Below are 214,011 nucleotides of genomic sequence, written 5' to 3'. Positions count from 1 at the left end.
ATGTTTCCAACTCTACCAGTCTTTTTCCGACCCTCTGACCACCATCCTGCGGACATGCAGAAGGTGACCCCGAGATAGGATCTGACGAGTTGGGTGCTGCCGGGCAAGGACGCTTGGTCGCGTTGCTCAACCTCAAGCAGGAGTACGACTGTACACGGGCCCGCAGAGCGGGAGCAAATCGATTCGAGGTATGGTCTAGACCTCTAATCGAGCCTCGCGCCCGGAACGGGCACTTCGTGTGACATACCCTGCTGAACAGTGCGCCGTCCGATACAGGCAGTGACGGCCCATATGAATCTCCACCCCTGGGAGGCTTCCCATGACCACCGTGACGTCCCCGCTTGCCGGACGCGCCATCGGACTGGCAGCCGTGCCGGATCCGGTCTTCTCCGGGGCCATGGTCGGCCCGGGCACGGCGATCGACCCCGTGCGCGAACCTTCCGAGGCTGTCGCGCCTGTGGACGGAGTCATCGTTTCGCTCCACCCGCACGCCTTCGTCGTCGTCGACGAACAGGGACACGGAATCCTCACCCACCTCGGCATCGACACCGTGCAGCTCAATGGCGAGGGCTTCGAGCTGCTCGTGAACAAGGGCGACACCGTGACGCGCGGTCAGAGCGTGGTGCGCTGGAACCCGGCAGCGGTCGAGGCCTCCGGGAAGTCCCCGGTGTGCCCGGTCGTGGCACTCGAGGCGACGGCCGAGGCCCTTTCCGATCTCCGTGACGACGGCGATGTGAAGGCCGGCGACAGTCTCTTCGCCTGGAAGTGACGTCAGCGCCGTCGTACGACGGCTACTAGGGACGACAACCACAGCGGCGGCGGGACCCGCCGCACTATCGGAGACGGGTGAGATGGAGACAACGCTGCGAGGCGTCGGCGTCAGCCACGGTGTGGCGATCGGCGAGGTTCGGCACATGGGGACGGCGGTTCTGGAACCGCCCGCCAAGCAGATTCCGGCGGAGGAAGCGGAGCGTGAACAGGGGCGCGCCCGCAAGGCCGTGGAAGCTGTGGCGGCCGACCTGATTGCGCGCGGCAATCTGGCGGGGGGCGAAGCCCAGGCGGTGCTCGAGGCGCAGGCCATGATGGCCCAGGACCCCGAGCTGATGGCTGACGTGGACCGGCGTATCGCCGTCGGTAGCACGGCCGAGCGTGCCGTGTACGACGCGTTCGCCGCCTACCGGGAGCTGCTGGCGGGAGCCGGTGAGTATCTCGCCGGTCGTGTGGCTGACCTCGATGACGTGCGGAATCGTATCGTCGCTCGTTTGCTCGGGGTCCCTATGCCGGGTGTCCCGGACAGCGACGAGCCGTACGTTCTCGTCGCTCGTGACCTTGCGCCCGCCGACACAGCTCTGTTGGACCCTGCGCTGGTGCTCGGCTTCGTGACCGAGGAGGGCGGGCCGACCAGCCACAGCGCGATTCTGGCTCGGGCGCTCGGAGTACCGGCAGTCGTCGCCCTGCCGGGTGCCGGTGAGCTGGCCGAGGGCACGGTCATCGCCGTCGACGGCAGCACTGGCGACATCTTCGTGAATCCGAGCGCCGAGAAGAAGGCCCAGCTGACGGCCGCTGCCGCCGAGCGCAAGGCCGCGCTTGCGGCGTCGTCCGGGCCGGGCGCCACCGCAGACGGTCACAAGGTGCCGTTGCTGGCCAACGTCGGCGGGCCGTCCGATGTGCCGGCCGCAGTCGATGCCGGTGCCGAGGGCGTCGGTCTCTTCCGTACCGAGTTCCTCTTCCTGGACGACAGTAAGAAGGCGCCGTCGGAGGAGAAGCAGGTCGAGGCCTACCGACAGGTTCTCGAGGCGTTCCCCGAGGGCCGTGTCGTCGTACGTGTGCTGGACGCGGGCGCGGACAAGCCGCTGGACTTCCTGACGCCGGGCGACGAGCCCAACCCGGCTCTGGGTGTGCGCGGTCTGCGGACGCTGCTGGACCACCCAGAGGTGCTGCGCACCCAGTTGACGGCGCTGGCGAAGGCGGCGGAGGGGCTGCCGGTCTACCTCGAGGTCATGGCCCCGATGGTGGCGGATCGTGCCGATGCCAAGGCGTTCGCGGACGCGTGCCGTGCGGCCGGGCTGCAGGCGAAGTTCGGTGCGATGGTGGAGATTCCGTCGGCCGCGCTGCGGGCGCGCTCGATTCTGCAGGAGGTCGAGTTCCTGTCCCTGGGGACCAACGACCTCGCGCAGTACACGTTTGCCGCCGACCGTCAGGTGGGTGCGGTGTCACGTCTGCAGGATCCGTGGCAGCCCGCGCTGCTCGACCTGGTCGCGCTGTCCGCCGAGGCTGCCAGGGCCGAGGGCAAGAGCTGTGGTGTCTGTGGTGAGGCAGCGTCCGACCCGCTGCTCGCATGTGTGCTGACCGGTCTCGGTGTCACGTCCCTTTCCATGGGTGCGGCGTCGATTCCTTATGTCCGGGCGACGCTGGCGAAGTACACGCTGGCGCAGTGTGAGCGTGCCGCGGCGGCCGCCCGGGCCGCGGACAGCGCCGAGGAGGCACGCGGCGCGGCCCAGGCGGTGCTGTCCGGCGAGTAGTCGGAGGATTACCCGCGCCTGTTCTTGAGGGGTGCCCCATCCGCGGATGGGGCACCCCTCCCCTTTTCAGTGCCTGTGCCCCGGTGTCTCTCCCTCCTCACCCAGATCGGGCGGCGTGCAGTAGTCGACGTCGGATTCCGGGGAGATGAGGTCTCCGGATTCGATGTCGGTGCAGTAGGCGTCGAAGACCTCGCCCGCGGTGAGGGGTTCGAGGCCGTCGCCGCGCATGCGCCAGCCGTAGATGCGGTCCGGGGTGCCGGGAGCGCTGGTGCGCATCACCAGCCCGCCGGGGCTGTGCGTCGCGAGGCCGAGGGCCAGGACCGTGGTGAATTCGAGGGCCTCGGCCTCGTCGAGTTGGATGGCGCCGGGGGCCTCTTCGTCGGCGTGCAGGACGGCGGCGAGGGGCTCCGGCGTTCCGGAGATGCTGCATACGAGGTGTCGGCTGCCCGGGTGGGCCGTGTCGAGGATGCGGACGAGCAGGGCCGACGCACGGGTGAAGGCGGCGCGGCCGATGTCCTCGCCGCAGGATCCGCAGACACCGAGCCGGGCGAGGAGTGTGGAGGCGTACTCCCAGGTGGCCTGTCGGACGGCTTCGTCGACGAGGACCGGGACGAGGTCGGCCAGGGGCCGGCCGTCGTAGGGGACGCTGGGGCCGGTGGCCGCGAGTTCGGCGGTGAAGCGGGTGCGGCTCGACGGGACGTCCGGGTCGAGGCCGGTGAGCATGCAGAACTCGGCGTACTCCTGTGGGTCGAACAGCGCCACCGTCGTGTGGCTGCCCTGGGAGGCGCGTGTCCTGAGGAGAGCCTCCACCTGTTGCAGGTAGATCTTGTGGTCGTCGAAGGTGAAGCTGCGGTAGCGCCGCATGGCACGGAAGTCGTGCTCGTCGGTCAGCAGGCCGATCGTGCCGGCAATTTCGCGGCGCAGAACGCGTCGCATGGTCGGGTGGTCGGTGTGCGCCATGTTTCCCCCTGTGCGCTGTCGATCAATGCTCACTCACAGTAACCGGGGGCACTGACATTGATAGTGGTACGCAGGTTCCGGTGGTCGTGACTCGGGCACTGACTGACGCCCTGCCGGGTTGTCTTCCCGTTGTTCTGTCCGGCCGCCGGGGCTTGTTCTCATGGCTTCGGCCGGGCGGAACATGACCTGATAGGAGTCAGCCGTTCACCTGCGGATGACGCCTCGCGCGCGGGCGTGAAAATCGGTACATGGGCTGTCCGCCGACGCCGCTGGATGTTTGGGCTGTGAGCCCGCATAGGAATCTGGTGAGGGAGCCGTCCGAGGGGCCGCACACTGTCGCCTTGAGCACGCCGATCAGCTTCTCCGTTCCCCTCAGGCTCCCCGGACAGCCCCGCCCACACCAGCACAACAGGGGGCGCCTCATGAAGGAGGTGAGAGAAGACCACGACGACGGAACGGTCGCCAGGGTCGCGGCGATCGACATTGCCAAGGCATCCGGGATGGTCTGCCTGCGCATCCGCACGACACCATCGAGGGCCGGCGGATCCAGCAGGTCTGGACGGTCGCCTCAACGACCAACGCGATCTTGGAACTCGGCGACAAGCTGGTCTGCCAGGGTGTCGAGCGGGTCGTGATGGAAGCCACGGGCTCGTACTGGCGCCCGTTCTTCTATCTGCTGGAAGCCCGCGGCCTGGACTGCTGGCTCGTGAACGCGCGGGATGTGAAGAACGTCCCCGGGCGTCCGAAGACCGACAAGCTGGATGCGGTCTGGCTGGCCGAGCTTGCCGAACGCGGCATGGTCCGGACCTCGTTCGTCCCGCCGAAGGCCGTCCGGCAGTTGCGGGACTTCACCCGGACTCGCACCGTGTTCGTCCAGGAGCGCACCCGCCACAAGCACCGGGTGGACAAGGCATTGCAGGACGCCCAGATCAAACTGTCTGACGTCGTCTCGGACCTGTTCGGCAGGTCGGGCCGGGCCATGCTCGATGCCCTGGTCACCGGCGAACGCAACCCACGTGCCCTCGCCGAGCTGGCCCAGGGCAGTCTCGTCAAGAAGAAGACGGCCCTGGCCGAGGCCCTGACGGGACAGTTCGAGGATCACCACGCACGGCTGCTCGGGGTACTGCTGTCCACCGTCGACCATCTGACCGGCCAGATCCATGAACTCGACCGGCTCATCGCCCAGACCCTCGAAGAGATCTCCACCTCGGATGACGGCCCGGGAACGGAACCGTCCTCCGGCGTGAGCGGGCGGGTCCTGGCCGAGAAGCTGGACGCAGTCCCCGGGATCGGGTCGGCCACAGCGCAGATCATCCTCGCCGAGATCGGTGCGGACATGAGCCGCTTCCCCACCCCCGAACATCTCGTCTCCTGGGCGAAGTTATGTCCGCGCACGATCCAGTCCGGGGCGAAGAACACCGCCGGCCCGGCCGGGCAGGGCAACCCCTGGCTCAAGGGCGCCCTCGGCGAGGCCGCCAACGCCGCCGCCCGGGCCAACACCTTCCTCGGGGCCGGCTACCGGCGCATCGTCAAACGTCGCGGCCACGCCAAAGCCTCGTCGCCGTCGCCCGCTCGATCCTCGTCATCACCTGGCACCTGATCAACGACCCGGATGCCTCCTACCAGGAACTCGGCGACGACTGGCACCAGCGCCACCTCAACCCCGCCCGCAGGACCCGCGATCTCGTCCGCCGGCTCCAGGCCCTCGGCCACCAGGTCGCCCTCACACCGACATCAGCCTGACCGCCCGTCCCAACGACATCCGGTCCGCAAGCGGCCCGGATGCTGCCGCCTGCCCTTCCGGAGATCGATTTTCCGATCAGCATCAACGGCGTCGCTGTGCAGCGGAGGAGGCCGACCACCTCCCCCGCCGTGGTCGGTCAGGCGCGTTTGCGGGCGAGGTTCTCGTAGAAGTGCAGGAGGTCGAGGTTGTCGATGGAGCCGGGGTTGACCGCCTTTTCCAGGGGTGTGCCCTGGAGGAGGCGCTTGACCGGGACTTCGATGCGCTTGCCGGTGAGGGTGTGCGGGATGCCGGGTACCTCGATGATCTCGTCGGGGACATGGCGTGGGGAGAGCTGTTCGCGGATGGTCTGCTTGATCCGGTTCAGGAGGGCGTCGTCGAGGGCTGCTCCGGAGGCCAGGTACACGAACAGGGGCATCCAGTAACCGCCGTCGGGCTGCTCGATGCCAACGACGAGGGATTCCTCGATCTCTGGGAGGCGTTCGACGGCTTCGTAGATGTCGGCCGACCCCATGCGGACGCCCTGGCGGTTGAGTGTGGAGTCGGAGCGGCCGTGGATGACGACGGAGCCGCGGGTGGTGACGGTGGTCCAGTCGCCGTGGCGCCAGACGCCGGGATAGGTGTCGAAGTAGCTGTCGTGGTAGCGGCTGCCGTCGGGGTCGTTCCAGAAGTGGATGGGCATCGACGGCATGGGGTTGGTGACCACGAGCTCGCCGACCTCGTCGATCAGGGGTTTGCCACTCGGGTCCCAGGACTGCAGGTCGGTGCCCAGGCTGGGCGCCTGGAGCTCACCGATGTACACGGGGAGCGTCGGTACGGCGCCCGCGAAGCAGGAGCACACGTCCGTGCCGCCGCTGACGGAGGCGATCCAGAGGTCGTCGCGGACCTCGTCGTGCAGCCAGCGGAAGCCGTCGGGGGGCAGGGGTGACCCGGTGGTGGCGACGCACTGCACCTTGGTGAGGTCGAAGTCGCGTGCGGGATGCACGTCGGCCTTGCGGCAGGCCATGACGTACGCGGCCGAGGTGCCGTAGAGCGTGGCTCCCGTGCGTTCGGCGATCCGCCACTGGGCGCCCGTGTCCGGATAGCCGGGGCTGCCGTCGTAGAGGACGATCGTGGTGCCGGTGAGGAGGCCGGAGACGAGGAAGTTCCACATCATCCAGCCGGTCGACGTGTACCAGAAGAAGCGGTCCTCGGGGCCGAGGTCGCAGTGCAGGCCGAGCTGTTTGAGGTGCTCGACGAGGATGCCGCCCTGGGACTGGACGATGGCCTTGGGGAGGCCGGTCGTGCCGGAGGAGTAGAGCACCCACAGCGGGTGGTCGAAGGGGACCTGTTCGAAGACTGGTTCCGCGTCTGCCGTGGTGAGGGCCGACCAGTCCAGGGCGCCTTCGGGGGCCTCGGTGCCCAGGAGCGGGATGTGGACGACGGCGCGCAGGGTGGGCAGTTCGTGGCGGAGTTCGGCGACGATGTCGCGGCGGTCGTGTTTCTTGCCGCCGTAGTGGTAGCCGTCGACGGTGAACAGGACGACTGGTTCGACCTGCTGGAAGCGGTCGAGGACGCTGCGGGCGCCGAAGTCGGGGGCGCAGGAGGTCCAGACGCCGCCGACGGCGGCCGTGGCGAGGAGGGCGACGACGGCCTGGGGGATGTTCGGGAGGTAGCCGCTGACGCGGTCTCCTGGGTGTACGCCGAGGGCGCGCAGTTCGGCGGCCAGGGAGCCGACCTGGCGGCGCAGCTCGGACCAGGTGACCGATTGCAGGTCGTGGGTCTCGTCGACGTACAGGAGGGCGGGTTCGTCCGCTCGGGTCGCGGCCGCGCGCAGGGCGTGCTCGGCGTAGTTCAGTGTCGCGCCGGGGAACCACTGGGCTCCGGGCATCGAGCGGTCGGCCAGCACGCGCGCGTACGGCGTGGAGAAGCGGACGTCGAACCAGTCCGTGAGGGCTTTCCAGAACGTGTCGAGTTCGGCGACGGACCAGCGGTGCAGGGCCGCGTAGCCGCCCTCGGCCGGGGCGCCGTGGTTTTCGGCGGCCCAGGCCTGGAACTTGGTGATCTGTGCGTGGGCGATGCGTTCCGGATCCGGCTGCCAGAGTGGCTGGGGATTCACGGTCGTCATGGGGCGGCTCCCGGACTGTGCGCGTCGTGTGCGTCTTCCGCGCACGGGCTGGGTTGTGCGCGTGACGCGGCTGACACGGACGATGCCATGTGATCGACTTGTATACCAGGGTGAGCCCCACATAGTCCGTGTCGTGAAGATGTGGTCCCAGCACGGGTGAACGGAAGTTGAACGAGACGCGCGCGTAGGGCGGTCAATGGCAGGCTGGGCAGCATGATGGACGGTCGTGACCTGGTGCGTTCGATGAAGGCGGTCGGTTCCGTGGGGGCGGCCCAGGGGTTGCGTACCGTGCGAGCGGCGTGGCGCAGGCGGCGTGCGGACGCCGCGGGGCTGCCGCCTCGGGGTGCCGAACGCGCGCGCGTGCCCGGCCCCGTGCAGGACGTGGAGCCGGGGCCCGGGGGCGGTGTCGTCCGGTTCAGCCGGTCCGAACTGCGGATCATGGTCGCGGTGAACGGGGCCGTCTTCTGGGGCTGGGACGGTGCCGGTCCCGAGCCGTCGTACGCGCTCGCGGGCCGCTGTCCTGAGCCGGATCCTCGGGCGGTGCTGGAGCCGGACAAGGACGGCGGCTGGCGGGTTGTCTCCGAGCGGATGACGGTCGTCGTCTCGCGGCACGGCGCCGTCGAGGTGCGCACGCCCGGTGGGGTGACCCTGCGCAGTGATCTGCCGCCCCGGTGGTGGGAGCCGGCCGGCGGTGGCCGGGCTCGCTGGATGCAGCGGTCGGAAGTCGCCGCGGACGCGCGGTTCTTCGGGCTCGGGGGGCGGGCTTCGGGCCCCCGGCTGCGGGGCGGAACGTACCGCCTGTGGAACACCGACCCGGGCCGTGTCTTCGGGCCGGGCGACGATCCGCTGTACATCACGATGCCGGTGCAGCTGGTGGTGGCCGACGCCGCCACGCATCTGGTGTTCCACGACACCTCGTGGGACGGCACGGTGACGTTGCGGGAGGGCGAGGAAGGCGCCGGTTCCGGGCACGACCGGGCGGGGACGTCGGAGCTGCGGATGGACGGGGGTCCGCTGCGCTGCTGGGTGATGGTGGGCACTCCTGCGCGCGTGCTGCTCGCCTGGGCCTCGCTCACCGGGGCGCCCGCGCTGCCGCCCGCGTGGGCGCTGGGCCACCATCACGCGCGGTGGGGCTTCGGCAGCGAGCAGGAGGTGCGGCGGATCGTTTCGGGTTACCAGGAGCGCGATCTGCCGCTCGATGCGGTCCACCTGGACATCGATCACTACGACGCGCATCAGGTGTTCACGGTCGATCAGGACCGCTTTCCCAAACTGTCTCAACTCGCCGAGGAGCTGCGGCGGGCCGGGATCCGTCTGGTGTCGATCGTGGATCCGGCGGTCAAGGCGGCGCCGGGCAATGCCGTGTACGACAGCGGGGCAGCCGAGGACGCGTTCGTGCGGGACGGCTCAGGGCGGGTCGTACGTGGAGTGGTGTGGCCGGGAGAGGCGGTCTTCCCGGACTTCACGCACGCGCGTGTGCGGCAGTGGTGGGCCGGTCTGTACGAGGAGCGGCTCGCGCAGGGGTTCTCGGGTTTCTGGCACGACATGAACGAGCCGACCTCGTTCAGCGCTTTCGGGGAGTCGACGTTGCCGCGCTCGGCCCGGCATTCCCTGGAGGGCCGCGGCGGGGACCATCGCGAGGCGCACAACGTCTATGCGCTGTGCATGGCCAGGGCGGGCTACGAAGGGCTCCGTGAACTGGCGCCCGAGGAGCGGCCTTTCGTCTTCTCGCGCTCCGGTTGGGCGGGCATGCAGCGTTACGGGGGGACGTGGTCCGGTGACGTGGCCACGGGCTGGCCCGGGCTGCGTGCGTCGCTGTCGCTGGTCATGGGGCTCGGGCTGTGCGGGGTGCCGTATTCGGGGCCGGACGTGGGCGGGTTCGACGGGAGTCCGTCGCCCGAGCTGTATCTGCGGTGGTTCCAGTTGGGCGCCTATTTGCCGCTGTTCCGCACGCACGCGAGTCTGCGGGCGGGGCGCCGGGAGCCGTGGGGGTTCGGTGCCGAGGTGCTGGAGCACGCGCGCGTGGCGCTCGTCGAGCGCAGGCGGCTGCTGCCGTACTTCGTGACGCTGGCGCATCTGGCCCGGCGCATGGGAGCGCCCTATGTGCGGCCGTTGTGGTGGTCGACTCCCGAGGACCGTGCGCTGCGTGACTGCGAGGACGCCTTCCTGCTGGGCGACTGTCTGCTGGTGGCGCCGGTGCTCGACCCGGGTGCGGACCGGCGTGCGGTGCAGTTGCCGCGGGGGCGCTGGTACGACACGGTGACGGAGCAGGTCTATGAGGGGCCGGGGCAGATTCTCGTGGACGCCCCTTTGTCGCGGATTCCGGTGCTCGCGCGCGCGGGTGCGGTCGTTCCTGTGCGTGGGGAGGACGGCGGGCTGGAGCTCGAGGTGTGGGCGCCCGCCCGGGGACGGACCGGGGGCGGGCTGGTGGTACCGGATGCGGGTGACGGGTGGGACGAGCCGGAGATCGAGCGTTATGTCACGCGTTGGCAGGGCCGGCGGGTGGTCGTGGAGCGGGAGGGTGAGGACGGCGTGAGCACGCCGTCCCATCCGGTGCGTGTGCGAGGGCTCGCGGAGGGCTGGGCTCAGACGTAGCGGCCCTCGAAGAACGCCCGTACGGCGAGCGTGTGCAGGGGGAAGGCGAGTTCCTCGGGCCGGTGCAGGAGGTGCCAGCCCTCTGTCTCGTCGGTGGCGGCGGAGGTCGGTAGACGGTCCGCCGGGCGCTCCGGAAGGAGCCCGAACAGCAGCAGGTGGCCGTCGGGAGAGCTCATCGCGTCGGCGAGCCGTATGTCACGGCTGGCGGCGTCGATGCCGGTCTCTTCCTTGAGCTCGCGGATGACGGCCTGGCGCCAGTCCTCACGGTCGTCTATGTAGCCGCCGGGGAGTGCGATGCCCCCGCGCGCGGGGGCGATGGTTCGGGTGATGACGACCAGGGCGGTGCCCTTCGTGTCGTACACGGGCTGGAGTGCGATCGCGACCGGCAGCGGGTTGCGGTAGGCCACTGTGGCGCAGGTCCGGCAGGTGCGAGGCCAGCCGGAGACGCCCTCTCCGTAGGGCGCGCCGCAGCTCGAACAGTGGGAGTCGGGCGCGTAGTTGGGGTTGGAGTGTTGAGTTTCGGACACGCGGCGGACTGTATCCGATCACCGGAAGGACGTCTTCCGGGGGCGGCCCGGTACTGCCCGCCGCCGGACGCCCTGCCCATTTCCGGATGCCCGTGGCAGACTTCTGACGTTCCGTCAGATTCCGTGCCGGGGAGGGGTTTTGTCGCGTACACACACACCTGTGGTCGCCGGGTGGTTCGCCGGCGAAGGGGACGACTTCCGGCTTCTGGGCACGCGCTGTTCGGTCTGCGCTTCGGTGTTCTTCCCGCGCGAGGACGCCCACTGCCGCAACCCGGCCTGCCCAGGCGGTGACCTGGAGGAGGTGCCCCTCTCGCAACGGGGGCGTGTCTGGTCCTACACGGACAGCCGGTACCGTCCTCCGTCACCGTATGTGACCGATCCGGAACTTCCGTGGGAGCCGTACGCGTTGATCGCTGTGGAGCTGGAGTCCGAGCGCCTCGTGGTGCTGGGACAGGCGGTTCCCGGGGTCACCGTCGCGGATCTGGCGGTGGGCATGGAGGTGGAGGTCGTGGCCGGCGTGCTCCATGAGGACGCGGAGACGATCTGGACGACCTGGCAGTGGCGGCCGACGGGGGTGACGGCATGACGGGTGAGGTGGCGGTCCTCGGTGCGGGCATGCACCCCTGGGGCAAGTGGGGGCGCACCTTCGTCGAGTACGGGGCTGCCGCGGCCCGTGCGGCGCTCTCCGACGCCGGGTTGGAGTGGCGGGAGGTCGGCTCGATCGTGGGTGCCGACACCGTGCGGGGCGGCTATCCGGGGTATGTGGCCGGGGCGACGTTCGCGAAGGCGCTGGGCTGGCAGGGGGCCCGGGTGGCGAGCGTGTACGCGGCGTGCGCGTCCGGGGCGCAGGCCGTCAACACCGCGCGGGCGCAGATCCTCTCGGGGCTCGCGGAGGTGGTCCTCGTGGTCGGTGCCGACGCGGCGCCCAAGGGGTTCTTCCGACCCGCGGGCGGGGACCGGCCCGACGATCCGGACTGGCTGCGGTTCCGGGTGCTCGGGGCGACCAATCCGGCGTACTTCGGGCTGTACGCGCGCCGGCGGATGGCCGTGCACGGCGACACGCCGGAGGACTTCGCCCAGGTCAAGGTGAAGAACGCCGCCATGGGCGCGCTGAATCCGTACGCGCGCTACCGCAAGCGGGTCACCGCCGAGGAGGTCGCTGCCTCCGCCGTGGTCGCCGATCCGCTGCGGCTGCTCGACATCTGTGCGACCTCGGACGGAGGGGCGGCACTGGTGCTGTCCAGCATGGAGTTCGCACACCGGCATGATGTGGCGGAGCCGGTGCGGATCCGGGCGGTGTCCACGGTGACGCCGCGTTACCCGAACACCGTGCTGGACCTGCCGGACATCGCGACGGACTCCGCGGTGGCGGTGGAGCCACCGCCCGGGACGTTCCGGGCGTCCATCGCGTCGGCGGTCTACGAGGAGGCGGGGGTCGGGCCTGAGGATCTCTCACTCGCTGAGGTCTACGACCTGTCCACCGCGCTGGAGTTGCAGTGGTACGAGGATCTGGGGCTGTGCGGCCAGGGTGAGGGCGCGAAGTTGCTGCGGGAGGGCGCGACGGCCCCGGGCGGGCGCATACCCGTGAACACCAGTGGCGGGCTGGCCTCCTTCGGGGAGGCGGTTCCGGCGCAGGCGATCGCCCAGATCTGCGAGTTGACCTGGCAGTTGAGGGGTGAGGCGGGTGACCGGCAGATCGCCGAGGCGCGCGTGGGGATCGCGGCGAACCAGGGGCTGTTCGGGCATGGTTCGGCGGTGATCGCGGTGCGGTGAGGAGGTCTTTCCACACTGTGTGACCGACCCGGAATCCTGCGTGAACGTCTCATGAACTGCGCTCGGGCGTGCCCCGACGGCGCCATCATGCTGCCGTGCACTCCTGGACGGACACTCTCCGCTTCGCCTTCCAGCCGGTGGTCAATCTGACGACGGGCGCGGTCGCTGGGCTGGAGATACTCGCCCGCCCGGAGGCCGGCGACATCCTGGCCGAGGCTCGACGCGACCCCGAACTCGACGGCCGACTGGCGGTGTTGGCGGTCCGGGCTGCAGCGCGAAAGGAGACGTTGCTGCCGCTGCACGTCAACGTGTTCGCCGGCACCCTCGCCGACCTCGGCGGGCTCACCCCGCTGCACACGGCCGTGCGCGACTCGGGGCGCCTGCCCTGGGAAGTGACGGTCGATGTCGGGCCCCCGTACACGCACGTGCCGCAGCAAGCGCTGCTGGAGGCCTTGAGTTCACTGCGGGAGCAGGGATTCCGGATCAGTGCGGACGGCGTCGGGGACGGGGACGTACCGCTGCGGCTGCTCACCGATATGGCGCCGGACCTGGTGAAGCTCGACGCGTCGCTGCTGGCGCGGCCAGCAGCGGTGCGGGCCATGCGGACGCTGTGCGACCAGCTGGGCGCACTCCTGTCCGTGGAGGGTGTGGAGACCGAACTGCAGTGCGCGGCCGCGCGGTCGGCCGGTGCGCAGCTGGCGCAGGGCGAGTTGTTCGCTCCGCCCGCGCGGTTGCCCGCCGTGGACGTATACGTTCCGCCCCGCTCCTCCGGCCCCATGGCCGTGCCTCGGTCGGGGCCGTCGGTGCGGGAGTTCGTACGGCCGGCCGCGTTGCTGCCCGCCACCGCGTCCGCCGGCCAGGTGCGGGCGCTGCTGACCGGGTCGCCGGACGTTTCCGGGGTGCTGCTCGTCGACGCCGACGGGGTCCCGGTCCGGTCGGTGCACCGGTCCCGCTTCCTGCTGTCGATGTCGGGGCGCTACGGCCATGCCCTGTACGCCGACCGGCCCGCGTTCAAGCTCGGCGATCCGCCGCGCACGGTCGGTGCCGCCGCCACGGCGTGGGAGGTCCTGGACGTGGTCGCGGTCGGCGGTCACAACCGCACCTCGGACGATGTCGCCGTGGTCGACCGATACGGGCGGTGCGTGGGCGTCGTGCGCCTTGCCGACCTGGTACGGGCACTGGCCGAGACCCGGGTAGAGGAGGCGGCCGGGCTCAATCCGCTGACGCGGCTGCCCGGTTCGGACGCGATCACCGGGGAGGTGGACCGGCGGATCTCGGAGGGGCGGACATTCGCGCTGAGCTGGCTCGACGTGGACCACTTCAAGCAGGTCAACGACGGCGCCGGGTTCGCCGCGGGCGACGAGCTGATCCGGTCGGTAGGGCGGGCGCTGCAGCACGCGGAGACCGGGAGTACGCGGGTGGGGCACATCGGCGGGGACGACTTCCTCGTACTCACTGATCCGGAAGGGTTGGATCCGCTGGCCGCCTCGGTGCTGAACGTGCCCTGGTCGGCGGGCGGGCATCCGGTCACGCTGTCGCTGGCGACGGTCCTGTGTGCACCGGGGAGCGTTGCGGATCACCGGCAGGCGGCCGCCTGTCTGGCGCCGCTGAAGAAGGCCGCGAAGTCGCTGCACGGGGCGAGTTGGGTACTGGGGCACGCGGGGCTACCCGGTCATGAGGTCCTTCGGGGAGCGCAGGTGGCGACCGCTTAGGCGAAGAGCCGGGCCGAGGCATCCGGAGGCGTCAGCCGCGGGCCCACTCACGGAGCCGCCGACGCCGACGGCAGGCGTGCCCTCAACCGTTCCCGTCCGCGACCTTGACGCCCCCTGAGCGCCGGTGAACACTTCCGGTGTCAGTCGACATCGCCGTACATTCTCGGCGTATCCATGCACTGCGCCGCGCGGGTTCCGCCTGGATCAAGGCCCCTTCCCCCACGGGCGATACGGCTCGACGGCACGCTCGTCACGGACGCCGGGCGGGGCGCGGGACCCTCCCTGCCTTCGGCTGAAGTCGCCATGGGAAACGCACCCTGCACGGAGGACCGGGGCCGATCGTCCCGGGCCAGGGCCTAGGAGCCGCCATGAGCAATGGAGACATCTTCGTCGGTGAGGTCATCGGCACCGCGATTCTGATCCTCTTCGGCGCGGGGGTGGTCGCCGCCGTCGTACTGAACTACTCGAAGGCGAAGGACGCCGGCTGGGTCGTCATCGCGTTCGGCTGGGGATTCGGAGTGATGGCCGGCGCGTACACCGCCGCGCCGCTGTCCGGTGGGCATCTGAATCCCGCGGTGACCGTCGGGATCGCCATCGACACCGGGGACTGGGACAAGGTCCACATCTACGTCGCCGGACAGATGGTCGGCGCGTTCCTCGGCGCGATCCTGTGCTGGCTGGTCTACTTCGCGCAGTTCCAGGCCAACTCCGAGGAGGACAAGGCGCAGCCGACGCTCGGGATCTTCTCCACGGCCCCCGCGATCCGCCATCCCGTGGCGAACCTCATCACCGAGATCATCGCGACCATCGGCCTGGTGCTGCCGATCCTCGCCTTCGGCCTGACCAAGGGGCTCGGCGAGTCCGGCACCGCGATTCTGATCGTCGCGTTCCTGGTGGTGGGCATCGGTCTGTCGCTCGGCGGTCCCACGGGATACGCCATCAATCCGGCCCGTGACCTGGGCCCGCGCATCGCGCACGCCCTGCTCCCGATCCCCAACAAGGGCACCTCGGACTGGGGTTACGCATGGATCCCGGTGGTCGGACCGCTGATCGGCGGGGTGCTGTCCGGGCTCATCTTCAACGCAGCCTTCTGAAGGAACCGACGAAGGGGACGTCATGACGGACAAGTTCGTCGCCGCTATCGACCAGGGCACCACCTCCAGCCGCTGCATCATCTTCAACCAGGACGGCGCGATCGTCGCCGTCGACCAGCGTGAGCACCGCCAGATCTTCCCCAAGCCCGGCTGGGTGGAGCACGACGCCACCGAGATCTGGTCCAAGGTGCAGGCAGTGGTCGCCGGGGCGATCGCCAAGGCCGGGCTGCGCGCCGACCAGCTCAGCGCGCTCGGCATCACCAACCAGCGTGAGACTACGGTCCTTTGGGACCGAGCGACCGGCAAACCGGTGCACAACGCGATCGTGTGGCAGGACACCCGTACCTCGGCGCTGTGCAACCAACTCGGCGGCTCGGACGGGCAGGACCGTTTCCGCGAGCAGACCGGACTGCCGCTGGCCAGCTACTTCTCCGGGCCCAAGGCGGCCTGGCTGCTCGACAACGTGCCCGGGCTCAGGGCCCGCGCCGAGCGCGGTGAGATCGCCTTCGGCACCATCGACTCCTGGCTGATCTGGAACCTCACCGGCGGCACGGACGGCGGACACCACGTCACCGACGTGACGAACGCCGGACGCACCATGCTGATGAACCTGGAGACCCTTCAGTGGGACTCCTCGATCCTCTCCGCGATGAACGTGCCCGAGGTCGTACTCCCCGAGATCAGGTCCTCGGCCGAGGTGTACGGCACCGCGGTGGGCCAGCTCGCCGGCGTGCCCGTGGCGTCCGCACTGGGCGACCAGCAGGCGGCCGTGTTCGGGCAGGCCTGCTATGACGTGGGCACGGCGAAGAACACGTACGGCACGGGCAGCTTCCTGCTGCTCAACACCGGCAACCGGCCGGTGCCGTCGAAGAACGGGCTGCTGACGACGATGGGCTACAAGATCGGCAGTGAGGCACCCGTCTACTGCCTGGAAGGGTCAATAGCCATAACGGGCGCGCTGGTCCAGTGGTTCCGCGACCAGCTCGGCATCATCCGCACCGCCGACGAGATCGAGTCCCTGGCTGCGAGTGCCGAGGACAACGGTGGCGCGTACATCGTGCCCGCGTTCTCCGGTCTGTTCGCCCCGTACTGGCGCTCGGACGCGCGCGGTGTCGTCACCGGTCTGACGCGGTACGTCACCAAGGCGCACTTGGCGCGCGCGGTGCTGGAGGCGACGAGCTGGCAGACGCGCGAGGTCGTGGACGCCATGTACCAGGACTCCGGGGTGCACATCACGACCCTGAAGGTCGACGGCGGCATGACGAAGAACAACCTGCTGATGCAGCACCAGGCGGACGTGCTGGATGTGCCGGTGATCCGGCCGAAGGTCTCGGAGACGACCTGTCTGGGCGCCGCATACGCGGCCGGGCTCGCCACCGGCGTGTGGAACGACCTGGACCAGCTCAAGGCGCACTGGCAGAAGGACGTCGAGTGGACTCCGACCATGGCGGCGTCGGTACGTGACCGCGAGTACCACAACTGGCGCAAGGCGGTGGAGAAGAGCTTCGGCTGGCACGAGGACGGCGCGGACTGAGCACCGTGCACGCGTGCGTGCGACTGCGGTGAGCCACGCGCGCGTGCCCCTCTGCCGCGGCCCGTACCCCGGTCGGCGGGGGTACGGGCCGTGCTCGTGCTGTGAGCTTCAGGTGGCGACGGTCTGGCGGCGCTCCGCCGCGTATGCCATGGCGTGCTGGACCACGCCGATGAGGACCTCCTTGACCGACTCCCGGTCGCGGGCGTCGGTCAGCAGCAGCGGCACGCCCTCGTCGAGGTCGAGGGCCTGACGGATGTCTTCTACGGGGTAACGGGCCGCGCCCTCGAAGCAGTTGACGCCGATGACGAAGGGTATGGAGCGCCGCTCGAAGTAGTCGACGGCGGCGAAGCAGTCCTCCAGGCGGCGCGTGTCGGCGAGGACGACCGCGCCGAGCGCGCCCTCGGACAGCTCGTCCCACATGAACCAGAACCGCTCCTGGCCCGGCGTGCCGAAGAGGTACAGCACCAGGTCCTCGCGCAGGGTGATGCGCCCGAAGTCCATGGCCACCGTGGTGGTGTGCTTGCCCTCGACGCCGCTCGTGTCGTCGACCGGGCGCCCGGCCTCGGTGAGCAGTTCCTCGGTGCGCAGCGGCCTGATCTCGCTGACCGCGCCGACGAGGGTGGTCTTGCCCACGCCGAAGCCGCCGGCCACCAGGATCTTGAGCGTGACGGGCTCGACCGGAGGCTTCCCGCGCTCAGAACGCCCGAAGATCATCGTTCTCTTCTCCTGCTTGATGGGGGTCGCGCGACGGTGGGCCGTAGCCTCCGCCGCCGGGGGTTTCGATGACGAGGACGTCGCCGGGGCCGACGTCCGCCGAGTCGCTGCCGCCGAGCGCGGTGACCGTGCCGTCCGCGTGCTCCACACGGTTGGCGCCCAGCGCCCCGGGTTCGCCGCCCGCCATGCCGTACGGCTGGACTCTGCGGTGCTGGGAGAGGGTGGAGACGGTCATGGGCTCGTGGAAGCGGATGCGGCGCACGGCGCCGTCCCCGCCGCGCCACTGTCCCGCGCCGCCGCTGCCGCGCCGCACGGCGAACTCGTCGAGCTGTACGGGCAGCCGCCACTCCAGGACCTCGGGGTCGGTGAGCCGCGAGTTGGTCATGTGGGTCTGGACGACGGGTGCGCCGGGGAAGCCGTCGCCCGCGCCGGATCCGGAGGCGACGGTCTCGTAGTACTGGTGACGGTCGTTGCCGAACGTGACGTTGTTCATGGTGCCGGAGCCCTCGGCCTGGACGCCGAGCGCGGCGTAGAGGGCGCCGGTGATGGCCTGGGAGGTCTCCACGTTGCCCGCGACGACGGCGGCCGGCGGCTCGGGGGCGAGCATGGAACCGGGCGGCACGACGATCTTCAGGGGGCGCAGGCAGCCGTCGTTGAGCGGGATGTCGTCGTCGACGAGGGTGCGGAAGACGTACAGGACGGCCGCGTTGACCACCGAGAAGGGGGCGTTGAAGTTGGTGGTGAGCTGCGGTGACGTACCGGTGAAGTCGACGGTCGCGGAACGGTTTTCGCGGTCCACGCGCACGCGTACCCGGATGACGGCGCCGGAGTCGGTCTCGTAGGCGTACTCGCCGTCGTCCAGGGCGTCGACGACCCGGCGGACCGCTTCCTCGGCATTGTCCTGGACGTGCTTCATGTATGCCTGCACGACGTCGAGGCCGAAGTTCTCGATCATGCGGGCGACTTCGTCGACGCCCTTCCGGTTGGCGGCGATCTGGGCGCGCAGATCGGCGAGGTTGGTCTTGGGGTTGCGGGAGGGATAGGGCGCCTCGGTGAGCAGGCGGAGGGTCTCCGCTTCGCGGAAGCGGCCGTTCTCGGCGAGCAGCCAGTTGTCGAAGAGGATGCCCTCCTCCTCGATGCTGCGGCTGTTGGCGGGCATGGAGCCGGGGGCGATGCCGCCGATCTCGGCGTGGTGGCCACGTGAGGCGACGTAGAACAGGATCCGGTCACCCTCCGTGTCCGTGGAGTCGAACACGGGAGTGATGACGGTGACGTCGGGCAGGTGGGTGCCGCCGTGGTACGGGTCGTTGACGGCGTACGTGTCCCCGGGCCGCATGCCGGATCCGCGGCGCCGGATGACCTCCTTGACGCTCGTGCCCATCGAGCCCAGGTGGACGGGGATGTGCGGGGCGTTGGCCACCAGGTTTCCGTCCGGGTCGAAGAGGGCGCAGGAAAAGTCCAGGCGTTCCTTGATGTTGACGGACTGGGCCGTGGACTCCAGGCGGGCGCCCATCTGTTCAGCGATGGACATGAAGAGGTTGTTGAAGACCTCAAGGAGAACCGGGTCTGCTTCTGTGCCGAAATCGGAACTCTGTGTAACCGTCGCGCGTTCCATGACCAGATGCCCGTCGTGGGTCGTCGCGGCCTGCCAGCCGTCGTCGACGACGGTCGTCGCGCTGGCCTCGGTGATGATCGCGGGGCCGGTGACGGTTTCGCCGGGGGGCAGGTCCTCGCGGCGGTGGAGAGGTACGTCGCGCCAGGTGCCGCCCGTGTGGAGGCGGACGGTTTCGGGGGCGTCGGCACGGCCCTGGTAGGTGGCCAGGGCGGAGAGATCGGGGGGTTGGGTGATGCCGGTGGCTTCTACGGAGAGGGCCTCGACGACGATCGGGCGGTCGAGGGTGAAGGAGTACGTGGCGCGATGACGCTCTTCGAAGGCGTGCCTCATCGGGTCGGGCTCGGTCAGCTCGACGGTGAGGGGGGTGTCGGTGCCGTCGTAGCGGAGCTGGGCGCGGCGGGTGATCTTGATGCGGTCCTCGGGGACGTCCTCGTCGAGGAGTTCCGTGCGGGCGGCTGTCTCGAGGCTGTCTGCCGTCTTGCGGACGCCGGGCATCGAGGCGGCCTCCAGTGGGGCCTCCACGGACTGTTCGCGCATGGCGGTGGTGTCGGCGAGGCCGATGCCGAGCGCGGAAAGGACACCGGCCATGGGCGGGACGAGGACGGTACGGATGCCGAGCGAGTCGGCGACCATGCACGCGTGCTGGCCGCCCGCACCACCGAAGGTGGTGAGGGCGTAGCGGGTGACGTCGTGGCCCTTCTGGACGGAGATCCGCTTGACGGCGTTGGCGATGTTGGCGACGGCGATCTGCAGGTAGCCCTCGGCGACCTGCTCGGAGGTCCGCTCGTCGCCGGTCTGCTCGCGGATCTCGCGCGCGAGGGCGGCGAAGCGGTCGCGGACGAGGGCGTCGTCGAGGGGCTGGTCGCCGTCGGGGCCGAACACCTTGGGGAAGTGGGCGGGCTGGATACGGCCGAGCATCACGTTGGCGTCGGTGACGGCGAGCGGGCCGCCGCCGCGGTAGCAGGCCGGTCCCGGGTCCGCGCCCGCCGAGTCCGGTCCCACCCGGTAGCGGGAGCCGTCGAAGTGGAGGACCGAGCCGCCGCCGGCCGCGACGGTGTGGATGTCCAGCATGGGCGCGCGCAGCCGGACGCCGGCGATCTGCGTGGTGAAGACGCGTTCGTACTCGCCCGCGAAGTGGGAGACGTCGGTGGAGGTGCCGCCCATGTCGAAGCCGATGACGCGGTGGAAGCCGGCGAGCTGCGACATGCGGGCCATGCCGACGATGCCGCCGGCGGGGCCGGACAGGATGGCGTCCTTGCCGCGGAACTGACCGGCCTCGGCGAGGCCGCCGTTGGACTGCATGAACATCAGCCGTACGCCTTCGAGTTCGTCGGCGACGTGCTGGACGTAGCGGCGCAGCACGGGCGAGAGGTAGGCGTCGACGACGGCGGTGTCCCCGCGCGGGACGAGCTTCATCAGTGGGCTGACCTCGCTGGACAGCGAGATCTGCGGGAAACCGACGCGGGCGGCCAGGTTCCCGACGGCCTGCTCGTGGGCGGGGTGGAGGTGGCTGTGCAGGCAGACCACGGCGACGGCGCGGATCCCGGCGTCGTACGCCTCCTGGAGGGGGCCGGCGAGCGCGTCCAGGTCCGGGGCGTGCAGGACGGTGCCGTCGGCGGCGATGCGCTCGTCGACCTCGACGACCCGCTCGTACAGCAGCTCGGGGAGCTGGATGCGGCGGGCGAAGATGCGGGGGCGGTTCTGGTAGGCGATGCGCAGGGCGTCGCGGAAGCCGCGGGTGATGACGAGCAGAGTGCGCTCGCCCTTGCGTTCCAGGAGGGCGTTGGTGGCGACCGTCGTGCCCATGCGGACAGCCTCGATCGGGTCCTGGGAACCGTCGAGGAGCTGGCGCACGCCCGCGACGGCCGCGTCGGAGTATCGCGCAGGATTCTCCGACAGCAGCTTGTGCGTCAGCAGACGGCCGTCGGGGCGTCGCGCGACGATATCGGTGAAGGTGCCACCTCGGTCGACCCAGAACTGCCAGCCTGTCACGTCGCTACCCCGCTTCCGCGCTGCTCACAGCGCCCGGAGGCCGTTGATCACGTCGCGCAGAATACTCTCGTCCGGCAGTTCTGCAGGCGGTACGGGCCGGTTCACATGGACGAAATCACGGTCCACGAGATCTCCGACGAGGACGCGTACGACTCCGATGGGCAGGTCGATTTCGGCGGCGAGTTCGGCGACCGACTGCGGGGTGTCACGGCACAGCTCGACGATGTCCACGTGTTCCGGGGACAGCGTCGAGTCCGCTTCCGGGTCGTCCGCGTGGGGCTCCGTGACGACCACCGCGATCAGGTCGAGGCGGTGCTGGCCCGGACTGGAGGTGCGGCCGCGCGTCATGGCGTACGGACGGACGACCGGGCCGGCCTCGTCGTCGAACCAGTGGCTTCTTACCTGACCGTCAGCGCTCATGCCATCCCACTACCCGCCCGAGGACAGATCGGTGCGCGGGGCGGTGCCCAGATGCACGCCGACCCGCTTGACGAGGAGCGTCATCTCGTAGGCGACCTGGCCGACGTCGGAGTCGGCGTCCGAGAGCACGGCGAGGCAGCTGCCGTCACCGGCGGACGTGACGAACAGGAAGGCCTCGTCGAGTTCGACGACGGTCTGTCGGACGTTGCCCGCCTCGAAGTGGCGGCCCACGCCCTTGGCCAGGCTGTGGAAGCCGGACGCCACGGCGGCCAGATGCTCGCTGTCCTCCCGGGTGAGTTCCTTGGACACCCCCGTCGGCAGGCCGTCACCGGAGAGTACAAGGGCCTTGCGAATGCTCGCGACGCGATCCACCAGGTCGTCCAGGAGCCAGTTGAGCTCGCTGAACTTGGTCGTGGTGTGGCCGGTCGCCTTCGGTGCGGTCATCGACCGTCCCCCTTTGTCGTTCGTTGTGGTGCTGAGCCGCTGTGGGCGTCGTCGCCCGCGGCGTTCTCCTCGCGGCCGCGCCTCCAGCCGCTCTGGAGCGAGGCCATCCGGCTGCGTACCTCGTCGGCGTCCCGCTCTGCTGGCTCCGCCGTGGTCTTGCGCGGTGCGGGTCCCTGTCTGAGCTGCGGAGCCAGGTTGGCCTGGCGGACGCGCCGGGGCAGCGCTCCCAGGCCGGAGCCGGTGTCCCGCGGCGCGGGGGCCGGGCTCCTGGCCGGGTCGTCGGTGCTGCTCGACGCGATCGCGGCCTGCCGGGTGCGCCTCGGGAGAGCGGGGGTCTCCGGGATCTCGCCGCGGTCGTGCCACGGGGCCGGCGGGGTTCCGGCGGGGTCGGCCCCGCCGGTCTCCTGGCGCGGGGGCACCGCACGACGACGGCTCGGCAGGGGCGCCGGAGCGTCCGGCTCCGGGCGGTTGTGGCCCATCGACGGCTCCTCGTCCGGCTCTGCGCGCCGGGACCGCTGTTCGGTGACCGGGCGGCCGTGCGAACTGACCAGCTTGGGGGTCCGGCGGCCGGGCAGTGGGACCGGTCCGCTCAGGGACTCGTCCGTGTCGGCCTGCTCCGGAACACCGTGCGGAACACCGTGGAGGTCGGAGAGCTGGTGGTGCGGCTCGCCCAGGTGCCTCGACGGCTCGTCCTCGGCACGGGCGAGAGTGTGGCGCGGGCGGAACAGTCCACCCCGTTCGCCGTCCTCGCCGTCGAGCGCGTCCGGGAAGTCGCCGAGGGCGTCAAGGTCGACGGGGGCCTCCAGTTCGACCGGGCCGTCCAGCAGCGAGGCCGGCAGGCCCGGCAGGCGTACCGGCGCCTGGTTGAGCGCGGCGCGGCGGGACTCCTCGAGCTCGCCCTCCTTCGAGGGCCTGGGCCGGTCGAGACGGAAGCCGATGCCGTTGGTATCCGGCACATCGTCCGTGAGCAGTGCGTCGGGGATGAAGACGACGGCCGTGGTGCCGCCGTAGGGCGAGGGCTGCAGCGAGACCCGGACGTTCTGCCGCTGCGCGAGCCGGCTGACCACGAACAGGCCGAGCCGGTCGGTGTCGGACAGTTCGAACTCGGGAGTCTCGGCGAGCCGGAGGTTGGCGTCCAGCAGGGCATCGGCCGCCATGCCGAGGCCGCGGTCGTGGATCTCCAGGGTGAAGCCGTTGGCAACGCGTTCGCCGAGGACCTGGACGGCGGTGTGCGGCGGGGAGAACACCGTGGCGTTCTCCAGGAGTTCGGCGACCAGGTGGGTGAGGTCCGCGACGGCCGGGCCGGTGACGGCGACGCGGGGCAGCCGGCGGACCTCGATGCGCTCGTAGTCCTCGACCTCGGCGACAGCGGCACGTACGACGTCCATGAGCTGGACGGGCTTGCGCCACTGCCGGGAGGGGGCGGCGCCGGAGAGGATCACCAGACCCTCGGCATGCCGGCGCATACGGGTGGTCAGGTGGTCGAGCCGGAACAGGTCGGCGAGTTCGTCGGTGTCCTCGGTCCGGCGTTCCATGGTGTCGAGGAGGGTGAGCTGCTTGTGGAGGAGGACCTGGCTGCGGCGGGCGAGGTTGACGAAGACCTCGGAGACGCCGGAGCGGAGCTCGGCCTGCTTCACGGCGGCCTCGACGGCCGCCCGCTGCAGGGTGTTGAGGGCCTGGCCGACCTCGCCCATCTCGTTCTTGTCGTACTCCAGGCGCGGGACCTCGGTCTCCACGTCGACCTGTTCGCCCGCGGAGAGACGGCGCATCACGCTGGGCAGGCGGACGCCGGACGCCTCGTGGGCGTCCAGGCGCAGCTGCCGCAGGTCGCGAATGAGACTGCGGCCGATCCGCACGGACAGGAAGAGCGAGAGCAGCAGAGCGAGCAGTCCGAGAACGCCCGCGATCGCCGCCTTGACGATGACACCCATCGCGACCGGGCTGACCCGCTCCTGATAGCGCACGCCCGCCTCGTCGTTCAGTTTGCTGAGCTCGTTGAGGACGTTCCCGACGGAGGTGTCCCAGCTCTTGGCGGTGACCGAGCGGGGCGTGCCGGGACCGGAGGAGACGACAGACTGTTCGGCCGCCCGCAGCGGAGCGGTCGTGGCGCTCTTCCAGAAGCGGTCGTAGCGTTCGCGTTCCGACGCCGGCAGGTCCGCCAGGCTGATGTCGTACATCAGGGAGCGCTGGGCGACGAGGTCGGCAGCCTTCCGGATCTCCTCCCGGGAGAGCTTCCCGACCACGAGGGCGGAACCGAGCAACGCGTCCTCGCGGGAGAGCAGTTCGCGGGCGCGGGTGACGTTGAGGAGGGCGCGGGCCTGCTTGTCCATCGCCACACTGTCGAGTCCGTCGATGGATGCCAGCAGGGTGTAGCAGGGGTCGACGAGCCGGTTGTACTGGTCGAGGGCCTCGGCACGGGTCGCCGTGCCGTCCTCGACGCTGCGGCGCAGGGAGTTGATGCCGTCGAAGGCGTCCAGGACGGCGGTGAGGTGCTCGTCGTCCGCCGCGTCCATGCCGTCGCGGACATCGGGGTTCTTGGCGTTCTTGCGGATCTCGGCGACGGCGGCGTCGGTGGCGGTCCTGGTGGCGCGCAGCGCCGACTGTGCGTCAGACGCCCGTGGGTCGGCGAGGTAGACCAGGGCCTGGCGGCGTTCCTGTTGCAGGACGCGCACGGCGTCCTCGGTGGTGTAGCCGATCTTCTCCACGAGGGACGACACCGTGAACAGCTGGGCCACACCTCGCCCCGTGAGTACCGTGGCAAAGCCCCAGATGGCGGTCAGGGACACCAGCGGCACGAGAAGCAGCGCCACCATCTTCCGGCGGATCGACTTCCCGCGAAAGCGCATGGCCTCCCCCAGTTTGGACCCCCACCGACCGGGGGGGCACACATGTACGTCAACAATCGGCGCGAGCCTACTACCGACCCAGTGGTAACTCGAAGAGCTATCCGGAACCTGAACTTCCGTACCCACGAAGAGACATGGGGAGTTGTCAGGTCATTGGGGGAGATTGCCTACCGGAATGTCGCGACGGCCTGCCGAAGCGATCCGGTCGGCCCACTCGGTCAGTTGGCCGGATTTTTCTCTTCCTTGGGAATCTTCGTGACGCGTCGTTCGTCTTTGTCTACGGGAAATGGAGGCGGAATCGGCCACAGGAGCCGCATCCCGTCCCCGGGCGGCGTAAAACAGCGCAAGCCGGGCAACCACTGGGGAGCCGGGTCTTCGGACACGGGAGCGAGCGGTCTGCTGGCGGTGGGGAGTGACACGGTGATGGGCACGGCGGAGCGACGGCGCGAGGCGCCCGGGGACGGTGTGGTGGCGCACGTGCCGGAACGGCGGAGCTCTGAGGCATCGGATCGCGACAATCCGACGGACGGGCGCGAGGCGACGGACCGACGCGAGATTCCGGCGGGCGCGGATGACGGAACAGCGGAGTTCGAGAGCAGAGCCCGGCGTGGCGGGCACGATGCGGCCCAAAAACGGTCGCCCTACCGGCCGTTGTGGGTGGAGGAGCCCGCGCAGCGGCGCCGGATGCCGGACCCCGTGCGTACGGCGGCGGTCCGGGCGGTGCTGATCATCGCCTTCACGCTGGTCCAGGCGATGGTGGCGTTCCTGTGCACCCTGGCCGGGTCGTGGCTGGCGTTCCCGATGGTGATCAGCAGCGTGGCCAGCACCGTGGTGGCCACCTGGGGCGCACTCGACGTGTGGGTGACCCGCCAGGTGTGGAACCAGCGCCATGGCGTGGTCTCGATTCCGAGCAGCACCGCGCGTGCCCTGCGGCGCGAACGGCGCAGGGCACGACGACAGGCACGGGAGGCCGAGCGGGCGCAGGACCGGATACGGCGACGGGGCGGGGCCGGGCGGTTGTCACACCCCTGAGGACGCGTGGAGGCGCCTCCAGGCCGCAGTGTTCGGCGAGAAGTGCGCGGACCTCTTGAAGGCGGACACCTGATCAGCCGGCCGTCGGTGCCGGTCTCTTGAACATCCGGGTCGCCGTGATCTCGCTGTGCACCGCTTCACCTTCTCCGGCCGGGGCCTGCTGCGGCAATCCGGGCCGGAGGTGTTCCTCCACGCTGATGTACTTCAGGCCCGCCCTGAGGTCGGCGTCGTTACGCAGCCGGATGACCAGGGGGAACTCCGCCAGCGCGGTCGTGTCGAACAGGCCGGTGGTGTACAGGAGCTGGACGCCCAGCGCGTCCGACACGGCACGCTGGAGCTCCAGCAGGTACGTGGCGTTGGCACGCCCGATCGGGTTGTCGAGGAACAGCGTGCCGGCGTGCCGGTGCTTGTCCCGGCCCCGGTCGTTGGAGCGCAGCGCGGCCATCGTGCAGTACAGGGCGATGGCGGCCGTGAGCAGCTGGCCACCCGAGAAGACGTCGCCCATCTGCCCGACGGGCACGCGCTCGGCGCGCAGTACGGCGTCCGGTTTGAGGATCTCGACGGCGACACCCTTGGGCTGGAGCGCGGCGGCGACGCCCCGCAGCAGCAGGGACATGCCGTCGCGCCGCAGGTCGGAGTTCTTCTTGACGGCTGCCCGGGTCGCCTCGTCGATGACCTCGCCCAGCCGCTCGGTGAGCGTGGCCTGGTCGGGCTCCTCGAAGCGGATCCGCAGGAACTCCTGCCCGGACCACTCGCCCAGGCCTTCCGGCAGCCGGGAGAGCCGCTGGGCGGACCTGAGGGTGGCGAGCGCCGACTCGACGAGCCCCCGCAGCCGGTCCACGATCGAGTCCCGGTTCCGCTCCAGCTGCTCCAACTCGTCGGTGAGGACCCGGAGTCGGGGCGCGAACGCGTCCGCCCACTTCTGGGCGTGCTCGGGCAGCGCGGAGGCGGGCAGCTCACGGATCTGCTGCCGGGCCGGGGTGCGGACCTGCTCGTAGCGCGTGGAGTTGGCGTGCCGTACGAGGATGTCGCTCGCCTCGCGTACGGCGCCCTCGGCGGCGGACAGGTCGGCGGCGCAGCCGCGCAGCGACCGGCGGGCCTCGGCGGCGGACTGGCGGGCCTCGTCCAGGCTGCCGGGGTACGGCTCCGGCTCCTCGTGCTCGTCCTCGGAGGCGTGCTCGCGCAGCAGGTCCCGCAGCATCGCGGCGATCTCGTCGAAGCCGCCGGCCGCGTCCTCGGCGGCCCGGTGCGCGTCGAGTAGCTCGGCGTGCGCCTCCCGGGCCTGGGCCAGCGCCTCGGTGCGGGAGGCGAGTTCGGTGGTCGCCGTGCGCAGAAGTGCCTGCGCGTGCTCGGCGTCGCGCGGCTGCAGCTCCTCCGACAGCTCGGTGTGCGTCTCGCCGTCCTCGGGCGCGTGCCGCTCGGCCTCGCCGCGCAGTCGGCCGAGCTGCTCGCTCGCGGTCGACATCCGTGTCTCCAGGAGCTGCACCAGCTCCTCGGCACGGGCGGCGGCGGACTGCCGGGACGGCCCGTCGGAGCCATCGGGGGACTCCAGCAGCCCCGCCGCACGCGTGCGGACCTTGTTGCTCAGCCGGTCCAGCTCCGCGCGCGCGGCGCTCTCGTCGCTCTCCGCGCGGGCTTGCTCGGCACGCAGGTCGGCGCCGACGCCGACCTTCTCGTACACCTGGGAGGCGGCCCTGTATGCCTCGCGGAGGGCGGGCAGGGACGACTTCGGGCCATCCGCGTCGGCCTCTGGTACGTCGTCGGGGGCGCCCGCGATCTCGGAGCGCTCGGCACGCAGCGCGCGGGCCGTTCGGCGGGCGTCGTCGGCGGCGCGCTGGGCGGCGCGCCGGTCCTCGTCGGCGGCACGGGCGCGCTCCAGGCAGGTCTGGGCGCGGGCCTCGGACTCGGTGGCCTCGTCGGCGAGTTCGCGCAGCTTGGCCTGCCAGCCGGCCCGCTCGCGCAGCCGGAAGGCGAGCCCGGCGAGGGCGTCGGCGGCACGCCGGGCCTTCTGCGCGGCCTCCTGCCGCTCGTCGCGCACCTGGGACGCCTCGGCGGCGACCTCGTCGGCCTCGGCCCGCACGGTCCGCGCCTCCGCCAGCTCGGCCTCGGACTCCTCGGCGAACGCGCGTGCCTCCCGGGCGGCCTCGGCGAGCTCGACCATCCGCCCCGCCGGGCAGCCGGTCCGCCACGAGGCGAGCCGTGCCGCCAGCTCACGGTCCTTGCCGAGCCGCGCCGCCAGCGTGCGGATCTCGTCGTCCCGCTCGGTCGCCCGCGCGCGCAGCGCCTGCCGCTCCTCGTCGGCGGCGTGCTCGTCGTGCATGGCCGGGTTCGGCGGTACGAGGAACACGTCGCCGTCACCCGCGTCGGGCGCCGGCGTCGGGGCGAGCAGAGCGGCGGCCGTACCGACGGCGACCGCCGAGCGGGGCAGCAGCGCCGCGTCGCTCAGCGCCTCGCGGGCACGCACGTGCGTGCCCGGGTCGGTGATGATCACGCCGTCGACCAGCTCGGGCCGGGCGGCCAGCACGCGAGCGTGGTCCGCGGGGTCGACGGCCTGTGCGAGATAGCGCCAGCCGGGCAGCGCGGGGATGCCCTGCTCACCGAGGAACTCGACGGTGGCCAGCACGTCCGGGCCGGGCGGCAGCAGTCCGCCGTCACCGAGCGCGCCCAGGATGCGGGAGTCGTCGGCGGCGGCCGTACGGAGCTCGAAGAGCTGCCGCTCGGCGGAGGAGACGGCGTCGTCGAGCAGCTCACGCAACTCGTCCGCGAACCGGTCCAGCTCTTCGGGGGTGAGGGGACCTTCGGTCACGGGGCGCACGGCACCGGAGCGCGTCCGGCCGTCTGCTCCGGCGTCCCGCGAGCTGCCCGATCCGGCCGCCGTGCCGTCGGCGGCGCGCACCCGACCTCCGCTGTCCGTCCGATCGGCCGGGGCAGCGCCGGCGGCCGAGCCGGTCCTGCCGTCCCGACGAGGTCCGGGCACGCCGGGGCGGCCGCCGCCGACGGCACCCGACAGGCCCAGCAGCTCTGCCAGCCGCTCCTCCGCCGCGAGGGCCTCGGCGAGGCGGCGCTCCGCCCCGTACGACCGCTCCGCCGCCGTGGCCGCGTCCGCCGCGCGGGCCGCCGTCAGCTCCGCGCGGGACTCGGCGGAGGCCGCCTCGCGCGCGTGCTCCGACGCCCGGCGCGATGCCTCCCGCGCGGTGTCCCAGGCGGCGACGGCCGTCTTCTCGGCGTCACTCGCCGCGAGGGCGGCTCGGGCCGGGTCGGCGTCGGGGGCGCTGTCGTCGAGCCAGCCCGCCCGCACGGCCTCGGCGGTCTCCTGCTCGACCTCGGTCAGGCGCTGCTTCAGATGCCCGATCTCGCTGCGGGCCCGCTGTGCCTCCGTGGCGGCGGAGGTGGAGTCCCGGTACGCGGAGTCGCTGACCTCCTGGAGGGCGGCGGACCGCTCCTCCTCCTCGTTCGCGAGGGTCTCCGCGCTCTCCGCGGCCGCGTGCAGGGCGCGTACGAGATCGACGGCGGCTTTGGCGCGGGCGGCCAGCGCGGGGGCCGCGTCCCGCTCGGCCTCCTGGATCGCGGCGGACACGCGCGCGACGCGGTCGGCGGCGGCGCGGTGCCGAAGGACCACCTCGGCGGCCTGCCAGGCGGCGTGCAGGGTGCGCGCGTCGGCGAGCTCGCGCTTCTGCGCGGCCGCCGACTTCTCGGCGGCGGCGAGTGCCAACGATGCGTGCCGGTAGGCGAGTTCGGCGGCGATCAGGGCGCTGCGCTCCCGGCCCGCCTCGGCGTGTGTGACGGCGTACGCGGCGGCGGTGACCCGCTGGGCGAGGTCGGCGGCCCGGACGCGCTCCCGCACCCCACGTGCGGAGAGCCGCCGCGCCAGGGTGCGGGTCCGCCGCTCGGCACCGGTGTGGATGTCACGCGCGCGTGAGCGGGCCTCGGCGGCCTCCACGATCCGCCCGAGCAGGTCGACCGACCCGGCGGTGAAGTCCCGTTCGGCGATCAGCTCGGCACGTCGGCCCAGCTTGTTGCCGAAGCCGCTGACCAGGTCGGCGAGCCCGTCCGTGTCGCGCGTGTCGGTGACGGCGCGCAGCAGCAGATCGGTGAAGTCGGAGTCCTTCTTGACCGCGAAGAGGCCGGCCGCCTCACCCTCGTCGGCGTTCATCTCCCGTTGGTAGCGGAAGAGTTCGGGGTCGAGGCCGAGGTCGCCGAGGTGCTCGATCCACCGGTCGTGGATCTCCTCCCAGTGCACCTCCAGGTGCGGATACGCCTTGCCCGCCTCGGTGATGGCGTCCCGGAAGCCCTTCATGGTGCGGCGCCGGCCCTGCGCGCCCGACTGGCCCTCGACGGACGGCCGGACGGCGGTGGACTCGGCGACGGGCAGGTTGTCCAGGCTGAGTCCGGGGCCGGGCCGGAAGGAGTACCAGGCCTCGGCGAACTTCCGCGGGTCGTTGGAGACCTGGCGCCCGCGCCACTCGCTCACCTTGCCGACGACGACGCACTCGCCGGTCAGCACGTGCTGCCACTCCAGCGCCACGTGCCCGCAGTCGTCCGCGAGCAGGAACTTGCGGAGCACACCGGAGCTGGCACCGCCGAGGGTGTTGCGGTGACCGGGCAGCATCACGGAGAAGATCAGCTTGAGCAGGACGGACTTGCCGCCGCCGTTCTCCAGGAAGAGCACACCGGCGGGCGCGGGCCGCCGCGGCGGGCCGACGGGCTCCTCCTCGAAGAACTCCGCCTGGGTGGGCGCGGGGTCGGGCACGACGTCGCCGACACCGCGCAGGTCAAGCACGGTGTCGGCGTAGCGCGCACCGGCGGGCCCGATGGAGTAGAGGCGGACCCGGGACAGCTCGTACATGGCGGACTCTCGTAAGTCTTCGTCAGGTCGGGGAAGTTCAGGACGGCCGGGAGGTCCGGCGGCTCAGGCGGAGTGGAACGGCAGCCCCGCGTCGGCCACCAGCTGCAGGTCGTCGGTGTCCTCGGCGGGCAGCAGCGTCGGCGTGCCGTCGGTGACCGGGACGACGCCCAGCTCCAGCAGCTCGGCCATCGCGGCGCTGCCCGCCATGTCCCGGACCTGGAGCTGATAGCGGGCCGTCGTGCGGTACGTACCGCCGTGGTCGTCCCCCGTCCGCTGCAGGAACCCGGAGTCGGTGAGGAACGCGACGGCCTTGCCGACGATGCCCGTCGTCGAACCGGCGAGTCTGCGGGCGTCCTTGGTGGCGCCGGTCGCGGTGCGTCTCGCCCAGATCCGCCAGGCGGCCTCCAGACCGGGCGCGTCGCTGGCCGGGTCGGTGTTCTCGCCCTGCTCCTCGGCACGCTCCTCCAGGCGTCGGCATGCCTGCCGGACGAAGGCGTCGACGCCGTTGACCGTGACCCGCCCGATATAGCCGTCGTCGGCGAGGTCCTCGGGGCGCGGGAACGCCATGGCGGCGACGGCGAGATGCGCCAGCCCGTGCAGGAACCGGTCCCCGCCGTCGGCCGACGTCCGGCGCGCGTAGTCGCCCATCCGCACGGCGAACACCGAGTCCTCGGCGGCGGTCACCGCCATCCCCGCGCGGGGGGACACCTCCAGGACGACGAGCCCGAGCCCGGCGGCCACGGCGTCCGCGAGCCGCGCGAAGGGCGGGTCCTCGCGGTAGCGGCGCAGCAGCTCCGTGTACTCCTGGTCGCGCGCGGGCTGCAGCTTGGGCTGCAGCCCGAAGGCGACGAGCCGCGCCGCGTCGGCGGCGTCGGCGGGAGTGACGGCGGCGGTCACCGGTACGGCGGCAGCCTCCGGCTCACTCCGATCGACGTGCTCGGTCACGGTTTCGGCTCCTTGCTGCGCAGTTGCTCGTACGTACGGTTCTCGGCCCGGGTCATGCCGCTTCCGTCCTGTCCGCCGCCATTCCCGCCGCATCCAGCAGGGCCGTACCGACGATGAGGTCGGCCCCGCCGAACTCGGGATCGTCCAGCTCGGTCCCGTCGTCCACGGCGAACAGCAGCTTCTCCTCGCCCTGCCGATAGGCCGTACCGACCGGCGGACTGGCCGCGTGCACCGCCAACAGCGCCACCAGATACGGCAGATCGGGATCCCGCCGCCGCGCCTCCGCCAGCAGCCCGGACAGCCGCCGCGGCGCGTCCGCCGGCAGGTCGAGCAGTTCCATGGCCGAGGCCAGCTGTTCCTCGCTGAACCGGCTGTCGTCCGGCGTCGCGATGAGATCCGGCTCGGGCATTTCCGCGCCCAGGTGCTCCCGCTCGACCGGCGGCGTCAGCAGTATGTCGACGAGGTCGCCCACACGCACCGACACCGGCGTACGCAACCCGGTCCCGCGCGCGAAGAACGCGTCGGTGACCCGGACCGCCTGCTCCAGGGGCAGCGGCAGAAGAGGCGCCACCAGATGCCCGTACAGATCAATCCCCGACGTCGTCATGGGCGTCGCGAAGGCCTGCCGGTCCTGCTCGGCGCGGAAGAGCGGGCCGGCCTCCAGCAGGCGCGACTGCAGCTGTGTGTGCCGTCGGATGCAGTCCTTGACGATGTCGACGAGCTCGGCCCCGCGGCGCTTGTGCTCCGGGTCCTCGGACTCGTCGCGCGCCTTGCGGATGTTGGTGAGGATCGCGTTCTCGTGGCGGTACCGGTCCGCCACGTGGTCGAGCGCTTCCGCGATCATGTCCGGAACGGCGCTCAGCCAGTCCACGGCGCGGACATTGCGCCGCGTCGCGTCCAGCGCCCTGCGGAGCGTCTCCGAGTACTGCACGGTTCGGTACCGGGCCTGCTCGGCCGCAAGCTGGGCGTCGGCGAGGCGGCCGCGGCTGATCAGCACCTCCAGCTTGACCTCGGCGGCGATCTGCGCGCTGGTGACGTCGGTGTCGAGGGCGCCGACGAGGACGTTGACCGCCTCGTCCGTCGTACGGAGGTAGACCGTGCCGCCGGGGCCCGGTACCTCCTCGATCAGCTTGAAGTCGTAGTCGCGCCGGACGTAGCTGCCGTCCGTCGCGAACGTGCCGTACACCGCCCGGAAGCCGCGGTCCACGCTGCCGACGTTGATCAGGTTCTCCAGGACCCAGCGGGCCACGCGCTCGTGCTCGGCGACGGGCCGCCGCGGGGCCTGGGCGGCGATGCGCGGGATGAGCCGGGCGACGATCTGGTCGTGGTCGGCGCCGGTGTCGAAGTCCATGTTCAGGGTGACCAGGTCAATGGCGGCGAGGGCCACCTCCGCCATGCCGTAGACCGAGTACTCGCCCGCGAGGTTGGCCTTGCGCGCGTCGAGGTCGTGCAGCGGGGCGGTGCAGGCGAGCGCGCGCAGCCGCCGCGCCAGTCCCTCGTCGGCGGCCGGGCCCGGTGCGGGGCGCGGCCCCGCGCTGAGCTGGGGCGGAACACTGTCCGTCGGTGCAGGCGAAGTCACGGTGCACAGACTAGGTCCTCGGTCTGACAACGACCCAAACGACGCAGAAGCGACTGCCGTCACAGCAGCGCGACAGGACCCGGGGCGGCTCGCTAGTGCCCCAACAGGCAACATTCGCCCCGTCGCGACGCCCGGCACGCTCCTCCACTGCCTTAAGGGCGTGGGAGGTGCCCCCACTCGCCGCATCGGGCACAAACCCAGGTACGTCCAGTACGAGGGCTTGTACCCGGCACGCCGAGAGCACGCACCGGACGCCGCTCCTTAACGGGCGAACGTTGCCTGCCGGGGCACTAGCCGTCCTCGCCCACGCGCCGCCGGTAGACCTCCACGACCCGCGTGAGCGAGTCGTCGAGATAGACGGCGAGCAGGTTCTCGGCCTCGCGTCGGTCCCCGGCCCGCAGGGCGTCGAGGATCTGCAGGTTGCGCGCGAGGTAGGGCTCGTGCAGCCGCCGCGGGTCGTCCACGACGTGGAAGGCGAGGCGCAGTTCGGCGAAGACGCTGCGCATCAGCTCGTCGGTGCGTTCGCTGCGGGCGAGCGCGACCAGTTCCCGGTGGAAGTGGATGTTGGCCGTGCCCACGCTTTTCCAGTCACTTTCCTGGGCCGCCCGCTGTCCCTCCTCGACGGCTTCGCCGAGCCCGTCGAGGCCGTACGGCGGCTCGCCCAGCCCCCGGACGACGGCGCACTCGACGAGGCCGCGGGTGCGGTAGATGTCCTCGACGTCCTCGACGGTCAGGACCCGGACGAACACGCCCCGGTTCAACTCGTGCACGAGCAGGCGCTCATGGGTGAGCAGCCGGAACGCCTCGCGCAGTGTGTTGCGGGAGACGCCGAGCGCGCCGCCGATGCTGTCCTCCGACAGCCGTGTGCCGGGTGGGAAGAACCCCTCGGCGATGCGGCTCCTGAGGATGTCCGAGACCCGCTCCGCGGTGCTGGTGCGGCCCAGGAGTGCACGGTCCTCGGCGAGTGAGGTCAGCTGCTCTGCCATGCCGGAATTCAATCGCAGATTACAAGAACGAAACAACATGGGTATTGAGGGATCGTTGAACGATCCTCTACGGTGCTACGAACCCGCACGGCTCAGTCCTCAAGCACCCTCCGTCCTCCCACTGCGAGGTGCACATGAGCACGCCCCCTCCGCCACAGGCACTGACCGACCCCCACCCCGCTCCCACCGGACACCCCGACGACGACGGCCCGTTGGGCTGGCTGCGCGCTCTCGGTCCGCGCGGCCGCCGCGCCTTCGCCGGCGCGTTCGGCGGCTATGCCCTGGACTCCTACGACTACTTCACGCTGCCGCTGAGCATGGTCGCGCTGGCCGCCTACTTCAGCCTGGACAGCGGTCAGACCGGCCTCTTCACGACCGTCACCCTGGTGGTCTCCGCGGTCGGCGGCGCCCTCGCGGGGGTGGTGGCCGACCGGATCGGCCGGGTGAAGGCGCTGATGATCACGGTGATCACCTACGCGGTCTTCACCGTCGCCTGCGGCTTCGCGCCCAACTACGAGACCCTGCTGGTCTTCCGAGCCCTCCAGGGCCTCGGTTTCGGCGGCGAGTGGGCGGTCGGCGCGATCCTGGTCGCCGAGTACGCCAGCGCCAAGCACCGGGGCCGCACCCTCGGCGCGATCCAGAGCTCCTGGGCCGTGGGCTGGGCGCTCGCCGCGATCACGTACACGCTGGTCTTCTCGTTCGCCGACGAGGACCTGGCCTGGCGCATCATGTTCTGGACCGGCGCGCTGCCCGCGCTGCTCGTCGTGTGGATGCGGCGCCGGGTGCACGACGCCCCCCAGGCGGTCGCGGTACGCGAGCAGAGCTCCGAGCGGGGCTCGTTCACGGCGATCTTCAAGCCCGGCATGCTGCGCACCACGGTCTTCGCGGTGTTGCTCTCCACCGGCGTCCAGGGCGGCTACTACACCCTCGCCACCTGGGTGCCGACCTATCTGAAGACCGAGCGCGGACTGTCGGTCGTCGGCACCGGCGGCTATCTGACCTTCCTGATCTCCGGCGCCTTCCTCGGCTATCTGACCGGCGGCTACCTCACCGACCTACTGGGCCGGCGCCGCAACATCTGGCTGTTCGCGCTGCTCTCGGCGGTCTGCATCCTGGCGTACGCGAACATCCCGAGCGGTGCCAACACCCTGCTCCTGGTGCTCGGTTTCCCGCTCGGGTTCTGCATGTCGGCGATCTTCAGCGGCTTCGGGTCGTTCCTGAGCGAGCTGTACCCGACGGCGGTGCGCGGCACCGGTCAGGGCTTCACGTACAACACCGGCCGCGCGGTGGGTGCCGTCTTCCCGACGACGGTCGGCTTCCTCGCCGACAGCTGGGGTGTGGGCGGCGCGCTGGTCTTCGGGGCGATCGGTTACGCGCTCGCGGCGCTGGCGCTGCTGGGGCTGCCGGAGACGCGCGGGAAGGAGCTCGTGTGAACCGCACGGAGGACAGCCCGCTGGCCCTCGTCGACGAGCACGCGCACGCGTGGAGCCCGAAAGACGCCCGGCTCCGCTTCCGCGCGGGCCTGACCGGCCCCACCGCCGGGGTCGCGGCGGGCCACACCCAGGTCAACCTGATCTCGGTGCCCGCCGACTGGGCGTACGACATGCTGCTGTTCTGCACCCGTAACCCCAAGCCCTGCCCGGTCCTCGACGTCACGGACGCCGGCGCCTGGACGACGGCCCTCGCGGACGACGCCGACCTGCGGACCGATCTGCCGCGCTACCGGCTGTGGCAGGACGGCGAGCTGGTGGACGAGCCGACCGACGTGCGCGCGTACTGGCGGGACGACCTGGTGTCGTTCCTGATCGGCTGCAGCTTCACTTTCGAATGGGCGCTGGCCGGGGCGGGCGTCCCGATCCGCCATGTCGAACAGGGCCGCAACGTCCCGATGTACGTCACCGACCGCCAGTGCCGTCCGGCAGGCCGGCTGCACGGCCCCATGGTCGTGTCCATGCGCCCGGTGCCGCCGGAGCACCTGGCGGCGGCGCTACGGGAGAGCAGCCTGCTCCCGGCGGTGCACGGCAGCCCCGTGCACTGCGGCGACCCCTCGGGGCTGGGCATCGCCGACCTGGGCCGCCCCGACTTCGGCGACCCGGTGGCCGCCGAACCGGACGACATCCCGGTGTTCTGGGCCTGCGGAGTGACCCCACAGGCCGCGGTGATGGCCTCGCGCCCGCCGTTCGCCCTCACCCACGCACCGGGCCAGATGTTCCTCGCCGACGCCCGTGACGAGCAGTACCGCGTGGCCTGAGAGCCACCGGAAAGTCGCCTGAAAGGAGACACGAGACATCCATGACCTCGATCGATCTGAACGCCGACCTCGGCGAGGGCTTCGGCCGCTGGCAGCTCACCGACGACGAACAGCTGCTGTCCGTCGTCAGCAGCGCCAACGTGGCCTGCGGCTTCCACGCCGGGGACGCGGCCACCATGCGGCGGGTGTGCGAGCTGGCGGCCGAGCGCGGCGTACGGATCGGCGCCCAGGTCTCCTACCGGGACCTGGCGGGATTCGGGCGGCGCGCGATGGACGTGCCGCCCGCCGAGCTGGCGGCCGAAGTGGCGTACCAGATCGGCGCCCTGGAGGTCTTCGCGCGTGCGGCGGGCACGCGCGTGTCGTACGTCAAGCCGCACGGCGCGCTCTACAACCGCGTCGTGCACGACGAGGAGCAGGCCGGCGCCGTCGTGGACGGTGTGCTCCTCGCGGACGCCACGCTGCCGGTGCTCGGCCTGCCCGGCTCGCGCCTGCTGGAGCTGGCCGGAAAGGCGGGGCTTCCGGCCGTCACGGAGGCGTTCGCGGACCGCGCGTACACCGATGAGGGCACGCTCGTGCCGCGCGGCCAGGACGGTGCCGTGGTCACCGACGCGCAGGCCGTCGTGGCGCGCTCGGTGGGCCTGGCCCGCGACGGCGTGGTCACCTCCCGCTCCGGGACGCCCGTGGAGGTACGCGCGCGTTCCCTGTGCCTGCACGGCGACACCCCCGGCGCGGTCGACCTGGCCCGCCGGGTGCGGGCGCACCTGGAGCGGTCGGGCGTCCGGGTGAAGGCCTTCGGATGAGGGCGCTGCCCGTCGGGGACGACGCCCTGCTCGTCGAGGTGGCCTCCGGCGAGGAGGCCCAGGCGTTGCACGCCGAGCTGCTGCGGCGCCGCACCGAGGGCTCGCTGTCGGTCGGCGAGATCGTCCCCGCGGCCCGCACGGTCCTCCTCGACGGCCTCGCCGACCCGGCCCGGCTGGCCGCCGAGCTGACCGCCGCCGAGGTGCCGTCCGTTCCCGCACGCGCGCGTGCGGTCGTCGAGCTTCCGGTGCGCTACGACGGCCCGGACCTGGCCGACGTCGCCGCGCACTGGGGCGTCCCGGCGCACGAGGTGGCCCATATCCACACGAACAGCGAGTTCACCGTCGCCTTCTGCGGGTTCGCCCCCGGCTTCGGCTACCTCACCGGCCTGCCGGAGCGCTACGACGTCCCGCGCCGGGCCACCCCGCGCACCGCCGTGCCGGCCGGTGCCGTGGCGCTGGCGGGCCCGTACACGGGCGTGTACCCGCGATCGTCGCCGGGCGGCTGGCAGTTGATCGGTACGACGGACACCGTGCTGTGGGACCACGCGCGCGTGCCGGCCGCGCTGCTGGCGCCGGGCACGCGCGTGCGCTTCGTTCCCCTGGGGCGCTCATGACGGACCGCGCGCTCTCCGTCGTACGAGCCGGGGCGCTCACCACCGTGCAGGACCGCGGCCGCCCCGGCCACGCCCACCTCGGCGTGCCCCGCTCCGGCGCGCTGGACGGGCCCGCGGCGGCGCTGGTCAACCGGCTGGTCGGCAATCCGCCCGAGGCCGCCGTCCTGGAGACCACGCTCACGGGATGTGCCGTACGGCCGCGTTCGACGGTCACGGTGGCGGTCGGGGGCGCCCCCTGCCGTGTCACCGTGGACGGACGTCCGGTCGCGTGGGGCGCGCCGGTGCGGGTGCCCGCCGGGTCGCTCCTGGACGTCGGTGCGGCCATGTCCGGCGTACGCAGCTATGTTGCCGTCTCCGGAGGCATCATCGTCGAGCCGGTCCTCGGCAGCCGTTCCACCGACCTCCTGTCCGGACTCGGCCCGCCACCGCTCACGGACGACGCGGTGCTGCCCCTGGGACGTCCGACGGAGCTCCACGCACGCGTGGACGTCGCCCCGCAGCCGGCGCCCCCGGCCGAGCTCGTCCTGCGCGTGACGCTCGGCCCGCGCGACGGCTGGTTCACGCCGGACGCCGTAACGGCGTTCACCTCACGCGCGTACCGCGTGTCCGCCGCGAGCAACCGCATCGGGCTGCGCACGGAGGGGCCCGCCCTGGAGCGGGCCCGTACCGGCGAGCTGGCCAGCGAGGGCATGGTGCTGGGCGCGGTGCAGGTGCCGCCCGACGGCAGGCCGGTGGTCTTCCTGGCCGACCACCCGACCACCGGGGGCTACCCGGTGATCGCGGTAGTCCGTGGGGCCGATCTCCCTGCAGCGGCCCAGGCGGTACCGGGCACGCCGGTCCGCTTCGTGAAGGTGCGAAGACGACAACCGACCTAAGGGGCGCGGGGAACTGCGCGACCAGCCCCCACCGGCCCGCAGTGCCCCACTGGCCCCAGTGGGGCACTCACGCCGCTTCCGGCCTTCGCTCTGGCACGGACACCGTGGCCAGCGCCGCCGAAACCGCAGCCGACGCCCGCGCATCAAGCCGCGCGCTGGTCCCCCGCGCCTGATGCCTCACCTCATCGGCGGCAAGCCTCAGCAACTGAGGCAACAGATCGGTGCACCGCCGGGTCACCCAGCCGGTGCCCGCGGTCGCCAGCCACCACAGGCTCGCCGACTTGGTGGGGGCGGGGAACTCGGGCTCGGCCGTGGGCGCCACGCCCGTCGGGATGCCCGCCTGGGCCAGCAGGGCGTGGAAGCGCACCGCCAGCTGCCGGTGCCCGCGCTCCCCGGGGTGCAGCCGGTCCGCGCTCCACATCGCGCGGTCGGTGAGCCACGCGCCCTCGGACGCGTGCAGGTGCACGGCACCGTACCGGTCGGAGAGGGCGTGGACCACGGCGTTGACCGCCCGCTGCCGACGCGCCAGCGGTCGCGCCAGCGCCCCCGGCAGGCCGAGCATCGCGCCGGGATCGGGCAGGCATGCCGTGAGCAGGACCGCGCCCTGCTCGGTGAAGGCCGCGTACACCTTGTCGAGCCGGGCGGCCACGGCGTGGATGTCGAAGGTGCAGCGCAGGGTGTCGTTGACGCCGATGACGACCGACACGACGTCCGGCCGCAGGGCGAGCCCGGCGGGCAGTTGCCGTTCCAGCACGTCCCGCGTCTGCGACCCGCTCACCGCGAGGTTCGTGAACTCCACGGACTCCGCGGGCCCCTCGCCGAGCCCGCCGGCGAGCAGCGCGGCCCAGCCGCGCCACCCGTCGCCGACGGGGTCACCCACGCCCTCGGTCAGCGAGTCGCCGAGGGCGACGAACCGCAGGGGTCTCATGCCGCGCCCCCACGGACGAAGCGCCGTACGGGAACCTCCGCGTCGTGCGCCGTGAGGAACGCCTCCACGGCCGTACCCCACCCGAAGCACTCCGCACGCGCGCGTGCGGCCTCACGCCGCTCCACCTCGGGGCGTTGGAGCAGCATGTCCACGGCGTCCGCGAAGGCCTCGCCATGATCCGCCGCGACGGCCCCGGCGGACCCGATCACCTCGGGCAGCGCGGACGACGTGCTCACCGCCACCGGCGTCCCGCACGCCATCGCCTCCAGCGCGGCCAGCCCGAACGTCTCCGCGGGCCCCGGTGCCAGGCACACGTCGGCGGAGGCCTGGAGCGCGCCGAGCAGCCCCCGGTCGGCGACGTGCCCGAGGAAGGTCACCGGCAACCCGCGCTCCCGCGCCCGCTGTTCGAGCCGCGGCCGCAGCGGGCCGTCCCCGGCGACCACCAGCACCGCCCGCCGCCCGCGCCGCAGCAGCGCCTCCAGGGCGTCGAGGCCGGTGCCGGGCCGTTTCTCGACGGACAGCCGGGTGCACATCACCAGCAGCGTCTCGGCCACGCGCGCGTGGCCGGCGCGCAGACCGGGGTCACGCAGCGAGGGGTGCCGCTCGACCAGGTCGACACCGAGGGGCGCCCGTACGACATTGCGCGCCCCGATCCGCACGAACTCCCGCTCGGCGAACTCGGTGGTGCACACCACGCGCGCGTACGTGTGTGCCGTACGGACGTTGAGGGCGTCCGCGGCGCGCCGGGCCGCCCCCTCCGGCAGTCCCCAGGTGCGCAGCACACCGTCGGCGGTCTCGTGGGAGACCATCACGGCGGGCACACGCGCGCGTCGCGCCCACTTGCCGGTCCACCTGAGCGTCGTACGGTCGGAGACCTCCAGCCGGTCGGGCGCCAGCTCCTCCAGAAGCCGGGCCACCCGCCACTTGTCGGCGAGGACGCGGTACCCGCCCGTGCCGGGCAGCAGCGGCCCGGGGAGCGTGATCACCCGCCCCTGCTCGGTCTCCCGGTCACTGCCCCGCTCGCCCGGCACGATGAGCACCGGCTCGTGCCCCGCCGCCTTGAATCCCTTGCCGAGCTCGCGCAGCGCGGTGCGCAGGCCGCCCGAGGCGGGCGCGACGAAGTTGGCGAGCCGTACGATCCGCAGCGCGCTCATGCCGCCACCGCCGTCTTCCGTGTGGCCAGCACCTCGGCGTAGTGCCCGATCAGCTGGTCGCCGACGGACGCCCAGGTGCGCCCCTCGACCATCGCGCGCCCGGCGGCGCCGAACGCCGCCCGCAGCGCGGGATCGGCGGCCAGGGACCGCACCGCGTCCCGTACGGAGGCCACGTCGCCCGGCGGGACCAGCAGGCCGGTGCGTCCGTGGGCGACCAGGTCGAGCGGGCCGCCCACGGCGGGCGCGACCACGGGGACGCCGCTGGCCATGGCCTCCTGCACGGTCTGGCAGAAGGTCTCGAAGGGGCCGGTGTGCGCGAAGACGTCCAGCGAGGCGAAGATCCGGGCGAGTTCGTCGCCGGTACGGCGGCCCAGGAAGACCGCGCCGGGCAGCGCCTCGGCCAGACCGGGCTGACTCGGCCCGTCGCCGACGACCACGACGCGCACGCCGGGCAGGGCGCAGACACCGGACAGCAGCTCCACCTGCTTCTCCGGGGCGAGCCGGCCGACGTAGCCGACGATCAGCTCGCCGTTCGGGGCGAGTTCGCGGCGCAACGCCTCGTCCCGGTGCTCGGGCCGGAACCGGGCGGTGTCCACGCCTCGTGCCCAGAGCCGTACCCGGGGCACACCGTGCGCCTCCAGGTCGTGCAGGGCGGCGCTGGACGGGGCGAGGGTGATGTCGGCGGCGGCGTGGACGGAGCGGATGCGCCGCCAGGCGGCGGCCTCACCCGCGTGCACATAGGTACGGGCGTATCCGGCGAGGTCGGTCTGGTATACGGCGACGGCGGGTTTGCCGAGCCGGGCGGCCGCGGCCATGCCACGGACGCCCAGGACGAAGGGGCTGGCCAGGTGGACGAGGTCGGCGCGGTGCTCGGTGATGGCCACGGCGACACGCCGGCTGGGGAGGGCGACCCGGACCTGGGGGTAGCCCGGGAGCGGTAGGGAGGGAACGCGGACGACGGGGCACGGCGCCAGGGCATCGGCCCCGGGCCCGGTACCGGCGGCGGTGGCCGGTGCGACGACGAGCGGAGAGTGACCGCGATCTACGAGGTGCCGGGCGGTCTGGAGCGCGCAGTGGGCCACGCCGTTCACATCGGGGGGAAAGGATTCGGTCACGATGACGACACGCATACCGGTGTTCTCGCCGCACTGGACGTGGCCGCGTCAACGTGGATCTTTCCGAACGTGGAACGTCCCATGAGCGTTCCGCTGCGCACCCGAGCAGGTCAGGCCACGTCCATGCGTGCCTGACCCGCGGGTCATCCCGTGTTCACCCTGCGGGCGTGTCAGGGCCGAATCGGCTCCGTACGGCTGTCTGGACTTCAGCCTCTTCCGCGGGGTCGGCGGCGAGGCGGCGCAGTCGCTCGACGACACGGTTGTCACCGGTCTCGGCGTGCCGGGCGGCGATCTCCCGGGTGGTCTCCTCGCAGTCCCAGAGGCACTCGACGGCGAAGCCGGACGGGAAGGAGGGGTCGGTGGCGGCGAGGGCGCGGGCGGTGCGGCCGCGCAGATGGGACGAGGCCGTCTCGCGGTAGATATGGCGGAGCACGGGGGCGGCGCAGGCGATGCCGAGCCGTCCGGTGCCGTCGACGAGCGTCCACAGGGTCGGCGCGTCGGGGCCTTCGCCCCGTACGGCCTCCCGCAGCGCCGTCAGGACGAGGTCGCTGTCCTGGGCTCCGCCGCGGCAGGCGAGCATGCGTCCGGCGGCGGCGCCGAGCGGATCGGGCCGGTGGGCCCAGCCGCGCGCGCGGTCGACGGCGGCGATACTGCGCATGCGTTCGAAGGCGTCGACGGCGGCTTCCACGACAGTCGGTGAGCCGGTGATCACGGCCGCCTCGATCAGGCCGAGAGCGTCGGGATCATTGCCGTCGGCGAGGTAGCGCAAGGCCGTACAGCGGGCGCCGTCGGTGCCGTCCTTGGCCGCCGCGACAATCTCGGGCCGGTCCTCGGGACCCGCCACGGCGGTGAGGCAGCGGGCGGCGGGCACATGGAGCGCGGCACCGCGGTCCATGCCCTGCTGGGCCCACTCGAAGACGGCCTGCACGCTCCACCCCGGACGGGGCCCGGTAGGTCGCATCTGCCGCTGCCAGCGGTCGAAACAGCCGGCCTCGTGAGCGGCACGCACGCGCGTGGCGATCGATTCGCGCGGATCGTCGGCCCACAGCCGCCACGGCCGGGGCTCGAAGGCGTCGCGCACGGCGGCGGCCAGCTCGGCCTCGCCCTCGGGATCGGTGGCGAAGCGCGCCAGCACGGGCGCCGCGAGGGCGCGCAGACCGGCGTCGTCGTCGCGCAGCGCCAGCTCGTCCAGGGCCCAGGCCCAGTTGGCGCCCGAGGCGGCGTACCTGCGCAGCAGTTCCAGGGCGTCCCGCCTGCCGTACGAGGCGAGGTGGCCGAGGACGGCCAGGGCGAGCCCGGTGCGCGACTCCTCGGTGTCGAACACGTCCTCGACGTCGAAGAGGTGCGCCTCGATCTCGTCCAGCTCGCCGTTCAGGTCGAGGTAGAGACGGGCGTAGTAAAGGGAGCGGTTCTCCACCTGCCAGTCGTGGCGGGGGTCCCGCAGCACACAGTGGTTCAGGGCCGCGAGCGCCTCGGCGCGCGGGGCGGTGAGCGCGTGCAGTGTGCCGTCGCCGCGGCCCCGCTGGAGCAGGCCGAGCAGCGTACCGCTGGGCGCTATGACCGGTTCGAACATGGGAAACAGCCTCACATCAAGCGTCGACGCAACCGGAGAACACGCACTACCTGGCCGCGTGACAACACGTCGGGGCGCCCGCCGTCTCTTGCTTGCTGTAGACCATCTTCCTCTGCCTCTCGTCGGTGGCCCATGCGGACCGCATCACGGCCCGCGCGGTGCGGCAACACCTGCCCAGCCATCGCGTCCGTGAATCACGTCGCCATGATGACCCGGCTCTTCCATCTGCCGCGACCGAAATTTCGGCGGCCCTGTACCGCCTCCCCCGTTTTCCGTGTTTTTCCTGGTCAGTGTGTCCGGGTCAGTGTGCGCCGAACAGTTCGAGCAGGTCTGCCTTGCCGAACATGCGCGCCGTGTCGACGGCCGACGGGGTGCCCGCGGCCGGGTCGGCTCCGGCCTCCAGAAGCACCTGGATCACTTCTGTCTCACCCTTGAACACGGCCCCGGCGAGCGGGGTCTGTCCTCGGTCGTTGACACGGTCGGCCTCGCCGCCCCGGGCCAGCAGCGCCCGTACGGCGTCGGCGTGGCCGTGATAGGCGGCGAGCATCACGAGCGAGTCGCCGCGGTCGTTGGTGAGGTCGGCCGGAACGCCCGCGTCGACGTACGCCACGAGTGCCTCGGTCTGCCCCGTCCGGGCCAGATCGAAGATCTTGGTCGCCAGCTCCACGACCTCGGGGTCGGGGGCTTCAGTCATCGGCCGGACCGCCTCTCATACAACCGTTCAGGTGAATCGCCAGAGTACTGGCTCGCGCGGCACATGACCCGATGTGCCCGAGGTAAAGATCACCACAGACCCGGTCGAGCGCAACAGCCCTGCTCTACCGGCCCAGGACAGCACCGCCACCTGGGGGAAATTCACTGAATTTCACCCAGTTGCACCTTTTATCGTATGGATACATGCTGTGAGCCTGGAAGTACTCATGGTGACTGTCCCCGCGAACCAGGAGCACTCGCATGATCCTCTCCATCTCAGGCGTCGTCCTGCTCGGCATCGTCGTCTTCATCTTCTTCCGCAAAGACGGGCTCAAGGCGTCCCACGCCCTGATCTCGGTCCTGTTCGGTTTCTATCTCGCGAGCACAGCCATCGCGCCAAGCATCAAGGCCGGCGGCGAGAGCCTCGCGAGCCTCCTTGGCGGCATCAAGTTCTGACGCCGCCCGTCCCACCCGTACGCACCTTCAGGAGACAGCAGTGGCCCGGCGCCCCCTCCCCCGCATCCTGAGCACAGGCAGCGCGCAGATCGCCCGGAGCCGGGAGCTGGCCCGGACGGCGGCCGTCAGCGCCACCGACGTCCTCCACCCACTGATCACGATCACCCGCGGTCTGCGCCGGCTGGCGGCGGCAGGGCGGCGCAGGTGGGCCGACACCCCCAAGGACAAGCGCGGGCCGCTGCTGTTCCTGGTGGCCTCGGTGATCCTGGTCGTGGCACTCGTTCCGTACGGCCCGCTGCTCGCCGTCATCACACTGATGGCGGCGGCAGCCTGGCAGGGCCGGGACCGCACCCCGTCGGCCTCCGAGGGACCGGACGAGTCCCAGGCGCAGCGCCTGCAGTCCCTGTACGAGGCCCTCGTGCCGTACTTCTCGGCCGCCGAGGACCCGGAGCCGCTGTACGCCCACGGCGGCGAGTGGGAGAAGACCTTCCCGGCGTACGACTTCGACGGCTCCGGGCGGATCACCAGCCTGGCGATCCGCTACCCCGCCTACTTCACCGACGGCGAGGCCGAGGCCCGCGCCCGTATCGAGCAGTTGCTCACCGCGAAGGCGGGCCGGGGCCGCGAGTACCACTTCGCGTGGGACGAGGAGGGCAACCACCTCACGGTCACCGTCCTCGCGCCGCTCCCCACCGACATCGCCGCCCAGCGTTTCGTCACGGCCCCCGGCGAGACGGTCCTCGGCTTCACCGACCCCACCCAGGTCCAGCGCACGCTCCCTCTCACCTACGGTGAGGAACAGCGCGACGTCCCGCCGGTGGTCTGGCGCACGGGCATCCGCTCGACCGAGCCCCACCTCCTCGCCATGGGCCAGCCGGGCAGCGGCACCTCGACGCTGCTGCGCTCCATCACCCTGCAGGCCCTGCAGTACGGCGACGTGGTGATCGTGGAGGGCGGCGGCACCGGCGAGTACGCCTGCCTCACCGGCCGGGACGGCGTCCTGGCGGTCGAGTGCGGGCTGGCCGGGGCGCTGGCAAGCCTGGAGTGGGCGGCCACCGAGACGGAACGGCGCCTGATCGCCGCCAACCAGGCCCGTCAGGCCGGCCACCCGCCGCCGGAGGACACCAAGCGTCCCCTGTGGATCCTCCTGGACCGCCCGAGCGCCTTCGTCCCCCTGGCCGCCGCGGACGGCCGCAAGGACCCGCAGGCCCTCCTCCAGGTCCCGCTCCGGCACGGCCGCGCCGCGAACGTCACCGTGGTCGTCGCCGACCAGTGGGACAGCGCGGACGCCCTGAGCGACGCCGTACGCCAGTACACACGCGCGCGTGTCGTCCTCGGCCCGGCCACGGCGGACCAGCTGGCGGCGATCCTGGGCGGACCCCCGCAGACGACCCCGGTCGCCGACGTACCGCCCGGCCGCGGCTACGCCCGCCTGGGCACGGGCCCGGTCCTCCGCCTTCAGGTCCCGGCGACCCCGGACCCGTACGACGAGGCGACGAGCGACGCACAGCGGCAGGCGGTGCTGGACCTGCTGCCGCGGCGGACGACACCGGCGGACGCGGAGCAGGAACCGGAGCCGGTGCCTGCCGAGGCTGTGGTGGCGGAGACGTCATAGTGAACCGGCGTGGGTGCCGGCGCGCGGGTGGGTTCGCTCGCCCGCGCCGGCGGGGTGCCGCCTCGCTCTGGGACGGGTGCCGCCCCAGCTGCACGACTGCCCGCAGGCTGGGCGGGTCTTACGCCACGAACGGCCTTGCCGCCTCACTACCCCCACTCACACCGCTCTCCACCAACCGCGCAGCCGCCGCCAACCTCACCGCGGCCTCCTCGGCCACCGCACCCCCCACGGTGAACGGCAACCGCACATATCCCTCGAACGCCCCGTCGACCCCGAACCGGGGCCCGGACGGCACCCGCACCCCGACCCGCTCCCCCGCCTCGGCGAGCCGCGACCCCGACAAGCCCCCGGTCCGAACCCACAACGTCAGCCCGCCGTTCGGTACTTCGAACTCCCACTCGGGCAGCTCCCGCCGCACCGCAGCGACCAGCGCGTCCCGGTTCTCCCGGGCCTGACCGCGCCGCACCTCCACGGCCTGCTCCCAACCCCCGGTGCTGAACAGCCAGTTCACGGCCAGCTGCTCCAGCACCGGCGTCCCCAGATCGGCGTAGGCACGCGCGGCGACCAGGCTGCGGATGACATCCGGCGCCGCCCGCACCCACCCGATCCGCATCCCCGCCCAGAAGGCCTTGCTGGCCGACCCGACCGTGATCACGGTGGACCCAGCCGCGTCGAAGGCGCACACCGGCCTCGGCATCTTGACGTCCGGATCCAGCCACAGCTCGCTCATCGTCTCGTCCGCGACCAGCACCGTCCCCGCCGAGCGCGCCGCGTCCACCAGCCGGCGCCGCTGGTCGTCGTCGGCCAGCGCACCGGTCGGGTTGTGGAAGTCGGCGACGACGTACGCGATGCGGGGCGCGGCGTCCCGCAGTACCTGCCGCCAACGGTCCATGTCCCAGCCGGCCAGCCCCTCGGCCATGGCCACGGGCACCAGCCGGGCGCCCGCCTCCCGCATCAGCTGAAGGATGTTGGCGTACGACGGCGACTCCACGGCGACGCGCTCTCCGCGGCCCGCGAAGAGATGGCAGATGGCGTCTATGGCACCCATGGCCCCCGTGGTCACCATGATCTGCTCGGGCATCGTCGGAATCCCGCGCGCGCTGTACCGCTCGGCGATCATCGCGCGCAGCGCGGGCAGCCCGGCCGGATAGTCGCCGTGGGTGTGGGCGTACGGCGGCAGTTCCTCCAGGGCGCCCTGCACGGCCCGCGTCAGCCACGGCTCGGGTGCGGGCAGTGCCGCACAGCCGAGGTCGATCACCGAGCCGAGCGCCTCGGGCGGCAGCGGTTCGAGGCCACGCGCCGGGAGCGGGTTCCCGGCGGGCACGGCCGTCCAGCTTCCGGCCCCGCGCCGGGACTCCAGGAACCCTTCGGTGCGCAGTGCCTCGTACGCCGCCGCCACCGTCGTACGGCTGACGGACAGGGCCAGGGCCAGTTCGCGTTCGGCGGGCAGCCGGGCGGCCACCGGCACCCGGCCCTCCAGCACCAGCAGCCGGATGCCGTCGGCCAGCGCGCGATAGGCGGGCGGGCGGCGCGTGCCGGGGCCGGCGGGGCGGTCCTGCTGGGAGTTGAGCAGCCGGGCGAGCTGCGCGGCTCCCATCGCGGAAGTCCACTGCGTCATGGAAATCAGTCCACCTTCCCCGAATTGGCCATGGATGATGTTTGTTCTCAAGCCACAGGGTGGCATGCGCCAGGCCACTACCACCACAGGGGGGCACGTCTTGCCCACGAAGAGCCGTCTCGGGCGACGGCTGATCCAGCTCTACATCGGTCTCGCCCTGTACGGAGCCAGCTCTGCCCTCCTCGTCGAGGCGGGCCTGGGCCTGGAACCCTGGAACGTGCTGCATCAGGGCCTCGCCGAACTCACCGGTCTGACAATCGGTGTCGTGTCCATCATCGTCGGCGCGGCGGTTCTGCTCCTGTGGATCCCGCTCCGTCAGCGCCCGGGCCTCGGCACGGTCTCCAACGTCTTCGTGGTCGGCATCGCCATGGACGGCACCCTCGCCCTGGTCCCCGAGGCGCAACCCCTGGCCGTGCGGATCCCGCTGCTACTGGCCGGCATCCTGCTCAACGGCGTGGCGACCGGCCTCTACATCGCCGCCCGCTTCGGCCCGGGCCCACGGGACGGCCTGATGACCGGTCTGCATCAGCGCACCGGCCGCTCGGTCCGCCTGATGCGGACCGCCGTCGAGATCGCGGTCGTCGTCACCGGCTTCGCCCTGGGCGGCACCATCGGCGTCGGCACCCTTCTCTACGCGGTGTCGATCGGCCCGCTCGCCCAGCTGTTCCTGCGGGTGTTCGCCGTCCCCTCTGCATCCGACGGCAGCACGGTCGTTGCCACCGGGCAACCCGGTGGGGCGATACTGCGACGGTGAGCACCCCGCGGATACGCCACCCCTATCTCGACCACCCCGGTCCGATCGCCTTCGCCCATCGGGGCGGGGCGGCGGAGGGCCTGGAGAACACCGTGCTGCAGTTCCGGCACGCGGTCGAACTCGGCTACCGGTACATCGAGACCGACGTCCACGCCACGCGGGACGGCAAGCCGGTCGCCTTCCACGACGCGACCCTGGACCGGGTGACCGACGGGGCGGGCCAGATCGCGGACCTGCCCTGGGCCGACGTACGGCACGCGCGCGTGGCGGGCAAGGAGCCGGTGCCGCTCTTCGAGGAGCTCCTGGAGACCTTCCCGGGCGTGCGCTGGAACGTCGACCTCAAGGCGGAACCGGCGCTCCACCCCTTCCTCGAACTGGTCGAGCGCACGAACACCTGGGACCGGATCTGCGTCGGCTCCTTCTCCGAGGCGCGCGTGGTGCGCGCCCAGCGGCTGGCCGGGCCACGCCTGGCGACCTCGTACGGCACCCGGGGCGTCCTCAATCTGCGGCTGCGCTCCTGGGGCGTGCCGGCCGCGCTGCGCCGGTCCGCGGTCGCCGCCCAGGTTCCCGAGGAGCAGTCCGGCATCCAGGTGGTGGACCACCGCTTCGTACGGACCGCCCACGCGCGCGGGCTGCAGGTGCATGTGTGGACCATCAACGATCCCGATCGCATGCACCGGCTCCTGGACCTGGGAGTCGATGGCATCATGACCGATCACATCGACACGTTGCGCAAGGTCATGGAGGACCGGGGCGTCTGGGTCTGACCCGTCCGCTCCCCGCCCTCGCGCGGCACTCTCACGGGGAAGCGAGGGCACGGGTGGGCACCGGAACCGTGCGGACGGAGGCGGCGGACGAGGCCGCCGGGCGGCGGCGCGAGCAGCGCGGCTGGTACTTCTACGACTGGGCGTGCTCCGTCTACTCGACGAGCGTGCTCACCGTGTTCCTCGGCCCCTATCTGACGTCGGTCGCCGAGAACGCGGCGAATGCGGACGGATACGTCCATCCCCTGGGGATCCCGGTCCGCGCCGGGTCGTTCTTCGCGTACTCGGTGTCCCTGTCGGTGATCGTGGCCGTGCTGGTGATGCCACTGGTGGGCGCCGCCGCCGACCGCAGCGGCCGCAAGAAGCCCCTGCTGGCGGCCGCCGCCTACACCGGTGCCGCGGCGACGACGGGCATGTTCTTCCTCGGCGGCGACCGCTATCTGCTCGGCGGCCTGCTGCTGATCGTCGCGAACGCGGCCCAGTCGGTCGCGATGATGCTCTACAACTCCTACCTGCCGCAGATCGCCCCGCCCGAGGAGCGCGACGCGGTCTCCTCCCGGGGCTGGGCCTTCGGCTACGCGGCAGGCTCGCTGATGCTGGTCGTGAACCTGGTGCTCTACCTGGCGCACGGCTCCTTCGGCCTCTCCGAGAGCATGGCCGTCCGTATCTGCCTGGCGTCGGCGGGCCTGTGGTGGGGCGCCTTCGCGCTCATTCCGCTACGGCGGCTGCGCGACCGTCGGCGGGCGATCTCCGCGGGCAAGGAGGCGACCGTCCCCGGGTTCCGGCAGCTCGCGGCGACCCTCCGCGACATGCGCCGCCACCCGCTGACGCTCGCCTTCCTGCTGGCGTACCTCGTCTACAACGACGGCATCCAGACGGTGATCTCCCAGGCCTCGATCTACGGCTCCGAGGAACTCGGCCTCGAGCAGTCGACGCTCATCGGGGCCGTCCTGCTGGTCCAGGTGCTGGCCGTGGCGGGGGCGCTGGGGATGGGGCGGCTGGCCCGGATCTACGGCGCGAAGCGCACGATCCTCGGTTCGCTGGTCGCCTGGACGGTGACGCTGGCGGCCGGGTACTTCCTGCCGGCGGGCGCGCCGGTCTGGTTCTTCGTCCTGGCGGCCGGCATCGGGCTGGTCCTCGGCGGCAGCCAGGCCCTGTCCCGCTCCCTGTTCTCCCATCTCGTCCCGCCCGGCATGGAGGCCGAGTACTTCTCGGCGTACGAGATGAGCGACCGCGGCATGAGCTGGCTCGGCCCACTGTTGTTCGGGATCACCTACCAGCTGACAGGAAGCTACCGGGACGCGATCATCTCCCTGGTGGCCTTCTTCGTCATCGGGTTCGTGCTGCTCGCACGGGTTCCGGTGCGGCGGGCGATCAGCGACGCGGGGAATCCCGTTCCCGAAAGGATTTAGCGTTCCGAGTGAAAGGGCGGTAGTGTACGCGTTTGGCCTGCCAGGCGTACCGTTACTGCGCGTCAAAGATGCCGAAACGCTGGGTCACATCTGCTAGCAGATGTGACAAACCGGGCGCCGGTGGGTACGAAATGGTCAGCAAGGCTGCGGCTACGACGGCGACGCACGACCCGGAACGGGAATCTTTACCGCCGACCGGACGTTGACCGGATGACGACGACAGCGACACCTGTCCTGTGGGCGACAAGCCCGGGAGGCACGATTCATGAGTGAGCGAGCTCTTCGCGGCACGCGCCTCGTGGTGACCAGCTACGAGACGGACCGCGGCATCGACCTGGCCCCGCGCCAGGCCGTGGAGTACGCATGCGAGAAGGGGCACCGCTTCGAGATGCCCTTCTCGGTCGAGGCGGAGATCCCGCCGGAGTGGGAGTGCAAGGTCTGCGGGGCCCAGGCACTCCTCGTTGATGGCGACGGCCCTGAGGAGAAGAAGGCCAAGCCCGCGCGTACGCATTGGGACATGCTGATGGAGCGGCGCACCCGCGAGGAGCTCGAAGAGGTCCTCGAGGAGCGTCTTGCCGTTCTGCGCTCCGGTGCGATGAACATCGCAGTTCATCCCCGGGACAGCCGTAAGTCGGCTTAGTCCCCCAAGGCTTGGGCGGAATCTACCGAGCAAGCGCATGACCGCGGGCGCCGTACGTGAGTTCCACGTACGGCGCCCGCGGTCTTCGTGCGTCCGGCGGAGCCCCGGCCGAAGCCGAGCCCCGGCCGGTGTTCAGCTCGTCAGCGGTGGGCGCGGGTCCTGCGGGGTGTCCCCCGGCGGCTGGTCCCTGATGACCTCGCCCTGGACGACCTTGCCGTCGGGGCGGTGCATCCGAGCCTGCTGGAAGGCGTCGCCCAGGGTGCCCGGGCCGGCGGTGCGGAGCTTGCGCTCCACCGTGCGTTCCGCGTACCCGCTCAGAGCCTTCTGGAGCGGCGGGACCAGCAGGAGCAGGCCCAGGGCGTCCGAGATCAGGCCCGGGAGCATCAGGAGCAGACCGCCGAGCATCATCAGGCCGTTGCCGCCGCCGCTCTGCGGGGTGCCACCGCGTTGCAGCGCCTCGTTGAGGTTCTGGAAGGCGCGCCGGCCCGCCCGCTTGATGACCACCGAACCGAGCAAAAAGCCGGCGAGCAGCAACAGGAACACCCTGAAGCCGCCGACCGCGCCCGCGACCACGGTCAGCAGCCAGATCTCCAGCACCAGCCAGGCGGCGATGCCCAGCGGCAGGAACGTCCGCAGCCGGGAGCGCCGCGGCCGGGCGGGATAAGTGGGAGTCTGTGCGCCAGTCGTCATGCATCCAGTGTGCCTGGGCCCGGCTCAGCGCGGGATAAGGGGACGATCAGCCGTGCCTGTGCGTCGGGGAGCTACGGCTGTGGCCGCTGCTGCGCCGGCTTCGCGCGGCTGACGAGCTTGCCGACTCGCTCCTGGGCGCCCCACGAGGTCACTCGCCACAGCGCCTCCACGAGGATGTCGCGGCTCATCTTGGAGTCGCCGAGTTCGCGCTCCACGAAGGTGATGGGCACCTCGACGACATGGAAGCCGGCCTTGACCGCCCGGCGGGCGAGGTCGACCTGGAAGCAGTAGCCCTGCGAGGCGACGTCGTCGAGGCCGAGGCCCTCGAGAGTCTCGCGGCGGAAGGCGCGGTAGCCGCCGGTGACGTCGCGCAGCGGCAGGTCGAGGGCGAGCCGGGAATAGAGGCTGCCGCCGCGGGAGATGACCTCGCGGGACCTGGGCCAGTTCACGACCCGGCCGCCGGGCACCCAGCGCGAGCCGAGGACCAGGTCGGCGCTCTTGAGGGCGGTCAGCAGGCGGGGCAGCTCCTCGGGCTGGTGGGAGCCGTCGGCGTCCATCTCGACGAGGACGCCGTAGCCGTGCTCCAGGCCCCAGCGGAAGCCCGCGAGGTAGGCGGCGCCGAGGCCCTCCTTGCCCTTGCGGTGCAGGACCTGGACATGGTCGTCCTCGACGGCCAGTTCGTCGGCGAGCTTGCCGGTGCCATCGGGGCTGTTGTCATCGGCCACGAGGACGTGCGCCTCGGGGACGGCCTTGCGCACCCGGCCGACGATCGCCTTGATGTTCTCCGCCTCGTTGTAGGTGGGGATGATCACCAAAGCGGTGCCGAGCGGGCCGAACTGCCTCCCTCTGTCCTGTGCCGCGAGGGTCCCGTCGCCGTCGTTCACTGCTGCCCCTTCATGTCCGTACGCAGGGGTCCACCATAGTGGCCGCGGCCTGCGATGACGTGACAGGACGTTCGTATCGTGGTGTCGAATCCACAAGAGCAGGGTAAGCGTCTGATTTTCGACGGCGGTGATTCGACGGCGGTGCGCGAGCGCGTCGTCCTGCGGATGGGGGCCCGGCGCCCTTCGGGCCGACCTGGGACCCGCTGGCTGCGGGTCGACCGAAAGCCGTTGTCTACTGAGCGCCCGGCCCCACCCGGGTCACACCTCCCCGACCGGCCGGAACGTTCCCTCGCCGCCGCGCGAGCGCTGAGCCTGGCTCCCAGTGGCGGTGCCCCAGTGCGGCACACCGTCCCTGACCCAGCGGCAGGGCGACGAGTTCACAGAAGTTCCGCGGTTGCCCGGTCGGGCGTCCGGTGGTGGACCCGGCCGAACCTACCGGCCCTCTGCTGTCGGCTGTCAACAGCCGTTCGACCTGCGGCTCTTCACTCAATGCACTGGTCAGCGCAGAGGACGCGCAGGTCGCGCGACAGGGCTGCGTGAGCCGATCGAGTTCAGGCCACGCCTGGAGATCACTCGCCCGGCCGTACGAACACGGTCCGTCCGCCCACGACCGTGCGCAGGCATACCGGGAGGTCACGGCCGGGGGTCAGGTCGGGCAGGCCGGGGGTGCCGGAGCGGGGGTCGGTGGACCAGCGGGCGACCCGGTCGTCGGGGGCCTGGACCACCAGCTCGTCGGTGCGCCACACCGCGTAGTCGGCGGGCGCGCCCGGGACCAGGACACCCGCGTCATCCCGTCCGACGGCCCGCCAGCCGCCCCGCGTATGCGCCGTGAACGCGGCGCGTACGGAGACGCGATGCTCGGGCGTGTGGTGGAAGGCGGCCGCGCGGACCGTGCCCCAGGGGTCGAGCGGGGTGACCGGGCTGTCGGAGCCGAAGGCGAGGGGCACGCCGGCGCGCAGCAGGGCCGCGAAGGGGTTCAGGGTGCGGGCCCGGTCGGCGCCCAGGCGCTGGGCGTACATGCCGTCCTCGCCGCCCCACAGCGCGTCGAAGGCGGGCTGCACGGACGCGGTCAGGCCCAGCTCGGCGAAGGCCGCGATGGTCTCGGGCGTGAGCATCTCGGCGTGCTCGACGCGGTGGCGGGCGGCGCGGATGCGAGCGAGGCCGAGCTTGTCGGCGGCGGCGCGGACGCCCTCGACGACGGTGGTGACGGCGGCGTCACCGATGGCGTGGAAGCCCGCCTGGAGGCCGGCCTCGGTGCAGGCGGTGACGTGGGTGGCGACGGCGGCCGCGTCGAGATAGGAGGTGCCGGTGTGGCCGGCGTCACTGTACGGCTGATGGAGACAGGCGGTGTGCGAGCCGAGGGCGCCGTCGACGAAGAGGTCCCCGGCGGCGCCGACCGCGCCGAGCACACGGGCCTTGACAATTCCCTTTTCGGCCGGCTCCGCCCAGTAGCCGACCACGCGCGGGCCGGCTTCCTCACCGGCGAGCCGGAGCAGGCCGGTGAAGTCGTCCTCGGAGGAGATGTCCGGCCCGCCACATTCGTGGACGGTGCCGATGCCGAGGGAGGCGGCGCGGGCGAGGGCGGCGCGCTGGGCATCGGTCCGCTGGGCCGGGGTGATGGCGGCGAGGGCGGTGGCGCGTACGGCGTGGTGGGCGTCGGCGGTGAGCGGGCCGTCGACCGTGCCGAGGCCGGGGGTCAGGTCCAGCAGGGCCGTGGTGACGACCGCCGAGTGGACGTCGATGCGGCTCAGGTAGAGCGGGCGGCCGCCCGTGGCCTCGTCGAGTTCGACACGGGTCGGGGGCCGGCCGCCGGGCCAGCGGGCGGCGTCCCAGCCGTGGCCGAGCAGGACGCGGTCACCCGGGCGGGCGGCGGCGAAGTCCCGTACCAGGGCGAGGGCGGCCTCCAGGGAGGGGGCGGCCGAGAGGTCGAGGCCGGTGAGGGCGAGGCCCGTGGCCGTGGTGTGCACATGGGCGTCGGTGAACGCCGGGGTGACCAGTGCTCCGTCCAGGTCGACGATCTCGTCCACGCCGTCCGCGAAGGCGTCCGCTGCGCCCTCGGAGCCGACCCAGGCGACCTGGCCGCGCTCCACGACCATCGCGGTGGCGAACGGGTCGGCGGGGCTGTGGACCTCTCCGCGGCGGAGCAGGACGGTCTTCGGCGGGGCGGTGGACTCACTCATGGGGAACAGTCTCGCGCCTCGCGCGCGCCGTCCCGCAGGCAGGTGGGTCAGATCCGGGGCGGCCGTGCCTCGTACGGCGTCGACAGGACCACCGTCGTCCGGGTCGAGACGCCTGCCAGCGTGCGCAGCCGGGCGAGCAGTTCCTCCAGCTCGTGCGGTGTGGACACGCGCACCTTGAGGATGTAGTTCTCGTCGCCCGCGACGCTGTGACAGGCCTCGATCTCGGGGACTCCGGAGAGGCGCTCCGCGATGTCGTCGGGGGCGCTGGGGTCGAACGGCTTCACCGAGATGAAGGCGGTCAGGGGCAGCCCCACGGCCTCGGGGTCGACGACCGCGGCATAGCCGCGGATGACGCCACGCTGTTCCAGCCGGCGCACCCGCTGGTGCACGGCCGACGTGGACAGGCCCGTGGCCTTGCCCAGGTCTGTGTAGCTCATCCGCCCGTCCTTGACGAGCAGCTGCACGATCTGTCGGTCCAGCTCCTCCATGGCGCAAGAACCTACAGTGCGGTTGATCTCTTCGGATACCTGAGGGCCGCCCCGGGCACCTGCGGGCGGCATGTGACGAACGCCACAGCCCCCGAACAGTCTCCGTGATGTTCTCGTGATTACCGCCGAGACGGGGCGGGAAGTGCTTGCTGTGGTCGAGGCCGCAGTGCCTTCACGGCCCAGCCCGAGGGGGAGAATCCCATGCAGAGTCTTAAGCGCCCTGGTCGTACCGCGCCCAAGCGCCTCCAGGCAGTCGTCGAGCCCGAGCCGGAGGGCGTCGAACCCGGCGCCTACGACGACGAACTCGACGCGTACGACACCTTCGAGATGTACCGGGTGGTCTGCCCGGACTGCGCGCAGCCCATCGCCCTGCTGGCGGACGAGGAGGTCCTGCCGGAGCACGCGCTGTGCGCCTCACCTTGGAACCCGTTCGGCCTCACGGTGTGTGCCGGTACGGGCCGCAGGGCCTCCGACGCCCGTTCCGCGGACGAGTCGGTGACGCCCCAGGAGCAGGACACGGCCCTCCTGTTGACGCTCCCTCAGGGGCTCGACTGGCGGACGCAGCCGTTCTCGCACGTCGGCGGCCCGGCCTCGCGCCCCATGCGGGTCCCCGTCATGCGGCGCCAGGCCGCCTGAGCGGCCTGGCTCAATCCCGGTAGCCGCCCTGCACCATGGCTCGCATGGCTGTCGTGGTGCAGGATCAGTGTGTCCGGGGCCGCGGGGGACGGCCACTTCACCGAAGTACGCCTGGCGGTAGGCGACGCGCAGCATGACGATCGCGTGCCGCAGGGCGGCGTACAGCGCGTACAAGTCCATGTCACGCGGGGGGGGGTGTCCGGTGAGGTCCGCATAGCGGGCCTCAACCTGGTCGCGGCGCAGGAAGCCCGGCAGACCGCGTGCCCGAAGGCGACCGTCAGGTCGTGGAAGAAGCGGTGCAGGTAGATCGTCCAGCCCGAGGTCCACCTCGCGCGGGGCGAGGGCCGCCATCTCCCAGTCGAGGACGGCTGCGGGCTCCAAACCGTCATAGATGCAAGATGCATCGGTCGTAGGCGTTCCAGTCGCTCGTCGCCAGGTGCTTCATGGACAGCGGGACCTGGTGCACCGCGTACTCGTCGAGTGGTACGGGGCGGTCGTCGGCGGGCACGGCAGACCTCCCTGGAGGCGGTGCGGCTGACGGTACGTCAGACAGTGGTGCGGGGCCAGACATGGAGCCGTAAGGTCCGCGAACTCACGCCCGATTGCGGCGGGCGGTGACCTGTCCGCCCTTTGCCGCGTTGCCCCGGTATGACCCCCACATATTCAGCGACCGGGCGTCAGCGCCGTATCTTCGTCTCACCGCCCGCAGAATCGGTTCCGCCGATGCCTCCGCAGCACCAGGACCCGCCGATCTACCGCGATCTGATGCGCGCCTGGGCCGACCGGGGCCGCACCCTGCCGGGGCGCCGCGACCCGGAGTGGATCCGGCTCGCGGCGCCGCAGGTCAGGCCGGGTCAGTTCAGCGCCGGCCCTCGGGACCCGCTAGATGACGGGCGATGACCATCCGCTGGATCTGGTTGGTGCCCTCGACGATCTGCAGGACCTTGGCCTCGCGCATGTAGCGCTCGGCCGGGAAGTCCGCGGTGTAGCCGTAGCCGCCGAGGATCTGGACGGCATCGGTGGTGACCTTCATCGCCGCGTCGGTGCAGTGCAGCTTGGCCATGGCCGCCTGCTTGGCGAACGGCCGCTTCGCGTCACGCAGCCGCGCCGCCGCCAGATACAGCGCGCGGCCCGCCTCGATCTGGGTCGCCATGTCGGCGAGCATGAAGCGCAGGCCCTGGAAGTCGCCGATCGGCTTGCCGAACTGCCGCCGCTCGGTCGCGTACGCCACCGCCTCGTCGAGCGCCGCCTGGGCCACGCCGATCGCACAGGCCGCGATCCCGAGCCGCCCCGAGTCGAGCGCGGACAGGGCGATCGCGAAGCCCTGGCCCTCGTCGCCGATGCGCCGCTCGTCGGCGACCCGCACGCCGTCGAAGTGGACCTGGGCCGTCGGTGAGCCCTTCATGCCCATCTTCTTCTCCGGCGCCGCCGCGCTCAGGCCCTCCGCGTCGCCGGGCACCAGGAACGCGGTGATCCCGCGCGGGCCCTCCTCGCCCGTACGCGCCATGACCGTGTAGAAGTCGGCGATGCCGCCGTGGGTGATCCAGGCCTTGGTACCGGTGATCACCCAGTCGTCGCCCTCTCGCACCGCCTTCGTACGCAGGGAGGCCGCGTCCGAGCCGGAGGACGGTTCGGAGAGGCAGTACGCGCCGAGCAGGCCGCCGCCGAGCATCGCCGGCAGGTGCTCGACCTGCTGTTCCTTGGTGCCGTAGGCGGCCAGGGCGTAGGAGGCGAGGGTGTGCACGCTGACGCCGAGGCCGACGGTGAGGCGGGCCGAGGCGAGCTCCTCGAGGACCTGGAGGTAGACCTCGTACGGCTGGTCACCGCCGCCGTACTCGGAGTCGTAGGGCAGTCCGAGCAGTCCTGACTCGGAGAGCAGGGTGAAGACCTCGCGCGGGAAGCGTCCGGCGTCCTCCTCCTCGGCCGCCTTCGGGGCGATCTCGCGCTGCGCGATGTCGCGGACGAGCGAGATCAGATCCCGGGCCTCGTCCGTGGGCAGTTGACGGTCCACCGGCTGCGGGGCGCGGTCGGGCATGGCGACGCTCTCCTCCCTGTACGGGCACATCGGCGGATGTGCGCCTTGGGTGGGGCGGCTCCGCCGGGTCTTTCGGGTGCCTGGCCGGTGCTCGCGGTTCCGGGTCTCGGATCTGCGCTGACCAGCGGCTGTGCGCTGTGAGTATGCCCGATCGGGGAGAGCAAGTCACTTGTTAACGACCGCTTACTTCAGGAAAAATCCCGGACTCCCGAATCAGCCCCGAAATTGGTCCGAACCATTGACCCGACTGGTCTAGTCCTCCTACCGTGTCGGACCAACGCATCATCGCGTTCATGCCAATCGGCGCGCGTTCCCCTCTCCCCCACGAGGAGCCACCCGATGCACACCTCCCCACGTCCCCGCTCCCGGTTCCGGGCGCTGCTCGCCGCCGCGTGCTGCGCGGTCCTCGGCGCCGGGCTGCTCGCCGGCGCGAGCACGGCGACCGCGAAGCCCTCGGCCCGGGAGGCCGCCGGTTCCAAGGTGATCGGCTACTTCACCGAATGGGGCACCTACGACCGCAAGTACTACGTCAAGAACATCGAGACGTCGGGCTCGGCCGCCAAGCTCACCCACATCAACTACGCCTTCGGCAACGTCACCGGCGGCAAGTGCGCGATGGGCGACTCCTACGCGGCGACCGAGCGGACCTACACCGCGGCCGAGTCCGTGGATGGCGTCGCCGACACCTGGGACCAGCCGCTGCGCGGCACCTTCAACCAGCTGCGCGAGCTGAAGAAGAAGCACCCGGGCCTGAAGGTCCTGTGGTCCTTCGGCGGCTGGACCTGGTCGAGCGGCTTCGGCGATGCCTCGCGGAACCCGGCCGCGTTCGCGCAGTCCTGCTACTCCCTGGTCGAGAACTCCAGGTGGGCCGACGTCTTCGACGGCATCGACATCGACTGGGAGTACCCGAACGCCTGCGGCGCCAGCTGTGACACCAGCGGCCGGGCCGCGTTCAAGAACCTGATGTCGGCACTGCGGGCGAAGTTCGGCACCGGCAACCTGGTCACCGCGGCCATCACCGCGGACGCCACCAGCGGCGGCAAGATCGACGCGGCGGACTACGCGGGCGCGGCGCAGTACGTGAACTGGTACAACCCGATGACCTACGACTACTTCGGCGCCTGGGACGCCACCGGCCCGACGGCCCCGCACTCGCCGTTGAACTCCTACGCCGGCATCCCCAAGGCGAACACCTACACCTCGGCGACCATCGCCAAGCTCAAGGGCCTCGGCATCCCGTCCTCGAAGCTGCTGCTGGGCATCGGCTTCTACGGACGGGGCTGGACCGGCGTCACCCAGTCGGCGCCCGGTGGCACGGCCACCGGCCCGGCGGCGGGGACGTACGAGCAGGGCATCGAGGACTACAAGGTGCTGAAGACGAAGTGCCCGGCGACCGGCACGGTGGGCGGCACCGCGTACGCCAGGTGCGGGAGCAACTGGTGGAGTTACGACACCCCGGCGACCATCGCGACGAAGATGACGTACAAGAACCAGCAGGGGCTGGCCGGCACCTTCTTCTGGGAGCTGAGCGGGGACACGACGGGCGGTGAGCTGATCAGGGCGATCAACTAGTTGCGGATGTACGGCACTTGGGGCGGGGGTCGATCGGCAGACCCCCGCCTCTCGTCATGCCTCCCGGCGGGCGGGCTCCGGCGCGGGGTAGGTGGGGTCCATCTCCTCGATGGCGCGCATGGAGCCGCCCAGGGTCCTCACCAGGAGCTCGCACATGACGTCGCGGGAGAGTTCGGGGCGGTCGATCCAGTCGACGGCGGCGCCCTCCACGCTGCACACCCAGGCGAGCAGGCCCATGCGGGCCAGCGGGGCGATGTCGCTGCGGCCGTAGGCCCCTTCGGCGAGGGTCGCGACGATCGCCTCGCGCACGCCGTCCCGGATGGCGTGCACCTCGGCGTCGAAGCCGACGCCACCGCTGACGATCGTGCGGTAGGCGGCCTGGTTGTGCTCGGCATAGCGCAGGTAGCTGTCGATGGTGCGGTGGACCCGGTCCACCGGGGGGAGCTCGAGACCGCTCGCGGCGTAGGTGACCAGGTCGGCGACGGAGTCCTGGATGATCGCCAGGTAGTAGCCGCGCTTGGACTGGAAGTAGTAGTAGATCAGCCCTTTGGCGACATGCGCCTGCCGGGCGATGTCATCCATCGAGAGCGCGTCGTACGAGGTGTGAGCGAACAACTTCCGCCCGATGGCGATGAGTTCGGCACGGCGCGCCACCGAGCGCTCGGTGCCACGAGCCCGCGGGCGGGCATCGTCGCGCTGTTGACTGATATTCAATTTCGACCCTGGTCTCCGAACGGGCGGCGGGACATCCGCAGTATGGCAGAACGGCACCACCTGCTCGTTCGAGTCTGATCGACAGGAGCGGGCGACTCTCCACCGAGGTCGGATATGTCAGGCCAAACGGCCCGCGTGTGTGTCAGGTCACAGCAGGCCGAGCCGGGTGACGAGCATCGCGACGACCACGACGAGGACCCAGCCCATGGCATGCTCGACGATCTTCGTGCCGTCCTCCCCGGGGCCGCCGGTGCGGACGCGGTTGGCGGTGGCTGAGTTCGCGGTCATGGTCTCTCGCTGACGTCGGGCGTGCGGTCGGACTTCCCCCACGGCTCCCCTGCCGTTCCGTCCACCTTGCCACCGGGGACGGCTTTTGCGGCGGAGAGGTTGGTCACAGCACAAAGGCCCCGGTTTCCCGGGGTGCTGGCGTGCGGGGGTTCAGCGGACGCCGACCGCCGCGAGCGCGGCGCGCTGGGCGGCCGTCGGGTACGCCGGGAAGTACAGGTAGCAGACGCCGCCGGTGCCGGAGACGACCTTGCCGGAGGCGTTGTAGCGCTTGGTGCGGAGCCAGATGTTCTCCCACTCGCGGCGCTGGTAGATCCGGCGGACCTTGTCATTGCTCGGTGACGCGGGGTCGTTGGCGATCACGTCGCCGGCGGCGGTGAAGCCGACGACGGTCATCAGGTGGCCTGCGGTGCCGTAACCCGCCCCGGTCAGCTCCTCCTTGAGGAAGGACTGGGAGGTGATGGCGGGGATGCCGGCCGCGATCAGCGTCTCGAGGTCGGTGAGGGAGCCGAGGCGGGTGACGACGCCCTGGAGGCCCTTGAAGGTGGCCGCGTAGGCGGCGTTGAAGGGCCAGTTGCCGCAGCCGGCGTACTGGTAGTCGTAGGTGAAGCGGGCCGCGTGGCACACCTGCGGATCGGCGTACTCCGGGTTGACCCAGGCCAGCTGCTGCGGGGTGAGCCTGCCGCCCCAGTACTCGATGATCATCTGCGAGGAGGTGGGGCTGCACCAGGCCTCGCCGCCGTTGTCGTACTCCGGGTACTGGCCGACGTGGGTCTCCTGCGAGTAGCGCGGGACGGTCAGTTCCCTGGCGAGGCCGGGCGTGGAGGCCGGGACGGTGAAGCGGTCGGGGACGTCGGAGCCCATCGCGCCGAGCCGCCAGACGGTGGGGGTGACGCTGCTGCCGGGCTTGCGGTGGAGGGTGAGGCGCAGCCGGTACGAGGCCAGGCGCAGGCCGGATGCCGGGTCGTCGACGGCGAAGGTGTCCGTCCAGACGGTGCTCCTGCCGTCGGTCTGGTCGTCGACCGAGGTCCGCCTGATGTCCTGGTCGCCCGCCGCCCAGCGGCCCAGGACGTACCAGGGGGTGTCGGTGCCGTCGGAGTACGTCCCCTTCGACTCGATCTGGATCCAGGTGCCGCCGGGGGCGTGCGCGTTCCAGGAGGCGATCACCTCGGTGGCGGGGACGGTGAGTCTGTGGACCGGAGACGTCCAGGTCGCGTACTCCCAGGCGGCCTTCTTGCCGGTGTGCGGGTCGGTGTACTCGGTGGTGCCGACGGGGGTACCGATGGCGAGGCCGGGACGGGCGCCGCCAGCGGCTCGGGCGCCCTTCGCGCTCCCGGTGCACCAGTCGGCGTACGACGTCCAGGCCCGGTTGTCGACGGGGCGGACCGGAGCCTGGCCCGGGTCCGCGGCGTCGGTCGTGCCGTCGGCTGCCGCCGGACCCGAACTGCCGGCCATCGCTGCGGCGACCGCGACGGTCAGGACGGTTCGGCGGGACGGCAGTTCGGCTCTGCTCATGGGTGGAAGTCCCCCAGGGGTACGAGTCGGGCGGGTCCGGTGCACGCTGATCCGCCCACTATGGCCGCGAGCGACGGACCCTGCCAGCACTTCGGGTCGTGCCACGCCCAGCAATATTGGTACCGACCACTGGCATGACCTGCGACGGGCCGGGGCCGACTGGGGATGCGGGGACGCCGGGCCTGGACGCCGCCGGTTCGGCGCGGCACCGCGCCGCTGCGAGCGCGCCGGACAAGGCAGCGCGGGCCACCCCGCGGGGCAGAACCGACCGAGCCGACCGAGACCCACCCCACGTGCGCACACATCGACGATGCCGAACCCGGACACCGCGCGCGGTTGGCGCGCAGCACGGCGCAGCTGCCGATGCGCCGGACGCGGTGCGCAACTACCCGAAGCGGAAGCCGACCGGCTGGCCGGCCAGGGGTGATCCGGGCGCGTACACCTCAGCGACTAGCTAGGACCCGGACATCGCCCCGTCGGCACACAGCGGCGCGCAGCTGAGAGCGCGCCGGACAAGGCAGCGGGGACGACCGCATGAGGGCGGAAACCGACCGGGGGGGACCGGGAGCGACCCGAGGCGCGTACACCCCGGCGACGTCGGACCCGGGCGCCGCACGGCTGCCCCCGGCCTGAGAGTGGGCGGGTTCAGATCAGGTCCATCGCCGCGACCTCGTCGGGGTGGCCGTAGCTGATCGGGCCCCGGAAGCGGCGGCGGGCCGTGGTGAACCACCAGGCTGTGGCCACCGTGAGGACTACGGCCAGGGCGATCGGGGCGTAGTTGAAGGAGTCGGGGGTGATGGGCGAGGCCTGCGGCAGCATGAACAGGATGCTGCTGAGGGCGGTCCAGGTCACGGCCACGACGCCGACCGGGCGGCTCCAGCGGCCCAGGTGCCAGGGGCCTGGCTGGAACTCGTCGCCCAGGCGCAGTCGGAGCAGGATCGGGACGGCGTACGCGAGGAAGAGTCCGACGACGTTGACGCTGACGATCGCGGTGAACGCCGTGTGCGACCACCAGCCGGGCAGTATCAGGGCGAGGGAACAGCCCACCGCGAGCCAGACCGCCTTGACGGGCGTGCGGGTGCGCGGCGAGACCGAGTGCCACCAGCGGGATCCGGGCATCGCGCCGTCCCGGGAGAACGCGAAGATCTGCCGGGTGTTGCTGGTGAGATTGGCCAGCCCGCAGAAGAGCATGGCGCCGATCACGATCAGGAGCAGGAACTTCGCTGTGCCCAGCCCGAGCCCGTCGATGAGAATCTGGACGGGCGGCGCGGATGCCGTCGCCACATGGTCATAGTCACGAATGCTGTACACGAGTGCGAGCATCAGGATCAGTCCGGTGATCGCCGAGCAGCCGATCGCCCGGATGATCCCCCTCGGCGCGTTGACCGTGGCCCGGACGGTTTCCTCGGACATGTGGAAGCTGCCGTCGAAACCGGTGAACGTCCAGCTGGTGACCAGCAGGCCGAGCATGCCGCCGTAAAGCGCACTCGTGAAACCGGTGTTGTTCGCGAAATGCGTGACGAACGACGGGGACTGGTGCTGGTCCGGGATCACGACGAGCGCGGTCACGATCACCGCGAGCCCGATCAGCAGCCACCACACCGAGATCCGGTTGAGGACGGCGACGAGATGCACGGTGTACGTGTTGGCCAGCCCCTGCAGCACGATGATCAGCACCGTGATCAGCACCGTCTGGTGGGCGGACGGCACGTAGGAGGGCCACTGCAGGGCGATGAACGCCTGGATGAAGGTGGCGGCGGCGTATCCCGTGGCGGCCGTACCACCGACCTGGCCCACGAAGTTCAGCCAGCCCGTGTACCAGGACCAGGCACCCTTGTGCCGTTTGGCGAGTTTCCCGGCGGAGAAATACAGCGCCCCGCTCGTCGGATAGGCGGAGGCCACTTCCGCCATCGCGGCGCCGACGAACAGCACCATGACGGACACGCCTATCCAGCCGAAGACGAGAATGCGCGGACCACCGGCGTTCAGACCGAATCCGAATCCCGAGAAGATGCCGGAGATGATGTTGATGATGGTGAACGAGATGGCGAAATTGTCGAACGCCTTGAAACGTCGGGTGAGTTTTCTCGGATAACCCATCGCGTGCAGGGTCGCGTCGTCGTCGAGTGTGAGGGGATCCGCTGTCCGTTGTGACACGGTCGGCCTTTCTCTCGGTGGGGGGATTTCCGCGGAGAAGGTTCAGGACGCCGACGGCACGGGCAGTCCGCAGGTGCGGCGGGCGCGGGAGAGCTGCTCCGCCGGCTCACCGAAGGCGGCCCAGGGCATCCGCGTGGCGTACGGGCCCATCGCCGTGAAGACCGCGCGGGCCTCGAAGACGCGCTTGCCCATGACGAGTGCGTGGGCGAGGTAGGCCAGGTCGAGGACCGGGGTGAAGCGATAACCGGCCACCGTGGGCAGCCAGTTCTGGTAGATCGCGAGGGCGGTGGCACGCCACTGGGGCTGCTCCCAGACCCGGTCGGCGAGCAGCTGGGTCGGGTTGTAGCACTCGACCAGGGCGACCAGCGGGAGGAGGCGCAACGGGGAGTCGACGGGGGCCCGCTGGCCGAGGAAGGCGGCGACGTCCCAGGCGGCGGTCACCGAGCCGCCGTGGCGCGGGAAGAAGCAGGCCAGGAAGCGGTGGTGGGCCTCGCGGTGCCAAGGGTCGAGTGACAGGATGTGCGCGAACAGCCGCCAGGGTCCCGGCGGGGCGGTGAGCAGCCCGTGCGGCGCCGGTTCGCGCAGCCGGTGCAGCCGGGCCATGGCCAGCCGGGCCGCCCAGGGCGTGGGGTCGGCGGGGTCGGCGGCGGAGGCCCGGTCGCAGGCGGCCAGCGCGATCCGCTCCAGCGCCTCGGCCCGCGGGTCGCGTGCGTCGGCCGCGCGCAGCGCCCGTAACACCGCGACCCGCGCCCACATCAGCGCCGTCTCGGGGTTCGGCTCCTCGGCCAGCCAGCGCTCGACGAGGTCGGAGTCGGCGGCCTCCGAGGCGAGGACGAGCGAGCGGTGGGCGCGCAGGGCGAAGGCGTCGCGCGTGTCGGTCAGGGCTTCCAGGGCGCTCAGACAGCGGCCGGCTCTTACGTCGAGGGATACGCTCGCGAGCGTGCGGTCGTCGGCCGCCGGATGCCACACATACCGCCCCTCGAATAACCCCGCGGCCATCTGCCCCTGTCCATCCCCGTTACGACACCCAGCAGTTGTGCACCAGGCACCCTACTCACCACGGAGCCCGGCCGGAACGCGGATTCCGACGTGGCGGCCATGGTTTTGCGTCGGTATTGCGGAGGGGGCCGACCGGCAGACCGCTGGTTCAATACGGCACCATTTCCGAGTCCGCGCAGCGCGCCCGGTTTCACTCGCCACTAGAATGTTCCCGCGAAATATGCCCAGCGCTCACTCCGATCCCGGGAAGCACCATTCACGAGCTCGCCGCGCGGCTCCGCCGCCTCCCGCCGTCCTGCGGCCCGGTCCGTCTGATCGGCGTCGACGGGCACGCCGGGTCCGGAAAGTCCACGTTCGCCGGACAGCTGGCCCACGCCCTGGGCGGCGCGCCGGTGCTGCGCCTCGACGACATCGCCAGCCATGACGAACTGTTCGACTGGTCCGGGCGGCTGCTGGCCCAGGTGATCGAACCGCTGGCCCGCGGCGAGACCGCGCACTTCACCCCCTACGACTGGCGGGCCCGCCGCTTCGGCCCGGCCCAGCCCCTGCCGCCCGCGCCGGTGATCGTCGTCGAGGGCGTCGGCGCCGGCCGCCGCGCGCTGCGCCCGTATCTGGCGCGGCTGCTGTGGATGGAGCTGCCGCACACGGAGTCCTGGGCGCGCGGGCGCTCCCGGGACGGGGACGAGCAGCGCGAGTTCTGGGACGGATGGGTCGCGGCGGAGCGGAACCACTTCGCCGAGGACCCGTCCCGGCCCTTCGCCGATCTTCTGGTCCGGCAGCGCAAGAAGGGGTACGAGGTACTTTCCGGGCCTGCTGGGACCGTTGGACCGGACCAGGAGATCACTCAGGGTGACGAACCATCCGCAATGTGCTGAACTTGTGAAGAGCCTTACGGGATTAGTCGCCGGACAGCTTCAACTCGGCTTGACCCAAGGACCGTACAGGTCTTACGTTCTCAATGTGCGGCCGTTCGAGGCCGCCCCCAGACGCGAAGCCCCCGGTTGTTCCCCCGTGATCGGGGGCTTCGTTCTGCCCTGACCCCATTTTTCGAGCGCTGCGCGCGGCAATTCGCTCACCCTCGGTCACCGAGCCATGGGCGGTCCATCTGCTCCCACCTCGCCAAACGTCCTGTGCGGCACCCTGGGGCGGGCGACGCCACGCAGGTACGATGCCCTCGGTGCGACCTGGAACGGCTGCTCTGCGCACCGATGCAACTCCGGTCCGCAGTACGGCGGTTCGATCAAGGCGGCCCCGGGCGACGGCCCGGTTGGCCAACCGACGGGGGCACGGTTTGTGGGGGACGTGATGGACTTCGGCACGCAGGGCCCGGAGGCCCCGGCCGACCTCGCCTGGCTACGAGGCGTGGACGCCTACACCATGGGCGCCTATCCGCAGGCGGAGGAGGAGTTCCGCACCGCGGTGCGGATCGATCCCGGGATGGCCGACGGCTGGCTCGGACTGCACGCGCTGCGCGTGGACACGACGACTGCGCTGCTGCGGATGTTTCGGCACCGGGAGCGCTTCGGGGAGCAGCGCTCCCGGCACCGACGCACGCTCAACTCCTGGTACTGGCTGGGCTGGTGGGTGCAGCCGGTGCTGGAGAGCCCACGGGATCTGCTGCTGGCGCACGCCTCGCACTGGCTGGACGGCCGGCACGTCCCCGAGCTGGACCGGGCCCTCGCGGGCCTGCCGCCGGTGGACACCGACCCGCAGGTCCGCTTCCTGCACGCCTGCCGCGCCTATCTGGTCAAGGACTGGGAACAGCTCGTCCGGCACACCGACCCCCTGCTCGGCGATCCGATGCTCGGCATCGAGGCGGGCCTGTTCGGCGGCATGGCGCGGGTGCGGCTGGAGATGTACGGGCAGGCCGACCCGCTGCTGTCGGCGGCGCTGATGCGGTGCCGCAGCGAGCAGCCGCAGCGCAAGGAGCTGCGGTACTGGCTGGCGCGGGCCCATGAGGGCACGGGGCGCAGCGCGGCGGCGCTGCCGTTGTACCGGGCCGTGCACCGGGTCGACCCCGCCTTCATGGACACGTCGGCCCGGCTGGCGGCGATCGCCGAGGGCGACGGGTACGACGAGTCGACCGACCTCGCGGCGATCACACTCACCGGGGTCGGGCAGGACGTGCTCGACGGTCCCGACAGCCTGGACCCGCTGTTCGGCACCGAGGGGCGGGACCTCAGGCTCCCCGAGACCGACCTGCCGCCGTCCGGTCCGCTCGCCTCGGTGACCGATCCGGCGGTGCGCGAGAAGACCGCCGTACCGTCGCAGCCGCTGCCCGCCGGGCCGACCGATCCCGCGCTACTGGAGGAGGCGCTCGCCGAGCTCGAGCGCATGGTGGGGCTCGAGCCGGTCAAGCGCCAGGTCAAGGCCCTGTCCGCGCAGTTGAACATGGCACGGCTGCGGGCCGGGCAGGGCCTGCCGGTCCAGCCGCCCAAGCGGCACTTCGTCTTCTCCGGGCCCTCGGGCACGGGCAAGACCACCGTCGCCCGCATCCTCGGCCGCGTCTTCTACGCCCTCGGCCTCCTCGGCGGTGACCATCTGGTCGAGGCCCAGCGGGCCGACCTGGTCGGCGAGTATCTCGGCCAGACGGCCGTGAAGGCCAACGAGCTGATCGACTCCGCGCTCGGTGGTGTCCTGTTCGTGGACGAGGCGTACTCCCTCTCCAACTCCGGTTACGGCAAGGGCGACGCGTACGGCGACGAGGCGCTGCAAGTGCTGTTGAAGCGGGCCGAGGACAACCGCGACCACCTCGTCGTGATCCTCGCCGGCTATCCGGAGGGCATGGACCGGCTGCTGGCCGCCAACCCCGGACTGTCGTCCCGCTTCACGACCCGCGTCGACTTCCCGTCGTACCGGCCCCTCGAACTCACCTCCATCGGCGAGGTGCTGGCTGCCGAGAACGGTGACGTGTGGGACGAGGAGGCGCTGGACGAGCTGCGGTCGATCGCCGGGCATGTGGTGGACCAGGGGTGGATCGACGAGCTGGGGAACGGGCGGTTCCTGCGGACGCTGTACGAGAAGAGCTGTGCGTATCGGGATCTGCGGCTGTCGGTCTATCCGGGGGCGTTGACTCGGGACGACTTGTCGACGTTGCGGTTGCCGGACTTGATGCAGGCGTATGGGGAAGTGCTGTCGGGGCGGGGGCCGCAGGATCCGTCGGCCATGTGACGGCTGTCGGGGTGGATGCCCGGCGCCGAGGTTGGCGTCGGGTCGGGGTGCCGCCTCTCTTTGGGACGGATGCCGCCCCGAGCGGCACGACTGCCCGCAGGCTGCGCCAGTGACACAGGTGCCGCTGCCCGCAGGCCGCGCCGAACGCGGATGCCGCTGCCGGGTGGGCAGCCGCGCCGGCGGCACGGCTGCCCGTCGGCGGCGGCCCGCATCAGCTCGCGAGTACCTCCTCCGGCTCCCCACTCGCCCGTGGCTCCGTCACCCGGACCTCCGCCACCTCCCTGTGCGCCGGATCCCGTACCTCGCCCACCAGGAGCTCCAGTACGTCCTCCAGCGCCACCAGGCCCAGCACCTTCCCGGACGCGTCCGCCACCTGCGCCAGGTGCGTGGCGGCGCGGCGCATCACCGTCAGGGCGTCGTCCAGGGGCAGTTCGGAGCGGAGGGTCGTCATCGGGCGCCATACCTGCTGCGGTACCGCCCGCTCCGAGTCCTCCAGGTCGAGTACGTCCTTCACGTGCAGGTAGCCCATGAAGGCGCCGGTCTCCGCGGCGATCGGGAAGCGCGAGTAGCCGGTGTGGCCGGTGAGCTCGACGATCTGGCCTGGGGTGACCGACGGGCTGACCGTCACCAGGGACTCGCGCTTGAGCAGGACGTCCGTGACCGGGCGGGAGCCCAGTTCCAGCGCGTCCTCCAGTCGCTCCTGCTCCTCGGGGTCGAGGAGGCCCGCCTGGCCGGAGTCCTCGACGAGGCGGTTGAGCTGTTCGCTGGTGAAGACCGCCTCGACCTCGTCCTTCGGCTCGACGTGGAAGAGCCGCAGGATGACCCGGGCGCAGGCGCCGAGGGCCACGGTGATCGGCCGGCACAGTCGGGCGAAGGCGACCAGGCCCGGGCTGAGCCACAGCGCGACCTTCTCGGGGGCCGCCATCGCCAGGTTCTTCGGGACCATCTCGCCGATCACCAGGTGGAAGAAGACCACCGCGGCGAGGGCGATGACATAGCCGAGCGGGTGGATCATGCCGTGCGGCAGGTGGATCCACTCGAACACCGGCTCCAGGAGATGCGCCACCGTCGGCTCGGCCACCGCGCCCAGCGTCAGCGAGCAGACCGTGATGCCGAACTGGGCCGCGGCCATCATCTGCGGCAGCCGCTCCAGGCCGTACAGGACCTGCCGTGCCCGGGCCGTGCCGAGCGGTTCGATCTGGCTGCGGCGGACCGACACCAGCGCGAACTCGGCGCCGACGAAGAAGCCGTTGGCGAGCACGAGGAGGGCGGCGAAGAGGAGTTGGAGCACGCTCATCGGGCGGCCTCCACGACGGTGCCCGTCCTGACCAGCCGGACCCGCTCGGCGCGGTAGTGACCGACCCTGCGTACCGACAGCCGCCAGCCCGGCAGTTCCGCCTTGTCGCCGACGGCCGGGATCCGGCCGAGCAGGTCGGCGACCAGGCCGGCGACCGTCTCGTACGGACCCTCGGGCACGTCGAGGCCTATGCGCTGGAGGATGTCGACGCGGCAGCTGCCGTCGGCGTCCCAGGCGGGCCTGCCGTCCTCCGGCGGGGCCGCGGCGAGTTCGGGTACGTCCTGACCGTCATGCTCGTCGCGGACCTCGCCGACGATCTCCTCGACGATGTCCTCCAGGGTTACCACGCCGGCCGTACCGCCGTACTCGTCGACGACGACGGCGATGGGCTGCTCGCTGCGCAGCTGGGCCAGCAGGGGCTGGACCGGCAGCGTCTCGGGGACGAGCAGCGCCGGGCGCGCGATCCGGCCGACGGGGGTGCGCAGGCGGTCGCCCGAGGGGATCGCCAGCGCGTCCTTGAGATGGACCATGCCGACGATCTCGTCGATCTTCTCCCGGTAGACCGGGAAGCGGGACAGACCGGTGGCGCGGGTCAGGTTGACCACGTCCTCGGCGGTCGCCGTCGACTGCAGCGCGCTGACCTTCACGCGTGGCGTCATGACGTGCTGCGCGGTGAGTTCGGCGAGCGACAGGGTCCGTACGAAGAGGTCCGCGGTGTCCTGTTCGAGGGCACCGGCCTGGGCGGAGTGCCGGGCCAGGGAGACGAGTTCGCCGGGGGTGCGGGCGGAGGCCAGCTCCGCGGTGGGCTCGATGCCCATGGCGCGGACGAGGCGGTTCGCGACGGAGTTCAGCCCGGCGATCACCGGGTGGAACAGGCGTGCGAAGGCGTGCTGCGGGCCGGCGACGAAGCGCGCGACCTGCATGGGCCGGGACACCGCCCAGTTCTTGGGCACGAGCTCGCCGATCACCATCTGCACGGCCGAGGCCGCCAGCATGCCGACGACCACGGCGACACCGGACACCGCGCCCTCGGGTACGCCGACGGCCGTGATCGGGCCGTGCAGCAGTTCCGCGAGCGCCGGTTCGGCGAGCATGCCGACGACGAGCGAGGTGATGGTGATGCCGAGCTGGGTGCCGGAGAGCTGAAAGGACAGCTCCTTGAGCGACTCGGCGACCCTGCGGGCCCGTCGGTCGCCCTCGGCGGCGGCCTTCTCGGCATCGGTCGCCTCGACCGTGACGAGGCCGAACTCGGCGGCCACGAAGAAGCCGTTGGCGAGAATGAGAAGGAATGCGGCTGCCAGGAGCAGCAGGGGGATGGTCATGATGCCGCCGCCTCCGCACGGTCGCGGACACGGTCCGCGCTATGTCGGGAGGGGGCGGCGCAGGTACTGCAGGACGATCCGTCCATCGCCGGAGAGGGTCACTCCTCGCGTAGCAGGAACCCCTGGGCACCGGGCGGAGCACAGGGGCGGGGGCGCAGCGAAAAACGCCACCGCCACCAGATTAATCAAGACACGGGCCACTGCGGCAGGGGCGACTTCCCGAGCGAGCCCCTGATCTTGCTCTCGGGGTCAGCCCTGGCGGCCCTCGGGGTCCTGGATGGCACGGGCCTCGGCGAGCGCCCGCAGGGCGCGGGCGTCGGCGATGGCGCGCTGCTTGGCGATGCCGGGCTGGATGCCGAGCGCGGGCAGGCTGGTGCCGTCGCTGAGGTTGAGGAACACCCAGGGGTCGCCCGGCCGCAAGTTGACCTGCAGGATCTCGGCCCACTCCAGGTGCCGCCGGCTGGCGATGTTGACGACGGTGACGCCGTCCTCGTCCGCCACGACCTTCGGCCGGGACAGCAGGAACAGGACGCCGAACATGAGCGCCGCGGTGAAGACGAAGCTGAGGCGCTCCCCCGGGCCGAGCTGCTCCAGCAGCAGCGCGACCGTCGTGATGACGACGAAGATCGCGGCGCCGGCGGTGAGCAGGACGGCCCGGGTACGGCCCGGCCGGAAAGTGACGGGGAGAGCAGGCAGGTCGGACATCTTTCGGACCTCAGAGACGGCAGGCGTGGATGGCCGTGGTCAGGATGGCCCGCGCGCCGATGTCGTACAGATCGTCCATGATCCGCTGGGCTTCCTTGGCCGGGACCATCGCCCGGACCGCGACCCAGCCCTCGTTGTGCAGCGGCGAGACGGTCGGGGACTCCAGGCCCGGCGTGAGCGCGACGGCCTTCTCGAGCTGCTCGACACGGCAGTCGTAGTCCATCATCACGTAGGTCCGGGCCACCAGGACGCCCTGCAGCCGACGCAGGAACTGCTGCACCTTCGACTCAGCAGCATCCTCGCCGTCCGCGCCGGTACGGCGGATGACGACGGCCTCGGACTTCATGATCGGCTCGCCGATGACCTCCAGGCCCGCGTTGCGCAGCGAGGTGCCGGTCTCGACGACGTCCGCGATGACCTCGGCGACACCGAGCTCGATGGCGGTCTCGACGGCGCCGTCGAGGTGGACGACGGCGGCGTCGACGCCGTTGTCCGCGAGGTGCTTGGCGACGATGCCCTCGTAGGAGGTGGCGACGGTCATGCCGCCGAGGTCCTCGACGCCCTTGGCCGTGCCGGGCTTGGTGGCGTAGCGGAAGGTGGAGCGGGCGAAGCCGAGCGGGAGGATCTCCTCGGCGTTGGCGCCGGAGTCGATCAGCAGGTCGCGGCCGGTGATGCCGATGTCGAGCTTGCCGGAGGAGACGTAGATCGCGATGTCGCGGGGGCGGAGGTAGAAAAACTCGACCTCGTTCTCCGGGTCGACGATGCGCAGTTCCTTGGACTCGCGGCGCTGCTGGTAGCCGGCCTCATGCAGCATCTCCGCCGCAGGGCCTGACAGGGAACCCTTGTTGGGGACGGCGATGCGCAGCATGAGGTCGGCTTCCTTTGTGTGGTGTCTTACGGGGATGGGTGCGGCTACGGCTTACAGGTGGGCGTAGACGTCGTCGAGGGAGATGCCTCGGGCGACCATCATCACCTGGACGTGGTACAGCAGCTGCGAGATCTCCTCGGCTGCCGCTTCCTTGCCCTCGTACTCGGCGGCCATCCAGACTTCGGCGGCCTCCTCGACGACCTTCTTGCCGATGGCATGGACGCCCTTGCCGACCAGCTCTGCGGTGCGGGAAGTGGCGGGGTCGCCGTTTGCGGCCTTGTGCTGGAGCTCGGTGAAGAGCTCCTCGAACGTCTTCTTGGACATGGTGGCGCCCACTTTACGCGTTGTGCCGACCGGCCTAACGCCATGGTTCAGATACTGAGCGGAGGGTGGCCGCCGTGGCCACCGCCGCCGTCACCGCCTCGTGCCCCTTGTCCTCGCTGGAGCCCTCGATGCCGGCCCGGTCCAGGGCCTGCTCCTCGGTGTCGCAGGTCAGTACGCCGAAGCCGACGGGGACGCCGGTGTCCACGGAGACTTGGGTGAGGCCCTGGGTGACGCCCTGGCACACGTACTCGAAGTGGGGAGTGCCGCCGCGGATGACGACGCCGAGGGCGACGACCGCGTCGTAGCCGCGGCCCGCGAGGACCTTGGCGACCACCGGGAGCTCCCAACTGCCGGGGACCCGGAGCAGGGTCGGCTCGTCGATCCCCAGGTCGTGCAGGGCGCGCAGGGCGCCGTTCACCAGACCGTCCATCACCTTCTCGTGCCACTGTGCCGCGATGACGGCGACCCGCAGGTCCCCGACGTTGCGTACGGACAGTTCCGGTGCACCCTTGCCGCTCACGTTCTCGTGTCTCCTCGGTGATCTCTTACTGGTTGCCGCAGGTGGCCGCCGACGCGGCCGCGGGGGCCGGGTCCAGCCAGGGCAGGTCGTGCCCCATCCGGTCGCGCTTGGTGCGCAGGTACCGGAGGTTGTGCTCGCCCGCCTGTACGGGCATCGGCTCCCGCTCGGTGACCTTGAGGCCGTGGCGGAGGAGCGCGTCGGTCTTGTCGGGGTTGTTGGTCATCAGGCGCACGCTGCGGACGCCGAGGTCCTCCAGGATCTGCGCGCCGGCGCCGTAGTCGCGGGCGTCGGCGGGCAGGCCGAGTTCCAGGTTGGCGTCGAGGGTGTCGTGGCCCTGTTCCTGGAGTTCGTAGGCGCGCAGCTTGGACAGCAGGCCGATGCCGCGTCCTTCGTGGCCGCGGAGGTAGACGACCACACCCCGGCCCTCGCTCTGGATGCGTTCCAGGGCGGCGTCCAGCTGGGGGCCGCAGTCGCAGCGCAGGGAGTGGAAGACGTCACCGGTGAGGCACTCGGAGTGGATGCGGACGACGACGTCCTCGCCGTCGCGGATCTCGCCGTGCACGAGGGCGACGTGTTCGACGCCGTCGACGGTGGAGCGGTAGCCGTATGCCGTGAACTTGCCGAAGGCGGTGGGCAGCTGAGTCCTGGCCTCGCGGCGGACGGTCGGCTCGGAGGTGCGGCGGTAGGCGATCAGGTCCTCGATGGAGATGATCGTCAGGCCGTGCTTGCGGGCGAACGGGATCAGCTCGGGCAGGCGCAGCATGCGGCCGTCCTCACCGGCGATCTCGACGATGGCGCCGGCCGGGCGCAGGCCGGCGAGCCGGGCGAGGTCGACGGCGGCCTCGGTGTGGCCGTTGCGGACGAGCACGCCGCCGGGCTTGGCCCGCAGCGGGAAGATGTGACCGGGGCGGACCAGGTCCGTCGGTTCGGCGGTGCCGCTCGCCAGCAGCTGGAGCGTGGTCGCGCGGTCGGAGGCCGAGATCCCGGTGGTCACGCCGTGCGCGGCCGAGGCGTCCACGCTCACCGTGAACGCGGTCTTCATCGACTCGGTGTTGTCCGCGACCATCTGCGGCAGCTGGAGCCGGTCCAGCTCGGGACCCTCCATGGGGGCGCAGATCAGGCCGCGGCACTCACTCATCATGAAGGCGACGATCTCGGGGGTCGCCTTCTCGGCGGCGATGACGAGGTCGCCCTCGTTCTCGCGGTCCTCGTCGTCGACGACCACGACCGGGCGGCCGGCCGCGATGTCGGCGATGGCCTGCTCGACCGGGTCGAGCGCGAAGTCCTCGAAACCGTCGGTGCTGTACAGGATCGGTGCCGCAGTCATGCCGGCGCTCCTTCCAGGACGGGCTGCGAGACCTTGCGGGAGCGCAGCCACCAGTCGCGCATGCCCCACAGGACGAGTGCGCCGTAGATGACGTAGACGAAGCCGGAGAAGGCGTAGCCGTTGGCGAAGTTGAGGGGCACGCCGACCAGGTCGACGAGCAGCCAGGCGAACCAGAACTCGACCATGCCGCGCGCCTGGGCGTACATGGCGACGATGGTGCCGACGAAGATGTAGGCGTCCGGCCACGGGTCCCAGGACAGGGTCGGGTACGCCTTGAAGAGCAGCGCCACCGCGACCGTGCCGGCGGCGGCCGCGCCGGCCATCACCGCGCGCTCGCGCCAGTTGGCGAACCGGGGGGTGATGTGGCCGTCGCCACCGTCTTCGGCCCGGCCCCTGTTGCGGTTCCACTGCCACCAGCCGTACAGGGCGACCAGCATGACGATGGCCTGCTTGCCGGCGCTGCCGGTCAGGTGGCCGAAGAAGGCGCCGAAGAGGATGAGGCCGGCCAGGAACTGCACGGGCCAGCTCCAGATGGAGCGCCGCCAGCCGAGGGCGAGGGCGACCAGACCGAAGATGTTACCGATCATGTCCGACCACAGGATGTGCTGGTCGAACAGCACGAACGCCTCGGAGTTCAGCGAGTTCACCGGGTCGCCCCCTGGGTGCCCAGCAGCCGCTCGACGTACTTGGCGATGACGTCGACCTCGAGGTTGACCGGGTCGCCGGGCTGCTTGAGGCCGAGCGTGGTCAGGTCGAGGGTGGTGGGGATGAGGCTGACGGTGAAGTAGTCGGGGCCGGCGTCGACGACGGTGAGGCTGATGCCGTCGACGGTGATGGAGCCCTTCTCGACGACGTAACGCGTGAGGTCCGCGGGGAGGGAGATCTTCACGAGCTCCCAGTTGTCGGACGGCTTGCGCCCCAGCACCGTGCCGGTGCCGTCGACGTGTCCCTGCACGATGTGCCCACCGAGGCGTGCGCCCAGGGCCATGGGGCGTTCGAGGTTGACGCGGGAGCCGACGGCGAGGACGCCCAGGCTGGAGCGGTTCAGGGTCTCGGCCATGACGTCGGCGGTGAACTCGTCGCCCTCGTGGTCGACGACGGTGAGACACACGCCGTTCACGGCGATGGAGTCGCCATGCTTCGCGCCCTCGGTGACGACGGGGCCACGCAGCCGGAAACGGGAGGCGTCGTCGAGGTTCTCGACGGCGGTGACCTCGCCCAGCTCTTCGACGATTCCGGTGAACACTTCCCGGGTCCTCCTGCCTCTTCGGGCACGGACTCCGGGGCTGTCGATGACGACAGAATGTACGAGCGGGAACACCGAGGGCGACGCCGGACAGGGCTCGCCTCATGGACGAACCGATACGGCGGCGCGCACGAATGCCCGCCCGCCGCGCACTGCCTCCCATCCGGACTTTAACCGTCGGTCCAGGAATTTCACCTGGTCAACCGGTCGCTGGAGGCGACCGGGTCGCGGACTGTAACCGCCGGTTCGGACTTTCACCGACCCCGGAGTGCGCTGCTTCTGGTACAGGGCCAGTGTGCCACGCCGGATCGATGTCCATACGGGTGAAGGCTGTGGGGTGGCTCACAGGCCCTGCCGCTGGACTTCCCGGGCGGGCCGTGGCGGCCGCAACTCCGGCGCATGCACCCACCCTTGAGATTGGTCCATACCTATTGACTCTATGGTCTAGTCCTTTCTATGGTCTGCGCAACTTCGCTCTGTCGGTGGCGGCGCCGTCGTACGGCTGGGCGAAGGGCGAGGAGCCCGGCACCACGGGCGAGTGGGGTGTGCGGCAGGACCTCGGGACCTGCTGAGCCCCCTGTGGACCGGTCCGGCGGCGGTGACGACGGCCCTTGCCCGCCGCCGGGCCTTCAACGTGCGGCGGTGTCACATTTGGCACGGCGTACTCGTCCCAGTCGGTGAAGGGCGCTCCACCCGGGAGCGCCCGGTGTCCGAAGGGGCTGAACAGCATGACGACGATCCTGGTGACCGGCGGCACCGGAACGCTCGGACGGCTCGTCACCGAGCGGTTGCGTGCGGACGGGCACGAGGTGCGGGTGCTCAGCCGGCACGCCCAGCCGTACGCCGTCGATCTGCGCGAGGGCGGCAGCTTGCTGGACGCGGCCGTCGCGGGCGTGGACACGATCGTGCACTGCGCGAGTTCGCCGCGCGGCGGTGACGAGGAGGCCGCCGCGCATCTGATCGCGGCGGCGCGGCAGGCCGGGGTGGGCCATCTCGTGTACATCTCGATCGTCGGCATCGACCGGGTGCCGTTCGGCTACTACAACACCAAGCTCGCGGTGGAGCAGCTGATCGAGGGGTCGGGGATCGGCTGGACGGTGCTGCGGACGACCCAGTTCCACGACCTCCTCGCACAACTGTTCGCCATCCTGTCCAAGCCGCCGGTCATGCTGCTGCCGGCCGGCGTACGGGACCAGCCGATCGAGGTCGCGGAGGTCGCGGCCCGGCTCGCCGAGCTGGCCCAGGGCGCGCCGGCGGGACGGGTCCAGGACATGGGCGGTCCCGAGGTGCGCTCGTTCGAGTCACTGGCCCGGGCGTACCTGAAGGCGACGGGGCGGAAGCGGGCCGTGGTGAAGGTGCCGCTCACGGGGAGGGCGTACCGGGGCTTCCGCTCGGGCGGCCACCTGACGCCGGAACACGCGGTCGGGAAGGGGACGTTCGAGGAGTATCTGGGGCGGCGGTTCGGGGGGGAGTAGCTGACGTGCGGTTCGGGGACGGCACAGCCTGACGCGGCTCGCGATCCTTCGGGAGTGAGACGCGGCCACCGGTCCGGCAGGCTGTGGCGCGGCTAGGCTCTGTCCGGCGGTCCGAACAACTCGTCCTGTGCCTGGTCCCGTGCCGTCAGCAGCGCTCCGCGCAGTACGGCGCTGCCGCCCAGGCTGCTGGGCCGCACGACCGTGGGCAGCGGCGACATCCGGCGGATGCGCTCCTCCACCCGCCGGGCGAGGACCTCACCGCCGGCCTGTCCGACCTCCCCGCCGAGGACCACGCACCCGGGATCCAGCACGGCGACGACGGAGGCGACGCCGATGGCGAGGCGGTCGGCGAGGTCGTCCAGGAAGCGGGCGGCGGCCGGGGCGGCGGGAGACGGGCCGGCGGGCGCGGGGCTGTGGGGAGTGCGAGTCCGGTCGCCGGGCGCGGTGGCCTCGGAGACCGGCCGTGATCCGAGCAACGCCACCGGGCCCAGAACCAGCCCCACCGCCTCCCGAACAACCCCCGCCCCCCGCGGCTCGGCCCCCGCCGCCTCGGCCGTCACCCCGTGCTTCTCCGCGAGCCGCACGATTGCCGCCGAACCCGCCAGGGAGTGGAATCCGCCCTCGCAGTCCGTCGCCGAGGGCAGTGACGTCGTGCCCGGCACCGGCAGGAACCCGATCTCTCCGGTACCGCCCGAGGCCCCGCGGCGCAGTGCGCCGTCCAGGACCACCGCCGCGCCCGTGCCGTGGCCGAGCCACAGCAGGACGAACGTGTCGCGGTCCTGTGCCGCTCCCGCCCGTTGCTCCGCCAGCGCGGCGAGGTTGGTCTCGTTCTCGACGGTGATGCGGGTCTCGGGGAGCCGTTCCTGGAGGGCGGCGACCAGGCGGCGGTGCCATTCGGGCAGGCCGGATGAATTGCGGAGTTCCCCGGTCGCCGGTGCGATCAGGCCCGGCGCGCCGATGCCCACCGTGTGCAGCCGGTCCGCGCCCGCCTCCTTCGCCACCTGCTCCACCAGCGTCACCGCCCGCTCCACCGCGGGCCCCGTCCCCGTGTCCCCGCCGATCGGCACCGACGCCTCGGCGAGGACCGTACCCACCAGGTCGGACACGACCACCGACACGCCCTCCGTGCGGACGTCCAGGGCCGCCAGATGGGCGAGGTCGGCGACGATGCCGTACAGCTTGGCGTTCGGGCCGCGCCGCTGCTCGCCGGACTCCCCGGCCACGGCGATCAGGCCGGACACGGTGAGACGTTCGACGAGGTCGGCGACGGTCGGCCGGGACAGGCCGGTCAGCTGCTTCAGCTGCCCTGCCGTCAACGGGCCCTGCTGCTGGAGCAGGCGCAGGGCGAGCCGGTCGTTGATGGCCCGGGCGGTGCTCGGTGATGCGGGCATGCCGGGATCCTTCCAGATCGGCGGGATCGTGCGAGAGCCGCGCAGCCTTTAATCCTCTATCTATCAGGCAGGGTCCCTGCTAGTTTACGCGGCGCGGCACACCATCGAGGCGCGGCGGGGAACGGCAGACGGGGAGTTGGCCCGAGAATGAGCAACGTGGTCTACAGCCAACGCGAGGTCAAGCGCGCCCGCTACGCCGTGGCCGCCGTCTTCGCCGTGCACGGCGCCGTCACCGGCTCGTTCGCGACCCGCGTCCCGTGGATCCAGGACCATGCCGGCGTCAGCGCGGGCCAGCTGGGCATCGCCCTCGCCTTCCCCGCGCTCGGCGCCTCCGTCGCGATGCCCGTCGCGGGCCGCATCACGCACCGCTTCGGCGCCCGGAACGCCCTGCGCGGGCTGATCGCCCTCTGGACGCTGTCGCTGACCCTGCCGTCCCTCGCCCCGAACCTGCTCACCCTCTGCCTGGCCCTGTTCACCTACGGCGCCACGGCCGGCATGGGGGACGTCGCGATGAACGCGCTCGGCGTGGAGGTCGAGAACCGCCTGGGCCGCTCGATCATGTCCGGCCTGCACGGCATGTGGAGCGCGGGCGCCCTGATCGGCTCGGCGGGCGGCACCCTCGCCGCGCACCTGGGCGCGGACGCGCGCGTCCACCACGCGCTCGCGGCGGCGGTCCTCACCCTCCTCGGCGTCCTGTCCTGCCAGTGGGTGCTGGACCTCCAGCCCGCCGAGGACGAGGAGCCGCCGCCGAGGTTCGCACTGCCGCCCCGGTCGGCGCTGCTCATCGGTGCGGTCGGGTTCTGCGCGGTGTTCGCGGAGGGCGCGAGCCTGGACTGGTCGGCGGTCTATCTGCGCGACCAGCTGGACAGCTCGGCCGGTCTCGCGGCCGCCTGCACCACGGGCTTCACGCTCACCATGGCGATCGCCCGGATCGCGGGCGACAAGGTGGTGGACCGCTACGGCTCGGTGCGCACGGTCCGGGCGAGCGGCGTCCTCGCCGCCCTCGGCGGGCTGCTCATCGTCGTCGCGGACCATCCGGCGGTGGCGATGAGCGGGTTCGCGCTGCTGGGCCTGGGCATCGCGGTGGTCGTCCCGCTGTGCTTCGCGGCGGCGGGCCGCAGCGGCCCCAACCCCAGCCAGGCCATCGCGGGCGTCGCGACGATCACGTACACGTCGGGGCTCATCGCCCCGAGCGCGATCGGGGGTCTGGCCCAGGCGACCAGCCTGGTGGTGTCGTTCGGCCTGGTGACGGTGCTGGCCTGCGGGGTCGCGGTGCTCGCGGGCGTACTGCGCACCGGCGACCGGGACCGCCCGAAGGTCACGCGTCCGGACGCCGCAGTTCCCGGCCCGCGGCCCTGAACCGGTCGCTCCACGGCGCCGGGCGCAGCGTCCCGGCATCCAGCCGGACCAGCACCCGGGTGCCGTGCGCGTACGTCACCGCCCCGTCGGCCGAGCAGAAGCGGAAGCCGTACGACGACGTTGCAGGCGTCGCCCGCCGCCGCCCAGTCGCCCTCGAAGCGGACACCGCGCGCCTCCCACAGCTCGGTCGGTAAGATCCCGGCGTTTCACTGCGCCAGGTCATAGGCGTACGACGGTGTGAACGTCCCTGGCTTTCCCTTGCAGCCGTCCGACTCCCCCGGCAGCTTCACCCACAGGTAGCCGTCGATCCGTGCCTCGCCGGTGCTGAGCGTCGGCGTCCGGCCGATCTTCCGCCCGGCCGGGTCGCACCACTCCCCGTCGGTCGGTGCGCCGTTGCCGTTGCGGCTGGTGTCGATGACAGCGCCGAGGCTCGTCGGGCCGCCGAGGGCGTCGAGGACCTGTCGGTCGTAGACGATCTCGTCGGCGGTGGTGTGGAAGTTGGAGACGTTGCTGAAGACGCCGTCGGAGGACGCGGCCGAGGCGGCGCCGGCCTGTTTGAGCCAGCCCGCCTGTTTCGCGGGCGGGTGCCAGCCGGAGTGCCCGGCGTCGTAGTAGACGCGGGCCTCGGGGTTCGCGGACTTGAGGACGCGGCCCGCGCGGGCCAGGGAGGCGAAGCGGTCGGCGCGTTCACCGGCGGAGAGACAGTCGGCCTGGGCGACCGCGTCGGGCTCCAGGACGACGATGACGTCGCCGGCGCCCAGCCCGGCGGCGAACCTGTCGATCCAGGCGTCGTATGCGTCCAGGTCGGGCGCCCCGCCCTCGGAGTGCCCGCCGCAGTCGCGGCCCGGGATCGCGTACGCCACGACCACCGGCACCTGGCCCTGCGCGGAACCGGACGACGTGACGGCGCGGACCCGGGCGGTGATGGTGTCCGGCGTGAAGTCGGCGAACCACACCGCGGCCGGCTGGGCGGCGATCCGGGACGCTATGACCGCGTGCCGGGGGTCGCCGGAGTTGGCGCGGACCCAGTCGAGGACCTGGGACCGGGGATGGCGGTAGAGGCGGGAGGACACCACGGGCGGCTGCCTCTTCTTCTCCGTCCTGGCCGGCGGGGGCGAGGGCGAGGGGCTCGCCTTCTTCTTCGAAGAAGGAGTGGGGGAAGCGGACTCGGTGACCGACGGGGACGGCGACGGCACGACGGGCAGGGGCTCCAGGCGCGGTGACGCGGTGACCTCGGGGCGGGCCTCGTCGGAGGCGCGCCGGTCGTCGAGCGCGGACATCATCCCGGTCGCGGTTCCGACGGCGACCACGACGGAGGCCGCGGCGACCATGGCGCTGCGCCGGGCGGCCCGCCTGCGCTCGGACCTGCGTGCGGCCAGCCGCTGGGCACGTAAGCCTGACACCCTGCCGCTCCCCCTCCCCCACGGCGGGCGCGTTCCCCCGTTCTGGGGAAGCGCCGGGCCCGCCGCCACTTCCGCCAGCCTAGAGCTGGGACTCTGCCCACATGGCGCAATGCGAACAAGTCACCCCATCCGTCGACGCGGTCATCTCCCGTATGCGCGCCCTCGACACGGCCCTGCCCGCACGGGACGGCGTCGCCGTCTTCAACCGCGTCTACCTCGCCGTCACCGAGGCCGTCGACCGGCGTATCGACAGCGGCCGGTTCGCGGACGCGCGGGCCGCGATCACGCTGGACGTGCGGTTCGCGGAGCGGTACCTGGCGGCGGTGGACGCGGTGGCGAAGGAGCGGCGCCCGCCCGCCTGCTGGCGGCCCCTGTTCCAGATGCGCCGCCATCCCGGCGTACGACCGCTGCAGTTCGCGCTGGCGGGTATCAATGCGCACATCGGGCACGATCTGGCGCTCGCCGTCGTGGACACCTGTCGTAGCCTGCGCTGCGAACCAGCCGATCTGGAGGACGAGTTCGATCGGGTGGGTGATCTCCTCGTCTCGCTGGAGGAGCGCATCCGCGAAGATCTGATGCCGGGTCCCGACCTCCTCCAGATCGCCGACCCGCTCACCCATCTGCTCGGCTCCTGGAGCCTGGAGCGGGCCCGGGACGCCACCTGGACGGCGGCCCGGGCGCTGTGGGCGCTGCGCGGACTGCCCGATGTCGCCGGGGAGTTCACCGAGCGCCTGGACACGGCGGTGGGGTTCGCGGGACGCATGCTGCTGACGCCGCTGCCGGACTGATCCCGCCCCGCCGTGGCGGGCTTCGGCACGGGCTGGTCGCTCGACTTCGACGTCCAGTGCACCGCGCAGGACGCCCAGGAGCTCAAGGACGTGGCCGCCGAGCTGTACGAGCGGTGCGGGCCGCCGGGATCTGAACCGGCTCAGTCCTCCGGGAGTTCCACGGGCGCGATCTCGTCGTACACGTCGCCCGGACCCGGGTTGGTCGCGTCGGTCGCGCCGCCCAAGTGGTGCATGACGCCCCAGACCGCGTTCAGCGCGGTCTGGACGGCGCCCTCGGCCCACCCCGCCGTCCAGGAGATGTCGTCGCCGGCGAGGAAGATGCCCCGCTTGTCCTCGGGCAGGCGCTCCTGCATGAAGTGGGTGAACAGGCGCCGCTGGTAGCGGTAGTGGCCCGGCAGATTGGCCTTGAACGCGCCCATGAAATAGGGCTCGTTCTCCCAGGACACCGTCACCGGGTTGCCGATGATGTGCTTCCGGATGTCGACGTTCGGATAGATCTCGCCGAGCGACTTCAGCATGACCTCCATCCGCTCGTTCGCGGACAGCGGCAGCCACTTCAGGCTGTCGTCGCACCAGGTGTAGGAGAGGCAGATGACGGCGGGCCTGTCGGGACCGTCGTCGAGGAGGTAAGTACCGCGCGTCATACGGTCGGTGAGCGTCATCGACATGACGTCACGCCCCGTCGGATTTCCCCTGCCGTCGACGGCCTTGTCCAGCCAGAACGGCCGGTCCACAGGCACGAAGAGCTTGGAGCTCTCCATGTAGTGGGTGCGCTCGATGGCCGTCCAGTGGTCGATCGGGAAGAGCGAGTCGTCGCAGGCGATCTTCGACAGCAGCATCCAGGACTGGGCGGTGAAGATCGCCGCCTGGTACGTACGGATGTCGCCGTCGGCGTCCGTCACCGTGATCCGGTTGCCGGCCGTGCGGTGCAGACGGGTCACGGCCGGGCGGGGCTCGCCGTCGACGTGCAGGGACTTCAGGCACGTCCCGTACGGCCAGTGGACGATCTTCTGCGGCTCGCGCTCCCACAGGCGCACCGGCAGCTGCTGGGAGCCGCCGACGATGCCGCGGTGGTGGTCGTCGGCCTCGGTGTAGACGACACGGAGGATCTCCAGGATGGAGTTCGGGAAGTCGGTGTCCCAGCCGCCGGTGCCGAAGCCGACCTGGCCGAAGATCTCGCGGTGCCGGAAGGACCTGAAGGCGTCGGAGTCGCAGAGGAAGCCGTAGAAGGTCTGGTTGTCGAGCTTCTCGACGAGCTTCGCCCAGATCTCGCGGATGCGCGGCACGTCGCGCTCACGCATGGCGCGGTTCATGTCGGAGAAGTCGGCGCCCTCTTCGAGGCACCGGTTCCAGGCGTCGGCGACGTCCCGGTACACCTGGGGCAGATCGTCGAGCGTCTCGGCGTAGTGCGACTCGCCCTTGAGGTCGACGACGGTCGAAGGGGTCACCTCGGAAAGGGGGTTGGGGAAGGGCTGGGTCTCGAGTCCCACCAGGTCGATGTAGTGCTGGAGGGCGGTGGAGGACGGCGGGAACCGCATCGCGCCCATCTCGGCGGTGAGTGACGGGTCGCACCCGTCGAAGCCCACGGTCCGCAGCCGGCCGCCGATCTGGTCGGCCTCGTAGACGACGGGCTTGAGGCCCATCTTCATCAGCTCGTACGCCGCCACGATGCCGGACAGCCCGCCGCCGATGACCGCGACCTCGGTGCCGTGTTCGGTCGCGGGTATCTGGCCGAGCCCCGCCGGGTGGGCGAGGAAGTCGTCGTACGCGTACGGGAAGTCCGGCCCGAACATGGTGATCGGCGGCTGCTGCGCGTCGGCGTGCTGGACGGCGTTGGGCACCGTGGACGTCATGGGGGCGGATTCCTCGCTGATTTCGGTATTCGTCGGTAACTGTCAGTCGTGGTGCGTACAGTTGTGGCCGTCGGTCGGCGAAAGCCAAGCCTTCCGGCTGCTCAACCCCTGCGGCCTGCAGGCGAAACACGTTGCTCTTCGGGGCTGGGTCGCCGGGAGTGGCTCGGAGACCGAAAACCTCACGTGGAGCCGGTGTAAGACCCGGGACTTGTCCGGGCTGTCGGCGGTGAAGCGTGAACCGTAATCTCTGTCCAACGGGCAGAGCACGGACCATCCGGAGGGAAACGTTCGGATTGCTGAGAGTCGTCTAGGCTTCTGAGTAACGGTACGGACTCCTTGCGCAAGATCAGGGAGAGTCGGGGCTGCGGACGACGGCCCCGTAGAGGCCGGGGCGGCGGTCCTTCAAGTACGGGTTCGCCTCGCGGGAAGCGGCGAGGAAGGCGGGGTCGACATCGGCCACCACCAACTCCTCGCCGCGCCCGGCGCGGGCCCGGGCGACCCCGTCGGGACCGGCGAGAGCGGAGAGGCCGACGAACTCGAGCTCCCCCTCCTGGCCGACCCGGTTGACGTACGCGACGTACATCTGGTTCTCGAAGGCCCGCACCGGGATCATCGACTCGGCGACGAACTGGAACGGGTGCATCTGTGCCGTGGGCACCAGGAGGAGGTCGGTGCCCGCGAGGGCGTGGGCGCGGACGTTCTCCGGGAACTCGACGTCGTAGCAGATCAGGAGCCCGACGGTCAGGCCGTCCAGGTCCGCCTGCACCACCGCCCGCTCCCCCGGCGTGAAGTGGTCGCGCTCGAAGCAGCCGAAGAGGTGGGTCTTGCGGTAGTTGGCGAGGCGGGTGCCGTCGGCGGAGATCAGCTGGGCGGAGTTGAAGACGGCCCCGTCGGCGCGCTCGGGGTAGCCGTAGGCGATCGCGAGGCCGTGTCGCCCGGCGATCTCGGCGATCGCGTCCGCGGAGTCGCCGTCGGCGGGCTCGGCGTGGCGGGCGATGTCGTCACCGATCGCGTACCCGGTCAGGAACATCTCCGGCGCGGCCAGCAGCCCCGCTCCCGCGGCGGCGGCCCGGCCCGCGGCCTCGTCGAGGACCTTGAGGTTCTCGGCGGTGCAGCCGGGGCGGCCGGAGCTCTGGAGCAGGGCGGTGCGCATGCGGGTTCCTCACCGGGCGAAACAGGGGGTTGGGGGCCACCTAGACGGTACGGGCGGCGGGTTCGGGCGGACAAGGAGGAGTTGTTGCGCGCCGGTGAGCGGTTTGTTGCGTCCGTGCCGGGGCGGACGGCGATTCGTTGCACGCCCTCGGTCGTAGCTCCGGTCCTCCCCCACGGTGGCGTCCCGCGAAGCGGCGCAGCGGCGCCGGGTTCATGACTCGGCAGGTCAGCACAGCTGCGTGCCCGTCGCCGCGCAGGATCGCGGCGTAGCCGCCGGTGAGCTGCGTGGACGGCTGCGCGGAGGACAAGCCGGCGCCTTCCCTCGACGCGCCGAGCGGAGCCCCGCGGTCCGCATGGCTACGCCACGCCACGGGATGGCGCCGGGGCGGTGTGCACGGCGAGGGGCGCCCGCCGCACCGCCAAGCCGTACCGCTCGGCCGGCGACGACATCACGTTCTCGTTCGACGCGCAGGCGAAGGACAACGACGCCCCGACCAAGGCCATCAACCTGCAGAAGTGCACGGGCCCCGCCCCCTTCGGGAAGCTCCAGAAGGGGACGGGCACCTTCACGCTCACGCCCTGGAATCCCCGGCTCTGGCCAGCACCAGCGCCGTCACCAGGTACAGCACCGCGAACAGTGCGAAGACCGTGCCGTGCGCGGCGCCCCCGGCCGCCGTCGCGTAGGCGGCGTACACGGCGACGGTGGCCAGCTCGGTGCCGAGGCTCGCGACCGAGGTCAGGGTGGCCCGGCCGGTGTCCTCGATGCGGTGCTGGAGCCGGGCGTCGGCGAGTACGGTCGCCAGCTGGAAGCCGCCGAAGGCGAGGGCGACCAGGGCGAGGCCGGCCGGGGTCCCGGCCCCCGCGCCCAGGGCGAGGGCGAGCGCGGCGCCCGCGAGGAGCCAGGCGAGCCCGCCGCTGCCGAGGCGTTCGGCCGGACCGGCCAGCAGGCTGCCGGCCGTGGCGCCCGTCCAGATCAGCAGGAGGAGGTAGGGGACGAGCTCGTCGGGCACGCCGGTGTCGCGGACCAGCAGCGGCGTGTACTCGTCGAGGGCGGCCCACACCGCGCCGACGGCCGGGACGAGCAGCAGCGCCCGGCGCAGCGACCGGTCACGGCGGGCGGTGGCGAGTCCGTCCCGCAGGGTCGCGGCCCAGCCGTCGCCGCCGGTGGCCGGGGTCCGGTGCTCCGGGAACCGGGTCGCGGTCGCCGCGGTGAGCAGACAGGCCAGTACGCTGACCGCGCCCACGGCCTGGTAGCCGCCGACCGCGAACACCGGACCGGCGGCCGCCATCGAGGCCATCACGGCCACCAGCCCCGCGGCCCGGGCCCGGCCCATGACACGCGCGTACCGGTCGGCCGCGCCGAGCCGGTCCAGTTCCTCGTACACCAGTGCCTCCTCGGCGCCGGAGCCGAGGGCTCCCTGCACGCCCCACAGGACGAAGCCGACCGCGAAGGCCCAGTACGACGGGACCAGCACCCACAGGGTGAATCCCGCGGCGGTGAGCAGGGGGCCGAGCCAGAGCAGAAGTCGGCGCGACACGGCGTCGGCCCAGGCGCCGGAGGGCACCTCCAGCACCACACCGGTGACCGACCACAGGGCGAACAGGGAGGAGATCTGCCAGACCGACAGACCGGTGTCCGCGAACAGCAGCGCGTACACCGGGTAGAGCAGGACGAAGTCCTGGAGAAACGCGTAGCCGTACAGCGTGGCTGTGAGCCGCCGGACGCCGGCAGCGGGCGCACGCGTGGGTGAGAGTGTCATGAGGCCTTCCCGCAGGGACAGTTCGGACACCGGACGCGAGGTGCGTACGGCGTCCGAGGCGGTCCTCGGGAGGCACGGCTGGTGGATCAATGTCGCCAGGTCATGGCACCGATGTTAGACGGGTCCCGCCTCGCTGCCCAGCGAGAATGTGGTGATCACCGCGGAGTGGTCGGACGGCCAGTCGTTGTCCGCGACGTCCGGCCAGGGCCGCGGCCGGCCGCTGACGTACGTCCGGGAGTCGAGCACCCGCAGCCCCCGGTGGAGGACGAAGTCGATGCGGTCCTGCGGCTCGGTGCGGCCGCTGCCGTCCTCGTGCTCGGCGTGCACCGGCGACCAGGTGTGGCCCGGCTCCCGCACGGGGTCGGGGTGGGCCTCGCGGTAGGAGTCGCGCAGGCCCGCCTCCTCCGCCGCCCTGGTCACCGGCCATGCGACGGTCGGCCAGTCCAGATGGGAGGGGCTGTTGAAGTCGCCGACCAGGACGACCGGCACGGTGTCGTCGATCCGGCTCAGGATGTCCCGCAGCTGCCCGAGCCGCACCTCCTCGTGGGCGATGAGCCCGTCCGCCGCGAGCCCGTCGAAGGTCGCCTCGTAGGGGCCGTACGGCGTGTAGTCGAGGTGCGCCGTCCAGACGTCCACCTCGCGCGCGCCGTCGATGGCGATCCGGACCCCGGCGGCCCCGTAGAACCCGACGTCCGGGTCGCCGAGGCGGGCCGTGATCGGGTGGCGGCTGATGATGCCGAGATTCTCGCCGGCCCGGTGGTGGTGCCAGCCGAGGGCGTCGGCGAGTTCCCCGGCGGCGGTGCCGTACGTCTCCTGGAGGCCGACCACGTCCACGTCGGTCTCGGTGATGGCCTTGAGCTGCTTGGCCCGGTGGTCGTGGACCTTGGTGCCGCCGTACCAGAGGTTCCAGGTCATGACGCGGAGTCCGTACGGCAGCAGGGAGCGCAGCGTCGCGGGGGTGACGCCCTCCAGGCCGGCCAGGACGGTCCGGCCGGGCGCCGGCTCGATCGGGGCGAGCGAGGGCACCGCGAGGACCGCGCAGCCGGCCGCCTCGGCGGAGCTGACGCCGGTCTGGGTGTCCTCGACGGCCACGCAGGCGGCGGGGTCGACGCCGAGGGCGCGGCAGGCGGCGAGGTAGGGGTCGGGGGCGGGCTTGGTGTGCTCGGTGTCGTCGGCGGTGACGGAGACGGCGAAGAGGTCCCGGCCGAGCGCGTCCAGGACGGTGTCGGCGATCGCCCGGGGCGAGGCCGTGACCAGGGCGGTGGGGACGCCCTCGCGGGCCAGGGCGCGCAGGAGGCTCAGGGCGCCGGGGCGGGGCACGATACCGGTGCGGACCCGGTCGGCGAACTCCCGGTGGAGCCGGGCGGCCAGGTCCGCGGCCGGGGCGCCGGTGGCGGCGGCCAGCCAGGCGGCGGTGTGCTCGACGGGACGGCCGAGCACCGCCGGCTGGTCCGCCTCGGTCAGGGTCCGGTCGGCCACCTGCTGCACCGCCTCCCACCACAGCCGCTCGGTGTCGACGAGCGTGCCGTCCATGTCGAACAGGACGGCCTGGAGCGGGAGTTGTGTCACGGTTTCCTCTTTCCTGCGTGGGGGGGTCAGCGGGTACGTTCGGCCACCAGGACCGGCCGCTCGGGCAGCGACACGCTCACCGCGGCGCCGGCGCCGAACGCGGCCGCCTCGTGGGTGGGCAGGTCGGCCTTCACCTCGGTGCCGTCGGCCAGCCGTACGGTGACCCGGGTGGCGGCGCCGAGGAACGCCGTGGCGATCACCCGGGCATCGCCGCCGGCCCGGACACCGACGGCCTCCGGCCGGACCAGGACGTCCACGTCGGTCACCGGCGGCGCTGCCCCGTCGACCGGCAGGCGCTGCCCCAGCACCTCGACGGTGCCGTCGGACAGCCGCCCGGGGATCCGGCTCATCGTGCCGACGAACTCGGCGACGAAGGCGGTGGCGGGCCGTCCGTACAACTCGGCCGGGGCCGCGCACTGTTCGAGCCGTCCGACGTGCATCACGGCGACCCGGTCCGCCATCGACAGGGCCTCCTCCTGGTCGTGGGTGACGAACAGGGTGGTGATGCCGAGCTCCTGCTGGAGCCGCCGGATCTCCTCACGGAGGGTGAGGCGCACCTTGGCGTCGAGCGCGGACAGCGGTTCGTCGAGGAGCAGGACGCGGGGGCGCAGGGCGAGCGCGCGGGCGAGGGCGACGCGCTGCTGCTGGCCGCCGGAGAGCTGGTGCGGGAACCGCCGGCCCTGGTCGGCGAGGCCGACCAGCTCCAGCAGCTCGGCGGCCCGCGCGCGCCGTTCCGCGGTACGGACCTTGCGCATGCGCAGCCCGAAGGCGACGTTGTCGAGCGCGTCGAGATGCGGGAAGAGGCTGTACGACTGGAAGACCATCCCGGCGTCGCGCCGGTGCGCCGGGACGCGGGTGACGTCCTGGCCGTCGACCAGCACGTCGCCGGAGTCGGGCTGTTCGAACCCGGCGAGCATGCGCAGCGCGGTGGTCTTGCCGCAGCCGGACGGGCCGAGCAGGGCGAGGAGTTCACCGGGGCGGACGGTCAGGTCGAGGCCGTCGAGGGCGACGGTGGCACCGAACTCCCGTCGCAGGCCCCGGAACTCGACGGTGGCGGCCTCGGTCGCGGCGGACTTCTCAAGTGTGGTGACGGTCATCGGTTCATCCCCGGGAAGTGGTACGGGTGCGTCCGCCGAAGCCGGCGAGGACGAGCAGCAGGACCCATGTGACGAGCAGGCTGAGCACGGACACGGCGACGGACAGCTGGGCCTGCGACCCGCTGACGTTGACGATCCACACGGCGAAGGGCTGGAAGCCCAGCAACTGCGCCACGGTGAACTCGCCGAGCACCAGGGCCAGCGTGAGGAAGGAGGCGTTGAGCAACGCGCCGCGCAGATTCGGCAGTACGGCCCGCACCAGCGCCTGCGCCCAGCCGGCCCCGCAGCTGCGGGCGGCCTCGACGAGGGTGCGTACGTCGACGGCGCGCAGCCCGGCGTCCAGGGCCCGGTACACGAACGGCAGCGCCATCACGACGTACGCGAGGACCAGCACGAACGGGAAGTCCGGGTTCTGGATCGCCACGAACGTCTGGAACAGCGGCGTACGCGAGAGGTGTTCGGGCCCCCACTTCAGTACGGTCCCGATCCCGGCGACGAACGCGATCGGCGGCACCACCAGCGGCAGTGAGCACACCACCTCGACGACCGGCCTGAGCCGGGGCGCGCCGAGCCGCAGCGCGACCATGGCGGGCACCATCAGCAGCAGGACGACGGCGATGGTGGCGGCGGCCAGCTCCAGGGAGAGCAGCAGGCTGGCGCCGAAGCCGCCGGTGGAGAAGATCTGGCTGTACGCGTCGAAGGTGATGCCCTGCCCCGGCACGTCGACCGTGAAGACCACGGACGCGGCGAGCGGCACCAGGAAGTACAGTCCGGCGAGGCCGAGCACGCCCCACCGCCACAGGTTCAGGCGAGCCATCGCGCGCTCCGTCGTTGCAGGGGCAGGTACACGGCCATGACCAGGCCCGCGACGAGGACCATGTCGAGGCTGAGGGCGAGCGCCACGTTCTCCTGGCCGACGAGGACGTTGCCGGACAGCGCGTCGGCGATCTGCAGGGTGACCAGCGGGATCGAACTGCCCACCATGGCCGCGGCGGTGGCGTACGCGGCGAAGGCGCTGCCGAACAGCAGCACCAGCCCGCCGAGCAGCGAGGGCGCGAGCACGGGCAGGGCGACGTGCAGCCAGTACTGGACGGTGGTGGCGCCGTTGTTCTGCGCGGCCTCGCGCCACTGGGTGCGCAGTCCGTCGAGGGCGGGCGTGATGGTGAGGACCATCAGCGGGATGAGGAAGTACAGGTAGACGATCACCAGTCCCCAGAAGCTGTAGAGGTCCCAGCCCTTGTCGGTGAGGCCCAGGTGCCGGGTCAGGACGCCGGCGTTGCCGAGGGTGGCGACGAAGGCGAAGGCGAGCGGCACCCCGCCGAAGTTGGCGAGCACGCCGGACGCGGTGAGCACGGCTTCGCGCAGCGCGCGGAAGCGGGAGGTCACCACGGCCTGCGCGAGCGGCAGCCCGACGAGGGCCCCGAGGGCGGCGGAGACGGCGGACAGCTTGACGCTGCCGAGCAGGGCGGTCAGATAGGCGCCCCGCAGCGAGGCCGAGAGGTTCTCCGCGCTGTACGAGGTCGCCCCCGTGGCCTGGTCCCTGACGGTGAAGGCGCCGTCCAGCATGGCCAGTGCGGGGATCCCGAAGGCGACCGCCACGAAGGCGAGCAGCGGGACGACGGCGAGCCAGCCGGGGGCGCGGCGCCGCCGCTTCGGGGAAGCGACGGCCACCACATCGACCCGTGCGACGGTCGTGGTCATCCGGAAACGGCCTTCCCCCAGCCCTGCCCGAGCACTTCCTTGGCCTCGCTCTGCTGGGCCTCGGTCGGGAAGGAGGGCGTCCCGGAGACCTCGGGCAGCTTGGCCGCGGCGGTCTTGTCGAGCGTGCCGGCCTTCTCCATGGCGGGCATCAGGGCCGGGCGGGCGTATCCCTCGAGCCACAGGTTCTGGGCCTCGGTGCTGTAGAGGTACTCCTGCCACAGGCGGGCGGCCGCGGGGTGCGGGGCGTCCTTGTTGACGGCCTGCGAGTAGTACTGGGAGAACTTACCGTCGTCCGGCACGGCGACCTTCCAGTCGACGCCCTTGGACGTGAACTCGTCGGCGTACCCGGCGTTGAGGTAGTCCCAGTCGATACTGATCGGCGTCTCGCCCTTCTCGACGGTGGCCGGGGTCGACTCGACGGGCGTGTAGTTGCCGTTCTTCTTCAGCTCGGCGAAGTAGTCCAGGCCGGGCTGGATGTCGTCGAAGGAACCGCCGTTGGAGAGGGCGGCGGCCCAGACGCCGGCGAAGGCGGAGCCGGACTTGGTGGGGTTGCCGTTGAGGGCGACCTGGCCCTTGTACTGGGGCTTCAGCAGGTCGGCGAAGGTCTCGGGGCACTGCTTCACGCGCTTGGCGTCGCAGCCGATGGAGATGTACCCGCCGTAGTCGTTGTACCAGCGCCCCTGCGGGTCCTTCTGCTCCTCGGGGATGTCGGCGAAGGCCGCCACCTTGTACGGCGCGAGCAGCCCCTGCTGGGCGGCGGCCAGCGCGAACGAGCTGCCCAGGTCGAGGACGTCGGGCGCACGGTCCTGACCTTTCCTGGACGTCACGGCGTTGATCTCGTCCTGGCTGGAGCCGTCCGGGTTCTCGACCTCGACCTTGATGCCGTACTTCTTCTCGAAGCCGTCGATGAGGGCGCCGTAGTTGGCCCAGTCGCGGGGCAGCGCGATGGCGTTCAGCGTGCCCTCCTTCTTCGCCGCGGCGACCAGCTGGGACATGCCGCCGAAGTCGGCGGCGGAGGTGGCGGTGGCGGCGTTCTTGCCGTCGGCGGTGGTGGACGCGTTGTCGGGGGCGGCGCCGCAGGCGCTCAGGGCGAGCGCGGCGACGACGGCGAGGGCGCCGCTCGGGACGGCTGTTCTCGGCAGGGACACGGTCACGGCTTCTCCAGGGGACGCGCGAGGGTGCAGGAGCCAAACAGAGATGACTTGTCTGAACAAGTTGGCCTCAGTAAGGCTGTCGCTGGTGTCCCCCGCGTAAACACTGGCGAAACCCTGACCCCTGAATTCCTGCACAATCCCCGTTGACACGGATCACCGCCGGATCTCGATTAGGCTGGTCACGCTGTGCACAGCGACTGACTCAGAGGGGAAGCATGGCGGCGCGACACGAGGAGATCGCCGACGAGCTGCGCCGGGCGATCGACCGCGAGGAGTACACGGTCGGCAGCCTGCTGCCCGCCGAGACGGAGCTCGCGGCCCACTACGGCGTCTCGCGCGGCACGGTCCGCCAGGCCGTCGCGACGCTCACCGCCGAGGGCCTGATCGGTTCCCGCCAGGGCGCCCGCCGGGTGGTGCTGGCCACCCGCCGCAGCCAGAGCTTCGCGGAGCTGCGCAGCTTCGCCGAGTGGGCGCGGGCGATGGGCCGCGAGGCGACCGGCCAGGTCGTCGCACAGGAGTACCGCCCGGCGACGAAGGAGGACGCCGTACGCCTCCAACTCCGGCCCGGAACCCCGGTGTTGCACGTCCTGCGAGTACGCGGCCTGGACGGCGAGCCGGTGCTGCTGGAGCGGACCGTGTACGCCGACTGGATCTCCCCGGCCGTCGAACCGATCGAGCCGGACTGCCCGTCCGTCACCCAACGACTCTACGAGGACACGGGGTTGGTCTTCGCCTACGGCGAGCACGTCATCGACGCGGTGGCGGCGGGCGCCCAGGACGCCGAGCTGCTGGCCATCCGCCGCACGAGTCCCCTCCTGCGCGTCCGCCGGGTGACGACGACCCGCGAAGGACGCCCGGTGGAGTGGTCGGACGACCGCTACCGTTCGGATGCGGTGAGCTTCAGCGTGCACAACTCGATCGGGAACAACGCGCTGGCCCGGAAGACGGCAGAATGACCTCCTCCTGACGAAGGGGACCTCCATGAACGCCGCCGCGCCCCTGTACCTCCCGTACGTCGACGAGCACACAACAGTCGTCGCGGCAGAGGCCGATGCCGTCTGGCGAGAGCTCTGTGAGGCTCTGCACCGCTCCTTCGGAAGTGGCCGAGCAGCCGCCTACGCCCGCCTGGCCGGCTGCGCCGACCGCACGGCGTCGGGACCCCGACCCCTGGCCGAGGGCTCAACGCTCCCCGGCTTCCGGGTGGCCTCGGCGACCCCGGGCCGGGAGCTGGTCCTGGTAGGACGCCATCACTTCTCGACATACGCCCTGATCTTCCACCTCGACGAGCCCACCCCGGGACGCACCCGCCTACGGGCCGAAACCCGGGCAAGATTCCCCGGCCCGGCGGGCGCCCTCTACAGGCAGCTCGTCATAGGCACAGGCGGCCACGCAATGGGCGTACGGCGCATGCTCAAGGCGGTGCGCATACGCGCCCTGTAGGGGCGCGGGGCTGTATCGATATGCGGCTCCGCCGCGTGAGCGCGACCAGCCCCCACCAACCCGCAGACGAAGCACTTAGGTCGGCGACCCGGAAGAAAACCTTCGCAGCAACGGCGACAACACCAGCACCGACTTGGTCCGCTCCACGAACGGCTCCCCCGCGATCCGCTCCAACACCCGCTCGAAGTGCCGCATGTCGGAGGCGAAGACCTGCACAACCGCGTCCGCGTCCCCGGTGACGGTGGACGCGGCCACAATCTCCTGGTACCGCTCCAGCCCCCGCTGGATGCTCTCCGGCGAGGTGTTGCGCCGGCAGTAGATCTCGACGAACCCCTCGGTCTCCCAGCCGAGCGCCGCCGGGTCCACCCGCACGGTGAATCCGGTGATGGCCCCGGTGGCACGCAGCCGGTCCACGCGCCGCTTCACCGCGGGCGCGGACAGGCCGACCAACTGCCCGATGTCCGCGTAGGAGCGGCGGGCGTCCTCGGCGAGGGCGTGCACGATGCGTTCGTCGAGATCGTTCAGCACTGCGGGTGGTTCACTTCGCTTCTGGTGTTGCGAGGACTTCTCGCGTGGCAAGACGGGAACGGCGATAGCCGTATACGAAGTAGAACACGAGCCCGACGGCCATCCAGCATCCGAAGACCACCCAGGTCACGGTGTCGAGGCTGACCATGTTGTACGCGCAGAACAGGAAGCCCAGCACCGGCAGCACCGGCCCGAACGGCACCCTGAACGTACGCTCCAGCTCCGGCCGCCGGTAGCGCAGGATGATCACCGAGATATTGACCAGCGCGAAGGCGAACAGCGTGCCGATGCTGGTGGCGTCGACGAGCTTGCCCAGCGGGATGAGGGCGGCGAGCACCCCGCAGAAGAGGGACACGATCACCGTGTTGAGGCGGGGCGCACCGGTCTTCGGGTGGACCCTGCCGAGCGCCTTCGGCACCAGGCCGTCGCGGGACATCGCGAAGAGGATGCGGGTCTGGCCGTAGAGCACGGTGAGGACCACGCTCGCGATGGAGATGACCGCGCCGAGCGCGAGGAGGGTGCCCCAGAAGCTCTGGCCGCTGACGTCGCTCATGATCGCGGCAAGGGAGGCGTTGGAGCCCTCGAACTTGGTCCAGTTCCAGGCGCCGACGGCGACGGCCGCGACGAGCACGTACAGCGCGGTCACGATGATCAGCGACAGCATGATGGCCCGCGGCAGGTCACGCTTGGGGTTCTTCGCCTCCTCGCCGGCGGTGGAGGCGGCGTCGAAGCCGATGTAGGAGAAAAAGAGCGTCGCGCCCGCGGCACTCACGCCCGCCATGCCGAGCGGCATGAAGTCGGCGTAGTTGCCGGACTTGAAGCCGGTGAAGCCGACCGCGCAGAACAGCACCAGCGCGGCGATCTTGACGGCGACCATGATCGTGTTGGCGCGGGCGGACTCGCGTACGCCGCCCAGCAGGAACACCATCGCCAGCAGGACGACGATCAGGGCGGGCAGGTTGATGATGCCGCCCTCGCCAGGCGCCGAGGACAGCGCGGCCGGGATGGTGACCCCGATCGTTCCGTTCAGCAGCTCGTTGAGGTACTCGCCCCAGCCGACGGCGACGGCGGCCACCGAGACGCCGTACTCCAGCACCAGACACCAGCCGCAGACCCAGGCGACCAGTTCGCCCATCGTTGCGTACGCATACGAGTACGAGGAGCCGGCGACGGGGATGCTGCCCGCCAGTTCGGCGTACGACAGGGCCGAGAACAGCGCCGTGAGACCGGCGATCACGAAGGCCAGGGTGACCGCGGGGCCGGCCTCCGGAACGGCGTCGCCGAGGACGACGAAGATGCCGGTGCCGAGGGTGGCACCGATGCTGATCATGGTGAGCTGCCACATCCCGAGGGACCGCCGCAGGCTGCCCCCTTCACCCTGGCCGCCCTCCGCGACCAGGCGTTCCACAGGCTTGCGACGCAGGAGGCGCGCACCGACGCCCGGGGACGGTGGGGCGGTCTGACTGCGGTCCTGCGGGGGTGCGCCTTGGTCGAACACGCGCTGACTCCTTCGTCGCTGCCTGTCAGGGCGACGGGGACCGGCGGCACCTCTGTGACAGCAGAGACCCACCGAGCGGGGTCCCCGCCACGCTATGTACAGCGCACGACCCTATGAGCCGGGACGTCGCGGTCGTAATGCAGCAGCCTTGCGCATCTCCGCAAGATCGTTGCGTGCATCGCGGGTCGGTGGGTGTTCGTTGCGCGGGGGCTTCGGAGTGTTGCGCGGACGTCTGATCAGCGCGGATCGGGCTCTTCCGCGACGGCCCCCGCCTCGGCCGCGTCCACGTCGTCGAAGGGGGTCCCGACCTCGCTGGACAGCTCCTTGACGAGGAAGGTGAGCGCCTCGACGCACTCGTGTGTGACGCCGTCGTGGCCCTCGTACGACCAGCGGCCGAGGTAGTCGGACAGGGGCCGGTAGCCGAGCCGTTCGTAGAGGGCGGCGGCGCGTGGGTTGTCGGCCGCGACGCCGAGGCCGACGACCGTGCTGCCGTGCTCGCGGGCCAGCTGCTCGGCGGCACGGATCAGGGCGCTGCCGATCCCGCGTGACCGCAGCGCCTCGGGCCAGACGGACAGCGCGTTGATCTCCGGGCAGCCGGGCCGGGCCGCCCGCACCCCGGGGTCGTCGCAGCCGCGCCATCGGACCTCCGTGTGCCCGACGGGCCGCCCGTCCAGCCAGGCTATGAGGTACGTGCTCTCCCCCGCCTCCTGCCGCGCGAACCGCCGGGCATGGAACGAGGTCGCTCCGGGCGAGCCGATGTGCTGGTCCAGCAGCGCCACGTCGGCGGCTCCGCAAACGGTGATCTCCATGTGGCCGACGGTAGAACCCGCGCACGCGAACGGCCCCCGAATTTCCCGGCAGCGGGTCAACAGGGGCCGTACGAAAGGGAGCTGACGCGTCAGCTCCAGCTGGCGTGCAGCGGCTTGCCCTCGGCGTAGCCCGCCGCGCTCTGGATGCCGACGACCGACTTCTCGGCGAACTCCTCCAGGGAGCCCGCGCCGGCGTACGTGCAGGAGGAGCGGACGCCCGCGATGATCGAGTCGATCAGGTCCTCGACGCCCGGACGGACCGGGTCCAGGAACATGCGGGACGTGGAGATGCCCTCCTCGAACAGCGCCTTGCGGGCCCGGTCGTACGCGGACTCCTCCGACGTACGGTTGCGCACGGCACGCGCGGACGCCATGCCGAACGACTCCTTGTAGAGGCGCCCGTCGGCGTCCTGCTGGAGGTCGCCCGGCGACTCGTACGTCCCCGAGAACCACGACCCGATCATCACGTTGGACGCACCGGCCGCCAGCGCCATGGCGACGTCACGCGGGTGCCGGACACCACCGTCGGCCCAGACGTGCTTGCCGTACTTCTTCGCCTCGGCGGCACACTCCAGCACCGCCGAGAACTGCGGCCGCCCCACGCCGGTCATCATGCGGGTCGTGCACATCGCACCCGGTCCGACACCGACCTTGATGATGTCGGCGCCGGCCTCGATCAGATCCCGGACCCCCTCCGCGGCGACGATGTTGCCCGCGACGATCGGGACCTGCGGGTCGAGCGCGCGCACGACCTTGACCGCGCCGAGCATCGACTCCTGGTGGCCGTGCGCCGTGTCGATGACGAGCGTGTCCACGCCCGCGTCGAGCAGCTGCTTGGCCTTGCCCCCGACGTCGCCGTTGATACCTACCGCCGCGGCGATGCGCAGCTTGCCGTGGGCGTCGACGGCCGGCGTGTACAACGTGGCGCGCAGGGCGCCCTTGCGGGTCAGGATGCCGGCGAGGCGGCCGTCCTTGTCGACGGCCGGGGCGTAGCGCCGGTTGTGGTGGTCGAGGGTGTTGAAGGCCTCGCGCGGGTCTATGTCCGCGTCGAGCAGCAGCAGGTCCTTGGACATGACCACTTCGAGCTGGGTGAAGCGGTCCACGCCGGACAGGTCCGCGTCGGTGACCACACCGATCGGCCGGTGGTCCTCGTCGACGACGACACCGGCGTTGTGCGCCCGCTTCGACAGCAGGGCCAGCGCGTCGGCGACGGTCTGGTGCGGGGCCAGCACGATCGGGGTGTCGAGGACGAGATGGCGGCTCTTCACCCAGGAGACGACCTCGGTGACGACGTCGATCGGGATGTCCTGCGGGATGACCACGAGGCCGCCGCGACGCGCCATGGTCTCGGCCATCCGGCGGCCGGCGACGGCGGTCATGTTGGCGACGACGAGCGGAATCGTGGTGCCCGTGCCGTCCGGGGAGCTGAGGTCCACGCCCTGCCGCGAGCCGACCGCGCTGCGGCTCGGGACCATGAAGACGTCGTCGTACGTCAGGTCGTACGCGGGCTGGATGTCGTTGAGGAAACGCACGTGCTGCACATCCCAGTCGTTCAGAGGTGGCCCCCGGACAGGTCAGCCAGGGGGAAGAGCACGTACTTCATTGTCCCATGTCGGCCGGAATGCGATGCCCGGGCGGATCGTCCAGGCGGCCCGTCCCGTCATGGTCGGATCCTCCAGGAACCAAACCGGGTCCCACGCGACGGGCGGTCGCGGTGCCCGGGGCACGGATGTCACCTCGCCGGATCGCCGCGCGTCTCCCCGCGTTCGGCGTCGGACAGCGCGGCCCGCGCCGACTCGATGAACTCCCTTCTGCACGCGTCGAGTTCGTCGAGGGAGGACGCGTGTCTGCGGAGTGACTCCATCAGCGCGTGCGCCGCGGTGGCGGGCTCCGCCGGGCCCTCCGGGAGGACGAGGCTGTAGGCGCGCTGGACGTCCGGGCCCGTGCTGCGAGTGACGAGGGCCGCGTCGGCGGCCTCCTGGAAACGGACGCAGGTGTGGCGGCGCTGGTCGAGGACCCGGGCGGTGCGCTGTTCCGCCAGGGTCAGGCGCGGGGTGTGCAGCGCGACGAGCCACTCGCTCAGGGGACGCACCGAGCAGCTGGTAGAGCCGGGCGGCGGCGTCGCTCAGGCCCCGGTAGGCCGCGTCCCAGACCCGCTCCACCATCGGCATGCCCTTCTCGTGCAGCTCGGCCGTGAGCCTGCCCACCAGCCGGGGCAGCGTCCGTCCCGGATGGCGGCACAGCCGGCAGCTCGCGGGTCACGTCCGGCTCGGCGGCGAGCCGCGCGTCGGACGTCACCCGCTCCAGCAGTTCCAGCGCGTCCGCCTCGGCCAGCGGGTCCAGGGGGAGTTCGACGACCGCCCCGGCCTGAAGGTCGTACAGCGGACCGTGGCTGGTGACGATCACCAGGCTCGCGCCGGAGGCGGGCAGCAGGGGCTCGACCTCGGCGCCGCAGCGGGCGTTGTCGACGACGGTCACGAGTCGCTTGCCGCAGGTCAGCGACCGGTACTGCCGCGTCCGTTCCCCGAACACCGGGGCGATCCAGTCCGCGCCGAGGGAGCGCAGCAGGTCGCCCAGGACGCCGTCCGGGTAGCTCTCCGTCCGCCCGACGGTGTCCCGTGCCGCTCCGCGACCAGCCGCAGCACCCGGGCCTGCGCTTCCTCACGATCCACGAAGTGCGCCGGTTCGGGCGGAATCTGATACACCATCCGTCAGGGCCGCGCGGACCGCCTCAGCCGAGGGCGAGCGCCACGGTGAGCGCGGGCTCGCGGGTCGCCGCGTCGGTGAACACGTCCCGCGCCACCTCCCACTCCTGCGGCCGCGCCTTCGCGTACGGCTGCCACCCCCGTACGACGACCAGCAGCCCCTGCTCGGCAGCGCCCTCGGGCCAGCCGCCGGGGTCGGACAGGGAGTCGGCGAGCGCGTCCCAGTTACGGCCGAACCAGTCCGGCAGGCCGAGCGCACGGGCGCAGCGGTCCATCAGGCCGGCCTTGTCCGTGACTCCGCCGAGGTCGAGGGTGACCACGAGCTCCGCCATCTCAGTACCGCCCTGAAGGATTCGTAGTGATCACCGGTGTAGCGGGTGATCATCGGTGTAGTCGATCTCGCCATCCCCGTCCGATGACAATGCGCCGGGCCCCCGATCGCGGGAGCCCGGCGTCCTGACACGCTCCGTCAGGGACCGTCCGGGTCGGCCCGGTTGAGTGCGGGCCTCGGCGTGGGGCCGGCGGTCATCAGTACGTCCGCCGCCGACGTGTCCGTCACCAGGCTGGTGACGAGCCCGGACCGCAGCACCGCGTCGATCGCGGCCGCCTTGCGCTGCCCGCCGGCGATCGCGACGACCTCGGGGATACGGCGGAGCTGGTCGGCCTTGACCGTGATGCAGCGCTCCCCCAGGTCCCGCCCGACCCGGCGCCCCTCGGTGTCGAAGAGGTGCGCGGACATCTCGGCGGCGACACCGAGCGAGGCGTAGTGCGCCCGCTCCTCGTCGCTGAGCATGTCGTGCACCGTCGAGATGCCCGGCTCCCAGGAGCCGATGGAGACACAGGCGACCGTGACCTTGTCGAAGTACTCGAAGGCCCGGGCGATCCCGGTCTGGTTGCGCAGCGCGGCCGCGGTGGCCGCGTCCGGCAGCAGCATCGGCGCGTAGATGGGGTGGGCGTCGCCGCCCGACACCTGGGCGGCGCGCCGCACCGCCTCCACCGAACCGCGCTCGGCGGTCCCGGCGTCGTAGACACCCGTCAGCTGCACCACCGTGCACGGCGGCAGCCGGTCGAGCGCCGCGGCCATGTGGATGGTGGAACGGCCCCAGGCCAGGCCCAGGACATCCCCCTCGTTGACCAGCTCGCCGAGCAGGTCGGCGGCCACTTCCCCCAGGTTCTCCGGATCGGGCGACTCCTCGGCATCGGCCGGGGACTCGACCACGACAGCGTGCCTCAGGCCGTACCGGGCGCGCAGCGCGTCCGAGCGCTCCGCGTCCAGCTCGGCCGGCACCCGGATCTCGATCCGTACGAGATCCCGTTCGAGGGCGGTCTCCAGGACCCGGGCCACTTTGAAGCGGCTGACGCCGAACTCCTCCGCGATCTGGATCTTGGACTTGCCCTCGAGGTAGAAGCGGCGGGCCATGGCCGCCGCCTGCACCAGCTCAGCGGGTCCCATCCGCATGGCTGACCGGCCCGCCGACATACCCGACACGGCGATCTCCTCACTACTGTTCACACTCTGGATTCGCCGTTCATCCTTGCAGATCCGGCGCACTTGATCCGCCCTCAGTGGGCGCCGTTCACGTTCCCTTGGCTCAGTGGTCGCATGCCCAGGAGGCATGCTCGGTCACCGCCTCGGCCTGTGCGCGCAGGGCACGCACCGCCTCGGCGGGGTCATCCGCCCCGTACACCGCCGAACCGGCGACGAAGACGTCCGCGCCCGCCTCCGCGCACCGCTCGATCGTCGACGCGGAGACGCCGCCGTCCACCTGGAGCCACAGCTCGAGGCCGTGCTTGCTGATCAACTCGCGGGTGCGGCGGATCTTGGGGAGCATGATGTCGAGGAACGCCTGGCCGCCGAAGCCCGGTTCGACCGTCATGATCAGCAGCATGTCGAGCTCGGGGAGCAGATCCTCGTACGGCTCGATGGGCGTCGCGGGCTTGAGCGCCATGGAGGCGCGGGCACCCTTGGCCCGGATCTCCCGGGCCAGCCGCACGGGTGCGGCGGCCGCCTCGACATGGAAGGTGACGGAGGAGGCACCCGCTTCCACGTACTGGGGCGCCCACCGATCGGGGGCCTCGATCATCAGGTGGCAGTCCAGCGGAGTGTCCGTCGCACGGGCCAGAGACTCTACGACCGGCACACCGAGCGTGAGGTTCGGGACGAAATGGTTGTCCATGACGTCGACGTGGAGCCAGTCGGCTCCGTCAACCGCCTTCGCCTCGTCCGCGAGGCGGGCGAAATCGGCGGACAGGATGCTGGGGTTGATCTGCGCGGCCATGACCCAAGCCTGCCATGCCCGGGCACGAATGTTCGCGCCGGTCCAGACCTAAGCCGTTCATCGGATGTTGCGACGGCGGCTCGCGTGCCATGCTGGGCGGCCTACGGGCTCGACGTACGCCTGCGGGGTGGCCATGAGCGAGAACCGAGGCATTGGACACCTCGTCTGCGGGCGGCGTGCCAAGTGGCTGGTGCTGGCGCTGTGGCTGGTGGTGCTGTTCTTGATGGCGCCCTTCGCCTCCAAGCTGACCGATGCCCAGGACAACGACGCGGCGTCCTGGCTGCCCGGCTCCGCCGAGTCGACCCAGGTCCTGGAGCTCTCCGAGGACTTCAGGCCGGAGCAGATCCCCGCGATCGTCGTGTATGCCCGGGAGAGCGGCCTGACGGCACAGGACCGGGCGACGATCACCGAGGACGTGGGACAGCTCAAACAACTCACCGATCATGGGATTCGCGGCGCGGAGACCCGGGGCCCGGTGTTCGACCGGGAGACCGACCCGCGCGCGGCCCAGATCTACGTGCCGATCACGATGGACGAGAAGGGCTGGGAGCGCATCGCCCCCGCCGTCGACTCCATCCGGGACGATGTCGGTGAGGGCGGCGCCGGGCTCGCCGTGCACATCACCGGCCCCGGCGGCACGTCGGCGGACTTCTCCGAGGCCTTCGAGGGCATCGACTCGACGCTGCTGATCGCCGCGATGGGCGTCGTGATCGTGATGCTGCTGCTCACGTACCGCAGCCCGTCCCTCCTTCTGGTCCCGCTGCTCTCCGTGGTCGCCGCCCTGTTCACGGCCCAGGCGCTCATCTACCTCCTGACGGAACACGCGGGCCTGACGGTCAACGGGCAGAGCGCGGGCATCCTGACGGTCCTCGTCTTCGGCGCGGGGACGGACTACGCCCTGCTCCTCGTCGCCCGCTACCGGGAAGAGCTCCGCCGACACGAGGACCGGCACGAGGCGATGGCCCTCGCCCTGCACCGCGCGGGCCCGGCGGTGATCGCCTCCGGCGCGACCGTCGTGCTGAGCATGCTGGTGCTGCTGGCGGCCGAGATGAACTCGACGCGCGGTCTGGGCCCGGTGGCAGCGATCGGCGTGGCGGTCGCCCTGCTGGCGATGATGACCCTGTTCCCGGCCCTGCTGGTGATCTTCGGCCGCTGGATCTTCTGGCCGGTGATCCCGCGTCTCGGCGCGCCGAACCCGGCCGACACAGGCGTCTGGGCCCGCATGGGCGGCCGTATCGCCCGCCGCCCCCGCATGGTCTGGGGCGTCACCGCGGTGGTCCTGGCGGTCTGCTCCCTAGGCCTGATCCAGATGCGCGCCGAGGGCATCAACAACGCGGACGCCTTCACCGGCAAGCCGGACTCGATCACCGGCCAGGAGGTCTCCGCACGCTACTTCCCGGCGGGCAGCGGCGACCCCCTGGTCGTCATCAGTAACCAGGCGCAGGCCCACCAGGTGGGCCGGGCGGTCGCCGACACCCGCGGCGTCGTCCCCGAGTCGCTGGGCCTGCCACCGGGCACGAAACCGTCGTTCGAGGGCAAGGTCCTCTTCGAGGCCACGATGACCGACCCCTCCGACAGCGAGGCCGCGAAGCAGACCGTGGAGCGGGTCCGCGACGCCGTGCACGCGGTGCCGGACGCCGACGCCCAGGTCGGCGGCGGTACGGCGGCCCTGCTGGACATGGACGAGGCGACCACGCACGACAACGTACTGATCATCCCGTTGGTGCTGGTCGTGGTGATGCTGATCCTGTGCGTCCTGCTGCGCGCCCTGATCGCCCCGCTGCTCCTGATCGGCACGGTGATCCTGTCGTTCACGGCGGCGCTGGGCATCAGCGCACTCGCGTTCCGGTACCTCTTCGACTACGCGGGCGAGACGACGGACTTCCCGCTCTTCGTCTTCGTCTTCCTGGTGGCCCTGGGCATCGACTACAACATCTTCCTCACGACCCGCATCCGCGAGGAGGCCGCCCATCAGGGCACCCGCCCCGGCGTGGTGACGGGTCTGGCGGCGACCGGCGCGGTGATCACCTCCGCGGGCCTGGTCCTGGCCGGCACCTTCGCGGCCCTCGCCACGCTTCCCATGGTCGCCTTCGCCGAGATCGGCTTCGCGGTCGCGCTGGGCGTGCTCCTGGACACCTTCATCGTGCGGTCGGTGCTGGTCACGGCGCTGTTCCTGGACGTGGGTCCGAAGGTGTGGTGGCCGCACAGGCTGGCCAGGGAGGACGGCGGTGCGGCCGCGGTGCGGCAGCCGGAGGAGAGGGTCCGCCAGTCGTCGGACTGAGCGGGGACCGGCCGTGCCGGAAATCACCACCACAGAGACTTTGCATGATCATGCGCGATTATGCATAATCTTCCTATGTCCAAGGTCCTCACCTCCCTCCCCGCCGGCGAGCGCGTCGGCATCGCCTTCTCCGGCGGCCTCGACACCTCCGTCGCGGTCGCGTGGATGCGCGACAAGGGCGCCGTGCCGTGCACCTACACCGCCGACATCGGCCAGTACGACGAGCCCGACATCGCCTCGGTGCCCGGCCGCGCCAAGGCCTACGGTGCCGAGATCGCCCGTCTGGTCGACTGCCGCGCGGCGCTGGTCGAAGAGGGCCTGGCCGCGCTCACCTGCGGCGCGTTCCACATCCGTTCGGGCGGGCGTGCCTACTTCAACACCACTCCGCTCGGCCGCGCCGTCACGGGCACGCTCCTGGTCCGGGCGATGCTCGAGGACGATGTCCAGATCTGGGGCGACGGCTCGACCTTCAAGGGCAACGACATCGAACGGTTCTACCGCTACGGCCTGCTCGCCAACCCGCACCTGCGGATCTACAAGCCCTGGCTGGACGCGGACTTCGTGACCGAGCTCGGCGGCCGCAAGGAAATGTCGGAGTGGCTGCTCGCCCACAACCTGCCCTACCGCGACAGCACGGAGAAGGCATACTCCACCGACGCCAACATCTGGGGCGCCACCCACGAGGCCAAGACCCTGGAGCACCTGGACACCGGCGTGGAGACCGTGGAGCCCATCATGGGCGTGCGGTTCTGGGACCCGTCGGTCGAGATCGCCACCGAGGACGTGACGATCGGTTTCGACCAGGGCCGCCCCGTGACGGTCAACGGCAAGGAGTTCGCCTCCGCCGTCGATCTGGTGATGGAGGCCAACGCCATCGGCGGCCGGCACGGCCTGGGCATGTCGGACCAGATCGAGAACCGGATCATCGAGGCCAAGAGCCGCGGCATCTACGAGGCGCCCGGCATGGCCCTGCTGCACACGGCGTACGAGCGCCTCATCAACGCGATCCACAACGAGGACACCCTCGCCCAGTACCACACCGAGGGACGGCGCCTGGGCCGGCTGATGTACGAGGGCCGCTGGCTGGACCCGCAGGCCCTGATGATCCGGGAGTCGCTGCAGCGCTGGGTCGGCTCGGCGGTCACCGGCGAGGTCACCCTGCGGCTGCGGCGCGGTGAGGACTACTCGATCCTCGACACCACGGGCCCGGCGTTCAGCTACCACCCGGACAAGCTGTCCATGGAGCGCACCGAGGACTCCGCGTTCGGCCCGGTGGACCGGATCGGCCAGCTCACCATGCGCAACCTCGACATCGCCGACTCGCGCGCCAAGCTGGAGCAGTACGCCGGCCTGGGCCTGTTCGGCACCGGCAGCCCCGCCATCGGTGCCGCCCAGGCGGCCGCGACCGGCCTGATCGGCACCATGACCGAGATGCCGGAGGGCGGCGCGGAGGCCATCGCCTCCCGCGGCGAGGTCACCGAGGACGACGAACTGCTGGACCGCGCCGCGATGGAGTTCGGCACGGACTGACCGGCCCGAGGGGCACGCACCACCGGAAGGGCCGGTCCGACGCCGGAGACGTCGGACCGGCCTTCTGCCAGGTCGGCTCAGCCGGTCCGCCGGATGAGCGCCAGATACATGGCGTCGGTCCCGTGCACATGCGGCCACAGCTGTACGTCCGGTCCCTCGCCCAGGTCCGGTACGCCGGGCAGCATCGGCCGGGCGTCGATCAGCTCGGCGTCCGACCGGTGCTTGAGGATGTCGTCGACGACGGCACGGGTCTCGGCGAGGTGCGGCGAGCAGGTGGCGTAGCCGACGACCCCGCCGACCCGCACGGAGTCGAGGGCGGTGCTCAACAGGCCACGCTGCAACGGCGCGAACCCCTCGAGATCCTCCGGACGCCGCCGCCACCGCGCCTCGGGCCGCCGCCGCAGGGCACCGAGCCCGGTGCACGGCACGTCCATCAGCACCCGGTCGAAGACACCGTCGCGCCACGGCGGCCGGGTCCCGTCGGCGGCGATGACCTGATACGGCCCGGGATTGCCGGCCAGGGCCCTGGCCACCAGCCCCGCCCGATGCGGCTGCTTCTCGGAGGCGAGCAGCACCGCCCCCCGCTCGGCGGCGAGCGCACCCAGCAGTGCGGCCTTGCCGCCGGGCCCGGCACACCCGTCGAGCCACTTCGCGTCGGGCCCCTCCAGCGGCGCGTTGGCCAGAGCGAGAGCGACCAGCTGGCTCCCCTCGTCCTGCACGCCCGCACGCCCGTCCCGTACGGCCTCGATGGCCCCGGGCTCACCGCCTTCGGCCAGCCGCACGGCATACGGCGACCAGCGCCCCGCCACGGCAGCCTCCTCACCGAGCAGTTCCTCGGTCGTGGCCCGCCCCGGCCGGGCAACCAGCGTCACCTCGGGCCGCTCGTTGTCGGCCTCCAGCAATGCCTCGATACCGGCGCGCCCTCCGCCCAGCGAGTCCCACAACGCGGAGACGACCCACCGCGGATGCGAGTGCACAACGGCGAGGTGATCCTCGGGGTCTTCGTCATAGGGCGGCGCGACCTTGGCGATCCACCCGTCGAGATCGTCCTGCGCGACCTTCCGCAGCACGGCGTTGACGAACTTGGCCCGCCCGTCCCCGAGCACGACCCGGGCGAGCTCGACAGACGCGGAGACGGCGGCATGCGTCGGAATCCGCGTCCCGAGCAACTGATGCACCCCGAGGCTGAGCACATCGAGCACCGGCGGGTCGACCTCCCGCAGCGGCCGGTCGACACACGCGGCGATGACGGCGTCGTACGTCCCCTGCCGCCGCAGCGTCCCGTACACCAGCTCGGTGGCGAGCGCCGCGTCCCGCCCGTCGAACTTGTCGGGTCCCTCCTTCTCCCGCGCCTTGCGCAGCAGCGGCGGCAGCACGAGGTTGGCGTACGCGTCCCGCTCGTCCACGGCCCGCAGGGCCTCGAAGGCGAGGAAGCGGACGGGGTCCTTCTTGGGCCGACGGTAGGGCTTGCCGGGACGGCGGGAGGTCTCGCTCACGAAAAAGGTGCTCCGGATTGCAGGATGAGAAGTGTTCCCAGCGTACGACGCACCAACACGCCGGCGCGCAGCTGGTTACACGCCGAGGATCTCCCCGTCCCCGTTCCGCACCCCGCGCGCCCAGTCGGCCGCCCGCATCGGCTTCTTGCCCTGGGCCTGCACCCACAGCAGCTCGACGGCGTACGACCCGGTGCCGACGTGGACGTTGTTCTTGCCGACGGAGAGCATGCCGGGCGCCAGGCCGGTCCGCTCGGGCACCGGCTGGACCTGGATGAGCTTGAGCCGCTCACCGCGGAAGACGGTCCAGGCACCGGGGGCGGGCGTGCACCCGCGCACGACGCGATCGACGCGCAGGGCGGGGGCGTTCCAGTCGATGTGCGCATCCTCGACGTTGACCTTCGGGGCGAGGCTGATCCCCTCGCCCGGCTGCGGTACGGCCTTGAGGGTGCCGTCCTCGATCCCGTCCATGGTCGCGGCGAGCAGCCCGGCGCCGGCGAAGGCGAGCCGGGTCAGCAGGTCGCCGCTGGTGTCGGTGGGCCGGATCTCCTCGGTGACGGTGCCGTAGACGGGCCCGGAGTCGAGTCCTTCCTCGATGAGGAAGGTGGAGGCACCGGTGATCTCGTCGCCCGCCATGATGGCGTGCTGCACGGGAGCGGCCCCGCGCCAGGCGGGCAGCAGCGAGAAGTGCAGGTTGACCCAGCCGTGGACGGGGATGTCGAGGGCGACCCGCGGCAGCAGAGCCCCATAGGCGACGACCGGACAACAGTCGGGCGCGATCTCCTTGAGCCGCTCCAGGAACTCCGGATCCCGCGGCTTGACGGGCTTCAGCAGCTCGATCCCGGCCTCCTCGGCCCGCTCGGCCACCGGACTCGCCACCAGCCTGCGCCCACGCCCGGCCGGCGCATCGGGCCGCGTGACGACGGCGGCCACCTCATGCCGCCCGGAGGCGATCAGAGCGTCCAGAGCGGGAACGGCGACCTCGGGGGTACCGGCGAAGACAAGCTTCATGGGCGAGCACGGGCCTCTCGGGCAGGGATGTAGCGGGCAGCCCCCAATTCTATGACCACGAACGAATACCCGCCGATGGCGAGGCACCCCCACAGGAGAGGCCAATCTCTCTCTCAACTGGAAACGGGCGGTGCGCGGGTAGGAGAAGAAACCGAGGCCGAAGTCCGAGGCGCACACCCCGGCACGGGGGGGCGTACGCATATGCCCACACGCCCCCACTGCGTGACCCGCGGAGCGAATCCGCGTTGGTCAAGAAAGAGTTGACCACAACGGGCCGCACATGCGCGGCCCCATCCTTTTCAACGCCGGTTCGAGAGGCTTGTTCATGGCCGACCACGCAACCCACGACGCCCAGGCTCGGGCCAGCCTGCACTTGCTGGTGCGGGACATCGAGCGGGTCCGCCGGCAGGTGGACGCACTGCGCACACTCACCGCCCAGTTGGGCAACGTCTACCGTCCGCGCCGCTCCGGCCCGTCCACGGGCTTCGTCGTCTACGGACGCGCTCCCGCGCCGACGGTCCGTCTCGCCCAGGAACTGCGGGACAGTGTCGAGACCCTGGTCACGGCCGCCGTGGACTTCGACCGCTCGCTCGGCTTCTCGTGGGACGCGGTGGGCTCCGCCCTCGGCGTCACCAAGCAGGCGGTTCACCGCCGTTACGGCTCCCGCCGCGCCGCCACTCAGGCGGCCGCCGAGGCCGAGCGGACGACCGAGCCGGCGGGCACCCGGCCGGTCAACGTCACCACCGGCATCACCACGGTCCCCGCGGCCCGCTCCATGCCGACGCAGCCGACGGCAGGCAGCCCGTCCCTCCGCGACGATGCCAGACCGACGGCGTTCCCCGGCCCCCGCAACGGCTGACACATCCCTCGCTCTGCCCTCCCGGAAGAGAACCGGGAGGGCAGAGGCCTGTAACAGAGCGAACCCCGCACCACTCACCCCACGGTCACCCGATATCAGGCGGATCGATCCGCACCCGCACCGCAGCCTCCGCAGCCCCCCGAGCCATCCGCACAGCCTGCGCGGCCTTCAGGGCAGCCGCCAGCGCGGCCCCCCTCCCCGGCGGCACCCGGACCAACGCGCGATCCCACTGCTCCCCAGGAGGCGGCGCCCCCACCCGCCGGGGCCGTCCCACCACCGTGACCGGCACCGGAACAGGCCCCAGCACCTCAGCCTCCGGGGGCAGTTCGACCGTACGGAGAAAATCGGCGACGGCATCCCCGGGCCCCGACACCGCCGCCATCCGCGACACCGGCGGAAACCCCAGCTCGGCCCGCTCGGCAAGCTCCCGTACCGCATGTCCGACGGGATCCCACCGCACCAGTGCCTGCACAGGCCGCAAGGTGGGCTCGGCCACCACGACGACCGTCCCCCCGGCCCCGTGCGGCCGCACCAGCGAGGCGGCCGCGATCCACCGCCGCAGCGCGTCCTCCCCCGCCCGCAGATCGGGCCGCCCGAGCATGGCCCAGCCGTCCAGCAGCAGCGCCGCCGCGTACCCGCCCTCGGCAACGGGCTCGGCCCCCGGCGTACTCACCACCAGAGCGGGCGCCCCCGGCACGGTGTCCAGCACCTGCTCACGCCCCGAGGTCCGCACCGGAACGGCGGGAAAAGCCCGCCCCAGCTCCTCAGCAGTCCGCCGCGCCCCCACGACCTGAGCCCGCAGCCGAGACGCACCACACTCCGGACAGTGCCAGGAACCTTCCTCCTGCCCGCACCACCCACACCGCAAGGCGCCCCCGGACTCCTGCCCCTCCAACGGCCCGGAGCACTGCCGGCACCGCGCGGGAGCCCGGCAGTTGGCGCACGCCATCCGCGGTACGTACCCCCGCCGGGGCACCTGCACCAGCACGGGCCCCTGCCGCAGCCCTTCCTTGACGACCTGCCAGGCGAGGGTCGGCAGCCGTGCGGCACGCGCGGCCTCGTCCCGAGCGAGATCAGTGTCCCCCACAGTCCGCACGAGCGGCGCGGCAGCCCGCACCTGCTCCCGCCCGGCGACGAGCGGCCGGGCCCAGCCACCCTCCACGAGCTGCGCGGCCTCCACGGTGCAGCTCCAACTACCCAGCAGAAAACCGCACTTGTCCTGAGCGGCCCGGAGAAGCAGCACGTCACGTGCGTGCGGCTGAGGTGCATGGAGCTCGCTGTGGCTGTCGTCACCGTCGTCCCAGATGGCCACGAGCCCCAGATCCTGAACCGGGGCGAACATGGCGGCCCGAGTCCCCACCACAGCCCGCACGGCCCCCCGCCGCACGGCGAGCCACTCCCGATACCGCTTCTCCGGCCCGGCGTCAGCCGTCAGCACCGCATGTCGCCCCTCCCCCAGCAGCGAGGTCAGCGCGGCATCCACACGAGCAACAGCCCGCCCGTCGGGCAGCACGACCAGTGCCCCCCGCCCCGAGGCCAAGGTCGCCACGACGGCCCGAGCCAGCTCCTCGCTCCACTCACCCCCGGGCAACGCGTTCCACACAGCACGCGGCGCACCCCCGGAGGCCAGCGCCGCCACAAACGCGGCCCCCTGCTCATACCGCCCCCAGGCCCCCGCGTCAGGCACCCCGGGCGCCGGAAGCAGCGCGGGCGAAGGCCGCTGCTCGGCCCGAGCACTACGCGGCGGCACGGCCAACTGCAGCACATCGGCAAGGCTCCCCGCGTACCGATCGGCGACAGCCCGGGCAAGCCCCAGCAGCTCCTCGCTCAACACCCGCTCGGGCGACACAACCTGAGCGAGCGCGGCAAGCGGCCCGGAGTAATCGGACTCGGCGACCCGATCGACGAGAAACCCGTCAATCAGCCCGCCCCCCTCACGCCGCCCGTCCCGCACCCGATGCCGTCCGGCCCCGAACCGCACCCGCACCCGCACTCCGGGCTGCGCCTGCGCGTCGAGCTCCTCGGGCACGGCATAGTCGAAGAGCCGATCGAGATGCAGCACTCCCTTGTCGACCAGCACCCGCGCCACCGGCCGCTCCTTGGCCAGCGCGGCCCCCCGCCAGGTCCGCGGCTTGGCCTTGGGCGCCTTGGCCTTCCGCACACTCTCCCGAATGAACGCAAGCTGCTCGGGGGGTGCCCCCTCGCCACCGCCACGCGCCTGCTCATTCTCGCTGCTCACGCCTGCATTCTTACCAAACCCCACTGACAACCGACGGCGCCCGAGCGCGGGAACACACCGAGGCCCGGCGCCCCCGAAGGGACACCGGGCCTCTCAGAACAACGCGGGACCTACAGCCCCACTGCCGTCCGCAGCGCGTCCACGCGGTCTGTGCGCTCCCAGGTGAAGTCGGGCAGCTCGCGGCCGAAGTGGCCGTACGCGGCGGTCTGGGCGTAGATCGGGCGGAGCAGGTCGAGGTCGCGGATGATGGCGGCCGGGCGGAGGTCGAAGACCTCGTCGATGGCCTTCTCGATCTTCTCGGTGTCGACCTTGGCCGTGCCGAAGGTCTCGACGAACAGGCCGACCGGCTCGGCCTTGCCGATGGCGTAGGCGACCTGGACCTCGCAGCGGGAGGCGAGGCCCGCGGCGACGACGTTCTTGGCGACCCAGCGCATGGCGTAGGCGGCGCTGCGGTCGACCTTGGACGGGTCCTTGCCGGAGAACGCGCCGCCGCCGTGGCGGGCCATGCCGCCGTACGTGTCGATGATGATCTTGCGGCCGGTGAGGCCGGCGTCGCCCATCGGGCCGCCGATCTCGAAACGGCCGGTCGGGTTCACGAGGAGGCGGTAGCCGTCGGTGTCGAGCTTGATGCCGTCGTCCAGCAGCGCCTTCAGCTCCGGCTCCACCACGAACTCGCGGATGTCGGGGGCGAGCAGCGACTCCAGGTCGATGTCGCTGGCGTGCTGCGAGGAGACGACGACGGTGTCCAGACGGACCGCCTTGTCACCGTCGTACTCGATGGTGACCTGCGTCTTGCCGTCCGGGCGCAGGTAGGGGATGGTGCCGTTCTTGCGGACCTCGGACAGGCGCTTCGACAGCCGGTGTGCCAGGAAGATCGGCAGCGGCATCAGGGTGGGGGTCTCGTCGGTCGCGTAACCGAACATCAGGCCCTGGTCGCCGGCGCCCTGCTTGTCGAGTTCGTCGTCATCGCCCTCGACGCGGGTCTCGTAAGCCGTGTCGACGCCCTGCGCGATGTCCGGGGACTGCGCGCCGATCGACACGGACACACCGCAGGAGGCGCCGTCGAAGCCCTTCTTCGAGGAGTCGTAGCCGATCTCGAGGATCTTGCTGCGGACCAGCGTCGCGATGTCCGCGTACGTCTTGGTCGTGACCTCACCGGCCACATGCACCAGACCGGTGGTGATCAGCGTTTCGACGGCGACCCGGGAGGTCGGGTCCTCGCGCAGAAGCGCGTCGAGAATGGTGTCGCTGATCTGGTCAGCGATCTTGTCGGGGTGACCCTCGGTCACAGACTCCGAGGTGAACAGGCGACGGGACACAACGCTCCCTGGGGTTGCAGCGGCTGCTGGCTGATCATTGGTGGACGGGACGGGGGCTGCGCCCGGCGTCGTCCGTGGAACAGTTTATCGGTCGCACTCGGCCACCGGCCCCCCTGTCTCGCCTCTCGGGAGCGCTGTGACCTGCGGCACGGGCATTCTGCCCAATCCCGTGGGGCCTTGGCCAGGGGCGCCACACCCCCAAGTGGACGGTTTTGGAAGGCGTGTCGAGGCCGAGGCGGCGAGTGCATCACTCAGCTCAGGCGTTCGACCACCAGGTCCCACACGATTTCGGCCAAGGCTTCCTTGGGGCCGTGCGGTACGGGGGTTTCACTGCCGTCGGCGCCCAGTACCAGGGCCTCGTTCTCCTCGGATCCGAACGTCTTGCGCTCCCCCACCTCGTTCACCACGAGCAGGTCGCAGCCCTTGCGGCGCAGCTTCTTCCGGCCGTTGGCCAGCACGTCGTCCGTCTCGGCGGCGAAGCCGACGACCACCTGTCCGAGGCGGGCACGGTCGGCGGAAATCTCCGCAAGGATGTCCGGATTCCGGACCAGGACGACGGGCTCGGGGTCCTGGCCGTCCTGCTTCTTGATCTTTCCGGCGGCGTATTCCGCCGGACGGAAGTCGGCGACCGCCGCCGCCATGACGACCGCGTCGGCGTCCGCGGCCGCCTTCAGCACCGCCTCACGCAGCTGTACGGCCGTCCCCACCGGAACGACGTCCACGCCCGCCGGGTCCGGCAGCCCGGCGTTCGCGGCGACCAGCGTGACGCGGGCGCCGCGGGCGGCGGCGGTGCGGGCGAGGGCGTAGCCCTGCTTGCCGGAGGAGCGGTTGCCGAGGAAGCGGACCGGGTCGAGGGGCTCTCGGGTGCCGCCGGCGCTGACGACGACGTGCCGGCCCGTGAGGTCGGGCTCGGTGACGCCCCGGGCCAGCACCCGGCGGCAGACCTCGAAGATCTCGGCGGGGTCGGGCAGCCGGCCCTTGCCGGTGTCGACGCCGGTCAGGCGGCCGACGGCGGGTTCGATGACGACGGCACCGCGGCGGCGCAGCGTCGCCACGTTCTCCTGGGTGGCCGGGTGCTCCCACATCTCGGTGTGCATGGCGGGCGCGAAGACGACCGGGCAGCGGGCGGTGAGCAGGGTGTTGGTCAGGAGGTCGTCGGCCAGGCCGTGGGCGGCCTTCGCGAGCGTGTCCGCGGTCGCCGGGGCGACGATCACCAGGTCGGCGTGCTGCCCGATACGGACGTGCGGCACCTCGTGGACGTCGTCCCAGACCTCGGTCGAGACGGGGTGGCCGGAGAGGGCCGACCAGGTGGCGGCGCCCACGAAGTGCAGGGCGGAGGCGGTGGGGACGACGCGGACGTCATGCCCCGACTCCGTCAGCCGGCGCAGCAGCTCGCAGGCCTTGTACGCGGCGATGCCACCACTGACCCCCAGAACGACCTTCGGCTTGCCCACCGTCACTCCCCACGCCTCGGAACCCACGAGTCAATGACACACCACAGGCCCGACAGTCGCGCTGCCGGGCCTGTGGAAAAGCAAACTGCAAGCTGAAAATACTACTGCGCCGGGCCCTCGATGGCCTCGGACGTCAGCAGACCCGCATTGATCTCGCGGAGGGAGATCGAGAGCGGCTTCTCGTGGACGTGGGTGTCCACGAGCGGACCGACGTACTCGAGGAGGCCCTCGCCGAGCTGCGAGTAGTACGCGTTGATCTGGCGGGCCCGCTTGGCCGCGTAGATCACGAGGCTGTACTTCGAGTCGGTGGCCTCGAGGAGCTCGTCGATCGGCGGGTTGATGATGCCCTCGGGCGCGGAGATGGAAGAGGACACGCTCTACCTTCCGATGGATGGGAAAAGATCGGTCGTGATCACATCAGTCGCGATGACATGAATCGTGATCACACAACATCCACCAAGGCTAGCAGCTCACGCGCCACATCCTCGACGGAGGTGTTGACCAGGGTCAGGTCGAACTCCGGCTCGGCCGCCAACTCGACCTTCGCAGCGTCCAGACGGCGCTCGATCACCTCGGGCGCCTCGGTACCGCGACCGGTGAGTCTGCGCACGAGTTCCTCCCAGGAGGGAGGAGCCAGGAACACCAGCTGGGCGTCCGCCATCGACTCGCGGACCTGGCGGGCGCCCTGGAGGTCGATCTCCAGGAGGACCGGCTCACCCGCTTCCAGGCGCTCCAGCACGGCCGCACGCGGCGTGCCGTAGCGGTTCCCGGCGAACTCGGCCCACTCCAGCAGCTCGCCGTTGGCGATCAACTTGTCCATCTCCTCGTCGGTGACGAAGAAGTAGTGGACTCCGTGCTTCTCGCCGGGGCGGGGCCTGCGGGTCGTCGCCGACACCGAGAGCCAGACCTCGGGGTGTTCCTTGCGCATATGGGCGACGACCGTGCTCTTGCCGACCCCGGAGGGGCCGGAGAGCACGGTCAGCCGCGGACGTTCACTCATGCAGCGATTATTCCAGCAATCCCGGAGTGCCCGGGACTCCCGGTCCAGACTACCCGACTCAGGAGCCGGAGTACCGGACTCAGGAGCCGGTGCTGCCGAACTCACGCTCCAGGGAAGCGATCTGGTTGGAACCGAGGCCACGCACGCGGCGGCTCTCGGAGATGCCGAGTCGCTCCATGATCTGCTTGGCGCGGACCTTGCCCACGCCCGGCAGGGACTCGAGCAGGGCGGAGACCTTCATCTTGCCGATGACGTCGTTCTCCTGACCCTGCTTGATCACCTCGTGGAGAGAGGCGCCGGAGTGCTTGAGTCGATTCTTGACCTCGGCCCGCTCCCGGCGAGCCGCGGCGGCCTTTTCGAGCGCGGCTGCGCGCTGTTCAGGGGTAAGGGGCGGAAGAGCCACGCCTACGTCACCTCGGATGTTGACTGTCGGATACGGACCGGTGAGGAACCTAGTCGCCCCACACCTGGGGAGCTACGAGCAACACGCTTGCCCGTTCACTCTCGTCGGAGACTAGCGGCCAAGTCCGCCAGAGTCAGCGAGAACAGCGGAAAAGTCCTGGTCAGCCTCCGTCAGGCCGGACATTTAGGACATAATGCCCTGGATTTGAGGATGTATTCAGACTCAAGTGGGCCTCGAGCCACTCATCGGAGGACTCGAGCGAGTGGCTCGAACGCCTCTGACGGGAATCAGACGACCGCCACAGCGGCTCGGATCTCCTCCGCGAACCGGTCGGCGGCCGCCCGCAGCGCGCCCACCTCGGGACCGTGACGAAGAACACCCCGGCTGACGTTCGGAACGACATTGCGCACCGCGGACCCGAAAACCGCCGGGAGATCGGCCGGCGTCGCGCCCTGGGCGCCGATGCCGGGCGCGAGAAGCGGACCGTTGATGTCCAGGTCGTACGACGACAGGTCGCCGAGCGTGGCGCCGACGACCGCTCCGAAGGAGCCCAGCGGCTCCTCCCCCGCGTTCTCGGCCGCCAGGTGCGCCAGCATGGTCGCCCCGACGGTGCGCCCGTCCGTGCGGACCGCGCGCTGCACCTCATGACCCTCCGGGTTGGAGGTCAGCGCCAGCACGAACAGTCCGGCGCCGTTCTCGCGGGCCAGCGCGACCGCAGGCGAGAGCGAGCCGTAGCCCAAGTAGGGCGAGACGGTCAGCGCGTCCGAGAACAGCGGGGCGTCCTTGCCGAGGAAGGACTCGGCGTACGCGGCCATGGTCGAGCCGATGTCGCCGCGCTTGGCGTCCATCACGACCAGCGCGCCGGCCGCCCGCGCCTCCGCGACCGCCTTCTCCAGGACGGCCACCCCGCGCGACCCGAAGCGCTCGAAGAAGGCGCTCTGCGGCTTGAGGACGGCGACCCGGTGGGCCATCGCCTCGACGACGGTGCGACTGAACCGCTCCAGGCCGGCCACGTCGTCGTTCAGGCCCCACTCGGCGAGCAGGGACGCGTGCGGGTCGATGCCGACGCACAGCGGGCCGCGCTCGTCCATGGCACGGCGCAGGCGTGCGCCGAAGGGTTCAAGAGCACTCATGCCGTCTTCCTTGCGTCGGCGCCGACCGCGTCGGCGAGGGTGGTGTACGGGCTGTTCCGCAGGCGTGCGGCGAGCCCCTTGTGGATGGCGCGGCTCCAGAAGGGCCCCTCGTAGATGAAGGCGCTGTAGCCCTGGACCAGCGTCGCGCCCGCCAGGATGCGCTGCCAGGCGTCCTCGGCGTTCTCGATGCCGCCGACGCCCACAAGGGTGATCCGGTCGCCCACGCGCGCGTACAGGCGCCGCAGCACCTCCAGGGAGCGCGCCTTGAGGGGCGCTCCGGAGAGTCCGCCGGTCTCCTTCACCAGCGAGGGTTCGGATTTCAAACCGAGCCCCTCGCGCGCGATGGTGGTGTTCGTGGCGATGATCCCGTCCAGGCCGAGTTCGACGGCCAGGTCCGCGACGGCGTCGACGTCCTCGTCGGCCAGGTCCGGGGCGATCTTCACGAGCAGGGGTACCCGGCGGGAGGTCACCGTGCGGTCGGCGGCCTCGCGGACGGCGCTCAGCAGCGGGCGCAGCGCCTCGGTGGCCTGCAGGTTGCGCAGGCCGGGCGTGTTCGGCGACGACACGTTCACGACCAGGTAATCGGCGTACGGCGCCAGCCGCTCGGCCGACTTCACGTAGTCCGCGGCGGCCTCGGCCTCCGGCACGGCCTTGGTCTTGCCGATGTTGACGCCCACGACGGGCCTGAAGAGGGGCGTACGGGAGGCCAGGCGGGCGGCCACGGCCAGCGAACCCTCGTTGTTGAAGCCCATGCGGTTGATCAGCGCGCGGTCCTTCACGAGCCGGAACAGCCGCTTCTTGGGATTGCCCGGCTGCGCCTCCCCGGTCACGGTGCCGATCTCGACGTGGTCGAAGCCCAGCATCGACATCCCGTCGATCGCGACCGCGTTCTTGTCGAAGCCGGCGGCGAGCCCGAAGGGACCGTGCATGCGCAGCCCGAAGGCCTCGGTGCGCAGTTCCTTGTAGCGGGGCGCCAGGGCGGCGGCGATGAACGTACGCAGCACCGGGATTCCGACGGCGAGCCGGATCCAGCGGAACGCCAGGTAATGGGCCTGCTCCGGGTCCATCCGTTTGAAGACCAGACGGAAGAAGAGTTTGTACATCTCGGTGTCCTCACGAAGAGGGGGACACCTTCCGGTGTCCCCCTCAGGGCTGCTAGTCGCGGGCCGCGGTCAGGTGTTCCGCGTGTTCCTGGAGTGAACGGACGCCCACGTCACCGTGGTTGAGGGCGTCGATGCCCTGGACGGCGGCGGCGAGCGCCTGGACCGTCGTGAGGCACGGCACCGACCGCGCCACGGCCGCCGTACGGATGTCGTAGCCGTCGAGGCGGCCGCCGGTGCCGTACGGGGTGTTGACGATGAGGTCGACGTGGCCGTCGTGGATGAGCTGGACGATGGTCTTCTCGCCGTTCGGGCCGGTGCCCTCGGACTGCTTGCGCACGACCGTGGCGTTGATGCCGTTGCGCTTGAGCACCTCGGCCGTACCGGACGTGGCGAGCAACTCGAAGCCGTGGGCGACCAGTTCGCGCGCCGGGAAGATCATGGAGCGCTTGTCGCGGTTGGCGACCGAGATGAAGGCGCGGCCCTTGGTCGGCAGCGGACCGTAGGCGCCCGCCTGCGACTTGGCGTACGCCGTGCCGAAGACGGAGTCGATGCCCATGACCTCGCCGGTGGAGCGCATCTCCGGGCCGAGCACCGTGTCGACGCCGCGGCCGTGGATGTCGCGGAACCGCGACCACGGCATGACGGCCTCCTTGACGGAGATCGGCGCGTCCAGCGGAAGCTCGCCGCCGTCGCCGTTGGCCGGGAGCAGGCCCTCCGCGCGCAGTTCGGCGATGGTCGTGCCCAGCGAGATCCGGGCGGCGGCCTTGGCCAGCGGCACCGCGGTCGCCTTCGAGGTGAAGGGGACCGTACGGGACGCGCGCGGGTTGGCTTCCAGGACGTACAGGATGTCGCCGGCCATCGCGAACTGGATGTTGATCAGGCCGCGGACGCCGACGCCCTTGGCGATGGCCTCGGTCGAGGCTCGCAGGCGCTTGATGTCGAAGCCGCCCAGGGTGATCGGCGGCAGGGCGCACGCCGAGTCGCCGGAGTGGATGCCGGCCTCCTCGATGTGCTCCATGACGCCGCCGAGGTAGAGCTCCCGGCCGTCGTAGAGCGCGTCGACGTCGATCTCGATGGCGTCGTCGAGGAAGCGGTCGACCAGGACCGGCCGGGAGGGGCTGATCTCGGTCGACTCGGCGATGTAGGACGACAGCCGGGTCTCGTCGTAGACGATCTCCATGCCGCGCCCGCCGAGGACGTACGACGGCCGGACGAGGACCGGGTAACCGATCTCGTCGGCGATGGCCTTGGCCTCGGCGAAGGTGGTGGCGGTGCCGTGCTTGGGAGCCGGCAGGCCCGCCTCGGCCAGGACCCGGCCGAAGGCGCCGCGGTCCTCGGCGGCGTGGATGGCCTCGGGGGACGTACCGACGATCGGCACGCCGTTGTCCTTGAGCGCCTGCGACAGGCCCAGCGGCGTCTGACCGCCCAACTGGACGATGACACCGGCGACCGGGCCCGCGAGGGACTCCGCGTGGACGATCTCCAGCACGTCTTCCAGCGTCAGCGGTTCGAAGTACAGGCGGTCGGAGGTGTCGTAGTCCGTGGAGACGGTCTCCGGGTTGCAGTTGACCATCACCGTCTCGTAGCCCGCGTCGCTCAGCGCGAAGGAGGCGTGGACGCAGGAGTAGTCGAACTCGATGCCCTGGCCGATACGGTTCGGGCCGGAGCCCAGGATGATCACGGCGGGCTTGGTCCGGGACGCGACCTCGCTCTCCTCGTCGTACGAGGAGTAGAAGTACGGCGTCTTGGCCGCGAACTCGGCGGCGCAGGTGTCGACCGTCTTGTACACCGGCCGCACGCCCAGCGCGTGCCGCACCTCGCGGACGACGTCCTCGCGCAGCCCGCGGATCTCACCGATCTGGGCGTCGGAGAAGCCGTGGCGCTTGGCCTCCGCCAGCAGCGACGGATCCAGCTTGGCGGCTGCGGCCAGCTCGTCCGCGATCTCCTTGATCAGGAACAGCTGGTCCACGAACCACGGGTCGATCTTCGTCGCCTCGAAGACCTCCTCGGGCGTGGCACCCGCGCGGATGGCCTGCATGACGGAGTTGATCCGCCCGTCGGTGGGCCGCACGGCCTCCGCCAGCAGCTCACCCTTGTCACCCGGCTCGCCCACGAACGTGAACTGCGAGCCCTTCTTCTCCAGCGAGCGCAGCGCCTTCTGCAGTGCCTCGGTGAAGTTCCGCCCGATCGCCATGGCCTCGCCGACCGACTTCATGGTCGTGGTCAGCGTGGAGTCGGCGGACGGGAACTTCTCGAAGGCGAACCGCGGGGCCTTGACGACGACGTAGTCGAGCGTGGGCTCGAAGGACGCCGGGGTCTTCTCCGTGATGTCGTTCGGGATCTCGTCGAGGGTGTAGCCGACGGCCAGCTTGGCGGCGATCTTGGCGATCGGGAAACCGGTGGCCTTCGACGCGAGGGCCGAGGAGCGCGACACACGCGGGTTCATCTCGATGACGATGATGCGACCGTCGTCCGGGTTGACCGCGAACTGGATGTTGCAGCCGCCGGTGTCGACGCCGACCTCGCGGATGATCGCGATGCCGATGTCGCGGAGGCGCTGGTACTCGCGGTCGGTCAGCGTCATCGCGGGCGCCACGGTGATCGAGTCGCCGGTGTGGACGCCCATGGGGTCGAAGTTCTCGATGGAGCAGACGACCACGACGTTGTCGTGCTTGTCGCGCATCAGCTCCAGCTCGTACTCCTTCCAGCCGAGGATGGACTCCTCCAGGAGCACCTCGGTGGTCGGGGAGAGCGTGAGGCCCTGGCCGGCGATGCGGCGCAGTTCCTCCTCGTCGTGCGCGAAGCCGGAGCCGGCGCCGCCCATGGTGAAGGACGGGCGGACGACGACGGGGTAGCCGCCGAGCGTCTCGACGCCCCCCAGCACGTCGTCCATGGAGTGGCAGATGACCGACCGGGCGGACTCGCCGTGCCCGATCTTCGCGCGGACGGCCTCGACGACGTCCTTGAAGAGGTCGCGGTCCTCGCCCTTGTTGATCGCCTCGACGTTGGCGCCGATCAGCTCGACACCGTACTTCTCCAGCACGCCCTGCTCATGCATGGAGATCGCGGTGTTGAGGGCGGTCTGACCGCCCAGCGTCGGCAGCAGGGCGTCCGGCCGCTCCTTGGCGATGATCTTCTCGACGAACTCCGGGGTGATCGGCTCGACGTATGTGGCGTCGGCGATCTCCGGGTCGGTCATGATCGTCGCCGGGTTGGAGTTGACGAGGATGACCCGGAGGCCCTCGGCGCGCAGGATGCGGCACGCCTGGGTGCCGGAGTAGTCGAACTCGGCGGCCTGGCCGATGACGATCGGGCCGGAGCCGATGACCAGGACGGACTGGATATCGGTGCGCTTAGGCACGCTGGCCCTCCATCAGGGATACGAAGCGGTCGAACAGGTAGGCGGCGTCGTGCGGGCCCGCTGCCGCTTCGGGGTGGTACTGGACGCTGAAGGCCGGGCGGTCGAGGAGCTGCAGCCCCTCCACCACGCTGTCGTTGAGGCACACATGGGAGACCTCGGCGCGGCCGTAGGGGGTGTCGGAGACCTTGTCGAGCGGGGCGTCGACGGCGAAGCCGTGGTTGTGCGCGGTGACCTCGACCTTGCCGGTCGTACGGTCCTGCACCGGCTGGTTGATGCCACGGTGGCCGTACTTCAGCTTGTAGGTGCCGAAGCCGAGGGCGCGGCCCAGGATCTGGTTGCCGAAGCAGATGCCGAACAGCGGGGTGCCGCGCTCCAGGACGGCCTGCATGACGGTGACCGGGTGGTCGGCGGTGGCCGGGTCGCCGGGCCCGTTGGAGAAGAACACGCCGTCGGGCTGGACGGCGTAGATGTCCTCGACGCTCGCCATGGCCGGCAGGACGTGCACCTCGATGCCGCGCTCGGCCATCCGGTGCGGGGTCATGCCCTTGATGCCGAGGTCGACGGCAGCGACGGTGAACTTCTTCTCCCCGATCGCCGGGACGACGTACGTCTCCTTGGTGGCGACCTCGGCGGAGAGGTTCGCGCCCTTCATCTCGGGGGCCTGGCGCACCTCGGCGAGCATGGTGCCCTCGTCGGGCAGCGCGTTGCCGGAGAAGATGCCGACGCGCATGGCGCCACGCTCGCGCAGATGGCGGGTCAGCGCGCGCGTGTCGATGCCGGAGATGCCGACCACGCCCTGCTTGCGCAGCTCCTCGTCCAGCGAGCGACGGGAGCGCCAGTTGGAGGGCACGCGCGCGGGGTCGCGCACGACGTAGCCCGCGACCCAGATCTGCTGGGACTCGGGGTCCTCGTCGTTGACGCCGGTGTTGCCGACGTGCGGGGCGGTCATCACGACGACCTGGCGGTGGTACGACGGGTCGGTGAGGGTCTCCTGGTAGCCGGTCATGCCGGTGGAGAACACGGCCTCGCCGAAGGTCACCCCCACGGCCCCGTAGGCACGGCCGCGGAAGATCCGGCCGTCCTCCAGGACGAGTACGGCGGGAGCCGCTTTGTGCCTCTGCGAGGCGGTCCCCTGGATGGAGGTCGTCATCGTTCGGCGCCTTCCGTGCTGGTTGTGTTGATCATGGAGTTAATGACGTCGACCCACTCGTTGTGCTCGGCGGCCGTGTCCGAGCGGAACCCGGAGTCGATCAGCCGGTCGCCGTGCGCCCAGGTCACGACGAGCAGGCCGCCCTCGGTCAGGACCTTGCCGGCGATGCCCTTGTCGAGCCGGGCCTCGCGCAGTTGTGCGGCCGGGACGAAGAAGTCCGTCGCACCGGGACGTACGACGTCCAGTCCCGCGTCCGTCAGTGTGAGCTCGGCCCGGCTGCGGGTGCCCAGGCCGTGCGCCACGATGCGGTCCAGCCACTGCCCGGCGGTGGTGGAGCCGTGGTAGCGGCCGCTCATACTCAGTCTCGCCGGGCCGGCGTCGTCCGGCGCGCTGGGCACTTCGGGCAGGTCGCTCTGGAGGGTGCCGCGCCACTTCCAGCCCTCGCGCATCAGCCAGTAGACGAGCGCCACGAAGAGGACGAGGCCGACGAGCCAGCCGACGCGGGCGGCCCAGTCGGTCACTTCGGCCGACTTCTGTTCGGCGGCAATCGAAATCAGAGGTGTCACGCGAGGTTCCCGTCGACGAGCGTGGCCTTGCCCCGGAGCCACGTGTGCGTGACACGGCCCGGCAGCTCACGCCCCTCGTACGGGGTGTTGCGGCTGCGCGAGGCGAAGCCCGCGGGGTCCACGGACCCACGGTATTCCGTGTCGACAAGCGTGAGGTTGGCGGGCTCACCAGCCGAGACGGGACGGCCGTGCCCCTTGGCCTGCCCGATCTGCGCGGGCTTGACGGACATGCGGTCGGCGACCCCGGCCCAGGTGAGGAGCCCGGTGTCCACCATCGTCTCCTGGACCACTGACAACGCGGTCTCCAGGCCGACCATGCCCATGGCGGCTGCGGCCCACTCGCAGTCCTTGTCCTCGTGCGGGTGCGGGGCGTGGTCGGTGGCGACGATGTCGATCGTGCCGTCGGCAAGCGCCTCGCGCAGGGCGAGCACGTCGCGCTCGGTGCGCAGCGGCGGGTTCACCTTGTAGACCGGGTTGTATGACCGGACCAGTTCGTCGGTGAGGAGGAGGTGGTGCGGGGTGACCTCGGCGGTGACGTCGATGCCGCGGGACTTGGCCCAGCGGACGATCTCGACGGACCCGGCGGTCGACAGGTGGCAGATGTGCACGCGCGAGCCGACGTGCTCGGCGAGCAGGACATCCCGGGCGATGATCGATTCTTCGGCCACCGCGGGCCAGCCCCCGAGCCCCAGCTCGGCGGAGACGACGCCCTCGTTCATCTGGGCACCCTCGGTCAGCCGCGGCTCCTGCGCGTGCTGGGCGACGACACCGCCGAAGGCCTTCACGTACTCCAGCGCCCGCCGCATGATCACGGCGTCGTCGACGCACTTGCCGTCGTCGGAGAAGACGGTGACACCGGCCGCCGACTCGTGCATGGCGCCCAGCTCGGCGAGCTTCTTGCCCTCCAGGCCGACGGTGACGGCGCCGATGGGCTGCACATCGCAGTACCCGTGCTCCTGGCCGAGCCGGTAGACCTGCTCGACGACACCGGCGGTGTCGGCGACCGGGAAGGTGTTGGCCATGGCGAACACGGCGGTGTAACCGCCGGACGCGGCCGCCCTCGTGCCGGTGAGGACGGTCTCGGAGTCCTCGCGGCCGGGCTCCCGCAGATGGGTGTGCAGGTCGACGAGCCCGGACAGCAGCACCTTGCCGCCGGCCTCGACGACTTCGGCGCCCTCGTCGGAGAGCCCCTGGCCGACCGCCTCAATGGCCGAACCGTTGATCAGGACGTCCTGCGGCTCGCCGCCGAGCACCTTCGCACCACGGATCAGGATCTTGCTCATGTGTCTTACTTCTCCTCGGTACGGAATTCAGAGGCGGGCGCGGAGCGCCTCGTTGCAAGGGTGGTGGTGGGCGACGGGTGGGCGACGGCGGGCTCGTTGCCACCGAGCAGCAGGTACAGAACGGCCATCCGGGTGGACACTCCGTTTGCGACCTGCTCGATGGCGGTGCAGCGCTCGGAGTCGGCGACCTCGGCGGTGATCTCCATGCCGCGGACCATCGGTCCGGGGTGCATCACGATGGCGTGCTCGGGCATCTTCGCCATGCGGTCGCCGTCGAGGCCGTAGCGCCTCGAGTACTCGCGCTCGGTCGGGAAGAAGGCGGCGTTCATGCGCTCGCGCTGGACGCGGAGCATCATCACCGCGTCGGACTTGGGCAGCGTGCTGTCGAGGTCGTACGAGACCTCGCAGGGCCAGGTCTCGACGCCGATCGGCAGCAGGGTGGGCGGCGCGACGAGGGTGACCTCGGCGCCGAGGGTGTGCAGCAGGTCGACGTTGGAACGGGCGACCCGGCCGTGCAGGATGTCGCCGACGATCGTGATGCGCTTGCCGGCGAGGTCCTGCCCGATCCCGGCGTCCCGGCCGACGAGCCGGCGCCGCATGGTGAAGGCGTCCAGCAGGGCCTGCGTGGGGTGCTGGTGGGTGCCGTCGCCGGCGTTGATGACGGCGGCGTCGATCCAGCCGGAGTTGGCGAGGCGGTACGGCGCTCCGGAGGCGCCGTGCCGGATGACGACGGCGTCGACGCCCATGGCCTCCAGCGTCTGGGCGGTGTCCTTCAGGGACTCGCCCTTGGACACGCTCGATCCCTTGGCGGAGAAGTTGATGACATCGGCGGAGAGCCGCTTCTCGGCGGCCTCGAAGGAGATCCGGGTACGGGTCGAGTCCTCGAAGAAGAGGTTGACGACGGTGCGGCCGCGCAGGGTCGGCAGTTTCTTGATCGGCCGGTCGGCGACCCGGGCCATCTCCTCGGCGGTGTCGAGGATCAGGACGGCGTCGTCGCGGGTGAGGTCGGCGGCCGAGATGAGATGACGCTGCATCTGTCAGGCTCCGTAAGGCAGTTCAGGTTTGGGAGATTCCGGGCAGGCGGGGGCGCATGGGCAGGGCGTACGACAGTGACGTACGCGCGCGTGCTACTGCTGCGCGCCCCGAGCGGACCGCTTGGCGCCGAGCAGCACGGTGTCGCGACCGTCCTCCTCGGCGAGCTGGACCTTGACCGTCTCCCGCAGCGACGTGGGGAGGTTCTTGCCGACGTAGTCGGCGCGGATGGGCAGTTCGCGGTGGCCCCGGTCGACCAGGACCGCCAGCTGGACCGCGCGAGGACGCCCGAGGTCGTTCAGGGCGTCCAGGGCGGCACGGATGGTGCGGCCGGAGAAGAGCACGTCGTCGACGAGGACGACGAGGCGGCCGTCGAGGCCGTCACCGGGGATCTCGGTGCGGGCCAGCGCACGCGGCGGGTGCATGCGCAGGTCGTCGCGGTACATGGTGATGTCGAGCGAACCGACCGGGATCTTGCGCTCGGTGATCTGCTCGAGCTTGACGCCCAGCCGCTGGGCGAGGAAGACGCCCCGGGTGGGAATGCCGAGGAGCACCACGTCGTCGGCGCCCTTGGCGCGCTCGACGATCTCGTGGGCGATGCGAGTCAACACCCGCGCGATGTCGGGGCCTTCGAGAACGGGCCGCGCATCGGACTGCTGTGCTTCTTGCTGCTTGTCCATATGAAACGGACCTCCTTCTCCGCCTCACGGGACGGACCTTAAAGGACGTCGGATTTGCGCCATCCACGGTAGCAGGCCGGGACGACGTCCCTGATCACCCCCTTGGCCCAATCGGTCACCGCTGCCACGGAAGAGTCGGTGCGGACCATTCGGCTTGACGCGGAAGAGTAACGCTGCGTAACCTCACAGTGAGTTACCAGACGCGCGGCCCAGCCGCGTCGACACAGTGCCGGGGAGCTATATGTCCAGCGAATACGCCAAACAGCTCGGGGCAAAGCTCCGGGCCATCCGCACCCAGCAGGGCCTTTCCCTCCACGGTGTCGAGGAGAAGTCCCAGGGACGCTGGAAGGCGGTCGTGGTCGGTTCGTACGAGCGCGGTGACCGTGCCGTGACCGTACAGCGTCTTGCCGAGCTGGCGGATTTCTACGGCGTTCCGGTGCAGGAGCTGCTGCCGGGCACCACACCGGGCGGTGCCGCCGAGCCGCCGCCGAAGCTGGTCCTGGACCTGGAGCGGCTGGCCCATGTGCCGGCCGAGAAGGCGGGCCCCCTGCAGCGCTACGCGGCCACGATCCAGTCGCAGCGCGGTGACTACAACGGCAAGGTGCTCTCGATCCGCCAGGACGACCTGCGCACACTCGCCGTCATCTACGACCAGTCGCCCTCGGTCCTCACCGAGCAGCTGATCAGCTGGGGCGTGCTGGACGCGGACGCGCGTCGCGCGGTCTCCCACGCCGAGGAGAGCTGAGCGCTCCTCGGGTTCAGCAGAAACGTACCGCCGGGGTGGCCGGAACTTCACCGTTCCAGCCACCCCGGCGGCTTTCTGCGCGCCTCACGAGCCCCGCTGGTACGGGAACGCCGGAGGGCCCACAGCGACACGCTGTGGGCCCTCCGGCGAGTCGCGCCCCCGCAGGGGCGGGCCGTGACATCAAGCGGCTGCTCCGCCGCGTGGGCGCGACTCGCCACAGCCGACCCGCAGGTCACATATGACCCTCAGTTCCCAGGCTCCCCCCAGGCTCTCAAGCGGAGCTATTCGCGGCGCAGGGAGGGCTTCAGCTCCTTGAGCCGGCCGAGCAGGCCGTTGACGAACGAGGGCGACTCGTCCGTCGAGAACTCCTTCGCCAGCTGCACCATCTCGTCGAGGACGACGGCGTCCGGGGTCGCGTCGACCCAGATCAGCTCGTAGGCGCCGAGCCGCAGGATGTTGCGGTCGACGACGGGCATGCGGTCGAGCGTCCAGCCGACGGAGTACTGCGCGATCAGCTCGTCGATGCGCTTCGCGTGTTCCGCGTAGCCCTCGACCAGCTGCATCGTGTACTCGCTCACCGGCGGCTGCCGGGTGTCGGCCCGAGAGTGCCGGATCCAGTCCGCGAGGACCGTCAGGACGTCGGCGTCACGCTGGTCGCCCTCGAAGAGGATCTGGAAGGCACGCTTGCGGGCCGTGTTGCGGGCAGCCACGGTTAGCTGTTCACCCGGCCGAGGTAGTCGCTCGTGCGGGTGTCGACCTTGATCTTCTCACCGGTGGTGATGAAGAGCGGGACGTTGATCTGGTGGCCGGTCTCCAGGATGGCGGGCTTGGTGCCGCCGGTGGAGCGGTCGCCCTGGACGCCGGGCTCGGTCTCCTGGATGGTCAGCTCGACGGCGGCGGGCAGCTCGACGAAGAGCACCTCGCCCTCGTGCTGCGCGACGGTGGCCGTGAAGCCCTCGACGAGGAAGTTGGCCGCGTCGCCGACAGCCTTGCGGTCGACCATGAGCTGGTCGTAGGTCTCCATGTCCATGAAGACGAAGTACTCGCCGTCCATGTACGAGAACTGCATGTCGCGCTTGTCGACAGTGGCCGTCTCGACCTTGACACCGGCGTTGAACGTCTTGTCGACGACCTTGCCGGAGAGCACGTTCTTGAGCTTGGTGCGCACGAAGGCCGGGCCCTTGCCGGGCTTGACGTGCTGGAACTCGACGACGGACCAAAGCTGGCCGCCATCGAGCTTGAGCACCATGCCGTTCTTGAGGTCGTTCGTGGAAGCCACGGTTGCGGAATCTCCTGGACTGACGTGGACGACCCCGGCGCACGCACCTGCCTAGAGGGCGAGCAGCTCCTTGGTCGTGATGGTGAGTAGCTCGGGTCCGCCGTCCGCCTCGGGGCGGACGACGAGCGTGTCATCGATCCGGACGCCGCCCCGGCCCGGGAGGTGGACCCCCGGTTCGACGGTGACCGGCACGCAAGCGTCCAGTTTACCCATGGCCGCGGGGGCCAACTGCGGGTCCTCGTCGATTTCGAGCCCGACACCGTGTCCGGTCAGCACCGGAAGCCCCTCACCGTACCCGGCGGAGTCCAGCACCTGACGTGCGGCCCGGTCCACGTCGCGGTAGGCGGCGCCGGGTGCGAGGCTCTCCCGTCCGGCACGCTGGGCGGCGAAGACGAGGTCGTACAGCTCGATCTGCCAGCCCGCGGGGGACGTGCCGATGACGAACGTACGGCCGATCTCGCACCGGTAGCCGCGGTACGTGGCCCCCAGGCAGACGGAGAGGAAGTCACCCTCCTCGACGCGCCGGTCGGTAGGCCGGTGGGCGCGCCTGCCGGAGTTGGGGCCGGTGGCCACGGAGGTCGGGAAGGCGGGCCCGTCGGCGCCGTGGTCGACGAGGCGTCGCTCCAGCTCCAGGGCGAGATGCCGCTCGGTACGCCCTACGAGGATGGACTCCAGCAGCTCGCCGAGGGCCTGGTCGGCGATCTCGGCGCCGATACGGAGGCAGGAGATCTCCTCCTCGTCCTTGACCACCCTGAGCTGCTCGACCGCACAGCCCAGGTCGGCGAGGCGCAGCCGCGGTACGACGGAGCGGATGGCCCGGTGCCGGGCGACGGTGAGGTGGTGTTCCTCGACGGCGAGGGAGTCCGCGCGCTGCCCTGCCGCGAGGTCGGCCGCGGCGACGGCGGGGTCGCCGGCGGGTCCCCTCAGCGTCTGGACGCACAGCGTCTCGTCGGGGCGGCCGTCGGTTCGGTCGTCCGGTGGGCCGGGGCACAGCAGCAGGTCCTCGGTCCTGCCCAGCAGGAGTACGGCGCCCTGCGGGGCGGTGCCGGTGAGGTAGCGGACGTTGGCGGGGCGGGAGACCAGCGCGGAGGCGCTGCCGCTGGCTTGGCAGCGGTCCCGAAGGCGGGTTCGGCGTGCGGCGTGCACCTCTGACATGACACGAGCGTAGGAGGCATGTCGGGATTGTGCCGGTTGGAGAGGTGCCGATCGGGGGACGGGGTGCGGCTCGTTGTCGTGTGCCGTCTGACGGCCGGTGGGGGTTGATCGCGCATTCCCCGGGCCCCTGAAGGCCGACTACCACTTAGGTGGGCTGGCAATCGAGCGTGCCAGTACGTCGTCCAGGATCTGGGCCGTCTGTGGTACGTCGAGCTGGGAGTTGTCGATGATCGGGAGGCCCGAGCCGTACCAGCCCGCCATGCGGCCGTGGATGCGGGCGACCTCCTCGTCCGTGAGGCGGCGGTTGCCGGAGCGTTCGGCGTTGCGCTCCAGGACGATTTCCAGGCCCGGGAGGAGGACGACCGGGAGGAGGCCGGGGCCCACGTGCCGTTTCCAGCCGCCGAGGCCGACGACCGGACGGTCGGGGAAGACGGCGTCGTCGAGGATGCAGGAGATGCCGTTGGCGAGGAAGTTCCGGGCGGCGAAACCGCAGGTGCGGCGGGCCAGGCGGTACTGGGCCTCGGAGTTGTCGTTCCAGCCGGACTGGGGGTCGGCGAAGCCCGAGCGGACCCACTCGCGGACGTCGTCCAGGCTGATGTGGGCCGTGGGGACCCGGCGGTGGTCCGCCCAGTACTTGGCGACGCTCGTCTTGCCCGCCCCCGCCGGTCCGATGAGCAGCACGGCCAGGGTGGTGGCCGTCGCGTCGGGTGCGGTCGCGGGGGGCGGTGCGCTGGGCATGGCGACCGGGCCGCCGGGCGGCAGCGGGACATGGCCCGTGGTGTCGGGGACCGGGGCGTGCTGCGGGGCGGGCGGGGCCGGAGGTGTGAAGCCCGGTGCCGGGGGCGGCGGGGGCACGGGGACCGATCCCTGGTGTGCGCCCGGGTGATGCGGACCCGGGTGGTGTGCGGCCGGCGACCAGCCGTCGGTCGGTCCGTGCCCCGGCTGGTGGGGCTGCGGCAGCGGAGAACCCACTGCGTGCTGCATCCGGTGCCACTCCGTCTCGTGTCTTCTGGCTCACTCGCCGCAGGCAATTGGCGCTGGCAGCAGGGTGCGAACCCCGCCCTCCCCCACTGCCCGAAAGGCGTGGGGGGACCCCCCATCCGAACGGTACCGCCCCCGGCCGCCGTTTGGTGAACGGCCGGGGGCGGTACGAAGTGCCCAGCGCCACAGGGGAATCGGGCGGAAGGTGTACGCGAGTACTTACTGGCCCACTTCGCCGTACGCGGCGAGCAGCAGGGCCGGGTCGGGACCCTCCAGGACGGTGGGCTTGGCCAGGCCGTCGAGGACGATGAAGCGCAGCATGTCGCCGCGGGACTTCTTGTCGACCTTCATGCTCTCCACCAGCTTGGGCCACTGGTCGTAGCGGTAGTGCAGCGGCAGGCCGACCGATTCGAGGATCGTGCGGTGGCGGTCGGCGGTGGCGTCGTCCAACCGGCCCGCGAGGCGGCCGAGTTCAGCAGCGAAGTGCATGCCGACCGAGACCGCGGCGCCGTGCCGCCACTTGTAGCGCTCGTTCTTTTCGATGGCGTGGCCGAGCGTGTGGCCGTAGTTGAGGATCTCCCGCAGACCCGATTCCTTCAGGTCGGAGGAGACCACTTCGGCCTTGACCCGGATGGAACGCTCGATCAGCTCGGCCGTGTGCGGGCCGGCCGGGGTGCGGGCGGCCTCGGGGTCGGACTCGATGAGCTCCAGAATCACCGGGTCGGCGATGAAACCGGCCTTGATGATCTCGGCGAGCCCGGACACGTAGTCGTTGACCGGGAGGGAGTCCAGCGCGGCCAGGTCGCACAGCACGCCGGTGGGCGGGTGGAAGGAACCGACGAGGTTCTTGCCCTCGGCCGTGTTGATGCCGGTCTTGCCGCCGACGGCCGCGTCCACCATGGCCAGCACGGTCGTCGGGACGGCGATCCAGCGCACCCCGCGCAGCCAGGTCGCGGCCACGAACCCGGCCAGGTCGGTGGTCGCGCCGCCGCCGACGCCGACGACGACGTCGGTGCGGGTGAACCCGGACTGGCCCAGCGCCTTCCAGCAGTAGGCGGCGACCTCAGCGGTCTTGGCCTCCTCCGCGTTCGGCACCTGGATGGCGACGGCCTCGTACCCCTGCCCGACCAGGTCGGCGCGGAGCGCGTCGCCGGTCTCGGCGAGCGCCTCGGGGTGGATCACCGCGACCCGCTTCGCCTTGTCGCCGATCAGCCCGCCCAGCTCACCCAGGAGCTGCCGGCCCACCAGGACTTCGTACGGCTCACTGCCCGCGGTGCCGCCGACCTGGATTCTTGTCACTTGGCTCGCCATCGCGTCCTCCGGCCGGGGGTCCGGGGGTTGTCCCCCGGGAATTGCAGTCAACTCCAGTGCGTCCAGGGCTGCTTGGGTGACCTCTTCGGGCGTACGGCCGTCCGTCGCGACCACGGCCGTGGCGACCTCCTCGTACAGGTGCCGCCGGGCCTCCATCAGGTCGCGCCACTGCTTGCGCGGGTTGACGGCGAGCAGCGGCCGGGCGGCGTTCAGGCCGGTGCGCTTGACGGCCTCCTCGACGTCCATCGAGAGGTAGACGACGCGCAGTCCCGCCAGCGACGCGCGCGTGGCCGCGTCCAGGATCGCGCCGCCCCCGAGGGCGAGGACACCGTCATGCTCGGCGAGCGCGACCCGGACCGCCTGCTTCTCGATCGCGCGGAAGGCGCTCTCGCCCGCGTCGACGAAGATCTCGGCGATGGCCCGGCCCTGGGCGGCGACGATGTCGTCGTCGGTGTCCCGGTAGCCGACACCGAGCCGCTCGGCCAGCAACTGCCCGACGGTGGACTTGCCGACACCCATCGGACCGATCAGCACGACCACGGGCACAGCGCTCACCGGATCGCCAGGTTCTCGAGGTACGACTGGACGTTGCGACGGGTCTCGGCAACGCTGTCACCGCCGAACTTCTCCGCGACCGCGTCCGCGAGGACCAGCGCGACCATCGCCTCCGCGACGATGCCCGCCGCCGGCACCGCACACACGTCGGAGCGCTGGTGGTGAGCGGCAGTCGCCTCACCAGTGACGACATCGACCGTCTTCAGCGCCCGCGGGACGGTCGCGATCGGCTTCATCGCCGCGCGCACGCGCAGCAGCTCACCGGTGGTCAGGCCGCCCTCGGTGCCGCCGGAGCGGCCGGAGGTCCGCCTGATGCCTTCGTCGGTGGAGACGATCTCGTCGTGCGCCTTCGAACCGGGCACCCGCGCCAGGCCGAAGCCGTCACCGACCTCCACCCCCTTGATCGCCTGGATGCCCATCAGCGCGGCGGCGAGCCGGGCGTCCAGACGCCGGTCCCAGTGCACATGCGAGCCGAGGCCGACCGGCACCCCGTACGCCAGCACCTCGACCACCCCACCCAGGGTGTCGCCGTCCTTGTGGGCCTGGTCGATCTCGGCGACCATCGCCTTCGACGCGTCCGCGTCCAGGCAGCGCACCGGATCGGCGTCCAGCTTCTCGACATCGGCCGGCGTCGGGTACACCCCGTAGGGCGCCTTCGCCGCAGCCAGCTCAACGACGTGCGAGACGACCTCGATACCGGCCGTCTCCTTCAGGTACGACCGGGCCACCGCGCCCAGCGCCACCCGGGCCGCCGTCTCCCGCGCCGAGGCCCGCTCCAGGATCGGCCGGGCCTCGTCAAAGCCGTACTTCTGCATCCCGGCGAGGTCGGCGTGACCGGGCCTCGGACGGGTCAGCGGCGCATTGCGGGCCAGCCCCGCCAGCACCTCCGGGTCGATCGGGTCGGCCGCCATGACCTGCTCCCACTTCGGCCACTCGGTGTTGCCCACCATGACCGCGACCGGGGAACCGAGGGTCAGCCCGTGCCGGACGCCACCGAGGAAGGTCACCTCGTCCCGCTCGAACTTCATGCGCGCACCGCGCCCATAACCGAGCCGACGCCTGGCCAGGTGGTCCGCCACCATCTCCGTGGTGATCGGCACGCCGGCGGGAAGGCCCTCCAGCGTCGCGACGAGTGCGGGGCCGTGGGACTCCCCCGCGGTCAGCCAGCGCAACCTGCTCAACGGTGCTCCTCAGTGCTCGCGCCCTGGTACTGCCTGCGTACGCGCGTCCTCGCGTACGACGACGGCGCGACCAGGTGCGCGGCCCCGGCCCGCCACCTCCGATCCTCCCACGTCCGGCGCGGCTGTCCGGCCGCCGGTCCATCAGGCGGACGCACCGTGATGTGTACCGGGCCTAGTGGCCTGCGAGGGCGTGCTCCCCGGCCTTGCGCATGACCTCCACAGGCGCCGGACCGCGCCCCGTCATCTGCTCGACCTGGAGCACAGCCTGATGCACCAGCAGGTCGAGACCGCTGACGACGGCCCCGCCGTACGCCGACCAGCGCGCGGCCAGCTCGGTCGGCCACGGGTCGTAGAGCACGTCGAACAGGGTGGCCGGCCGTTCCGGTACGGCGGAGGACAGCGCGTCGGTCGTCCCGGCGGGCGTGGTGGCGATGACGAGCGGGGCACGCAGTGCCTGTGCCGCGTCCGCCCAGTCCGCCGTACGGACCTCGACGTCGAGCCGCTCGCCCCACTGCCGCATCTCGGCGGCGCGGGCCTCGCTGCGGACGTACACGACGATCTCGCCGGTACAGATGCGGGCCAGCGCGGCCAGCGCGGAGGACGCGGTGGCGCCCGCGCCGAGGATCGCGGCGGAATCCACCTGTTCGATGCCGCGTTCCCGCAGGGCGGCGACCATGCCGGGGATGTCGGTGTTGTCGCCGGCTCGACGGCCGTCCTCCGTGAAGACGACCGTGTTGACCGTCTCGACCGAGGCCGCCGTCTCGCTGATCTCGTCGAGCAGCGGGATGACGGCCCGCTTGAGCGGCATGGTCAGCGACAACCCGGCCCACTCCGGCCCGAGTTCCTTCATGAACCCCGGCAGAGCGGCCTCGTCGACCTCGAACCGGTCGTACGACCAGCCCGTGAGCCCGAGTTGCTCGTAGGCGGCGCGGTGCAGCACCGGGGAGAGGGAGTGGGCGATGGGCGAACCGAGTACGGCGGCCCGGTATCGCTGGACATTCGCAGCCATCATTACACCGTTCACTGCGCTCTGGGCCGGTCTCCGACTCGGTCAAGGTACCTCAGCGCTCTTCCAGAGGTCGCTGGAGGTGCTCTGCTAAGCGTTCAGCCGACGGCTCGCCCAAGGTGCTGGCCCAGGGAGGCGCCGTGCCGGCAGTGGCAAGTGGTTGAACGATCAGCTTCCGCCACACCACTTCGACACCTGACACCTCCAGTGACCCTACGGTTTACCTGTTCCATGCGAGGCAGAGCTGGTCCTGATCGGCATGTTCACAATTGACGGAGAGCCCTCCTTGAATGACATGATCCGGCCAACCCTCCTTCGCTCCCTGCATAGCTCATTCACGTCAATGCCTATGATGATCGCCGCGCCGGGAAGCCTGACACAGCCGCCAGTGTAGCGCTGACCAGCGATTGGGGGGGACAGGGTGTCACGGGGGCCATGGTCATGCTGCGTTACCGACAAGCGACGCCATCTGCTCATACCAGCCTGCTCTCGCGGGCTGCGCTCCGTCGCGCTGCGCTTCCCTGACCGCAGGCGATAGCCAGCGACTCACGTCGGTCGGCGTTGACCGCCACCGCGCTTGCACCCCAGCGACAAACCCCAGGCCCTCGTGTGCCCTGCTCGTCCCGCCCTCGACGAACCGCGACCGCTGAAGGAGAAGCCACCCCCTATGGCCGACGAGATGGTTCTCAGAGCCCAGAAGTTCATCAACAGCGTCTACAGCAGCCGCATTGGGATGACGGTCGAGGAGAACGGGCGTACTGGATGGCCCGTGATGTACGCCCTCACCCGAGCACTGCAGTGGGAACTCGGCATCAGTTCGCTGTCGGACAGCTTCGGCCCGACCACCCTTTCCACTCTCGAGTCGAAGTACCCGAAGATCAGCGCGTCTACTGTGCCGTCGGCGGACTTCTGCCGCATCATCCAGTCCGCCCTGTACTGCAAGGGCTACGACGGCGGCGCCATCGACGGCCAGTACAGTGACCGGGTCGCTCCTCGGTCGCCCAACTCAAGCAAAACATGGGCGTCGCCAGCGTCTACCCAGGCAGCGACCTGACGTCAAAGGTCTTCAAGAGCTTGCTCAATACGGACGCCTACGTCACCGTCAACGGTGGCTCGGAACAGGTCCGTTCCATCCAGCATTGGCTCAACGGACGCTATGTCAACCGCAGGAACTTTTTCATCGTCCCCTGTGACGGCCACTACTCACATGACGTGGCGAAGGCCATGATGTACGCCCTCCAGTACGAGATCGGCATGTCCGACGACGTGGCCATCGGCGTGTTCGGCCCCGGCAGCAGAAGCGGCTGAGCAGCTACCGAATCTTGGAGAAGTACAACGCGTTCATGCGCAACAACGCGTGAGATGAGGGGGAGGTGGTGCCCGACTGGTTGTTCTACATATCCCTGTTGGCCGCCCTCACGCTGACCATCTGCCTCTGCGCGTCGATCAGCAGCAGGTCCAGGGTAGGCGGCCCAGTGTGGAGCAACACGCCCCACGCATGGATCGACGGGGCGCTGATGTGCCTGACGGCCACCGCTTTCCTGTACGTGGGAGCGCTGTACCTGGCCGCGCCCGCGGACGGCGATGCCTCCTACGACTGCACGTACGACCGGTTCGGCGCCGACGAGCCGCCCCGGAGCCTGGCGCTCCGGGCCCGCGACGTCACCCTGTTCCCGGTCCAGGCCGTCTGCCGCTGGTCCGACGGGCAGTCGTCCGACGCCGTCCCTGGCGCCATCCCAGCAGGGTTCGCAAGGGACTCACGGAGTCGAACCAGGCCTCGGGCACGGCGCTGCAAATCCGGCCCGGCTTCTACCCGTCCGGTGCCCGTGGCGGGTTCTTTCCCAACCAGGTGATTGTGATCCGGGATGTTCTCGCCGAACTCGACGGTGTTGTCCGGTGGGGTGGGGATGACCGAAAGCCCGACGAAGCCTTGTTCTACATAGACGTCAAGCCTGGCGATCCCAGCCTGGCGAAGGTCGCGGCCAAACTGCGCGGCTGGGCAGACACGCCGGGCGGGGGCGCCGGCGTCCTCATCGATCCGCTGCTGCCTCATCGAAAATTGATCCTACCGGGAAGCAATTTCCCGAGCAGAACAGAAAGAGGTGAACCGTTCATGCGAAAGCGCGTAATGCCGCTCGGCATCAGCCTCGCAATCGCGCTAACTTTGGGCGCATCCAGTGGAGCCGAAGCCGCGACGTCCCCTTCCGGCTTCATTAAGTGCAGCACTACCGGAGCGAGCGGAGATCTGGATTACAGCGGCTTTTCAGTCGGCACCACGAAGACGGTCGACATCGCCTTGGGGCTGTCTGACACCGATCGCGACGGGCACCATGTTCGGATCAGACTCGTCACGGAATACTATTCGGGCGACAAGCACTACTGGCCGTGGCATGCCTATTACGGAGGAGTCGACGGCATAGGCAATACCTGGTACACGACGGCCACTGATTCGAACGGAATGTACGAAATCGGAGTTCAGGTCGCCACTTACGAAGGCAGCACCATGCTGTACAGAAAGACCTGCTGGTGATGAGCACGACCATCCAGTAGGTTCCACGTGACGAGGTCCCGGGCGCCCGCCCGCGACCTCGTCACGCTCGCTCAGCCGCCGACGCTCTCGTTGAATTTTTCCTTGAGCTTGAGGAATTCGTCGTGCGTCTTGGCGAATTCGGTCTTGCTCACACCATCGGTCGCCACGAAGTAGTACCAGCCTTCGTCGGTCGGATTCAGCGTCGAATTGATCGCGTCGGTGCCCGGGTTTCCGATCGGACCGGGCGGCAGACCCTTCTGCGTGTACGTGTTGTACGGGTCCTGGTTGCGGTTGATCTCCGACTCGCTGATGTTGATGTTGCTCTCGTTCTTCAGGTAATTGAAGGTCGAGTCGAACTGCACCGACCCGTAGGTCTCGGGGTTCGCCGGATTGAGGCGGTTGTAGACCACCTCCGCCATTCTGCGGTAGTCGTCGTTGGTCTTGCCCTCGGCTTGGACGAGGCTCGCGACCGTGATGACCTGCAGCGGGCTGTCCAGCTTCAGATCCTTGGCCTTGGCCTCCAGGTCGTACTTCTTGTAGTTCGCGGTGGCCTGGCTCACCATCTCCTTCAGGACTGTCTCGGGCTTCGTGTCCTTGGCCGCGGGATAGGTGCCCGGGAAGAGGAACCCTTCCAGTGGGTCCTTGATGTCACTGTTGCTGTTCGCCCAGCTGGGCAGGCCGAGGCTCTTGTATTGCTTTTCAGCGACCTTCCGGGTGGTGCCGGACGACAGTTCGAGCTTCTTGTCGATCGCGCTGTAGACCCTGGCATTGCGCCATCCCTCGGCGATGGTCAAGTTGTCCTGGCTCTTGGGATTCAGCATCAGCTTGACGGCGCTTTCGGCGGACATCTGCTTGCGCAGCAGATAGGCGCCTGCCTGGATCTTGTCCCCGCCGTGCTTCGCGGACGCGGAAACGAAGGCGTCGACGCTCTTGACGACGCCCGCCTTCTTCAGCAAGTTGCCGATCGTGTAGCCGTCCGCCCCCTTGGGGACCCTGACGGGCACTGTCTCGCTCGTGCCGTCCCCCGCGAAGTCCGGGGCCTCGGCGAAACGATCCTTGTAGAACTGGTACCCGAAGTACCCGACCCCACCGATCCCCCCGCCGAACACCAGCAGAACCACCAGACAAGCGCACCCACTCCGGCGCTTCTTGGGCTTGCCCTTGCCCTTGCCGCCCCGGCCGCGCCGGTCGCCGCGACCTCGGCGGTCCCCGGGCTCGTCGTCGAAGTCGTCGTCATCGTCGTCGCCCGCGAAGAAGGCGTGTTCGCCCTGGTCGGGGCCGGGATCCCAGTCGGTCTGCGGCTCCGGTTCGGCGCGGCGGCGGCTCGGCGGCTCCGGCGGCGGGTACGCGTCGGGCGTGCCGTAGTGGTCGGCCTGCTCACCGCCGTACGACGCGTTCTGTCGGCCGTGCGGGTCCGACGGGTCCGGGTACTGGACGTGCGGGTGCGTGCCGGTGGGCCAGCCGTTCTCGTCGTACTGCTGCTGGTGGCCCTGGCCGGTGTACTGCTGCTGCTCGTACTGCTGGTACTGCTGGTACTGCTGCGCCTGACCGTATGCGGCCTGCTGGCCGTCGCCCCAGTCGCCGTAGTTCGGCTGCTGCGACTGCTCGGGATAGTGCTGCGGCTGGCCGCCGTAGGGAGGCTGATGGCCCACGTGGGCCTGCTGTCCTTCCCATCCACCATCCCCGGACAACGGGTCCTCGGGATGCCACGAATTGGAGCCTTGGCCCCGGCCATACTCAGTCATCAGAGCGGTCGACACGCATGCTTACACCAACACCAAAGCAATGCGCGTCTTCCTCCTCTCGGGTGATATAGCCGTAGCCGTCGGCTCGTTGAAGCAACTGGATATGGCGGTGATGAATTCCCTGCGCGATGCCTCGCTCGGAACGAACGTTGAAACGCCCTGTGGCCCGCACCGCGACTCGTCCGGTCCAGGCACCTACATATTTCCCAGAGGGGATGACTGCCCGGACGAGATCACCAGTGGCATGACGTGCGAGAGCCTGGAGGTCAGACTCACGCATCTCCCCTCGCCCATGTTCCAGGCCAGCTGCCCCAGCCTTACGCGCGGAGCGTCCGTAGCCCGTTTCGTCCCTGCTCCCAGGGATGTCTGCTGCCACGGATTCCAGAGCAGGCCGCTGAGGAAGCACGGCCTGGTGGGTCTTCTCACTCACCTGAAACGTAGTCACCGATCACACCTCCTCCACGCGGTGACTCGGGCTGGTCACTCATGGACCTCTCTGTCTGTGACAGACAAGCGCCAGCCCGAGGGCTGGGGAGCGAGTGACCGATCCCCTGGAGCCGCGAGACCGACAGTCTCTGAGCACTCAGACCCAGAAGCTACCTGGCCTCCCTGTTGTGCGGCAGCTGTTCGAATCAGCGCCGCAATCGCGCGGAACGTTACCGTATCGCGATCAGATGACCACTTCGACGCTCTCTCCGGGTGCTTTACCTGACACCCGTTCGGATTCGAGCGCCTGCTGGAGGATGATCACAGCGGCTGCCTGGTCGATCACCGACCGGCCCTTCCTGGACTTCACGCCCGAGGCGCGCAGTCCCTGACTGGCCGTCACCGTGGTCATCCGCTCGTCGACCAGCCGTACGGGGATGGGGGTGATGCCCTTGGCGAACTCCTGGGCGAAGCCCCTGACCTTGGCGGCGGCCGGGCCCTCGCCCCCCTTGAGGGAGCGAGGGAGGCCGACGACGACCTCGATCGGCTCGTACTCCTCGACCAGTTGCCTCAGTCGGCGGTGAGCCGCGGGGACGTCCCGGCCGGGGACCGTCTCCACCGGGGTGGCGAGGATCCCGTCGGGGTCGCACGAGGCGACCCCGATGCGGGCGTCCCCGACGTCGATGGCGAGGCGACGGCCGCGGCGCATGCCCCGGCCTTCGCCGCTCGCCTGTGGGCCGGCGCTCACTTGGCCGTTTCCGCCACGAGGCGCTCGACGGCGTCGACGGCCTCACCGATGGCAGCCGGGTTCTGGCCGCCGCCCTGGGCGACGTCCGGCTTGCCGCCACCGCCTCCGCCCAGGGTCTTGGCGGCGGCGCGGACCAGGTCGCCGGCCTTCAGACCGCGCTCGCGGGCGGCCTCGTTGGTGGCGATGACCGTCAGCGGCTTGCCGTTCACGGTCGTGAACAGGGCCACCACGGCAGCCCGGCCGCCCTGGATCCGGCCGCGCACGTCGAGGACCAGCTTGCGCAGGTCGTCGGCGGTCGTGCCGTCCGGGACCTGACCGGTCACCAGAGCGATGCCGCGAACGTCCTTGGCGGAGTCGGCCAGACCGCCGGCGGCCTGGAGGACCTTCTCGGCGCGGAACTTCTCGATCTCCTTCTCGGCGTCCTTCAGCTTGCCGAGCATGGCGGAGACCTTCTCCGGGAGCTCCTCCGGACGGCCCTTGATCAGCTCCTGGAGCTGGGCGACGACCGTGTGCTCACGGGCCAGGAAGTTGTAGGCGTCCACACCGACGAGGGCCTCGATACGGCGCACACCGGAGCCGATCGACGACTCGCCGAGCAGCTTCACCAGGCCGAGCTGCGCGGTGTTGTGGACGTGTGTGCCGCCGCACAGTTCCTTGGAGAAGTCGCCGATGGTGACGACGCGCACGCGCTCGCCGTACTTCTCACCGAACTCGGCGATGGCGCCCTGTTTCTTGGCCTCGTCGATGCCCATGACGTCGGCGCGGACGTCCAGGTCGCGGGTGAGCACCTCGTTGATCTTCTGCTCGACGTCGGTCATCACGGCCGTGGGAACGGCGGACGGCGAGCCGAAGTCGAAGCGGAAGCGGCCGGGCTGGTTCTCGGAACCGGCCTGGGCGGCCGTCGGGCCGAGGGCGTCGCGCAGGGCCTGGTGGGTCAGGTGCGTGGCCGAGTGGGCGCGGGCGATGGCCGTGCGGCGGCGGTCGTCGATCGAGGCGTGGGCGGTGGCGCCGACCGTGACCTCGCCGACCTGGACGACGCCCTTGTGGACGTAGACGCCGGGGACCGGCTTCTGGCAGTCGCGGATCTCGATGACGGCACCGGAGTCGACCTTGATGCGGCCGGTGTCGCCGATCTGGCCGCCGCCCTCGGCGTAGAACGGGGTGCGGTCGAGGACGATCTCGACCTCGTCGCCCTCGGTGGCGGCCGGGGAGGACACACCGTCGACGAGGATGCCGACGATCGTGGACTCGCCCTCGGTGTCGGTGTAGCCGATGAAGTCGGTCTCGCCGGCCTTGTCGGCGATCTCGCGGTAGGCGCCCACGCCGGCGTGGCCGGTCTTCTTGGCCTGGGCGTCGGCCTTGGCGCGCTCCCGCTGTTCCTTCATCAGGCGGCGGAAGCCGTCCTCGTCCACGGAGAGGCCCTGTTCGGCGGCCATCTCGAGGGTGAGGTCGATCGGGAAGCCCCACGTGTCGTGGAGCAGGAAGGCCTTGTCGCCGGCGAGGACCGTGCCGCCGGCGGACTTGGTCTCGGTGACGGCGGTGTCGAGGATGTTGGTGCCGGCCTTGAGCGTCTTGAGGAAGGCGTTCTCCTCGGCGAGGGCGACCTTCTCGATGCGCTCGCGGTCGGTGACCAGCTCCGGGTACTGCTGGCCCATCATCTCGATGACCGTGTCGATCAGGTCCTTGACGACCGGACCGGTGGCGCCGAGCAGGCGCATGTTGCGGATGGCGCGGCGCATGATGCGGCGCAGGACGTAGCCGCGGCCCTCGTTGCCGGGGGTCACGCCGTCGCCGATGAGCATCACGGACGTACGCATGTGGTCCGTGACCACGCGCAGGGAGACGTCCGAGTCGTGGGCGTCGCCGTAGGCGACACCGGTGAGCTCGGTGGCCTTGTTGATGACGGCCATGGAGGTGTCGATCTCGTACATGTTCTGCACGCCCTGCAGAATCATGGCGAGCCGCTCCATGCCGAGGCCCGTGTCGATGTTCTTGCTCGGCAGGTCGCCCAGGATCTCGAAGTTGTCCTTGCCGATGCCCTCGCCGCGCTCGTACTGCATGAAGACGAGGTTCCAGATCTCCACGTACCGCTCGTCGTTGACGGCGGGGCCGCCCTCGACGCCGAACTCGGGGCCGCGGTCGTAGTTGATCTCAGAACAGGGGCCGCACGGGCCGGGCACGCCCATGGACCAGTAGTTGTCCTTCATGCCCAGGCGCTGGATGCGCTCCTTGGGTACGCCGACGACCTCGTGCCAGATGCGCTCGGCCTCGTCGTCGTCCTTGTAGACGGTGATCCACAGGCGCTCGGGGTCGAGGCCGTAACCGCCGTTGTCCTGGGGCGTGGTGAGCAGCTCCCAGGCGTACTTGATGGCGCCTTCCTTGAAGTAGTCGCCGAAGGAGAAGTTCCCGCACATCTGGAAGAACGTGCCGTGCCGCGTGGTCTTGCCGACCTCTTCGATGTCGGGCGTGCGCACGCACTTCTGCACGCTGGTGGCGCGCTGGTAGGGCGGCTTGACCTCGCCCAGGAAATAGGGCTTGAAGGGCACCATGCCGGCGGGGACGAGGAGCAGAGTCGGGTCGTCCGCGATGAGCGACGCCGAAGGGACGACGGTGTGCCCGCGCTCCTCGAAGAAGCTCAGCCAGCGGCGGCGGATCTCAGCCGACTCCATCAGTGGTCCTCATTCCGGTTGTACGAGTACGTCGTCCCGTCGACGACGTACGTCTTCGCGTTGTTGCGGTTCTCGATGGCGGCGTACCGCCGGGGCGCGGGGAGTTCGGGGTCCGCGTTGATCCCCAGCGCGTCGCCCAGTTCGGCCTCCCGCTGGGCCATGTTGTCGCGGACGTCGAGTGCGAAGCCCACCGCGCGGTCCTTGAGCCGGTGACCGGCCTCGAGTGCCTTGTTCGCCGCGGTCGCGGCGAGGTTCTCGGGGGTCAGCTGCTTCAGCTTGCGGTTGACCTTGGTGGTGGCCCACACACCGGCGGCGACGCCCGTGGTGAACCAGAACGTACGGCGGAACATCGGTTCGCTCAGTCCTTCTTCCGGTTCTTCCGCCGCGCGGCCGGGACGGTGCGGCCCACGATCACGGTACGCCGGGGCGCCTTGGCGGGCACGTCGTCGCCGCGGCCGCCGAGGGCGCGGCGCACGCCGTAGCCGAAGGCCGCGACCTTGACCAGAGGGCCGCCGAAGGTGGAGGCCACGGTGGTCGACAGCGCGGAGGCGTTCGACGTGACCTCCTGGACGTCCGAGGCGATCGAGTCGACCCGGTCGATCTGGGTCTGCGCGGAGCGCACCGCGGCGGAGGCGTCTGCCAGGAGCGGGACGGCCTGGTCGGTCACGTCCGCGACGAGCTTGGTGGTCGCCTTGAGCGTCTGGGCCAGCCTCGCCAGCGCGACGGCGAGGAAGGAGACCAGGATCGCCCAGAAGACGGCCACCAGGATCCCGGCAACCTCTCCACCGGACACTGTGTGCACCCGCTCCCTAAACGTGCCTCTGCATCGAAAAAGTCGTGCACCGAGCCTATCGCGCCGGGGATGGGGCTCCGTACCGGATTAGCGCTCGTGCGGAGGCGAGTAGCGGGAAGCGATTGTACGGACTGAATACGGTTCAGTACGTTCCGTGTCCCATGCGAGGTCATCAGCCCGGCGGCTCCCCCGTGGCCGGCGATCTGCCCCAGGAGCTCCGCGCGTTCGTGGGCCGCTCGGCCGAGATCGCGGTGCTGTCCGGGGCCCTCGGCACCGCGGGCGGCTGGTGACGGTGACGGGGGCCGGCAGGGTCGGCAAGTCGCGACTGGCGGGTCACACGATGCAGCTGGCGCATCTCGCGGGCGTCAACTCCTGCTGGTGCTGGAGGGGTTCGAGCATCTGGTCGACGCGTTTGCCGGGCTGGTGGCCGAGCTGCTGCGGCAGGTGCCGGGGCTGACGGTGCTCGCCGTGGGCCGCCGACCGCTGGGTGTGGCGGGCGAGCGGGTGTTCGCGCCGGCGCCGCTGGGCGAGGACGAGGCGGTGAAGCTGTTCGCCGAGCGGGCCACACGGCAAGGCGTGGCTGTACGGGAGGAAGCGGGCGTACGGGAATCGTGCCGGCGTCTGGACGGGATCCCGCTGGCGATCGAGCTGGCGGCGGAGCGGCTGCGGCCGTGGACATGCGGAAGCCCGCCGCCTCGCCCACCCGGAAGGGCGGGGAGACGACGGGCCCAGGCGCAGAAGTCCTACGGCCGCTGACGGATCAACGGGCGTAGTACTCGACGACGAGCTGCTCGTCGCAGATCACCGGGATCTCCTTGCGGTTCGGCTCACGGTCCAGGCGGAACGCCAGGGCCTTGAGGTTCACCTGGAGGTAGCGCGGGGTCTCGCCCTCGGGGGCGAAGCCGCCCTCACGGGAGATCGAGAAGAGGGTCTTCTCGCGGCTGCGCTCGCGGACCATCACGACGTCGTCGGGCTTGACGCGGAAGGACGGCTTGTCGACCTTCTGGCCGTTGACCTCGATGTGGCCGTGCACGACCATCTGACGGGCCTGGTAGATGGTGCGGGCGATGCCCGAGCGCAGGACCAGTGCGTCGAGACGGCGCTCGAGCTCGATGATCAGGGCCTCACCGGTCTTGCCCTGAACCTTGGAGGCACGCTCGTAGGCGCGGACGAGCTGACGCTCGGACACGTCGTACTGCGCGCGCAGACGCTGCTTCTCGAGCAGACGGACCTTGTAGTCCGAGTTCTGCTTCCGGCCACGGCCGTGCTCACCCGGCGGGTAGGGGCGGGCCTCGAAGTACTTGACGGCCTTCGGGGTCAGCGCGATGCCGAGGGCACGCGACTTCTTGACCTTGGGGCGGGACTGGTTCGCCACTTCTTTTCCTTTTCCTTTTCGGCTGCCTCAGGGTTACGGGAGGTCGCATCCGCAGCCGGGGAATTCCCGACAGGTCCGCGAGGGACATGCCAGGCAGCCGTTCCCCTGGTCTGGGCACATACGTGCAGCACACGAACGGCCCACCAGTCGCTCCGGGATACCGGGTGATGGTGGGCTGCCCGCGACACCTACGACGGTGCGCGACGCTCCTGGATCAACAGATCCGGCTGGATGTCCCGCCTGAGGCGCCGACCGGAGCCGGACACGGGACGCAGCACTTCGCAGAAGTCTACAGGGTGGTCAGGACCGCTTCCGACCGAGGTGCTTTCTCGTCCACTCCACCGCGTCCGCGTACCGGGCCTCGGCGCCGTGCCGGGTCGGTTCGTAGTACTCGCGGTCCTTGATGGCGTCCGGCGCGTACTGCTGTTCGGCGATGCCTTCGGCCAGGTCGTGCGGATACACGTACCCCTGTGCGTGTCCGAGCTTGGCGGCGCCCTTGTAGTGCCCGTCGCGCAGGTGCGCCGGGACGGGACCGGCCAGGCCCTTGCGTACGTCGTCCATGGCGGCGCCGATCGCGGTGGTCGCGGCGTTGGACTTGGGGGCAAGGGCGAGGGCGATGGTGGCGTGGCTGAGGGTGAGCGCGGCCTCGGGGAACCCGATCATCGCGACCGCCTGGGCGGCGGCGACAGCTATGGGCAGGGCGTTCGGATCGGCGAGGCCGATGTCCTCGCTGGCGGAGATCATCAGGCGGCGGGCGATGAAGCGGGGGTCCTCGCCGGCCTCGATCATGCGGGCCAGATAGTGCAGGGCGGCGTCGACGTCGGAGCCGCGGATGGACTTGATGAGGGCGCTGGCCACGTCGTAGTGCTGGTCGCCGTCGCGGTCGTACTTCACCGCCGCCCGGTCGACGGTCTCCTCCAGGGTCTGGAGGCCGATCTCCGCCTCGCCCTTGTCGAGCGCGGCCCCGGCGGCGGCCTCCAGGGCGGTCAGCGCCCGGCGGGCGTCGCCGCCGGCGATGCGCAGCAGATGGGCCTCGGTGTCCTCGGCAAGCGTGACCGAGCCCTTGAGGCCGCGCTCGTCGGTGAGCGCGCGGCGCAGCAGGCCGCGCAGGTCGTCGTCGGTGAGGGGTTCGAGGGTGAGCAGGAGGGAGCGGGACAGCAGGGGCGAGATCACCGAGAAGTACGGGTTCTCGGTGGTCGCCGCGATCAGGGTCACCCAGCGGTTCTCGACGGCAGGCAGCAGGGAGTCCTGCTGGGCCTTGCTGAAGCGGTGGATCTCGTCGAGGAAGAGGACGGTCTCCTTGCCGTAGCCGCCGGTGGCGCGGCGGGCGCCGTCGATGACCGCGCGGACCTCCTTGACGCCGGCCGTGATGGCGGAGAGCTCGACGAAGCGCTTGTTGGTGGCCTTGGAGACGACGTACGCCAGGGTGGTCTTGCCGGTGCCGGGCGGCCCCCACAGGATGACCGAGGAAGGCCCGGCGGGGCCGGACGCCCCCTCGCCGACGAGTCTGCGCAGGGGCGAACCCGGCTTCAGCAGGTGCTGCTGGCCCACGACCTCGTCGAGGATGCGCGGGCGCATGCGCACCGCCAGGGGACTGCCGGCGGGGTCCTTCTCCTGGCGTTCTTCTGCTGCGGCGGTGAACAGGTCGGGCTCCACACCGAAAACCCTATGTCACGCCACTGACAGTCCCGTCCGGGCCGTCAGCTGGTCCAGAAGTCCCACCAGCGGGTCAGGATCAGCATGCCGATGATGCCGATGTGCAGCACGGGCAGCACCCAGGTGAACTCGCCGAAGAAGCTCTTGAGCCAGTTCGGCGCGGGCAGGAAGCCGTTGCGCACGTTGAACGAGGTCACGTACCAGAACATGACGATCGTCGCGACCCAGGCCAAGGTGCACCACAGGCACAGGGCGTTGATGCGGTACAGGGACTGGAACATCAGCCAGGCGCAGAAGACGACGCCGAAGAGGGTGCCGGCGTTGAAGGTGAGCCAGTACCAGCGCGGGAAGCGGGCCCGGCCGAGCAGGCTCATGCCGACGCAGATGACGATGCCGTAGGCGACGAGACCGAGCATCGGGTTGGGGAACCCGAAGGCGGCGGCCTGCTTGCTCTCCATGACGCTGCCGCAGGAGACGACCGGGTTGAGGCTGCAGCCCGGGGTGAACGTCTTCCCCTCGACCTTGGCCTCGAGCAGCTTGAACTTGTCGATCGTGATGACCCACGCGGCGAGCAGCCCGGCCGCGCCCGTGATCACCAGCAGCAGCGCGAGAGCGCGACTGCCGCCCAGCGCTCGTGGTGCGGCCTCGGCACGCTCGGACTCGGTGGAGACGTCTTTGACTCTGGTCTTGCTCATCACGCCGATTCCGCCTGCTTGAGAGTTGACCTTCTTCGGGCACCGGCCATTGTGCCGTACACGGGCGCGTGTCCACCGTTCGGTGGACATAAGGAAGTCCGTACGGTCGTCCCCGAGCGCCGGGTTCCGGCCGACGCTCGTCGCATGACAGCACACGTGAACGAACTCGCCGTGGACGTACGGGGCTGCGCAAGCGGTACGGCGACGTGACCTCCGTCGACGGCATCGATCTCGGCATCGGCCGCGGCGAGGTGTTCGGCCTGCTGGGGCCCAACGGCGCGGGCAAGAGCACCGCGGTGGAGATCCTGCAGGGCAACCGCGGCAGGGACGCGGGCGAGGTCCGGGTGCTCGGCGCGGACCCGGCGGCGGGCACGCGCGCGTGGCGCTCGCGGGTCGGCATCGTCTGGCAGGACGAATCGGCGCCCGCGGAGTTGACGGTGCGCGAGACCGTACGGCACTTCGCCCGCTACTACCCGAGGCCGCGCGACCCCGAGGAGGTCATCGGTCTGGTGGGGCTCGAGGAGAAGGCGGGCAGCCGGATCAAGGCGGGCCGAGGCGAACTCGACCACGACGTCCCGCAGGCCCGCCGCCATCTGGCCCTGATGCAAGAGACGGCCCGGCAGAACCTGGCCGAGGCGCGTGCCCTGGTCGCCGGGGGCGCCCCCGCCGACCTGGACGGCGCCTCGCTCCCGAACGCGCTCCGCCGCCTGGCCGCACGCCACGGGGCGACGCTGGACGTGACCGGCCCGGTATCGACGTACTAGCCCAGCCTCGACTCCAGCTCCGCCACGATCTCGTTCACGCCGATCGCCGTCTGCTCGCCGGACTCCATGTCCTTGAGCTGGACGACTCCCTCGCCGAGGTCGCGTTCGCCGGCGACGATCGTGTAGCGGGCGCCGCTGCGGTTGGCGCTCTTCATGGCGCCCTTGAGTCCCTTGCCACCGTAGGAGAAGTCGGCCGCGATGCCGACCTTGCGCAACTCGGTGACCTTGGCGAACAGGACCCGGCGGGCCTCCTCCCCCAGCGGCACCGCGAACACGCTGGTGGACGCCGGGAGTTCGAGCTGCACGCCCTCCGCCTCCAGCGCGAGGACCGTACGGTCGACGCCGAGCGCCCAGCCCACGGACGGGAGTGCCGGACCGCCGATCATCTCCGACAGGCCGTCGTAGCGGCCGCCGCCGCCCACCGCGGACTGGGAGCCCAGACCGTCGTGGACGAACTCGAAGGTCGTACGGGTGTAGTAGTCCAGGCCGCGGACCAGCTTGGGGTCGTCCTCGAAGGCGACGCCCGCCGCGGTGATCAGCTCGCGGACCTCCTCGTGGTACGCCTTGCAGGCGTCGCAGAGGTAGTCGCGCAGCAGCGGAGCGTCCGTCAGCTGCTTCTGGACGTCCTGGCGCTTGTCGTCCAGGACCCGCAGCGGGTTGATCTCCGCGCGGCGCAGCGTGTCCTCGTCCAGGTCCAGGCCGCGCAGGAAGTTCTGCAGCGCCTCCCGGTACACCGGCCGGCACTCCTTGTCGCCCAGGCTGTTGAGCAGGATCCGGAAGTCGCGCAGGCCCAGCGAGCGGTACGCCTGGTCGGCCAGGATGATCAGCTCGGCGTCCAGGGCCGGGTCCTCGGCGCCGATCGCCTCGGCACCGACCTGCGAGAAGTGCCTGTAACGGCCCTTCTGCGGGCGCTCGTAGCGGTAGTACGAGCCCGAGTACCAGAGCTTGACAGGGAGGTTGCCCGCCTTGTGCAGGTTGGCCTCCAGAGCCGCGCGCAGCACGGACGCCGTGCCTTCGGGGCGCAGGGCGAGCCGGTCGCCGCCCTTGGTCTCGAAGGCGTACATCTCCTTGGTGACGATGTCGGTGGACTCGCCGACACCGCGCGCGAAGAGCTCCACGCTCTCGAAGCCCGGCGTCTCGATGTAGCCGTAGCCGGAGTTGCGCAGCGGGGCCGCGATCGCCTCACGGACCGCCAGATATGTGGCGGAGTCCGGCGGAATCAGGTCGTACGTGCCCTTGGGGGCCTTGAAGGTGCTCACGGAAGGTCTCTCGTCACATTCCTCGTCGGGGAGGGGTGTTCGATCTGTTCGATCCCGCTCCCTGGCCGGCGGCCACCTGCCGCAAGTACGGGTTGGTGGCGCGCTCCTGGCCGATGGTCGTCTGGGGGCCGTGGCCGGACAGCACCACGGTCGAGTCGTCGAGCGGCAGGCACACGCGGGCCAGCGAGTCGAGGATCTCGGCCGTGTCACCGCCGGGCAGGTCGGTGCGTCCGATGGAGCCGGCGAACAGCAGATCGCCCGAGAAGAAGACCGACGGGATCTCCGCGGTCTCGGGCATCCGGAAGGTCACCGACCCCTTGGTATGGCCCGGCGCGTGCGCGACGGAGAACTCCAGTCCCGCGAGCACCAGCCGCGCACCGTCGGTCAGCTCCTTGACGTCGTCCGGCTCTCCCACGGTCAGCTCGCCCATCAGCTGCGCCCCGATGGAACGGCCGAGCGCCTTCTCGGGGTCGCTCATCATGTACCGGTCCTCGGGGTGGATCCAGGCCGGTACATCGTGTGCGCCGCACACCGGGACGACCGAGGCCACATGGTCGAGGTGGCCATGGGTGAGGACGACGGCAACGGGCTTGAGCCGATGCTTCTTCAGCGTTTCCTCGACGCCCTGGGCGGCCTCATGGCCCGGGTCGATGATCACGCACTCCTCACCGGCGGCGGGGGCGACGAGATAACAGTTCGTCCCCCAGGCCCCGGCGGGGAACCCGGCAATGAGCACGATCGTCCTTCGTTTGTGTCGATACGGGTGGGCTTGTCGGCGGGCTCCGCCTGTGGTCAGAGCCTACCGGCGCTGCCGATTCCTCAGCGAACCCATATACGGTACGGGGCACACGCAGGCGGTCGGCCCACTGGACGCACGCGTACCGGTCGACACACAAGACGCATGAGGAGAGAACCCGGTGGTCAGCCAGGAACAGCGGCGGCGTCAGCTCGCCCGGGAGAAGTTCTTGCGGCAGCAGCAGCGGCGCACCGACGCCAGGCGCAAAGCGCGCATGCGCAACTCGGTGATCGCGTCGGTGCTCGGCATCGTCATCGTGGGCAGTTTCGCGCTGTACACGACGGACGTCCTCAAGGGCGACGACAAGGCCAACGCCGGCAACGAGGTCACGCCGAGCGCGGAGGCGACCAGCAAGGCTCCGGACCCGTGCGAGAAGCCCGCGGACGGGAAGGTCGAGACGGCGACCTGGAAGAAGGAGCCGGCGGTCACCATCGACAAGTCGGCGAAGTACACGATGAAGCTCGAGACGACCTGCGGTGACATAGAGATGGCGCTGAAGCCTTCGGCGGCGCCGCGCACCGTGAACTCGTTCGACTTCCTCGCGGGCAAGGGCTACTTCGACCACACGAAGTGCCACCGCCTCACCACGAACGGCATCTACGTGCTGCAGTGCGGCGATCCGTCGGGCACCGGCAGTGGCAGCCCGGGGTACTCGATCCCGGACGAGAACCTGAAGGACAAGAGCCTCAAGGACAACATCTACCCGGCGGGCACGGTCGCGATGGCGAACGCCGGACCGAACACCGGCGGCAGCCAGTTCTTCCTGGTCTACCAGGACAGTCAGCTGCCGCCGAGCTACACACCGTTCGGTACCGTTTCCGAATCCGGCATGGAGGTCCTGAAGAAGATCGCCGCCGCTGGTGAGAGCACCGGCGCGGGCGACGGGGCGCCGAACGCGACGGTCGTGATCAACAAGGCGACCGTCACGAAATCCTGACCCCCAACTGCGGAATTTCGGTCGCGCGGGATGCGGACAGGCAACCCGCCGGTCGCCTATGTTGGCCGTGACGAAACTGTGGACGATGCCCGGGGGTGCTGAAGCCCCACGCAGGCATCATGTGGAGGAGGCGCTGTGAGCAGCGACCCGTGGGGCCGCGTCGACGAGACGGGGACCGTGTACGTGCGTACGGCCGACGGCGAGCAGGTCGTCGGTTCCTGGCAGGCCGGCTCCCCTGAGGAGGCGCTGGCCTACTTCGAGCGCAAGTACGAGGGCCTGGTTGTCGAGATCGGCCTCCTCGAGAAGCGAGTGAAGACCACCGACCTGTCGGCGAAGGACGCGCAGGCCGCCATCGACCACATCCGCGAGCAGGTCGACGCACACCACGCGGTCGGCGATCTGGACGCGCTCAGGGTCCGGCTGGACAAGCTCGTGGAGACCGTCGAGAAGCGCCGTGAGGAGCGCAAGCAGCAGCGGGCGAAGCAGTCCGACGAGGCGCGCCACGCCAAGGAGGCTCTGGTCGTGGAGGCGGAGGAGCTGGCGCAGTCCGACCAGTGGCGGGCCGCCGGTGAGCGGCTGCGCGCGCTGGTGGACACCTGGAAGGGTCTGCCGCGGCTCGACCGCAAGTCGGACGACGAGCTGTGGCACCGCTTCTCGCACGCCCGGTCGGCGTTCTCCAAGCGCCGCAAGGCGCACTTCGCGTCGCTGGACGCGCAGCGCGAGGAGGCCCGCAAGACCAAGGAACGGCTGGTCGGCGAGGCCGAGTCGCTGTCCGGTTCGACGGACTGGGGTCCGACGGCCGCGCGCTACCGCGAGCTGATGGCGGAGTGGAAGGCCGCGGGCCGCGCCCAGCGCGAGCACGAGGACGACCTGTGGAACCGCTTCCGCGGCGCCCAGGACATCTTCTTCGCCGCCCGCAGCTCGGTCTTCGCCGAGCGGGACGCCGAGCAGTCCGAGAACCTGAAGCTGAAGGAGGAGCTGGCCGAGGAGGCCGAGAGGCTCCTGCCGATCGGCGACCTGAAGGGCACGCGGGCCGCCTTCCGCTCGATCAACGAGCGCTGGGAGGCCATCGGCCACGTCCCGCGGGACGCCCGCCCGAAGGTCGAGGGCCGGATGCACGCCGTGGAGCGGGCCATCCAGGAGGCCGAGGAGACCGAGTGGCGCCGGACCAACCCGGAGGCACGCGCGCGTGCCGAGGGTCTGACCGGTCAGCTCCAGGCCGCCGTGGACAAGCTGAAGGGCCAGATCGAGCAGGCGCGCGCCCAGGGCAACAACGCCAGGGCCGACAAGCTCGAGAAGGAGCTGGAGGGCCGGCAGGCACTGCTGGACCAGGCGCTGAAGGGTCTGCACGAGTTCGGCGGCTGACGCTGCTGCGGACACACAGAGGGGGCGCCCTCGGGCGCCCCCTCTGTCATGTGTGTGCTTACGCGCGGCTGCGCGCCGACGTCACGCGGTAGACGTCGTAGACGCCCTCCACTCCCCTGACCGCCTTCAGGACGTGCCCGAGGTGCTTCGGGTCGCCCATCTCGAAGGTGAAGCGGGAGGTGGCGACGCGGTCGCGGGAGGTCTGGACGGCCGCGGAGAGGATGTTGACGTGCTGGTCGGACAGGACGCGGGTGACGTCCGACAGGAGGCGGGAACGGTCCAGGGCCTCGACCTGGATGGCGACCAGGAAGACCGACGACTGGGTGGGCGCCCATTCGACTTCGAGGATGCGCTCGGGCTCGCGGGACAGTGACTCCACGTTCACACAGTCGCTGCGGTGAACCGATACGCCACTACCGCGGGTGACGAAGCCGATGATCGGGTCGCCGGGTACGGGCGTACAGCAGCGGGCCAGCTTGACCCACACGTCGTCGACGCCCTTGACCACTACGCCGGGGTCCTGGCTGCTGCGCCGCTTGCGGCCACGGCCGCGGGCGGGCGGCACGGACTCGTCGATCTCCTCGGTGGCGGCCTCCTCGCCGCCGAGGGCCTGGACGAGCTTCTGTACGACGTTCTGCGCGGCTACATGGCCCTCGCCGATCGCGGCGTACAGGGACGAGATGTCGGGGTAGCGCATCTCGTGGGCCAGCGTGACGAGGGAGTCGCCGGTGAGGATGCGCTGGATCGGCAGGTTCTGTTTGCGCATCGCGCGGGCGATGGCGTCCTTGCCCTGCTCGATGGCCTCGTCGCGGCGCTCCTTGGAGAACCAGGCCCGGATCTTGTTGCGGGCGCGCGGCGACTTCACGAAGCCGAGCCAGTCGCGGGAGGGGCCCGCGCCGGACGCCTTGGAGGTGAAGACCTCCACCAGGTCGCCGTTGTCCAGGGTCGATTCGAGCGGTACGAGACGGCCGTTGACCCGCGCACCTATGGTGCGGTGACCGACCTCGGTGTGGACGGCGTAGGCGAAGTCGACGGGGGTGGCCCCGGCCGGCAGCGCTATGACGTCGCCCTTGGGGGTGAAGACGAAGACCTCGTTGCGGGACAGGTCGAAGCGCAGGGACTCCAGGAACTCGCCCGGGTCCTCGGTCTCCTTCTGCCAGTCGAGCAGCTGGCGCAGCCACGCCATGTCGTTGAGGTGGTCGTCCTTGCCCTTGCCGGACGACTTGGGCGCGTCGCTGCGGACCTTGGAGGCGCCGGCGACGGCTTCCTGCTTGTACTTCCAGTGCGCGGCGATGCCGTACTCGGCGCGGCGGTGCATGTCGAACGTTCGGATCTGGAGTTCGACCGGCTTGCCGTTGGGGCCGATGACCGTCGTGTGCAGCGACTGGTACATGTTGAACTTGGGCATCGCGATGTAGTCCTTGAACCGGCCGGGGACCGGGTTCCATCGCGCGTGCACGGTACCGAGGGCGGCGTAACAGTCGCGAACCGTGTCGACAAGTACACGAATACCCACCAGGTCGTAGATCTCCGCGAAGTCACGGCCGCGGACGATCATCTTCTGGTAGACGCTGTAGTAGTGCTTCGGTCTGCCGGTGACGGTCGCCTTGATGCGGGCGGCGCGCAGGTCCTGCTGGACCTCGTCGGTCACTATGGCCAGGTACTCGTCACGCTTCGGCGCCCGCTCGGCCACCAGCCGTACGATCTCGTCGTACATCTTGGGGTAGAGGATCGCGAAGGCGAGGTCCTCCAGCTCCCACTTGATGGTGTTCATGCCGAGGCGGTGGGCGAGGGGCGCGTAGATCTCGAGGGTCTCGCGCGCCTTCTTCTCCTGCTTCTCGCGCTTGAGGTAGCGCATGGTGCGCATGTTGTGCAGGCGGTCGGCGAGCTTGATGACCAGGACGCGCGGATCCTTGGCCATGGCGACGACCATCTTGCGTACGGTCTCGGCCTGCGCGGCCTCGCCGAACTTGACCTTGTCCAGCTTGGTGACGCCGTCGACGAGCAGGGCGACGCTGTCGCCGAAGTCGCGGCGGAGCTGGTCGAGGCCGTACTCGGTGTCCTCGACGGTGTCGTGCAGGAGGCCCGCCATCAGGGTGGCCGGATCCATGCCCAGCTCGGCGAGGATGGTGGTGACGGCGAGCGGGTGCGTGATGTACGGGTCGCCGCTCTTGCGCTTCTGGCCGCGGTGCCAGCGCTCGGCGACCTGGTACGCCTTCTCGATCTGGCGGAGGGTCGCGGTCTCGATCTTCGGGTCGTTGCTGCGCACTATCCGCAGCAGCGGCTCCAGGACCGGGTTGTACGGGTTGGAGCGCTGGACGCCGAGGCGGGCGAGGCGGGCGCGGACGCGGTTGGAGGAGCCGGAGCGCGGGGGCTGGCCGGCGGGCTGGCGGACCGTGGGTGGCTGGGGCGCGGGGCGCTCGGGCGGAGCGGGCTTGGGGCGCGACTCCTCTGCCGACTTGCCGACGGGCGCGGACTGGGCGTGCTCGACCGGCCCGCGGGCGTCGTTCTTCGCGGTCGACGCGTTCGGCGCGGGCTTCGCCGCGGGCGCCGAGGCGGACTCGGGCTTTGCGGCGGTCAGGTGCTGGGCCTCGTCTGGCAAGAGGGCTCCTCGTGCGCGATCCGGGTCCCCCGGTCAGGCTCCGGAGATCCCATGGTAGCGATCCTGCGCCCCAGGATCGCCTTCAGGCCGATGTGAGGGCCGTCTACCGGAGAAACGCGAGGGGCTGCCGTCGGGATTCCTCCGGGCTGTCGTGGCGGTGTCCTGGGGGTGGCGCGCAGCTTTCGCAGGCCTGTCACGTGGTTTGCCTTCGGTGTGCGGGGCAGGGGGACGGCGTGGTGGCGTCCCGCGAGGTGGTGCAGGTGCGGAATTCATGATTCCGCCGATCAGTGAGGCGGCGTGGTCGGCTTCCCGCCGGGTCGCGGCGCTGATGCCTGCGAGGTACGCCGACCAGGCCTTCGGCGCGGCTCCGAGCGAAGCCGCGCGGTCCACGGGGGCTACGACGCCGCGGTGGGACGCCGCGAACTCCCACCGGGCCTTGGCATACCTCTCGCCGGTGGCGTCCGGTCAGCACAGCTGCGTGCCCGTCGCCCCGGCGCGCCGAGCGGAGCCGCTCGGTCCGCATGGCTGCACCGCGCCACGGGACGCCGCCCGCCCGCGAGCGGACGCGCACCTTGCGCCGGGGCTTCTTCCGGGGCCACAGCCCGTACGGGCGTGCACGGCGACGTTCGGCTCTCTCTCGCCCCGCGTACGTGGTCGCCGTATACCTCCACACCTCGTGCCACGTCACGCGCAGCCACCGTAAGTCCCGCCCGGACACACGCATGCCGCGCGCCTCGTGGAGAGGCGCGCGGCATGGGAGCGGGTCGTTCAGATGGTGAGCAGGGACTCCAGCGGGGCCCCGGCCAGGGACGGTTCCAGGCGGGCCCGGCCGCCGAGGAAGCCGAGCTCCATGAGGACGGCGAGGCCCGCGACCTCGGCGCCCGCCCTGCGGATCAGCTGGAGGGAGGCCTCCGCCGTGCCGCCGGTGGCGAGGACGTCGTCGATGACCAGGACGCGGTCGCCGGCTGTCAGGTCCTCGGCGTGGACCTCGATCTCCGCCGAGCCGTACTCCAGGTCGTACGCCTGGCTGAGGGTGGCTCCGGGGAGCTTGCCCGCCTTGCGTACGGGGATGAAGCCGACGCCTGCGCGGACGGCGACCGGGGCGCCGAGGATGAAGCCGCGGGCCTCCAGGCCGACGATCTTCGTGGCGCCGGTGCCGCCGGCGATCTCGGCCAGCGCGTCGGTCAGCGCCGTGAACGCCGCCGGGTCCGCCAGGAGCGGGGTGATGTCCTTGAACATCACTCCCGGCTCCGGGTAGTCGGCTACGTCACGGATACGGCTGAGCAGCAGTGTCGTGATGTCTGTGAGCTCGGTCATCGGCGCTTCCCCGACGGTCGGCCACGGCCCCGACCGCGGGACGCGGGCTGGCTGCGCGGGCCGACGACCGCGGCTGCGTCCTCCGGCTCGTCGTCGAGCGGCTCGTCGGTGACCGGGGCGTCCAGGGCCTCGCCCTTCGTCGCGGCCTGCGCCCGCTTGGCGAGCACCCGCTTCCTCAGCGCCTTCATCTGCGGCTCGGCCTCCTTGAGGTCGGCGACCAGCGGTGTGGCGATGAAGATCGAGGAGTACGCACCGGCCGCGAGGCCGACGAACAGCGACAGCGAGATGTCGTTGAGCATGCCCGCGCCGAGGAAACCGCCACCGATGAACAGCAGGCCCGCCACCGGCAGCAGCGCGACCACCGTGGTGTTGATGGAGCGGACCAGGGTGCTGTTGATGGAGCGGTTGGCGATGTCGCTGTAGGTCCAGCGGGTCTGCTTGGTGATGTCCTTGGTCTGCTCCTTGAGGCTGTCGAAGACGACGACCGTGTCGTAGAGCGAGTAACCGAGGATGGTCAGCAGACCGATCACCGTGCCTGGCGTGACCTCGAAGCCGACGAGGGCGTAGATGCCGACGGTGATGGTGATGTCGTGGATCAGGGCGACGAACGCGGCGACCGCCATACGCCACTCGAACGCGATCGCCAGATAGATCACCACGAGGACCAGGAAGATGCCGAGGCCCTGCCAGGCCTTGTTGGCGATCTGCTCACCCCAGCTGGGGCCGACCAGCTCACCGGTGACGTCCTTCTCCGCGACGTTCAGATCGTCGGCCAGCTGTGCCGAGACACGGTCGGCCTGGCTGGTCTCGATGCCCGAGACCTGGATGCGCAGGGAGCCGTTGCCGAGCTTCTGGACGATCGCGTCGTGGCCGGAGGCCTCTTCCGCGTACTCCTGTGCCTGGGACACCGAGACGCTGGTCTTCGGGGTGGTGAAGACGGCTCCGCCCTGGAACTCGATGCCCATGTTCAGGCCGCGCACCGCCAGGCCGACGATGGCCGTGATGGTGATCAGGATCGAGATGCCGTACCAGATCTTGCGGTTGCCGACGAAGTCGTAGCCGACCTCGCCACGGTGCAGTCGGGCGCCGAGGTTGCCGAGCTTCGACATCTCACGCCTCCTTGGTCTCGACGGGGGCGGAGGGACGGCGAGTGCGGCGCAACGGAGGCTTGGCACCCAGGCGCTGGGGATCGAGGCCGGACCAGCTGTGGCCGCTCGCGAAGAACTTGCTGCGGCCCAGGATCGTCAGCAGCGGCTTGGTGAACAGGAACACCACGACCACGTCGAGCAGGGTGGTCAGGCCGAGCGTGAACGCGAAGCCCTGGACCTTGCCGACGGTGACGACGAACAGCACCGCTGCGGCGAGGAACGACACGAAGTCGGAGACCAGGATGGTGCGCCGGGCGCGCGGCCAGGCCCGCTCGACGGCGGGGCGGAGGGTGCGGCCCTCGCGGATCTCGTCACGGACGCGTTCGAAGTACACGATGAACGAGTCCGCCGTGATGCCGATCGCGACGATGGCGCCGCACACGGCCGGCAGGTTCAGCGCGAAGCCGATGGCCGGGCCGAGCAGCGACATGAGCAGGTAGGTGAGGGCCGCGGAGACCAACAGCGAGGCGATGGCGATGAGCGCCAGGCCGCGGTAGTAGACCAGCAGGTAGATGACGACCAGGGCGAGACCGATCGCACCCGCGATCAGACCGGCCTTGAGCTGCTCACCGCCGAGCGCGGCGGTCACCGTGGTGACGCTGTCCTCGCGGAAGGTCAGCGGCAGGGCGCCGTACGACAGCATGTTGGCCAGGCTCTGGGCCGACTCCTGGTTGAAGTTGCCGGAGATCTCGGCGTTGCCGCCGGTCAGCGCCTGGCTGACGGACGGGTCGGAGACGACCTCGCCGTCGAGGACGATGGCGAACTGGTTCTGCGGCTGCTGGTTCTGGGCCAGCTTGCCGGTGATGTCGGCGAACTTCTTGGCGCCCTTGTTCGTGAACTCCATGGTGACGGTCCAGCCGGCGCCGGTCGTCTGGTTGATGACGGCCTGAGCCTTCTCGACGTCGGTGCCGTCGACCTCCGCGGGGCCGAGGATGTACTTCTGCCACTGGTCCTGGGCGTTCTTGCCGCAGGCCACGGTCGGGTCAGCGGGCTTGGCGCCCTTGCCTGCCTGGGCACGGGCCTTCTCGTCGGCGCAGTTGAGGGCGACGTACTCCGCTTCCAGCTTGCCGGTCGCCGCGTCGCCGGAGGGGCTGCCGCTCGGGGACGGGGAGGCGCTGGTGGACGGCGTGGCGTCGGCCTTCAGGGCGTCGGTGACCGCACGGCCCTGCGAGGTCGGGGTCTCCGACGGGGTGGCGGAGGGGGACGGTGAGGAGGTCGCCTTGTCGGTGGCCTTGTCCGAGCCGCTGCCGGAGGCACTCGGCGACGGGCTGGGCGTCACGGCGGCGCCGGAGACCTCGGTGGCGATCACCGGGCGGAAGTAGAGCTTGGCCGTGGTGCCGACCTGGTCGCGCGCTTCCTTGGAGTTCGTGCCCTTGGGGATGTTGACGATGATGTTGCTGTCGCCCTGGGTCTGAACCTCGGACTCCGAGACACCGAGACCATTGACACGGCGTTCCATGATCTCGACCGCGGTGTCCATGTTGGTCTTGTTGATCGCGGATTCCTGGCCGGCCTCGGGGACCGCCTTGAGCGTGATGCTCGTACCACCGGCCAGGTCGATGCCGAGACGCGGCGTGGTCTCACCGGAGGCGAACATCCCCGCGGTGAGTCCCACGATGGCGATCAGGATGAGGGCCAGCGAGCGCCATGGCTTGCTCTGGGCGCTCGCGCTCCGGCCCTTCTTAGGTGCTGCCACCTTCTCGTACTCCCTCTCGGGCCGCCTCGCGCCGGGTCTGCGGGCGGGCGGCCATGACATGGTGTCGGGATCCCGTGCGAGATCAGCATGTCCCGGGGTACGCGGGTGTGCCCCGCATCACCCCGGGACGTGACTACTTCGCGTCGGAGTCGCCGTCGGTCTTCTTCGGCTCGTCGTCCGTCTTCGCCTCGGCGGCCGGGACCTCCTCGGAGGGCTCCTCGGCCTCGTCCTTCTTGCCGAGGTCGACGGCCTTCTCGTCGGAAGCGGCGGCAGCGTCGGCGGACTCGTCGGGCTCGGTGAGGGAGGAGGCGTCGTCCGGGACGACGTCGGACTTCAGGTCGTGCTCGATGCCGTGCACGATGCGGTTGTACTCGTCGTCGGAGAGGACGGCACCGATCGCGTTCTTGGCGAAGAGGAGGTCCACGCCCGGGCCGGCGTCAAGGAGGACCGTGTCCTCGTTGACCTCCTTGACCGTCGCGTACATGCCCCCGATGGTGCGGACGCCGCTGCCGGGCTGCATGTCGTTCCGCATTTGCGCGGCCTGCTGCTGCTTCTTCTTGGCCGAGCGGGTCATCAGGAACATGGCCCCGATGAGCACGATGAACGGGAGGAGGGTCACGAGACTCACGGGTCGGAACTTCCTTCACACGACCGCGATGGTGAGCGGCCTGATGGTTGGGGGTATGTGTGCCGCCTACAAAGGCGGCATCGGCGGAGTCTAAGCGAGTCCGCGCGCATGGAACAACGCTCAGCATGGCACCGGGGTTCCTGGTCCGGCCAATGCCTTCGCCGTCATGGCGCCGTCACGCCCCGAACAGGTCCTGTTGTCCGTTTCCCGCCGTTGACGAGCGGGGCGGGGTGAGGCCGAGATGCGCCCATGCGGCGGGGGTGCCGACACGGCCGCGCGGGGTGCGTGCCAGCAGGCCCTCCCGTACGAGGAAGGGCTCGGCGACCTCTTCGACGGTCTCGCGCTCCTCCCCCACCGCGACGGCGAGCGTGGACAGGCCCACGGGTCCGCCGCCGAACAGCTTGAGCAGGGCCTCCAGGACGGCGCGGTCGAGGCGGTCCAGGCCCCGGGCGTCGACCTCGTAGACCGCGAGGGCGGCCTGTGCGATGCCGCGTGTGATGATGCCGTCCGCCTTGACCTGCGCGTAGTCGCGCACCCGGCGCAGCAGGCGGTTGGCGATGCGGGGCGTCCCGCGGGAGCGGCCGGCGATCTCGGCGGCGCCGTCGGCCTCGATCTCGACGTCGAGCAGGTTCGCGGAACGGTGGATGACACGTTCCAACTCGACGGGTTCGTAGAACTCCATGTGGGCGGTGAAGCCGAAGCGGTCGCGCAGCGGGGGCGGCAGCAGGCCCGCGCGCGTGGTGGCGCCGACCAGGGTGAACGGGGGCAGCTCCAGGGGGATGGCGGTGGCCCCCGGTCCCTTGCCGACGATGACGTCGACGCGGAAGTCCTCCATCGCCATGTACAGCATCTCCTCGGCGGGCCGGGACATGCGGTGGATCTCGTCGAGGAAGAGGACCTCGCCCTCCTGGAGGGAGGAGAGGATCGCGGCGAGGTCACCGGCGTGCTGGATGGCGGGGCCGCTGGTGATGCGGATCGGGGCGCCCATCTCGGCCGCGATGATCATCGAGAGGGTGGTCTTGCCGAGGCCGGGGGCGCCGGAGAGCAGCACATGGTCGGCGGTGGCGCCCCGCGCGCGTGCGGCGCGCAGGACGAGGTCGAGCTGCTCGCGGACCTTCTCCTGGCCGATGAACTCGTCCAGGTCCTTGGGGCGCAGGGCGGCCTCGACGGCCTGGTCCTCACGGTCGGCGACAGAGCCCACCAGCCGCTCTCCGGCGGGGGTGTCGGTCGTGTCGTCCCAGTTCATGGAGTGTGCCTCGAGGTCTCTTGGTGGCGCGGGCGGGTCGGTGGGTTCGGCCTGGGGCGGGTCAGCGGGCCCGGTTCAGGGTCTGCAGGGCCGCTCTCAGCAGGTGGCCCACCTGGGGTGTGCCCTCGGCGGCCTCGGCCTGGGGAGCCACCGCGGCGACGGCCTCGTCGGCCTCGCGGGTCGCGTAGCCGAGGCCGATCAGGGCGGCGTGCAGCTGGTCGCGCCAGCCGCTGGTGACGGCCGTACCGACGGCGGGGGCGCCGAGGGGTTCGCCGAGGCGGTCCTTCAGCTCGATGAGCAGCTTCTGGGCGCCCTTCTTGCCGATGCCGGGGACGGCGGTGAGCGCCTTCTCGTCGCCGGTGGAGACGGCCCGGCGCAGCGTGTCCGGAGTATGGACCGCCAGCATGGCCTGGGCCAGGCGGGGGCCGACGCCGCTGGCGGTCTGGAGCAGTTCGAAGGTCTGGCGCTCGTCGTCGTCGGCGAAGCCGTACAGGGTCAGCGAGTCCTCGCGGACGACCAGGGACGTGGCCAGCTTGGTCTGCTGGCCCATGCGCAGCCCGGAGAGCGTGTTGGGCGTGCACTGGACGGCGATGCCGATGCCGCCCACCTCGACCACCGCGGAGTCGGGGGCGAGGGCGGCGACCGGGCCGCTGACGAAGGCGATCATGCGGTACGGCCTTTCGATGCGTGCGAAGTCTTCGCTGCGTGCTGGGCGACGGCCTGCTGCAGCCGGTTCTGGGCGACAGCCTGCTGGAGGCGGCTCTGGGCGGGGGCGCGCCAGATGTGGCAGATGGCGAGCGCGAGGGCGTCGGCGGCGTCGGCCGGCTTGGGAGGTGCGTCGAGCCGGAGCAGACGCGTGATCATGGCGCCCACCTGTGCCTTGTCGGCGCGGCCACCGCCGGTGACGGCGGCCTTGACCTCGCTGGGGGTGTGCAGGGCGACGGGGATGCCGCGGCGGGCGGCGCACAGCATGGCGACGGCGCCGGCCTGGGCGGTGCCCATCACCGTACGGACGTTGTGCTGGCTGAACACCCGCTCCACGGCGACGAATTCGGGCCGGTGTTCGTCCAGCCACGCCTCGACGCCCTGCTCGATCGCGACGAGGCGCAGCCCCAACTCGGCGTCCGCGGGTGTCCGTACGACACCGACGCCGAGCATCGTCAACGGTCGTCCGGGAACGCCCTCGACGACACCGACACCGCACCGGGTCAGTCCGGGGTCCACCCCCAGTACACGCACGCGCCGCTCCCTTCGATCTCCCCCAGCTACCGCTGGCAGGTGCCCCCAGTTTGTGCAGGCTATCCGGTACCACTGACAAAGCGACGGGCCGACGGGGTGTGTCCCGTCGGCCCGTTGAGCCTTGAGTCCGCCGAACTCGCGGCAGCGCTAGGCGTCGACCTTCTCCATGATCTCGTCGCTGACATCGAAGTTGGCGAAGACGTTCTGCACGTCGTCGCTGTCCTCGAGCGCGTCGATCAGCTTGAAGATCTTCTTGGCGCCCTCCTCGTCCAGCTCGACCTGCATGGTCGGGACGAAGTTGGCCTCAGCGGAGTCGTAGTCGATCCCGGCGTCCTGCAGGGCCGTGCGGACGGCGACCAGGTCGGTGGCCTCGCTGAGCACCTCGAAGGACTCGCCCAGGTCGTTGACCTCCTCGGCGCCCGCGTCCAGGACGGCGGTGAGGACGTCGTCCTCGGCCAGCTCGCCCTTGGGGACGATGACGACGCCCTTGCGGTTGAAGAGGTACGACACCGAGCCCGGGTCGGCCATGGAGCCGCCGTTGCGGGTCATCGCGACGCGGACGTCGGAGGCGGCGCGGTTGCGGTTGTCGGTGAGGCACTCGATGAGCACCGCGACGCCGTTCGGGCCGTAGCCCTCGTACATGATCGTCTCGTAGTCGGCGCCACCGGCCTCGAGGCCGCCACCGCGCTTGATCGCGGAGTCGATGTTCTTGTTCGGGACCGACGACTTCTTCGCCTTCTGCACGGCGTCGTAGAGTGTCGGGTTGCCGTCGAGGTCCACGCCGCCCATGCGCGCCGCGACCTCGATGTTCTTGATCAGCTTCGCGAAGAGCTTGCCGCGCTTGGCATCGATCACGGCCTTCTTGTGCTTCGTCGTGGCCCATTTAGAGTGGCCGGACATCTGCCTGTCTCCTTCGCGTAACCCATCTCTACAACGAACGCCTGAGATCCTACAAGGACTCCGCCGTCCGGTTGGCGCGCACCATGTCGACGAACAGGGAGTGCACGCGGTGGTCGCCGGTCAGTTCCGGATGGAACGACGTGGCGAGCGCGTTGCCCTGGCGGACCGCGACGATGTGGCCGTCGTGTTCGGCGAGCACCTCGGTCTCGGCGCCGACGGACTCGACCCAGGGGGCGCGGATGAAAACACCCTCCACAGGATCGCCGTCCACGCCCTTGATGTCGACCGCCGCCTCGAAGGACTCGTTCTGACGTCCGAAGGCGTTGCGGCGCACGATCATGTCGATGCCGCCGATCGTCTCCTGGCCCGAGCGCGGGTCGAGGATCTTGTCGGCGAGCATGATCATGCCCGCGCAGGTGCCGTAGACGGGCATGCCGCCCTGCACGCGCGCGCGTAGCGGCTCCATGACGCCGAAGAGGACGGCCAGCTTGGAGATGGTCGTGGACTCGCCGCCGGGGATGACGAGGCCGTCGACCTCGGCGAGTTCCTCGGGGCGCCGCACCGGCCTGGCCACGGCGTCGGCCGCGGCCAGGGCGATGAGGTGCTCCCGTACGTCGCCCTGGAGGGCCAGGACTCCTATGACAGGGGCTTCGTGGCTCATGAGGTGGTTACCAGCCGCGGTTGGCGTAGCGCTCGGCCTCGGGGAGGGTGTCGCAGTTGATGCCGACCATGGCCTCGCCGAGGTTGCGGGACGCGTCCGCGATGATCTTCGGGTCGTCGTAGAAGGTGGTCGCCTTGACGATGGCGGCGGCGCGCTTGGCCGGGTCGCCGGACTTGAAGATGCCGGAGCCGACGAACACGCCCTCGGCGCCGAGCTGGCGCATCAGGGCCGCGTCGGCGGGGGTGGCGACGCCACCCGCGGAGAACAGGACCACCGGGAGCTTGCCGAGCTCGGAGACCTCCCTGACGAGCTCGTACGGGGCGCGCAGCTCCTTGGCCGCGGCGTACAGCTCGTTGTTGTCGAAGCCGCGCAGCTTGGCGATCTCGTTCTTGATCTGGCGCAGGTGGCGGACGGCCTCGACGACGTTGCCGGTGCCGGCCTCGCCCTTGGAGCGGATCATGGCGGCGCCCTCGGCGATACGGCGCAGGGCCTCACCGAGGTTGGTGGCACCGCAGACGAAGGGGGTGGTGAACGCCCACTTGTCGGAGTGGTTGACCTCGTCGGCCGGGGTGAGGACCTCGGACTCGTCGATGTAGTCGACGCCGAGGGACTGCAGGACCTGGGCCTCGACGAAGTGGCCGATACGGGACTTGGCCATGACCGGGATCGAGACGGCGTCGATGATGCCTTCGATCATGTCCGGGTCGGACATCCGGGCGACGCCGCCGTCCTTGCGGATGTCGGCGGGGACCCGCTCCAGGGCCATGACGGCGACGGCGCCCGCATCCTCGGCGATCTTCGCCTGCTCCGGCGTGACGACGTCCATGATCACGCCGCCCTTGAGCTGCTCGGCCATGCCGCGCTTCACGCGCGCGGTGCCGGTCTCGGGGGTCTGGTTTTCGGAGAGCGTGCTGGACACGGGTGACCTCACTGAAGTGAAAGAGGGTTTCTGCAGCCTTGAGGAAACGGGAGAGATGGGGGCCACTTCAAGGGCCAATGGGGAGGCGGTGGATCGTTTTCGGGGCGCGCCCCTCCGCACGGTGCCTAGGCCGCGCGGTCCCCGAGGGCGGCCGGCGGTTCGTCGTCCATCTCGAAGGCCATCGGGAACGGCGCGTGTCCGGCCAGCCGGAACCAGCGCACCTTGCGGTGCCGCCGCAGGGCCCGGGCCGCGCGTACGGCGTCGTTGTGGAAGCGCCGGGCCATCGGTACTCGGCGGACCGCCTCGGTCAGTTCGCGGGCGGCCTCCTCGCCCCCGGGTGCCTCGCCTACGGCCTCCACCTGCGCGGACTCGGCGAACACCGCCCGCAGGGCCTGGCTCAGGTCGCTCTCGGCGACCTCCCGCTGCTCATCCTCTGCCTGCCTGGCGGCGTGCGCGGCCTCGTACAGGACGATCGAGGCGGCCGGATCGAGTACGCCCGAGGTGGCCAGTTCCTGGGTCACCGAGGCGCGGCGCAGCAACTGCGCGTCCAGCGCGGCCCGTGCCGCGTCGATCCGGGCGTGCAGCCGGTCGAGGCGGCCCGCGGTCCAGCTGAGGTAGAGGCCGATCGCGATGAGCGCGACGAGGATCCAGATGAGGGTTGCGGTCACGGGCGGCAAGGCTACCGGGGCGCTCCGCTGGGGTGGCCGGGTGTCGTGCGGGGCGTTGGTGTGGCCGCCGTCTCCGGGGGCTGCCGCCCCCAGACCCCCGCTTCGGCCTGAACGGCCTCGTCCTCAAAACGCCGGGCGGGCTGAGATTGCCTGGACCGGCGTCGAGAAGCAGGGGTAGGGCACGAAAGAGGCGCCCCTGCTCCGTCAGTCCCGTGCCAGCCCCAACCGTGCCCGCAGACCCGCCGGCCGCTCGTCGTCCGCCGCTGCCACCGCCGCCGCGCCCGCCGTCACCGTCTCGTACACGGAGAGGATGTCCTCGCCGACCGTCGACCAGTCGAACCGGCGTACGTGCGTGCTGCCGCGCTCGCGCAGTTCCGTGCGGCGGGCCGGGTCCTCCAGGAGCCGTACCGCCGCCTCGGCGAGCGCGTCCGCGTCCTCGTTGGCGAACAGTTCGCCCGCCGCGCCCTGGTCCAGCACCTGCGCGAAGGCGTCCAGGTCCGAGGCCAGCACCGGTGCCCCCGCCGACATCGCCTCGACCAGGATGATCCCGAAGCTCTCGCCGCCGGTGTTGGGGGCCACGTACAGGTCGACGCTGCGCAGGAAGCGCGCCTTGTCCTCGTCGCTGACCATGCCGAGGAACTCCACGCGCGCGCGCAGTTCCTCGGGCAGGCTCTCCACCGCCTCCTCCTCGTCGCCGCGGCCGGCCACCAGCAGCCGGGTCTGCGGGCGGGCCGCGAGGATCTTCGGGAGGGCCTTCATCAGCACCGGCAGGCCCTTGCGGGGTTCGTCGATGCGGCCGATGAAGCCGATCGTGTCGCCCTGCCACTCGGGCTTGGGATCCGCCTTGGCGAAGAAGTCGACGTCGACACCGTTGGGGATGACGACCGCGTCGCCGCCGAGGTGTTCGACCAGCGTGCGGCGGGCGTACTCGCTCACCGCGATGCGCGCGCTGATCTTCTCCAGGGCGGCCTGAAGGATCGAGTACGCGGCGATCATCGCCCGGGAGCGCGGGTTCGAGGTGTGGAAGGTGGCCACGATCGGGCCCTGCGCGGCCCAGCAGGTCAGCAGGCCCAGCGAGGGCGACGTCGGCTCGTGGATGTGGATGACGTCGAACTCGCCGTCGTGCAGCCAGCGGCGCACCCGGGCGGCGCTCAGGAAGCCGAAGTTCAGGCGGGCCACCGAGCCGTTGTACGGCACCGGGACCGCCCGGCCGGCCGAGACGACGTACGGCGGGAGCGGGGTGTCGTCGTCGGCAGGGGCGAGGACGGACACCTGGTGGCCGAGGCGGATGAAGTACTCGGCGAGGTCGCGGATGTGGAACTGGACGCCGCCCGGCACGTCCCAGGAGTACGGGCAGACGATGCCGATCCTCACGCGGTCCCCCCGGCGGGAGGACGCGCGGGATCGAGATCCTTGAGCCACAAGCGCTGCAGCATGTGCCAGTCCTCCGGGTGGTCGGCGATCCCCGTGGCGAAGGCATCGGCCAGCGCCTGTGTCATGACAGACGTCTTCTCGGCCCGGGTACCTGCCTCGGGTACCTCGACCGGAGGATGGACACGCCCCCTCATGGTGGGCGAGTCGTCGTACCAGAGCGTCACCGGGAGCAGCAGCGCACCGGTCTGCTGGGCCAGCAGAGCGGGTCCCGCGGGCATCCGGGTGGCCTCGCCGAAGAACTCGACCTCGACGCCGGCGGCGGACAGGTCGCGCTCGGCGACCAGGCAGACCAGGCCGCCGTCACGGAGCCGCCGGGCCAGCGTGCCGAAGGCGGTGCCGCCGCTGTGCGGCAGGACCTCCATGCCGAGGCCCTCGCGGTAGGCGACGAAGCGGTCGTAGAGCGTCTCGGGCTTGAGGCGCTCGGCGACCGTGGTGAACGGCGTCTGGAGCTTGGTGGTGACCCACGCGCCGGCGAGGTCCCAGTTGGCCATGTGCGGCAGCGCGAGGATGACGCCCCGGCCGGAGGCCAGGCCGTCGGTCAGATGGTGCAGGTCCTTCGCGACGAAGCCGCCCCTGATGCGCTCGGCGCTCCAGGCGGGCAGCCGGAAGGACTCCATCCAGTAGCGCAGATACGAGCGCATGCCCGCGCGTGAGAGCTCGGCGAGGCGCTCCGGGGTCGCGTCGGGCAGCACGCGCGCGTAGTTGCTCTCCAGCCGCTGGACGCCCTTACCACGGCGCTTCCAGGCGAGGTCGGCGATGGCCCGGCCGAGCCGTACGGCGACCGGTTCGGGGAGCTTCTTCACGGTGCCCCAGCCCAGGCCGTACAGCGCGTCCGTAAGGCGCTCCTGGGCGCTCACTTCGCCGCCTCACTCCCCTGGGTCTCCGGCCGGTCCGCCGCGGCCTCCGCCTCCGCCGACTCCCGGCGGACGGTGACGACACGCTGGATCAGCGTGACCAGGCTGCCGACCGCGACGATCCACAGCGCGACGGGCAGCAGGTACTGGATGCCCGGCACACCGAACGCGTGCAGGCCCGCGAGCCCGGCCGCGACCAGGGAGATCACCAGCCGCTCGGCCCGCTCCACGAGGCCGTTGACGGCGACCGGCAGGCCGATCGATTCGCCACGTGCCTTGGTGTACGACACCACCTGGCCGCTGGCCAGGCAGAAGATCGAGACGGCGCACAGGACGAGGTCGTCGCCGCCACCGGCGTACCAGAGGATGAACCCGCCGAAGATCGCGCCGTCGGCGACCCGGTCGAGCGTGGAGTCCAGGAAGGCGCCCCAACGGCTGGAGCGGCCGAGCTGGCGCGCCATGTTGCCGTCGACGAGGTCGGAGAACACGAACAGCGTGATCACGACCGTGCCCCAGAAGAACTCCCCCATGGGGTAGAAGACCAGCGCGCCCGCGACCACACCGGCGGTACCGATGAGAGTGACCGTGTCGGGGCTCACGCCCCGCCGGATGAGAAACGCGGCGAACGGTGTGAGGACACGCGTGAAGAATGCACGCGCGTACTTGTTCAGCATGGCCTTCCCGAGGGTCGGTGTCGCCGCGCGGCCCCTGCTGGCCACCGGCTGGCCCATCGTAGCCACGCGCGCGCGTGGCTGACGGCCGGGCACCCGGCGCACATGTCATGGCCCGACGGCATACGGGTCACGGCCCGGTCGCGGGCCGCCCGGCCCAGCCGGGCGGGCACGATCACGTCCGCCGTATGGACGCACCGTGACGGGAGTGGAAAGCTCGAAGAACCGCGGGCGTCACCGGAGCCGCCACCGCACGCGGATCCGTACGTCCGCGCCCACAGTGACCTCACCGTGCACGGGAGGCAGGATCATGGGCGACAAGGCGAACGCACACCCCGGAGCCGCCGGCAGGGCTACAGCGGCCGACCACCCCGCGTCCGTACGGAATGTGGTGCTGGTCGGCCACAGCGGATCGGGCAAGACGACTCTGGTGGAGGCTCTCGCGCTGACGGCGGGAGCGGTGAACCGGGCGGGCCGGGTGGAGGACGGCGGCACCGTCTCGGACTACGACGACATCGAGCACCGGCAGCAACGCTCGGTACAGCTCTCCCTGGTGCCGGTCGAATGGGACGGCATCAAGGTCAACCTCCTCGACACCCCCGGATACGCCGACTTCGTCGGGGAACTGAGGGCCGGTCTGCGAGCGGCGGACGCGGCCCTCTTCGTCGTCTCGGCGTCCGACGGCGTGGACGGCTCGACCCGCATGGTGTGGGAGGAGTGCGCGGCCGTCGGCATGCCGCGCGCGATCGTCGTCACGCATCTGGAGGCGGCCAGGGCGGACTACGACGAGATGGCGCGGATCTGCGCGGAGGCCTTCGGCTCGGACGACCCCGACGCCGTGCTCCCGCTGTATCTGCCGTTGCACGGCCCGCAGGGCCCCGACGGGCACGCGCCCGTGACCGGGCTGATCGGGCTGCTCTCGCAGAAGCTGTTCGACTACTCCTCCGGTGAGCGCAAGGAGTCCGAACCGGGCGAGGACCAGCTGCCGCTGATCGAGGAGGCCCGCAACCGGCTGATCGAGGGGATCATCGCGGAGAGCGAGGACGAGACCCTCATGGACCGCTACCTCGGCGGCGAGCAGGTCGACGTCAAGACGCTGATCGAGGACCTGGAGCGAGCCGTGGCACACGGCGTCTTCTTCCCGGTCCTGGCCGCCGCGCCCGCGGCCGAGGGCTCCCGCCAGGGGCTCGGCACCATCGAGCTGCTGGAGCTGGTCACCCGCGGCTTCCCGACCCCGCTGGAACGCGAGGCACCCCGGGTCACCACGGTCGACGGCAAGCCGCGCGAGCTGAAGCTGTGCGATCCGAACGGGCCGCTGGTCGCCGAGGTCGTGAAGACGGCCTCCGACCCGTACGTCGGCCGGGTCTCGCTGGTCCGGGTCTTCTCCGGCACCCTGCGCCCCGACGAGACGGTGCACGTCTCCGGGCACGGGCTCGCGGACCGCGGGCACGAGGACCGTGCCCTCCACGAAGCAGACGAGCGGATCGGCGCCCTGTCGAGGCCGTTCGGCAAGCAGCAGCGGGTGCTCACCCACGCCATCGCGGGCGACCTCGCGTGCGTGGCGAAGCTGAACCGCGCCGAGACCGGCGACACCCTGTCCGCGAAGGACGACCCGCTCCTGATGGAGCCCTGGCAGATGCCCGACCCGCTGCTGCCGCTCGCCATCCAGGCGCACAGCAAGGCGGACGAGGACAAGCTGTCGCAGGGCCTGTCCCGGCTGGTCGCCGAGGACCCGACGATGCGGCTCGAACAGAACCAGGACACCCATCAGGTGGTCCTGTGGTGCCTGGGCGAGGCGCACGCCGACGTCGCGCTGGAGCGGCTGCGCAGCCGCTACGGCGTCCAGGTCGACGTCGTGCCGCACAAGGTCTCCCTCCGGGAGACGTTCGCGGACAAGTCCGGCGGCCGCGGCCGGCATGTGAAGCAGTCCGGCGGACACGGCCAGTACGCCATCTGCGAGATCGAGGTGGAGCCGCTGCCGGGCGGCTCGGGCATCGAGTTCGTGGACAAGGTCGTCGGCGGCGCGGTGCCACGCCAGTTCATCCCCTCGGTCGAGAAGGGCGTCAGGGCCCAGGCCGCCAAGGGAGTCGCGGCGGGCCATCCGCTGATCGACATCCGGGTCACGCTGCTCGACGGCAAGGCGCACTCGGTGGACTCCTCCGACGCCGCGTTCCAGACGGCCGGCGCGCTCGCGCTGCGGGAGGCCGCGGCCGACACGAGGATCCATCTGCTGGAGCCGGTGGCCGAGGTGAGCGTCCTGGTCGGCGACGACTACGTGGGCGCCGTGATGAGTGACCTGTCCGGGCGGCGCGGCCGCGTCCTGGGCACCGAGCAGACCAGCGGCGGCCGCACGCTCATCAAGGCCGAGGTGCCCGAGATCGAGATCGGCCGGTACACCGTCGACCTGCGGTCCCTGTCGCACGGCACCGCACGCTTCAGCCGTTCGTACGCGCGGCACGAGCCGATGCCGCCGCAGATCGCCGAAAGGATCCGTGAAGAGGCGCGCGACGCCTCGTAGTTGGCGCCGGGCGCCACCAAGTGGCTTTTGTGGAACGCTCCCCTCCGCGTCGGCGGGCGGCTTCGGCCGTCCGCCGACGAATGTCGGTGGCGGCGGATACGCTGATCACTTGATCAACAGGTGTGCGAAGCAAGGAAGTCGGGAAAGCCGCAGGAGCAGGAGCGGCGGCGATCGGGGGCGGGAATGACCGTTGACAGCGGTTACGCGGACATCTTCGGTCCGCAGGTGCCGCGAACGGGCCACGAGGGACAGACGGCGACGTTCGCGCTGGCCTCGGCGGCCTATCGGGACAACAAGGTCCAGGACATCAAGAAGGCCGACAACGACTGGCACCAGTCGGCGGTCAAGGACGGCAGGATCAAGCTGTTCGAGCCCAACCTCGGCGAGGCGTTCTCCCGTGCCGTGGTGGACCGCATGATCGGTCCCGGCCGGAAACCGCTCATCCAGTCCTTCGGCGCCGAGCCACAGGTCGTCGTCGAGCACTGCCTGGCGGCGAACAACATCCGCAAGGAGCGCGACAACCGCCTGTCGATCGTCATGGTGCTGTCCGGTCTGATCTTCCTGCCCGGACTCATCGGCTGGCTGCTCGTCTACATCCTTCGCAGCACCATGGCCAAACGCGACGACAAGCGGGCCGGCACACTCGCCACCGCCCTTCTCGTCGCGGCGGGCGCGCTGGCCGTGATCTTCCTGATCCGCATGCCGTTCACCGGATTCTGGGCCTGGTACGCGCGCGCCTGTGTGGTCGCGCCCGTACTCGGCTGGTTCGTGGCCAAGCAGATCTGCGAGCGCACGGCGAAGGACCTGCGGGAGCGCTGGGACAGCCTGCTGGCCGGCAGCAGCGTCGGCGCGAAGGTCCCGGAGGCGGTGCCGAGCAGCCCCGGCGAGACCGCGGCCGAGCAGCTGCGCCAGTCCCTGGCCAAGCTCAGCGCCGAGCAGCAGTCCAACTCCGTGTTCTACGCCGGTCCCAAGGGCGTACTCGGCATGGGCACCCGCTGGGGCAGCTGGCAGCTCGCCGAGGACCTGGTCTCGGCCCACGCGGACCGGGAGATCCACCCGTTCCGCAGCTGGGACGTCATCCGTTCCATCCACGACCAGCTGCGCATGCTGGAGCGCGGTCCGCTGAACACCGGCGGTTTCCCGAAGGCCTCGATACGGCACTGGATCGTCACGCCGATCGCCGAGGGCGCCGGTGCGGTCTCCCGGCCGGAGGGCACGGACGTCGAGGCGTACCAGGTCAAGTCGCACGCCATACAGGACATCTGCAACAAGCAGCAGTTCGGCAGCGGTGACCGGCACTACCTGGGCGTCCAGTGGACGCTCTGGGACGGCCAGTTGATCATCACGATGCTGATCACGGTGACCGTGCTGCACGAGACGCTGCGCATCGAGGTCACCGGGCATGCGCTGGGCCCGGTGAACGGTCTGTTCACCTCAAAGCCGGAGGCGCCGACCAAGGAGGTCACCAAGTCGCTCAAGCCGTGGGAGACCCGCAAGGTGAAGCTTCCGCTGGTCAACAGCGACGAGGTGGTACGGCTGGCGGTCCGCGCGCCGATCACCTGGTATCCGCCGCTGCTGAACTGGCTCGGCGGGTCGATAACCCTGCCGGAACCCTTCGGGCTGCGGCACGCGTGGGCGGACCAGCCGTGGCGGCACCGGTTCATGGCCGACGACGCACTGCGGGCGGCCACGCCGGTGCTGCGGGTGGTGCACGCTGCGGCGATCAAGGTGCTGGACGAGAACGGCGTCGACACCGAGAAGTTCGGGGCGCGGTCGGCGTTCCTCAGTGGGGCTGTGCAGGATCCGACGCCGAGGAAGGCGGACGTGTACGACGCGTGACTCCGGGTGCCCTCACCCCGGCGAGGGCACCCAGGGCTCCGGCTTACGCCGGCCAGGCCTCCGCCAGCATCTTCCGGGTGTCCGCCAGCAGCTGCGGCAGCACCCTCGTGTGGCCGACCACCGGCATGAAGTTCGTGTCACCGCCCCAGCGCGGGACGATGTGCTGGTGGAGATGAGCGGCGATACCGGCGCCGGCGACCGTGCCCTGGTTCATGCCGATGTTGAAGCCGTGGGCGCCGGAGGCCGTGCGCAGCGCCTTCATCGCCTGCTTGGTCAGGGCGGCCAGCTCGATGGTCTCCGGCTCCGTGAGGTCCGTGTAGTCAGCCACGTGACGGTAGGGCACGACCATCAGGTGGCCGCCGTTGTACGGGTACAGGTTCAGCACCGCGTAGACCTGCTCGCCGCGCCGCACGATCAGCCCGTCCTCGTCGGACTTGGCCGGCAGTGAGCAGAAGGGGCAGCCGTCGTCGGCTCCGGGGCCGGTCGGCTTGTTCTCACCCTGGATGTAGGCCATCCGGTGGGGCGTCCACAGACGCTGGAAAGCGTCCTGGATCCCCACTCCCCACTGCTGCTCCGGCTCACTCGTCATGCAATGCAGCATATGGCTTCGCCCGTTCGCGGCGTGTCGCCGGGGTTCCGGGAAAAGCCCCCCGGGCCAGGCTGAGGCAATGAACGACGACAGCCGCAGGACCAGCCGGGAGCGACACTCCGAGGTACCGCTCGCCGTGGCGTCGCTGGTGTATCTCGCCTCCTACGCGGTCCGCGTCCTGGGCCACGACGACCTGCCGGACGGCTGGCTGGACCTCTGCCTCGCGCTGCTGCTCGCCGCATGGGCCGTGTTCGCCGCCGACTATGCGGTGCGCTGGCGGCTGAGCGGACTGCGGCTGGGTTTCGTACGGACGCACTGGCTGGACACCGCGGTGCTGGTGCTGGTGCTGGTGCTGGTGCTGCCGCTGCGGGTCGTGAAGGTGTACCGAGGCCGTGCGCCGCCGGCACGGGCAGCCTCGGCTCGCCCTGCACGCGCGCGTGATCGTCTACGCCGGACTGTCCACCGCGCTGCTCGGCTTCGTGGGCGCCCTCGCCGTCTACCAGCAGGAGCGCGGGGCCCCTCGATCGACCATGGAGACCTTCGGCGACGCCGTGTGGTGGACCTGCGCGACCCTCGCCACCGTCGGCTACGGCGACATCGTCCCCGTCACGCCCCTCGGGCGGTTGATCGCGGTCGGGGTGATGGCCGTAGGACTGGCGCTGCTCGGCACCGTGACCGGGACCTTCGCCTCGTGGCAGCTCCAGGTGTTCGCGCGGGAGGACGACGAGAGGCCCCCGGAGAGCTGAACTCCCCGAGGGCCTCCGTACGTCGGAGCGTCAGACCTGCGCCCGCTCCTCCACAACCTGCGCGATCTTCGCGATGGCCTCGTCGAACGGGATGCCGTTCTCCTGCGAGCCGTCGCGGTAGCGGAAGGAGACGGCGTTGTTGGCCATGTCCTCGTCGCCCGCGATGACCATGAAGGGCACCTTCTGCTTCTGGGCGTTCCTGATCTTCTTCTGCATACGGTCGGAGGAGGAGTCGACCTCGACCCGCAGGCCCTTCTTCTTGGCGGCTGCGGCGAACTTCTCCAGGTACTCCACATGCCCGTCGCCGATCGGGATGCCCACCGCCTGTACCGGAGCCAGCCACGCCGGGAAGGCACCCGCGTAGTGCTCCAGCAGCACCGCGAAGAAGCGCTCGATCGAGCCGAACAGCGCGCGGTGGATCATGACCGGACGCTGCTTGGTGCCGTCCGCGCCGGTGTACTCCAGGTCGAAGCGCTCCGGCAGGTTGAAGTCGAGCTGGATCGTCGACATCTGCCAGGTCCGGCCGATCGCGTCCTTGGTCTGGACGGAGATCTTCGGGCCGTAGAAGGCGGCGCCGCCCGGGTCGGGGACCAGGGGCAGGCCCTGCTTCTCGGCGACCTGGCGCAGGGTCTCCGTGGCCTCTTCCCAGACGTCGTCGGAGCCGACGAACTTCTCCGGGTCCTTGGTGGACAGCTCGAGGTAGAAGTCCTCCAGGCCGTAGTCGCGCAGCAGGCCGAGAACGAAGGTCAGCGTCTTGTCCAGCTCGTGCGCCATCTGCTCGCGCGTGCAGTAGATGTGCGCGTCGTCCTGGGTGAAGCCGCGGGCCCGGGTCAGACCGTGCACGACGCCCGACTTCTCGTACCGGTACACCGTCCCGAACTCGAAGAGACGCAGCGGAAGTTCGCGGTACGAGCGGCCACGCGCGTCGAAGATCAGGTTGTGCATCGGGCAGTTCATGGGCTTGAGGTAGTAGTCCACGCCCTCGTCGAGCTGCATGGGCGGGTACATGCCCTCGGCATACCAGTCCAGGTGGCCCGAGGTCTCGAAGAGCTTCCCCTTGGTGGCGTGCGGGGTGTAGACGAACTCGTAGCCCTCTTCCTCGTGGCGGCGCCGCGAGTAGTCCTCCATCACGCGGCGGACGATGCCGCCCTTGGGGTGGAAGACGGCGAGGCCGGAGCCGATCTGCTCCGGGATGGAGAACAGGTCGAGTTCGCTGCCCAGCTTGCGGTGGTCGCGCTTCTCGGCCTCGGCGAGGAAGTCGAGGTAGCCCTTCAGCTCGTCCTTGGACGGCCAGGCGGTGCCGTAGATGCGCTGGAGCATGGGGTTCTTCTCGCTGCCGCGCCAGTAGGCGGCCGCGTTGCGCATCAGCTTGAACGCCGGGATCAGCCGGGTCGACGGCAGGTGGGGACCGCGGCAGAGGTCCTTCCAGCACAGCTCGCCGGTCTTGGCGTCCAGGTTGTCGTAGATCGTCAGCTCACCGGCGCCGACCTCGACGTCCGCGCCGTCGTCGGAGGACGCGGAACCCTTGAGGCCGATCAGCTCCAGCTTGTAGGGCTCGTCGGCCAGTTCCTCGCGGGCGGCGTCGTCGGTGACGACACGGCGGGCGAACTTCTGCCCGCGCTTCTGGATCTCCTGCATCTTCTTCTCGATGGCCTTGAGATCCTCGGGCGTGAACGGCTTCTCGACGTCGAAGTCGTAGTAGAACCCGTCCTTGACGGGCGGGCCGATGCCCAGCTTGGCCTCGGGGAAGAGCTCCTGCACGGCCTGCGCCATGACGTGCGCCGTGGAGTGGCGCAGGATGTTGAGACCGTCCTCGGAGGAGATCTCCACCGGCTCCACGACCTCGCCCTCGGCGGGCGCGTACGCCAGGTCCCTGAGCTCTCCGCCCACCCGCGCGGCGATGATCGAGCGCTCACCGGCGAAGAGATCGGCGGCCGTAGTGCCCGTCGTCACCACGCGTTCTTCCCGCTCGGAATCGCGTTGGATGATCACACGGACGTCTGACACCGGTCTCTCCTGACTGAAGGTGGGATGCGGCGCCATACCAGGAGCGCGCGCATGACTGGGATCGTACCGACCCCGGGCCACCGACCGCGAAACGGTCACCCTCAGTCCTCCCGGTCCTCCCCTCCGCACGCCTCCTCGAAGAAGGCCATGATCCCTGCGGTCCCCTGCAGGGACTTCATGAGCCGGTCCCGTTCCGCCTCGTCCACCTGTACCGGAGCGACCCCGGAGGCGCCGGTGAGCTTGCGAAAGCCGCCCCGGCTCTCCAGCCGCCCGTGCACCCGCACCGGCAGTCCGACGAGGTGTGCGTGCCCGGCGATGCGGTACGACTCCTCGTCCAGCGTCAGCCGTACGTGCGGGATCTCGGCGCCCGCGATCACTCGCAGCCGTACCGTCCCGTCACCGCGCGGCTCCGACCTGCGCATCCGCACCACCGCACCGGTGATCCGCACCGGCACGGACGGCTCCTCGCGCAGATAGCGGGCCCCGGCCTCACGCAGCACGGGCAGGTCGCCCGGCGAGAACTCGACCGCCTCGGCAGGCGCCGCGCACCCCTCCGGAACGCCTGCCGCCGGTGCCCACTCGACGGCGATGCGCGCACCCTCCGTACCGCGCACCAACCCGATCAGTGCCTCGGTGAGCTCGCGGCTGACGCCCGCCTCGACGGCGCCGTCGAAGGCGTCCATGCCGCCGGTGGCTCGCTGGTAGTCGATGGCCTCGCGGGCCGCGTACAGGGCCTGGTGGAGCTGTACGGCGAGCGGGCGGCCCGTACCGACGGGCACGAAGGCGGTGAGGTGGCGGCCGCCGGTGGCGGAGCCGACGAGGACGTTCTCCAGCAGCGCGGCGGCGGAACGGCGGTGGCGGGCGCCGTAGTAGCCGGCACGCGCGCGTGTGGCGAGTGCTCCGGCGAGCAGGGTCTGGCGGGCGGCGGAGCGCAGTTGTTCCTCGACGGTCCAGGGCGCGGCCCCGACCGGGCCGCTCGGCACATCCCGCCACCAGCGGATCTCGTCGCTCGGCACGGCCAGCCCGACCAGCACCTCGCGCGCGGACGGCGTACCGCTGCGGGACAGTGCGACGAGCGCCTCGCCGAGGAGGTCGTCGCTGTCGGGGAAGGCGCGGCTCTCGGGGACGAGCAGGCTGGTGCCGGTGCCGCCGGGGCCGGGCGGGGTCCAGCGGCCGTAGCGTCCGGCGGCGCCACCGCGGCGCTGCCAGCCGTGCCGGAGCAGCAGGGCGCTGAGCACGGCGGGGTCGACCTGGTCGGGCTCCGGGGGACGGTCCCAGGCGACGGCGGAGGTGTTGTCGGGGTGCGGCCGCACTGGTCGTACCGGCTCCTCCAGCGGGCGGTGCGTCATGGTCTGCCTCCCGTCCCGACCCGCGTCATGATCTCGCAGAGCGCCCGGTCGTCGAAGATGCGCGAGGTGGGGATCCGCACGGTGGTCCGGTTCCGGCCGGTGACGGGGTGGCCGGCGAGGTTGACCCAGTAGCAGCAGTGTCTGAGGTCGAGCCGGTCGTGGCTGGCGCGCAGCCAGTCGTCCTGGGTTCTCGGGACGAGCATCACGACGAGGATCTTGTGCACCGAGACCGGGGTGCGGGCGAGTTTGCGCAGGTGGTCGTTGTCGAGCGTGAAGGAGAAGAAGCGGCCCGGCGGGGCCGGCGGGACCTGGTACGTGCACTTGAGCTGCACCTTGATGGTCACCTCGTCGTCGACGGTGTGCCCGGATGAGCCGTGACTGACGTGCCAGTCGATGCCGTTGTCGGGAAATGGCTGGGACAGAGAGCATCCCGCGGCCGCCGCGACGGCGTGCAGATAGCCCACCTGCAGTGTCTCCATGCAGGCGGTGGTGGCGAGTGTGCCGCGATGGGGGCCAGTGCGCTCGGGCAGCAGCCCGCCCCGCTCGGGCTGCGCTATCGCCATGACCAATAGCCTTCCCAGCCAGGTGAATCCCCGTGCCGGGCCCCTGAACTGCAATGACCCGTATCTCTGTTGTGTCCTTCCGGCGTACGGCGCAAACAGCCCGGGTATCACCAAACAGGCAGAAGACGGTGCGTCAGCTGCCGTGGGTGAACGAGGGGTTGTGTAGGTATGGCGTGCTGGTATGAAGGCCCGCTGGCGGCATTCGACACGGAGACGACAGGCGTGGACGTCGAGACCGACCGGATCGTGTCGGCCGCCGTCGTCGTGCAGGACGCCCCGGGCACCCGGCCACGGGTGGTCCGGTGGCTGGTGAACCCGGGCGTGCCGGTGCCGGAGGCGGCGACGGCAGTGCACGGGCTGACGGACGAGCATCTGCAGCGCAACGGCCGCTGGCCGGCGCCGGTGATGCACGAGATAGCCGGGGAACTGGCCGAACAGGCCACCAGGGGGCGCCCGTTGGTGGTGATGAACGCGCCGTTCGATCTGACGGTCCTGGACCGCGAGCTGCGCCGCCATCGCGCGTCGTCGCTCAACCACTGGTTCGAGGCGACGCCACTACTGGTGCTCGACCCGCGGGTCCTGGACAAGCATCTGGACCGCTACCGCAAGGGTCGCCGCACGCTCACCGACCTGTGCGCGCACTACGGCGTGATGCTGGACGGCGCGCATGACGCGGGGGCCGACGCACTGGCGGCGCTGGACGTCGTACGCGCGGTGGGACGCCGTTTCGCGACCCGGCTGGAGCACCTCTCCGCCGCCGAGCTGCACACGCTGCAGGCGGTGTGGCACGCGGCGCAGGCGCGCGGTCTGCAGGCGTGGTTCGCGCGCAGCGGCAGCGAGGAGGCGGTGGACCCGGCGTGGCCGCTGCGTCCGGATCTGCCGGCGGCGGCCGCGTAGGTGCCACAAACACAAAAAAGCCGGTCCGCTGTTGCGGACCGGCCTTTCCCGGTGGGCGATACTGGGTTCGAACCAGTGACCTCTTCGGTGTGAACGAAGCGCTCTCCCACTGAGCTAATCGCCCGGGAACGCACTGAACAATACAGGTCTCCGCGGCTTTCCTTCAAACCGCTTCGAGGTACGTGACGAGCCCGCGCCGTCCGGCCCGCATCATCAGCCAGTGGTTGGCGCGGAAGACCGGCCGCCCCGGTACGGCGAAGCGCCTCAGCAGCGGCTTGTTCACGTCGACGACCTGCGCGTAGCGGGCGAGACTGCCGGTGCCGTCCGGGGTGATCGTCCAGCGGGCCCAGCCGTCGAGGTCGCCGGACATGGCGATCTCCAGGACGCCGGCCGCCGGATCGCGCCGCGCCTCGCGCGCGGTGAAGGTCATGGCGTACGGGAGGACGGCGCGGATCGTGACGACGCCGGCGCTGTCGTCGATCCGGTTCACCTCGCGCACCTGGGGCCACCAGCGGGGGTAGTCCTCGGCCTGTTCCAGCACGTCGTAGACGGTGGCGGGCGGCGCGGGCAGGGTCCACCGGCTGCGGAAGCGGTAATGGGACCAGTCCATGTGCAGAGTGTGCCCGCACGGGGACGCTTCGCACCGCATATGAGTACCTTCTGAGTACGCGCACTCATGCCGTATGACGTGACGCGGACCACACTCCATGGCATGACGCACATTCCGCCCCCGGCCGAGGAGTTGCGGCTCCTCGACTTCGAGCTGCGCCAACTGGACGCCCGCCGGGCCCAGTTGCTGGCCCGCCGCGCCTGGCTGATCGCCACGCTCCAGTCGGCCCGGCCGCCCCGGCCGGCCCCCCTCGCACCGCCCCGCCCCGAGGCTTCCGCGCCCCGGGTCCAGAACGTCCTGCTGGTGCTGGGCGGCGTCCTGCTGACCATCGCCGCGATGGCGTTCACTCTGGTCAGCTGGGGGCAGATGGGGATCGCCGGGCGGGCTCTGGTGCTCGGCGGGGTCACGGCGGCGGTGCTCGCCGCGCCGGTGCCGCTGCTGAAGCGGGGGCTGCGGTCGACGGCCGAGTCGGTGGCGGGGCTCGGGCTGGCGCTGACGGCGCTGGACGCGTACGCGCTGCACGAGGTCGCCCTCGCGGACGTGGACGGCACGGGGTACACGGCGGCCGCTGCGGCGGCGCTGGCCGCGCTGTGGGTGACGTACGGCCTGCTGCCGCGCACGTCCGAGCTGCGCCTGCCCGTCCCCGCCGCGCTGGTCGCGGCCCAACTCCCGCTGCTGCTCTGGGCGGTGGCGGCCGACGCGGGCTGGTACGGGTTCGCGGCCGCCCTGCTCGTGACAGCCGGGTTCGACACAGGAGTGGCGCTCCGGGTGCCCGCCAAGTCCGTACGCGTCACCGCAGCGATCACGGCGTACGGCATGGGCTCCTGGGGTGTGCTGACGGCCGGTTCGCTGTCCTGGACGGCCACCGGCCCGAGCGCCGCCGCCCGTGCGGCGGCGCTCCTGATCCTCGCGGCGGGGATCTCGCTGGCGGCGGCATGGCGGACCGAGCGGCACGCCGTCGGCCTGGCCCTGGCCTCGGGCCTCGTGACAGTCGCCGCGCTCGGTGGCGTGGGGCGCTCGGTGGTGCCGGACGCGTGGACGGTTCCGGTGTATCTCGCCTGCGGGATCGCCCTGTTGGGGGCGGTACGGATCGGCAGGCTGCCGGAGGCAGTGCGCCGCGGTCTGGCCCGGTCCTCCGGTGTCGTCCAGGGTCTCGCCGTGCTGTGGACCCTGCCGGTCGTCGCGGTCACACTGCTGGGGCCGGTCACCTGGGTGGAGCAGGTCTGGTCGGGGGCACCGTCCGACACCCGGGCCGCGGTGACGGCTGACGCGCCCTGGCCGCCGGATGCGGAGACGGTGCCGCTCGTGCTTGCGGCCGTCGCCGTCGTGCTGGTGCTGGCGATGCGGGATGCGGTGTGGCGTCCTCGGGCGCTGACGGGCGTGCTGGTCCTGGCGTGGGCGACGGTGCTTGTTCTTCCGGTGGTGCTCGAACTGCCTTACGTCGTCGGGCTGTTGCTCCTGGGAGCCACGACGGCGGGAGCCCTCGCGGCGGCGGTTGCGCTACGGCCGTCCCGGCCCGCGAAGGGGATCCCGGAAGCCACCGAGGACGAGGCCACGCCTGTGGCACCGTCCGCCCCGACGGCGCCCACGTCCCCCTTCCCGACCCCTCAGCCCACCGCCACGGCCCTGGCCCTGGCCCTGCTCACCTCCCTCACCCTCGCCTTCCTCTCCCTGCCCACGCAGGCCGCGACCCTCGCCGTACTCGCCACCCTCACGGCACTCTTCGCGGCGGCAGCCTCCTGGAAGCCCCAGCTTGCACCGGTCGCGGCCCCGGCCGCCCTCGCCTACGCCACCGCCCTGGCCTGCGCGACAGGGGCGGCCGCCGACTGGCAGCCGCAGTACACCGCCCTGCTGGTGCTGGCGGTCCCGGTGGCCGCGGCCCTGCTCGCCGTACGGCTCGGTGACTCGAAGGCGACGGTGCCGGTCGAGGTGACGGGCGCGGTGGCCGGGCTCCTGGCCATCGGCCTGGCGGTGGGCGATCCGCCGATGCTCGCCCTGGTGCTGGCGCTCTGCGGAGTGATCACCGCGGGCACCGCGATCCGCCCCGACCGCAGCCCCCTCGCCCACGCGTCCGCCGCCTTGTTCGTCCTGGCCACCTGGGTACGGCTGGCCGCCTGGGACGTCGAGATCCCCGAGGCGTACACGCTCCCCGTCACCGTCCCGGCGCTGCTGGTCGGCGCTCTGCGCAGGCGGCGCGATCCGCAGGCCTCGTCCTGGACGGCGTACGGCCCCGGACTCGCCGCCACCCTCGTGCCGAGCCTCGTCGCGGCCTGGGGCGACCCGCACTGGACGCGCCCCCTGCTGCTGGGCCTGGCCGCGCTGTCGGTCACCCTGCTGGGCGCCGGCTACAACCTCCAGGCACCGCTCCTGCTCGGCGGCTCGGTGCTGACCCTGGACGCCCTGCACGAACTCGCCCCGTACCTGGTCCAGGTGACCGACGCACTCCCCCGCTGGGTGCCTCCCGCCCTCGCCGGACTGGTGCTGCTCGCGCTGGGTGCGACGTACGAGCGGCGGATACGAGACGTCCGACGGGTGCGGGAGGTCCTGGGGAAGATGAACTAGAAGACCACTACGAGGGCATCTTGTCGCCGACCAGGGCCAGGTTCTGGATCGCCGCCAGCCCGTACAGCGCGGTGGCGTTGGTGGACACCCACGCCGCCTCGCTGCCCGGGACCAGCGCGGCCGGTCCCTCGATCTTCTTGGTGGACCAGTCGGTGGACTCCTTGTAGTCCCAGGTGTCCCGGCTGTTGTAGAACTGCTGCCACGCGCGCGCGGCCAGCGCGTCGTCGCCCAACTTGACGGCGGCGTACGCGTCCTGGCGCGAGTGGCCCTGGAAGAGGAGCAGGGTGCCGAAGTTGGAGCCGTAGCGGGCCGCCTGTTCGGCCTTGGTGGCGTTGTAATAGCGGCAGTAGTCGAGCCAGGCCTCCTCGAAGGCCGGCATGTCGATCTGATCGATGAGCTCGGCGCACAGCTCGACCAGGCCGAACATCGCCGACAGGTGCGAGACACCGACTTTGGCCTCTTCGGCGATCGCGAACTTCCCGGTGTCCAGGTCGTACAGGGCGCTGCCCTGGACGAAGCCGTTGGGCTGGGCGGCGATGGTCTCCATGGTCGACATGACCCTCGCCTTCGCTTTCTCCCACTTGGGGCCGCGCCGCTCCCACTCGGTGAGCCAGGCGGAGACCAGGCCGCTCCAGTCGGTGCCGAAGCCGATCGAGAGGGCGTTGCGGTCCGGCTCGTACGGCTCGGTGCGGATCTTGCGGATCGGGTCGAGGACGAGGAACGTCTCGTCGGAGTCGACGTTGGCGTGCATGAGGTCGCCGACGCGTTCGTCGGCGGTGAGGAAGTAGTAGTAGCGGCGGTAGGTGGTGTTGGCGATGCGCTGCTGCTTGGCGCTGTCCGCGTAGTGCTGCACGCCGTGCCTGGTGCCGAGGCCCGCCCACTCACCGATGTGGTAGACGTCGACCTCGCCGGTATGCCGGGTCATCGCCTCGGCGAAGCGGAAGATGTCCGCACGGCCACTGCGCAGGTACGCGAACCACAGCCAGAGGTCGGGCGACAGCTCCGAGTTGTCCCAGGCGTAGCCGCCGACGTCGTAGCGCCACTGGCGCCGGGCCTCGTCGTACGAGTGCATGATGTCGCCGTAGTCCCAGAAGCCGTACCAGCGACGCATCTCCACCTGATCCTTGTAGTAGGTGAGGAGGAAGTCGAGGTGATCCTCGATCTTCGCCTTGGCGGCGGTGGAGCGGTCGGGCTCGGAGAACAGCCCGCCGAAGACGCCCGCCTGGATGAGCTGCTTGGGCGGGGCGGCCAGCTGTGGCGGGGTGCGTACGGCCTCGACCTGTTCGGCCATGTCCTCGGCGCTCGGGGTCGACTCGTTGGCCCAGAAGAGAAGTTCGGAGGTACGGGCGATGCCGTAGGGGGTGCCGAACTCCGGCTCGTAGTCCTCGTAGGTGATGTTGAGGCCCTCGAGCTGCTTGGCGTAGGTGTCCTGGCCCATGCCGTCGTGGTAGAAGCGCAGGTCCATGGGCTGCGCCTCGGGCGACCAGAGCCACAGGGTGACCTCGGCCTCGTCGGTCTGGGCGTCGCGGATGTCGAGCTGGGCCGGGAACTTCTCCCAGAAGTCCCTGAGCCCGAAGGAGAATCCGCCGCTCACGCCGCCGACGTAACCGAACCCGGAGGCGCGCCTGCCGCCGCCGGCGCCGATCCAGCCGTGGCCCTTCTTGGTGCGCTTGCGCAGCGTGAAGCCGTCGGCGGAGAGCTGGGAGAGGGTGTAGTCGCCCCACTCGGGGATGTACTGGAGGCGGGTGGTGACCCGCTGGTCCCAGGTGGACGGGTCGGGCAGCTTCTGGCCGGCGTACTGGGCCGCCTGCACGGCCGCACCCGGGTCGCGGCGCAGGCCCGTGATGCCCTTGACGGCCTCGCGGAGCAGACCGGTGCCGTCGCCGCCGATGCGGATGTGGCGGTCGTACGACTGGTCCCGCATCGGCACGGAGAAGCGGACGCCGATCCCGCGGATGAAGTCGCCGCTGGCCTTGCCCGGCTCCTGGGTGCCGTCGAAGGTGAGGGTGTGCACCATGCGGAAGGAGTCGGCGCCCGCGTAGAAGTAGAGGCGGATGGAGAACGGCAGCCAACCGCGGTTGCCCTTGCGGTGCTTGCCGTCGATGCGGACGACCGCGCGGACCGGGCCCGACTGCTCGACCTCGACCTTCGAGATGGCCCCCTCGAAGCGCTCGGTCTTGACCGCGCCCTGGTCCTCGTCCTCGATCTCGGGCTGGCGGATCAGCACGAGTCGGCCGTTCTTGGCGATCTCCGTCGAACCGCGGGTGACCGACTTGATCAGCGTGGCACCGGAGTTGCCTATCTTCGCGGTGATGACGCCGGTGGAGACGGTGATGGTGCCGCTGCTCCTGTCGACGGTGACCTTCTTGGCGGGGGCGGCGGGCTCGCCGGCGGCGAGGGTGAGCTTGCCGGTGCCCGAACTGACCGCGTGGGCGGTCCACTTGAGGGATCCGTCGGGCCAGTAGGCGAGCGGCCAGGACTGTACGGGGACGGACTTGCCGTCGGCGTCCGTCAGCGCGAAGGTCTGGTCGTCCTGGAAGGCGCCCTTGGGCCAGGGCACGCCGAGGGTGGAGCCGGGGGCGGCGCCGAGGCCGCCGTCCTCCAGCCAGTCCAGGGTCACGGGGTCGGCGTCCGCCGCCTCGGCTCTGGGCGCGGCCATCGCGTCCTTCGACCCTAGCGCCCAGCTGAACTGTGCGGCGGCGCCGGCGACGGCGGCCGCCTTGAGGAGGGACCTGCGGGGGATGGGAGACATGGCCTTTCCTTTCCGTGCGGGACTCAGGATTGCCAGGGGCATGACAGAGAGAGGTACGACGCCCAGGGCGCCGACCTTGTGCGAGGGCACCGCCCGTCAGCGATGCCGGTACCGCTCCTCGACGGCCACGGCCGCAGCCACGACGGCTCCCAGGACGGGAACCGCCAGCGGCGCGATGAACATGGCGGACAGGGCCACGACGCCCAGCCCACAGACGACCAGGAAGGACCCGGCGGGATCGAGCACGGTCCGCCGCCCGGCGTCGGCGAGCAGCGCCCGCCAGGTGGCACCCGGCGTCCAGACGGCGGCCGCCCGCAGCAGGGCCACGGCGAGCCCGATCAGCGCGAAGATGCCCACGGCCCCGACGAACGGTCCACCGGGGATCCCGGCCCGCGCGGCCAGGACATCCACCCAGACCGCGACGGCCGCCACCCACCCGGCGAGCCCGACGACCCACCCGCCGCGCAGGGCCGTACGGAAGTCCGCGACGAACTCCCGCCAGCCACCGCCCTCGTGGGTCGTACGACGCCGCAGATGCCGTGCGCCGGCGGCGAAGGCCGCCGGGTAGGTGACGCCCCCGAGACAGGCCAGGGCGATCCACACGCCGGTGAGCAGACACTCGGCGAAGACCGCGAAGCGCTCGCCGAACACGGACTCCTTGCGCGGGGAGCGGGCCTTCACGCGTGCTTGCGCCATGGTGACCGCCTCAGCCCTTCAGTCCGGAGGTCGCCATACCGTCGATGAGGTAGCGCTGGAAGGCCATGAAGAAGGCGATGACCGGCACCAGCGCCACCAGCGACATGGCGATCATGCTGCCGTAGTTGGAGATGCCCTCCTGATCGCGGAACATCATCAGGCCGAGCGAGACGGTGTACTTGGAGGGGGTGTTGAGGTAGATCAACGGCCCCATGAAGTCGTTCCACGCGTTGATGAAGGTGAAGATCGCGCTGGTGATGATCGCGGGCCGGCTCAGCGGCAGCACGATCGACCAGTAGGTGCGCAGATGCCCGCAGCCGTCGAGCTTGGCAGCCTCGTCCAGCTCCTTGGGGAGCCCGCGCATGAACTGCACCATCAGGAACACGAAGAAGGCTTCCGTGGCCAGGAACTTACCCGCGACCAGCGGCACCAGGGTGTCGGTGAGCTCGAGGTTGCGGAAGAGCACGTACTGCGGGATGAGCAGCACGTGATACGGCAGCAGCAGCGTGCCGATCATCAGCGTGAACAGCAGGTTCCGCCCGGCGAACCGGATCTTGGCGAAGGCGTACGCCGTCAGCGAGCTGGACAGCACGACACCGACCACGGCCAGGACCGCGTACATCAGCGAGTTGGTGAAGAAGCTGCTGATGGAAATGCCGGAGATACCGTCGGCGAGCCCGGAGAAGTTCGCCCAGACCGGCTTGGTGGGCAGCAGGTCGAGGCTGGCGATGATGTCCTTGCTCGGCTTGAACGAGGCACCGACCACCCAGATCACGGGATACAGGACGACCGCGAGGACGACGAGCGCGCCCACGTGCCAGGTGATCGATCCGAAGCGCCGCCGCTCGTTCGCGGTGTGCAGGGCAGGGCTGGTGGCACTGGTCACTTGGCGGCCTCCTCGTAGTGCACCCACTTCTTCTGCGACCAGAAAAGGACCGCCGTGACGAGCGCCACCGCGATCACCAGCGTCCAGGCCATCGCGGAGGCGAAGCCCATCTGAGCCTCCTTGAAGCCCTTCTGGTACAGGTAACAGGTGTAGACGAGGGTGGCGTCAGCCGGTCCGCACCGGGTGTCGGAGACGACGTAAGCGGAGCCGAACACCTGGAACGCGTGGATGGACTCCAGCAGCACGTTGAAGAACAGCACCGGCGAGATCATCGGCAGCGTGATGTTCCAGAACCGCCGGAGGGGGCCGGCCCCGTCCACCTCGGCGGCCTCGTACAGCTCCTGCGGCACCTGCTTGAGCCCCGCCAGGAAGATGACCATCGGCGCGCCGAACTGCCAGATGCTCAGGGCCACCAGGGCGTAGATGACGTAGTCCGGGTTGCCGATCCAGCCTCCCACGTCGAGACCGAAGATCTTCTGCGTACGATCCACGATCGCGTCGTCCGAGAACAGCGCCCGCCACACGAAGCCCACGGAGACGCTGGCGCCGATGAGCGACGGCATGTAGAACGCGGCCCGGTACAGGGCCTGTCCCCGCCGCTTCTGCGCGAGCAGCAGCGCCACCCCGAGCGCGAGCAGCAGCTTCAGCGGTGTGGCCACGACGACGTACTTCAGCGTGACCTCGACCGACTTCTGCCAGCGCGGGTCCTGGAACATCGTCGTGAAGTTGTCCAGCCCCACCCACTGGGGCGGCGTGAACAGGTTGTAGCTGGTGAACGCGTAGTACAGCGACGCGATCATCGGCCCCGCCGTGAGCAGCAGGAACCCCGCGATCCACGGCGACATGAAGAGATAGCCGGCGAGGTTCTCGCGGCGCCGCCCGCGCCGCCCGGCGGCAGGAGCGGCGGACCGCTTCTTCGCCGGGCGCACGGGCGCTTCCTTGACGAGCGTCATGGTGGTACATCCCCTCAGCCCGCGAACGCGGCCTTGGCCTCGCTGAACAGCGCCTTCGCGGCGTCGGCCGGCTTGGTCTTGCCCTGGGCGATCTCGCCGCCGAGGCGCAGGAAGGCCGCCTCGATGACGTCGGCGCCGGACGGGTGCGGGGTGATCTTCCCGAGCACTCCGGCCTCGGCGACCTCGTCCTCGTAGGCCGCGACACCCTTGTTGTTGGCGTCGGTGGGCTTGAACGCGTCGTACTGCTCGGTGGTGGCGAGGATGCCGCGGTCGTAGCCCATGATCTTGCCGACCTCGGGGTCGTGGACCATGAAGCTGATGAACTGGGCCACTTCCTTGGGGTGCTTGGTCCCGGAGAAGGCGCTCAGCATCAGCGAACCGAGGTACTGGCCGGTGTCCTTGCCGTCCGTGGTGGGGATCGGCGCGAGCCCGTAGTCCGACTCGCCCTCGCCCTCGTAACGGATGGAGAAGTTGTCCCAGGTGAACTCGGACGCGGCGAGGCCCGCCGACAGACCGGACTTGGGCGCGACCTGCTCGATCTTCTTGGGGTCGGCGACCAGGCCGGACTTCACGCGCTTGTAGCCGTCCTCCCACCACTGCGTCAGATCGTCGTCGGTGAAGCCGAGATCGGAGTCGGTGAAGAATGCCTTCCCGTTCTGACGCAGGTACAGGTCGTAGAGATACATGATGGTGAAGTAGCCGGTGTCGCCGGCGATCTTCAGTTTGTCCTGGATCGTCTGCAGCGCGTCGAAGTACTCGTCCCAGGTCCAGCCGAACTTCGCCTCGACGCCTGCCTTCTCGAAGGCCTTGAGGTCGATGACGAGCGCCATGGTGTTGGCGCCGACGGGTATGCCGATCTGCTTGCCGTCGACCTGACCGTTCGCCAGAACGCCGTTGCGGAAGTTCTCCAGGTCCAGATTCCCCGCGTCCGCCTGCGTCTTGAGATCCATCAGAACACCGCGCTTGTCGTACTTGCGCAGAAAACCGACCGCATTCTGGAAAACGTCCGGCGGATTCCCGCCGGAGGCCTGCGTCTGGAACTTCTCCCAGAACGCCTGGTAGTCGGTGAATTCGGGCTTGATCTTGATCTTCGGGTACTTCTTCTCGAAGAGCGCGATCGTCTTCTTGATGGCGATGGTGCGCGGCTCGCCGCCCCACCACGCATAACGGAGTGTCACCGTCCCGTCCCCGGAACCGCTGCCGCCTCCGCACCCCGTCGTCGCGGCCAGCCCGAGCGTGGCCGCCGTGGCGCCGGCCGCCTTCAGGATCGTACGCCTCTCAACATTCCTGCTGGTTCCCACAGTCGGGCCTCCCCGCGCAGCATCGTTGCCGCCTGCATGAATCGTTTCAAGTAAGCGCTTGCTGGCACAAGTTACGGAGGGCCTGAGGGTGCGTCAATGATTCGGACAGGAATTTCTTGTGGGCTCGATGGGCGGTTCGACGGCGGTTCGAGAGCGAGCTGCGCGCAGGTCGGGACGTTGCCGCAGGTGAGGGGCGTATACCCAGTGGACCGAACAGGAGATGGGCTGTCGCACGCGTGAACCGGTCGGCCGAAAGTCGCCTACCCGGCGGGGAGTTGACGGCGTGAAAGGTCACGCCGTGCGAAGCGGAGCGGAGCCTTACGAGGCGTCACATCCGGAGTCGCGACATCCGCTCATGGCGCACCCCGCCCGCGGGATCCGCCCGTGCAAACGCCGGCGGCCCGTCTGCTCTGTCGCAGACGGGCCGCCGGATCCGGGTGGGCGATACTGGGTTCGAACCAGTGACCTCTTCGGTGTGAACGAAGCGCTCTCCCACTGAGCTAATCGCCCGGGCGCAGGAAGAACATTACCCCATGTCAGGGGGTGCGTGTGACCCGCCCGGACCGGTGCCGGAGGCACCCGCGCCCCGGTCGCCGATCACTGGTCCTTGATCTTCCAGGGCATCTCGAAGCCGAATTTCCACACGTAGATGCCGACGAGTACGGCCACGATCACGAGGCCGGTCACGGTCAGGATGATGTTGCGGCGCCGGACCCTGGGATCGAGCGCCCGCTGTGCCGCCTCGGTGACCTTGCGCTTGGTCCAGCGCAGCACCAGCTGGGCCCAGACGAACTCGGTCGCCCAGATCGCCATGCCGCCGAAGATCACAACCCAGCCGGGTCCCGGCAGCGGCAGCATGATGATGCCGGCGACCACGACCGCCAGGCCGATGATGAAGACGCCCACCTGCCAGCTGAGGTGCAGCATGCGGCGCGCCTTGATGTATGCCGGTGCTCTTGAGCCGAGCGCCCGCTCGTCCTTCACACCGCTCACTCCGGTCTCGTTCACCGCCACGGCCACCTCGCCAGGCTCGTCACTCCCCGTATTCATATGACCAAACCCTACCCGAGAGAAACCGGTCACCGGAATGGCCGTACCTCGCGAACTGGTTCTCGGCCGGAAGAGTTACGTAAAGGCACGCAAAACACTCAGAGGGGTTTACAACGGCACCGTAGGTGGCATGTCGATTTCGCCGACGTGCGAATCCCCGAGCGCACACTGAGCGAAAGGCCCTGGCGCTTATGAACACCACGGTCAGCTGCGAGCTGCACCTGCGCCTCGTTGTGTCGAGTGAGTCCTCCCTGCCTGTCCCCGCAGGCCTGCGGTACGACACGGCCGACCCCTACGCCGTGCACGCCACCTTCCACACCGGAGCCGAGGAGACCGTCGAGTGGGTGTTCGCCCGCGACCTCCTCGCGGAGGGCCTCCACCGGCCCACCGGAACCGGCGACGTCCGTGTCTGGCCGTCACGCAGCCACGGCCAGGGCGTCGTCTGCATCGCCCTGAGCTCCCCGGAGGGTGAGGCTCTGCTCGAGGCCCCGGCACGGGCCCTGGAGTCCTTCCTGAAGCGGACGGATGCGGCGGTGCCTCCGGGCACGGAACACCGGCATTTCGACCTCGATCAGGAGCTGTCGCACATCCTGGCGGAGAGCTAGGGCGAGGCCCCGTGAAGCCGCCCGGCGCCGTCGACTCGGGGTGACGGCTCGGGCCCAAACAATCACATAGGGTAATCATCGGCGCCGCCCCGCGGGTTTCTCGCGGGGCGGCGCCGATGTACGTGCACCCGGCACCGGCGGCACGGGATTCGCCCGCTCACCGGCACGGGCGACGCACCGGCCCGTCACCGCACCTCCGCAAGCCACTACCATCGGCCAGCATCAGGCGGGCATGCGCCCGACCCACTGGCCAGGGAGCGAAACGTGCTGATCACCCATGACACCCGGTGCGCCCTCGATGCCGTGGTGGATCTGGTGAACACCGTGCCGGACGACGACGGGACGCCGGACGGGCTGCCGGACGTCTCGGCCCTCAAGGATTTCGTACGAAAGCACGAAATCAGCGATGTCGGAGTGCTCTCGGAGTTCGATCTGTCCGCGGTGCGCAAGGTGCGCGGGCGGTTCGCCGGGATCTTCGCGGCACCGGACGCCCGGACCGCCTCCGGGCTGATCAACGAGCTGGTCGCCGCCGCGGGCACCACGCCCCGGCTGACCGACCACGACGGCTACGACTGGCATGTGCACTACTTCGCCCCTGGCGCGTCCGTCGCGGACCATCTGGCGGCCGACTGCGGGATGGCGCTGGCGTTCTTCGTGGTCGCCGGGGAGGAGGAGCGGCTGCGGCGCTGTGAGGCCCCGGACTGCCGGCGCGCCTTCGTCGACCTCTCGAGGAACCGTTCGCGGCGCTACTGCGACAGCCGTACCTGTGGGAACCGCCTGCATGTGGCCGCGTACCGGGCGCGCCGCAAGGAAGCCGCGGGCTGAGGCCCCGGCCGGGACATCGGTGTCGACGTGGTCCCCGGCGGGTGACGCCGAGGACCACGGGTACGGCTCAGAGCAGCAGCAGATCGTGCAGCGAAGCCATGAGCAGCAGACACCCGATCACCGCAAGGAAGATCATCAGCGGTGGCTGGGAAAGGGCGAAGAGGCACCCGCGCGGCTCGTCCTGAGGCGGCGCGGCGTCGCTCTGTGTCGTGTCCAGCATCTCGCGGGCGATGATGGCGCAGCGGACCCACTCCGCGCGATCAACACGCCCGGAATATCCGGGAGTTCGCCGGATTCCGTCACGTCCCGTTCTGTTCTTGATCACTTACGGGCGGACGCCGGCCCACTGTGTCGTTTCAGTCCCGCGTGCGGAGGTCATATGCCGTGCTTCTTCAGGATGGCCTCGATGTCGCTGAAGTCGTCCGCGGCCTCGGCGCGGGGTGCGGTCGCGGGCTTGGCCGCCGGGCGGGTGCCCGGCCCCAGGGAGGGTGCCGAGGCCGCAGAGGCCACCGCCTCGCCGCGGCCCGCCGCCCGGGTCTCCTTGCGCTCCTTGCGGGTGCCGCCGCGGCGGCGCTCCACCGCGCGTGTGCTCGCGAACAGCAGCCAGGAAGCGCCGAGCACACCGAAGCCCGCCCAGGCCGTCGGGCTGAACGCGGTGTCCGCCAGCCAGTCGACGACGCCGGTCATCACCAGGCCGAGGGGCACCAGCGAGTAGGCGGCGATGCGCGTGGCCGCGAGGAAACGCTTGCGGTACGCCGTGACCGCCGCGATGCCCAGGCCGGCCGCGGCGACGGCGGAACAGACAGTCTCGGCAATCATCCGGTCCTCCTGGCGGGCTGGGTCGGGCAGAGCACTTCGTCCCTTCCATCCTGCACCGTTCCGCCCCCGCCGGGCCATGCCCCGGCCCGACATCAGGGACATCTCCGGGTCGGCTCCTCCGCAGGTGCCGGTCCCCGCGGCGGACCCTCACGGCGTCGTACCAGGTCGGATTGGGTCCGGTGGCCCGGGGCTGGGACACTGTGGGCATGAGCGACTCCTCCCCCGCCCCCGTTCTCGATGTCTGGTGCGAACTGCAGTGCCCGGACTGCCGCAGCGCCCTGGACGACCTCCGTGCCCTGCGCGCCCGTTACGGCGACCGGCTGGAGCTGCGGCTGCGGCACTTCCCGCTGGAGAAGCACCAGCACGCCTTCGCCGCCGCGCAGGCCGCCGAGGAGGCCGCGGAGCAGGGACAGGGGTGGCCGTACGTCGAGGCGGTGCTGGCCCGGGTCGAGGAGCTGGACCGTAAGGGGGAACCCTTCCTGGTCGAGGTGGCCCGAGAACTCGGCCTGGACGCCGAGGAGTTCGACACCGCGCTGATCGACGGCCGGCACATCCTGATCGTCGACGCCGACCAGGCCGAGGGCAAGGCGATCGGCGTGACCGGCACCCCGACGTACGTCATCGGCGGGGAGCGCCTCGACGGCGGCAAGAGCCAGGAGGGGCTGCGGGAGCACGTCGAGGAGATCGTGGACCGGCTGCTGGCCGAGGGGTCCTGAACCTCAGAGCAGTTCCTTGTACAGGTGGTGGTCGGTCGTCTCGTAGCCGAGTGACTCGTAGAGCCGCTCGGCCGGGGTGTTGCCGGCGAAGACATGAAGGCTGATGCGGTCCTTCCCGCCCTCGACCGCCTGGGCCTCGGCGAGCAGCATCAGTGAGCGGCCGTGGCCGCGGTGGCGGGCGTCAGCCTCCACGTCGAGCACGAACGCCGTCTCGGGCCACAGCCTCAGCCAGAGCACGCCGACCCGTATCGCCTCGTGCTCCAGCACGCTGATCAGCGTGTTCTCGGTGGCCACGCCGTCCGGCAGGAATCTCGCGTGACTCTCGTCCGCCTTGGTGTACGCCTCGTCGGCGGAGACGCCCCGTTCGATCATGCTGCGGGCGAACTGCTCCCGCCCGTACGCCAGCCAAGGGCCGTACTCGGCCTCGGTCATGGGCCGGGCCGTGCTGCCGGCGGGCAGTGCGGGGCGGGTTCCGTCCAGGCGTTTCGTCATGTTCCGGCTGCGCAGGACGTACCCGAGCGCCGTGGCGAGCCGGAGCGCGGCCTCGTCGTCGCCGGAGACGGACACCTCGATGCGCTTGCAGCCCCAGCCCCGTGCGACCTCTTCAGCTGCGAGAGCCGCCACCGTGCCGCGCCCGCGCCTGCGGTCCGGCTCCTCGATGTGCAGGTCCCTGACGCGGGCGACGGCGGGACCGTACTCGGGATGCGTGGAGAGGTGTACCCCGCCCACCGGACGGCTGTTCACGCACACCTGGTAGTGACGTGAACGCGTCCCGTCGGTGTTGTGCTGGAGCGGCTCGGTCGGCCGCAGGGTGGTGGTCATCACGGGTGTTCTACCCGCCGCCGAGCCGTCCGTCAGCCGAATATCCGCGATATCCGCGGCTCTTCGACATCCGCGGCTCTTACGGATCCAGGTCGTCCCCGGACCGCTCGTCGAAGATCCGCATGGCCTTGGCGGTCACCGGGCCCGGCGCGCCCGGCAGTTCGCGGTCGTCGACGCGGTGCACGGCCTGTACGTCGCGCAGGGTGGAGGTGAGGAAGACCTCATCGGCGCGCTCCAGGACGTCCAGCGGGAGGTCGGTCTCCTTGGCGCCGGTCCACTCGGCCGTCAACGCGCGCGTGATGCCCGCGAGGCAGCCGGAGGCGAGCGGCGGGGTGTGGATCTCGCCGTCGAGGACGACGAAGACGTTGGAGCCGGTGCCCTCGCAGAGCTGTCCGACCGTGTTGCCGAACAGGGCCTCGGAGGCGTCGTGCCGGCGGGCACGGGCAAGAGCGACGACGTTCTCGGCGTACGAGGTCGTCTTCAGGCCGGCGAGTGCGCCGCGCTCGTTGCGGGTCCACGGCACGGTGATCACTGCCGTGGAGTCGGGGCGGCGGGTGGTCTCGCCGAGGGCGACCACGAGGGTCGGGCCGTGCTCACCGCGGTCGGAGCCGAGGGGGCCGTGACCGCCGGTGTACGTGATGCGCAGGCGGCCGAGGGGCATCGGGTTGGCCTCGAGGACGGCGGCGCAGGCGCGGCGGACCTCGTCGCGGTCGGGGTCGGGCAGGCCGAGGCCGCGGGCCGAGCGGGTCAGCCGGTCGAGGTGGCGGGTGAGCGCGAACGGCTTCCCGTCGACCGCCTTCACCGTCTCGAAGATGCCGTCGCCCACGGTCAGCCCGTGGTCGAAGACGGAGACACGGGCGGATTCGATGTCCTGCAGCCCGCCGTCGAGCCAAAGCTTCACTGGTCTCTACCTCGCAAGTCTGTACAGGGTGCGTCGATTCGGCCGGGGGTCCGGCCCGCGGCGGAGCCGTTGTCGGATGCGGCGCCCCCCGGATAGGCACAGCACCTCAAGGTCCCTTCGCTCGTGTACGCACCCGACGCTACCGCGAGGAGCCGGGACGCCTTCAGCTCGGTCTCCCGCCACTCCCCCTCGGGGTCCGAGCCCCAGGTGATGCCCGCGCCGGTGCCGAAGCGCAGCACGCCTTCGGCGCGGTCGATCCAGAAGGTGCGGATGCCGACGGCCAGCTCGCCGCTGCCCCGGTCGGCGTCGACCCAGCCGACGCCGCCGCAGTACGGGCCGCGGGGTGCCGTCTCCAAGGCGTCGATGATCCGCAGGGCGCTCGACTTGGGCGCGCCGGTGACGGACCCGGGCGGGAAGGCGGCGTCGAGCAGTTCGAGCCAGCCGGCGTGCTCGCGCAGTTCGCCCCGGACCGTCGACACGAGGTGGACGAGCCCCGGGTGCTTCTCCACCGCGCACAGGTCAGGGACGCTCACCGTGCCGGTGGCACAGACGCGGCCGATGTCGTTGCGGACCAGGTCCACGATCATCACGTTCTCGGCGTAGTCCTTCTCCAGGAGGTCCGCCTCGGTGCGGCCGGTGCCCTTGATCGGGCCGGACTCGACGGTCCGTCCGTCCCGGCGCAGGAACAGCTCGGGGGAGGCGGTGGCTATCTCCACGCCGTGGTCCGGGAGGCGGATCGTTCCTGCGTACGGTGCCGGGTTGCCGCGGGCCAGCAGGGCGGTCAGGGCGTCCACGTCGGCGCCGGGGGCGACGGGTGCGGACAGGACGCGGCAGAGGTTGGCCTGGTAGACCTCGCCGGCCGCGATGTGCTCGCGGATGCGACGTACGCCCGCCGTGTACGCGGCACGGTCCAGGGAGGACGTCCAGTCGCCGGCCGCGGGGCCGTGCCACTCCCCCGGCACCGGAGCGGGCACCGGCTCCTCCCGTACGTCCCGGAAGCGGGCGCAGGTCAGGCGGCCCTCGAAGTCGGCGGCGACGGCCCAGAAACCGGTGGAGTCGAGGGCCGCGGGGTCACTGGTGACGTCGAGCAGACCGCTGGCGACGCGGTCGCCGAAACGGGCGAGGGGAGGGAGGGCGAGCACGCTGTCGAGTCTATGGCCGGCGTCCGGTGGGTGACCTGGTCATGCCCCCTCGGCGACCCTGACCAGGTCCATGAGCAGGCGCAGCGCAGCACGCTGCACAAACGTGTTTTTGTACTGGCCCCGGAATCCGCTAGAGTTCAACACGTCGCCGAGCCGCGGGAGCGGACGGAAACGACAAGCGGACGTAGCTCAGTTGGTAGAGCGCAACCTTGCCAAGGTTGAGGTCGCGAGTTCGAGCCTCGTCGTCCGCTCGAAGGAAACAGGGGATCTTCCCGACCCCCTACACTCCTGGTGGAGTGGCCGAGAGGCGAGGCAACGGCCTGCAAAGCCGTCTACACGGGTTCAAATCCCGTCTCCACCTCCAAGGACGATTAGCTCAGCGGGAGAGCGCTTCCCTGACACGGAAGAGGTCACTGGTTCAATCCCAGTATCGTCCACTGGATCTTCGGATCCCTCGCGCGATTAGCTCAGCGGGAGAGCGCTTCCCTGACACGGAAGAGGTCACTGGTTCAATCCCAGTATCGCGCACGCAGTACCCGCGATCTTCGGATCGAGGTCCCGAGGACGATTAGCTCAGCGGGAGAGCGCTTCCCTGACACGGAAGAGGTCACTGGTTCAATCCCAGTATCGTCCACACACCGAAGCCCCCGGCCTTGTGGTCGGGGGCTTCGTCGTGTGCCGGTCAGCAGCTCGAACGGTCAGCTGGAGAACAGCATGCGGCCGAAGCTCTTCTGACGCTTGTGGCCGTAGTGACCGTGGTGGCCGGCCTGCGGGGCGCCCCAGGCGGGGGCCGCGGGAGCTACGGGGGCCGCCGGGTACGCCTGGGGGGCGGACGGAGGTGGCGGCGCCTGCTGGGACCACTGGGACTCCAGTCGGGTCAGCGCCTCCAGCTCGCCGTAGTCGAGAAATATCCCGCGGCAGCCACTGCACTGCTCGATCTGAACGCCGTTGCGGTTGTACGTGTGCATCGGGGCACGACACTTCGGACACTGCATCGTCGGCTCAACTCCTCGCCGGTCGGTCCTGCTACGCGTATCGCCAGGACAGACTCTGTCCGGCTGCGGTCGGTTGCACCCTACTTCGCGTATTCGTACGCCAACTCGGGCGGGGCGGAAGCGATTCGGACACAGGCGTCGACGAGGGCCTGCTCGACCTCGTCCAGGGGGCGTTCCTCTGCCATGGCCTTGGTGACGGCACGGGCCGCGGTCTGCGCGGTGAGGGCGCGGGCCGGGACGTCCAGGGCGGGCCAGGGGTCGCCGTCGGCGGGGACGGCCGGGCCGCCGGCCGCGCGGTAGGCGGTGAGGAAGCGGGTCCACTCGTCGGGCGGGAGCAGTCCCCCGGCGTACCAGGCGGCGGGGCGGGCGAGGTCCCAGGCCGGGACGCCGGTGCCGAGGTCGTCGACGTCGATCAGCAGCCAGGGGCCGTGGGGGGTGGGATGGCGCACCAGCTGGCCGAGGTGGAGGTCGCCGTGGCAGAGGGTGGTGGTGTCGGGCATGGGGGTCTTGGCCTGGGCCCAGGCGGGGAGGGTGGCCCAGGCTCGGAGGATGGGGGGGGCGGCGGTGGGGGCGGCCTGTGGGTTGGCTGCGGTGGCTGTGCGGAGGCGGGCGATGGCCTGAGCGGCCTTGGCGGGGCCGCGCATGGGAGGGAGGGCTGTCGTCGGGATTGGGGCTGGGGTGCGGTGGAGGTGGGCGAGGAGGGTGGCGGCGGCTTCCCAGGGGGCCGCGTCGGGGTCCTCCGGGTCCACGGGGGTGCCGTACGGCCAGAACGTGACCAGGCGGCCGTGCAGGTCGACCGGCGTCGCGGCCAGTGGGGGCAGGAGGATGCCGGGGAGATGGGTGGCCGTGGTGAGGCGGGGGGCCAGGTCGGCGGGGGTGAGGTCCGGGGCGTGGGCCTTGGCGACGGTGCCGGCGTGGCGGACGACGGTGGCGTCGGGGCGGTCGGCAAGGGTGACGGTTGCTCCGCAGGGGCAGGCCTTGTGCGATGAGTGGGCCTTGGCTCGGGCCTTGGCGGTCAGTTCGGAGAGCAAGGGGTTGGCGGTCACGAGACTCCCTGGGGCGTGCGGGTCTGGTCGCGAGGGTACGCAGGTGGATCCGCCGGGGTGTTCAGGTGCGCGAGGTGATGGCCGACGGGGGTGGGTCGCGCAGCCCGGCGCCAACGGGGCACCGCCTCTCTTTGGGACGGGTGCCGGTGGCGTCCCGCGAAGTGGTGTAGCGGCGCGGAGTTCATGGCTCCGCAGGTCAGCGCGGCTGTGTGCCCGGCGCCGGGCAGGATTGCGGCGTAGCCGCCAGTGAGCGGCGCGGACAGCTGCGCGGAGACCGGCCGGCGCCTTCCCCCGGCGCGCCGAGCGGAGCCGCGCGGTCCGCATGCCTGCACCACGCCACGGGATACCGCCCGGTTGCCGCCCCAGCGGCACGGCTGACCGTGGCCTGATGGATGTCTGCAGCCGCGCGGGTGGGCCTCGGCTCAGCGGCACGGCTGTCCGCGGCTGGGCGGCTGAGCGCCGCGGCGTGGATGGGCCCCGCCCCAGCTGCGCGACTGACCGCGGCTCGGCGGCCGGCTGCGGCGGCGTGGATGGGCCCCGGCTCAGTGGCACGGCTGTCCGCGGCTGAGCGGCCGGCTGCCGCTGCGCTGGTGGGCGCCGCCCCCATGACACGACTGACCGCAGCCGAGTGGCTACCTGCCGCTGCGTTTGTGTGCGAAGACAGCAATGCCGGCGCAGCTCCCCAGCTGCGCCGGCATTTGTGCCGTCCGCCGCACCCCCGTCCCCACGGGGTTTCATGGATGGATGTCCCCGCCCGGACCGCTCTTCCGGGCCTGGGGTCGCCGCTCAGCGCCCCAGCATCACACCCACGGACGACGCCTGTGTGGCCACTGTCTCCCAGCCGTCGAAGACGAGGAGCAGGAGGGCCGCCAGGGGAAGGGCCATCAGCGTCGCCACCAAAGGGTGGCGGCGGCCCGTGCGGCGGAGGCGGAACGCCGTCCGCTCCTGGGTGCGGACCAGCGTCCGCGGTGCCGTGTGGGCCATGGTCCCTCTCCTGACCGAACTCAGTTGTCGTTGGCAGCGGCGGGTGTCTGACCTCGGGGGACGAGTGCTGCACCCGCCGCTTGACCTCAAATCTAGGCGGGCGGGCGACGCGGGGCGTCATGCCCTCGTACCGAATGCCTGGCCTCCCGGAGGATGAGCCATGACCTGCGGAGTACTCCCCTGGGTGGAGACGAAGACCTAGGTCTCGGGGTCTTCCCGGAGGGGGCGCCCGGTGTGCCCGGGTTTCTCCGAGCTGTCCTCTCGGGGAACGGGCTGTTCGACCAGTGCCAGGACCCTGGTCGCCATGAAGCGGGCCGTGCGGACCACGGAGCCGCTCCGGGTGACTTCGCTCACTTCCACCACTCCTCGGCGCACCGCCGTCTCCACCCGGCGGCCCGCCCTGCTCGCCACCACCTCGTACGTGCGGGTCGTGTCCCCCGCGTCCACGACTATCTCCACGCGATCACCCTTCACGGGTTCAATCCCCCTTCTTCGGCGGATGGTTGGGAGTGCCAGCAGGCCGAAGTCGGCCTGTTCACCGGCTCCCTGACCACTCCTCAAGTCTCCCACCCGGCACTGACAATCGATCGGGCCGAGAGGGCGCGGCCTCTGCGCGCGGGCGGCCGTGGAAACGTAAGCTGTGGCTCGTCACAGGGACCGGGCAGCGGGGATGAACATGGCGATGATGCGCCTGAGGCGCGAGGACCCGCGCGTCGTCGGCTCGTTCAGGCTTCACAGACGGCTCGGCGCGGGCGGGATGGGCGTCGTCTACCTGGGCTCCGACAAGAAGGGGCAGCGGGTCGCGCTGAAGGTGATCCGGCCCGATCTGGCGGAGGATCAGGAGTTCCGGTCGCGGTTCGCGCGTGAGGTCTCGGCGGCACGGCGGATCCGGGGTGGGTGTACGGCCCGCCTCGTCGCCGCCGACCTCGATGCTGATCGGCCCTGGTTCGCCACTCAGTACGTGCCCGGGCCCTCCCTGCACGACAAGGTCGCCGACGAGGGGTCGCTGGGCGCGGCCGAGGTCGCCTCGATCGGTGCCGCCCTTTCCGAGGGGCTGGTCGCCGTGCACGAGGCCGGGGTCGTGCACCGGGATCTCAAGCCGTCCAACATCCTGCTGTCCCCGAAGGGGCCGCGGATCATCGACTTCGGCATCGCCTGGGCGACGGGGGCCTCGACGCTCACGCATGTGGGGACCGCTGTCGGGTCGCCCGGCTTCCTCGCCCCGGAGCAGGTGCGCGGCGCCGCCGTCACCCCGGCCACGGACGTGTTCGCACTGGGGGCGACCCTGGCGTACGCGTCGATGGGTGACTCGCCCTTCGGGCACGGCAGTTCCGAGGTGATGCTGTACCGCGTCGTGCACGAGGAGGCGCAGCTGCACGGGGTGCCCGACGCGCTCGCTCCGCTCGTACGGGCCTGTCTCGCGAAGGACCCCGAGGAGCGGCCCAGCACGCTTCAGCTGTCGCTGCGGCTCAAGGAGATCGCGGCCCGGGAGGCCCAGGGGATCGGGGAGGTACGGCCGCCCGCGCCGCGTACGGGGGAGCCGGACCGGCCCACCGGGCGGCTCCCCGACAGCTACCCGGAGCAGCAGCGCGCCCAGCGGCGTCCGCAGGGCACCCCTCCGCCCAGGGGGACCGGCGGCGCTCCGCGGAGCAACGGCGCCTCGCGCGGGCCCGCCCCGTCGCGCGGCGGTTCCGCCTCGTCCTCCCGGTCCGGGGCCCCCCGGCCCACGCCCGTGCAGCGGAACTCCACGCGGCCCGGCAACGGGAACCGGTCCGCGCCGCCGCGCAGTGGTGCCGGTCGTCCGGCCCCCCGGACCACGGGGACGGGTCGGCGGCCGGCCAATCCGCAACTGCTGCGGCAGCGGCTGTTCGTGTTCGTGGTGGTGACGCTGCTCGTCGCGCTCGGCATCGCGGCGGCGCAGGGCTGCCAGGGGCCGCAGCGGGGGCTCGGCGGCGCCGGGGACGTCGTACGGAACCAGCAGCAAGGGCATGAACAGGTGCAGAAGACGGACCGCGGATCCCCTTTCGACGCGGCCGAGTAGGGCCTACAGCTCCGGCAGGATCCGTTCGAAGAACTCCCGGTCACCTTCGAAGACCGGGTCGAGGCGCAGGAATTGCTCCGCCGTGACCCAGCGGGTCTCGGCGACCTCGCGGGGGTCGGGGACCACCTCGCCGGCGTCGGCCTTCGCCGTCCACCAGTGGAGGCGGAAGGTGCCGTCGTCGGTCTCCGACTCCCAGACCTTCGCCAGGGGGACGACGGTGAGGCCGACCTCTTCGCGGACCTCCCGGATCACGGCCTCCTGCTGGGACTCCCCCGGTTCGATCTTGCCGCTGAGGGGTTGCCAGTAGCCGGGGCGGACCACGCCGGGGCCGCGGCGGACGGCGAGGACGCGGTCGGCGCGGAGGATGACCGCGACGATCGCCTGGCGCTGGGGCGTCGTGGGCATCGCGCTAGTTCCGGGGGCGGCCGGTGGCCACCGCGTAGAAGGCGACCGCGGCCGCCGCGCCGACGTTGAGGGAGTCGACGCCGTGGGACATGGGGATGCGGACCCACTCGTCGGCCGCGACCAGGGCCTGTGTGGACAGGCCGTCGCCCTCGGCGCCGAGCATCAGGGCGACCCGGTCCATCCGGTGCGGTGCGGCCTCGTCGAGGCTCCTCGCCTTCTCGTCCGGGGTGAGCGCGAGGAGCGTGAAGCCGGCCTCGCGGACCGACTCCAGGCCCTTGGGCCAGGTGTCGAGGCGGGCGTACGGGACGGAGAAGACCGCGCCCATCGAGACCTTGACGCTGCGGCGGTAGAGGGGGTCGGCGCAGTCCGGGGAGAGCAGGACCGCGTCCATGCCGAGGGCGGCGGCCGAACGGAAGATCGCGCCGATGTTGGTGTGGTCGTTGACCGACTCCATGACCACCACCCGGCGGGCGGTCTGGAGGAGGTCGGTGGCCGTCGGGAGCGGCTTGCGCTGCATGGAGGCGAGCGCGCCGCGGTGCACGTGGTAGCCGGTGACCTGCTCGGCGAGTTCCGGGCTGACCGCGTACACCGGGGCCGGGAGTTCGTCGATGACGTCGCGCATGACGTCGACCCACTTGGCCGAGAGCAGCATCGACCGCATCTCGTAGCCGGCTTCCTTGGCTCTTCTGATGACCTTCTCGCCCTCGGCGATGAACAGGCCCTCGGCCGGTTCGCGCTTGCGGCGCAGTTCTACGTCGGTCAGGCCCGTGTAGTCGCGCAGGCGCGGGTCGTCGGGGTCCTCGACGGTGATGAGATCGGCCACAGGGTGATACTGCCTTGTCCTGGGTGCGGTGCCAACGGCTGGGAACGGGTTGAGTTACCCGCGGTTACTCGGATGCCTGCGGGCCGACGTTCACGACCTCGCCGATGATGATGACCGCCGGGGGCTTGACCTCCTGCGTACGGACCGTCTCGGCGACCGTCGCGAGGGTCGCGTCGACGCGGCGCTGGGCGGCGGTCGTGCCCTCCTGGATCAGGGCGACGGGGGTGTCGGCCCGCTTGCCGTGGGCGATCAGGGTCTCGGCGATCCGGCCGATCTTGTCGACGCCCATGAGGATCACCAGCGTGCCGGTGAGCTTGGCGAGGGACGGCCAGTCGACGAGCGAGCGTTCGTCGTCGGGGGCCACGTGTCCGCTGACCACTGTGAACTCGTGGGCGACGCCACGGTGGGTGACCGGGATGCCGGCCGCGCCCGGGACCGAGATCGAGCTGGAGATGCCGGGGACGACCGTGCACGGGATGCCCGCCTCGGCCAGAGCCTGGACCTCTTCCATGCCGCGGCCGTAGACGTAGGGGTCGCCGCCCTTGAGGCGTACGACGGACTTGCCCTGCTTGGCGTGTTCGATCAGGGCGTTGTTGATGGCCTCCTGGGCCATGAAACGGCCGTACGGGATCTTCGCCGCGTCGATCACCTCGACGTGCGGCGGGAGTTCGGCGAGGAGGTCGCGGGGGCCGAGGCGGTCGGCGATGACGACGTCGGCCTCGGCGAGGAGGCGGCGGCCGCGGACCGTGATCAGGTCCGGGTCGCCGGGGCCGCCGCCGACGAGGGCGACGCCCGCGGTGCGGGTGCGGTGGTGGGGGGCGACGAGGGTGCCGTCGCGGAGGCCTTCGACGACCGCGTCACGGATGGCCGCGGTGTGGCGGGGGTCGCGGCCGCGGGCGTCCGTGGTGAGTACGGCGACCGTGACACCCTCGCTGTGGCCCGTGGCCGGGGTCCAGGCGGTGGCCGCGTCGGCGTCGTCGGAACGGACGCACCAGACGCGGTGCGCCTCTGCCTCGGCGGAGGCTCGGGCGTTCGCCTCGGTGTCGCTGGTGGCGATCAGGGCGTACCAGGCTTCGGCGAGGTCGCCTTCGGCGTATGGGCGCTTCTCCCAGGTGATCTCGCCCGCGTCCGCCATCGCCTCCACGGAGGGGGTGGCCTCGGGGGATACGAGGTGGATGTCCGCGCCCGCCGCGATCAGTGCCGGGAGGCGGCGCTGGGCGACCTGGCCGCCGCCGAGGACGACGACCCTGCGGCCGGTGAGGCGGAGGCCTACGGGGTAGGCGGGGTGTTCGGCCATGAGGGTGCGGCTCCTCTTTGCGGCTGTTCGGTGGCCCTGACGTGCGGATTTTAAGGTGCGGGTGAGCGTGGCGGATCGGGTGTCCGGTGGCTGAGCTGTGATGCCGGGTGTGGGGAGGAGGTGGGCGGCACCCGTTCCGCCGTGCGGAACGCCTGCCCACGACCGCGGCAGGCGAACGAGGGGGCGGGACTGCAGTCCCGGAGTCCCCCTGCCTGCGTTGCGGTGACCGCTGCTCCGATGCGGTGACCGCTACTTCTCAGTTACCCCCGCCGAGTCGAATGTCGCCACCTCGTGCATGGCGCGTGCCGTGCTCTGGACCAGGGGGAGGGCCAGCAGGGCGCCCGTGCCCTCGCCGAGGCGGAGGTCGAGGTCGACCAGGGGGCGCAGCCCGAGCTTGTTCAGGGCTGCCACGTGGCCCGGTTCCGCGCTGCGGTGGCCGGCGATGCAGGCCGCCAGGACCTCGGGGGCGATCGCGCGGGCCACCAGGGCCGCGGCGCCCGCGCTGACGCCGTCCAGGATCACCGGCGTACGCAGGGACGCGCCGCCGAGGAGGAGGCCGACGATCGCCGCGTGTTCGAAGCCGCCGATCGCGGCGAGGACGCCGATGGGGTCGGCCGGGTCGGGCTGGTGGAGTTCGAGGGCGCGGCGGACCACTTCGGTCTTGCGGGCCAGCGTCTCGTCGTTGATGCCGGTGCCCCGGCCCGTCACCTCGGCCGGATCCGCGCCCGTGAAGACCGAGATCAGGGCGGCGGACGCGGTCGTGTTCGCGATGCCCATCTCACCGGTGAGCAGGGCCTTGTTGCCGGCCGCCACCAGGTCGCGGGCCGTCTCGATGCCCACCTCGATGGCCTGCTTGGCCTCCTCGCGGGTCATCGCCGGGCCCGTCGTCATGTCCGACGTGCCCGCGCGGACCTTGCGGGGCAGCAGGCCGGGCGTGGCCGGGAGGTCGGAGGCGACGCCCACGTCCACGACGCAGACCTCGGCGCCCACCTGGCTCGCGAAGGCGTTGCAGACCGCGCCGCCGCCGAGGAAGTTGGCCACCATCTGGGCCGTCACCTCCTGCGGCCAGGGGGTCACGCCCTGGGCGTGGACACCGTGGTCACCGGCGAAGACCGCGACGGCCGCGGGCTCCGGGATCGGCGGCGGGCACTGGCGGGACAGACCGGACAGCTGCGCGGAGATGATCTCCAGCATGCCGAGGGCTCCGGCGGGCTTGGTCATCCGCTTCTGGCGCTCCCAGGCCTCCCCGAGGGCCTTTGCGTCGAGCGGACGGATCTGGGCTACGGTCTCGGCGAGCAGGTCGTGCGGTTCCTCTCCGGGCAGGGCGCGGCGGCCGTACGTCTCCTCGTGGACCACCCAGGACAGCGGGCGGCGCTTGGACCAGCCCGCCTGCATCAGCTCGGGCTCGTCCGGGAACTCGTCGACGTAGCCCACGCAGAGGTAGGCGACCACATCGAGGTGTTCGGGCAGGCCGAGGGTGCGGACCATCTCGCGCTCGTCGAAGAAGCTGACCCAGCCGACGCCGAGGCCTTCGGCGCGGGCGGCGAGCCAGAGGTTCTCGACGGCGAGGGCGGAGGAGTACGGCGCCATCTGCGGCTGGGTGTGCCGGCCAAGGGTGTGGCGGCCGCCGCGGGTGGGGTCGGCGGTGACGACGATGTTCACCGGGGTGTCGAGGATGGCCTCGATCTTCAGTTCCTTGAACTGCTTCGCGCGGCCCTTGGGGAGGGACTTCGCGTATGCGTCGCGCTGGCGCATGGCCAGTTCGTGCATGGTGCGCCGGGTGTCGGCGGACCGGATGACGACGAAGTCCCAGGGCTGCGAGTGGCCGACGGAGGGTGCGGTGTGGGCCGCCTCCAGGACGCGGAGCAGTACCTCGTGCGGGATCGGGTCGCTGCGGAAGCCGTTGCGGATGTCGCGGCGTTCACGCATGACCTTGAGGACGGCCTCGCGCTCGGCGTCGTCGTAGCCGGGCGCGGCCGGGCCGGTGGACTGTCGTACTTCTTCCACGGCGGCCGCGCTCATTTCTTCCTGGTCCTGCGGGTCTTCCTGATCGGCGGCCCGGGTGTCCAGGTCCTCCGCGTGCTGTACGAGTTCGGGGTCGCCCTCGCGCGGGGTGGGGACCGTGGGGGCCTGTTCCTCCGTGGGGAGGGTGATCGGCTGGGGCGGGGTCGGCGCGAGGTGCGGGGTGGTCGGCACGGATCCCTCGACCGGGACGAACTGGCCGAGGGGCTGGTCCGGGTGGGGCTCCGGGGGGATGCCGGGCGGGAGGGGGGCGGTGGCGTCGGCCTGGATCTGCTCGGCGGGCGCGGTGGACTCCGGAGAGCGGAGCTGCGGGCCGGCGGGGTCGGCGACGTAGGGGTGGGGGGCGAGGGTGTCCGGGATGTGGGCTGCGGGGTCTGCCATGTGGGCTTCCGCTTCGGTGGGGGGCACGGGGGCCTCCGTCACGGTCCGTGCTTCGGCGTCTGCGGGTGCCGGCTGTGACGGAACGTCCTGTGCCGGGGACTGTGCCTGCTGGGGGTCCTGGAGGGGGATCCCGGGCTGGCCCGGTGCGGGCTGTTCGGCGGTCGTCGTCGGTTGCGAGGACGGCTCGGCGGTTACGGCTGTGGAGGCGTCCTCGGTAGGGGCGGCGGCGTCGGCGGGCTGTGCGGCGTCGGGTGCCGTCGAGGCGGGCGCTGCCTCCGGCGCGGGCGCTTCGGCCACGGGGGCTTCGGCGGGCTGAGCAGCCTGCGGCGCGAGGGGCTCGGCTGCGGGCTGTACGGCCTCAGGGAGCGGCGCGGCTTCCGGCGCGGGCGTCTCAGGAACCGGTGTCTCCGCGGCCTGCGCGGACGGCTCCGCAACCGGCATGGCCTCAGCCGCGACGGCCTCGGGCACCTGCCCACCCTCAACTACGGCCATGGCCTCGGCGGCCTGTACGGGCTCGGGGCCCCGCCCCGCGTCCGGGGCGGCACCGGCCTCTGGGGTGTGTCCTACGCCCGCGGCGGGAACGGCGTCCGCCGCAGCGGCGGGCATCTCACCGGCGGCCGCAACACCGACAGTCGCGGGAGCCTGACCGGCCTCCGAGTGGCCCTCGTGCACCGGGTCACCTCCGGCATCCGAACCAGTTCCAGCCACCGCGTCCTCCCCGGCGCCCGGAACCTGCCCGGCCACCGGAACCCCGCCGGCACCCTGAACGTGCCCAGCACCCGGGTTCTCCCCGGCGTCCTGAACCTGCCCAGGTCCGGGGACCTCCCCGGCGTCCAGAACCTGCCCGTCGGCCGGCGTCTGACCGGCGCCCGGACCACCCCCTGCTACTGGCACCTGCCCAGCACCCGACGCATCGCCGGCCACCGCCACCTGACCGGCATCCGGCCCAAGCTCAGCCGTCGGCCCAGCACCGGGCACCACCTCAGCCACGGGCACCTGACCAACACCCGGCACCTGACCGGCGTCCGGACCAGCCCCAGCACCCGGCACACCCCCGGCCACCGGTACCTGACCCGCATCCGGTCCAAGCCCGGCGACGGGCTCACCACCCGGCACGACATCAGCTTCCAGTACCTGACCGGCTTCCGGCCCAAGCCCGGCAACCGACGCCCCCCCAGCCACCGGCACCTGACCGACACCCGGACCAGGACCAGCTACAGGCTCAGCACCAGGCACCTGCACCTGACCGACATCGGGACCAAGCCCGGCTACGGGCACCTGATCGGCGTCCGGCCCAAGCCCGGCAACCGGCCCACCCCCAGCCATCGGCACCTCACCGACGCCCGGCACCTGACCGGCATCGGGACCAAGCCCAGCCACCGTCCCAGCACCGGGGGCAATCTCAACCTCCGGTACCTGACCGGCATCCAGCCCAAGCCCAGCCGTCGGCCCGGCACCGGGCACGACCTCAGCCACGGGCACCTGACCAACTCCCGGCACCTGACCGGCGTCCGGACCAGACCCGGCACCCGGCGTATCCCGAGCCTCCGGGACCTGACCCGCATCCGGCCCAAGCCCAGCACCCAGCTCACCGCCCGCGACCGGCGTCAGCCCACCGTCCGGGCCATACGCCACCCCAGCAACCGGCACAGCCCCAGGCGCAGCCTCTCCGCCCACCGGCTCGTGCCCGGCGTGCACATTCTCCTGCGGTGTCGGCGTGTCGGCCTCGGTCGCGACGCGGGTCGCGACCGCCTGGGCCGTGCCCGTCGGCTCGGTGCTCTGGGCAGAGGTCGGGACAACCGTTTCCGCAGCCGGTGCCTCGGTGCCCACCTGGGCGGGGGCCGGGGCGCCCCACGGTGTCGCGGCCCGGGGGGCGGCCTCGCGGTGCTGGGGGACGTCGAGGTACTCGGGGCCGGGCCGGCGTACGGGTGCGCCTACGGCGCCGCGGTCGGCGAGGGAGCGGACCGGGCTGGCGGAGGCGTCGGGGATCGGCGGGCCCAGGTGGAGCGGGCGGCGCGGGGTGATGGGCGGGATCGGCACCGAAGGGGCCGTGGGGGGCGTCGGGTTGGGCAGGCGGACCCCGCTGAGGTCGACCGAGCCGCTGTCGCGGCCGGACATCTCGTGCGGGCCGGGTTCGTGGACGGCCTCGACGACCGGCTCCGGCGCCGGCGGGGCTACCTCGTTGCCCCACGCGCCCTGGGCGCCGGGCAGCAGCAACAGGTCTTCGTCCTCGGCGGTGGTCTCGGAGAGGTAGGTGTACGTGCCGTGTGCGGGGACGCCCGGCTGCTCCACCATGCCTGCGTTCTCCGGCAGTCCCTCGCCCGGAACCTGGCCGGTGTCGGTCATGCGTACCCCTCGCCCATCGGTTAGTGCTTCTACGACCAGCTCACCCGGGACGGCGCACCGACCGCCCCGCAGTGAAGAACGAGCGTGCGTGCCCAGCGGCACGAACGACCCGTCCACAAAGACGACAAAGCCATTAACTGGCATTGTCCCGGCCGTTCCTCCGTCACGACAGCTTGATCCGCGACGGCCCGCTGTGGACTGCGCCACGTTGCGCGTCCTCCGGTTCTGCCGTACCACACCCACCCCAAAACGGGCGAGTTTTCCGGACATTGACCGACGAAAAGCCGGGCGACCGAGTGCGGTACAACGATCGGCCAGCCTACCGCGCGCAGTACGACAACAGGATCACGGGGACGGGAACCGGGTCAGACCGTACGGTCGGGCAGCAGGCCGCTGAGCAGGAACGCGACGCTTCGCTCGGTCTCCGTCCAGACCCGCGTGTCGAGTTCGACGGACTGGACGAGGGCGCACTCGACGCCGTAGCCGTGTTCGCTCAGGTCGCGGCCGACGAGTTCGGCGGCGTCGCGGGTCCCGGCGTGCGTGACGATGCGCTGCGGACGGCGGTCGACGACCGCGGAGACCACGGCCGCTCCCCCGCCGCCGACCCGGACGACGTCCGGTTCGGGCAGGCGTTCCAGGACGTGCGGGGCGTTGCCGTGGACGATCTGCAGCTGGACCCCGAAGCGGCGGGCGGTGGCGTCGGTGCGGGCACAGGCCGCCGGGTCGCGGTCGACGGCGATGACGGCGGCGCCGGCGCGGGCCGCCTCGACGGCGAAGGCACCGCTGCCGCAGCCGATGTCCCAGACCAGGTCGCCGACGCGGGGGCCGAGGCGGGCGAGTTGGGCGGCCCGGAGCAGGTCCGCCTCGCCTTCGCCGAGATGGCCGCCGTACGCCTCGGCGGGCAGCGTCCAGCCGCGCGGGCCGGTGCCGGGGTCGCGGCCGGCGAGCCAGCCGCCGCCCTCGCCCACGACGGCCGGGCCGACTGGGCCGCCGATGACGATGACGACGTTCGGGTCGCGCCAGGTGTGGTCGGCGGCCTTGTCGGAGGTGACGACGCTGACCTGCTCGCGTTCGGTGCCCAGCTCCTCGCAGATCACGAAGGTGCGGTGGACGCCTTCCAGGAGCAGACCGAGTTCGGCGGGGCCGGCGCCGGGTGAGGTCAGGACGGCGACCTTGGTGTGGGCGCGGCACACATTCACCGCGCGCCGCAGGGTGCGTCGGTGTGCGACGACCACCTGTGCGTCGTCCCAGGGCATGCCGGCCCGGGCGAAGGCGGCGGCGACGGAGGAGACGGCGGGGACGACCTCGACCTCGAGGCCGAACTCGGGGGCGCGCAGCGTCCGTACGACGCCGAAGAAGCCGGGGTCGCCGTCGGCGAACACGACCGCGGTGCCGCGGTGGGCGGCGATCCGGCGGGCGGCGAGGGCGACGCTGCCGAGGCGGATGCGCTCCGCGGCGGGCGGTACCTCGGGGAGTGCCAGGTGGTGGGCGGCACCGGCCACCAGTGTGGCGGCGCCCAGAGCGGAACGTGCCGCGGCAGTCAGCGGCGAGCCGTCCCAGCCGATCACCGTGACCCGGTCGGCCATCGTCGTCAGTCTCCAGGGGGTGTGCGCAGGTCGTCGTCGGACAGCCCGGGGGCGGGCTCCGTGAGCGTACCTGGTGGCACCGGCGGGTTCAGTTCCAGTCGCCGTACGACGTGAAGCCGCCGGTGTCGGCCAGCTGCTCGGCGACACCGGCGAGGTCCTCCGGCAGGAGACTCCAGACGATGACGTCGGTGCGCACTTCGGTCCACGTCCCGTCCTCGGTCCGGGTGCGCGCTATCCAGGCGTTGCGCAGGACGCCCTCGCTGATGCAGCCGATCTTCTGCGCCACCTGCTGGGAGGCGGTGTTGTCGGCGGCGGTGCGCAGCTCGAGCCGCTCGAACTTCTGGTCGTGGAAGAGCCACTGGGCGGTGGCGAGGGCGGCCTCGGAGGCGTAGCCCTCGCCGCGCGCCCAGGGAGCGACGACGTAGGCGATCTCACTGGAGCGGACCCGCCAGTTGGTGTGCTGCAGGTGCACGATGCCGACCAGGCGCTGGGTGAGGAACTCGGTGACGGCGAAGACTATGCCGCGGCCCTCGGCCCGTTCGGCCTGGGCTAGTTCGGTGATCCACTTCCGGGCGTCGGCCTCGGTGTAGGGCTGTGGTGCGGAGGTCCAGGCGGTGACGAGTTCGTCGTTCATCATCTCGGCGAACGCCTCGATGTCCGGCTCCTCGAAGGGGCGCAGGACCAACCGCTCCGTGCTGATGGAGATGTTGGGGAAGGTGCTCGTCATGGCGCCGCTCCGTAACCTTCGAAAACCGTCAGGGCCTGCTGAACTGCCCAGCATGCAGTATGAAAGCACTGAACCGCACCACGGGGTCCCCTCGTTGTGACCGAGCGGACCCCGTGGCGGCGAGTGCCTTACGGGCGGATCAGAAAGACGGGATGACCGAACCCTCGTAGGTGTCCTCGATGAACTTCCTGACCTCGTCGGAGGTGAGGAGCTTCTCCACCCGCGGGTCGTCCTCGTCGCCGTCCTTGACCGCGAGGAAGTTGCCGTACGGGTTGTCCTTCGGCGACTCCAGGACGAGGGCGTCCTGCGCGGGCGAGAGGTCGGCCTCGATGGCGTAGTTGCCGTTGACGACCGCGGCGTCGACGTCGTCCAGGGAGCGCGGGGTCTGGGCCGCCTCCAGCTCCTTGAACTTGAGCTTCCTGGGGTTCTTGACGATGTCGGCGGGGGTCGCCTCGTTGCCCACGCCGTCCTTGAGCGTGATGATCCCGTCGGCGTCGAGGAGCTTGAGCGCGCGGGCCTCGTTGACGCTGTCGTTCGGGACGGCAACGGTCGCGCCGCTCTTCAGGTCGTCGGCGCTCTTGACCTTGTGCGAGTAGAGGCCGAGCGGCTCCAGGTGGACCGTGACGACGGGCACGATGTGGGTGCCGTTCTCCTTGTTGAAGTCGTCGAGGTACGGCTGGTTCTGGAAGTAGTTGGCGCCCACCGAACCGTCCTCGGTCGCCGTGTTCGGCGTCACGTAGTCGGTGAACTCCCGCACCTCGAGGTCGAGTCCCGCCTTCTTCGCCAGGTTGTCCTTGACGTAGGTGAGGATCTCGGCGTGCGGGGTCGGGCTCGCGGCGACGACCAGCGGACCGCTGGTGTCGGAGGCGGAGTCATGGTCCGCGCCGCAGGCGGTGAGCCCGAGGGTGAGGGCTCCGGCGGCGAGGACGGCGGTGGTGAACTTGGCGGTGTTACGCACGAAAAGTGCCTTTCCTGATGGGTGGTGCGACCCCGACGTGGGTGGTCGGGGAGATCGTGGAGCGACGGTCAGACGGTCTTGCTCGTCGCCGTGGATGCCTTCAGCAGGCGGAGCCTGGGCGCGGGGCCTGACGTGCCGGCGCGGCGGTGCAGGGCGCGGGCCGCGTGGTCGCCGGCGAACTGGATGAGTGAGATGGCGACCGCGAGGACCGCCACGGTGATCCACATCAGCTCGGTCTCGAAGCGCTGGTAGCCGTAGCGGACGGCGATGTCGCCGAGGCCGCCGGCGCCGACCGTGCCGGCCATGGCGGAGTAGCCGATGAGCGCGACGATCGTGGTGGTGGTGCCGGCGATCAGCGAGGGCAGGGACTCGGGTACGAGGACCTTGCGGACGATGGTCCAGGTGTTGCCGCCCATCGACTGCACGGCCTCGACGAGCCCGCCGTCCACTTCGCGGACAGCCGTCTCGACCAGACGGGCGAAGAAGGGGATCGCGCCGACCGCGAGCGGCACGATGGCGGCCTCGCGGCCGATGGTCGTCCCGGTGATCGTGCGGGTGAAGCCCATCAGCGCGACCATCAGGATGATGAACGGCAGCGAGCGGGCGACGTTCACGATCTGCCCGATGACCTTGCTGGCGAGGACGTTCTGCAGCAGTCCGCCCCGGTCGGTGAGGACGAGGAGGACGCCGAGCGGGAGTCCGCCGACGACGGCGATGAGCGTGGACCAGCCGACCATGTAGAGGGTGTCCCAACACGCCTGCGCCAACAGGGGTTGCATTTCGGACCAGGTCACTTGGCACCTTCCTTCACCAGCACGGAAGCGGGCTCCTGGCCCACGACATCGATCTGCAGGCCCTGTTCGCGCAGGAAGCCGATCGGCACGACGTTGTCCTCGTAGCGGCCGGGGAGTTCGATGCGCATCCGGCCGACCTGGAGGCCGCCGACGGTGTCGATGGCGGCACCGAGGATCGATATGTCGATGTTGTAGGTGCGCGAGAGCTGGGAGATGACGGGCTGGGTGGCGGCCTCGCCGTGGAAGGTGACGTCGACGACGGTGCGGTCGTCGCCGGTGGCCTCGCCGCCGACCGGGAAGAGGGCGGACGCGAGTTCCGAGCCCGGGGTGGCGAGGAGTTCGCTGACGGTGCCGGACTCGACGATGCGGCCGTTCGCCATGAGGGCGGCCGAGTCGCAGACCGACTTCACGACGTCCATCTCGTGGGTGATGAGCAGGACGGTCAGGCCCAGTTGCCGGTTCAGGTCGCGCAGCAGCTGAAGGATGGAGCGGGTGGTCTCCGGGTCGAGGGCGCTGGTGGCCTCGTCGGAGAGCAGCACCTTGGGGTCGCCGGCGAGGGCGCGGGCGATACCGACGCGCTGCTTCTGGCCGCCGGAGAGCTGGGCGGGGTAGGCCCTGGCCTTGTCGGCGAGGCCTACGAGGTCGAGGAGTTCGAGGGCCTTGGCGGAACGTTGCCTCCCCGACCTGCCGAGGATCTCGAGCGGGAGCTCGACGTTGTCCTGGACCGTCCGGGAGGACAGCAGGTTGAAGTGCTGGAAGACCATGCCGATACGGCTGCGCGCTTGGCGGAGTTCCCTGCTGGCGCGGGGGCCGCGGCCGGCGAGCGCGGTGAGGTCCTGGCCGGCGACGGTGACCGTGCCGGCGGTGGGGCGCTCCAGCAGGTTGACACAGCGGATGAGCGAGGACTTGCCGGCGCCGGACTGGCCGATGACGCCGTACACCTCGCCTTCGCGGACGTGGAGATCGACGCCGTCCAGGGCGGTGACCTCTCGGCCGCGGGAGCGGTGGGACCGGTAGATTTTCGTCAGGCCCGAGGTGGTGATCACTGGGGTTTCCGTCACTGTCGGGTGCAGGGCGTGGGTGTGCCCTGGCGGGGTGCATTCGGTCGGGAACGCGACACGGTTCTCGTGCGGTGGCATAGGAACCGGGGAGAACATGTGCGCGGGGCGGCTTCGGTCACGTACGGCATTCGGCGTACGGACATGCCACGGCGGCTCGCTTCGGGGCGCGAGGCTCAGGGTGTGGTGCGGGGGCCCTCTAGAAGGCGCACATTCGACACATACAACGAGCACCGGGCGTCATGGTCGCCTCGGTCGCAAGGGTGCGGCAGCTCGTCGTGGTCATGCGATCAGTAAACCAGACCTACGGTGCTGACAGTCCGCCGCCGTCCGGATGCTGGACAGCGGCGGACACCCGTCAGACGTGGGCGGAGATCTCCACTCCCTGGGCGGTGACCAGAGCGGACAGGGCCGACAGGTCGCTCACCACGAGGTCGGCGTCCAGCTCGTGGGCCGCGTGGGTTGTGGCCAAGGCCACGGTGGTCATCCCGGCCGCACGGCCCGCCTGGAGGCCTGCCGGGGCGTCCTCGAAGACGACGCAGTGGGCGGGGTCGACGCCGAGCCGGCGGGCGGCGAGGAGGTAGGGCTCGGGGCCGGGCTTGCCGCGGGTGACGTCGTCGGCGGCGACCATCTTCTTGGGGCGGATGCCGACGGCGTCGAGGCGGGCCTCGGCGAGGCGCCGGGTGGCGGAGGTGACGACGGCCCAGCGGATGGGGGTCCCCCGGCTTCGAGCGAAGCCGAGAAGTTGGGGGAGGGCAGCGAGTCGAGGAACGCCCGGGTGCCGGGCAGCAGTTGGACGCCCCCGTTGGGTACGTCCTCGACCTCCAGCTTGCTCGATCCGCGCGACGGCCTCCGGCACGATGCCGGCCGGCAGGAGGTCGGCGGCTATCTCGGCGGCCGGACGCCCGTGCAGTTCGATGCGCCCGAACTCCTCGGCGGTGATCCCGTACTCCCCGGCCCACCGGGTCCAGCAGCGGTCCACGGAGGCGAGGGAGAAGACCAGGGTGCCGTCGTTGTCGAACAGGAGGGCTTGCGCATGGATCGTCACGGTCTGGACCCTACGGGGCGGTGGGAGTTTGCCCGACCGGGCGGCGGGCGTCGATCATGCCCGGCATGAGACCTGAGGTGCAGGCCTTCGTGGCCGACGGACCGCTGCCCGACTGGGACGCCGAGGAGGACGAGATCGACCGGCGGGTGCGGCAACTAGGGGGTGTTTCGAAAGTCCTGTGCGGTGCCCGCGGTGTCCGGTGCGTGCTCTCGGCGCGCCGGACGAAAGCCCTCGTACTGGACGTACTTGGGCTTTTGGCCGGTGCGGCGAGTGGGGGCACCTCCCACGCCCTTAAGGCAGTGGGGGAGCGTGCCGGGCGCCGTGGGTGCTGTGCGGGACTTTCGAAACACCCCCTAAAC

At 70.9% G+C, this 214,011-nt stretch carries 182 protein-coding genes, 7 tRNA genes, 8 pseudogenes and 1 riboswitch; of the genes and pseudogenes, 57 read left to right on the top strand and 140 right to left on the bottom strand.

What is annotated here, in order from left to right:
* The first annotated feature begins 319 nt into the window (after window positions 1–319).
* Window positions 320–769: a PTS sugar transporter subunit IIA gene (locus tag AQJ91_RS24845; protein WP_067025865.1), complete on the top strand. Its 450-nt coding sequence runs from the start codon at window positions 320–322 to the stop codon at window positions 767–769.
* An 82-nt stretch (window positions 770–851) separates the two neighbouring features.
* Window positions 852–2,522 (top strand): phosphoenolpyruvate--protein phosphotransferase, encoded by a 1,671-nt coding sequence (gene ptsP, locus AQJ91_RS24840; RefSeq protein WP_067025864.1) that lies wholly within the window; start codon window positions 852–854, stop codon window positions 2,520–2,522.
* A gap of 66 nt (window positions 2,523–2,588) precedes the next feature.
* On the opposite strand, the gene AQJ91_RS24835 is transcribed toward ptsP, so the two are convergent.
* Complete coding sequence (locus AQJ91_RS24835) at window positions 2,589–3,482, bottom strand: hypothetical protein (RefSeq protein ID WP_067025862.1); 894 nt, start codon at window positions 3,480–3,482, stop codon at window positions 2,589–2,591.
* A 493-nt stretch (window positions 3,483–3,975) separates the two neighbouring features.
* Here AQJ91_RS24835 and AQJ91_RS24830 point away from each other — a divergent pair, with 493 nt between their 5' ends.
* Entirely contained in the window at window positions 3,976–5,082 is a 1,107-nt protein-coding gene (locus AQJ91_RS24830) for an IS110 family RNA-guided transposase (RefSeq protein WP_407696908.1), read from the top strand.
* 280 nt (window positions 5,083–5,362) lie between these two features.
* Here AQJ91_RS24830 and AQJ91_RS24825 read toward each other — a convergent pair whose 3' ends face one another.
* Window positions 5,363–7,330 carry an acetoacetate--CoA ligase gene (locus AQJ91_RS24825; RefSeq protein WP_067025860.1) on the bottom strand — a complete coding sequence of 656 codons (1,968 nt, stop codon included), beginning with the start codon at window positions 7,328–7,330 and terminating at the stop codon, window positions 5,363–5,365.
* Between the two features lie 216 nt (window positions 7,331–7,546).
* Between AQJ91_RS24825 and AQJ91_RS24820 the strand changes: the two genes are divergently transcribed.
* Window positions 7,547–9,925, top strand: a complete 2,379-nt coding sequence (locus tag AQJ91_RS24820) for a glycoside hydrolase family 31 protein (RefSeq protein ID WP_067025858.1) — start codon at window positions 7,547–7,549, stop codon at window positions 9,923–9,925.
* On the opposite strand, the gene AQJ91_RS24815 is transcribed toward AQJ91_RS24820, so the two are convergent.
* A complete protein-coding gene (locus tag AQJ91_RS24815; RefSeq protein ID WP_067025856.1) occupies window positions 9,916–10,452 on the bottom strand; it encodes an NUDIX domain-containing protein in 537 nt (178 codons plus the stop codon). The genes AQJ91_RS24820 and AQJ91_RS24815 overlap by 10 nt on opposite strands.
* 160 nt (window positions 10,453–10,612) lie before the next feature.
* Between AQJ91_RS24815 and AQJ91_RS24810 the strand changes: the two genes are divergently transcribed.
* From AQJ91_RS24810 to glpK, 5 genes are all read left to right on the top strand, one after another.
* Window positions 10,613–11,038, top strand: a complete 426-nt coding sequence (locus AQJ91_RS24810; RefSeq protein WP_067025853.1) for a Zn-ribbon domain-containing OB-fold protein — start codon at window positions 10,613–10,615, stop codon at window positions 11,036–11,038.
* Entirely contained in the window at window positions 11,035–12,225 is a 1,191-nt protein-coding gene (locus tag AQJ91_RS24805; RefSeq protein WP_067025886.1) for a lipid-transfer protein, read from the top strand. The genes AQJ91_RS24810 and AQJ91_RS24805 overlap by 4 nt, the downstream gene beginning before the upstream one ends.
* Window positions 12,226–12,320: 95 nt before the next feature.
* A complete protein-coding gene (locus AQJ91_RS24800; protein WP_067025852.1) occupies window positions 12,321–13,937 on the top strand; it encodes a GGDEF domain-containing protein in 1,617 nt (538 codons plus the stop codon).
* A 368-nt stretch (window positions 13,938–14,305) separates the two neighbouring features.
* Window positions 14,306–15,031 carry an MIP/aquaporin family protein gene (locus AQJ91_RS24795; RefSeq protein WP_067025850.1) on the top strand — a complete coding sequence of 242 codons (726 nt, stop codon included), beginning with the start codon at window positions 14,306–14,308 and terminating at the stop codon, window positions 15,029–15,031.
* 22 nt (window positions 15,032–15,053) lie between these two features.
* Window positions 15,054–16,565, top strand: coding sequence for a glycerol kinase GlpK (glpK, locus tag AQJ91_RS24790; protein WP_067025848.1), 1,512 nt, complete (start codon window positions 15,054–15,056; stop codon window positions 16,563–16,565).
* 108 nt (window positions 16,566–16,673) lie between these two features.
* Here the strand turns inward: glpK and AQJ91_RS24785 are convergent, their stop codons facing one another.
* From AQJ91_RS24785 to AQJ91_RS24765, 5 genes are read right to left on the bottom strand one after another with little or no spacing between them, the layout of a single operon-like run.
* Entirely contained in the window at window positions 16,674–17,279 is a 606-nt protein-coding gene (locus AQJ91_RS24785; RefSeq protein ID WP_067025847.1) for a GTP-binding protein, read from the bottom strand.
* Window positions 17,260–20,886, bottom strand: coding sequence for a hydantoinase B/oxoprolinase family protein (locus tag AQJ91_RS24780; RefSeq protein WP_067025845.1), 3,627 nt, complete (start codon window positions 20,884–20,886; stop codon window positions 17,260–17,262). Before AQJ91_RS24780 ends, AQJ91_RS24785 begins: the two co-directional genes overlap by 20 nt.
* Window positions 20,887–20,910: 24 nt before the next feature.
* A complete protein-coding gene (locus AQJ91_RS24775) occupies window positions 20,911–21,306 on the bottom strand; it encodes a DUF742 domain-containing protein (protein ID WP_067025843.1) in 396 nt (131 codons plus the stop codon).
* 9 nt (window positions 21,307–21,315) lie between these two features.
* A complete protein-coding gene (locus tag AQJ91_RS24770; RefSeq protein ID WP_067025841.1) occupies window positions 21,316–21,750 on the bottom strand; it encodes a roadblock/LC7 domain-containing protein in 435 nt (144 codons plus the stop codon).
* Complete coding sequence (locus tag AQJ91_RS24765) at window positions 21,747–24,596, bottom strand: sensor histidine kinase (RefSeq protein ID WP_067025839.1); 2,850 nt, start codon at window positions 24,594–24,596, stop codon at window positions 21,747–21,749. Before AQJ91_RS24765 ends, AQJ91_RS24770 begins: the two co-directional genes overlap by 4 nt.
* 423 nt (window positions 24,597–25,019) lie before the next feature.
* On the opposite strand from AQJ91_RS24765, the gene AQJ91_RS49940 reads away from it, so the two are divergent.
* A complete protein-coding gene (locus AQJ91_RS49940) occupies window positions 25,020–25,628 on the top strand; it encodes a hypothetical protein (RefSeq protein ID WP_079085166.1) in 609 nt (202 codons plus the stop codon).
* A gap of 73 nt (window positions 25,629–25,701) precedes the next feature.
* Here the strand turns inward: AQJ91_RS49940 and AQJ91_RS24750 are convergent, their stop codons facing one another.
* The 4 genes from AQJ91_RS24750 to AQJ91_RS24735 form a co-directional block, all read right to left on the bottom strand.
* Entirely contained in the window at window positions 25,702–30,474 is a 4,773-nt protein-coding gene (locus AQJ91_RS24750; protein WP_067025833.1) for a hypothetical protein, read from the bottom strand.
* 63 nt (window positions 30,475–30,537) lie between these two features.
* On the bottom strand, window positions 30,538–31,419 hold the full coding sequence (locus AQJ91_RS24745) for a hypothetical protein (protein ID WP_067025831.1): 882 nt from the start codon (window positions 31,417–31,419) through the stop codon (window positions 30,538–30,540).
* Between the two features lie 52 nt (window positions 31,420–31,471).
* Window positions 31,472–32,998, bottom strand: a complete 1,527-nt coding sequence (locus AQJ91_RS24740) for a hypothetical protein (protein WP_067025829.1) — start codon at window positions 32,996–32,998, stop codon at window positions 31,472–31,474.
* Window positions 32,999–33,288: 290 nt separating this feature from the next.
* Window positions 33,289–33,984, bottom strand: coding sequence for a GntR family transcriptional regulator (locus tag AQJ91_RS24735; protein WP_067025827.1), 696 nt, complete (start codon window positions 33,982–33,984; stop codon window positions 33,289–33,291).
* A gap of 134 nt (window positions 33,985–34,118) precedes the next feature.
* Between AQJ91_RS24735 and AQJ91_RS24730 the strand changes: the two genes are divergently transcribed.
* From AQJ91_RS24730 to AQJ91_RS24710, 5 genes are read left to right on the top strand one after another with little or no spacing between them, the layout of a single operon-like run.
* Entirely contained in the window at window positions 34,119–35,417 is a 1,299-nt protein-coding gene (locus tag AQJ91_RS24730; protein WP_067025825.1) for an MFS transporter, read from the top strand.
* Window positions 35,414–36,235, top strand: coding sequence for a putative hydro-lyase (locus AQJ91_RS24725; protein ID WP_067025823.1), 822 nt, complete (start codon window positions 35,414–35,416; stop codon window positions 36,233–36,235). The genes AQJ91_RS24730 and AQJ91_RS24725 overlap by 4 nt, the downstream gene beginning before the upstream one ends.
* Before the next feature lie 41 nt (window positions 36,236–36,276).
* A complete protein-coding gene (locus tag AQJ91_RS24720; protein WP_067025821.1) occupies window positions 36,277–37,035 on the top strand; it encodes a LamB/YcsF family protein in 759 nt (252 codons plus the stop codon).
* A complete protein-coding gene (gene pxpB / locus AQJ91_RS24715) occupies window positions 37,032–37,649 on the top strand; it encodes a 5-oxoprolinase subunit PxpB (RefSeq protein WP_067025819.1) in 618 nt (205 codons plus the stop codon). The genes AQJ91_RS24720 and pxpB overlap by 4 nt, the downstream gene beginning before the upstream one ends.
* Window positions 37,646–38,524, top strand: coding sequence for a 5-oxoprolinase subunit C family protein (locus tag AQJ91_RS24710; protein WP_067025817.1), 879 nt, complete (start codon window positions 37,646–37,648; stop codon window positions 38,522–38,524). The genes pxpB and AQJ91_RS24710 overlap by 4 nt, the downstream gene beginning before the upstream one ends.
* Before the next feature lie 67 nt (window positions 38,525–38,591).
* Here AQJ91_RS24710 and AQJ91_RS24705 read toward each other — a convergent pair whose 3' ends face one another.
* The 5 genes from AQJ91_RS24705 to AQJ91_RS24685 all read right to left on the bottom strand — a co-directional run bounded on the left by AQJ91_RS24705 (window position 38,592) and on the right by AQJ91_RS24685 (window position 43,988).
* Window positions 38,592–39,452 (bottom strand): SGNH/GDSL hydrolase family protein, encoded by an 861-nt coding sequence (locus AQJ91_RS24705; RefSeq protein WP_067025815.1) that lies wholly within the window; start codon window positions 39,450–39,452, stop codon window positions 38,592–38,594.
* On the bottom strand, window positions 39,449–40,606 hold the full coding sequence (locus tag AQJ91_RS24700; protein ID WP_067025813.1) for a glycosyltransferase: 1,158 nt from the start codon (window positions 40,604–40,606) through the stop codon (window positions 39,449–39,451). The genes AQJ91_RS24705 and AQJ91_RS24700 overlap by 4 nt, the downstream gene beginning before the upstream one ends.
* Complete coding sequence (locus tag AQJ91_RS24695) at window positions 40,603–41,736, bottom strand: glycosyltransferase family 4 protein (RefSeq protein WP_067025811.1); 1,134 nt, start codon at window positions 41,734–41,736, stop codon at window positions 40,603–40,605. Before AQJ91_RS24695 ends, AQJ91_RS24700 begins: the two co-directional genes overlap by 4 nt.
* Before the next feature lie 139 nt (window positions 41,737–41,875).
* Entirely contained in the window at window positions 41,876–43,294 is a 1,419-nt protein-coding gene (locus AQJ91_RS24690; RefSeq protein ID WP_067025809.1) for a HEAT repeat domain-containing protein, read from the bottom strand.
* Between the two features lie 301 nt (window positions 43,295–43,595).
* Window positions 43,596–43,988, bottom strand: coding sequence for an ankyrin repeat domain-containing protein (locus AQJ91_RS24685; RefSeq protein WP_067025807.1), 393 nt, complete (start codon window positions 43,986–43,988; stop codon window positions 43,596–43,598).
* A 260-nt stretch (window positions 43,989–44,248) separates the two neighbouring features.
* Between AQJ91_RS24685 and AQJ91_RS24680 the strand changes: the two genes are divergently transcribed.
* Entirely contained in the window at window positions 44,249–44,443 is a 195-nt protein-coding gene (locus AQJ91_RS24680; RefSeq protein WP_067025805.1) for a hypothetical protein, read from the top strand.
* A gap of 40 nt (window positions 44,444–44,483) precedes the next feature.
* A complete protein-coding gene (locus AQJ91_RS24675; protein WP_067025803.1) occupies window positions 44,484–46,058 on the top strand; it encodes a hypothetical protein in 1,575 nt (524 codons plus the stop codon).
* Between the two features lie 118 nt (window positions 46,059–46,176).
* On the opposite strand, the gene AQJ91_RS24670 is transcribed toward AQJ91_RS24675, so the two are convergent.
* Window positions 46,177–47,676 carry an SCO1417 family PLP biosynthesis transcription factor gene (locus tag AQJ91_RS24670; RefSeq protein WP_067025801.1) on the bottom strand — a complete coding sequence of 500 codons (1,500 nt, stop codon included), beginning with the start codon at window positions 47,674–47,676 and terminating at the stop codon, window positions 46,177–46,179.
* 64 nt (window positions 47,677–47,740) lie between these two features.
* Between AQJ91_RS24670 and yczE the strand changes: the two genes are divergently transcribed.
* The 4 genes from yczE (at window position 47,741) to AQJ91_RS24650 (ending at window position 51,246) form a co-directional block, all read left to right on the top strand.
* On the top strand, window positions 47,741–48,430 hold the full coding sequence (gene yczE, locus AQJ91_RS24665; RefSeq protein WP_199848017.1) for a membrane protein YczE: 690 nt from the start codon (window positions 47,741–47,743) through the stop codon (window positions 48,428–48,430).
* Entirely contained in the window at window positions 48,427–49,197 is a 771-nt protein-coding gene (locus tag AQJ91_RS24660) for a glycerophosphodiester phosphodiesterase family protein (protein ID WP_067025799.1), read from the top strand. The genes yczE and AQJ91_RS24660 overlap by 4 nt, the downstream gene beginning before the upstream one ends.
* Window positions 49,198–49,250: 53 nt before the next feature.
* Window positions 49,251–50,606 carry an MFS transporter gene (locus tag AQJ91_RS24655; protein WP_067025797.1) on the top strand — a complete coding sequence of 452 codons (1,356 nt, stop codon included), beginning with the start codon at window positions 49,251–49,253 and terminating at the stop codon, window positions 50,604–50,606.
* Between the two features lie 265 nt (window positions 50,607–50,871).
* Window positions 50,872–51,246: an RNA polymerase-binding protein RbpA gene (locus tag AQJ91_RS24650; RefSeq protein WP_003977404.1), complete on the top strand. Its 375-nt coding sequence runs from the start codon at window positions 50,872–50,874 to the stop codon at window positions 51,244–51,246.
* Window positions 51,247–51,378: 132 nt separating this feature from the next.
* Here the strand turns inward: AQJ91_RS24650 and fxsA are convergent, their stop codons facing one another.
* The 4 genes from fxsA to AQJ91_RS24630 form a co-directional block, all read right to left on the bottom strand.
* A complete protein-coding gene (gene fxsA, locus AQJ91_RS24645) occupies window positions 51,379–51,936 on the bottom strand; it encodes an FxsA family membrane protein (protein WP_067025795.1) in 558 nt (185 codons plus the stop codon).
* Between the two features lie 71 nt (window positions 51,937–52,007).
* The gene (locus AQJ91_RS24640) at window positions 52,008–52,820 is read right to left on the bottom strand and encodes a polyprenol monophosphomannose synthase (protein WP_067025793.1); all 813 of its coding nucleotides are present in this window, start codon (window positions 52,818–52,820) and stop codon (window positions 52,008–52,010) included.
* A 569-nt stretch (window positions 52,821–53,389) separates the two neighbouring features.
* The gene (locus tag AQJ91_RS24635) at window positions 53,390–55,000 is read right to left on the bottom strand and encodes an amidohydrolase (protein WP_067025791.1); all 1,611 of its coding nucleotides are present in this window, start codon (window positions 54,998–55,000) and stop codon (window positions 53,390–53,392) included.
* Between the two features lie 47 nt (window positions 55,001–55,047).
* Window positions 55,048–55,488 (bottom strand): Lrp/AsnC family transcriptional regulator, encoded by a 441-nt coding sequence (locus AQJ91_RS24630; protein WP_067025789.1) that lies wholly within the window; start codon window positions 55,486–55,488, stop codon window positions 55,048–55,050.
* A 201-nt stretch (window positions 55,489–55,689) separates the two neighbouring features.
* On the opposite strand from AQJ91_RS24630, the gene AQJ91_RS24625 reads away from it, so the two are divergent.
* Entirely contained in the window at window positions 55,690–56,124 is a 435-nt protein-coding gene (locus AQJ91_RS24625) for a hypothetical protein (protein WP_067025787.1), read from the top strand.
* 10 nt (window positions 56,125–56,134) lie between these two features.
* On the opposite strand, the pseudogene AQJ91_RS55960 reads toward AQJ91_RS24625, so the two are convergent.
* The 3 genes and pseudogenes from AQJ91_RS55960 to AQJ91_RS24615 all read right to left on the bottom strand — a co-directional run.
* Window positions 56,135–56,517, bottom strand: a pseudogene (locus tag AQJ91_RS55960) (phosphotransferase family protein); the annotation flags it as partial.
* Complete coding sequence (locus tag AQJ91_RS57420) at window positions 56,510–56,632, bottom strand: hypothetical protein (RefSeq protein ID WP_267891232.1); 123 nt, start codon at window positions 56,630–56,632, stop codon at window positions 56,510–56,512. The pseudogene AQJ91_RS55960 and the gene AQJ91_RS57420, both read right to left, overlap by 8 nt.
* A 351-nt stretch (window positions 56,633–56,983) precedes the next feature.
* Entirely contained in the window at window positions 56,984–58,159 is a 1,176-nt protein-coding gene (locus tag AQJ91_RS24615) for an acyl-CoA dehydrogenase family protein (protein ID WP_067025783.1), read from the bottom strand.
* Window positions 58,160–58,498: 339 nt separating this feature from the next.
* Here AQJ91_RS24615 and AQJ91_RS24610 point away from each other — a divergent pair, with 339 nt between their 5' ends.
* Complete coding sequence (locus AQJ91_RS24610) at window positions 58,499–59,731, top strand: glycoside hydrolase family 18 protein (RefSeq protein ID WP_067025781.1); 1,233 nt, start codon at window positions 58,499–58,501, stop codon at window positions 59,729–59,731.
* Between the two features lie 54 nt (window positions 59,732–59,785).
* Here AQJ91_RS24610 and AQJ91_RS24605 read toward each other — a convergent pair whose 3' ends face one another.
* The 5 genes from AQJ91_RS24605 to AQJ91_RS24590 all read right to left on the bottom strand — a co-directional run bounded on the left by AQJ91_RS24605 (window position 59,786) and on the right by AQJ91_RS24590 (window position 65,401).
* Window positions 59,786–60,445, bottom strand: a complete 660-nt coding sequence (locus AQJ91_RS24605; protein ID WP_067025779.1) for a TetR/AcrR family transcriptional regulator — start codon at window positions 60,443–60,445, stop codon at window positions 59,786–59,788.
* Window positions 60,446–60,592: 147 nt separating this feature from the next.
* On the bottom strand, window positions 60,593–60,733 hold the full coding sequence (locus AQJ91_RS52300) for an SCO1431 family membrane protein (protein WP_107122517.1): 141 nt from the start codon (window positions 60,731–60,733) through the stop codon (window positions 60,593–60,595).
* A 150-nt stretch (window positions 60,734–60,883) separates the two neighbouring features.
* The gene (locus tag AQJ91_RS24600; protein WP_067025777.1) at window positions 60,884–62,245 is read right to left on the bottom strand and encodes a peptidase C39 family protein; all 1,362 of its coding nucleotides are present in this window, start codon (window positions 62,243–62,245) and stop codon (window positions 60,884–60,886) included.
* A gap of 645 nt (window positions 62,246–62,890) precedes the next feature.
* Entirely contained in the window at window positions 62,891–64,345 is a 1,455-nt protein-coding gene (locus AQJ91_RS24595; RefSeq protein ID WP_234382885.1) for an amino acid permease, read from the bottom strand.
* A gap of 99 nt (window positions 64,346–64,444) precedes the next feature.
* Window positions 64,445–65,401: a hypothetical protein gene (locus AQJ91_RS24590; RefSeq protein WP_199848016.1), complete on the bottom strand. Its 957-nt coding sequence runs from the start codon at window positions 65,399–65,401 to the stop codon at window positions 64,445–64,447.
* Between the two features lie 254 nt (window positions 65,402–65,655).
* Between AQJ91_RS24590 and AQJ91_RS24585 the strand changes: the two genes are divergently transcribed.
* A complete protein-coding gene (locus AQJ91_RS24585) occupies window positions 65,656–66,276 on the top strand; it encodes a uridine kinase family protein (RefSeq protein ID WP_079085170.1) in 621 nt (206 codons plus the stop codon).
* Between the two features lie 430 nt (window positions 66,277–66,706).
* Window positions 66,707–68,572 carry an AAA family ATPase gene (locus tag AQJ91_RS24580; RefSeq protein ID WP_067025774.1) on the top strand — a complete coding sequence of 622 codons (1,866 nt, stop codon included), beginning with the start codon at window positions 66,707–66,709 and terminating at the stop codon, window positions 68,570–68,572.
* Window positions 68,573–68,783: 211 nt separating this feature from the next.
* Here AQJ91_RS24580 and AQJ91_RS24575 read toward each other — a convergent pair whose 3' ends face one another.
* From AQJ91_RS24575 to AQJ91_RS24535, 9 genes are all read right to left on the bottom strand, one after another.
* Window positions 68,784–69,869, bottom strand: a complete 1,086-nt coding sequence (locus AQJ91_RS24575) for a hemolysin family protein (protein WP_067025772.1) — start codon at window positions 69,867–69,869, stop codon at window positions 68,784–68,786.
* Window positions 69,866–71,191, bottom strand: a complete 1,326-nt coding sequence (locus tag AQJ91_RS24570; protein WP_067025770.1) for a hemolysin family protein — start codon at window positions 71,189–71,191, stop codon at window positions 69,866–69,868. The genes AQJ91_RS24575 and AQJ91_RS24570 overlap by 4 nt, the downstream gene beginning before the upstream one ends.
* 249 nt (window positions 71,192–71,440) lie before the next feature.
* The gene (locus AQJ91_RS24565; RefSeq protein WP_067025768.1) at window positions 71,441–71,896 is read right to left on the bottom strand and encodes a PH domain-containing protein; all 456 of its coding nucleotides are present in this window, start codon (window positions 71,894–71,896) and stop codon (window positions 71,441–71,443) included.
* Window positions 71,897–71,906: 10 nt separating this feature from the next.
* Complete coding sequence (gene hisG / locus AQJ91_RS24560; protein ID WP_067025766.1) at window positions 71,907–72,764, bottom strand: ATP phosphoribosyltransferase; 858 nt, start codon at window positions 72,762–72,764, stop codon at window positions 71,907–71,909.
* A 51-nt stretch (window positions 72,765–72,815) separates the two neighbouring features.
* Window positions 72,816–73,088 (bottom strand): phosphoribosyl-ATP diphosphatase, encoded by a 273-nt coding sequence (locus tag AQJ91_RS24555; RefSeq protein ID WP_031486114.1) that lies wholly within the window; start codon window positions 73,086–73,088, stop codon window positions 72,816–72,818.
* A 34-nt stretch (window positions 73,089–73,122) separates the two neighbouring features.
* Window positions 73,123–73,608 (bottom strand): 6,7-dimethyl-8-ribityllumazine synthase, encoded by a 486-nt coding sequence (ribH, locus tag AQJ91_RS24550; protein ID WP_067025764.1) that lies wholly within the window; start codon window positions 73,606–73,608, stop codon window positions 73,123–73,125.
* Between the two features lie 25 nt (window positions 73,609–73,633).
* On the bottom strand, window positions 73,634–74,935 hold the full coding sequence (locus tag AQJ91_RS24545) for a bifunctional 3,4-dihydroxy-2-butanone-4-phosphate synthase/GTP cyclohydrolase II (RefSeq protein WP_067025762.1): 1,302 nt from the start codon (window positions 74,933–74,935) through the stop codon (window positions 73,634–73,636).
* The gene (locus AQJ91_RS24540) at window positions 74,932–75,582 is read right to left on the bottom strand and encodes a nicotinamide mononucleotide transporter family protein (protein ID WP_067025760.1); all 651 of its coding nucleotides are present in this window, start codon (window positions 75,580–75,582) and stop codon (window positions 74,932–74,934) included. Before AQJ91_RS24540 ends, AQJ91_RS24545 begins: the two co-directional genes overlap by 4 nt.
* Entirely contained in the window at window positions 75,579–76,181 is a 603-nt protein-coding gene (locus tag AQJ91_RS24535) for a riboflavin synthase (RefSeq protein ID WP_067025758.1), read from the bottom strand. The genes AQJ91_RS24540 and AQJ91_RS24535 overlap by 4 nt, the downstream gene beginning before the upstream one ends.
* 145 nt (window positions 76,182–76,326) lie before the next feature.
* Window positions 76,327–76,457: riboswitch (FMN riboswitch) on the bottom strand.
* A 452-nt stretch (window positions 76,458–76,909) separates the two neighbouring features.
* On the opposite strand from AQJ91_RS24535, the gene AQJ91_RS24530 reads away from it, so the two are divergent.
* Complete coding sequence (locus AQJ91_RS24530; RefSeq protein WP_067025756.1) at window positions 76,910–77,656, top strand: SDR family oxidoreductase; 747 nt, start codon at window positions 76,910–76,912, stop codon at window positions 77,654–77,656.
* Window positions 77,657–77,748: 92 nt separating this feature from the next.
* Here AQJ91_RS24530 and AQJ91_RS24525 read toward each other — a convergent pair whose 3' ends face one another.
* Window positions 77,749–79,047 (bottom strand): ROK family transcriptional regulator, encoded by a 1,299-nt coding sequence (locus AQJ91_RS24525; RefSeq protein ID WP_067025754.1) that lies wholly within the window; start codon window positions 79,045–79,047, stop codon window positions 77,749–77,751.
* A 147-nt stretch (window positions 79,048–79,194) separates the two neighbouring features.
* On the opposite strand from AQJ91_RS24525, the gene AQJ91_RS24520 reads away from it, so the two are divergent.
* Window positions 79,195–80,406 (top strand): MFS transporter, encoded by a 1,212-nt coding sequence (locus AQJ91_RS24520; protein WP_067025752.1) that lies wholly within the window; start codon window positions 79,195–79,197, stop codon window positions 80,404–80,406.
* Here the strand turns inward: AQJ91_RS24520 and AQJ91_RS49925 are convergent.
* A pseudogene (locus AQJ91_RS49925) lies at window positions 80,366–80,594 on the bottom strand (acyl-CoA thioesterase); the annotation flags it as partial. The gene AQJ91_RS24520 and the pseudogene AQJ91_RS49925 overlap by 41 nt on opposite strands.
* Window positions 80,595–80,612: 18 nt before the next feature.
* Window positions 80,613–81,737 (bottom strand): glycoside hydrolase family 6 protein, encoded by a 1,125-nt coding sequence (locus AQJ91_RS24515; protein ID WP_067025750.1) that lies wholly within the window; start codon window positions 81,735–81,737, stop codon window positions 80,613–80,615.
* Window positions 81,738–81,910: 173 nt separating this feature from the next.
* Between AQJ91_RS24515 and AQJ91_RS24510 the strand changes: the two genes are divergently transcribed.
* The gene (locus AQJ91_RS24510; RefSeq protein ID WP_067025748.1) at window positions 81,911–82,597 is read left to right on the top strand and encodes a DUF5995 family protein; all 687 of its coding nucleotides are present in this window, start codon (window positions 81,911–81,913) and stop codon (window positions 82,595–82,597) included.
* A gap of 140 nt (window positions 82,598–82,737) precedes the next feature.
* On the opposite strand, the gene AQJ91_RS24505 is transcribed toward AQJ91_RS24510, so the two are convergent.
* The 9 genes from AQJ91_RS24505 to AQJ91_RS24465 form a co-directional block, all read right to left on the bottom strand.
* On the bottom strand, window positions 82,738–84,450 hold the full coding sequence (locus AQJ91_RS24505) for a flavin monoamine oxidase family protein (RefSeq protein WP_067025747.1): 1,713 nt from the start codon (window positions 84,448–84,450) through the stop codon (window positions 82,738–82,740).
* A gap of 346 nt (window positions 84,451–84,796) precedes the next feature.
* On the bottom strand, window positions 84,797–85,603 hold the full coding sequence (locus tag AQJ91_RS24500; protein ID WP_067025744.1) for a carbon-nitrogen hydrolase family protein: 807 nt from the start codon (window positions 85,601–85,603) through the stop codon (window positions 84,797–84,799).
* A 356-nt stretch (window positions 85,604–85,959) separates the two neighbouring features.
* Window positions 85,960–86,178 carry a hypothetical protein gene (locus AQJ91_RS24495; RefSeq protein ID WP_067025741.1) on the bottom strand — a complete coding sequence of 73 codons (219 nt, stop codon included), beginning with the start codon at window positions 86,176–86,178 and terminating at the stop codon, window positions 85,960–85,962.
* Window positions 86,175–87,362, bottom strand: coding sequence for an MFS transporter (locus tag AQJ91_RS24490; protein ID WP_067025879.1), 1,188 nt, complete (start codon window positions 87,360–87,362; stop codon window positions 86,175–86,177). Before AQJ91_RS24490 ends, AQJ91_RS24495 begins: the two co-directional genes overlap by 4 nt.
* Window positions 87,363–87,476: 114 nt before the next feature.
* A complete protein-coding gene (locus tag AQJ91_RS24485) occupies window positions 87,477–88,931 on the bottom strand; it encodes an HAD-IA family hydrolase (RefSeq protein WP_067025737.1) in 1,455 nt (484 codons plus the stop codon).
* Window positions 88,932–88,957: 26 nt separating this feature from the next.
* Entirely contained in the window at window positions 88,958–90,028 is a 1,071-nt protein-coding gene (locus tag AQJ91_RS24480) for an ABC transporter ATP-binding protein (protein WP_067025734.1), read from the bottom strand.
* A gap of 4 nt (window positions 90,029–90,032) precedes the next feature.
* Window positions 90,033–90,845: an ABC transporter permease gene (locus tag AQJ91_RS24475; protein WP_067025732.1), complete on the bottom strand. Its 813-nt coding sequence runs from the start codon at window positions 90,843–90,845 to the stop codon at window positions 90,033–90,035.
* Window positions 90,833–91,729, bottom strand: a complete 897-nt coding sequence (locus tag AQJ91_RS24470; protein ID WP_067025729.1) for an ABC transporter permease — start codon at window positions 91,727–91,729, stop codon at window positions 90,833–90,835. Before AQJ91_RS24470 ends, AQJ91_RS24475 begins: the two co-directional genes overlap by 13 nt.
* Window positions 91,726–92,883, bottom strand: a complete 1,158-nt coding sequence (locus AQJ91_RS24465) for an ABC transporter substrate-binding protein (RefSeq protein ID WP_067025726.1) — start codon at window positions 92,881–92,883, stop codon at window positions 91,726–91,728. Before AQJ91_RS24465 ends, AQJ91_RS24470 begins: the two co-directional genes overlap by 4 nt.
* 215 nt (window positions 92,884–93,098) lie before the next feature.
* Here AQJ91_RS24465 and AQJ91_RS24460 point away from each other — a divergent pair, with 215 nt between their 5' ends.
* Entirely contained in the window at window positions 93,099–93,839 is a 741-nt protein-coding gene (locus tag AQJ91_RS24460; RefSeq protein ID WP_067025723.1) for a GntR family transcriptional regulator, read from the top strand.
* Window positions 93,840–93,864: 25 nt separating this feature from the next.
* Window positions 93,865–94,323 (top strand): hypothetical protein, encoded by a 459-nt coding sequence (locus AQJ91_RS24455; protein ID WP_067025720.1) that lies wholly within the window; start codon window positions 93,865–93,867, stop codon window positions 94,321–94,323.
* A gap of 75 nt (window positions 94,324–94,398) precedes the next feature.
* On the opposite strand, the gene AQJ91_RS24450 is transcribed toward AQJ91_RS24455, so the two are convergent.
* The 9 genes from AQJ91_RS24450 to rpe all read right to left on the bottom strand — a co-directional run bounded on the left by AQJ91_RS24450 (window position 94,399) and on the right by rpe (window position 102,142).
* Window positions 94,399–94,851, bottom strand: coding sequence for an Lrp/AsnC family transcriptional regulator (locus AQJ91_RS24450; protein WP_067025718.1), 453 nt, complete (start codon window positions 94,849–94,851; stop codon window positions 94,399–94,401).
* Window positions 94,852–94,861: 10 nt separating this feature from the next.
* On the bottom strand, window positions 94,862–96,349 hold the full coding sequence (locus tag AQJ91_RS24445) for an amino acid permease (RefSeq protein ID WP_067025715.1): 1,488 nt from the start codon (window positions 96,347–96,349) through the stop codon (window positions 94,862–94,864).
* A 236-nt stretch (window positions 96,350–96,585) separates the two neighbouring features.
* On the bottom strand, window positions 96,586–97,158 hold the full coding sequence (locus tag AQJ91_RS24440) for a GNAT family N-acetyltransferase (protein WP_079085164.1): 573 nt from the start codon (window positions 97,156–97,158) through the stop codon (window positions 96,586–96,588).
* 89 nt (window positions 97,159–97,247) lie between these two features.
* Window positions 97,248–98,690: a GuaB1 family IMP dehydrogenase-related protein gene (locus AQJ91_RS24435; RefSeq protein WP_067025878.1), complete on the bottom strand. Its 1,443-nt coding sequence runs from the start codon at window positions 98,688–98,690 to the stop codon at window positions 97,248–97,250.
* A 200-nt stretch (window positions 98,691–98,890) separates the two neighbouring features.
* Window positions 98,891–99,250, bottom strand: a complete 360-nt coding sequence (locus AQJ91_RS24430) for a hypothetical protein (RefSeq protein ID WP_067025712.1) — start codon at window positions 99,248–99,250, stop codon at window positions 98,891–98,893.
* A complete protein-coding gene (locus AQJ91_RS24425; protein ID WP_067025709.1) occupies window positions 99,238–99,690 on the bottom strand; it encodes a hypothetical protein in 453 nt (150 codons plus the stop codon). Before AQJ91_RS24425 ends, AQJ91_RS24430 begins: the two co-directional genes overlap by 13 nt.
* Window positions 99,691–99,889: 199 nt before the next feature.
* Window positions 99,890–100,195 (bottom strand): barstar family protein, encoded by a 306-nt coding sequence (locus AQJ91_RS24420; RefSeq protein ID WP_067025706.1) that lies wholly within the window; start codon window positions 100,193–100,195, stop codon window positions 99,890–99,892.
* A gap of 137 nt (window positions 100,196–100,332) precedes the next feature.
* On the bottom strand, window positions 100,333–101,376 hold the full coding sequence (locus tag AQJ91_RS24415) for a sugar-binding transcriptional regulator (protein WP_067025876.1): 1,044 nt from the start codon (window positions 101,374–101,376) through the stop codon (window positions 100,333–100,335).
* Between the two features lie 79 nt (window positions 101,377–101,455).
* Window positions 101,456–102,142, bottom strand: a complete 687-nt coding sequence (rpe, locus tag AQJ91_RS24410; RefSeq protein ID WP_067025702.1) for a ribulose-phosphate 3-epimerase — start codon at window positions 102,140–102,142, stop codon at window positions 101,456–101,458.
* A 133-nt stretch (window positions 102,143–102,275) separates the two neighbouring features.
* On the opposite strand from rpe, the gene AQJ91_RS24405 reads away from it, so the two are divergent.
* Window positions 102,276–104,423: an MMPL family transporter gene (locus tag AQJ91_RS24405; protein WP_067025700.1), complete on the top strand. Its 2,148-nt coding sequence runs from the start codon at window positions 102,276–102,278 to the stop codon at window positions 104,421–104,423.
* Window positions 104,424–104,498: 75 nt separating this feature from the next.
* The gene (gene argG, locus AQJ91_RS24400) at window positions 104,499–105,953 is read left to right on the top strand and encodes an argininosuccinate synthase (protein WP_067025697.1); all 1,455 of its coding nucleotides are present in this window, start codon (window positions 104,499–104,501) and stop codon (window positions 105,951–105,953) included.
* A gap of 77 nt (window positions 105,954–106,030) precedes the next feature.
* Here argG and AQJ91_RS24395 read toward each other — a convergent pair whose 3' ends face one another.
* Together AQJ91_RS24395 and fmt are read right to left on the bottom strand one after the other, a co-directional pair.
* A complete protein-coding gene (locus AQJ91_RS24395; RefSeq protein WP_067025694.1) occupies window positions 106,031–107,449 on the bottom strand; it encodes an RsmB/NOP family class I SAM-dependent RNA methyltransferase in 1,419 nt (472 codons plus the stop codon).
* Window positions 107,450–107,524: 75 nt separating this feature from the next.
* Window positions 107,525–108,457 (bottom strand): methionyl-tRNA formyltransferase, encoded by a 933-nt coding sequence (gene fmt, locus AQJ91_RS24390; RefSeq protein WP_067025690.1) that lies wholly within the window; start codon window positions 108,455–108,457, stop codon window positions 107,525–107,527.
* Between the two features lie 325 nt (window positions 108,458–108,782).
* Between fmt and AQJ91_RS24385 the strand changes: the two genes are divergently transcribed.
* Window positions 108,783–109,316 carry a hypothetical protein gene (locus tag AQJ91_RS24385; protein WP_067025874.1) on the top strand — a complete coding sequence of 178 codons (534 nt, stop codon included), beginning with the start codon at window positions 108,783–108,785 and terminating at the stop codon, window positions 109,314–109,316.
* Between the two features lie 85 nt (window positions 109,317–109,401).
* On the opposite strand, the gene AQJ91_RS24380 is transcribed toward AQJ91_RS24385, so the two are convergent.
* The 14 genes from AQJ91_RS24380 to pyrR all read right to left on the bottom strand — a co-directional run bounded on the left by AQJ91_RS24380 (window position 109,402) and on the right by pyrR (window position 126,039).
* Entirely contained in the window at window positions 109,402–111,555 is a 2,154-nt protein-coding gene (locus AQJ91_RS24380) for a primosomal protein N' (protein WP_067025687.1), read from the bottom strand.
* Between the two features lie 110 nt (window positions 111,556–111,665).
* Window positions 111,666–112,874, bottom strand: a complete 1,209-nt coding sequence (metK, locus tag AQJ91_RS24375; protein WP_067025683.1) for a methionine adenosyltransferase — start codon at window positions 112,872–112,874, stop codon at window positions 111,666–111,668.
* A gap of 251 nt (window positions 112,875–113,125) precedes the next feature.
* Entirely contained in the window at window positions 113,126–114,328 is a 1,203-nt protein-coding gene (gene coaBC, locus AQJ91_RS24370; RefSeq protein WP_067025872.1) for a bifunctional phosphopantothenoylcysteine decarboxylase/phosphopantothenate--cysteine ligase CoaBC, read from the bottom strand.
* A gap of 101 nt (window positions 114,329–114,429) precedes the next feature.
* Window positions 114,430–114,702 (bottom strand): DNA-directed RNA polymerase subunit omega, encoded by a 273-nt coding sequence (gene rpoZ / locus AQJ91_RS24365; RefSeq protein WP_067025681.1) that lies wholly within the window; start codon window positions 114,700–114,702, stop codon window positions 114,430–114,432.
* Window positions 114,703–114,770: 68 nt separating this feature from the next.
* Window positions 114,771–115,328, bottom strand: a complete 558-nt coding sequence (gene gmk / locus AQJ91_RS24360) for a guanylate kinase (protein ID WP_067025678.1) — start codon at window positions 115,326–115,328, stop codon at window positions 114,771–114,773.
* Between the two features lie 79 nt (window positions 115,329–115,407).
* The gene (locus AQJ91_RS24355) at window positions 115,408–115,731 is read right to left on the bottom strand and encodes an integration host factor (RefSeq protein WP_003977346.1); all 324 of its coding nucleotides are present in this window, start codon (window positions 115,729–115,731) and stop codon (window positions 115,408–115,410) included.
* Between the two features lie 287 nt (window positions 115,732–116,018).
* The gene (pyrF, locus tag AQJ91_RS24350; protein ID WP_067025676.1) at window positions 116,019–116,864 is read right to left on the bottom strand and encodes an orotidine-5'-phosphate decarboxylase; all 846 of its coding nucleotides are present in this window, start codon (window positions 116,862–116,864) and stop codon (window positions 116,019–116,021) included.
* A complete protein-coding gene (locus tag AQJ91_RS24345; RefSeq protein ID WP_067025672.1) occupies window positions 116,861–117,967 on the bottom strand; it encodes a quinone-dependent dihydroorotate dehydrogenase in 1,107 nt (368 codons plus the stop codon). Before AQJ91_RS24345 ends, pyrF begins: the two co-directional genes overlap by 4 nt.
* 52 nt (window positions 117,968–118,019) lie before the next feature.
* The gene (gene carB, locus AQJ91_RS24340) at window positions 118,020–121,328 is read right to left on the bottom strand and encodes a carbamoyl-phosphate synthase large subunit (RefSeq protein ID WP_067025668.1); all 3,309 of its coding nucleotides are present in this window, start codon (window positions 121,326–121,328) and stop codon (window positions 118,020–118,022) included.
* The gene (carA, locus tag AQJ91_RS24335; protein ID WP_067025665.1) at window positions 121,321–122,478 is read right to left on the bottom strand and encodes a glutamine-hydrolyzing carbamoyl-phosphate synthase small subunit; all 1,158 of its coding nucleotides are present in this window, start codon (window positions 122,476–122,478) and stop codon (window positions 121,321–121,323) included. Before carA ends, carB begins: the two co-directional genes overlap by 8 nt.
* A complete protein-coding gene (locus tag AQJ91_RS24330) occupies window positions 122,475–123,044 on the bottom strand; it encodes a PH-like domain-containing protein (RefSeq protein WP_067025662.1) in 570 nt (189 codons plus the stop codon). The genes carA and AQJ91_RS24330 overlap by 4 nt, the downstream gene beginning before the upstream one ends.
* Window positions 123,041–124,327: a dihydroorotase gene (locus AQJ91_RS24325; protein WP_067025659.1), complete on the bottom strand. Its 1,287-nt coding sequence runs from the start codon at window positions 124,325–124,327 to the stop codon at window positions 123,041–123,043. Before AQJ91_RS24325 ends, AQJ91_RS24330 begins: the two co-directional genes overlap by 4 nt.
* A 5-nt stretch (window positions 124,328–124,332) precedes the next feature.
* Window positions 124,333–125,361 carry an aspartate carbamoyltransferase catalytic subunit gene (locus AQJ91_RS24320; protein WP_067025656.1) on the bottom strand — a complete coding sequence of 343 codons (1,029 nt, stop codon included), beginning with the start codon at window positions 125,359–125,361 and terminating at the stop codon, window positions 124,333–124,335.
* Between the two features lie 93 nt (window positions 125,362–125,454).
* Window positions 125,455–126,039: a bifunctional pyr operon transcriptional regulator/uracil phosphoribosyltransferase PyrR gene (gene pyrR / locus AQJ91_RS24315; RefSeq protein ID WP_067025653.1), complete on the bottom strand. Its 585-nt coding sequence runs from the start codon at window positions 126,037–126,039 to the stop codon at window positions 125,455–125,457.
* 241 nt (window positions 126,040–126,280) lie between these two features.
* Here pyrR and bldD point away from each other — a divergent pair, with 241 nt between their 5' ends.
* Window positions 126,281–126,784, top strand: coding sequence for a transcriptional regulator BldD (bldD, locus tag AQJ91_RS24310; protein WP_004002691.1), 504 nt, complete (start codon window positions 126,281–126,283; stop codon window positions 126,782–126,784).
* Window positions 126,785–127,065: 281 nt separating this feature from the next.
* Here bldD and nusB read toward each other — a convergent pair whose 3' ends face one another.
* The 7 genes from nusB to AQJ91_RS24275 all read right to left on the bottom strand — a co-directional run bounded on the left by nusB (window position 127,066) and on the right by AQJ91_RS24275 (window position 134,255).
* Window positions 127,066–127,494 (bottom strand): transcription antitermination factor NusB, encoded by a 429-nt coding sequence (gene nusB / locus AQJ91_RS24305; protein WP_067025650.1) that lies wholly within the window; start codon window positions 127,492–127,494, stop codon window positions 127,066–127,068.
* Between the two features lie 2 nt (window positions 127,495–127,496).
* Window positions 127,497–128,063 (bottom strand): elongation factor P, encoded by a 567-nt coding sequence (gene efp, locus AQJ91_RS24300; protein WP_067025647.1) that lies wholly within the window; start codon window positions 128,061–128,063, stop codon window positions 127,497–127,499.
* A gap of 51 nt (window positions 128,064–128,114) precedes the next feature.
* Window positions 128,115–129,218: an aminopeptidase P family protein gene (locus AQJ91_RS24295; RefSeq protein WP_067025644.1), complete on the bottom strand. Its 1,104-nt coding sequence runs from the start codon at window positions 129,216–129,218 to the stop codon at window positions 128,115–128,117.
* A 138-nt stretch (window positions 129,219–129,356) separates the two neighbouring features.
* Window positions 129,357–130,202, bottom strand: coding sequence for a Pro-rich N-terminal domain-containing protein (locus AQJ91_RS24290; protein ID WP_067025641.1), 846 nt, complete (start codon window positions 130,200–130,202; stop codon window positions 129,357–129,359).
* Between the two features lie 216 nt (window positions 130,203–130,418).
* Window positions 130,419–132,029, bottom strand: coding sequence for a 3-dehydroquinate synthase (gene aroB, locus AQJ91_RS24285; RefSeq protein ID WP_079085169.1), 1,611 nt, complete (start codon window positions 132,027–132,029; stop codon window positions 130,419–130,421).
* Window positions 132,030–132,061: 32 nt separating this feature from the next.
* A complete protein-coding gene (aroC, locus tag AQJ91_RS24280; RefSeq protein WP_067025638.1) occupies window positions 132,062–133,246 on the bottom strand; it encodes a chorismate synthase in 1,185 nt (394 codons plus the stop codon).
* A gap of 172 nt (window positions 133,247–133,418) precedes the next feature.
* Window positions 133,419–134,255 (bottom strand): shikimate dehydrogenase, encoded by an 837-nt coding sequence (locus AQJ91_RS24275; protein ID WP_107122518.1) that lies wholly within the window; start codon window positions 134,253–134,255, stop codon window positions 133,419–133,421.
* A gap of 664 nt (window positions 134,256–134,919) precedes the next feature.
* On the opposite strand from AQJ91_RS24275, the pseudogene AQJ91_RS55955 reads away from it, so the two are divergent.
* Both AQJ91_RS55955 and AQJ91_RS49915 read left to right on the top strand, forming a co-directional pair.
* A pseudogene (locus AQJ91_RS55955) lies at window positions 134,920–135,557 on the top strand (glycoside hydrolase domain-containing protein); the annotation flags it as partial.
* A gap of 421 nt (window positions 135,558–135,978) precedes the next feature.
* Window positions 135,979–136,311, top strand: a pseudogene (locus AQJ91_RS49915) (hypothetical protein); the annotation flags it as partial.
* Window positions 136,312–136,853: 542 nt separating this feature from the next.
* On the opposite strand, the gene mltG reads toward AQJ91_RS49915, so the two are convergent.
* The 5 genes from mltG to AQJ91_RS24230 all read right to left on the bottom strand — a co-directional run bounded on the left by mltG (window position 136,854) and on the right by AQJ91_RS24230 (window position 143,172).
* Window positions 136,854–138,527, bottom strand: a complete 1,674-nt coding sequence (gene mltG / locus AQJ91_RS24250; RefSeq protein WP_079085168.1) for an endolytic transglycosylase MltG — start codon at window positions 138,525–138,527, stop codon at window positions 136,854–136,856.
* Window positions 138,528–139,197: 670 nt separating this feature from the next.
* Window positions 139,198–139,662: a Holliday junction resolvase RuvX gene (gene ruvX / locus AQJ91_RS24245; protein WP_067025616.1), complete on the bottom strand. Its 465-nt coding sequence runs from the start codon at window positions 139,660–139,662 to the stop codon at window positions 139,198–139,200.
* Between the two features lie 35 nt (window positions 139,663–139,697).
* Window positions 139,698–142,370 carry an alanine--tRNA ligase gene (gene alaS, locus AQJ91_RS24240; RefSeq protein WP_067025613.1) on the bottom strand — a complete coding sequence of 891 codons (2,673 nt, stop codon included), beginning with the start codon at window positions 142,368–142,370 and terminating at the stop codon, window positions 139,698–139,700.
* Window positions 142,370–142,720, bottom strand: coding sequence for a hypothetical protein (locus AQJ91_RS24235; RefSeq protein ID WP_067025610.1), 351 nt, complete (start codon window positions 142,718–142,720; stop codon window positions 142,370–142,372). The genes alaS and AQJ91_RS24235 overlap by 1 nt, the downstream gene beginning before the upstream one ends.
* Before the next feature lie 8 nt (window positions 142,721–142,728).
* A complete protein-coding gene (locus AQJ91_RS24230) occupies window positions 142,729–143,172 on the bottom strand; it encodes a DUF948 domain-containing protein (RefSeq protein WP_107122515.1) in 444 nt (147 codons plus the stop codon).
* A gap of 152 nt (window positions 143,173–143,324) precedes the next feature.
* Here AQJ91_RS24230 and AQJ91_RS58360 point away from each other — a divergent pair, with 152 nt between their 5' ends.
* Window positions 143,325–143,453: a hypothetical protein gene (locus AQJ91_RS58360; RefSeq protein WP_407696906.1), complete on the top strand. Its 129-nt coding sequence runs from the start codon at window positions 143,325–143,327 to the stop codon at window positions 143,451–143,453.
* Window positions 143,454–143,541: 88 nt separating this feature from the next.
* Complete coding sequence (locus AQJ91_RS58355; RefSeq protein ID WP_067025605.1) at window positions 143,542–143,919, top strand: hypothetical protein; 378 nt, start codon at window positions 143,542–143,544, stop codon at window positions 143,917–143,919.
* Between the two features lie 4 nt (window positions 143,920–143,923).
* On the opposite strand, the gene rpsD is transcribed toward AQJ91_RS58355, so the two are convergent.
* From rpsD to AQJ91_RS24210, 3 genes are all read right to left on the bottom strand, one after another.
* Window positions 143,924–144,538, bottom strand: coding sequence for a 30S ribosomal protein S4 (gene rpsD, locus AQJ91_RS24220; RefSeq protein ID WP_067025601.1), 615 nt, complete (start codon window positions 144,536–144,538; stop codon window positions 143,924–143,926).
* A gap of 300 nt (window positions 144,539–144,838) precedes the next feature.
* Window positions 144,839–146,194 (bottom strand): replication-associated recombination protein A, encoded by a 1,356-nt coding sequence (locus AQJ91_RS24215; RefSeq protein WP_067025597.1) that lies wholly within the window; start codon window positions 146,192–146,194, stop codon window positions 144,839–144,841.
* Window positions 146,195–146,238: 44 nt separating this feature from the next.
* A complete protein-coding gene (locus AQJ91_RS24210) occupies window positions 146,239–146,889 on the bottom strand; it encodes a vitamin K epoxide reductase family protein (protein ID WP_067025593.1) in 651 nt (216 codons plus the stop codon).
* Window positions 146,890–147,033: 144 nt separating this feature from the next.
* Between AQJ91_RS24210 and AQJ91_RS24205 the strand changes: the two are divergent.
* A pseudogene (locus AQJ91_RS24205) lies at window positions 147,034–147,446 on the top strand (ATP-binding cassette domain-containing protein); the annotation flags it as partial.
* A gap of 203 nt (window positions 147,447–147,649) precedes the next feature.
* Here the strand turns inward: AQJ91_RS24205 and hisS are convergent.
* Window positions 147,650–148,912: a histidine--tRNA ligase gene (gene hisS, locus AQJ91_RS24200; protein ID WP_067025590.1), complete on the bottom strand. Its 1,263-nt coding sequence runs from the start codon at window positions 148,910–148,912 to the stop codon at window positions 147,650–147,652.
* A 13-nt stretch (window positions 148,913–148,925) separates the two neighbouring features.
* Window positions 148,926–149,648 carry an MBL fold metallo-hydrolase gene (locus AQJ91_RS24195; protein WP_067025587.1) on the bottom strand — a complete coding sequence of 241 codons (723 nt, stop codon included), beginning with the start codon at window positions 149,646–149,648 and terminating at the stop codon, window positions 148,926–148,928.
* A 181-nt stretch (window positions 149,649–149,829) separates the two neighbouring features.
* Between AQJ91_RS24195 and AQJ91_RS24190 the strand changes: the two genes are divergently transcribed.
* Together AQJ91_RS24190 and AQJ91_RS24185 are read left to right on the top strand one after the other, a co-directional pair.
* Window positions 149,830–150,645, top strand: a complete 816-nt coding sequence (locus AQJ91_RS24190; protein ID WP_067025584.1) for a peptidylprolyl isomerase — start codon at window positions 149,830–149,832, stop codon at window positions 150,643–150,645.
* 135 nt (window positions 150,646–150,780) lie between these two features.
* Window positions 150,781–152,010 carry a DUF349 domain-containing protein gene (locus AQJ91_RS24185; protein WP_067025581.1) on the top strand — a complete coding sequence of 410 codons (1,230 nt, stop codon included), beginning with the start codon at window positions 150,781–150,783 and terminating at the stop codon, window positions 152,008–152,010.
* Between the two features lie 58 nt (window positions 152,011–152,068).
* On the opposite strand, the gene relA is transcribed toward AQJ91_RS24185, so the two are convergent.
* The 15 genes from relA to pgsA form a co-directional block, all read right to left on the bottom strand.
* The gene (gene relA, locus AQJ91_RS24180; RefSeq protein WP_067025578.1) at window positions 152,069–154,612 is read right to left on the bottom strand and encodes a GTP pyrophosphokinase; all 2,544 of its coding nucleotides are present in this window, start codon (window positions 154,610–154,612) and stop codon (window positions 152,069–152,071) included.
* A 768-nt stretch (window positions 154,613–155,380) separates the two neighbouring features.
* Entirely contained in the window at window positions 155,381–155,929 is a 549-nt protein-coding gene (locus AQJ91_RS24175; RefSeq protein WP_067025575.1) for an adenine phosphoribosyltransferase, read from the bottom strand.
* A complete protein-coding gene (secF, locus tag AQJ91_RS24170; RefSeq protein ID WP_067025572.1) occupies window positions 155,926–157,038 on the bottom strand; it encodes a protein translocase subunit SecF in 1,113 nt (370 codons plus the stop codon). Before secF ends, AQJ91_RS24175 begins: the two co-directional genes overlap by 4 nt.
* A gap of 1 nt (window position 157,039) precedes the next feature.
* Window positions 157,040–158,773, bottom strand: coding sequence for a protein translocase subunit SecD (gene secD / locus AQJ91_RS24165; RefSeq protein WP_067025568.1), 1,734 nt, complete (start codon window positions 158,771–158,773; stop codon window positions 157,040–157,042).
* Window positions 158,774–158,906: 133 nt separating this feature from the next.
* Window positions 158,907–159,401 (bottom strand): preprotein translocase subunit YajC, encoded by a 495-nt coding sequence (gene yajC, locus AQJ91_RS24160; protein WP_067025565.1) that lies wholly within the window; start codon window positions 159,399–159,401, stop codon window positions 158,907–158,909.
* 175 nt (window positions 159,402–159,576) lie between these two features.
* The gene (gene ruvB, locus AQJ91_RS24155; RefSeq protein WP_067025562.1) at window positions 159,577–160,647 is read right to left on the bottom strand and encodes a Holliday junction branch migration DNA helicase RuvB; all 1,071 of its coding nucleotides are present in this window, start codon (window positions 160,645–160,647) and stop codon (window positions 159,577–159,579) included.
* 61 nt (window positions 160,648–160,708) lie between these two features.
* Window positions 160,709–161,314 (bottom strand): Holliday junction branch migration protein RuvA, encoded by a 606-nt coding sequence (gene ruvA, locus AQJ91_RS24150; RefSeq protein WP_067025559.1) that lies wholly within the window; start codon window positions 161,312–161,314, stop codon window positions 160,709–160,711.
* A complete protein-coding gene (ruvC, locus tag AQJ91_RS24145; protein ID WP_067025556.1) occupies window positions 161,311–161,886 on the bottom strand; it encodes a crossover junction endodeoxyribonuclease RuvC in 576 nt (191 codons plus the stop codon). Before ruvC ends, ruvA begins: the two co-directional genes overlap by 4 nt.
* Before the next feature lie 147 nt (window positions 161,887–162,033).
* Window positions 162,034–162,786: a YebC/PmpR family DNA-binding transcriptional regulator gene (locus tag AQJ91_RS24140; RefSeq protein ID WP_067025553.1), complete on the bottom strand. Its 753-nt coding sequence runs from the start codon at window positions 162,784–162,786 to the stop codon at window positions 162,034–162,036.
* Between the two features lie 49 nt (window positions 162,787–162,835).
* Complete coding sequence (gene pdxT, locus AQJ91_RS24135) at window positions 162,836–163,447, bottom strand: pyridoxal 5'-phosphate synthase glutaminase subunit PdxT (protein ID WP_067025550.1); 612 nt, start codon at window positions 163,445–163,447, stop codon at window positions 162,836–162,838.
* A gap of 7 nt (window positions 163,448–163,454) precedes the next feature.
* Window positions 163,455–164,366, bottom strand: coding sequence for a pyridoxal 5'-phosphate synthase lyase subunit PdxS (gene pdxS / locus AQJ91_RS24130; RefSeq protein ID WP_067025547.1), 912 nt, complete (start codon window positions 164,364–164,366; stop codon window positions 163,455–163,457).
* A gap of 125 nt (window positions 164,367–164,491) precedes the next feature.
* Complete coding sequence (locus AQJ91_RS24125) at window positions 164,492–165,034, bottom strand: LemA family protein (protein WP_067025544.1); 543 nt, start codon at window positions 165,032–165,034, stop codon at window positions 164,492–164,494.
* Between the two features lie 204 nt (window positions 165,035–165,238).
* The gene (locus AQJ91_RS24120) at window positions 165,239–166,408 is read right to left on the bottom strand and encodes a glycosyltransferase family 4 protein (RefSeq protein ID WP_067025540.1); all 1,170 of its coding nucleotides are present in this window, start codon (window positions 166,406–166,408) and stop codon (window positions 165,239–165,241) included.
* Window positions 166,405–167,325: a phosphatidylinositol mannoside acyltransferase gene (locus AQJ91_RS24115; protein WP_067025537.1), complete on the bottom strand. Its 921-nt coding sequence runs from the start codon at window positions 167,323–167,325 to the stop codon at window positions 166,405–166,407. The genes AQJ91_RS24120 and AQJ91_RS24115 overlap by 4 nt, the downstream gene beginning before the upstream one ends.
* Window positions 167,322–168,053 (bottom strand): phosphatidylinositol phosphate synthase, encoded by a 732-nt coding sequence (gene pgsA, locus AQJ91_RS24110; protein ID WP_079085162.1) that lies wholly within the window; start codon window positions 168,051–168,053, stop codon window positions 167,322–167,324. Before pgsA ends, AQJ91_RS24115 begins: the two co-directional genes overlap by 4 nt.
* Before the next feature lie 250 nt (window positions 168,054–168,303).
* Between pgsA and AQJ91_RS24105 the strand changes: the two genes are divergently transcribed.
* Entirely contained in the window at window positions 168,304–170,511 is a 2,208-nt protein-coding gene (locus AQJ91_RS24105; protein ID WP_067025530.1) for an elongation factor G-like protein EF-G2, read from the top strand.
* Between the two features lie 183 nt (window positions 170,512–170,694).
* On the top strand, window positions 170,695–172,350 hold the full coding sequence (locus AQJ91_RS24100) for a hypothetical protein (RefSeq protein ID WP_067025526.1): 1,656 nt from the start codon (window positions 170,695–170,697) through the stop codon (window positions 172,348–172,350).
* Between the two features lie 43 nt (window positions 172,351–172,393).
* Here AQJ91_RS24100 and AQJ91_RS24095 read toward each other — a convergent pair whose 3' ends face one another.
* On the bottom strand, window positions 172,394–172,951 hold the full coding sequence (locus AQJ91_RS24095; RefSeq protein WP_067025523.1) for an HIT family protein: 558 nt from the start codon (window positions 172,949–172,951) through the stop codon (window positions 172,394–172,396).
* A gap of 67 nt (window positions 172,952–173,018) precedes the next feature.
* On the opposite strand from AQJ91_RS24095, the pseudogene AQJ91_RS24090 reads away from it, so the two are divergent.
* Window positions 173,019–173,685 (top strand): annotated as a pseudogene (locus AQJ91_RS24090) (potassium channel family protein).
* Between the two features lie 30 nt (window positions 173,686–173,715).
* Here the strand turns inward: AQJ91_RS24090 and thrS are convergent.
* From thrS to AQJ91_RS24075, 3 genes are all read right to left on the bottom strand, one after another.
* Window positions 173,716–175,692: a threonine--tRNA ligase gene (thrS, locus tag AQJ91_RS24085; RefSeq protein ID WP_067025519.1), complete on the bottom strand. Its 1,977-nt coding sequence runs from the start codon at window positions 175,690–175,692 to the stop codon at window positions 173,716–173,718.
* 101 nt (window positions 175,693–175,793) lie between these two features.
* Window positions 175,794–177,041: a hypothetical protein gene (locus tag AQJ91_RS24080; RefSeq protein WP_067025516.1), complete on the bottom strand. Its 1,248-nt coding sequence runs from the start codon at window positions 177,039–177,041 to the stop codon at window positions 175,794–175,796.
* Window positions 177,038–177,604 (bottom strand): DUF4365 domain-containing protein, encoded by a 567-nt coding sequence (locus AQJ91_RS24075; protein ID WP_067025513.1) that lies wholly within the window; start codon window positions 177,602–177,604, stop codon window positions 177,038–177,040. The genes AQJ91_RS24080 and AQJ91_RS24075 overlap by 4 nt, the downstream gene beginning before the upstream one ends.
* Before the next feature lie 168 nt (window positions 177,605–177,772).
* Here AQJ91_RS24075 and AQJ91_RS24070 point away from each other — a divergent pair, with 168 nt between their 5' ends.
* Window positions 177,773–178,501: a 3'-5' exonuclease gene (locus AQJ91_RS24070; RefSeq protein WP_067025511.1), complete on the top strand. Its 729-nt coding sequence runs from the start codon at window positions 177,773–177,775 to the stop codon at window positions 178,499–178,501.
* Window positions 178,502–178,553: 52 nt separating this feature from the next.
* Here the strand turns inward: AQJ91_RS24070 and AQJ91_RS24065 are convergent.
* Both AQJ91_RS24065 and AQJ91_RS24060 read right to left on the bottom strand, forming a co-directional pair.
* Window positions 178,554–178,625: transfer RNA gene (locus AQJ91_RS24065), tRNA-Val, on the bottom strand.
* Window positions 178,626–178,664: 39 nt separating this feature from the next.
* Window positions 178,665–179,111, bottom strand: coding sequence for an SRPBCC family protein (locus AQJ91_RS24060; protein WP_067025868.1), 447 nt, complete (start codon window positions 179,109–179,111; stop codon window positions 178,665–178,667).
* Between the two features lie 102 nt (window positions 179,112–179,213).
* On the opposite strand from AQJ91_RS24060, the gene AQJ91_RS24055 reads away from it, so the two are divergent.
* Window positions 179,214–181,673 carry an SCO7613 C-terminal domain-containing membrane protein gene (locus AQJ91_RS24055; protein WP_079085167.1) on the top strand — a complete coding sequence of 820 codons (2,460 nt, stop codon included), beginning with the start codon at window positions 179,214–179,216 and terminating at the stop codon, window positions 181,671–181,673.
* 7 nt (window positions 181,674–181,680) lie between these two features.
* Here AQJ91_RS24055 and AQJ91_RS24050 read toward each other — a convergent pair whose 3' ends face one another.
* The 7 genes from AQJ91_RS24050 to AQJ91_RS24020 all read right to left on the bottom strand — a co-directional run bounded on the left by AQJ91_RS24050 (window position 181,681) and on the right by AQJ91_RS24020 (window position 189,311).
* Window positions 181,681–184,425 carry an exo-rhamnogalacturonan lyase family protein gene (locus tag AQJ91_RS24050; protein ID WP_067025504.1) on the bottom strand — a complete coding sequence of 915 codons (2,745 nt, stop codon included), beginning with the start codon at window positions 184,423–184,425 and terminating at the stop codon, window positions 181,681–181,683.
* Between the two features lie 96 nt (window positions 184,426–184,521).
* Complete coding sequence (locus AQJ91_RS24045; protein ID WP_067025501.1) at window positions 184,522–185,121, bottom strand: hypothetical protein; 600 nt, start codon at window positions 185,119–185,121, stop codon at window positions 184,522–184,524.
* Window positions 185,122–185,131: 10 nt separating this feature from the next.
* Complete coding sequence (locus AQJ91_RS24040; protein ID WP_067025499.1) at window positions 185,132–186,007, bottom strand: carbohydrate ABC transporter permease; 876 nt, start codon at window positions 186,005–186,007, stop codon at window positions 185,132–185,134.
* Window positions 186,004–186,960 (bottom strand): carbohydrate ABC transporter permease, encoded by a 957-nt coding sequence (locus AQJ91_RS24035; RefSeq protein ID WP_067025496.1) that lies wholly within the window; start codon window positions 186,958–186,960, stop codon window positions 186,004–186,006. Before AQJ91_RS24035 ends, AQJ91_RS24040 begins: the two co-directional genes overlap by 4 nt.
* A 14-nt stretch (window positions 186,961–186,974) precedes the next feature.
* Window positions 186,975–188,261 (bottom strand): extracellular solute-binding protein, encoded by a 1,287-nt coding sequence (locus AQJ91_RS24030; RefSeq protein WP_067025493.1) that lies wholly within the window; start codon window positions 188,259–188,261, stop codon window positions 186,975–186,977.
* Window positions 188,262–188,699: 438 nt separating this feature from the next.
* Window positions 188,700–188,771: transfer RNA gene (locus AQJ91_RS24025), tRNA-Val, on the bottom strand.
* An 87-nt stretch (window positions 188,772–188,858) separates the two neighbouring features.
* Window positions 188,859–189,311 (bottom strand): TIGR02611 family protein, encoded by a 453-nt coding sequence (locus AQJ91_RS24020; protein WP_067025489.1) that lies wholly within the window; start codon window positions 189,309–189,311, stop codon window positions 188,859–188,861.
* Window positions 189,312–189,502: 191 nt separating this feature from the next.
* Here AQJ91_RS24020 and AQJ91_RS24015 point away from each other — a divergent pair, with 191 nt between their 5' ends.
* Together AQJ91_RS24015 and AQJ91_RS24010 are read left to right on the top strand one after the other, a co-directional pair.
* On the top strand, window positions 189,503–189,916 hold the full coding sequence (locus tag AQJ91_RS24015; RefSeq protein ID WP_004002642.1) for an SsgA family sporulation/cell division regulator: 414 nt from the start codon (window positions 189,503–189,505) through the stop codon (window positions 189,914–189,916).
* A 264-nt stretch (window positions 189,917–190,180) separates the two neighbouring features.
* Entirely contained in the window at window positions 190,181–190,741 is a 561-nt protein-coding gene (locus AQJ91_RS24010) for a CGNR zinc finger domain-containing protein (protein WP_067025486.1), read from the top strand.
* A 67-nt stretch (window positions 190,742–190,808) separates the two neighbouring features.
* On the opposite strand, the gene AQJ91_RS54535 is transcribed toward AQJ91_RS24010, so the two are convergent.
* Window positions 190,809–190,961, bottom strand: coding sequence for a hypothetical protein (locus tag AQJ91_RS54535; protein ID WP_020128804.1), 153 nt, complete (start codon window positions 190,959–190,961; stop codon window positions 190,809–190,811).
* Between the two features lie 155 nt (window positions 190,962–191,116).
* Window positions 191,117–191,560, bottom strand: a complete 444-nt coding sequence (locus tag AQJ91_RS24005) for a hypothetical protein (RefSeq protein WP_067025483.1) — start codon at window positions 191,558–191,560, stop codon at window positions 191,117–191,119.
* 206 nt (window positions 191,561–191,766) lie between these two features.
* Between AQJ91_RS24005 and AQJ91_RS24000 the strand changes: the two genes are divergently transcribed.
* Entirely contained in the window at window positions 191,767–192,276 is a 510-nt protein-coding gene (locus AQJ91_RS24000) for a DsbA family protein (RefSeq protein ID WP_067025480.1), read from the top strand.
* A 3-nt stretch (window positions 192,277–192,279) separates the two neighbouring features.
* Here the strand turns inward: AQJ91_RS24000 and AQJ91_RS23995 are convergent, their stop codons facing one another.
* From AQJ91_RS23995 to AQJ91_RS23985, 3 genes are all read right to left on the bottom strand, one after another.
* On the bottom strand, window positions 192,280–193,098 hold the full coding sequence (locus AQJ91_RS23995; protein WP_067025477.1) for a GNAT family N-acetyltransferase: 819 nt from the start codon (window positions 193,096–193,098) through the stop codon (window positions 192,280–192,282).
* Between the two features lie 79 nt (window positions 193,099–193,177).
* A complete protein-coding gene (locus tag AQJ91_RS23990) occupies window positions 193,178–193,999 on the bottom strand; it encodes an aminotransferase class IV (RefSeq protein WP_067025473.1) in 822 nt (273 codons plus the stop codon).
* Entirely contained in the window at window positions 193,996–195,141 is a 1,146-nt protein-coding gene (locus tag AQJ91_RS23985) for a chorismate-binding protein (protein ID WP_067025470.1), read from the bottom strand. Before AQJ91_RS23985 ends, AQJ91_RS23990 begins: the two co-directional genes overlap by 4 nt.
* Window positions 195,142–195,319: 178 nt before the next feature.
* Between AQJ91_RS23985 and AQJ91_RS23980 the strand changes: the two genes are divergently transcribed.
* From AQJ91_RS23980 to AQJ91_RS23960, 5 genes are all read left to right on the top strand, one after another.
* Window positions 195,320–195,392, top strand: a tRNA-Gly gene (locus AQJ91_RS23980).
* 39 nt (window positions 195,393–195,431) lie between these two features.
* Window positions 195,432–195,505, top strand: a tRNA-Cys gene (locus AQJ91_RS23975).
* 1 nt (window position 195,506) lies between these two features.
* Window positions 195,507–195,578 (top strand) — tRNA-Val (locus AQJ91_RS23970).
* Between the two features lie 19 nt (window positions 195,579–195,597).
* A tRNA-Val gene (locus tag AQJ91_RS23965) sits at window positions 195,598–195,669 on the top strand.
* Between the two features lie 34 nt (window positions 195,670–195,703).
* Window positions 195,704–195,775: transfer RNA gene (locus AQJ91_RS23960), tRNA-Val, on the top strand.
* Window positions 195,776–195,839: 64 nt separating this feature from the next.
* Here the strand turns inward: AQJ91_RS23960 and AQJ91_RS23955 are convergent.
* The 4 genes from AQJ91_RS23955 to AQJ91_RS23940 form a co-directional block, all read right to left on the bottom strand.
* Window positions 195,840–196,136 (bottom strand): TFIIB-type zinc ribbon-containing protein, encoded by a 297-nt coding sequence (locus AQJ91_RS23955; protein WP_079085160.1) that lies wholly within the window; start codon window positions 196,134–196,136, stop codon window positions 195,840–195,842.
* An 80-nt stretch (window positions 196,137–196,216) separates the two neighbouring features.
* On the bottom strand, window positions 196,217–197,182 hold the full coding sequence (locus tag AQJ91_RS23950) for a phosphotransferase family protein (protein ID WP_067025464.1): 966 nt from the start codon (window positions 197,180–197,182) through the stop codon (window positions 196,217–196,219).
* Between the two features lie 786 nt (window positions 197,183–197,968).
* Window positions 197,969–198,166: a hypothetical protein gene (locus AQJ91_RS23945; protein ID WP_067025462.1), complete on the bottom strand. Its 198-nt coding sequence runs from the start codon at window positions 198,164–198,166 to the stop codon at window positions 197,969–197,971.
* A gap of 198 nt (window positions 198,167–198,364) precedes the next feature.
* Window positions 198,365–198,640 (bottom strand): hypothetical protein, encoded by a 276-nt coding sequence (locus AQJ91_RS23940; RefSeq protein WP_067025459.1) that lies wholly within the window; start codon window positions 198,638–198,640, stop codon window positions 198,365–198,367.
* A gap of 196 nt (window positions 198,641–198,836) precedes the next feature.
* Here AQJ91_RS23940 and AQJ91_RS23935 point away from each other — a divergent pair, with 196 nt between their 5' ends.
* On the top strand, window positions 198,837–200,207 hold the full coding sequence (locus tag AQJ91_RS23935; protein WP_107122514.1) for a serine/threonine-protein kinase: 1,371 nt from the start codon (window positions 198,837–198,839) through the stop codon (window positions 200,205–200,207).
* A gap of 3 nt (window positions 200,208–200,210) precedes the next feature.
* Here the strand turns inward: AQJ91_RS23935 and AQJ91_RS23930 are convergent, their stop codons facing one another.
* The 4 genes and pseudogenes from AQJ91_RS23930 to cobT all read right to left on the bottom strand — a co-directional run.
* The gene (locus AQJ91_RS23930) at window positions 200,211–200,612 is read right to left on the bottom strand and encodes an NUDIX domain-containing protein (RefSeq protein WP_067025452.1); all 402 of its coding nucleotides are present in this window, start codon (window positions 200,610–200,612) and stop codon (window positions 200,211–200,213) included.
* Between the two features lie 4 nt (window positions 200,613–200,616).
* Complete coding sequence (locus tag AQJ91_RS23925) at window positions 200,617–201,435, bottom strand: TrmH family RNA methyltransferase (protein ID WP_067025449.1); 819 nt, start codon at window positions 201,433–201,435, stop codon at window positions 200,617–200,619.
* A 64-nt stretch (window positions 201,436–201,499) separates the two neighbouring features.
* On the bottom strand, window positions 201,500–202,732 hold the full coding sequence (gene cobA / locus AQJ91_RS23920; RefSeq protein ID WP_067025446.1) for a uroporphyrinogen-III C-methyltransferase: 1,233 nt from the start codon (window positions 202,730–202,732) through the stop codon (window positions 201,500–201,502).
* Window positions 202,733–202,981: 249 nt separating this feature from the next.
* Window positions 202,982–204,715 (bottom strand): annotated as a pseudogene (gene cobT, locus AQJ91_RS58350) (nicotinate-nucleotide--dimethylbenzimidazole phosphoribosyltransferase); the annotation flags it as partial.
* Between the two features lie 978 nt (window positions 204,716–205,693).
* Here cobT and AQJ91_RS58345 point away from each other — a divergent pair.
* Window positions 205,694–207,505: a hypothetical protein gene (locus tag AQJ91_RS58345; protein WP_067025443.1), complete on the top strand. Its 1,812-nt coding sequence runs from the start codon at window positions 205,694–205,696 to the stop codon at window positions 207,503–207,505.
* A gap of 341 nt (window positions 207,506–207,846) precedes the next feature.
* Here the strand turns inward: AQJ91_RS58345 and cbiE are convergent, their stop codons facing one another.
* The 6 genes from cbiE to AQJ91_RS23880 form a co-directional block, all read right to left on the bottom strand.
* Window positions 207,847–209,067, bottom strand: a complete 1,221-nt coding sequence (cbiE, locus tag AQJ91_RS23905) for a precorrin-6y C5,15-methyltransferase (decarboxylating) subunit CbiE (protein WP_067025440.1) — start codon at window positions 209,065–209,067, stop codon at window positions 207,847–207,849.
* An 88-nt stretch (window positions 209,068–209,155) separates the two neighbouring features.
* Window positions 209,156–209,794, bottom strand: coding sequence for a GNAT family N-acetyltransferase (locus tag AQJ91_RS23900; RefSeq protein WP_067025437.1), 639 nt, complete (start codon window positions 209,792–209,794; stop codon window positions 209,156–209,158).
* A 139-nt stretch (window positions 209,795–209,933) separates the two neighbouring features.
* Window positions 209,934–210,752: a MetQ/NlpA family ABC transporter substrate-binding protein gene (locus AQJ91_RS23895; protein WP_067025434.1), complete on the bottom strand. Its 819-nt coding sequence runs from the start codon at window positions 210,750–210,752 to the stop codon at window positions 209,934–209,936.
* 68 nt (window positions 210,753–210,820) lie between these two features.
* On the bottom strand, window positions 210,821–211,546 hold the full coding sequence (locus tag AQJ91_RS23890) for a methionine ABC transporter permease (RefSeq protein ID WP_067025431.1): 726 nt from the start codon (window positions 211,544–211,546) through the stop codon (window positions 210,821–210,823).
* Window positions 211,543–212,592 carry a methionine ABC transporter ATP-binding protein gene (locus tag AQJ91_RS23885; RefSeq protein WP_067025428.1) on the bottom strand — a complete coding sequence of 350 codons (1,050 nt, stop codon included), beginning with the start codon at window positions 212,590–212,592 and terminating at the stop codon, window positions 211,543–211,545. The genes AQJ91_RS23890 and AQJ91_RS23885 overlap by 4 nt, the downstream gene beginning before the upstream one ends.
* 370 nt (window positions 212,593–212,962) lie before the next feature.
* Window positions 212,963–213,652, bottom strand: coding sequence for an HAD-IA family hydrolase (locus AQJ91_RS23880; protein WP_234382875.1), 690 nt, complete (start codon window positions 213,650–213,652; stop codon window positions 212,963–212,965).
* A gap of 65 nt (window positions 213,653–213,717) precedes the next feature.
* On the opposite strand from AQJ91_RS23880, the pseudogene AQJ91_RS55945 reads away from it, so the two are divergent.
* A pseudogene (locus AQJ91_RS55945) lies at window positions 213,718–214,011 on the top strand (hypothetical protein); the annotation flags it as partial.

The sequence above is a fragment of the Streptomyces dysideae genome, from assembly GCF_001514305.1.
In the GTDB taxonomy this organism is placed as follows: domain Bacteria; phylum Actinomycetota; class Actinomycetes; order Streptomycetales; family Streptomycetaceae; genus Streptomyces; species Streptomyces dysideae.
This window is presented reverse-complemented; position numbering and strand designations above follow the sequence as displayed.

Coding starts and splice junctions, on each gene's coding strand:
- AQJ91_RS24470 (WP_067025729.1), bottom strand. CDS start 91,729: ATGACCACGACCGTCGCACGGGTCGATGTGGTGGCCGTCGCTTCCCCG.
- AQJ91_RS24750 (WP_067025833.1), bottom strand. CDS start 30,474: ATGTACGAGCTGTCCCGGGTCCGCCTCTACTCCATCGGGCCCGCCGGT.
- pxpB (WP_067025819.1), top strand. CDS start 37,032: ATGAGGGCGCTGCCCGTCGGGGACGACGCCCTGCTCGTCGAGGTGGCC.
- AQJ91_RS24460 (WP_067025723.1), top strand. CDS start 93,099: ATGGCGGCGCGACACGAGGAGATCGCCGACGAGCTGCGCCGGGCGATC.
- AQJ91_RS24785 (WP_067025847.1), bottom strand. CDS start 17,279: ATGATCTTCGGGCGTTCTGAGCGCGGGAAGCCTCCGGTCGAGCCCGTC.
- AQJ91_RS24770 (WP_067025841.1), bottom strand. CDS start 21,750: ATGACCGCACCGAAGGCGACCGGCCACACCACGACCAAGTTCAGCGAG.
- rpe (WP_067025702.1), bottom strand. CDS start 102,142: ATGGCCGCGCAGATCAACCCCAGCATCCTGTCCGCCGATTTCGCCCGC.
- mltG (WP_079085168.1), bottom strand. CDS start 138,527: ATGACTGAGTATGGCCGGGGCCAAGGCTCCAATTCGTGGCATCCCGAG.
- aroB (WP_079085169.1), bottom strand. CDS start 132,029: ATGGGTGTCGGCAAGTCCACCGTCGGGCAGTTGCTGGCCGAGCGGCTC.
- AQJ91_RS24825 (WP_067025860.1), bottom strand. CDS start 7,330: ATGACGACCGTGAATCCCCAGCCACTCTGGCAGCCGGATCCGGAACGC.
- AQJ91_RS24290 (WP_067025641.1), bottom strand. CDS start 130,202: ATGCAGCACGCAGTGGGTTCTCCGCTGCCGCAGCCCCACCAGCCGGGG.
- ruvA (WP_067025559.1), bottom strand. CDS start 161,314: ATGATCGCCTTCGTCAGCGGCCCGGTCGCCGCCCTCGCCCCCGACTCC.
- AQJ91_RS24105 (WP_067025530.1), top strand. CDS start 168,304: ATGGGCGACAAGGCGAACGCACACCCCGGAGCCGCCGGCAGGGCTACA.
- AQJ91_RS24695 (WP_067025811.1), bottom strand. CDS start 41,736: ATGCGTGTCGTCATCGTGACCGAATCCTTTCCCCCCGATGTGAACGGC.
- AQJ91_RS24015 (WP_004002642.1), top strand. CDS start 189,503: ATGAACACCACGGTCAGCTGCGAGCTGCACCTGCGCCTCGTTGTGTCG.
- AQJ91_RS24610 (WP_067025781.1), top strand. CDS start 58,499: ATGCACACCTCCCCACGTCCCCGCTCCCGGTTCCGGGCGCTGCTCGCC.
- AQJ91_RS24705 (WP_067025815.1), bottom strand. CDS start 39,452: ATGAGACCCCTGCGGTTCGTCGCCCTCGGCGACTCGCTGACCGAGGGC.
- AQJ91_RS24710 (WP_067025817.1), top strand. CDS start 37,646: ATGACGGACCGCGCGCTCTCCGTCGTACGAGCCGGGGCGCTCACCACC.
- AQJ91_RS24060 (WP_067025868.1), bottom strand. CDS start 179,111: ATGGACTGGTCCCATTACCGCTTCCGCAGCCGGTGGACCCTGCCCGCG.
- AQJ91_RS24100 (WP_067025526.1), top strand. CDS start 170,695: ATGACCGTTGACAGCGGTTACGCGGACATCTTCGGTCCGCAGGTGCCG.
- AQJ91_RS24595 (WP_234382885.1), bottom strand. CDS start 64,345: ATGGGTTATCCGAGAAAACTCACCCGACGTTTCAAGGCGTTCGACAAT.
- AQJ91_RS24075 (WP_067025513.1), bottom strand. CDS start 177,604: ATGGCGATAGCGCAGCCCGAGCGGGGCGGGCTGCTGCCCGAGCGCACT.
- AQJ91_RS24625 (WP_067025787.1), top strand. CDS start 55,690: ATGCAGAGTCTTAAGCGCCCTGGTCGTACCGCGCCCAAGCGCCTCCAG.
- AQJ91_RS24720 (WP_067025821.1), top strand. CDS start 36,277: ATGACCTCGATCGATCTGAACGCCGACCTCGGCGAGGGCTTCGGCCGC.
- AQJ91_RS24440 (WP_079085164.1), bottom strand. CDS start 97,158: ATGGAGATCACCGTTTGCGGAGCCGCCGACGTGGCGCTGCTGGACCAG.
- AQJ91_RS24575 (WP_067025772.1), bottom strand. CDS start 69,869: ATGAGCGTGCTCCAACTCCTCTTCGCCGCCCTCCTCGTGCTCGCCAAC.
- AQJ91_RS24510 (WP_067025748.1), top strand. CDS start 81,911: ATGGCGCAATGCGAACAAGTCACCCCATCCGTCGACGCGGTCATCTCC.
- AQJ91_RS24835 (WP_067025862.1), bottom strand. CDS start 3,482: ATGGCGCACACCGACCACCCGACCATGCGACGCGTTCTGCGCCGCGAA.
- AQJ91_RS23900 (WP_067025437.1), bottom strand. CDS start 209,794: ATGACGAGCACCTTCCCCAACATCTCCATCAGCACGGAGCGGTTGGTC.
- AQJ91_RS49940 (WP_079085166.1), top strand. CDS start 25,020: ATGGGCACGGCGGAGCGACGGCGCGAGGCGCCCGGGGACGGTGTGGTG.
- AQJ91_RS58360 (WP_407696906.1), top strand. CDS start 143,325: ATGCGAGGTCATCAGCCCGGCGGCTCCCCCGTGGCCGGCGATCTGCCC.
- cbiE (WP_067025440.1), bottom strand. CDS start 209,067: ATGGCCGACCGGGTCACGGTGATCGGCTGGGACGGCTCGCCGCTGACT.
- AQJ91_RS24500 (WP_067025744.1), bottom strand. CDS start 85,603: ATGCGCACCGCCCTGCTCCAGAGCTCCGGCCGCCCCGGCTGCACCGCC.
- AQJ91_RS24765 (WP_067025839.1), bottom strand. CDS start 24,596: ATGCGCTTTCGCGGGAAGTCGATCCGCCGGAAGATGGTGGCGCTGCTT.
- pyrR (WP_067025653.1), bottom strand. CDS start 126,039: ATGGACAAGCAGCAAGAAGCACAGCAGTCCGATGCGCGGCCCGTTCTC.
- AQJ91_RS24080 (WP_067025516.1), bottom strand. CDS start 177,041: ATGACGCACCGCCCGCTGGAGGAGCCGGTACGACCAGTGCGGCCGCAC.
- AQJ91_RS23955 (WP_079085160.1), bottom strand. CDS start 196,136: ATGCAGTGTCCGAAGTGTCGTGCCCCGATGCACACGTACAACCGCAAC.
- pgsA (WP_079085162.1), bottom strand. CDS start 168,053: ATGGGCCAGCCGGTGGCCAGCAGGGGCCGCGCGGCGACACCGACCCTC.
- AQJ91_RS24635 (WP_067025791.1), bottom strand. CDS start 55,000: ATGAGTGAGTCCACCGCCCCGCCGAAGACCGTCCTGCTCCGCCGCGGA.
- bldD (WP_004002691.1), top strand. CDS start 126,281: ATGTCCAGCGAATACGCCAAACAGCTCGGGGCAAAGCTCCGGGCCATC.
- AQJ91_RS24055 (WP_079085167.1), top strand. CDS start 179,214: ATGACGCACATTCCGCCCCCGGCCGAGGAGTTGCGGCTCCTCGACTTC.
- alaS (WP_067025613.1), bottom strand. CDS start 142,370: ATGGAGTCGGCTGAGATCCGCCGCCGCTGGCTGAGCTTCTTCGAGGAG.
- AQJ91_RS24615 (WP_067025783.1), bottom strand. CDS start 58,159: ATGCCCGACCGCGCCCCGCAGCCGGTGGACCGTCAACTGCCCACGGAC.
- AQJ91_RS24580 (WP_067025774.1), top strand. CDS start 66,707: ATGGACTTCGGCACGCAGGGCCCGGAGGCCCCGGCCGACCTCGCCTGG.
- AQJ91_RS24525 (WP_067025754.1), bottom strand. CDS start 79,047: ATGCCCGCATCACCGAGCACCGCCCGGGCCATCAACGACCGGCTCGCC.
- AQJ91_RS24035 (WP_067025496.1), bottom strand. CDS start 186,960: ATGACGCTCGTCAAGGAAGCGCCCGTGCGCCCGGCGAAGAAGCGGTCC.
- AQJ91_RS23930 (WP_067025452.1), bottom strand. CDS start 200,612: ATGCCCACGACGCCCCAGCGCCAGGCGATCGTCGCGGTCATCCTCCGC.
- AQJ91_RS24000 (WP_067025480.1), top strand. CDS start 191,767: ATGAGCGACTCCTCCCCCGCCCCCGTTCTCGATGTCTGGTGCGAACTG.
- gmk (WP_067025678.1), bottom strand. CDS start 115,328: ATGAGTGAACGTCCGCGGCTGACCGTGCTCTCCGGCCCCTCCGGGGTC.
- ruvB (WP_067025562.1), bottom strand. CDS start 160,647: ATGAACTGGGACGACACGACCGACACCCCCGCCGGAGAGCGGCTGGTG.
- yczE (WP_199848017.1), top strand. CDS start 47,741: ATGCGCCAGGCCACTACCACCACAGGGGGGCACGTCTTGCCCACGAAG.
- AQJ91_RS24555 (WP_031486114.1), bottom strand. CDS start 73,088: ATGTCCAAGAAGACGTTCGAGGAGCTCTTCACCGAGCTCCAGCACAAG.
- AQJ91_RS24050 (WP_067025504.1), bottom strand. CDS start 184,425: ATGTCTCCCATCCCCCGCAGGTCCCTCCTCAAGGCGGCCGCCGTCGCC.
- pdxT (WP_067025550.1), bottom strand. CDS start 163,447: ATGAGCCACGAAGCCCCTGTCATAGGAGTCCTGGCCCTCCAGGGCGAC.
- AQJ91_RS24480 (WP_067025734.1), bottom strand. CDS start 90,028: ATGACCGTCACCACACTTGAGAAGTCCGCCGCGACCGAGGCCGCCACC.
- AQJ91_RS54535 (WP_020128804.1), bottom strand. CDS start 190,961: ATGCTGGACACGACACAGAGCGACGCCGCGCCGCCTCAGGACGAGCCG.
- AQJ91_RS24490 (WP_067025879.1), bottom strand. CDS start 87,362: ATGACACTCTCACCCACGCGTGCGCCCGCTGCCGGCGTCCGGCGGCTC.
- AQJ91_RS24845 (WP_067025865.1), top strand. CDS start 320: ATGACCACCGTGACGTCCCCGCTTGCCGGACGCGCCATCGGACTGGCA.
- AQJ91_RS24690 (WP_067025809.1), bottom strand. CDS start 43,294: ATGTTCGAACCGGTCATAGCGCCCAGCGGTACGCTGCTCGGCCTGCTC.
- AQJ91_RS24680 (WP_067025805.1), top strand. CDS start 44,249: ATGATCCTCTCCATCTCAGGCGTCGTCCTGCTCGGCATCGTCGTCTTC.
- AQJ91_RS24775 (WP_067025843.1), bottom strand. CDS start 21,306: ATGAGCGCTGACGGTCAGGTAAGAAGCCACTGGTTCGACGACGAGGCC.
- AQJ91_RS24320 (WP_067025656.1), bottom strand. CDS start 125,361: ATGCAGCGTCATCTCATCTCGGCCGCCGACCTCACCCGCGACGACGCC.
- cobA (WP_067025446.1), bottom strand. CDS start 202,732: ATGGCCGAACACCCCGCCTACCCCGTAGGCCTCCGCCTCACCGGCCGC.
- AQJ91_RS24505 (WP_067025747.1), bottom strand. CDS start 84,450: ATGACGTCCACGGTGCCCAACGCCGTCCAGCACGCCGACGCGCAGCAG.
- ruvX (WP_067025616.1), bottom strand. CDS start 139,662: ATGCGCCGCGGCCGTCGCCTCGCCATCGACGTCGGGGACGCCCGCATC.
- AQJ91_RS24070 (WP_067025511.1), top strand. CDS start 177,773: ATGGCGTGCTGGTATGAAGGCCCGCTGGCGGCATTCGACACGGAGACG.
- glpK (WP_067025848.1), top strand. CDS start 15,054: ATGACGGACAAGTTCGTCGCCGCTATCGACCAGGGCACCACCTCCAGC.
- AQJ91_RS24735 (WP_067025827.1), bottom strand. CDS start 33,984: ATGGCAGAGCAGCTGACCTCACTCGCCGAGGACCGTGCACTCCTGGGC.
- AQJ91_RS24175 (WP_067025575.1), bottom strand. CDS start 155,929: ATGACCGAGCTCACAGACATCACGACACTGCTGCTCAGCCGTATCCGT.
- AQJ91_RS24565 (WP_067025768.1), bottom strand. CDS start 71,896: ATGTCCGACCTGCCTGCTCTCCCCGTCACTTTCCGGCCGGGCCGTACC.
- carA (WP_067025665.1), bottom strand. CDS start 122,478: ATGACGACCTCCATCCAGGGGACCGCCTCGCAGAGGCACAAAGCGGCT.
- AQJ91_RS24140 (WP_067025553.1), bottom strand. CDS start 162,786: ATGTCCGGCCACTCTAAATGGGCCACGACGAAGCACAAGAAGGCCGTG.
- AQJ91_RS24650 (WP_003977404.1), top strand. CDS start 50,872: ATGAGTGAGCGAGCTCTTCGCGGCACGCGCCTCGTGGTGACCAGCTAC.
- hisG (WP_067025766.1), bottom strand. CDS start 72,764: ATGCTGCGCATCGCCGTCCCCAACAAGGGTTCCCTGTCAGGCCCTGCG.
- AQJ91_RS24730 (WP_067025825.1), top strand. CDS start 34,119: ATGAGCACGCCCCCTCCGCCACAGGCACTGACCGACCCCCACCCCGCT.
- AQJ91_RS24570 (WP_067025770.1), bottom strand. CDS start 71,191: ATGACCATCCCCCTGCTGCTCCTGGCAGCCGCATTCCTTCTCATTCTC.
- AQJ91_RS24045 (WP_067025501.1), bottom strand. CDS start 185,121: ATGGCGCAAGCACGCGTGAAGGCCCGCTCCCCGCGCAAGGAGTCCGTG.
- AQJ91_RS24405 (WP_067025700.1), top strand. CDS start 102,276: ATGAGCGAGAACCGAGGCATTGGACACCTCGTCTGCGGGCGGCGTGCC.
- AQJ91_RS24210 (WP_067025593.1), bottom strand. CDS start 146,889: ATGAGCAAGACCAGAGTCAAAGACGTCTCCACCGAGTCCGAGCGTGCC.
- AQJ91_RS24020 (WP_067025489.1), bottom strand. CDS start 189,311: ATGAATACGGGGAGTGACGAGCCTGGCGAGGTGGCCGTGGCGGTGAAC.
- AQJ91_RS24630 (WP_067025789.1), bottom strand. CDS start 55,488: ATGGAGGAGCTGGACCGACAGATCGTGCAGCTGCTCGTCAAGGACGGG.
- AQJ91_RS24805 (WP_067025886.1), top strand. CDS start 11,035: ATGACGGGTGAGGTGGCGGTCCTCGGTGCGGGCATGCACCCCTGGGGC.
- AQJ91_RS23995 (WP_067025477.1), bottom strand. CDS start 193,098: ATGACCACCACCCTGCGGCCGACCGAGCCGCTCCAGCACAACACCGAC.
- AQJ91_RS24275 (WP_107122518.1), bottom strand. CDS start 134,255: ATGGCTGCGAATGTCCAGCGATACCGGGCCGCCGTACTCGGTTCGCCC.
- AQJ91_RS24530 (WP_067025756.1), top strand. CDS start 76,910: ATGACGACGATCCTGGTGACCGGCGGCACCGGAACGCTCGGACGGCTC.
- fmt (WP_067025690.1), bottom strand. CDS start 108,457: ATGAAGCTTGTCTTCGCCGGTACCCCCGAGGTCGCCGTTCCCGCTCTG.
- AQJ91_RS24670 (WP_067025801.1), bottom strand. CDS start 47,676: ATGACGCAGTGGACTTCCGCGATGGGAGCCGCGCAGCTCGCCCGGCTG.
- pyrF (WP_067025676.1), bottom strand. CDS start 116,864: ATGAGTGCTCTTGAACCCTTCGGCGCACGCCTGCGCCGTGCCATGGAC.
- AQJ91_RS24685 (WP_067025807.1), bottom strand. CDS start 43,988: ATGACTGAAGCCCCCGACCCCGAGGTCGTGGAGCTGGCGACCAAGATC.
- AQJ91_RS24545 (WP_067025762.1), bottom strand. CDS start 74,935: ATGACTGCGGCACCGATCCTGTACAGCACCGACGGTTTCGAGGACTTC.
- AQJ91_RS24700 (WP_067025813.1), bottom strand. CDS start 40,606: ATGAGCGCGCTGCGGATCGTACGGCTCGCCAACTTCGTCGCGCCCGCC.
- AQJ91_RS24295 (WP_067025644.1), bottom strand. CDS start 129,218: ATGTCAGAGGTGCACGCCGCACGCCGAACCCGCCTTCGGGACCGCTGC.
- AQJ91_RS52300 (WP_107122517.1), bottom strand. CDS start 60,733: ATGACCGCGAACTCAGCCACCGCCAACCGCGTCCGCACCGGCGGCCCC.
- AQJ91_RS23945 (WP_067025462.1), bottom strand. CDS start 198,166: ATGGCCCACACGGCACCGCGGACGCTGGTCCGCACCCAGGAGCGGACG.
- AQJ91_RS24345 (WP_067025672.1), bottom strand. CDS start 117,967: ATGTACAAACTCTTCTTCCGTCTGGTCTTCAAACGGATGGACCCGGAG.
- AQJ91_RS24600 (WP_067025777.1), bottom strand. CDS start 62,245: ATGAGCAGAGCCGAACTGCCGTCCCGCCGAACCGTCCTGACCGTCGCG.
- AQJ91_RS24235 (WP_067025610.1), bottom strand. CDS start 142,720: ATGTTCCGCCGTACGTTCTGGTTCACCACGGGCGTCGCCGCCGGTGTG.
- ptsP (WP_067025864.1), top strand. CDS start 852: ATGGAGACAACGCTGCGAGGCGTCGGCGTCAGCCACGGTGTGGCGATC.
- AQJ91_RS24590 (WP_199848016.1), bottom strand. CDS start 65,401: ATGGCCGCGGGGTTATTCGAGGGGCGGTATGTGTGGCATCCGGCGGCC.
- AQJ91_RS24820 (WP_067025858.1), top strand. CDS start 7,547: ATGGACGGTCGTGACCTGGTGCGTTCGATGAAGGCGGTCGGTTCCGTG.
- AQJ91_RS24385 (WP_067025874.1), top strand. CDS start 108,783: ATGGCCGACCACGCAACCCACGACGCCCAGGCTCGGGCCAGCCTGCAC.
- secF (WP_067025572.1), bottom strand. CDS start 157,038: ATGTCGAAGCTCGGCAACCTCGGCGCCCGACTGCACCGTGGCGAGGTC.
- fxsA (WP_067025795.1), bottom strand. CDS start 51,936: ATGACGACTGGCGCACAGACTCCCACTTATCCCGCCCGGCCGCGGCGC.
- AQJ91_RS24455 (WP_067025720.1), top strand. CDS start 93,865: ATGAACGCCGCCGCGCCCCTGTACCTCCCGTACGTCGACGAGCACACA.
- AQJ91_RS24005 (WP_067025483.1), bottom strand. CDS start 191,560: ATGATTGCCGAGACTGTCTGTTCCGCCGTCGCCGCGGCCGGCCTGGGC.
- AQJ91_RS23935 (WP_107122514.1), top strand. CDS start 198,837: ATGAACATGGCGATGATGCGCCTGAGGCGCGAGGACCCGCGCGTCGTC.
- argG (WP_067025697.1), top strand. CDS start 104,499: ATGTCCAAGGTCCTCACCTCCCTCCCCGCCGGCGAGCGCGTCGGCATC.
- AQJ91_RS24420 (WP_067025706.1), bottom strand. CDS start 100,195: ATGGCGGAGCTCGTGGTCACCCTCGACCTCGGCGGAGTCACGGACAAG.
- AQJ91_RS24475 (WP_067025732.1), bottom strand. CDS start 90,845: ATGGCTCGCCTGAACCTGTGGCGGTGGGGCGTGCTCGGCCTCGCCGGA.
- AQJ91_RS24520 (WP_067025752.1), top strand. CDS start 79,195: ATGAGCAACGTGGTCTACAGCCAACGCGAGGTCAAGCGCGCCCGCTAC.
- AQJ91_RS24795 (WP_067025850.1), top strand. CDS start 14,306: ATGAGCAATGGAGACATCTTCGTCGGTGAGGTCATCGGCACCGCGATT.
- AQJ91_RS24095 (WP_067025523.1), bottom strand. CDS start 172,951: ATGCTGCATTGCATGACGAGTGAGCCGGAGCAGCAGTGGGGAGTGGGG.
- AQJ91_RS24325 (WP_067025659.1), bottom strand. CDS start 124,327: ATGAGCAAGATCCTGATCCGTGGTGCGAAGGTGCTCGGCGGCGAGCCG.
- AQJ91_RS24515 (WP_067025750.1), bottom strand. CDS start 81,737: ATGGTCGCCGCGGCCTCCGTCGTGGTCGCCGTCGGAACCGCGACCGGG.